This window comes from Bacillus sp. FAU20 (genome assembly GCF_056033865.1).
Genome location: NZ_JBVYHY010000027.1, coordinates 195,001 through 400,000, shown reverse-complemented (window position 1 = coordinate 400,000; position 205,000 = coordinate 195,001). Strand labels below are relative to the sequence as shown.

166 protein-coding genes, 16 tRNA genes, 2 rRNA genes and 9 pseudogenes (1 of these 193 cut by a window edge) are annotated in these 205,000 nt (G+C 35.3%); 50 read left to right on the top strand and 143 right to left on the bottom strand.

All coding sequences use genetic code 11. The features are described from left to right. Positions 1 to 383 precede the first annotated feature (383 nt). Positions 384 to 3,428 carry an efflux RND transporter permease subunit gene (locus AC0OM3_RS27630; RefSeq protein WP_000375533.1) on the top strand — a complete coding sequence of 1,015 codons (3,045 nt, stop codon included), beginning with the start codon at positions 384 to 386 and terminating at the stop codon, positions 3,426 to 3,428. 44 nt (positions 3,429 to 3,472) lie between these two features. Here AC0OM3_RS27630 and AC0OM3_RS27625 read toward each other — a convergent pair whose 3' ends face one another. The 4 genes from AC0OM3_RS27625 to AC0OM3_RS27610 form a co-directional block, all read right to left on the bottom strand. Further along, positions 3,473 to 3,997, bottom strand: coding sequence for a P-loop nucleotide/nucleoside kinase family protein (locus AC0OM3_RS27625; protein WP_000465766.1), 525 nt, complete (start codon positions 3,995 to 3,997; stop codon positions 3,473 to 3,475). 135 nt (positions 3,998 to 4,132) lie between these two features. Next, a complete protein-coding gene (pstA, locus tag AC0OM3_RS27620; protein ID WP_000994135.1) occupies positions 4,133 to 5,053 on the bottom strand; it encodes a phosphate ABC transporter permease PstA in 921 nt (306 codons plus the stop codon). Between the two features lie 2 nt (positions 5,054 to 5,055). Continuing rightward, a complete protein-coding gene (gene pstC / locus AC0OM3_RS27615; protein ID WP_000676674.1) occupies positions 5,056 to 5,946 on the bottom strand; it encodes a phosphate ABC transporter permease subunit PstC in 891 nt (296 codons plus the stop codon). A 70-nt stretch (positions 5,947 to 6,016) separates the two neighbouring features. After that, positions 6,017 to 6,919 carry a phosphate ABC transporter substrate-binding protein PstS family protein gene (locus tag AC0OM3_RS27610; RefSeq protein WP_000245105.1) on the bottom strand — a complete coding sequence of 301 codons (903 nt, stop codon included), beginning with the start codon at positions 6,917 to 6,919 and terminating at the stop codon, positions 6,017 to 6,019. A gap of 508 nt (positions 6,920 to 7,427) precedes the next feature. Here AC0OM3_RS27610 and AC0OM3_RS27605 point away from each other — a divergent pair. The 3 genes from AC0OM3_RS27605 to AC0OM3_RS27595 are packed head-to-tail and all read left to right on the top strand — an operon-like array spanning position 7,428 to position 9,782. Continuing rightward, on the top strand, positions 7,428 to 7,685 hold the full coding sequence (locus AC0OM3_RS27605) for a FeoA family protein (protein ID WP_000252992.1): 258 nt from the start codon (positions 7,428 to 7,430) through the stop codon (positions 7,683 to 7,685). Further along, complete coding sequence (locus AC0OM3_RS27600; RefSeq protein ID WP_000033859.1) at positions 7,682 to 8,404, top strand: FeoB small GTPase domain-containing protein; 723 nt, start codon at positions 7,682 to 7,684, stop codon at positions 8,402 to 8,404. The genes AC0OM3_RS27605 and AC0OM3_RS27600 overlap by 4 nt, the downstream gene beginning before the upstream one ends. Further along, positions 8,382 to 9,782, top strand: coding sequence for a nucleoside recognition domain-containing protein (locus tag AC0OM3_RS27595; protein ID WP_000443617.1), 1,401 nt, complete (start codon positions 8,382 to 8,384; stop codon positions 9,780 to 9,782). Before AC0OM3_RS27600 ends, AC0OM3_RS27595 begins: the two co-directional genes overlap by 23 nt. A 210-nt stretch (positions 9,783 to 9,992) precedes the next feature. Here AC0OM3_RS27595 and gerLC read toward each other — a convergent pair whose 3' ends face one another. From gerLC to AC0OM3_RS27560, 7 genes are all read right to left on the bottom strand, one after another. Further along, positions 9,993 to 11,159, bottom strand: coding sequence for a spore germination protein GerLC (gene gerLC, locus AC0OM3_RS27590; RefSeq protein ID WP_000793363.1), 1,167 nt, complete (start codon positions 11,157 to 11,159; stop codon positions 9,993 to 9,995). Next, the gene (gene gerLB, locus AC0OM3_RS27585) at positions 11,143 to 12,267 is read right to left on the bottom strand and encodes a spore germination protein GerLB (RefSeq protein WP_000801999.1); all 1,125 of its coding nucleotides are present in this window, start codon (positions 12,265 to 12,267) and stop codon (positions 11,143 to 11,145) included. The genes gerLC and gerLB overlap by 17 nt, the downstream gene beginning before the upstream one ends. Then, positions 12,268 to 13,746 carry a spore germination protein GerLA gene (gene gerLA / locus AC0OM3_RS27580; RefSeq protein ID WP_003300032.1) on the bottom strand — a complete coding sequence of 493 codons (1,479 nt, stop codon included), beginning with the start codon at positions 13,744 to 13,746 and terminating at the stop codon, positions 12,268 to 12,270. A gap of 101 nt (positions 13,747 to 13,847) precedes the next feature. Next, complete coding sequence (locus tag AC0OM3_RS27575) at positions 13,848 to 15,320, bottom strand: sodium:solute symporter family protein (RefSeq protein WP_000125940.1); 1,473 nt, start codon at positions 15,318 to 15,320, stop codon at positions 13,848 to 13,850. Beyond that, on the bottom strand, positions 15,317 to 15,514 hold the full coding sequence (locus tag AC0OM3_RS27570) for a DUF3311 domain-containing protein (protein ID WP_000719836.1): 198 nt from the start codon (positions 15,512 to 15,514) through the stop codon (positions 15,317 to 15,319). Before AC0OM3_RS27570 ends, AC0OM3_RS27575 begins: the two co-directional genes overlap by 4 nt. A 1-nt stretch (position 15,515) precedes the next feature. Further along, positions 15,516 to 16,691, bottom strand: a complete 1,176-nt coding sequence (locus tag AC0OM3_RS27565; RefSeq protein WP_000382121.1) for an amidohydrolase — start codon at positions 16,689 to 16,691, stop codon at positions 15,516 to 15,518. A gap of 132 nt (positions 16,692 to 16,823) precedes the next feature. Further along, positions 16,824 to 17,534 carry a C39 family peptidase gene (locus AC0OM3_RS27560; RefSeq protein ID WP_000734496.1) on the bottom strand — a complete coding sequence of 237 codons (711 nt, stop codon included), beginning with the start codon at positions 17,532 to 17,534 and terminating at the stop codon, positions 16,824 to 16,826. Between the two features lie 375 nt (positions 17,535 to 17,909). Here AC0OM3_RS27560 and AC0OM3_RS27555 point away from each other — a divergent pair, with 375 nt between their 5' ends. The 8 genes from AC0OM3_RS27555 (at position 17,910) to AC0OM3_RS27520 (ending at position 26,191) form a co-directional block, all read left to right on the top strand. Next, positions 17,910 to 19,316, top strand: a complete 1,407-nt coding sequence (locus AC0OM3_RS27555; RefSeq protein WP_001075768.1) for an amino acid permease — start codon at positions 17,910 to 17,912, stop codon at positions 19,314 to 19,316. Positions 19,317 to 19,607: 291 nt separating this feature from the next. Further along, the gene (locus tag AC0OM3_RS27550; RefSeq protein WP_001176167.1) at positions 19,608 to 20,483 is read left to right on the top strand and encodes a cytochrome aa3 quinol oxidase subunit II; all 876 of its coding nucleotides are present in this window, start codon (positions 19,608 to 19,610) and stop codon (positions 20,481 to 20,483) included. 33 nt (positions 20,484 to 20,516) lie between these two features. Further along, positions 20,517 to 22,451, top strand: coding sequence for a cytochrome aa3 quinol oxidase subunit I (gene qoxB, locus AC0OM3_RS27545; RefSeq protein ID WP_000762377.1), 1,935 nt, complete (start codon positions 20,517 to 20,519; stop codon positions 22,449 to 22,451). A 13-nt stretch (positions 22,452 to 22,464) separates the two neighbouring features. Further along, positions 22,465 to 23,067, top strand: a complete 603-nt coding sequence (gene qoxC / locus AC0OM3_RS27540) for a cytochrome aa3 quinol oxidase subunit III (protein WP_000729317.1) — start codon at positions 22,465 to 22,467, stop codon at positions 23,065 to 23,067. Continuing rightward, positions 23,068 to 23,379: a cytochrome aa3 quinol oxidase subunit IV gene (gene qoxD, locus AC0OM3_RS27535; RefSeq protein ID WP_000081349.1), complete on the top strand. Its 312-nt coding sequence runs from the start codon at positions 23,068 to 23,070 to the stop codon at positions 23,377 to 23,379. It abuts the gene before it with no gap. A 220-nt stretch (positions 23,380 to 23,599) separates the two neighbouring features. After that, positions 23,600 to 25,429, top strand: a complete 1,830-nt coding sequence (locus tag AC0OM3_RS27530) for a monovalent cation:proton antiporter family protein (RefSeq protein ID WP_000399958.1) — start codon at positions 23,600 to 23,602, stop codon at positions 25,427 to 25,429. Between the two features lie 52 nt (positions 25,430 to 25,481). Beyond that, positions 25,482 to 25,739 (top strand): DUF4022 family protein, encoded by a 258-nt coding sequence (locus tag AC0OM3_RS27525; protein ID WP_003300023.1) that lies wholly within the window; start codon positions 25,482 to 25,484, stop codon positions 25,737 to 25,739. Between the two features lie 14 nt (positions 25,740 to 25,753). After that, positions 25,754 to 26,191 carry a GNAT family N-acetyltransferase gene (locus AC0OM3_RS27520; protein ID WP_000587679.1) on the top strand — a complete coding sequence of 146 codons (438 nt, stop codon included), beginning with the start codon at positions 25,754 to 25,756 and terminating at the stop codon, positions 26,189 to 26,191. Positions 26,192 to 26,230: 39 nt separating this feature from the next. Here the strand turns inward: AC0OM3_RS27520 and AC0OM3_RS27515 are convergent, their stop codons facing one another. From AC0OM3_RS27515 to AC0OM3_RS27505, 3 genes are all read right to left on the bottom strand, one after another. After that, entirely contained in the window at positions 26,231 to 26,659 is a 429-nt protein-coding gene (locus AC0OM3_RS27515; RefSeq protein WP_000706629.1) for a hypothetical protein, read from the bottom strand. 1 nt (position 26,660) lies between these two features. Then, the gene (locus AC0OM3_RS27510) at positions 26,661 to 26,864 is read right to left on the bottom strand and encodes a helix-turn-helix transcriptional regulator (RefSeq protein WP_000301183.1); all 204 of its coding nucleotides are present in this window, start codon (positions 26,862 to 26,864) and stop codon (positions 26,661 to 26,663) included. A 197-nt stretch (positions 26,865 to 27,061) separates the two neighbouring features. Next, entirely contained in the window at positions 27,062 to 28,354 is a 1,293-nt protein-coding gene (locus AC0OM3_RS27505; protein ID WP_000487185.1) for an NCS2 family permease, read from the bottom strand. 281 nt (positions 28,355 to 28,635) lie between these two features. Between AC0OM3_RS27505 and AC0OM3_RS27500 the strand changes: the two genes are divergently transcribed. Together AC0OM3_RS27500 and AC0OM3_RS27495 are read left to right on the top strand one after the other, a co-directional pair. After that, positions 28,636 to 30,027: an amino acid permease gene (locus AC0OM3_RS27500; protein WP_046946760.1), complete on the top strand. Its 1,392-nt coding sequence runs from the start codon at positions 28,636 to 28,638 to the stop codon at positions 30,025 to 30,027. 181 nt (positions 30,028 to 30,208) lie between these two features. Beyond that, positions 30,209 to 31,756 carry a DNA-binding protein gene (locus tag AC0OM3_RS27495; RefSeq protein ID WP_000791509.1) on the top strand — a complete coding sequence of 516 codons (1,548 nt, stop codon included), beginning with the start codon at positions 30,209 to 30,211 and terminating at the stop codon, positions 31,754 to 31,756. A gap of 35 nt (positions 31,757 to 31,791) precedes the next feature. Here AC0OM3_RS27495 and AC0OM3_RS27490 read toward each other — a convergent pair whose 3' ends face one another. Together AC0OM3_RS27490 and brnQ1 are read right to left on the bottom strand one after the other, a co-directional pair. Further along, the gene (locus tag AC0OM3_RS27490) at positions 31,792 to 33,513 is read right to left on the bottom strand and encodes a DUF2339 domain-containing protein (RefSeq protein WP_046946758.1); all 1,722 of its coding nucleotides are present in this window, start codon (positions 33,511 to 33,513) and stop codon (positions 31,792 to 31,794) included. Between the two features lie 138 nt (positions 33,514 to 33,651). Then, complete coding sequence (gene brnQ1, locus AC0OM3_RS27485; RefSeq protein ID WP_046946757.1) at positions 33,652 to 34,953, bottom strand: branched-chain amino acid transport system II carrier protein BrnQ1; 1,302 nt, start codon at positions 34,951 to 34,953, stop codon at positions 33,652 to 33,654. Between the two features lie 252 nt (positions 34,954 to 35,205). On the opposite strand from brnQ1, the gene AC0OM3_RS27480 reads away from it, so the two are divergent. After that, the gene (locus tag AC0OM3_RS27480; RefSeq protein ID WP_000443145.1) at positions 35,206 to 36,591 is read left to right on the top strand and encodes a peptide MFS transporter; all 1,386 of its coding nucleotides are present in this window, start codon (positions 35,206 to 35,208) and stop codon (positions 36,589 to 36,591) included. A 29-nt stretch (positions 36,592 to 36,620) separates the two neighbouring features. On the opposite strand, the gene AC0OM3_RS27475 is transcribed toward AC0OM3_RS27480, so the two are convergent. The 5 genes from AC0OM3_RS27475 to AC0OM3_RS27455 form a co-directional block, all read right to left on the bottom strand. Further along, a complete protein-coding gene (locus AC0OM3_RS27475; RefSeq protein ID WP_046946756.1) occupies positions 36,621 to 37,742 on the bottom strand; it encodes a YHYH domain-containing protein in 1,122 nt (373 codons plus the stop codon). A gap of 139 nt (positions 37,743 to 37,881) precedes the next feature. Continuing rightward, complete coding sequence (locus AC0OM3_RS27470) at positions 37,882 to 38,514, bottom strand: class A sortase (protein ID WP_001041724.1); 633 nt, start codon at positions 38,512 to 38,514, stop codon at positions 37,882 to 37,884. A 116-nt stretch (positions 38,515 to 38,630) separates the two neighbouring features. After that, positions 38,631 to 39,104, bottom strand: a complete 474-nt coding sequence (locus AC0OM3_RS27465) for a DUF2178 domain-containing protein (RefSeq protein ID WP_001080039.1) — start codon at positions 39,102 to 39,104, stop codon at positions 38,631 to 38,633. Beyond that, positions 39,097 to 39,315, bottom strand: coding sequence for a helix-turn-helix transcriptional regulator (locus tag AC0OM3_RS27460; RefSeq protein WP_000154019.1), 219 nt, complete (start codon positions 39,313 to 39,315; stop codon positions 39,097 to 39,099). Before AC0OM3_RS27460 ends, AC0OM3_RS27465 begins: the two co-directional genes overlap by 8 nt. Positions 39,316 to 39,427: 112 nt before the next feature. Further along, positions 39,428 to 40,708 carry a 3D domain-containing protein gene (locus tag AC0OM3_RS27455; RefSeq protein WP_001105790.1) on the bottom strand — a complete coding sequence of 427 codons (1,281 nt, stop codon included), beginning with the start codon at positions 40,706 to 40,708 and terminating at the stop codon, positions 39,428 to 39,430. A 661-nt stretch (positions 40,709 to 41,369) separates the two neighbouring features. Between AC0OM3_RS27455 and AC0OM3_RS27450 the strand changes: the two are divergent. From AC0OM3_RS27450 to AC0OM3_RS27440, 3 genes and pseudogenes are all read left to right on the top strand, one after another. Beyond that, a pseudogene (locus tag AC0OM3_RS27450) lies at positions 41,370 to 41,870 on the top strand (methyl-accepting chemotaxis protein); the annotation flags it as partial. Positions 41,871 to 42,006: 136 nt separating this feature from the next. Then, complete coding sequence (locus AC0OM3_RS27445) at positions 42,007 to 42,819, top strand: undecaprenyl-diphosphate phosphatase (RefSeq protein WP_000434790.1); 813 nt, start codon at positions 42,007 to 42,009, stop codon at positions 42,817 to 42,819. A 179-nt stretch (positions 42,820 to 42,998) separates the two neighbouring features. Beyond that, complete coding sequence (locus AC0OM3_RS27440; protein ID WP_000471251.1) at positions 42,999 to 43,286, top strand: antibiotic biosynthesis monooxygenase; 288 nt, start codon at positions 42,999 to 43,001, stop codon at positions 43,284 to 43,286. 130 nt (positions 43,287 to 43,416) lie between these two features. Here AC0OM3_RS27440 and AC0OM3_RS27435 read toward each other — a convergent pair whose 3' ends face one another. Further along, positions 43,417 to 43,620: a hypothetical protein gene (locus AC0OM3_RS27435; RefSeq protein ID WP_001268332.1), complete on the bottom strand. Its 204-nt coding sequence runs from the start codon at positions 43,618 to 43,620 to the stop codon at positions 43,417 to 43,419. Between the two features lie 171 nt (positions 43,621 to 43,791). Between AC0OM3_RS27435 and AC0OM3_RS27430 the strand changes: the two genes are divergently transcribed. Then, the gene (locus tag AC0OM3_RS27430) at positions 43,792 to 44,943 is read left to right on the top strand and encodes a VanZ family protein (protein ID WP_000128028.1); all 1,152 of its coding nucleotides are present in this window, start codon (positions 43,792 to 43,794) and stop codon (positions 44,941 to 44,943) included. A 91-nt stretch (positions 44,944 to 45,034) separates the two neighbouring features. Here the strand turns inward: AC0OM3_RS27430 and AC0OM3_RS27425 are convergent, their stop codons facing one another. The 6 genes from AC0OM3_RS27425 to bdhA all read right to left on the bottom strand — a co-directional run bounded on the left by AC0OM3_RS27425 (position 45,035) and on the right by bdhA (position 51,317). Beyond that, positions 45,035 to 46,351, bottom strand: coding sequence for a D-arabinono-1,4-lactone oxidase (locus AC0OM3_RS27425; RefSeq protein WP_000948945.1), 1,317 nt, complete (start codon positions 46,349 to 46,351; stop codon positions 45,035 to 45,037). After that, on the bottom strand, positions 46,339 to 47,511 hold the full coding sequence (locus tag AC0OM3_RS27420) for an amino acid deaminase/aldolase (RefSeq protein WP_000373793.1): 1,173 nt from the start codon (positions 47,509 to 47,511) through the stop codon (positions 46,339 to 46,341). The genes AC0OM3_RS27425 and AC0OM3_RS27420 overlap by 13 nt, the downstream gene beginning before the upstream one ends. Positions 47,512 to 47,618: 107 nt before the next feature. Further along, complete coding sequence (gene sph, locus AC0OM3_RS27415) at positions 47,619 to 48,620, bottom strand: sphingomyelinase C (protein WP_474213272.1); 1,002 nt, start codon at positions 48,618 to 48,620, stop codon at positions 47,619 to 47,621. Positions 48,621 to 48,696: 76 nt separating this feature from the next. Beyond that, positions 48,697 to 49,548, bottom strand: a complete 852-nt coding sequence (cerA, locus tag AC0OM3_RS27410; protein ID WP_061883780.1) for a phospholipase CerA — start codon at positions 49,546 to 49,548, stop codon at positions 48,697 to 48,699. Positions 49,549 to 49,800: 252 nt separating this feature from the next. After that, positions 49,801 to 50,145 carry a potassium channel family protein gene (locus AC0OM3_RS27405; protein ID WP_000948209.1) on the bottom strand — a complete coding sequence of 115 codons (345 nt, stop codon included), beginning with the start codon at positions 50,143 to 50,145 and terminating at the stop codon, positions 49,801 to 49,803. Positions 50,146 to 50,264: 119 nt separating this feature from the next. Next, positions 50,265 to 51,317, bottom strand: coding sequence for a (R,R)-butanediol dehydrogenase (bdhA, locus tag AC0OM3_RS27400; protein ID WP_000645827.1), 1,053 nt, complete (start codon positions 51,315 to 51,317; stop codon positions 50,265 to 50,267). A gap of 225 nt (positions 51,318 to 51,542) precedes the next feature. Between bdhA and AC0OM3_RS27395 the strand changes: the two genes are divergently transcribed. Beyond that, a complete protein-coding gene (locus AC0OM3_RS27395) occupies positions 51,543 to 52,697 on the top strand; it encodes an MFS transporter (RefSeq protein ID WP_000873268.1) in 1,155 nt (384 codons plus the stop codon). Between the two features lie 16 nt (positions 52,698 to 52,713). Here the strand turns inward: AC0OM3_RS27395 and AC0OM3_RS27390 are convergent. The 11 genes and pseudogenes from AC0OM3_RS27390 to AC0OM3_RS27340 all read right to left on the bottom strand — a co-directional run. Continuing rightward, a pseudogene (locus tag AC0OM3_RS27390) lies at positions 52,714 to 52,926 on the bottom strand (hypothetical protein); the annotation flags it as partial. Positions 52,927 to 53,354: 428 nt separating this feature from the next. Then, positions 53,355 to 55,754 (bottom strand): M6 family metalloprotease immune inhibitor InhA2, encoded by a 2,400-nt coding sequence (inhA2, locus tag AC0OM3_RS27385; RefSeq protein WP_474213271.1) that lies wholly within the window; start codon positions 55,752 to 55,754, stop codon positions 53,355 to 53,357. Positions 55,755 to 56,136: 382 nt separating this feature from the next. Next, positions 56,137 to 56,784, bottom strand: a complete 648-nt coding sequence (gene fsa, locus AC0OM3_RS27380; RefSeq protein ID WP_000667661.1) for a fructose-6-phosphate aldolase — start codon at positions 56,782 to 56,784, stop codon at positions 56,137 to 56,139. Between the two features lie 34 nt (positions 56,785 to 56,818). Further along, entirely contained in the window at positions 56,819 to 57,745 is a 927-nt protein-coding gene (rbsB, locus tag AC0OM3_RS27375) for a ribose ABC transporter substrate-binding protein RbsB (protein WP_000758971.1), read from the bottom strand. A 14-nt stretch (positions 57,746 to 57,759) separates the two neighbouring features. Beyond that, on the bottom strand, positions 57,760 to 58,695 hold the full coding sequence (locus tag AC0OM3_RS27370) for an ABC transporter permease subunit (protein ID WP_001074641.1): 936 nt from the start codon (positions 58,693 to 58,695) through the stop codon (positions 57,760 to 57,762). A 2-nt stretch (positions 58,696 to 58,697) separates the two neighbouring features. Next, the gene (rbsA, locus tag AC0OM3_RS27365) at positions 58,698 to 60,182 is read right to left on the bottom strand and encodes a ribose ABC transporter ATP-binding protein RbsA (protein ID WP_061883779.1); all 1,485 of its coding nucleotides are present in this window, start codon (positions 60,180 to 60,182) and stop codon (positions 58,698 to 58,700) included. Between the two features lie 18 nt (positions 60,183 to 60,200). Beyond that, entirely contained in the window at positions 60,201 to 60,596 is a 396-nt protein-coding gene (gene rbsD / locus AC0OM3_RS27360) for a D-ribose pyranase (protein ID WP_000716135.1), read from the bottom strand. Further along, positions 60,593 to 61,489 (bottom strand): ribokinase, encoded by an 897-nt coding sequence (rbsK, locus tag AC0OM3_RS27355; RefSeq protein WP_061883778.1) that lies wholly within the window; start codon positions 61,487 to 61,489, stop codon positions 60,593 to 60,595. The genes rbsD and rbsK overlap by 4 nt, the downstream gene beginning before the upstream one ends. Positions 61,490 to 61,502: 13 nt before the next feature. Further along, complete coding sequence (gene rbsR / locus AC0OM3_RS27350) at positions 61,503 to 62,474, bottom strand: ribose operon transcriptional repressor RbsR (RefSeq protein WP_000104057.1); 972 nt, start codon at positions 62,472 to 62,474, stop codon at positions 61,503 to 61,505. Positions 62,475 to 62,611: 137 nt separating this feature from the next. Continuing rightward, on the bottom strand, positions 62,612 to 64,225 hold the full coding sequence (locus AC0OM3_RS27345) for an MDR family MFS transporter (RefSeq protein ID WP_000437640.1): 1,614 nt from the start codon (positions 64,223 to 64,225) through the stop codon (positions 62,612 to 62,614). Between the two features lie 19 nt (positions 64,226 to 64,244). Then, complete coding sequence (locus tag AC0OM3_RS27340) at positions 64,245 to 64,703, bottom strand: MarR family winged helix-turn-helix transcriptional regulator (RefSeq protein ID WP_001132366.1); 459 nt, start codon at positions 64,701 to 64,703, stop codon at positions 64,245 to 64,247. A 269-nt stretch (positions 64,704 to 64,972) separates the two neighbouring features. Between AC0OM3_RS27340 and glpT the strand changes: the two genes are divergently transcribed. Further along, on the top strand, positions 64,973 to 66,322 hold the full coding sequence (gene glpT, locus AC0OM3_RS27335; protein ID WP_000466383.1) for a glycerol-3-phosphate transporter: 1,350 nt from the start codon (positions 64,973 to 64,975) through the stop codon (positions 66,320 to 66,322). Between the two features lie 118 nt (positions 66,323 to 66,440). Here glpT and AC0OM3_RS27330 read toward each other — a convergent pair whose 3' ends face one another. The 4 genes from AC0OM3_RS27330 to AC0OM3_RS27315 form a co-directional block, all read right to left on the bottom strand. After that, positions 66,441 to 66,557 (bottom strand): DUF4027 family protein, encoded by a 117-nt coding sequence (locus AC0OM3_RS27330; RefSeq protein ID WP_000834733.1) that lies wholly within the window; start codon positions 66,555 to 66,557, stop codon positions 66,441 to 66,443. Between the two features lie 202 nt (positions 66,558 to 66,759). After that, positions 66,760 to 67,182 carry a universal stress protein gene (locus tag AC0OM3_RS27325; RefSeq protein WP_000277998.1) on the bottom strand — a complete coding sequence of 141 codons (423 nt, stop codon included), beginning with the start codon at positions 67,180 to 67,182 and terminating at the stop codon, positions 66,760 to 66,762. Positions 67,183 to 67,247: 65 nt separating this feature from the next. Next, positions 67,248 to 68,699 (bottom strand): SulP family inorganic anion transporter, encoded by a 1,452-nt coding sequence (locus AC0OM3_RS27320; protein ID WP_000487913.1) that lies wholly within the window; start codon positions 68,697 to 68,699, stop codon positions 67,248 to 67,250. A gap of 156 nt (positions 68,700 to 68,855) precedes the next feature. After that, the gene (locus AC0OM3_RS27315; RefSeq protein ID WP_000738852.1) at positions 68,856 to 70,103 is read right to left on the bottom strand and encodes a cell wall-binding repeat-containing protein; all 1,248 of its coding nucleotides are present in this window, start codon (positions 70,101 to 70,103) and stop codon (positions 68,856 to 68,858) included. 175 nt (positions 70,104 to 70,278) lie between these two features. Here AC0OM3_RS27315 and AC0OM3_RS27310 point away from each other — a divergent pair, with 175 nt between their 5' ends. Continuing rightward, a complete protein-coding gene (locus tag AC0OM3_RS27310; protein ID WP_000565479.1) occupies positions 70,279 to 70,956 on the top strand; it encodes a response regulator transcription factor in 678 nt (225 codons plus the stop codon). 11 nt (positions 70,957 to 70,967) lie between these two features. Beyond that, entirely contained in the window at positions 70,968 to 72,359 is a 1,392-nt protein-coding gene (locus AC0OM3_RS27305; RefSeq protein WP_000822564.1) for a sensor histidine kinase, read from the top strand. A gap of 13 nt (positions 72,360 to 72,372) precedes the next feature. On the opposite strand, the gene AC0OM3_RS27300 is transcribed toward AC0OM3_RS27305, so the two are convergent. Then, positions 72,373 to 72,894, bottom strand: a complete 522-nt coding sequence (locus AC0OM3_RS27300; RefSeq protein ID WP_000085765.1) for a dihydrofolate reductase family protein — start codon at positions 72,892 to 72,894, stop codon at positions 72,373 to 72,375. A gap of 75 nt (positions 72,895 to 72,969) precedes the next feature. Between AC0OM3_RS27300 and AC0OM3_RS27295 the strand changes: the two genes are divergently transcribed. Then, complete coding sequence (locus tag AC0OM3_RS27295) at positions 72,970 to 73,956, top strand: helix-turn-helix transcriptional regulator (protein ID WP_116777393.1); 987 nt, start codon at positions 72,970 to 72,972, stop codon at positions 73,954 to 73,956. A 38-nt stretch (positions 73,957 to 73,994) separates the two neighbouring features. Here AC0OM3_RS27295 and AC0OM3_RS27290 read toward each other — a convergent pair whose 3' ends face one another. From AC0OM3_RS27290 to AC0OM3_RS27240, 11 genes and pseudogenes are all read right to left on the bottom strand, one after another. Beyond that, entirely contained in the window at positions 73,995 to 75,416 is a 1,422-nt protein-coding gene (locus tag AC0OM3_RS27290) for a DUF4367 domain-containing protein (RefSeq protein ID WP_061883776.1), read from the bottom strand. Continuing rightward, a complete protein-coding gene (locus tag AC0OM3_RS27285; RefSeq protein ID WP_074593783.1) occupies positions 75,382 to 75,939 on the bottom strand; it encodes an RNA polymerase sigma factor in 558 nt (185 codons plus the stop codon). The genes AC0OM3_RS27290 and AC0OM3_RS27285 overlap by 35 nt, the downstream gene beginning before the upstream one ends. Positions 75,940 to 76,118: 179 nt before the next feature. Beyond that, positions 76,119 to 76,553, bottom strand: a complete 435-nt coding sequence (locus AC0OM3_RS27280; protein ID WP_061883775.1) for an HIT family protein — start codon at positions 76,551 to 76,553, stop codon at positions 76,119 to 76,121. Between the two features lie 63 nt (positions 76,554 to 76,616). Further along, on the bottom strand, positions 76,617 to 76,994 hold the full coding sequence (locus tag AC0OM3_RS27275; RefSeq protein ID WP_000778819.1) for an OsmC family protein: 378 nt from the start codon (positions 76,992 to 76,994) through the stop codon (positions 76,617 to 76,619). Then, a complete protein-coding gene (locus AC0OM3_RS27270) occupies positions 76,969 to 78,396 on the bottom strand; it encodes an amino acid permease (protein ID WP_001187097.1) in 1,428 nt (475 codons plus the stop codon). The genes AC0OM3_RS27275 and AC0OM3_RS27270 overlap by 26 nt, the downstream gene beginning before the upstream one ends. Positions 78,397 to 78,601: 205 nt before the next feature. Next, on the bottom strand, positions 78,602 to 79,246 hold the full coding sequence (locus AC0OM3_RS27265) for an amino acid ABC transporter permease (protein ID WP_000345957.1): 645 nt from the start codon (positions 79,244 to 79,246) through the stop codon (positions 78,602 to 78,604). Continuing rightward, the gene (locus AC0OM3_RS27260) at positions 79,247 to 79,903 is read right to left on the bottom strand and encodes an amino acid ABC transporter permease (protein ID WP_001112667.1); all 657 of its coding nucleotides are present in this window, start codon (positions 79,901 to 79,903) and stop codon (positions 79,247 to 79,249) included. A gap of 62 nt (positions 79,904 to 79,965) precedes the next feature. After that, the gene (glnH, locus tag AC0OM3_RS27255) at positions 79,966 to 80,796 is read right to left on the bottom strand and encodes a glutamine ABC transporter substrate-binding protein GlnH (RefSeq protein ID WP_474213270.1); all 831 of its coding nucleotides are present in this window, start codon (positions 80,794 to 80,796) and stop codon (positions 79,966 to 79,968) included. A gap of 12 nt (positions 80,797 to 80,808) precedes the next feature. Further along, positions 80,809 to 81,728 (bottom strand): annotated as a pseudogene (locus tag AC0OM3_RS27250) (amino acid ABC transporter ATP-binding protein). Further along, positions 81,673 to 83,133: an alanine/glycine:cation symporter family protein gene (locus AC0OM3_RS27245; RefSeq protein WP_000447398.1), complete on the bottom strand. Its 1,461-nt coding sequence runs from the start codon at positions 83,131 to 83,133 to the stop codon at positions 81,673 to 81,675. The pseudogene AC0OM3_RS27250 and the gene AC0OM3_RS27245 overlap by 56 nt, the downstream one beginning before the upstream one ends. 159 nt (positions 83,134 to 83,292) lie before the next feature. After that, positions 83,293 to 84,264: a phosphotransferase enzyme family protein gene (locus AC0OM3_RS27240; protein WP_000401633.1), complete on the bottom strand. Its 972-nt coding sequence runs from the start codon at positions 84,262 to 84,264 to the stop codon at positions 83,293 to 83,295. 189 nt (positions 84,265 to 84,453) lie between these two features. Between AC0OM3_RS27240 and gerKA the strand changes: the two genes are divergently transcribed. Genes gerKA through gerKC form a run of 3 tightly spaced genes read left to right on the top strand, consistent with a single transcriptional unit; the run spans position 84,454 to position 88,148 of the window. Next, a complete protein-coding gene (gene gerKA / locus AC0OM3_RS27235) occupies positions 84,454 to 85,956 on the top strand; it encodes a spore germination protein GerKA (protein WP_000136664.1) in 1,503 nt (500 codons plus the stop codon). Continuing rightward, a complete protein-coding gene (locus AC0OM3_RS27230) occupies positions 85,937 to 87,043 on the top strand; it encodes a GerAB/ArcD/ProY family transporter (protein WP_000185767.1) in 1,107 nt (368 codons plus the stop codon). The genes gerKA and AC0OM3_RS27230 overlap by 20 nt, the downstream gene beginning before the upstream one ends. After that, positions 87,024 to 88,148 carry a spore germination protein GerKC gene (gene gerKC, locus AC0OM3_RS27225; RefSeq protein WP_000486845.1) on the top strand — a complete coding sequence of 375 codons (1,125 nt, stop codon included), beginning with the start codon at positions 87,024 to 87,026 and terminating at the stop codon, positions 88,146 to 88,148. The genes AC0OM3_RS27230 and gerKC overlap by 20 nt, the downstream gene beginning before the upstream one ends. A gap of 33 nt (positions 88,149 to 88,181) precedes the next feature. On the opposite strand, the gene treC is transcribed toward gerKC, so the two are convergent. The 3 genes from treC to treR form a co-directional block, all read right to left on the bottom strand. Further along, entirely contained in the window at positions 88,182 to 89,843 is a 1,662-nt protein-coding gene (gene treC / locus AC0OM3_RS27220; RefSeq protein ID WP_000656138.1) for an alpha,alpha-phosphotrehalase, read from the bottom strand. A gap of 13 nt (positions 89,844 to 89,856) precedes the next feature. Next, positions 89,857 to 91,284 carry a PTS system trehalose-specific EIIBC component gene (gene treP / locus AC0OM3_RS27215; RefSeq protein WP_000513935.1) on the bottom strand — a complete coding sequence of 476 codons (1,428 nt, stop codon included), beginning with the start codon at positions 91,282 to 91,284 and terminating at the stop codon, positions 89,857 to 89,859. Between the two features lie 141 nt (positions 91,285 to 91,425). Further along, the gene (gene treR, locus AC0OM3_RS27210; protein WP_000987236.1) at positions 91,426 to 92,136 is read right to left on the bottom strand and encodes a trehalose operon repressor; all 711 of its coding nucleotides are present in this window, start codon (positions 92,134 to 92,136) and stop codon (positions 91,426 to 91,428) included. Positions 92,137 to 92,588: 452 nt separating this feature from the next. Between treR and AC0OM3_RS27205 the strand changes: the two genes are divergently transcribed. Further along, positions 92,589 to 93,986 carry an amino acid permease gene (locus AC0OM3_RS27205; RefSeq protein WP_000448449.1) on the top strand — a complete coding sequence of 466 codons (1,398 nt, stop codon included), beginning with the start codon at positions 92,589 to 92,591 and terminating at the stop codon, positions 93,984 to 93,986. A 31-nt stretch (positions 93,987 to 94,017) separates the two neighbouring features. On the opposite strand, the gene AC0OM3_RS27200 is transcribed toward AC0OM3_RS27205, so the two are convergent. Both AC0OM3_RS27200 and AC0OM3_RS27195 read right to left on the bottom strand, forming a co-directional pair. Continuing rightward, positions 94,018 to 95,721, bottom strand: a complete 1,704-nt coding sequence (locus tag AC0OM3_RS27200) for a putative bifunctional diguanylate cyclase/phosphodiesterase (RefSeq protein ID WP_000893344.1) — start codon at positions 95,719 to 95,721, stop codon at positions 94,018 to 94,020. A 480-nt stretch (positions 95,722 to 96,201) separates the two neighbouring features. Beyond that, positions 96,202 to 96,540, bottom strand: coding sequence for a hypothetical protein (locus AC0OM3_RS27195; RefSeq protein ID WP_001106370.1), 339 nt, complete (start codon positions 96,538 to 96,540; stop codon positions 96,202 to 96,204). 214 nt (positions 96,541 to 96,754) lie between these two features. Between AC0OM3_RS27195 and AC0OM3_RS27190 the strand changes: the two genes are divergently transcribed. From AC0OM3_RS27190 to AC0OM3_RS27180, 3 genes are all read left to right on the top strand, one after another. Continuing rightward, positions 96,755 to 98,284 (top strand): cardiolipin synthase, encoded by a 1,530-nt coding sequence (locus tag AC0OM3_RS27190; protein WP_061883774.1) that lies wholly within the window; start codon positions 96,755 to 96,757, stop codon positions 98,282 to 98,284. A gap of 127 nt (positions 98,285 to 98,411) precedes the next feature. Next, complete coding sequence (locus AC0OM3_RS27185; protein WP_000892970.1) at positions 98,412 to 99,305, top strand: ATP-binding protein; 894 nt, start codon at positions 98,412 to 98,414, stop codon at positions 99,303 to 99,305. A gap of 3 nt (positions 99,306 to 99,308) precedes the next feature. Next, the gene (locus AC0OM3_RS27180; protein ID WP_098604986.1) at positions 99,309 to 101,192 is read left to right on the top strand and encodes a vWA domain-containing protein; all 1,884 of its coding nucleotides are present in this window, start codon (positions 99,309 to 99,311) and stop codon (positions 101,190 to 101,192) included. Between the two features lie 37 nt (positions 101,193 to 101,229). Here the strand turns inward: AC0OM3_RS27180 and AC0OM3_RS27175 are convergent, their stop codons facing one another. The 3 genes from AC0OM3_RS27175 to AC0OM3_RS27165 are packed head-to-tail and all read right to left on the bottom strand — an operon-like array spanning position 101,230 to position 103,912. Continuing rightward, the gene (locus AC0OM3_RS27175) at positions 101,230 to 101,652 is read right to left on the bottom strand and encodes an NUDIX hydrolase (protein WP_001189943.1); all 423 of its coding nucleotides are present in this window, start codon (positions 101,650 to 101,652) and stop codon (positions 101,230 to 101,232) included. A 59-nt stretch (positions 101,653 to 101,711) separates the two neighbouring features. Continuing rightward, positions 101,712 to 102,677, bottom strand: coding sequence for an L-threonine 3-dehydrogenase (locus AC0OM3_RS27170; protein ID WP_000723128.1), 966 nt, complete (start codon positions 102,675 to 102,677; stop codon positions 101,712 to 101,714). A gap of 44 nt (positions 102,678 to 102,721) precedes the next feature. Then, positions 102,722 to 103,912 carry a glycine C-acetyltransferase gene (locus tag AC0OM3_RS27165; protein ID WP_000095906.1) on the bottom strand — a complete coding sequence of 397 codons (1,191 nt, stop codon included), beginning with the start codon at positions 103,910 to 103,912 and terminating at the stop codon, positions 102,722 to 102,724. Positions 103,913 to 104,125: 213 nt separating this feature from the next. Here AC0OM3_RS27165 and AC0OM3_RS27160 point away from each other — a divergent pair, with 213 nt between their 5' ends. Beyond that, positions 104,126 to 104,857 carry a class I SAM-dependent DNA methyltransferase gene (locus tag AC0OM3_RS27160; protein ID WP_061883773.1) on the top strand — a complete coding sequence of 244 codons (732 nt, stop codon included), beginning with the start codon at positions 104,126 to 104,128 and terminating at the stop codon, positions 104,855 to 104,857. A gap of 28 nt (positions 104,858 to 104,885) precedes the next feature. On the opposite strand, the gene AC0OM3_RS27155 is transcribed toward AC0OM3_RS27160, so the two are convergent. From AC0OM3_RS27155 to AC0OM3_RS27145, 3 genes are read right to left on the bottom strand one after another with little or no spacing between them, the layout of a single operon-like run. Beyond that, positions 104,886 to 105,707, bottom strand: a complete 822-nt coding sequence (locus AC0OM3_RS27155) for an ABC transporter ATP-binding protein (RefSeq protein WP_001167953.1) — start codon at positions 105,705 to 105,707, stop codon at positions 104,886 to 104,888. A 12-nt stretch (positions 105,708 to 105,719) separates the two neighbouring features. Beyond that, the gene (locus AC0OM3_RS27150) at positions 105,720 to 106,778 is read right to left on the bottom strand and encodes a FecCD family ABC transporter permease (protein WP_000760057.1); all 1,059 of its coding nucleotides are present in this window, start codon (positions 106,776 to 106,778) and stop codon (positions 105,720 to 105,722) included. Beyond that, entirely contained in the window at positions 106,775 to 107,779 is a 1,005-nt protein-coding gene (locus tag AC0OM3_RS27145) for a FecCD family ABC transporter permease (RefSeq protein ID WP_000925225.1), read from the bottom strand. Before AC0OM3_RS27145 ends, AC0OM3_RS27150 begins: the two co-directional genes overlap by 4 nt. A gap of 172 nt (positions 107,780 to 107,951) precedes the next feature. Between AC0OM3_RS27145 and AC0OM3_RS27140 the strand changes: the two genes are divergently transcribed. Both AC0OM3_RS27140 and AC0OM3_RS27135 read left to right on the top strand, forming a co-directional pair. Then, positions 107,952 to 108,920, top strand: a complete 969-nt coding sequence (locus AC0OM3_RS27140; protein ID WP_001010268.1) for an ABC transporter substrate-binding protein — start codon at positions 107,952 to 107,954, stop codon at positions 108,918 to 108,920. A gap of 379 nt (positions 108,921 to 109,299) precedes the next feature. Next, entirely contained in the window at positions 109,300 to 110,649 is a 1,350-nt protein-coding gene (locus AC0OM3_RS27135; RefSeq protein WP_000338314.1) for a peptide MFS transporter, read from the top strand. A gap of 37 nt (positions 110,650 to 110,686) precedes the next feature. On the opposite strand, the gene AC0OM3_RS27130 is transcribed toward AC0OM3_RS27135, so the two are convergent. Together AC0OM3_RS27130 and AC0OM3_RS27125 are read right to left on the bottom strand one after the other, a co-directional pair. Then, positions 110,687 to 110,866 carry an acid-soluble spore protein H gene (locus AC0OM3_RS27130; RefSeq protein WP_000382679.1) on the bottom strand — a complete coding sequence of 60 codons (180 nt, stop codon included), beginning with the start codon at positions 110,864 to 110,866 and terminating at the stop codon, positions 110,687 to 110,689. A 191-nt stretch (positions 110,867 to 111,057) separates the two neighbouring features. Continuing rightward, entirely contained in the window at positions 111,058 to 111,345 is a 288-nt protein-coding gene (locus tag AC0OM3_RS27125; protein WP_000081428.1) for an ArsR/SmtB family transcription factor, read from the bottom strand. An 816-nt stretch (positions 111,346 to 112,161) separates the two neighbouring features. Here AC0OM3_RS27125 and AC0OM3_RS27120 point away from each other — a divergent pair. Next, a complete protein-coding gene (locus AC0OM3_RS27120; RefSeq protein ID WP_000109096.1) occupies positions 112,162 to 113,781 on the top strand; it encodes an L-lactate permease in 1,620 nt (539 codons plus the stop codon). A gap of 39 nt (positions 113,782 to 113,820) precedes the next feature. Here AC0OM3_RS27120 and aspA read toward each other — a convergent pair whose 3' ends face one another. The 3 genes from aspA to gloA2 form a co-directional block, all read right to left on the bottom strand. Further along, positions 113,821 to 115,254, bottom strand: coding sequence for an aspartate ammonia-lyase (gene aspA / locus AC0OM3_RS27115; protein ID WP_474213269.1), 1,434 nt, complete (start codon positions 115,252 to 115,254; stop codon positions 113,821 to 113,823). A 173-nt stretch (positions 115,255 to 115,427) separates the two neighbouring features. After that, the gene (locus tag AC0OM3_RS27110; protein WP_000353330.1) at positions 115,428 to 116,726 is read right to left on the bottom strand and encodes a hemolysin family protein; all 1,299 of its coding nucleotides are present in this window, start codon (positions 116,724 to 116,726) and stop codon (positions 115,428 to 115,430) included. A gap of 109 nt (positions 116,727 to 116,835) precedes the next feature. Beyond that, entirely contained in the window at positions 116,836 to 117,222 is a 387-nt protein-coding gene (gloA2, locus tag AC0OM3_RS27105; RefSeq protein WP_474213268.1) for an SMU1112c/YaeR family gloxylase I-like metalloprotein, read from the bottom strand. A gap of 91 nt (positions 117,223 to 117,313) precedes the next feature. Between gloA2 and AC0OM3_RS27100 the strand changes: the two genes are divergently transcribed. The 3 genes from AC0OM3_RS27100 (at position 117,314) to AC0OM3_RS27090 (ending at position 121,339) form a co-directional block, all read left to right on the top strand. After that, positions 117,314 to 118,492 (top strand): NupC/NupG family nucleoside CNT transporter, encoded by a 1,179-nt coding sequence (locus AC0OM3_RS27100; protein WP_000668864.1) that lies wholly within the window; start codon positions 117,314 to 117,316, stop codon positions 118,490 to 118,492. Positions 118,493 to 118,825: 333 nt separating this feature from the next. Further along, positions 118,826 to 119,842, top strand: coding sequence for an LCP family protein (locus AC0OM3_RS27095; RefSeq protein ID WP_140335636.1), 1,017 nt, complete (start codon positions 118,826 to 118,828; stop codon positions 119,840 to 119,842). A 234-nt stretch (positions 119,843 to 120,076) separates the two neighbouring features. Beyond that, positions 120,077 to 121,339, top strand: coding sequence for a VanW family protein (locus tag AC0OM3_RS27090; protein ID WP_000777358.1), 1,263 nt, complete (start codon positions 120,077 to 120,079; stop codon positions 121,337 to 121,339). A gap of 42 nt (positions 121,340 to 121,381) precedes the next feature. Here AC0OM3_RS27090 and AC0OM3_RS27085 read toward each other — a convergent pair whose 3' ends face one another. After that, positions 121,382 to 121,654 (bottom strand): hypothetical protein, encoded by a 273-nt coding sequence (locus AC0OM3_RS27085; RefSeq protein WP_000288805.1) that lies wholly within the window; start codon positions 121,652 to 121,654, stop codon positions 121,382 to 121,384. Between the two features lie 16 nt (positions 121,655 to 121,670). Then, positions 121,671 to 122,189: an RNase A-like domain-containing lipoprotein gene (locus AC0OM3_RS27080; RefSeq protein ID WP_000822689.1), complete on the bottom strand. Its 519-nt coding sequence runs from the start codon at positions 122,187 to 122,189 to the stop codon at positions 121,671 to 121,673. Between the two features lie 397 nt (positions 122,190 to 122,586). Between AC0OM3_RS27080 and AC0OM3_RS27075 the strand changes: the two genes are divergently transcribed. Continuing rightward, on the top strand, positions 122,587 to 123,147 hold the full coding sequence (locus AC0OM3_RS27075; protein ID WP_474213267.1) for a TVP38/TMEM64 family protein: 561 nt from the start codon (positions 122,587 to 122,589) through the stop codon (positions 123,145 to 123,147). A 50-nt stretch (positions 123,148 to 123,197) separates the two neighbouring features. Here AC0OM3_RS27075 and AC0OM3_RS27070 read toward each other — a convergent pair whose 3' ends face one another. The 3 genes from AC0OM3_RS27070 to AC0OM3_RS27060 all read right to left on the bottom strand — a co-directional run bounded on the left by AC0OM3_RS27070 (position 123,198) and on the right by AC0OM3_RS27060 (position 126,462). Then, positions 123,198 to 124,898, bottom strand: a complete 1,701-nt coding sequence (locus AC0OM3_RS27070; RefSeq protein ID WP_131251178.1) for a M4 family metallopeptidase — start codon at positions 124,896 to 124,898, stop codon at positions 123,198 to 123,200. 165 nt (positions 124,899 to 125,063) lie between these two features. Further along, a complete protein-coding gene (locus AC0OM3_RS27065; protein ID WP_000720172.1) occupies positions 125,064 to 125,189 on the bottom strand; it encodes an NprX family peptide pheromone in 126 nt (41 codons plus the stop codon). Position 125,190: 1 nt separating this feature from the next. Continuing rightward, positions 125,191 to 126,462, bottom strand: a complete 1,272-nt coding sequence (locus tag AC0OM3_RS27060; RefSeq protein WP_001187959.1) for a helix-turn-helix domain-containing protein — start codon at positions 126,460 to 126,462, stop codon at positions 125,191 to 125,193. A 199-nt stretch (positions 126,463 to 126,661) separates the two neighbouring features. Here AC0OM3_RS27060 and AC0OM3_RS27055 point away from each other — a divergent pair, with 199 nt between their 5' ends. Continuing rightward, complete coding sequence (locus AC0OM3_RS27055; protein WP_000150187.1) at positions 126,662 to 128,125, top strand: nicotinate phosphoribosyltransferase; 1,464 nt, start codon at positions 126,662 to 126,664, stop codon at positions 128,123 to 128,125. A gap of 203 nt (positions 128,126 to 128,328) precedes the next feature. On the opposite strand, the gene AC0OM3_RS27050 is transcribed toward AC0OM3_RS27055, so the two are convergent. The 7 genes from AC0OM3_RS27050 to fdhF all read right to left on the bottom strand — a co-directional run bounded on the left by AC0OM3_RS27050 (position 128,329) and on the right by fdhF (position 139,894). Next, complete coding sequence (locus AC0OM3_RS27050) at positions 128,329 to 130,695, bottom strand: heavy metal translocating P-type ATPase (protein WP_089149519.1); 2,367 nt, start codon at positions 130,693 to 130,695, stop codon at positions 128,329 to 128,331. 23 nt (positions 130,696 to 130,718) lie between these two features. After that, positions 130,719 to 131,096, bottom strand: coding sequence for an ArsR/SmtB family transcription factor (locus AC0OM3_RS27045; RefSeq protein ID WP_000918378.1), 378 nt, complete (start codon positions 131,094 to 131,096; stop codon positions 130,719 to 130,721). 317 nt (positions 131,097 to 131,413) lie between these two features. Further along, on the bottom strand, positions 131,414 to 132,829 hold the full coding sequence (locus tag AC0OM3_RS27040) for an amino acid permease (RefSeq protein ID WP_001284891.1): 1,416 nt from the start codon (positions 132,827 to 132,829) through the stop codon (positions 131,414 to 131,416). Between the two features lie 103 nt (positions 132,830 to 132,932). Then, positions 132,933 to 134,066 carry an alanine dehydrogenase gene (gene ald / locus AC0OM3_RS27035; protein WP_474213266.1) on the bottom strand — a complete coding sequence of 378 codons (1,134 nt, stop codon included), beginning with the start codon at positions 134,064 to 134,066 and terminating at the stop codon, positions 132,933 to 132,935. Positions 134,067 to 134,435: 369 nt separating this feature from the next. After that, positions 134,436 to 136,307, bottom strand: a complete 1,872-nt coding sequence (locus AC0OM3_RS27030) for a glycerophosphoryl diester phosphodiesterase membrane domain-containing protein (RefSeq protein WP_474213265.1) — start codon at positions 136,305 to 136,307, stop codon at positions 134,436 to 134,438. Positions 136,308 to 136,462: 155 nt separating this feature from the next. Continuing rightward, positions 136,463 to 136,945 (bottom strand): helical membrane plugin domain-containing protein, encoded by a 483-nt coding sequence (locus AC0OM3_RS27025; protein ID WP_001040507.1) that lies wholly within the window; start codon positions 136,943 to 136,945, stop codon positions 136,463 to 136,465. Positions 136,946 to 136,957: 12 nt separating this feature from the next. Beyond that, on the bottom strand, positions 136,958 to 139,894 hold the full coding sequence (fdhF, locus tag AC0OM3_RS27020; RefSeq protein WP_474213264.1) for a formate dehydrogenase subunit alpha: 2,937 nt from the start codon (positions 139,892 to 139,894) through the stop codon (positions 136,958 to 136,960). Positions 139,895 to 140,194: 300 nt separating this feature from the next. Between fdhF and fdhD the strand changes: the two genes are divergently transcribed. Then, positions 140,195 to 141,001 carry a formate dehydrogenase accessory sulfurtransferase FdhD gene (fdhD, locus tag AC0OM3_RS27015; RefSeq protein ID WP_000529231.1) on the top strand — a complete coding sequence of 269 codons (807 nt, stop codon included), beginning with the start codon at positions 140,195 to 140,197 and terminating at the stop codon, positions 140,999 to 141,001. A 227-nt stretch (positions 141,002 to 141,228) separates the two neighbouring features. Beyond that, positions 141,229 to 141,735, top strand: coding sequence for a GNAT family N-acetyltransferase (locus tag AC0OM3_RS27010; RefSeq protein WP_000405883.1), 507 nt, complete (start codon positions 141,229 to 141,231; stop codon positions 141,733 to 141,735). Between the two features lie 368 nt (positions 141,736 to 142,103). Here AC0OM3_RS27010 and AC0OM3_RS27005 read toward each other — a convergent pair whose 3' ends face one another. Both AC0OM3_RS27005 and AC0OM3_RS27000 read right to left on the bottom strand, forming a co-directional pair. After that, the gene (locus tag AC0OM3_RS27005) at positions 142,104 to 143,573 is read right to left on the bottom strand and encodes an RNA-guided endonuclease InsQ/TnpB family protein (RefSeq protein ID WP_000159717.1); all 1,470 of its coding nucleotides are present in this window, start codon (positions 143,571 to 143,573) and stop codon (positions 142,104 to 142,106) included. 196 nt (positions 143,574 to 143,769) lie between these two features. After that, positions 143,770 to 143,892 carry a hypothetical protein gene (locus tag AC0OM3_RS27000; RefSeq protein WP_001068392.1) on the bottom strand — a complete coding sequence of 41 codons (123 nt, stop codon included), beginning with the start codon at positions 143,890 to 143,892 and terminating at the stop codon, positions 143,770 to 143,772. A 330-nt stretch (positions 143,893 to 144,222) separates the two neighbouring features. Here AC0OM3_RS27000 and AC0OM3_RS26995 point away from each other — a divergent pair, with 330 nt between their 5' ends. From AC0OM3_RS26995 to AC0OM3_RS26985, 3 genes are all read left to right on the top strand, one after another. Then, on the top strand, positions 144,223 to 144,894 hold the full coding sequence (locus tag AC0OM3_RS26995) for a response regulator transcription factor (RefSeq protein ID WP_000238960.1): 672 nt from the start codon (positions 144,223 to 144,225) through the stop codon (positions 144,892 to 144,894). 65 nt (positions 144,895 to 144,959) lie between these two features. Then, positions 144,960 to 146,414 carry a HAMP domain-containing sensor histidine kinase gene (locus AC0OM3_RS26990; protein ID WP_000041021.1) on the top strand — a complete coding sequence of 485 codons (1,455 nt, stop codon included), beginning with the start codon at positions 144,960 to 144,962 and terminating at the stop codon, positions 146,412 to 146,414. A 146-nt stretch (positions 146,415 to 146,560) separates the two neighbouring features. Beyond that, positions 146,561 to 147,073, top strand: coding sequence for a GNAT family N-acetyltransferase (locus tag AC0OM3_RS26985; protein WP_000351212.1), 513 nt, complete (start codon positions 146,561 to 146,563; stop codon positions 147,071 to 147,073). A gap of 32 nt (positions 147,074 to 147,105) precedes the next feature. Here the strand turns inward: AC0OM3_RS26985 and pdxR are convergent, their stop codons facing one another. Continuing rightward, positions 147,106 to 148,506 (bottom strand): MocR-like pyridoxine biosynthesis transcription factor PdxR, encoded by a 1,401-nt coding sequence (pdxR, locus tag AC0OM3_RS26980; RefSeq protein WP_061883765.1) that lies wholly within the window; start codon positions 148,504 to 148,506, stop codon positions 147,106 to 147,108. A gap of 120 nt (positions 148,507 to 148,626) precedes the next feature. Here pdxR and AC0OM3_RS26975 point away from each other — a divergent pair, with 120 nt between their 5' ends. Then, the gene (locus AC0OM3_RS26975) at positions 148,627 to 149,553 is read left to right on the top strand and encodes a DMT family transporter (RefSeq protein WP_001067022.1); all 927 of its coding nucleotides are present in this window, start codon (positions 148,627 to 148,629) and stop codon (positions 149,551 to 149,553) included. 188 nt (positions 149,554 to 149,741) lie between these two features. Then, entirely contained in the window at positions 149,742 to 150,266 is a 525-nt protein-coding gene (locus AC0OM3_RS26970; RefSeq protein WP_000719688.1) for a DUF4871 domain-containing protein, read from the top strand. A gap of 292 nt (positions 150,267 to 150,558) precedes the next feature. Here the strand turns inward: AC0OM3_RS26970 and AC0OM3_RS26965 are convergent, their stop codons facing one another. The 20 genes and pseudogenes from AC0OM3_RS26965 to AC0OM3_RS26870 form a co-directional block, all read right to left on the bottom strand. Then, entirely contained in the window at positions 150,559 to 151,758 is a 1,200-nt protein-coding gene (locus tag AC0OM3_RS26965; protein ID WP_163050608.1) for an NAD(P)-dependent malic enzyme, read from the bottom strand. A 59-nt stretch (positions 151,759 to 151,817) separates the two neighbouring features. Further along, positions 151,818 to 153,164 (bottom strand): 2-hydroxycarboxylate transporter family protein, encoded by a 1,347-nt coding sequence (locus AC0OM3_RS26960; protein WP_000512725.1) that lies wholly within the window; start codon positions 153,162 to 153,164, stop codon positions 151,818 to 151,820. 122 nt (positions 153,165 to 153,286) lie between these two features. Beyond that, entirely contained in the window at positions 153,287 to 153,994 is a 708-nt protein-coding gene (locus AC0OM3_RS26955; RefSeq protein ID WP_000598666.1) for a response regulator, read from the bottom strand. After that, a complete protein-coding gene (locus AC0OM3_RS26950) occupies positions 153,991 to 155,595 on the bottom strand; it encodes a sensor histidine kinase (RefSeq protein ID WP_046946732.1) in 1,605 nt (534 codons plus the stop codon). Before AC0OM3_RS26950 ends, AC0OM3_RS26955 begins: the two co-directional genes overlap by 4 nt. Before the next feature lie 78 nt (positions 155,596 to 155,673). Then, a complete protein-coding gene (locus AC0OM3_RS26945) occupies positions 155,674 to 156,492 on the bottom strand; it encodes a methyl-accepting chemotaxis protein (RefSeq protein ID WP_474213351.1) in 819 nt (272 codons plus the stop codon). A 120-nt stretch (positions 156,493 to 156,612) separates the two neighbouring features. Further along, positions 156,613 to 157,515, bottom strand: a pseudogene (locus AC0OM3_RS26940) (HAMP domain-containing protein); the annotation flags it as partial. 422 nt (positions 157,516 to 157,937) lie between these two features. Next, positions 157,938 to 158,693, bottom strand: coding sequence for a C39 family peptidase (locus AC0OM3_RS26935; protein WP_033672428.1), 756 nt, complete (start codon positions 158,691 to 158,693; stop codon positions 157,938 to 157,940). 7 nt (positions 158,694 to 158,700) lie between these two features. Then, positions 158,701 to 159,522, bottom strand: coding sequence for a transporter (locus AC0OM3_RS26930; RefSeq protein WP_474213263.1), 822 nt, complete (start codon positions 159,520 to 159,522; stop codon positions 158,701 to 158,703). A gap of 231 nt (positions 159,523 to 159,753) precedes the next feature. Next, entirely contained in the window at positions 159,754 to 161,004 is a 1,251-nt protein-coding gene (locus AC0OM3_RS26925; protein ID WP_474213262.1) for a sensor histidine kinase, read from the bottom strand. Next, positions 161,001 to 161,672 (bottom strand): response regulator transcription factor, encoded by a 672-nt coding sequence (locus AC0OM3_RS26920; RefSeq protein WP_001238549.1) that lies wholly within the window; start codon positions 161,670 to 161,672, stop codon positions 161,001 to 161,003. Before AC0OM3_RS26920 ends, AC0OM3_RS26925 begins: the two co-directional genes overlap by 4 nt. Before the next feature lie 195 nt (positions 161,673 to 161,867). Beyond that, positions 161,868 to 162,572, bottom strand: a complete 705-nt coding sequence (locus AC0OM3_RS26915) for a metallophosphoesterase family protein (protein WP_000821985.1) — start codon at positions 162,570 to 162,572, stop codon at positions 161,868 to 161,870. A 557-nt stretch (positions 162,573 to 163,129) separates the two neighbouring features. Then, the gene (locus AC0OM3_RS26910; protein WP_474213261.1) at positions 163,130 to 164,506 is read right to left on the bottom strand and encodes an ABC transporter substrate-binding protein; all 1,377 of its coding nucleotides are present in this window, start codon (positions 164,504 to 164,506) and stop codon (positions 163,130 to 163,132) included. A gap of 21 nt (positions 164,507 to 164,527) precedes the next feature. Then, positions 164,528 to 165,349 (bottom strand): carbohydrate ABC transporter permease, encoded by an 822-nt coding sequence (locus tag AC0OM3_RS26905; protein WP_000635939.1) that lies wholly within the window; start codon positions 165,347 to 165,349, stop codon positions 164,528 to 164,530. Further along, positions 165,346 to 166,278, bottom strand: coding sequence for a carbohydrate ABC transporter permease (locus tag AC0OM3_RS26900; RefSeq protein WP_000573804.1), 933 nt, complete (start codon positions 166,276 to 166,278; stop codon positions 165,346 to 165,348). The genes AC0OM3_RS26905 and AC0OM3_RS26900 overlap by 4 nt, the downstream gene beginning before the upstream one ends. Continuing rightward, entirely contained in the window at positions 166,278 to 167,375 is a 1,098-nt protein-coding gene (locus tag AC0OM3_RS26895; RefSeq protein ID WP_474213260.1) for an ABC transporter ATP-binding protein, read from the bottom strand. Before AC0OM3_RS26895 ends, AC0OM3_RS26900 begins: the two co-directional genes overlap by 1 nt. Beyond that, positions 167,372 to 167,938: a glycerol-3-phosphate responsive antiterminator gene (locus tag AC0OM3_RS26890; protein WP_474213259.1), complete on the bottom strand. Its 567-nt coding sequence runs from the start codon at positions 167,936 to 167,938 to the stop codon at positions 167,372 to 167,374. Before AC0OM3_RS26890 ends, AC0OM3_RS26895 begins: the two co-directional genes overlap by 4 nt. Positions 167,939 to 168,245: 307 nt before the next feature. After that, a pseudogene (locus AC0OM3_RS26885) lies at positions 168,246 to 168,521 on the bottom strand (GNAT family N-acetyltransferase); the annotation flags it as partial. A gap of 142 nt (positions 168,522 to 168,663) precedes the next feature. Beyond that, positions 168,664 to 169,533, bottom strand: coding sequence for an ankyrin repeat domain-containing protein (locus AC0OM3_RS26880; RefSeq protein WP_474213258.1), 870 nt, complete (start codon positions 169,531 to 169,533; stop codon positions 168,664 to 168,666). A gap of 441 nt (positions 169,534 to 169,974) precedes the next feature. Further along, positions 169,975 to 170,478, bottom strand: a complete 504-nt coding sequence (locus AC0OM3_RS26875) for a nitrous oxide reductase accessory protein NosL (RefSeq protein WP_474213257.1) — start codon at positions 170,476 to 170,478, stop codon at positions 169,975 to 169,977. A 135-nt stretch (positions 170,479 to 170,613) separates the two neighbouring features. Next, positions 170,614 to 170,868 (bottom strand): hypothetical protein, encoded by a 255-nt coding sequence (locus tag AC0OM3_RS26870; protein WP_120460247.1) that lies wholly within the window; start codon positions 170,866 to 170,868, stop codon positions 170,614 to 170,616. A 254-nt stretch (positions 170,869 to 171,122) separates the two neighbouring features. Between AC0OM3_RS26870 and AC0OM3_RS26865 the strand changes: the two genes are divergently transcribed. After that, positions 171,123 to 172,427: a CitMHS family transporter gene (locus tag AC0OM3_RS26865; RefSeq protein WP_000880465.1), complete on the top strand. Its 1,305-nt coding sequence runs from the start codon at positions 171,123 to 171,125 to the stop codon at positions 172,425 to 172,427. Positions 172,428 to 172,473: 46 nt separating this feature from the next. Here the strand turns inward: AC0OM3_RS26865 and AC0OM3_RS26860 are convergent, their stop codons facing one another. The 7 genes and pseudogenes from AC0OM3_RS26860 to colA all read right to left on the bottom strand — a co-directional run bounded on the left by AC0OM3_RS26860 (position 172,474) and on the right by colA (position 182,480). After that, a complete protein-coding gene (locus AC0OM3_RS26860) occupies positions 172,474 to 173,166 on the bottom strand; it encodes a response regulator (RefSeq protein ID WP_046946723.1) in 693 nt (230 codons plus the stop codon). 2 nt (positions 173,167 to 173,168) lie between these two features. Then, the gene (locus AC0OM3_RS26855; RefSeq protein WP_074594042.1) at positions 173,169 to 174,776 is read right to left on the bottom strand and encodes an ATP-binding protein; all 1,608 of its coding nucleotides are present in this window, start codon (positions 174,774 to 174,776) and stop codon (positions 173,169 to 173,171) included. Positions 174,777 to 174,927: 151 nt separating this feature from the next. Then, positions 174,928 to 175,788 (bottom strand): methyl-accepting chemotaxis protein, encoded by an 861-nt coding sequence (locus AC0OM3_RS26850; RefSeq protein ID WP_374221656.1) that lies wholly within the window; start codon positions 175,786 to 175,788, stop codon positions 174,928 to 174,930. An 81-nt stretch (positions 175,789 to 175,869) separates the two neighbouring features. After that, positions 175,870 to 176,904, bottom strand: a pseudogene (locus tag AC0OM3_RS26845) (HAMP domain-containing protein); the annotation flags it as partial. 248 nt (positions 176,905 to 177,152) lie between these two features. After that, complete coding sequence (locus AC0OM3_RS26840; protein WP_000155019.1) at positions 177,153 to 178,727, bottom strand: flotillin family protein; 1,575 nt, start codon at positions 178,725 to 178,727, stop codon at positions 177,153 to 177,155. 12 nt (positions 178,728 to 178,739) lie between these two features. Further along, positions 178,740 to 179,288 (bottom strand): NfeD family protein, encoded by a 549-nt coding sequence (locus tag AC0OM3_RS26835; RefSeq protein WP_474213256.1) that lies wholly within the window; start codon positions 179,286 to 179,288, stop codon positions 178,740 to 178,742. A gap of 294 nt (positions 179,289 to 179,582) precedes the next feature. Next, positions 179,583 to 182,480: a collagenase ColA gene (gene colA / locus AC0OM3_RS26830; protein ID WP_199697166.1), complete on the bottom strand. Its 2,898-nt coding sequence runs from the start codon at positions 182,478 to 182,480 to the stop codon at positions 179,583 to 179,585. Between the two features lie 246 nt (positions 182,481 to 182,726). On the opposite strand from colA, the gene opuD reads away from it, so the two are divergent. After that, positions 182,727 to 184,277 (top strand): glycine betaine transporter OpuD, encoded by a 1,551-nt coding sequence (gene opuD / locus AC0OM3_RS26825; RefSeq protein WP_000591571.1) that lies wholly within the window; start codon positions 182,727 to 182,729, stop codon positions 184,275 to 184,277. A 79-nt stretch (positions 184,278 to 184,356) separates the two neighbouring features. On the opposite strand, the pseudogene AC0OM3_RS26820 reads toward opuD, so the two are convergent. The 13 genes and pseudogenes from AC0OM3_RS26820 to AC0OM3_RS26760 all read right to left on the bottom strand — a co-directional run. After that, positions 184,357 to 184,527, bottom strand: a pseudogene (locus tag AC0OM3_RS26820) (GNAT family N-acetyltransferase); the annotation flags it as partial. Between the two features lie 122 nt (positions 184,528 to 184,649). Next, the gene (locus tag AC0OM3_RS26815) at positions 184,650 to 187,631 is read right to left on the bottom strand and encodes a leucine-rich repeat domain-containing protein (RefSeq protein WP_474213255.1); all 2,982 of its coding nucleotides are present in this window, start codon (positions 187,629 to 187,631) and stop codon (positions 184,650 to 184,652) included. A 129-nt stretch (positions 187,632 to 187,760) separates the two neighbouring features. Next, positions 187,761 to 188,937 (bottom strand): annotated as a pseudogene (yhbH, locus tag AC0OM3_RS26810) (sporulation protein YhbH). A gap of 452 nt (positions 188,938 to 189,389) precedes the next feature. Then, entirely contained in the window at positions 189,390 to 191,285 is a 1,896-nt protein-coding gene (locus AC0OM3_RS26805; RefSeq protein ID WP_000353281.1) for a PrkA family serine protein kinase, read from the bottom strand. Between the two features lie 385 nt (positions 191,286 to 191,670). Continuing rightward, positions 191,671 to 193,740, bottom strand: coding sequence for a sensor domain-containing protein (locus AC0OM3_RS26800; protein WP_474213254.1), 2,070 nt, complete (start codon positions 193,738 to 193,740; stop codon positions 191,671 to 191,673). 127 nt (positions 193,741 to 193,867) lie between these two features. Beyond that, positions 193,868 to 194,356 carry a tRNA (uridine(34)/cytosine(34)/5-carboxymethylaminomethyluridine(34)-2'-O)-methyltransferase TrmL gene (gene trmL / locus AC0OM3_RS26795; protein WP_000538147.1) on the bottom strand — a complete coding sequence of 163 codons (489 nt, stop codon included), beginning with the start codon at positions 194,354 to 194,356 and terminating at the stop codon, positions 193,868 to 193,870. A 58-nt stretch (positions 194,357 to 194,414) separates the two neighbouring features. Beyond that, positions 194,415 to 195,302, bottom strand: coding sequence for an amidase domain-containing protein (locus tag AC0OM3_RS26790; protein WP_208906460.1), 888 nt, complete (start codon positions 195,300 to 195,302; stop codon positions 194,415 to 194,417). 44 nt (positions 195,303 to 195,346) lie between these two features. Continuing rightward, positions 195,347 to 196,489, bottom strand: coding sequence for a tRNA epoxyqueuosine(34) reductase QueG (gene queG / locus AC0OM3_RS26785; RefSeq protein ID WP_000345216.1), 1,143 nt, complete (start codon positions 196,487 to 196,489; stop codon positions 195,347 to 195,349). A 199-nt stretch (positions 196,490 to 196,688) separates the two neighbouring features. Then, a tRNA-Gly gene (locus AC0OM3_RS26780) sits at positions 196,689 to 196,762 on the bottom strand. A gap of 115 nt (positions 196,763 to 196,877) precedes the next feature. Beyond that, positions 196,878 to 197,528: a DsbA family protein gene (locus AC0OM3_RS26775; protein WP_000841306.1), complete on the bottom strand. Its 651-nt coding sequence runs from the start codon at positions 197,526 to 197,528 to the stop codon at positions 196,878 to 196,880. A gap of 187 nt (positions 197,529 to 197,715) precedes the next feature. Beyond that, positions 197,716 to 198,493: pseudogene (locus AC0OM3_RS26770) on the bottom strand (transglycosylase domain-containing protein). A 492-nt stretch (positions 198,494 to 198,985) separates the two neighbouring features. Continuing rightward, positions 198,986 to 199,447, bottom strand: coding sequence for an NUDIX hydrolase (locus AC0OM3_RS26765; protein WP_000400456.1), 462 nt, complete (start codon positions 199,445 to 199,447; stop codon positions 198,986 to 198,988). A gap of 146 nt (positions 199,448 to 199,593) precedes the next feature. Then, positions 199,594 to 200,313 carry a YebC/PmpR family DNA-binding transcriptional regulator gene (locus tag AC0OM3_RS26760; RefSeq protein ID WP_000532952.1) on the bottom strand — a complete coding sequence of 240 codons (720 nt, stop codon included), beginning with the start codon at positions 200,311 to 200,313 and terminating at the stop codon, positions 199,594 to 199,596. Positions 200,314 to 200,664: 351 nt separating this feature from the next. Between AC0OM3_RS26760 and AC0OM3_RS26755 the strand changes: the two genes are divergently transcribed. Beyond that, positions 200,665 to 200,985: a DUF3884 family protein gene (locus AC0OM3_RS26755; RefSeq protein WP_000149742.1), complete on the top strand. Its 321-nt coding sequence runs from the start codon at positions 200,665 to 200,667 to the stop codon at positions 200,983 to 200,985. A gap of 212 nt (positions 200,986 to 201,197) precedes the next feature. Here the strand turns inward: AC0OM3_RS26755 and AC0OM3_RS26750 are convergent. The 17 genes from AC0OM3_RS26750 to AC0OM3_RS26670 form a co-directional block, all read right to left on the bottom strand. Next, positions 201,198 to 201,279 (bottom strand) — tRNA-Leu (locus AC0OM3_RS26750). A gap of 10 nt (positions 201,280 to 201,289) precedes the next feature. After that, positions 201,290 to 201,360 (bottom strand) — tRNA-Cys (locus AC0OM3_RS26745). A 14-nt stretch (positions 201,361 to 201,374) separates the two neighbouring features. Continuing rightward, positions 201,375 to 201,449: transfer RNA gene (locus AC0OM3_RS26740), tRNA-Gly, on the bottom strand. Between the two features lie 5 nt (positions 201,450 to 201,454). After that, positions 201,455 to 201,529, bottom strand: a tRNA-Gln gene (locus AC0OM3_RS26735). A gap of 63 nt (positions 201,530 to 201,592) precedes the next feature. Beyond that, positions 201,593 to 201,668: transfer RNA gene (locus tag AC0OM3_RS26730), tRNA-His, on the bottom strand. A 21-nt stretch (positions 201,669 to 201,689) separates the two neighbouring features. Next, positions 201,690 to 201,763, bottom strand: a tRNA-Trp gene (locus AC0OM3_RS26725). A 7-nt stretch (positions 201,764 to 201,770) separates the two neighbouring features. After that, positions 201,771 to 201,854, bottom strand: a tRNA-Tyr gene (locus AC0OM3_RS26720). Between the two features lie 10 nt (positions 201,855 to 201,864). Continuing rightward, a tRNA-Thr gene (locus AC0OM3_RS26715) sits at positions 201,865 to 201,940 on the bottom strand. Between the two features lie 18 nt (positions 201,941 to 201,958). After that, a tRNA-Phe gene (locus AC0OM3_RS26710) sits at positions 201,959 to 202,034 on the bottom strand. Positions 202,035 to 202,043: 9 nt separating this feature from the next. Further along, positions 202,044 to 202,119 (bottom strand) — tRNA-Asp (locus AC0OM3_RS26705). 3 nt (positions 202,120 to 202,122) lie between these two features. Beyond that, positions 202,123 to 202,199: transfer RNA gene (locus AC0OM3_RS26700), tRNA-Met, on the bottom strand. Between the two features lie 26 nt (positions 202,200 to 202,225). Further along, positions 202,226 to 202,301: transfer RNA gene (locus tag AC0OM3_RS26695), tRNA-Val, on the bottom strand. 4 nt (positions 202,302 to 202,305) lie between these two features. Further along, a tRNA-Glu gene (locus tag AC0OM3_RS26690) sits at positions 202,306 to 202,380 on the bottom strand. A gap of 17 nt (positions 202,381 to 202,397) precedes the next feature. Further along, positions 202,398 to 202,489: transfer RNA gene (locus AC0OM3_RS26685), tRNA-Ser, on the bottom strand. Between the two features lie 2 nt (positions 202,490 to 202,491). Then, positions 202,492 to 202,566, bottom strand: a tRNA-Asn gene (locus AC0OM3_RS26680). 8 nt (positions 202,567 to 202,574) lie between these two features. Beyond that, positions 202,575 to 202,690, bottom strand: a 5S ribosomal RNA gene (gene rrf / locus AC0OM3_RS26675). A 100-nt stretch (positions 202,691 to 202,790) separates the two neighbouring features. Next, positions 202,791 to 205,000, bottom strand: a 23S ribosomal RNA gene (locus AC0OM3_RS26670); it runs 713 nt beyond the window's last position.

Here is a 205,000-nt window from a genome sequence, read left to right as displayed (position 1 = left end):
ACTATTATCCTCTCTACTAAAAATAGTTATTCTGATTGTATACTACTACACTTCATTCAACAAAATTGAATTTCACAATACCTTCCCAAATTTTCATTCTCTTCTATATTAAGGTTTATAATAATTATCCTTCTATAAAATAACTATACAAATTAGCCGTAAGAAAAAATCCCATCTACATTAAACAGTCACTCACGCGCATTATCCCCTTCCTTCTCATTCGAAAATTCCCCCCTACAAATTAACAACATTCCAATCCTAATATAAACTTAAGGGTATTGTTAGAATTTTTTTACATTTAATTAATGAAAAATATCCATTTTTTGTTATATAGTAAGAAAGGACGCACTCAACTATAAATAAACCAATGGAGGAATTATTTTATGGATAGGTTAACAAAGTTTTCATTAAAAAACCGAGCTGCCATTATCATCATGATCTTTCTCATTTCCATACTCGGTGTTTATTCCGGCTCTAAATTACCTATGGAATTTTTACCAAGTATCGACAATCCGGCAATTACCGTCACAACCTTATCTCAAGGACTCGACGCTGAAACGATGACAAAGGATGTAACTGACCCTCTCGAAAAACAATTTCGCAATTTAGAACACGTCGACACCATTACTTCTTCTACATACGAGGGATTATCACGTATTGACATTGCGTATACATCAAAAGCAAACATGAAAGATGCAGCACGCGAAGTCGAAAAAGCCGTCAATACAATTAAATTACCTAAAGATGTAACCAAGCCCGTAGTTAGTCAATTAAACACTTCTATGATTCCACTCGCTCAAATTACTATCCAGAAACAAAACGGTTTTTCAAAAGCAGATGAAAAACAAATTGAAAAAGAAATCGTACCACAACTCGAAAACATTGATGGTGTTGCCAACGTTATGTTTTTCGGAAAATCCACCTCTGAATTATCTATCGTACTTGATCCGAACCAATTAAAAAATAAAAACGTAACATCACAGCAGGTACTAACTGTTTTACAAGGAAAAGAAACTTCTACTCCAGCTGGGGCAATTACTGTTAATCAGGAAGAATACAACCTCCGCGTCATTGGGGACATAAAAAATGTAAATGCCATTAAAAACATCACTGTGGCACCCCAGGTGAAATTGGAAGACATTGCTCAAATTGAAATTAAACAACACTACGATACAATCTCACATATAAACGGAGAAGAAGGCACAGGATTAATCATCATGAAAGAACCGAGTAAAAATGCAGTTGCCATTGGAAAAGAGATTGATAAAAAAGTTAAAGAGATAGATAAGGAATATAAAGATCAATTTTCTATTAAACTTTTGGCTTCAACCCATGAACAAGTTGAAAATGCTGTTACTAACATGGGAAAAGAAGTAATACTTGGAGCAATCGCTGCAACTCTAATTATCTTAATCTTTTTACGTAACTTCCGAACAACACTCATCGCTGTTGTCAGTATTCCATTATCTATTTTATTAACACTCTTTTTACTACATCAATCTAACATTACGCTTAACATTTTAACACTCGGTGGTTTAGCTGTTGCAGTTGGACGTCTCGTCGATGATAGTATCGTTGTCATCGAGAATATTTTCCGCCGTTTACAAAAAGATTCTTTCTCTAAAGATATCATTCTCGATGCAACGAAAGAAGTCGCAGTCGCAATTACTTCTTCTACTTTAACAACGGTTGCTGTTTTTTTACCTATCGGCCTCGTATCAGGAGCAATCGGAAAATTAATGTTACCTATGGTATTAGCAGTTGTATATTCTATTCTATCATCCTTAATCGTTGCACTAACAGTTGTTCCACTTATGGCTTTTTTACTACTCAAAAAAACAAAGCATCGAAAGCCAAGTTCTTCATCACGATATGTCGCTACGTTAAAGTGGGCTCTTTCTCATAAATTCATTATTCTACTTACTGCATTTTTATTATTTGTAGGATCAATTGCAGCCTATATATTACTACCGAAAGCAAACATAAAATCTGAAGACGACACAATGTTATCTATTAACATGACATTTCCAGCAGATTATAATGCTGAATCTCAAAAACAAAAAGCATTTGATTTTGAAAAGAAATTACTTTCTAATTCAGATATAACAGACGTTATTTTACGAATGGGATCTAGCGCAGAAGATGCACAATGGGGGCAAACAACTAAAAATAACCTCGCTAGTATATTCGTAGTCTTTAAAAAAGGTTCTGATATTGATCAATATATTAAAGAGTTAAAAAAGGAAAATAAAACTTTTGAGCCTGCTGAACTTGATTATATAAAAACAAGTTATTCAAGCTCTGGCGGCGGCAATAACTTACAATTTAACGTAACAGCTACTAACGAAGCGAATTTAAAAGAGGCGGCTACTATCGTTGAAACAAAACTAAAAAGCATGGATGATCTTTCTAAAGTAAAAACAAATTTAGAAGACTCTAAGAAAGAATGGCAAATTCATATTGATCAAACAAAGGCTGAACAACTAGGTTTAACACCAGAAATAGCTGCGCAACAAGTAGCATTCCTTATGAAGAAATCACCTATTGGCGAAATTACAATTAATAACGAAAAAACTACTATTATGATAGAACACAAAAAAGAAAACATTAATAAACAAGAAGATATTTTAAATACAAACATACTATCACCTATTAATGGCCCAATACCTTTAAAAGACATCGCAACTATTTCAGAAAAACAAACGCAAACAGAAATTTTCCATAAAGATGGAAAAGAAACAATCCAAATTACCGCCGAAGCTTCAAATGAAGATTTGAGCAAAGTAAACACAGCAGTAAATAAAGCGATGACTGACTTAGATTTACCTAGCGGTGCAAAAGTAAATATCGCAGGAGCTACTGAATCTATGCAAGAGAATTTTACGGATTTATTCAAAATTATGGGGATTGCAATCGGTATTGTATATTTAATTATGGTTATCACCTTCGGGCAAGCACGTGCTCCTTTTGCAATCCTATTCTCCTTGCCGCTAGCTGCTGTCGGTGGTATTTTAGGATTAATCATTTCACGAACACCTGTTGATGTAAATTCCTTAATTGGCGCATTAATGTTAATCGGTATTGTTGTTACAAACGCTATTGTATTAATAGAAAGAGTCCAACAAAATCGGGAACACGGAATGGAAACAAGAGAAGCCTTACTTGAAGCAGGTTCTACTAGACTACGCCCAATTATTATGACAGCTATTACAACAATCGTTGCTATGCTCCCACTCCTATTTGGCCAATCCCAAGCAGGAAGTATGGTATCAAAAAGTTTAGCCGTCGTTGTCATTGGTGGTTTGGCAGTCTCAACTGTTCTTACATTAGTAGTCGTTCCAGTTATGTATGAACTGTTAGATAAAATTGGGAGAAAAAGACGCTCCCGTAGGAAAATCAGCACTTCTACAGAAACACCTGATATTTAAAAACAAAAGGCGTTATCTTCAAAAATGAAGATAACGCCTTTTCTCTACTTAATCATATAATGCATCATTTTTTCCACATATCGCTCTATAGGTTTACTAGAATCCACAATAAGATATTCATTATTTGAAGGTCTTTTACTACCATTTAACCACTTTTTAAAACCTACTTCCGACTCCACCTTTTCAATTTGACTGATCATACGCTTACGTGTTTGCAGTCTCCTATTAATCTCTTCCATATCATTAAGATAACACTCAATATATTTATATTTCACACCATGTTTATTTGATAGTTCAATCCCTTTTTCAACCATTCCCTCATATAAACACGGACTATCCAATATAACACTATGCCCTTGTTCTAAATAAGAATCAATCAATACCCATTCAGCATCATACGCAAGCCCTCCAACAATCGTTGATTCAATTCCTTTTACTTTTAATGATTTTAACAACGCGGATTTCAAAACATCATGATCTACAATTACAGCACCTGTTGATTTCGCTATATACTTAGAAACTGTCGATTTTCCTGACCCAGGAAAACCTGACATTTGCAGAAAAAACAAATTAAAACTCCTCTCTAAATTACATCTGTTCTTCTTTATAATTAATTACAAATTCAACAATCATTACATCCATTCCTTCTATATTAAAATACAAAAGAACCCCCTACTTATAAATAGAGAGTTCTCCTTTGTAACTTATGCCGCTTTTACCTTCTTCGTCGTTTTACTTTTTCTTTTCGTTCCTGTAAAACGCTTGTGTAATATAGACGCTACCAAGCGTGAAATAACATTGAATAATAATACCATAATAATTAATACAGCTGCAGATTTTGTCGCAATCAACTTCGCATCTGGAATAACTCCTTCAGAATTTAATTTCCAAATGTGAACCGCTAATGTTTCAGCTGGTCTAAACGGATTTAAAGGATGCGCAGGACTTGAGAAATCCGCTGCTGAATTTAAAATCGGCGATGTTAAACCCGCTGTGTAAATTAATGCTGCCGCTTCTCCAAATATACGACCCGCCGCTAAAATAATACCTGTAATAATTTGCGGTAATGACGATGGGATAATAATACGAGCAATCGTTTGCCACTTCGTTGCACCTAATCCAAGACTTGCCTCTTTTACATTATGAGGAACTTCTGAAATCGCATTTTCACAAACACGTGTTAAACCTGGTAAATTTAAAATAGTTAAAGCAAGAGCACCACCCATTACTGTGTATCCCCAGCCTGTCATTGTAACGAACACTAACAAACCGAATAAACCAACAACAATCGAAGGTAAAGACGCCATTGTCTCAATACATAAACGAACAAAATTTAAAAAACGTCCTTGTTTTGCGTACTCCGCTAAATATATTCCAGCACCTAAACCAAGAGGAATAGATATAACAAGCGTTATAACAAGCATGTAGAAGGAATTGAATAACTGTGGACCAATCCCACCACCAGCTCTTGTATTACTTGGTTCTCCAAACAAGAAATTAGGATCCCAAAATCCCCATCCCTTTTGCAGAATTTCAAACACTAAGAATACTAGTAAAGCTACAACAAAAGCTGCAACTGCATAAAAGATACCTGTCCAAACTTTATTTACCGTTCTTGCATTCATTATTATCGCTCACCTCTTTGCCCAATCGCTCGAATTACTAAAATAAACAGGAATGAAATAACAAGTAAAATCATCGCTAAAGTCCATAGCGCATTGTTCCAAGCAGTTCCGTTTAATGTATTTGTCATGTCCATTGTCAAAATACCAGTTAACGTTGCTGTCGGACTGTATATTCCTTCTGGTAATTTAATTGTGTTCCCGATTACCATTTGAACCGCTAATGCTTCACCAAAAGCACGCGCTAAACCTAAAACAATACCTGTTAAAATCCCTTTTTTCGCAGCAGGAACAATCACTCGGCTAACCGCTTGCCATTTCGTTGACCCTAAACCATAAGAAGCTTCTAAATAATCAAATGGAACAGAGCGTATTGCATCAGAAGCGATACTAGCAATAGTAGGTAAAATCATAATACTTAATACAACAATACCTGCAATTAAACTAAAGCCCACTCCTCCAAACGAATCACGTAATAGCGGCACTAAAATCGTAACCCCTAATAACCCGTATACAACCGAAGGAATACCAACTAATAATTCTAAAACAGGCTTCAATACTTTATTTCCAAACTTCGGCGAAATTAAATTCATGAATATAGCAAGAGCTATAGCAATTGGCGCACTAATAATAACCGCACCTAACGAAACCACTGTTGAACCTACAATGAAAATCAAAGCCCCGAAGGTTCCTTCGTCAGCATTTGGATTCCATTTTGTGGATGTTAACATCTCAGTAAATGAAATACCGCTTTGTGTAAAAGATTGAATACCTTTACCACAAATAAACGCGATAATAGCTAATGTAATTAAAACAATAAAAATACCACAAAACGTAACAAGCGATCTTCCTATATATTCACTTTTTACGTAATTAATTTGTTTTTTCCCCTTCATCACAGGTCAGACCCCACTTCATAGATTGAAATGAACAGGACTGGCCTTGCAGCCAGCCCCATAAACTTTATTACTTATTTAATTTAGACATTGGGATGTAACCCATATCTTCTACTTGCTTTTCAAAGTCTTTACCTTTTACATAATCAATGTAAGCTTTTGTTGCTTCTTTCGCTTCACCTTTTGTTACCATGTACTCGTAAGACCAGAATGGATATTTACCAGACGAAATGTTTTCAACTTTTGGTTCAGCACCATCAATTTTCACTGTTTGTAGTGCACCTTTTTTGTCGCCAACCATGTAAGACATCGCTAAATAACTTACTGAACCTGGAGTAGAGTTAATCGCTTGCTCTACTGCACCGTTAGAATCTTGTGTCGTACCAGTTCCATCATTAATCTTTGCTTCTTTCATAACTGTCTTTTCAAATGTAGCACGTGTACCAGATGAAGCCGGACGGTTAATTACGTTGATTTTTTCATCTTTCCCGCCTACCTCTTTCCAGTTTGTTACTTTTCCAGTGAAGATATCTTGTACTTGTTGCACTGTTAAGTTATCAACTTTTACATCTTTATTTACGACAAGTGCGAATGCAATACCCGCAACCTTGTTATCTACTAATTCTTTCGCTTTTTCAGCATCTTTTATTTTATCTCCTGATGGAACATCTGAATTACCAATTTGTACTGCACCCGATGCTACTTGGTTAATCCCAGTTCCACTACCGCCACCTTGTACTTGAATAGAAACTTTTGAATTTTTCTCCATGAATTTCTTTCCAGCTTCCTCCGCAAGAGGTAGAAGAGCTGTAGAACCAGCTGCTGCAATCGTACCTGATAACTCTTGTTTTGTATTATCGCTTCCTTTAGCAGTTTCTTTACTAGCTGTATCTTCTGCTTTCCCACATCCAACTAACGCTCCTGCCACCACTAAAGCTGCTAAAGAAAATTTAATACCTTTTTTCATAACCATGTCTTGTACCCCCATTTGGATTATCGCTTTTCGAATTCATTTTCTTTCGAACACAAATTCATTGTAGGACAACAATATTATGTGAGTGTTAAGCAATTTTTAATTTTAAGTAAATGACGATAATACTCTTTAAAAGCTAGGAATCCCAACATTTATAGTTAAAGAATCCAACAAAAACCACACTAACTATGCTGTAATGTAAATTTATTCTTAACAATGTAAATTCAATGTAAATGTTTTTCTATCTTTTCCCTTTCTAGTTAAAGTTAGATTTACAATTCCGCGCATTTTGTAACTTTTACACGCCTAATTTGTGAACATTAAAAAGAATTTCAGTAATATTTTTTAGTACAACTAAATAAATTGGAACAATTCTAAAATTAAATGAATATTTTTAAAGTACTAATTGACAACATAATCCAACGTGGTCTACTATATTACTAACAAAAAGTTTACCTTAGGAAACTTTTTAAACTTAAACTAACAATATAGAGATGAGGTAACTTTTATGGTATCGGCTAATACAAAACCACTTTCCGAATTTAGAACAGGAGAGTTTGTACAAATTGAGAAGATACAATTAGAAGGAACTATGAAACGACGTTTATTAGATTTGGGATTTATCCCTGGGGCAACGATTAAAGTATTGCAACGCAGTCCACTTGGAGATCCAGTTGCTTATCAAGTAAGCAACACAACTATTGCACTGCGCAAAGAAGAAAGTTCCCTTATTTTCGGGGTATTAATAGGAGATGATTTCAGATGAGCAAACATCGTATCGCTTTAGCTGGTAACCCGAATACCGGGAAAAGTACATTATTTAATACTTTAACAGGCTTAAAACAACATACTGGCAACTGGACGGGAAAAACTGTTTTAAAAGCTGAAGGGGAATATGAACATAACGGAAGTAAATATACATTAATAGATTTACCTGGAACTTACTCACTATATTCAAACTCTGCGGATGAAGAAGTAGCAAGGGATTATATTATATTTGAAAAACCAGAAGTAACTGTAGTCGTTGTAGATGCAACTGCAATGGAAAGAAATTTAAATTTAGCACTTCAAGTGATTGAAATGACGAGTAACGTAGTCATTTGTATTAACTTAATTGATGAAGCTGAGAAAAAAGGCATCGTTATCGATGAAAAGAAATTAGCAAAATCACTTGGTGTGCCTGTCGTTAAAATTTCAGCACGTAACCGAGTAGGTATTGGTCATTTGCTGAATGTTATTGCAAAAGTAGCAAATAAAAAACTAATTCCAACACCAATTAAAATTACTTACAGCGAAAAAATCGAAAATATGATTCAGGAATTAGAACCACAAATTTATAAAGTGTTCGGTGATACGTATCCAGCACGTTGGATTGCGTTACGTATACTAGATGGAGATAAAAATTTCTTAACTACACTTCAAAAACACCATAATGAACCACTTGTAAGGGAGGTCGTAATTAATGGAATCTCACTCAGCCAGTAAAGCTCTTCCATTAGACTATATTATTCAACATGCACAAACACTTTCAAAAGAAGATATACGAGATGATATAGTCGGAGATATTTACCGAACATCTGCAAGCATATGTAAAGAATCCGTCCAATATACAAATACTGATAAATTATATCGTTCCGAAAAACTAGATAAAGTTTTCACATCTCCAATATGGGGATTCCCAATTATGCTTGGTATTTTATCTATTATTTTTTATCTTACAATTGCAGGCGCTAACGTACCATCTGATATGATTGCCGAATTCTTCGGATGGGCCGAAGGATATTTAACATCTTGGTTCCAAGCAGCACATGCACCTGAATGGTTACACGGCATTTTAATACTTGGTTTATTCCGTGGTATCGGTGCTGTTATTAGCGTTATGTTACCACCTATGGCAATCTTTTTCCCTATGTTCGCGCTATTAGAAAACTACGGATACTTACCACGTGTCGCGTTTAATATGGACCGCTTATTCAAACGATCCGGTGCACACGGGAAACAATCTTTAACAATGGCAATGGGATTTGGTTGTAATGCAGCAGCCATTATGTCAACACGTATCATTGAATCACCACGTGAACGTATGCTAGCAATCTTAACAAACAACTTCGTACCTTGTAACGGTCGCTGGCCTATGTTAATTTTAATGGCCTCATTATTTATGGCTGCTGGTTATACAGGTAGTATGCAAACACTTGTTACTGCCGGCGTTGTAGTTGGAATGGTTGTAATTGGTATTATTATGACATTAACCGTTTCTTGGGTACTATCAAAAACAGCTTTAAAAGGCGTTCCAACTCACTACACACTTGAGTTACCGCCGTACCGTAAGCCAAAGGTTTGGAATACAATTGTGCGTGCAACACTCGATAAATCAGTCTATGTTTTAAAACGAGCTGTTGTTGTAGCTGCCCCTGCGGCTGCATTAACTTGGTTACTAGCTAATATTTTCATCGGTGATACAAGTCTACTTATGTATTTTGTAAACTTCCTGGATCCATTCGCTAAAATGTTAGGACTTGATGGCTTTATTCTAGCTGCGTTCATTCTTGGACTACCAGCAAATGAAATTGTTATCCCAATTTTATTAATGTCTTACTTATCAACCGGGGCTTTAACTGAAATAGATGATTTTAATCAAATTAAAAATTTATTCTTAGAAAATGGTTGGACTTGGTTAACAGCGTTAAACACAATGTTGTTCTCACTTCTTCATTTCCCATGTGGAACAACACTGGTTAACATATATAAAGAAACAAAAAGTGCAAAATGGACATTCTTATCGTTTGCAATCCCTACCGTTATCGCTATTGTTGTGACATTCCTCTCTACACAATTGGTACATTGGTTAGGGCTTGTATAAAGCAAAGCATACATAGAAGGTATCCCCCTTCACATATGCTTTGTATAAAAGAAACCTGAAATCATTCAGGTTTCTTTTTTTGCACATCAGTATTCCAAGGTTGCGCTCCATACGTTGTGAGTTTCTTATGAATAAAGTATATGGCTCCTGGAAGAATCGCTATTAATATTGTGCAACTAATTCCTAATCCAGTAAACAACTTCCATCACCTTACTTCACTTTCTTTGGTAATGCTGAACCTGAATGTTCAATTGTTGGATCAACGTGAACATTAATTTCAGCATTACTAAAATAATTCTGACCTTGATCCCAATTCTTACTAATTTTCTTCCACTCTTTATAATTATGCCTCTTATATACCTCTCCTAATTCCAATACATCTACCTTATATTTTTTTTGAACAAGCTGTATAGACTTTTCAATACGCTTCTTCATTTCCTTTGAAATCTCTTTCTTTAAAAACTTTTCATTCATCACTTGTTTCGGTTCATTAAAATGTAACTCAGCTAATATGCCTTCTGTGGACAAATGAATATCAAACTTCGGTTTTGTAGCATTTTCAGTAGACACCTGAATCTTTCGGCGCAACTTATGAATTTCATATGTAATGAGCTGATTCTTTTTACGAACAGTAAAGAAACCTCCAATTTTTTTACCTATTACATAGTTCATTCCTAATGTTTGTTCTCCACTCAAAGTTCCAACGCACTTATTATCCTTTCCACGGATCAATGCCGCTCCTTCCATTTGTACTCCTTGTTTAGTTAATCCTAAGAGAGGTAATGCAAAACTTCGATCTGCAATCATTTTCCCTTGTACCTCACCAATTCTCGCCGCCTCAATCATTTGAGCGTTTTTCGGAGGATGTTCAGCTAACATATCAATGTACTGCGCCGGTAAGTTTTCAGGTTTGGCGCTCTGTTTTAAAATAGATTCTGCATTTTTCTTGGAAACGAACAAACGAATATTTCTTCTCATTTCATGATCACGAAAATATACATCTAACGTATTTTGCAAAACATACGGATTCGCTAGTAATTCATCCGAAAAAATAATGACTTGTATATGCGGAAAAAATAATGTTCGACTAATTTTTTTAGCAATTATTCTTATTTGCTCGAAGACGCTATCTGCTTTCGCACTTACGTTAATATAATTTTCACTATCTCCATCGCCCTGTCCACCTTGTTGTGCTAACTTACTGGGAAGTACCATCTGATACGTCCCTTTCATAATCGGATTTGATTTCTTTTTCTTCACAATATCGTAAGCTGCGCCTACTACAAATCCTCTTTCTTCTATTTCTTCTAGTTCAGAACACCCACTTATAAATCCAGCTAAAACCATAACCATTATAATTTTAAGAAGGTTTTTCATTTCTACCATTCCTTCTTTTCATTTTATATACAATAAAAACTAGCAAAGGAGCTAATACGACAAACCCCATATCTATCCACGCTAAATACGTTCCGTAACTTGATAACGTATCTAAATTACCAGGGAGCATATTCAGCATAAAAATCAGAGGCGCGCTTCCGAAAATAAAAATATGTTTCTTCACTTTCGGAAACATGGCACAAAACAATAAAGATGCGACGTCATAATACATTGCTGTAGTGTTATAAATAGTAATAATCCAAGTCGTAAAAAAAATTGCATCGAACCTTTCTAAAAAGCCTCCACCAATTTCAATTTCTTTCCCTAATTCAATTGTTGGATATGTCAATCCACGAGTTGTCATATACGTAAAAACACTAATACAAGTTACATAAATTAAAATATATGAGAGCACATTTACTATCACGGCTTTTGCAACTGCCATTGGTGCCTTTTTCGCTGTCTTATCATTCAACAACACAGCATAAAACAGAGCTACCTCAAATCCAATAAATGTGAATATAGAATTTTTAACCCCAACAGCGTACTGACTTACTTCCGTTTGAAAAGCTGGAAATAAATTGTTTATTTCCATTAAATTTATATTCAATAAAGAAAGAAGCACTATCGCAATTAAAACAATAGGTAAAAATAGAACATTTAACCTTAATAAGGCCGCTCTTGATCCTGCTATTCCGTAAATAACAACTAGTAAGAAGAAGAAAGACAGTAGTTGTATCGGTGTCTCACTAAATAAATACGTTTGAGAAATAATTGAAATCATTCGCGATTCATATGCTGTCAAAGCAGCAAACGTTAATACTAAAACCATACTAATCGTGTATGCTACCGGCTTTGTCAAATGTGCACTCGTATATTGAACAAAGTTTTGTTTTGGAAATAAAATAGCCACCCTCGTTACAAACCAGCCTAAAACTGCACATATCAATCCACCCAAAAGCAAAATAATCCAACCATCTGAAAATAAAGTTTGGTTAGCAATATCCCTTGGCATAGATAATGCTCCTATACCAATAATGGTCGATGATACCGCAAACCCAATTTCCCGAGATCCAATTTCTTCATCGCCATACTCAAATGGTTTCAATTATTTTCGCTCCTTTGGACGTACTGTAGAATCTTTCGTTTGTAAATATTCCGGTCTCTCTTTCAACATTGATTTTGGCATGCGAATAAACTCCTCTTTCCAATCTTTATAAAATGCAGGAGCAATTGGAGTTGTATACGGTACACCAACACTTGTTAAATTTGTAATATGAACAGCAAGCGCAATAAGAGCTAGAATGATTCCATACAACCCAAAAGCCGTTGCTGCTAATACAAAGACGAAAAGTAAAATCCGAAACGTAATTGTGATGCTATACACTGGAAGTGAAAATGTAGCAATAGCTGTAACCGCAATAATGATAACTAAAAATGGATTTACAATTCCTGCATTCACCGCTGCCTCTCCAATTACAAGACCACCTACAATCCCAATTGTTTGCCCCATCGGTTTCGGCAACCTAATTCCTGCTTCTCGTATTAGCTCCATCGTTAATGCCATCATTAACGTTTCAATATATGCAGGAAACGGAACCCCTTCTCTTGCTCCAGCAATTGAATAAGCCAATTTAGAAGGAATAAGTCCTTGATGATATGAGACGAGCGCTACATACATCGCTGGCATTAAAATCGCAATTATACCAGAACCCATCCGCAAAATTCTTAATAAAGTCCCAATTACCCAGCGCTCATAATGATCTTCCACAGATTGAAAAATATCAACAAATACTAATGGCGCAATAAGAGCAAACGGTGATCCATCCACTAAAATAGCCGCCTTACCTTTCATTAATGAGGCCACAATATTATCAGGCCTTTCTGTGTTCAAAAATTGTGGAAACGGTGACAAATTATTATCTTGAATTAACTGCTCAATCGTTCCCGTCTCAAAAACGACATCTGTCACTATTGATTGAAGACGCCGATCTAACTCTTTTACAATGTAAGGATTAATAACGTCTTCTACATATACTAAAGTTACTTCTTTTTGGGATCTCTTCCCTATAATATAAGATTGAAATCTCAGCTTTGGGTCACGTAAACTACGGCGAATTAACATTTTATTCACGTTAATATCTTCATTTAATCCGATCCTCGGTCCACGTATTAAATCTTCTGTCACTGGTGGTTCTAAACTTCTCTTCTCCCAAGCCCTACTATTAATAACGATAGCAGTTTGAATATTATCAATTAATATAACTGTATCTCCCGCTAAAATCGCATTCATAATGTCTGGAAACTTCGTCTTTACACCAACTTCTGCGATAGAAATAAAACGATCCAATAACGTTTGAACAACGGCTTCCTCACTTGGAATTTCTTCGTATTGCAGCGTACGAACGACATATTTATAAACATTATCCTTGTCTGTTAACCCACATAAAAACACAACCGCACAACGTGTAAAACTCCCAGCAAGAGCAACTTCTCTAATTGTTAAATCATTAGGTGAACCTAACTCATCCCTAATTTCTTTCATAACTTCAAATAAGTTACCTTCAAGCTCTAACAATTTCCCCACCTAACTTCCTTTTCAACAAGTTTTTAGTTAGATTCCGCTAATAGAAGAAAATATATACAAAAAAGAGCTATCTCTTTTCAAAGATAGCTCTAATAAACGAATTACTTTTCTACTATTATGCTGTTTTTCTTTATAGATACACTTTTTGTAAATCCACTAACTACAAACATCACAATCATATTAATTAACAATGCGACTATACCTACATTTAAATCTTTTATAGACTGCGGAAAACTCGGAAACATCGTAGCTATATTAGAGCCCGATAAAGTGATATATGCAACAACTAATAACCCCATTCCCATTCCTGCAATCGCTCCTTGCTTCGTAATAACCTGACGTGGAAACAAGCTACATACAAGTGCAGGGAAAAGTTGTGTAACAATACTGTACCCCATTAATAGAAGGGCTCCTATTGTTTCTCCTCCTTTAAATGTAAATAAAACTGCTACGAGCGTTACTACAGGTACAAATAACTTTGCAGCTTTAGCAACTTGTCTATCTGAAGCAGATGGAACCATCGTTCGATAAATATTTTTCGCTAACAGTGTAGAAGCCGCCATAACAAGCATAGAGCCTGGAACTAACGCCGTTAATACTCCCGCACTACCAATAATTCCAATAAACCAAGGATCAAAAGTTTGTAAAGCAAGACGGAATAACGAAAGATCCACATCCGCTCCCTTTAACCCAGGAACTTGCAATATAGCAGCAAACCCTGCAAAAAATACGAAAAGTAACACTAAAGAATACAATGGCATAATTGCTGCATTTTTACGAAATACTTTTTCATTTTTTGCAGAAAAAGCAGAAGCAAATGTATGAGGCCACATATAAAAACCTAGGGCCGTTAATATAATAGTAGAAACAAACCAAGAAATACTCATTCCTTCTTCAGGTAAAGATAAAAATCCCGGCTTCGCTGCTTCTACAGCCTCAAACATAGGCTGAAATCCTCCATAATAATGATACGGTAAATATATACCTAAAAACATAACGATAAACAGTATCATAATATCCTTCAAAGCAGCCGTCCAAGCCGAACCGTGTATACCTGAAACCATTACATATATAGTTATAACAATAGCACCAATCCATACTGCAACAACAGGTGACACCCTTCCGTAAGAAGCTTCTGAAACGATAATCCCTAGTCCCTTTAACTGTAAAACAAGATATGGGATGATGGAAACAACACCAACAACTGAAACAATAAGTCCAAGAGCTTTACTTCTATATTTCTTCGCAAAAAAATCCGACTGCGAAACAAGGTTATGCTCTTTCGCATACTTCCAAATTGGTGGTAATAAAAAATACGATAAAAGATAAGCTAAAGCACCATATCCCAAAATATAAAAGGTAGGTGCTCCTTTACTATACGCCCAGCCGCTTCCCCCTAAAAATGTAAACGTCGTATAAATCTCACCTGCCATCAGGAGAAAAACAAAAATAGTGCCAAATCCTCTTCCCCCAACTGACCATTGCTCTAAATTCATATCTTTTCCATGTTGTGCCCGAATCCCTAAAAATAGTGCGAGAAACAAAAATAAAATAATGATAAGTAATGCAGTCATTTTACATCCTCCTTATTAGCAGGATCAAACACGTACACAAGCCCCATACAAAGAGATGTAATAAACACTGATAATAATACCCAAAATAATAAAAATGGCATCCCTAATACGTAAGGAGTAACTGAATTCGCAAATATTGGCCCAACTACTAAACAAAGAACTGGGATAAGCGCTAGAATGTGTATTTTCTTCATCTCATTCTCCTTTACTTATAAAGTTCATAATGGCTGATACAAAGACTTCCACTCCAATCGGTAATGCATCTTCGTCAATCGTAAAACGAGGGTGATGATGAGGATATATAATACCTTTCTCTTTATTTCCCGCTCCGATAAAAAAGAATGCCCCTGGTGCCTTTTGTAAAAACGCTGAAAAATCTTCTCCAGCCATCGTCGGCTGCAAACGAACAACTCTATCTCTTCCATAAAGTTGTAATGCCGTTTGTTCAATAAGCTCTGTAACTTCATAATTATTTACAACTGGTCGATATCCATATTCATAAGAAAACGTATATTTCGCTCCGTAAGATTCCGTAATATGCTTCACAATCCGCTCAATCTTCTTCTCTGTTTCACCTCGTAACTCATGTCTTAAACTCCTCACTGTCCCTTCAATCTCCGCTTGCTCTGGTATTACATTATGAGTTGTCCCCGCATGAAATTGCGTAACGGATATTACGAGAGAATCTAATGGATTCGTGAGGCGAGATACAATTTGCTGAAGTTGCGAAACGACTTGTGTACCGATTGCGATACTATCTACCGTTTCATGAGGGATTCCAGCATGTCCACCTTTTCCCTCTATCCTAATTTTAAAAACATCCGGTGCAGCCATTGCAGGACCATAAATAACGCCTATTTTCCCAACCTCTAACGACGCCCAAAGGTGAGCACCAATGATATAATCCACACCTTCCATTACACCTGCCGCAATCATCTCCTCTGCACCACCAGGAAAATTTTCTTCAGCATGTTGGAATAGAAAACGAATCTCCCCTTTAATCTTCTCTCTTGCTTCTACTAACTTATGTACAACCCCAAGTAATATCGCTATATGTCCATCATGGCCACATGCATGCATTACACCCGGATATTTAGAAATAAAGTCAAACTCATTTTCTTCATGAATAGGAAGAGCATCCATATCGGCTCGAACCGCAACTGTTTTGCCCGGCTGTTTACCTACTAACTTTGCCATCACACTATATTTAGTCGGCCGTGACACTTCTAAATATGGGCATTTCCGAAGTATATCGAACACAAACTGCGATGTTTTTTCTTCTTGAAAAGATAACTCTGGATACTTATGAAAATGCCTTCTCCACTCAACTAACTGATTTTTTGACAAAACAAGTTCCTTTGCAACATCCATACCCCTTCACTCCTTCTTCACCAAGTTAAATGTTATTATAACGTGAATTGTTAACTTTTAAAAGAATCTTCTGAATTTTCAATTACAATAAAACAAAAAGAAAAAGCCATCCAAAAGATGACTTTTTCTTTATTATAAAATAGTAATCGCTTGTTTTCCCATTTGCTCCCAAGCTTTCTCAAATTCTGCTCGTGGAACAGCCAAACGTGGATTATTTTTCAGAGGATCATTTACATATACAAAGTTTTGATCATATCCAATTACTACTGCACTATGCTCATAATATGTAATTTTCACTTCGCCTGAACTCGTATTCCATGTTTCAAAACTACTTTCAGCTAGCGGCTTAAACGTCGTATTAATAATGACCCATACCGGGGAGCCAGAACTAATTACTTTATATATATCTTGCATGTCTCTACCTGTTAAATTAATTACTTTTTCAGGAACATATTTTTCTGCTAAATCAAAGATTGGTTTATTGTATACACCATATCCAGGCTTTGCCTTTGTATAAATATTTCCTACAAATCCCTCGTAAGGATTTCCACGCAAACCATTTTGTTCAAATGGAACACGATAAATTTCGCTAGCAAGTTGCATCTTATCTACTTGTACACCTTTATATTGCAGCAACATAGCTAAACTTGTCACTTCACATCCTCGAGGTAATTCTGGTAATTGTTTAATAAACGGAACATCTTCAATCATAGCTGCTTCTTTCATTTCAGATAGAAACTCTAAGCGTAAAACTTGCGCCTTTTGCATGATTTTATCTTTCCCTATAAAAAATGCAGCAACAAGTATAATACCAAAAACAAAAAGATATTTTAACTTTTTCATTATAAACAAAACTCCATTAATTATTATTTTACAGACACAACTCTTATCATTGTACCTTTCTTCTTACTAGTTTGCTAGAAAGATCATGTGAATTATCGCTCATAAAATTAATTGTAAAAATTCTAATTATTTTTAATAAAAAGAAAAATAAATATACATTTCCAGAATATTTTGCTAAAATCAAAATTGTTAACATAGTGAAGATATCACCATGTTAACAAACATTCTTAGAGTATTTAGTCATAGTTCGTTTTTTACATACTCCATTCATTTCATAGCAAATAAACCGAGTGTGTGTTGCATCCCCCACTAATGATTAAAAACTCAGAATAAAATGAAGTTCACACATTCAAGAAAATACGGGGTGAGGGGCATATGAATCAACAAATTGAACAAACAAATTTAAAACGAACAATGAAAAGTAGACACCTATTTATGATTGCACTCGGTGGTGTTATCGGAACCGGGCTATTTATGGGATCTGGTCAAATCGTCCATAATGCCGGACCTGGTGGCGCTATTCTTGCATTTTTAGTCGGTGGATTTGTTATGTATTTAACGATGTTATGTCTTGGTGAATTATCTGTTGCTATGCCAGAAGCAGGTTCATTCCAAAGCTATGCAAGCAAATTCATTTCACCTGGTTTTGGATTTGTTGTCGGTTGGATGTATTGGTTAAATTGGGCTGTTACAGTTGGTGTAGAGTTAACAACTGTAAGTATTTTAATGAAACGCTGGTTTCCAGACGTTTCTTCATGGATTTGGTGCGTTACATTTGCAGCAGCGCTCTTCCTCGTAAACGCTTTATCAGCAAAAGCATATGCAGAAGCAGAGTTTTGGTTCGCAAGTGTAAAAGTCGCAACAATCGTTATTTTCATTGTACTTGGTGGGGCTGTTATGTTCGGTTTACTAGACTTTAATGGAAAGCCAGCTCCGATGCTTCATAATTTCACTGAAAATGGCGGGCTATTTCCAAATGGTGCATTAGCTGTTCTTCTTACGATGATTACAGTAAATTACTCCTTCCAAGGAACAGAATTAATCGGAATCGCTTCAGGAGAAAGTGAAAATCCTGAAAAAACAATTCCAAAAGCGATCAAAAATACAATTTGGCGAACTCTCTTCTTCTTCGTCTTAGCGATATCAGTTGTTGTAGGTTTACTCCCATGGCAAGAGGCTAATCTAGTCGAAAGTCCGTTTGTACTTGTTTTTGATGTAGCCGGTGTCCCATATGCAGCGGACATTATGAACTTTGTTATTATTACAGCTGTATTATCCGTTGCTAACTCTGGTCTATACGCAAATTCTCGTATGCTGTGGGCGATGGCAAAACAAGGAATGGCAAGCCCAGCATTTACGAAATTAACTAAAAAAGGTGTACCGCTAAATGCATTAATTTTCAGTCTGATTTTTGCTAGCCTTTCCTTATTAACAAGTGTATTTGCAGCAGATACTGTCTTTCTAGTTTTAACATCTATTGCAGCAATGGCTGCCGTTGTCGTTTGGATGTCAATCGCCGCTTCACAGTTTTTCTTCCGTAGAAATTTCGTGAAAAATGGTGGCGACATAAATGATTTAAAATATCGTACACCGCTCTATCCACTAGTTCCAATCGTAGCATTCTCGCTCAATTTCATTACATTTGTTAGTTTGGCTTTCATTCCAGATCAAAGAATTGCTCTTTATTGTGGCATTCCATTTATGATTATTTGTTACATTTTATACCAAGTTAAATATAAAAAAATTGTCACACTTGAACAGCCGCGAACTGTCACACGATAAATAAACTAAATATACAAAACATTCAGCTATCTTTCTTATGATAAGATAGCTTTTTTCTATTTCTTGGATATCCTGGTATAACTTTATTTATCTTAAAATTTTCACAATCACGTTTTTCTCTGGAAAATAGTTTACAATGTAATCAAGTTACAAATGATATTCACCTTAAAAAGTGTGCATTTGTGTCTATTTTTTAACAATATATCAAAAACTATTGCCTTCTATAAATTAATAGGTTTATATTGTTTTATTGGCATAGTTTCAATCCAAGGAGAAAGGAGATTTTCAATCGTGCAACTAAAGAAAGCGTTTTGGAAGTTGGCTTCGCTTCTTCCGTTATCATTACTTCTGTTCCTCGGTGGCTGTGATAAAAAACTCGCAGTATTAAATCCGCAAGGACCTGTTGCAAAAGCACAGTATGATTTAATTGTTTGGTCATTCTTGCTTATGTCATTAATTATCGCAATTGTATTCATTCTGTTTACAGTCATCTTGATTCGTTATCGTGAAAAACCAGAGAATATGGACTATGAGCCACCTGAACAACACGGTAACACATTACTAGAAATTATTTGGACGCTTGTTCCTGTTATTATCGTTATCGCATTATCGATTCCAACAGTAAAAGCAACTTATGCTTCTGAAGAGGTGCCGAAAGAGTCCAAACATATTAAACCAGTTGAAATTTATGTTACATCTGCAAACTGGAAATGGTTATTCAGTTACCCAGAGGAAAAAATTGAAACCGTTAACTATTTAAACATCCCAGCTGGTGTACCAATTCAATTCAAACTGACTTCTGTCGGCCCAATGAATGCTTTCTGGGTACCAGAACTTGGTGGTATGAAGTACACAATGGATGGCATGATTATGGATCTTTATTTACAAGCTGATAAGCCAGGTTCTTACCTAGGTCGTAGCGCGAACTTCTCTGGTGAAGGATTCACACACATGGAGTTCGAAGTTGAAGCAAAAACTAAAGAGAAATATGACAAGTGGGTTAAAGAAGTACAACAAACTGCTCCTAAACTAACAGAAGATAAGTACAACGAAATTGTTAAACCTGGTGTAGTTGGTCGTATGACATTCTCTAGTCACCACTTAAGTTATGTAGATCCAAAATCACTTGAATATTGTGATTACAACTACTACAAAAACAAAAAATAATAGCTATTATTCCAACAGATTGGAGTGAACACAGTGAAGCTTGATGAATTCTTTGTCACAGGTGACCCGATTATTTACGGTGCAGACGCTTCTATCGTTCTTGTGACATTAGCAATCATTTTCGTACTAACAAAGTATAAAAAATGGAAATGGCTTTGGGACGAATGGTTGACAACTGTTGACCATAAAAAAATCGGAGCTATGTATATTATTTCTGCGGTTATCATGTTATTCCGTGGTGGTATGGATGGTTTAATGATCCGTGCACAGTTAACATTCCCAGAAACAACTTATTTAAACGCTGAACACTATAACGGGATCTTTACAACACACGGTACAGTAATGATTCTTTTCATGGCAATGCCATTCGTTATGGGATTAATGAACCTTGTAGTACCATTACAAATTGGTGCTCGTGACGTTGCATATCCGTTCTTAAATGCTTTAAGTTTCTGGTTATTCTTTGTCGGAGCAATGTTATTCAACATCGCTTTCGTAATCGGTGGTTCTCCAGACGCTGGGTGGACTTCTTACTTCCCAATGGCAGGTACAGAGTTTACTTCTGGTGTAGGAAATAACTACTACGCAATTGCATTACAGATTTCAGGTCTCGGTACGTTAATGACAGGTATTAACTTCCTTGTTACTATCTTAAAAATGCGTACACCTGGTATGACTTTAATGAGAATGCCAATGTTTACTTGGTCAATCTTAATTACAACAATTATCATTATTTTCGCTTTCCCAGTATTAACAGTTGCTCTTGCATTAATGACATTTGACCGTCTATTCGATGCTCACTTCTTTACGATGGCGAGCGGCGGTATGCCAATGTTATGGGCCAACCTATTCTGGGTATGGGGTCACCCTGAAGTATATATCGTTATTTTACCGGCATTCGGTATTTTCTCTGAAATCATTAGTACATTCTCACGTAAGCGTCTATTCGGTTACAGTGCGATGGTATACTCAATGGTTGCAATTTCTTTACTAAGTTTCGTCGTATGGCTTCACCACTTCTTCACGATGGGTGCAGGTCCAGCGGTTAACTCATTCTTCTCGATTTCGACAATGGCGATTTCGATTCCAACCGGTGTTAAGATCTTTAACTGGTTGTTTACGCTGTATAAAGGACGTATTCGTTTTACAGTTCCAATGCTTTGGTCATTGGCATTTATTCCAAACTTCGTAGTCGGTGGGGTTACAGGGGTTATGCTTGGTATGGCAGCAGCTGATTATCAGTACCATAACAGCTACTTCTTAATTGCTCACTTCCACTACGTATTAATCGCAGGTACAGTATTCGCTATGCTTGCTGGATTTACATTCTGGTATCCAAAAATGACTGGTCATATGTTAAATGAACGCCTAGGTAAATGGACATTCTGGATCTTTATGAGCGGATTCAACATCTGTTTCTTCCCAATGTACTTCTTAGGTTTAGATGGTATGACTCGTCGTATGTACACTTACTCTGAAAGTCTTGGATGGGGATGGCTAAACCAAATCGCATCTGTTGGTGCGGTAATGATGGGTATTGGTTTCCTACTTCTTTGTTACAACGTAATTTGGAGTGCTCGTCACGGTGAACGTGACACAACTGGAGATCCATGGGATGGCCGTACACTTGAATGGGCTACTCAATCTCCTGTACAACATTACAACTTCGCGAAACTTCCTGAAATTAAAGAAGCTGATGCTTTCTGGTACATGAAGAAGCGCGGGGAAACAGTTACACCAGCAGAAGAAGACATCAAACCAATTCACATGCCAAGTAACTCTGGTGTGCCTATTATTGCGTCTGGATTCTTCGGTCTTGCAGGTTTCGCATTAGTATTTAGCTGGTTCTGGCTTGCAGCAATCGGCGGCATTGGTATTTTAGCTTGCTTAATCTATCGTTCATTCGATTACGATGAAGGTTACTATATTAGTGTTGATGAAATTAAAAAATCAGAACATGTAGCATGAGAGGTGAAATGATATGGCGGCTTTAGATAAAAGCTTACCTTTGGAATATCAATCCGAACAAAGCAGATTGAATATCCTAGGATTCTGGATTTTTCTTGGGGCTGAAATTATGCTGTTCGCAACACTTTTCGCCTCTTATCTAGTACTTGCTGGTCGTACGGCAGATGGTCCAACACCAGCACAACTGTTTGAACTTAAAACGCTTTTAATTCAAACATTACTACTTTTAACAAGTAGTTTCACATGTGGTATCGTGATTCACGAAATGCGTAAGCACAACCAAAAAGCGATGCTTGGATGGTTCGTCCTTACATTACTTTTAGGTGCAGGCTTCCTATTCTTCGAGATTGAAGAGTTCATTATGTATATTGGTGAAGGCGCAACAATTCAAACAAGTGCTTTCCTATCTGGATTCTTCGTTCTTCTTGGAACGCACGGAGCCCACGTAACAGGCGGTATCATTTGGGCAATTTGTGTTATTATCCAAATTTTAAAACGAGGTTTAACACCAGTTACAGCTCGTAAAGTATTTATTATCAGCTTATACTGGCATTTCCTTGATCTAGTTTGGGTCTTTATTTACACACTAGTTTACTTGAACGGGATGGTGGCGTAAATGAGTCAAAATAACAATCAAGCAAACGGGCATGCGCATAGCGGATTCCCTTGGTCACACGTTTTCGGATTTATTTTATCGCTTGCACTAACGTTTCTAGCTCTATACGTGGCACTTTACACAAACCTGCCACTATCAACGATCTTAACTACCATTATCATAATGGCTGTTGCGCAAGCGTTGTTACAATTAATTATGTTCATGCATTTAAAAGAAGGAGAAGGAAGAGTTCAAATTCTTACTATGATCTACAGTTTCTTCGTTGCAACCGCAACTGTTGGTTTAACTGTATGGATCTTCTTCTCAATGTAATGTACATGAAAAGGACTGCTGAGATTGCTCAGCAGTCCTTTTTTATCCTCTCCCCTATTACATCCACATTACGGAATTAACAACATAATCATGAAAAATATACTTATTATGACAAATGTTAAGAAAACTCTTTCTTTATGAAATCGAATCCATATGCGTTGCTTTTCTACCTATTATATGGCTAAATAGGTACTATATTTATTTGAAGGGAGAGAACGCAATGGAACATCATACTTCTGTTCTATCACTTATGGTTGTCGTTGCAATCGCGTTTTTCGTTCCCCTTTTGTTACAACGCTTTAAATTAAAAGCACTTCCTGTGGTCGTTGCAGAAATTATTGCAGGAATCTTTGTAGGTAAAAGTGGGTTTAATATTATTGAGCCAGATATATGGCTTCAAGTTTTATCAACATTAGGATTTATCTTCCTCATGTTCTTAAGCGGTTTAGAAATTGATTTTTCTATCTTTAAACAAAAAGGGAAAAAGAATACGACAAACGAACCAAATACATTTCAAGCAGCAAGCATTATCTTCTTATTTATTTTCATCTTATCTTATGCCCTATCATTACTATTCGTATGGCTAGGATTCGTAGATAATGCAATGTTCATGACTTTAATTATTTCAACTATTTCTTTAGGTGTTGTTGTACCAACATTAAAAGAGAACAACCTAGGAAAAACTGCAATCGGACAAATCATTTTATTAGTTGCTGTTATTGCAGATTTAGTTACAATGATTTTACTCGCTGTTTTCGTCGGATTAAATTCCGAAAGCGGCCAAAGTATGTGGCTCTTACTTATTCTATTCGGTGCCGGTATTATCATTTACTTTATTGCAAAACGCTTTAAAAACATTCCATACTTAGATAGTTTAAAAGCTGGTAGTGTACAAATTGATACACGAGCTGTTTTTGCACTCATTTTAATCTTAGTTGGGTTATCGGAATCTGTTGGAGCAGAAAATATTTTAGGAGCCTTCTTAGCAGGTGTACTTGTATCGTTATTATCACCAAATGAAGATATGGTGGAAAAACTTGATTCTATCGGCTATGGTTTCTTCATCCCTATTTTCTTCGTAATGGTTGGTGTAAATCTAGAGGTGTGGTCTATTTTCAAAGAACCTTCTAGCATGCTAATGATCCCAATCTTAATTGTAGGACTCTTTATTTCGAAACTCTTACCATCACTCGTCTTAAGAAAATGGTATCCACGTAATATCGTACTTGGAAGTGCAATTTTATTAACATCGACACTTTCTTTAGTTATTGCGGCTGCACAAATTGGTGAAAAACTGGGGATTATCAGTCCAAGTTTATCTGCCTCTCTTATTTTAAGCGCAGTTATTACTTGTATTTTTGCACCTATATTGTTTAAAAAAATGTTCCCAAAAGTAGAAACACCAAAACCAAAAGTAGCTATTATTGGCGCGAGCAGAATTACCCTTCCGTTATCACTAGATTTAAAACGAGAAGATTATGACGTAACGCTATATATGATGCGGCAAAACAAAATAAATGATGAAGAAGCGAAATCACACGACTTTCCTATCGTGAAATTAGATGATATTACAATCGCATCATTAACTGAACAAACAGCATTTGATGCAGATCGCGTCGTTGTTGCAACAAGCGATGATGAACAAAACTTATTATTGGCAGAACATGCAAAAGAGCTAGGTGTTGAACATGTTATTGCAAGTGTAGAAGATCCACTTCTACAAGAAAAAGCAACGCAAGAACATATCGCTGTATTCTCAACAATTAACTCTACACGTATTTTATTACGTGCACTTATTGATAAACCTAGTCTCGTTCGCTTAATTACAACAGCAAACGAAACAGTACGTGAAGTTGAACTGCGCAGCAATAAATATAACGGCGTTGCGCTTCGCCGCCTCCCGTTTTTAGGTGATGTACTTGTCATTCAAATCTACCGCGGTAACAAAGCATTAATACCACATGGTGATACAAGACTACAACACGGTGACACATTACTTGTAACAGGTTCAAAAGAACATATCGATACACTAAAAAACATATTAGAGTAAAAAAATGCCCCTCACATAATTGAGGGGCATTTTTTTAACTTCATATGGTAAAATGTTACTATCACATATTATGAGGATGGATCACATTATGTCTATTGTAACTTTAGCTCTTTTATTATTAGCAGAAATACTCATTGCCATTATTCTCATCGGTGTTAGTATTGAGATTTGTAGTTACGGATGGAAAAAATCGAATGGAATAAAATATTCTTGCCTCCTACTTTCACTCCTTCTCGGAACTGCTAGCATACTCGGACTTCTCGCCGCACCTGCTTATTTCTTTATACAATTAACAGAAAAAGCCTTATAAGAAAGGATGTTAATATGATTATCGTGAAAAATATTGAGGGATCTGAAACTTACGTATTACGTCAAAAAATTTTACGCCCCAATCAAACATTAGCAGATTGTAAATATCCTTCCGATTATGAAACAGACACCTTCCACTTAGGCGCATTTATAAACGATGAACTAATTAGTATCGCTTCCTTCTCAAAAGAAATATATCCTGACCTACCAGCCGGTATTCATTATCGTCTACGAGGAATGGCCACATTACCTGAGTTTCGAAACAACCACGCTGGAAGCTCCTTAATTCAGAATGCAGAACAAATCTTACAAGAGCGTCAAGCAAATATGTTATGGTGTAATGGCCGAATTACTGTAGCTGACTATTACAAGCGCTTAGGCTTTCAGGAACATGGTGAAATTTTTGAAATTGAACCAATTGGCCTTCATAAAGTTTTGTATAAAAAGATATAAGAAAAGCTTTCCTCAATACAGGAAAGCCTTTCTTATATTTCAATCTTCTCTTTTTATTTTTTTCATATATATGTATATAAACAAACTAGGAACTAAAAAACAAGCAAACATAATAAGTCCTGTCATACTAATTTCCTTTATCGAAATATCTGGTGTTACAACGATACAAATAGCTAAAATCCCAATAATAATACCCACCGGAATGAATAATAGCTTCATAAAATAACGACGCGACACTCCGCCCGTATGCTCATACACTTCCACTGAATTTTTCAGATTTAAAAAGTTAATAATTATTATCCCGCCCATAAATACCATTAATAAATCCGAAACACTTTCATATCCTGCCCCTTGCAAGACATAGCGGTAAAAGACGATAGCTAGTATGACGATATTTTGTAAAATGAAAGCTAATCTAATATGTTTTAACCCTTCAATCATTAAACGTTCATCTTTCACGATTTTCATCCTACCACTCCTTTTCCTCCCAAAACAAATCATTCAACGTTTTATCTACTGCATAACAAATTTTTAAACATAAATCTAAAGATGGATTGTATTTCCCCTTCTCAATTAAACTAATCGTTTGCCTTGTAACGCCTACTTTTTCTGCTAATTGTTGCTGTGTTAAATCTAACTGAACACGCGCGACTTTTATTTTACTTACAGCCATTCATGTTCCTCCTCTATCTTTATTGTAACATATATATTCCATTAAGTAATTTATATTTTACGAAATCATTTAAGTTTTCATCTTATCACAATTGGTGTGGGCTAATACACAGTGGGGATCCCCCTACTGCCTATAGTTTCACTTTATTATACACAAAAAAGGGGCCTCCCATAAGAAGGCCCTCTCCTATATTTATATTATAAGAATAAATGACATCCAAATAAGAATGCAAATAGGTATAGTAATGGATGTACTTCCATCCCTTTACCCTTCACAATTTTCAAGACTGGATATACTAAAAATCCAATTGCGATTCCATTTGCAATACTAGATGTTAACGGAATACCTATAAAGATCAAAAATGCTGGTAACGCATCTTCAAATCCATTCCAATTAATATCTCGAATGCTTTGTGCCATTAAACTACCTACTATAATTAATGAAGGAGCTGTAATAGCAGCTACACTTGATAAAGAAGCAATAACAGGACTGAAAAATGCCGTTATAATTGTTAGACCAACAACTACAATCCCTGTTAATCCAGTTTTACCACCTGCAGCAATACCTGCTGACGATTCAATGGTCGCTGCTGTTGGGCTTGTTCCAAAGATAGAACCTGTAGTCCCGCCAATTGCATCTGCAATAAATGCTTTACCAAAACGCTTCTCTGTATTGTCTGTAATTAAACCTGCTTGTTTAATTAAACCGAGTAATGCACCTGTTGTATCGAATAACAGTACAAGTAAAAATGAAAATACAACGCCGTATAATCCGTATTCAATTACATCAGAAAAGGCATTGATTGGGTTTGAAACGATAATACCCTCTGGTAAATGAGGCATCGCCACAATTTTATCAGCAAACTTCAATTGCCCTGTAAAGAAGGCAATAATTCCTGTCACAATCATACTAATAAATAATGCACCGCTCACACGTAATGCCATTAATACCGCCGCTAAGATTAAACCAATTAAAGTTAAAATAACAGCTGGAGAATGAAAATCACCAATCGTAACTAAATTAGACGGATGATCCACGATAATTCCAGAAAGGCGTAATCCAATAAAAGCAATAAATAGTCCAATTCCACCTGCAATTGCATGCTTTAAACTATCAGGAATTGCTAAAATTAACTTTTGCCTAAACGAAGTAAAAGATAATAAAAGAAAAATAATTCCCGTTACAAATACAGCTGAAAAGGCAACTACATATGTAATCCCTTCTGCCTTCTGTACAACAGAATAAGCAAAATATGCATTCATTCCCATAGCTGGAGCAATAACAATCGGGTAATTCGCGAAAATCGCCATACCTACTGTTCCAACAACAGTGGCAATAATTGTTGCTGTAAACGCTTGGTCAAACGGTACACCTGCATCAGATAATATTTTTGGATTGATGACAAGAATATACGCAAATGTAAAAAAAGTTGTGATGCCAGCTAAAAACTCTTGCTTCACAGAAGTGTTATATTTTTGTAATTGAAACATGCTTATGTACCCTTCCTACACCTGAATTATTATCACACATTCTTTTTCTTACTAGTATGTGAGAAAATATAATACTTAATCTTAACAATCAATAAAAAGAAGAGTCAATATATTCCCTAATAGTTCGAATTTTAAGTTTAAGTCGGACAAGTACAGATGTAGTACAGTTCATTATGATTATTTTTGTAGCATAACAGATAGAAATGTTTTATAATTTGAAATAGTTAAATATTTAGTAAACGCATTCAAATATCGTTCACTCTACAAGGGGGATTCTTCTTATGCAGCACGCAAACAAATCTGGAACTTTAAATCGTGGTTTAAAAGAACGACATATTACTTTAATGTCACTGGGCTCAGCTATTGGCGTTGGGCTATTTTTAGGATCCGCTTCCGCCATTAAACTAGCCGGTCCTTCTATTTTACTAGGCTATATGATTGCCGGACTCGTTATTTTTTTCATTATGCGAGCGCTTGGGGAAATGGCAATTGAACAACCTGTTGCCGGTTCTTTTAGTAAATATGCATATGATTATATTGGACCACTCGCTGGCTATATTACTGGTTGGAATTACTGGTTCTTATGGGTTGTTACTTGTATGGCTGAAATTACAGCAGCTGGTATTTACATGCAGTACTGGTTCCCAGATATTCCGCGCTGGACTTGGGCGTTACTTGCTCTATTATTAATGAGCGCTTTTAACTTCTTATCGGTAAAAGTATTTGGAGAACTTGAGTTTTGGTTTGCTCTCATTAAAATTGTCACAATTATCTGTATGATAGTAGTCGGAGCTGGTATTATTTTATTCGGATTCGGAAACGGTGGTATCGCTACTGGTATTTCAAACCTTTGGTCACATGGTGGCTGGTTCCCAAATGGATTTTCTGGATTACTACTCTCCATGCAGATGGTACTATTCGCTTATTTAGGCGTTGAATTAATCGGTGTTACAGCTGGTGAGGCTCAAAATCCGAAGAAAACACTCGCAAAGGCAATCGATAACGTATTTTGGAGAATTCTACTCTTTTACGTTGGGGCATTATTCGTTATGATGGCAATTTATCCATGGAATGAACTTGGTGAGAAAGGCAGTCCATTCGTATTAACATTCCAGCAAATTGGTATCGCAAAAGCAGCAGGTATTATTAATTTTGTCGTATTAACAGCAGCTCTTTCTTCTTGTAATGGTGGTTTATTTAGTACAGGCCGTATGCTATATACATTAGCTCAGCAGAAAAAAGCTCCTGAAAGATTTGGTCGTTTAAATAAAAATGGCATTCCAAGCCAAGGAATTGTAGCAACTGCTATCGTTTTACTCATTGGTGTTATATTAAACTATCTCGTACCTGCAAAGGTATTTACATGGCTTACTAGCATTTCAACTTTCGGCGCAATTTGGACTTGGGGAATTATATTAGTTGCTCAAATTAAATTCCGTAAAAGCTTGCCTACTCAAAATAAACAAAAGTTATCGTATAAAATGCCTTTATACCCATTAAGCTCATATTTCTCACTCATTTTCCTTGTATTAGTATTAGGTATAATGGCGTATTCAGAAGATACACGAATCGCATTGATTGTCGGCCCAATTTGGCTTATCGGCTTAGCAATTGTATATTACATGAAAGGGTTTCATAAGATTGATGAAACACCTAACTCAAAAATTAGTTAAGCAAAACATCCCTTCCTTATTACTTGGAAGGGATGTTTTTATATCTATATAAATATTTCTCAACATAATTCACGGTATTTTTACAATCTTTTAATATTTTTTATGTTTTCCGTCTTTATTTTTACAGAAAAATAAATTACATTATTAAAGCACATATATTTATTATTAGGGGGATTCTTCTATGAAGAATAAAAAATGGATTACATTTTCTTTAGCAACAGCAATTACACTAAGTATAGGGACCTCGTTCATACCGTCTACTTATGCCGAAAGCTCTGTAGACCCAGCTCCTGAAATTGCTGCAAAAGTTGTAAATCAAAACAATGGGAAGAAAGTATTATTCGATAATACACACGGTCAAACTGCTGGGACAGCTGACTGGGTTATTGACGGCGGCTTTTCTGACTTCGGAAACGGCATTGCAAAAAACGGATATCACGTAAAGGAACTTCGTAAATCAACACCTATTACGTACGAAGACTTAAAAGATTACAATGTATTTATCGTTCCAGAAGCTAATATTCCTTACAAAAAATCTGAGCAGGACGCTATGTTACAATATGTAAAAAATGGTGGTAGTATCTTCTTTATTGCTGATCATTACAATGCGGATCGCAATAAAAATCGCTGGGACTCTTCTGAAGTATTTAATGGATATAGACGTGGTGCTTGGGATAATCCAGCAAAAGGAATGTCTAATGAAGAAGCAAATTCACAAGCTATGCAAGGAGTAGAAAGCTCTGATTGGCTCTCTGACAACTTCGGTATTCGCTTCCGCTACAATGCACTTGGTGATGTTTCAGCGAAAACAATTGTATCGCCTGAACAATCTTTCGGAATTACAAAAGGTGTTTCGTCTGTAGCAATGCATGCTGGTTCTACTCTGGCAATTACAAATCCAAAACTAGCAAAAGGACTTGTTTACCTTCCAGAAAATCCATCAAAATGGAATAACGCTGTTGATAGCGGCGTTTATAATGGCGGTGGTATTGCAGAAGGCCCATATGCTGCAATTGCAAAAGTAGGACTTGGAAAAGCTGCCTTTATTGGTGACTCTTCTCCTGTTGAAGATGCTACGCCAAAGTACGTTCGTGAAGATTCTGGCCAAACAAAGAAAACTTACGATGGTTATAAAGAAGAAAACGATGCTATCTTATTAGAAAACATCGTAAATTGGTTATCAAATAAAGAGACATTTACAAGTTTAGATCAAGTAAATGGTTTACAACTTGATTCACCTACAGCTCTACAAACATTTGAACAGCCAAGCTTATCAACAGAACCACAACCTGAACCTTGGAGTGCACCAAATGCAGGTTATCAATGGTTTAATACAAATACTTTTAAACCAGGTTCATACGGTTATAACGGTGCGGTAACAACAAGCGACTACGTCGTTACACACCCTAGCATTCTACCAAACAATGAAATTTTCCAAATGAAGATTCAAGTAAATAACTTACTACCTAATACAACGTATAACAACTATTCTTTAGGTATCTTCACTACTGGTGGAACACAAGTGGCTAAAGTACAAAATGCAAACGGCACTTGGCCATCTACTTTCGGATATAGTAGTGCATTTTCTTTCACAACAAACAGCTTAGGCTCTGCTGAGAAAGTTGTAAATGTACAGATTGATTCAAATACAACTGGACAAGCAACGCTTCGTCTACGCCAAAATACAACAACGAAATATAATGAAACTGTGACGATTAATAAGAAATAATAAAAAAGGCAATCCATACATGGATTGCCTTCTTCTCACTTCTCTTCCTTCGAGAAAAACATTCTTGAAATAACGATACCTATACTACCGACGATTAGGAATAACACTGCCCTAATCATCATCGATACCTCTGGTAAGTCAAGTAAGAATAACTTCCCTACCGTTACGACTAAAACGACTAAACCAGCATATAATATTTCATTCATATTTCTATTTCTTCCAAACCAAACTGCAAATAATGCATATACCATCCATAATAACGATACTGATACACTAATTACGCTTCCATCTGTAGATAAAACTTCACCGATTCTCGTAATTGTAATAAATACAATTATCATAAACCAATAGAGCACTATAGAATACATATATTTGCCGAAGCTCGCTAATACTTCTTTCGCTTCTCTCATGCAATAATAGAACGTTCCTATTAAAATAAGATGAGCAACAAAGCCTGCCGAAATAAATTGATCAAACGGGCTAAAAATAGTCTGTATCATTCCAATTGCGTAAACCGTCGCACTAACATACAACTTTATCTGTTGTTTTACTTTAATAGAAGTGACCATGCCGAGGAAACCTTGTAACAATAGTACAATCGCTGCATTCACTAAACTATACTCATATAAAATTGCTAAACTAAATGCTCCCATTGCGAAACCAAATAAGAGATTTGTAAATGTAGAATGTCTATTTTTCCTATATTCAAATACGAACATAATGGCATGCACGAGTGCACTAATAATTAATCCCCATGTTGTAAAATCAGGTATTTTTGAAATAGCTAGTATAAAGAACACTGCATTCGCACTAAATATTGCCAAACGTGGTTCTAGTATAAAACTTCTCTCCGTAAACATATGCCAAAATAATAGTAAATGAATCAAACCATATACAATCGTTAACTGTATTTGCAAGTTCTCTACTAACATTGACATAACAGCAAAGAAAACGAAAAGGACAATGGCAGCAACAGCGTAAGAAATCATATATAAGTATTTATAACGATTTTTCAACGCATACCATAATAAACTAAGTGTTAATACTGTCTCATATCCAAAGAAAATATAAGGATTAGGAGTCGTACTATTTAACAAGAATGGTACGAAGAACGCTCCGACCGCTACGAAAATAGTGAGATATTCCGATTGATATCTTTTCGCTAAATAAATACCTAAAATAACCCATGCAATATTACAGAGAAACGCGACACTTGCCGGAATAAATCCATATAAATAATGTGCTGCAAACGTTGTTAGAACAATCCCGGTAATACTTCCTCCAGCTAATACTAACCCTAACGCCTGCCGCTCTCTTTTAATTTGAATATCTCCTATATAATACAATCCGATAGATAATACGATACCAAACACAATTCGTATCGCTGGTGTTAATAAGCCAGCATCTACCCCTGCTTTAAATAACCAGATCACTCCAAGCAACATAATACCGACAAATACACGCGGTAACCATGTTTGACAAAACTTAATAATATTAAATGGCTCTGGTTTAAAAGCAGATATATCTACTTGTTTTACCTCACGTTCTTGCAAAGGCTCTTTTATCTTAACTATTTCTTCTTTTGGCTTTTCCTCCATTACCGTTTCAATATATTCTTTCTTATCCTTACTAGCATGTTGCTGAGCGTTTTCTACTTCTATTTCCCTTTGCTTCACTTTTAATTCAGCAAGTGCTTCTTGAATTGTTTCAATTGCTGTTTCGAGTGCTTCTATTTTCTTATCCAAATCCTTCTTCATACGCTCCCCCCTCATTCGTAACTCTCATTAAACCTATATATTACCAATTATCTTTATCATACTCTTAGTCTATTCATTTTCAATAGTATTTTTCCAAAAAAGAAAGGCGTCTTCCAAAATCGGAAAACACCTTTTTACTCAGTTATTCTTATTTAGAACAATGCTAACGATGAAACCAAGACACATGCCTACAATAGCTGGAACAATCCACCCAACACCTTCTGTATAAAACGGAATATATTTTAATACTGACGTCCACTGATTCATCATTACATTTTTATTCAAAATATCAATTGCACTAAATATTGCTACAACCCAAACAGTTACTGCATATACGTATGCATACTTTCCAATATACTTATGGAATAACCCTAGAATAATAAGAGTTAATGCAATTGGATAAATAAATCCAAGAATTGGTACTGATACTTTTAAAATTTGCGTTAATCCTAAATTAGCTAAGATCATACTAACAACGCTTACTATAAATGCCCACACTTTATAAGATACTTTTGGAAATGCACTCGCAAAAAATTGACTACAAGACGTAACAAGTCCAATTGAAACACATAAACATGCGATAGTAAAAATAAGACCTAATAGAACGACTCCGCCCTGTCCAAATAATGTAATCATAACTTGTGCTAACACTTTCGCACCGTTATCAAATGTTCCTAATGAGCCACTAATTGCCCCCACATATCCAAGGATGACATAAATAATCGATAATAATAATCCTGCCCCAATTCCAGCAATACTCATATATTTCGCTAAACCTTTATCATCTTCAATACCCTTTGCACGTAATGCATTTGCAATAACAATTCCAAAGATTAAAGCAGCTAACGCATCCATTGTTAAATATCCATCTAAAAACCCTTGAAACATAGGAGCTTGTCCATAGTTCCCTATTGGTTCTTTCATATCTCCTACCGGTGTAAACATACTCTTTATAAAAATAAGTGCAATCATACATAATAATAACGGCGTCAATACTTTTCCAAACAACCCCATTAATTTAGATGGAGATAAACTTAACCAGTAAACAATACTAAAGAAAATAACTGTGTAAAACAACAATAGTCCGCTTCCTGCTTCAGGGAATAACTGACCTGGCCCCATTTCAAAAGCTAAACTTCCCGCACGTGGTATACCAAGCCCAGGTCCAATAAATACATACACGATACATGGAAAAATAATTGCAAATGAAGAATGAACCCTACCCGCTAACGTTTGAAAACTTCCTGCTTTTGCAATAGAGATAACACCTAATATAGGAAGACCTGTTGCTGATATAATAAACCCTACTAATGAAATCCAAACATGTTCTCCTGCTTCATACCCAAGGAAAGGTGGAAATATAAGATTCCCTGCTCCAAAGAACATAGAGAATAACATAAGGCTAATAAGTAAAATTTCTTTTTTCTGTAACAATTTCATTTCTTTCTCCTTCTTTAATTTCATCTTTTATGAAATCAATTTCACATATAAAAAAGTACACTAACCCGCTTCCTTACAAAGAAAACATAGTCCATAGTCTATCACAAAAGAAACACCCATTCTATAGCTATTCCTCTTTTCCAATTTCTTCTGAAAAATCAACCTTTATTGACTTATAATAGTTAATAAGGTAAAATATTAAATATACAAAATTATTAACTTTGTTTTTGTTTGTGTCAGGAGGAAAATAACATGGAATCAGCGATACAACTAGAAAGAGAACAACAAAGAAAAAAGAAACATCCTCCAGGTTTATACTTACTCTTCTTTACAGAAATGTGGGAAAGATTTAGTTACTATGGATTACGAGGATTATTAACATTATATTTAACGACAGCTTTAGTAAGCGGTGGTCTTGGGTTTAGTCCCGCATGGGCACTCTCTATTTACGGATTTTATACTGGAGCCTGTTATTTCACACCAATGATTGGTGGATACTTAACAGACCGTTTTCTAGGTAGACGAAAAGCAATCACAATTGGTGGTATAACAATGGCAATCGGTAACCTTACACTATTTGCCTTGCAAAACCAATTAGGTCTATACCTCGGATTAGCGCTTATTATTATAGGTAACGGATTCTTCAAACCGAACATCTCTACACTGGTTGGAGAATTATACGAAGAGAACGATCCAAAACGTGATAGTGCATTTACCATTTTCTATATGGGTATTAACGTCGGGTCATTTTTAGCTCCACTCGTTTGCGGATTTTTATCAGAAAATTTATTCAAAACAACAGTTGATGGCGTTGTACATTACGGATTCCGTTACGGTTTCTTAGCCGCTTCAATCGGAATGATCATTGGACAAATTTTATTTACAACACTATCAAATCGCTTCCTTGGTAATATCGGTAAGAAACCAACTCGCGATTTACAAACAGCTACTGGACAACCATCAGTAGGAGATACACCGTTAACAAAAAAAGAAAAACAACGTACCGCAGTTATTGTCATTTTAACATGCTTCGTTGTCTTCTTCTGGGCTGGCTTTGAACAAGCTGGTAGCTCATTAACATTATATACAAACAAATTTGTAGACCGCTCTGTGTTCGGATGGGAAGTTCCAACATCTTGGTTCCAATCGGTCAATCCATTATTTATTATTTTACTTGCTCCAGTCATTTCTGCATTATGGGCAAAACTTGCAACTCGCAAGCAGGGTGATTTAAAAATCCCAACTAAAATGGGACTTGGTATGATCTTACTCGGTATCGGTTATATCATTCTCGTTATCGCTACATTAAAAACAGGTAGTGATGAACATAACATTACAGAAAAAGCAAACTTACTGTTTATCGTCTTTACGTATCTTTTCCATACGTTAGGTGAGCTATTCTTATCACCTGTCGGACTATCAATGGTTAGTGCGCTTGCTCCGGTAAAATTAGCATCTTTATTAATGGGTGTATGGCTAGCAAGTTCAGGTATCGCCAACATTTTAGGCGGACAACTTGCAAGCTTCACAACTTCACTTGGATACGCTGAAGTATTCACAGTTATTGGCGCTGTGGCAATTGTATTAGGTTGTGTTTTATTATTAATTTCTAAGAAATTAGTGAAATGGATGGATTAAAAAAGATGAGGAATTTCTCCTCATCTTTTTTATGCTGTTTTACCTTTTTCTATTGCTTGTTCGTACAGCTCTTTATGTTCTTTATATTCACTTGGTACGAAACTCTCATAGAAGAATGAGAACCAGCTGTCTCCTTTTTTATACCCTTCTTCTCGAATTTCCGCTGCTTTTTTATTCGATTTAAATCCTTCAGTAAACCACTTCTTTAACAATTCATTTCGTTCATACTTAGCAGGAACTTTTAAATCATAGTTTTCAAATGCATACTTATAGCCAGCCTTTTCTACTGCCTTTTTTGTAGACTTATAGCCTTTTTCATACGCTGTTTCATATGCCTTCACGTATACTTCTTTCTCTCTATTTTCAGGATTCTTTTCAGCTAGTTCTTTCCCTGTCTTTTCCCCTAATTCAGCTTGCTCTTTTTCAATTTTTTCTGTTCTTTCTTTATTCCCTGCTTTGAACCCGTCTGCAAAGTTTACCTTAAACTCTGGAGCAACTTGACTATCGTCCATCGTCTCTTGTGCTAAACCTTGTTCTTTTCCTTTTTCAAAATGCGTTTTCTTCTGCTCTTCTAAAGACCATGCGGCTGCATAAGTCGCTTTAAACGCTTGTTTATATGCATCAGATTTTCCAGCTACATGCACTTCTGCATCATTTTTTCCTGCTTTAAAATCAGTTTCTCCATTCTTTTGACCTTCAAGTTGACCTTTTTCCATATCAGCTTGGCGCTGTGCTTCCTCTTGCTTACGTGCCTCTTCAGCTTTTCTTTGTTCCTCGGCTACACGTTGTCTCTCTTCTTCAGCTTTACGCTGTGCTTCTGCATTACGTTGTTTTTCAGCCTCAGCGTTGCGCTGTGCTTCTGCAGCACGTTGTTTTTCAGCCTCAGTATTGCGCTGTGCTTCTGCTTGTCTCTCAGTTTCTACAGCACTATTATTATTCTGACTAGGAGCTGGGCTCGTTACGCCACTACTAGAAGCTGGTTTATTGTGATAATGATATTCCCCATACTGTAATCCCCACTTCTCACAATTTGTACGACACGTATGTCCGCCATTAGCATCTGTACGCCCTGGATGCGCATAAGCTGAAATTGGAGCTACCAATAACGCTATACTCGTTGTTAAAAGAAGTTTCTTCACCTGTTGTCTCACTCTTGTTCCTCCCAAAATATAGAATTCTAAATTTATTATACATAAATAGAAGAATAATTAAATACAAACCGAAATATTCTATTATTTCTCAACATTAGTAAAAAAGAAGGGGAACTCTTTAAAGAGTTCCCCTTCTTTTTTACTTCTTCGCCTTCGTTCCAACTAAATCACCAGCAACAACATAACGCTTAGAATTATCCTTTACAGATACACATGTAATAAGCGTTATCTCATCTTTCCCATGATCCTCTACAACTTCCCACTTATCAGGAGTCACTTCAGATACACCAGTAACCGCATACTCATATTCATTTTCATTGTCATACAAATAAATTTTATCGCCTTTTTTCAAAGAAGCTATATCACTAAATAAAACACCTTTTTTAGACATGTTATGTCCTGCTAGTGCGTAATTTCCTTTTCCCATAACTTGATTCTCTTTTACTGTCGCTGCACCTGATAATAAGTTTTTTTCAGTAGAAGCTTTCAAAACAGGCAGTTCTACTGAAACACTTGGAATCGAAATACGACCGATTACTTGTTTCTTATCTAATGATGCATTCGCTACTTCCGCCAAGTCTGGTTGATTAATTTTGGAAGCATCTACAAATTCCGTCTCATGCTTTTCATAATCCATCTTTTGAACAGCCTGCACATTTTCAGTCTGTTTCTTTTCAGCCTGATATCCATCATAAAATGGCTTTCCAATTAACACGCCACCTACAACAAATAGAAGGATTGCTACTATACTATAAATTCTTTGCTTATTCATATACAATTCCTTTCCCTTACAAAATCTTACTCTATATAAAATGATAAAATAATATCGCCATATGTACAAGTATTAGCTGAAAAGAAACCTTCTTGCCGGTGCAAGAAGGTTTCTTTTTAAGCTAATTTATTTCTGTATAGTGATACGTGAAATACTGTCATTTGAATAAAGAAAATCGAAAATATAATATATAATGGGTATCCAGGAAGATATTCATTAATAATAGGCGAAAAAGTTAAAAATCCAACTGCACAAGGTAACACAAACCATAACGATACAAATGTTGTTCGGCAAGCTTTATCCGTAATCGCTTTTTCACGTTCATCTTCTAGTGGAAATAATAATGGATACATCAAAAAAGATAAATTCTTATATTTTTTCTTTTGAATTCTATAAAAAATTGTAACTATAATTGCTCCAATAAATAATAAAATGAATGGTACTCCATTAAACCATACTTCAAATGGGAATTTCTCGTTTTTAATTATATCTGCTAACTCTGTAATGACACTATAAAATTCAACAAATGTCCAGCATGCTAAAGCAGTATAAAGCACGTTTATGATATAAGAAAAAACAATTCTATTCATCCTCTTCCCCCTCCTTATTTAAAACAAACACATCTTCCATCTTTAACTGAAACACATCACAAATCGTAAGTGCTAATAACAACGAAGGAACGTAATCCCCTTTTTCAATTGCTGCAATTGTTTGTCTCGTTACTCCAACCTTTTCTGCTAATACGCTTTGCGTAAAGTTAAAACGAGCTCTTAATTCTTTTACTCTGTTTAAAATGGTCAAATTTACCACCTCTCACCATTATTGTATGCTATCCTTAACAAAATGTAAACTCAACTTAACATTATTATTATAAAAAAATCCAACTTTACATATTGTAAAGTTGGATTTCGCTTTAGTTTAAAATTGTAACTTTAACTGTTCTTCTGCCCCAACTACTTGATGAACCTTTATCTGGCATTAAAACATCAATTCTATGCCCCTTAATAGCTCCACCAGTATCGGCTGCAATTGCTACTCCATAACCTTCAACATTTACAGTCTTACCTAATGGAATAACATTTGGATCTACAGCAATTAATTTCATTCCTGGGTTTGCAGTTAAGTTATAGTGTCCCCATGCAGAAAATACCTGTTGACCTGGTGCATAACCATTTTCCGCTGGATCAGCTGTATAAGCTGTAGCTTCTACATAAATTTCTTTCCCACCAGCAGTTGGCTTAGAAGGTGGTTCAGGTTGTGCAGGTTTGGTAGGTTGTACCTTCGAATTATTATTAGCAACTGGTTCAGCTGGTTTACTAGCTTTTTCCTGCTTTTGCTTTTCAGCAATTTCTGCTTGTGCTTTCGCTAAAGCTTCTTGCTCTGCTTTTGCAGCCGCTTCTGCTTTTGCACGCTCTTCCGCTGCGATTCTTGCTGCTTCTTGCTCACGAGCAATCGTTTCTTGTACTGTCTTCATATTTGATTCAATTTTAGCTTTTTCTTCCGCTGCTAAATTAAGTTGACTTGCAACTTCATTATATTTAGCTTGAACTGTTTGTAAGTTATCTTGACGCTTTTTCAAGTTATCTTGCAGTTCAGCTTGCGCTTTTGCTAATTTTTGTTTGTCTACTACTAAAGATGCTTCTTTTTCGTCAATTGTTTTCTTATCTTCTTCAATTTGACGAAGATCTTGTTCTTGTAGACGTAAAATTTCTTTATCAGCTTCTAGAATAGTAGAAACTGCGTTCATACGTTGTAAGAAGTCTGCAAAGTTTTTTGATTCTACTACAACTTCTACTACTAAACTTGTATTTGAACTGTTTTGAACAGAAACCATACGTTTTCTCATAATATCTTTACGAGCAAGGACTTTATCCTCCAAAACGACAATTTCTTGCTTTTTTTGCTCAATCTGCTTATGTGTTTCATCGATTTTACGTTGAATAGCAGCTTGATCCTCTTTATTTTTTGCAATTGTATTATTTAAATTATGTAGTTCGTTTTCGATACCTTTAATTTCTTTACTAACAGCTTGCTTCTCTTGCTCTTTCTTTTGCATTTCTGCATCGTTTTGTTGCAATTGCTGTTGCATGTTGTTAAGTTTCTCGTCGTTTGACTCTGCTTTAACAGCGACTGTACTAGAAAGACCGATAATTCCTGCTAATACTAGACAGCTGATTCGCTTAAAATAGTTCATAATCCGACTCCCTTCTTATACAGTTATACATGATTTATTTTACAGTTTGTTTACAAAACGATTAAATACAGTTTATTTTTCGTGACAAAAAAAAGAGAATTATGAATAAAATGTAATAGATTCTTAAATATTTAACAATTCCTATATTTAAAAAATACAAAAGATGCTAAAATCCAAATATAGAGAAAATATAACTTTCGAAGGCGGTTGAAATAAATACATGTTTACTCAAAAAAAATCACTCCAACATACAATTGCTCAATTAGAAGAGCGTATACAACAATTAGAAGCAGAATTAAAACAAAAAGATATTGAAAAACAAGAGACTATTTCTACTATCCACGATCGTGTACAAAGTGTTGTCCAAGAGCATCAACTTGTAAATAACCAACATAATACACTTCAAAATTTAGTTCAACAATTAAGTTCATGTTTCGAAAATGTTTCAACACGTACGACACATTCCAATGAGCTAAATAATGAAATGTTACAAAAGGAACAAAGCTTAATTCAATCTATTGCAGAAATTATTGACTGCTCTAATGAAGGAAAAGAATCCGTTCACCGCTTACTTATTGTAATTAATAAATTAGGTGAACAATCTCAACGCACATCTAATAGTATGAATCATCTAAGCGAACGCTCAAAGGAAATCGAGCAAATTGTAGAAGTCATTCAAAACATTGCAGCACAAACAAATTTACTTGCTTTAAATGCGAGTATTGAAGCCGCACGTGCTGGAGAGCACGGTAAAGGATTCGCTGTCGTTGCCAATGAAGTAAGAAAACTAGCGGAAAGTACAGCAGAAAGTACAAAAAACATCGGCAACTTAACGAAAAAAATTCAAGAAGAAATTGAAAAAGCATATGATAACACAAAAGATAATTTACATTTAGTCGATGAAGGTGTAGAAATGAGCGCCGATACAAATGCTAGAATTGAAAATATTTTAGTTATGATTCAAACGTTACAAAATGGTGCTACAAATGTTATTAAGGCTATTGAAAACCAAAAATCTTGTAATGATGACATATTACGAGAATTCGCTAACACACAACAAATGTTCCAAAAATTAAATACTACTATTATGAATCATATTCATGATGCTGAAAAAGTCGATGTTCAATTGTCTAAAAGTCTTCAAGGAACAGTAACTTCTTAATTAAAAATAAAAATCCCTTATACTGCTATAAGGGATTTTTATTTTATTTCGAATATTTATTTCTTTTCAATATTCATCCATATCTTTGTTATAATGGAAAAGTTGTTTCTTTCAACTAATAAACAAGGAGGTTATTATGGAACAATTTTACTACGTTTTAAAATATTTAATTCTCGGTCTGTTCCAAGGACTAACAGAACCAATTCCGATTTCTTCAAGTGGTCATCTCGTTTTAGCACAACATTTGCTAGAACTAAAAATAGAAGGGTTTAGCTTCGAACTACTTGTTAATTCAGCTTCATTATTAGCTGTATTACTTATTTATAGAAATGATTTAATTCGTCTAACAAAGAATGGTCTCTCTTATATATTTACAAGAGCAGAAGACGCAAAATCAGATTTCTTCTTTATTATTTATCTTGTTATGGCAACCATTCCAGCAGGTGTTATTGGTGTTTTATTTAAAGATTACATCGATCAGTACTTAAAAGGTGTGAAGATGGTTGGGATTTCCCTTCTTATTACTGCTGTCGGCCTTTGGATTATTAGAAATTTACGCGGTCGTAAAAATGATGGCGACCTTTCTATGAAAGATGCAATCATCGTCGGATTAGCACAAGCTTGCGCACTGATTCCCGGAATAAGCCGATCTGGTGCCACAATCGTAGCAGCAATGTTACTTGGTATGAAGCAAGAAACAGCTCTTCGCTTCTCATTCTTACTATACATTCCTGTTAGCTTAGGTGGCTTATTGTTAAGCATTACAGACATTGCAAATGATCCAAATCTAGACACATTATTCGTACCATATGTCGTTGCATTCATCGCAACATTTATCATGACGTATATTTCACTAAAATGGTTTATGAACATTATGGCAAAAGGAAATTTAAAATATTTCTCTTTCTATTGTATTATCGTAGGTGTACTTACTCTTATTTTCTTATAAAGTAAAACTTACAAATTGAAAGCGAGTCATCTAGTGTAATAGAATAACTCGCTTTTTTATACCTTTATTAAGTTAAAACCTATTATTTACTTATAATTTTCTGAATAGTATATTTTTTATAAAGTTCACTATTACAGTAATTCTATCTTTCCTACTATTATCGTAAAAGAGGTGTTTATATGTTTATAGTTACTAAACTCATTCACATTAAGTACGGATATGAAAATGAGCTACTTTATGGGCTTAAACAATATTATCCTTCCCCCGGAACGAACGGTTGTATTAACATAGAGTTTTCACATGTTCATCGTACAAATGATAAGGCAGAGTATATGATTCGTATGTTATGGAAAACACAACAAGATTACCATACATGGCTTTCTCAAAAAGAAGGCAATGAAACTTTGAAGCACAAAATACAAGGCTATATCCTTTCTTCCAAATCAAATGCTACCTATGTGCATTAATCCTTCTCTTTTTATTCCTTACGAGGGCCAAAATGATAAAGTGAAACTTTAATCAGCCCTCATCAATTGGGCTGTTCACAAATAACGAGATAAGGACCCTCTTACTTTTCATACTGTAAGAGGGCTTCTCTTATGCATACACTTTCTTCTCTTGACAATACAAACGAATAACATGTTTATTTTGTTGAAATACATCATGTGTCAGCCGAATAATAATAAAGTTTCGTTTTGTTTGATCATCATGAACAAAAATCTGTTCTCCCTCCTGAAAACGCCATGCACTTTCAAAAGTCGTAATATGATCCCCACTTACAGAAAAAAGTTCATATCGCATCTCTTGTACCCTCTCTCAAATTATATAATCACAATATCCTTATATTTAATTTATTATAACTTAATCCCTATAAAATTAGTAATTATTTCTATTTCGAAAAATTTTAACTTTGTATTTAAATATTTTTAGCGCTATAATGATAAACGAATTTTTATTGAAAGGAGTTTTACTTTGACTGCATATTTATTTCCAGTGAAAACAGCATTTATTTTATTTCCTTTTTTAGCAATGTTTCTTTTAATCCCTTTTTTAATATTTAATTATCGAAAATACGGTTATTTAAATAAATGGCGCTCATTTATTTTATACTCATTATTACTTTACTTATTAAATGCCTATTTTCTTGTTATTTTGCCGTTGCCACAAACGTTTGATACTTGTAGCCTACAACCGGCTAATACACAACACATGCAACTCTCACCATTTTATTTCATACAAGAGATTAGTAGTCATACATCGGCAGTTTTAACGAAACCAACTACTTATTTCTACTTATTAAAAGAGTCTGCGTTTTTACAAGTTGCCTTTAATGTTCTATTAACTGTTCCATTCGGCATTTACTTACGTTATTATTTCCGACGTAGTTTCTTACAAACAATTTGCATTTCCTTTTTCCTTTCACTATTTTTTGAGCTAACACAAGTGACTGGATTATACGGTATATACAATTGTGCATACCGATTATTTGATATCGATGATTTATTTTTAAATACATTAGGTGGCGTAATTGGTTTTATCATTGCACCAATATTTACGTACTTCCTTCCGAAGACAAACGAGTTAGATAGTCATATTAATTTGGAAACGAAACCAGTCGGATTCATTCGTCGCCTTATCGCGATGCAAATTGATTGGATTTTCTTATCTATCGTCGTACCTGTCGTTAAAAACAAAGGGAATTCTTTCTTCGTTTCTAATATGCAATCTTACACGAATATGTATGAACTCATTTTCATTACGTGTTCAATCCTTATTTACTTTATTATTATTCCATACTTTACGAATGGAAAAACAATTGGGAAAGCATTGCTTCGCATTCACGTGAAAGGAAAATCAAATCGTATTACATTAAAAGAACTATTTATTCGCTACGGTATATTTTATTTTGCGTTAGGCGGAATCAATTATATTCTTTCTAGTAGCTCTATTTTAAATCACACAGAGCCTTTAGTATTACTCGTTACATTGTTATTCCTATTTATCATTAACGGCCTATTCATTATTCATGTTTTACTTCATGTATTTAGCCGTGATAAACTACTATTTTATGAACATATTAGTCATACAAGAAATGCAATTACACTAAAAAAAGCTGACAAATAATTATTTGTCAGCTTTTTCATATACATAATGTGAAACTTTAATCAGCCCCGACCTAACTTCTTTGCTTCCGCTGAATTTTGAGGTGGGGGTCTTACTGCCTGACAAATAGCGGGATAAATAACTTTTCTGCATAAGGATTAAAAAACATTCCAAGTTCATCTAGAGATTTCCTCACCTGTAAAAACGAATGAAACTCTGGATATATATCTTGTAATTGCTCATACGATAATGTATGCATTTTCCCCCAATGCGGACGCCCTTCATACTTCAGAAAAATTTTTTCCACTTCGCCAAAGTAAGCAGCATATTTCATACCTTTATACATATGAACAGCGATATACGCTGAATCTCTTCCATAGGCTGGACTAAGCCATATATCATCCCCTTTTACATAGCGGCATTCGATTGGGAAGTGCACCTTATACTTTTTCTTTTCAATAAGATTTGAGATTTCTTCTACAACCGTCCTCATATACTTTGAAGGAATGCTATACTCCATTTCATAAAATGGTACCGTACGTGATGTAGCAAATACTTCATAGCTCGGGCCAATTATTTTTGTGTTTGGTACAGCTTTAGCTGATAATCGACTCACTCCTTTACTTATAGAAGGAAACCATTTACATCCTTTAGATAGTAAAGAGAACATCCTATTTTCAAGTAACTCTACCTTTAGTTTATGCCATTTCAAATCACTGCCTTTATTCGTTGTTTCGTTCGTAAGTTTCACTTGTACTTCATCAGAATAAGGAAAAACGAAAAATTCAAAATGACGATGCTTCTTATATTCTTCTAGTTTGTTCATTACAGTAGATAATGACTGTTTCTCACTTTCATAAACGAGTGAATACGCTGGAATAACCTTCAATTTTATCTTTACAATGATACCTAACATTCCAAGTGACAACTGAAACGCTCTCCAATATTCTACGTTCTCAGCTTCCGAACAAACTATACTCTCACCATTAGATAAAACTGCCGTAATCTCTATAACTTGTGTTGATAAACTCCCAAAGGTAATACCCGTTCCATGAGTCCCCGTACTAATCGCTCCTGCAATAGATTGTAAATCAATATCTCCTAAATTTTCTTGCGCATAACCTTTTTCCTCAAGTAACTTCCCTAAATCATATAACTTTGTTCCTGCCCATACTTCAGCAACCATCTTCTCTGCATCAATATTCACAATACCCTTCAATTCATCTAAAGAAACTAAAACTTCTTCCGTTTGCACAAGGGGTGTAAACGAATGTCCTGAACCGACAACACGAATTTTCTTCCCCTTTTTTCGCGCAAGCCCCACAACTTCTACTACATCTTGTATACTTTCTGGATACATCGTATAATGCGGCGTTCCTTCTACATTCCCTGTCCAATTTCTCCACTTTTGTCCCTTTATAGAAAGCATTGGCCATCCCCCCGATATGTTGAATACTCCCCAACAATCTCTCCTTTTTTAACACGATACAAAAAAGGAAAACGCTCACATAACTCACCAGCTTTACTATGGCGAAACAATATGGACTCTCCTATATCCACTCGTTCCTCGCCGTTATAAAAAATTGGTGTTTGTACCTCTCCAGCACCTTCTAAAGCTAATAGTTTTGCACCCTTCGGTCTCCAAACTTCAGGCTCTTTATCTTTTCCAACTGCTCCTGAAGCAATATATCCACCACCTAGGCAAGTGTAAATAAACGGGACTGGTTTCCGCACAACTGGTAAGGCAAATCCGACCGCTGGATGAAATTTCACCTCTTTATAATAATCAAACAGCTTTGGAGAATAAAAAGCAGAACCTACTGTAATCTCTGAAACTGAATTATCTTTCTCGGTTGTTTTTATGCTTCCTGTTCCGCCTCCATTTACAAACCTTAGCTCAATACCAATGTTTTGTATTGCTTTTACAATATGTTCTCTTCTTTCTTTAACTTCTAGCACTGATTTCTGCTTTAAATACGAAATCACTTTACTTTTCAACCATTGATTCGGTATATGATCTCCCACCCCAGCAATTTGAGCTTCATAACCCATCACACCATCTAACATTAAATATGATGACCTTCTCACCTTTTCTACTACTTTCAACGCATCCTGCACATTTTTTACTGGGGACCTTTGTACACCAAAATGAAATTGAAAGAAACGACTACTCATATCAATATCCAAACAAACACGAAAACATCCTTTAGATTTCTCAGCAATGTTTTCTAAATACACAATATGCTCTTCACAATCCACCATACAAGTTATAATGAAACCTTTCTTTGTTAACAAACTAATTTCATACAGAGCTCTTTCATCGTAAGCAGGATATCCAAGCAATAAATCATTAAATCCTTGTTCTATTAAAAATAAAATCTCTCTAGGTGAAAAGCACATAATACCTTGAAATCGATCATTTGCAGCTAAAATCTTTTGCATAATCGGAACAGAGCGTAACGATTTACTCGCTATACGAATCTTTTTATTTCCACTTAACTCTATAATCGATTGAATATTTCTATCTAAAGCCACTTCATCCAAAAATGCACACGGTAATGGAACTTCTTTAAAAAGTCCTCGATCCACATTTTTCTCTCCTCTTCTCAATATGTCTTATACATATTGGAAAGAAAGTGTGATTTTCCTGTTTGCAAATAAAAAAAGTTTCTTCTTTACGAAGAAACTTTTTGAAACTACTTCATAGAAAGAGTCGCCTCTACTGGATAATGATCAGAGTAATCATTATACGTATATTTTTGGAACCATGATGTAACAGTCCATTGTGGAGATTTCGGCTGTAACACCTTATTCTCTATATACGATGGGTTCGCATGGTCTTTACTTGCAATAATATAATCTAAATACTCAGCAGGACTATCAGGGAAATTATATTTTGCAATACTGTTTGTCGTCGCGTCCCAAGTCGCTGTATGTCCAGTATAAGATGGTACAGAAGCGTTCAATGTTTTAAACATAGATGCATACTCTGAATCATTCTTGTTCTCTGTATTTATTTTATTTACGTTCATATCACCACCAATTAACACATACTCATTCTTTGGTATATTTTTATTTTTAATAAAGTCTTGAATTTCTTTTAATTGGTCTGTACGTACAGATGCAGGTGAAGTTTTTCCGCACATGCTATCTTCCGCTTGCAAATGCGTACCAATCACGTGAATGAAACGATCATTTTTCTTAATTTTCGTGTATACAAATCCTTTATTCGATAAATTATCTGGCCCGCATCCTTTTGCAAATACGTATTGAATCTTTTCAGCGATTGGCCATTTGCTCACAATCGCAACGCCACCATCTTCAGGAGTTGAAGATGAATAGTTTCCTAACGTCTTGTCCCATTCGCTACCACTACTACGACCTAATACCGCTGTTTGATTTGGATATTCTTTCTTCAAATTCCCTAATAAACGATCTGAGGCGCTATTATCAAACACTTCATTTAATATAACTACATCTTGATTCTTTATATAATCTGCCGCCCCAATTAAATCAGCACGCTCAGTTTGTCCCCAGTTCGGATATAAGTTTGTTGATAGCATATATACATTATGCGTCATCACTTTTAATGTATCATTTTGATTTGTAGACGCTTCTGCTTGAGCTGACGTTCCGCTATATAAAGCCCCTAAACCAACACCTAAGCTAAGTAAACCTTTTAGCAATTTACCTTTCACGTTTCATACCTCCATGTATTGTATAGTGATAAAAAGGCCAAATACTCTATTCTGAGATTTGACCTTTTTTAAATACTTAACGATTTCCGTACGTATCAAACCAAAGCTGAATATATCCAGCAGTAACACGTTGTGCATCCATTAAACGCTTACCTGTCATTGGTGTAACTTCAGCGCGCCATTTATCTGCATATTCTTGTGATACAGCAGCTCTCACGAACCAATCTTTCGTATTATCATTTACAATGCCAGCGTAATCTTGTTTCGCAACTACTGCCGCTCCATGAATCCAATCTTCTGGATTCGTACCTTTCCAGTTCCAATATCCATTTCCATCCGTTACTTTATAGTTATCTTTTATCGTATCTACAAAGTTTTCATATTTAGAATGGAACCCTTGTGGATACGAAAGGTTCGTAAAGTTTGCTGCATGCATCGGTTGGTTTACATCCCCTAGATAATGAAGAGATAATCCTAAATAGAAGAATGCTTGTTTCATATCTTTATTTTTGTAAGACTCACCAGCTAACTTAAAATACTTAGCTCCAGTTTCCTTTGCCTGCTTTGCATACGGAATATAAGTTTTCCCATTGTCAGGGTCATAGAAATGTGAAGCAAATGTGCTATTATCATAATAAGGATTTTCATAGTCAGCAGCATAAATACCGTTCTCTAACTCCGTACGCCATTCATTTAATAATGCAACTCGATCTTGTTTTACAATTGTAGTATTACGAGACATAATATCAATTGCACGGTTTACAATCCATAAATGAGAATTCACGCCTTCTTTATGTTTATCTTCAGCAGACCAGCGCGGAATAACTCCAAATCTCTGTGCCCCATCATTTTCATGAGCAAATGCAACACTTTGTAATGGAGCAACTAATGTAATAGCTGCCGCTAAAGCAAGTACTTTCTTTTTCATATAAAATCCTCCATTTTATAATTGAGTTATTGTAAACATTTTGTTAGGATCCTATGATGTCGTCCGGTTAACCTATGACTAGAATATCCCACCTTTCACGAAATTTCTATCACTAAATTAAAATATGCAAATGTTCATATCATTATAACTTTATACACAGTGAATATAATGAATGAATACACTTTCATTTTAATAAACTATTATTAAGGCTTGTCTAAACTAATGTAAAAAAAAGTAAAGCATCTGAATGCTTTACTCTTTTTTTCTATTCGATAATATACTTGGCAATTGTACATTAACTGCTAACTTATGAATAAATCCAAACACTAATCCAATCCCAATAAATATGTATAAGATTGTAAATATCTTTCCGAAATCAGTTTGCGGACTAAAATTCCCATCACCGACAGTCGTCAACGTGACCACACTAAAATATAAAGCGTCAATAGGACGTAATTCTTCAACTGTACTATAAAAAATCGTACCCGATATTAAAGTCAAAATTGTTAATACGAATAATACTTGAAATTCTTTATCTTTCCACGCTCGTAAACAGGCTCTTAACATTCGCTTTAAAGTTAACAAAAATGAAAGCATTAGATTCTCCCTTCCAAACAAAAATACATTTAGTCAAAGGAAAGTCTATCACCTTTCAGTATAGAAAAAAAGTAGCCCTCTTCTATTTCTAGAAAAGGGCTACTCTATTCGATTCTATCTTATTTAGGTGAAACAAGAATTTTCACTTGTGTTTTATCTTTTACAAGTGCTTCAAATCCTTCTTCAACAACTTGATCGACTGTAATTTTTTTCGTAATTAATTTCTCTGCTTGAATTTGACCAGAGCTAATTAATTTAATAACAGCTGGGAAGATGTGACGGTATCCTAAAATACCAATAACTTCTTTTTCTTTTAATACTAAGTTATTTGGAGTAATTGTTGCGTCTTTTTCCCATACACTAACAATTACAGTTTGTCCTTCGAAGCTTGTACTTTCAATCGCTTGACGTAGTACAACTTCAACACCTGTTACTTCAAAGCTAACATTTACACCTAAACCATTTGTTAAGTTACGAATTTCAGCTAACACATCTTGAGTTGCTGGATTTAATACATAATCCGCACCTGCTAATTTCGCTAACTCTTGACGTTCTTTAGAAAGTTCAACTGCAATAACAGGAGTCGCTCCTGCTGCTTTAGCTGCTTGGATAACAAGAAGTCCAATTGGACCGCAACCAAATACTGCTACAGCTTCCCCTTCTTTTAATTTACTTTGACGTACTGCATGAACTGCTACTGCTGCTGGTTCTACAAGCGCACCTTGTTCATACGTCATTTCATCTGGAATGTGATGAACCATATCTTCTGGTACTACTGTATATTCAGAGAAACCGCCGCCTTCTCCGCCAAGACCGTGGAAAACAAGTTGTTCACAAACATTGTAATGTCCATGTTTACAAGCTTCACATTTACCACAAGAATAAATTGGTTCTACAACAACGCGGTCTCCCACTTTATGAGATGTAACTCCTTCACCAATCTCTATTACCTCACCACTAAACTCATGACCTAAAATAACAGGTGCTTTCACATGTGTTAATGGATGTTCTTCTGTTGGAATAAAAATAGGCCCTGCTAAATATTCATGCAAGTCTGTCCCACAAATACCACACCATTTAACTTTGATTTTCACTGTTCCTGGTTTTACTGTTGGTTCTGGTACTTCTTCTACTCGTACATCACGTTGATTATGCCAAAGTAGTGCTTTCATTTTATACATCCCTCTCTATGTATATACTTAACCTGGTGAAGTTTACAATTCTATTATAATACTTCTATCCATATATTTCAAAAAAACAATCGCATTTCTACTAATTTTTTACAAATAACGTTCAATATTTTGTCACTTTGTACTTTTTTCCACATCTGTTAATTCAATTTCATTGCAGGTGAAATTAGCATTGTGCCATAATAGCATAGGAGAGGTGAATATCGCTTGAAATATTTTATTTACTTTATCGTTATCGTGGCTTTTTTAGATACATTTTCACAATTACCTATTATGAGTACTTTCGCTCAAAGCCTTGGAGGAACCCCTCTTATTATCGGGCTAGTTGTCGGTATGTACTCATTCGCTAATATGATCGGTAATATTATTGCTGGAGCAGCTGTCGATAAATTTGGTGCAAAAAAAATCCTTTATATAAGCATGGGAATTACGAGTTTCATAGTCTTGTTATACACCGTTGTTCAAAGTGGTGAACAACTATTAGTTGTTCGCTTTATGCATGGATTTAGTGATGGCTTTTTAATTCCTGCTGCCTTTACATTTTTATCAAAACAAACAAATGCAAAAAGACAAGGAAAAGCAATGGCTCTATCTGGTGCTGCTGTTGGAACAGCGGCAATCGTAGGACCTGCTTTCAGCGGTATTATGAAAGCAACAGCTGGCGTAGAATGGGTCTTCATTACTATTTCTATTTTAATGGCTCTTGGTACAATCGTATCTCTATTCTTCTTACCAAATAACGTATCAAGAAAAGATACATCAAGAACGCAAATGATGAACAAAGAAGATATGATTGAACTGTTAAAATCAGAACCGTTATTACAAGCATATATTGGTGCTTTCACATTAATGTTTTCACAAGGAATTGTCACTTATATGTTACCAGTAAAAGTTGAGGCATTAGCGCTTAAAGCCTCTACAACAGGCATGATGTTAAGTGTATTTGGTATTACTGCTATCCTCTTCTTCTTGCTTCCAACAAATCGTATTTACGATCGATTTAATCGTTCGAAACTAATGCTAATCGGAATTGCAGTTATGGCATTCGCATTATCTTTACTCGGATTATTTGCTACAAAAGGTATGCTCTTTATTGTAATGATGATTTATGGAATTGGATTCGCAATCCTCTTTCCGTCTATTAACGCTTTACTCGTTGAAAATACTACAGACGATAATCGCGGAAAGGCATTCGGATTATTTTATGCCTTCTTCTCATTAGGAGTTGTTGCTGGCTCCTTTACAGTCGGCGCAATCGGAGCATCACCTAGCATCAGCTTCATTATCGGGACAGCATTTTTATTAACATTTGCTGGTATGATTTATGTAAGAAGCAAAGTAAAAAAGACAATGATGGGATAATCCATCGTTGTCTTTTTTAAAATGCATATTGATATAATCCGTAATATAATGGAAGCGTTGGAATAATGCCAATTAATTTAAATATAAAAGGTAATGGCTCATCTCGCTCTTCATATAAACGAAAAACAAAAACTGCAGTTAAAGTCCAAATGACGCTAAACAAGAAGATACATTTCCAAACAATCGAGGTTAATATTTGTATATCAAATACAAAACCAAAGAGCCCTATCGAATAGAACTCTTTTTGCTCAATATATTACTTTTGTGTATAACCAAATAACAATGTAAATAAATTGAGCCGTAAAGGCAATAATACATCTCTTCTTTTAAACAGAAAGTTTATAAATACTGACGATACTTCGACAATTTCCTCGGAAATATTTCCTTTCCTCACATAATTTGATACACTACACATGAATAAACACTTGTATTACATAAAGTGAAACTTTAATCAGTGGGGGGTTGTTCATCCCCACTGATTATTAGTTGAACCAATCGGGCTTTTACGGGCAGTTGATCTCCCACCTAATTTCTTTACTTCCGCTGAATTTTGAGGTGGGGATCTTACTGACCGTTAATGCGGGATAAACTAAAATAATAACTTACTGTACAAATTAAAAAGCACACTCTTCATATGAAGAATGTGCTTTTATGTTATTAACGTTTAATCCAAACAGCGCCTGCCGATTTATCTTCTGCCTGTCCAACAACTTGGAATTTAAGTCCAAGGTTTGGAACTTTTCTTCCTGCGTCTGCAATTTGCTTGTTACTATATACTTTTGAATCATCAAAAGTTGTAACACCTTGTAATCCAGAATAGTTAAACTGACCACGTGTTAATGAATTTACACTCCATGCTGGTGTTTTATCAAATGAAAATGCAGCATCTGCAATTTGCATGCCCGTATTACCGTATGCTGGTTTGCCGTTTAAATTACCAACTAGCGCTTCTGGATGAGAGTCAACAACACCAAGGAATCCTTCACCTGGATGCATCCCAACCCAGTTATCTTTGAAACTATCATCTGCATACCAAACGACAAGACCTGTATTATACACTGGACCTTTTCCTGCTTTTAAACCATTATCTGATCCCGCATAGTTTCTCCACTCTAAGTAGTAATAATGAGCTTTCTTCTCTGTCCCATCAGAAACAACAAAACCATTTAAATTCATTTTAGACTGTCCTTCTGCATCATCAGAAAATACAACTTGTCCATCAACAGTTACATTTACATTGTCCATCGCAAAACCTTTATATGTTACAGCCGGATCTGTAATATAGTCGAATTGTAGTTTCACTTTTTTGCCTTTAAATTGACTTAAATCATATGATTTATCAATCCATTTCCCATCTGTTGTATCTTTATCTCCTTGGACTACTTTTTCTCCAAGTCTATCAATTAATGTTTTCGTTCCATCTTCTGTTACTGCATGTACTTCGACGAAATCGCACTCTGCTTCTAACTCATAATTTGCTTTATAATCGAATTTTGCATTTGTTCCTTTCGTTAAATCAAAGAATGGTGTCTCTAACGTTGTATGCATATCATCGCCTCTTGTACTATAATATGCATGCTTTCCAAACTCCGGTTTAATCGTTTCAACACTTTTACCTGGTAAGTTAACACGTACAACGCCGGGACGATTTGATTTCGTAACACTTTGATCAATATATGTAGGAACTCCCACACCACTCTTAATTTTATCGTAATCTACTTCTAATATTTTTGCCCAGTTGCCACCCATATTCTTTTGTAAGAAGTCTTTATTTTGTGGTGAAAAACTAGTCGGCTCTGTTCCTGCGATTTTCCCTGTCCAACTACCTCCACTCATTAATGACCAAGCTTCGACTGGTGAACCATTTCCAGTATATTTCGTGTCATATTCATCTGGTAATCCAAGATCATGTCCAAATTCATGCGCAAACACACCTACAGCTCCATCTTCTGGTTCAATTGTGTAATCATGTGCTGCTACTTTTCCACCAAAGTAATCTACCTTTGATTTTGTACCTTCAATCGCTACTGGATCTACTGCTAATTTTGAACGATGTGACCAGATCGCATCATCACCTAATTTACCGCCACCAGCTTCTTGACCAACACCAGCATGGATTACCATTAAATGATCAATTACACCGTCAGGTTCGTTTTGATTCCCATCCCCGTTTGTATCATATCTATCAAACTGATCAAACTGAGATAAATCTAGTCCTTTCTCAGCAGCTGCATGCAAAGCTTCTTTCACTAAATCACGTGCACCTTTCGGACCTTTATTATCGTGACCACTGCTACCATCAGCTCCATAATCAGATGCTTTTCCTGGAACTGTTAGCCACTCCGTTACATATCCGTCTGTCGTATAACTACCACCAGACTGCTCTTCATAGTATTGTTTAAACGTTTTTACTTTTGAACCATCAAATAATGTATAAGGCTCCTTACCGAACAACATCTTTTGATAATGTTCTCTACTGAAGTCTTTCGAATACATATAACCTGGTGTTTGATCAATATTATTATGTTTATAATCACTAAATTCAACGAGTAGCACTAATACTTTATCCGATCGAACAGATCCTTTATATGGAGCTTGCTTTGCTTTTGAAGTTGGAACTTGCCCATTCAATTGCTTTTTATTTGGTTCTGGCTTTTGCTCAAGGCTAACATTTTTTTCAGTCTTTTTTACATTTTCCTTTTCTTCCATCTTTTTCTCTTTTACTTTTTTTGTGAAATCAGACGTTTCTTGTGAGTGAGCATCTGGAAGAATTTCTTTGTTCGCCTGATCTCCTTGTTTCTTTTCAATATATTGCTCGACAGCCTTTTTCGTCTCTTCTTTAGAAGATGCTGGATTAATTGTTCCTCTTTCTTTCAAAGCTTCCGCTAAACGATCTTCTTGAATTAAATTGTAATCAATTGGCGTTGTAGACACATTCTCTTTCTCTTTTGCTGGCGTTTCTGCATATGCTAACGGCGCACTCATTACAGATGTGCATCCGATAATTGCTGCAATTGCTAATGATGACAACACTCTAAATGGGGCTTTTCTTCTCATTCCATTTCTCTCCTTTTATAAAACTTAAAATTCAGATAAATCTGTGCATTTTTGTCGAAATCTCTGTTTACTACCCTCCCTATATAAAAAGACATAATTCTATAAACATTAAACTTTCTGTTATAGAATCATGCCCTCCAGTTTTCTGGTCAGACCCTCTATCTGTTTATCCCTTGGTTTAACTAATAATCAGTGTGGTGATGAACAAAGCCCCCACTGATTAAAGTTCCACTTTATATCGAAATATGAAAAATAAAGAGTTATGTGATATATATTAAATATCTTATATAACAAATTTAAAAGACAATATGCAAAATTGCATGAAAATTCTTTTAAATAAAAAAGAATCCTAGTCAATTAAACTAGGATTCTTGATTTTCTATTATTTCTCTTGTGTTTTTTCCCAATCAGCTAAGAATTTCTCAATTCCTTGATCTGTTAATGGGTGCTTCACTAATGAAGCAATTACGTTTGCTGGGATTGTTGCAATATGTGCACCGTTTAATGCTGCGTCAGTTACGTGAACACTGTGACGTACAGATGCTGCAATGATTTCTGTTTCGATGCCATGAATCGCAAAGATTTCTGCGATTTGACGAATTAAGTCCATACCGTTATGACCGATATCGTCTAAGCGACCTAAGAATGGTGAAACGTATGTTGCACCAGCACGAGCTGCAAGTAACGCTTGAACTGCTGAGAATACTAATGTAACGTTTGTACGAATTCCTAAGTCAGAGAATGCTTTTACTGCTTTTAAACCTTCTGTTGTCATTGGAACTTTTACAACAACGTTTGGAGCAATTTTCGCTAATTCTTTTCCTTCTTCAATCATTTTATCAGCTTCTAAGCTAATTACTTCTGCACTTACAGGACCTTCTACAACGTTGCAAATTTCACGAATGCGCTCGTGAAAATCTACGCCTTCTTTTGCTACAAGTGATGGATTTGTCGTTACTCCAGCTAATACGCCTAATGCATTTGCCTCTTTAATTTCGTTAATGTTTGCTGTATCAATAAAGAATTTCATTTGTTGTTCTTCCTTCCTAATTTTCATTTTATATTTATTTATTTTTCTTAATAAGCTCTAATTCAATCGGAATAGATTTGTCCACTTTTTTACCTTGTGTTATCTCTTTTGCTGTTTGCATCGCCTTCTCTCCGATTAATTCTGGTTTTTGAGCGACTGTTGCAGCCATACGCCCATCATTAACCGCTTTCACAGCATCTTCTGTTGCATCAAATCCAACAACGACTACATCCGTTTTTCCAGCAGACTTCAATGCTTCAAGTGCACCTAATGCCATCTCGTCGTTATGCGCAAACACGGCTTTAATATCGCTATTTGCTTGCAAAATGTTTTCCATAACAGATAATCCTTTCGCTCTATCAAAATCAGCCGCTTGTTTGGCAACTACTTGTAAAGACTTATCGGCTACGTTATGGAATCCTTTCCCACGTTCACGAGCAGCAGACGATCCAGGGATTCCTTCTAACTCAGCAACGTTTGCTCCATCGCCGACTAATTCACGAATGTAATCACTAGCCATTTGACCACCTTCGATATTATTAGATGCAATGTGAGAAACAACCTTACCTGAATTCGCAACGCGGTCTACTGTAATAACAGGAACATTCGCTGCATTTGCCGCACTTACTGCTGAAGCAACAGCATCTGAATCGGTCGGATTAATAACAACTACATCGACACCCTTTTGAATTAAATCTTCAACATCGTTCGTTTGCTTTGCTGCATCATTTTGTGCATCAACAGCAATCAATTCGATGCCGCTATCTTTCGCTTTCTTTTCTGCACCCTTTTTCAAAGTTACAAAGAAGGGATTATTTAAAGTTGAAACAGAGAATCCAACTTTAATAGTTTTATTTCGACCTTTATCGCTAGAATCCTTTGCCCATTCTGGTGGTTCCATTGAACAACCAGCAGTAATGACCATAATACATGCAACGAGTATAAGTAACCATTTCTTCATGAACTGTCCCTCCATTACGCTTCTTTTCGGCGATCAATTAATACAGCTAGTAAGATTACAAGTCCTTTTACAACTTGTTGGAAGAAAGAAGATACACCTAATAAATTTAAACCGTTATTTAGTACACCGATAATAAGTACACCGATGAATGTACCAACAATCCATCCTCTTCCCCCAGAAAGACTTGTTCCACCTAATACAACTGCTGCAATTGCATCTAATTCATAAGAAGTACCTGCAGTCGGCTGTGCAGAATCTAATCGTGATGTTAAGACAATACCTGCAAGCGCTGCCAAAATTCCGGAAAGACCGTAAATCATTACTTTAATTCTCGTAACATTAATACCTGATAGTGCTGCTGCTTCTTCATTTCCACCAATTGCAAATGTACGGCGACCAAATGTCGTTTTCTTCAAAATGAAGTACAGTACTGCGAAAGCGATCATCATTGTAACAGCTGGTACAGGAATACCAAGAAAATAACCGCGGCCAAACATCTGGAACATTAAATGATCACCAAGACCAGTGATCGGACGTCCGTCCATATAAACAAGCGTCAACCCACGAAAAATAGTCATTGTTGCTAAAGTTGCAATAAATGGAGCTACTTTTCCTTTCGCAATGATGATACCGTTTACAATTCCCATTACAAGACCTGCTAATAGTCCAACTGCCATTGCAAGGAACGGATCCATGCCACTTGCCATCATTCCAGCAACAAGTGCACTTGATAATGCTAAAATAGAACCTACCGATAAGTCAATACCCCCTGTTAAAATTACGAAGGTCATTCCGAATGCAATAAGCGCATTAATCGATACTTGACGCAGTATATTAAATAAATTTGGAATTTCAATAAACGCTGGATTTAAAGCTGTAATTACGACGATAATTAATACTAAACCGATTAAAGAACCGAGTTGTTGTAATACATTCCCCTTCTTAGCCATCCTTACTCTCCCCCTGTAGCTAGTGCCATAATAGACTCTTGTGATGCCTCATCTTTCCCTAAAATGCCGCGGACTTTTCCTTCATGAATAACAAGAACTCGATCACTCATCCCTAAAACTTCCGGAAGCTCAGATGATACCATAATAACGGCATCGCCTTGCTCTGTAAGCTTATTCATAATAGAGTAAATTTCTTTTTTCGCTCCAACATCAACACCTCTTGTTGGCTCATCTAAAATGAGTAATTGCGGATGAATGCCTAACCATTTTGCGATTACAATCTTTTGCTGATTTCCACCAGAAAGAGATTTCACTGCCTGCTCTCCGCTAGATGCTTTCACATTAAGAAGCTTCATCATATCCTCTGTAAACTGTTGTTCTAGCTCGTTGCTTAGAACACTTCCCTTTGAAAGACTTTCTAAATTCGGTAAAGCTAAATTTTCTCGAATTGAAAAATCTAGCACTAATCCTTCAGACTTTCTATCTTCTGTAATAAAAGCAATTCTTTGTCTAATTGCATCTATTGGACTATCAATCTTTACTTCTTGTCCATTTATAAAAATTTGTCCAGAGTCTAAAGGTTCATAACCAAATATCGCTTTCATAATATCAGTGCGACCAGCCCCCATCAAACCAGCTACACCAAGGATTTCACCTTTCCTCACTTGAAACGAAACATTTTCAAATTTCCCTTTCTTCGTTCCGTTACGCATTTCAAAAATGATATCACCAATTTGACTATTTCGCTCTGGGTAACGTTCACCAATGCTGCGCCCCACCATCATACTCACTACTTCATCAAATGATGTTTCTGGAATTAATCTCTTTCCCACGTATTCTCCATCACGCAAAATCGTAATAGCATCACATATTGAGAAAATCTCTTCCATACGATGCGAAATGTACACGAATGAAACACCTTCTTTACGTAACTTATTAATTACTGTAAAGAGCGTTTCGATTTCACGATCCGTCAGTGCCGCAGTAGGTTCATCCATAATAATAACGCTCGCGTTTGTCATTAATGCTTTCGCAATTTCGATAATTTGCTGTTGTCCAACCGATAATTCCTCTGCTAACATAGCGCCTCTTACATGCAATCCTAGCTCTGCTAGTTGTTGCTGCGCAATCGCGTTCATTTGTCGAGTGCGTAAAATACCTGTTTTCCCATACATTAACTCTTTACCGAGAAACATATTTTCAGCTACTGTTAAATTCGGCAATATGTTTAGTTCTTGATGTATAAATGCGATGCCGTACTCTTCAGCTTCTTTCGCATTTTTAAAGGTCCGCTCTTGCCCATCAATCGTGATCGTCCCACCATCTTTTTTATATACACCTGTTAAAATCTTCATGAGCGTTGATTTACCCGCTCCATTTTCCCCCATCAATGCATGAACTTCTCCTGTTTCAATCATAAACTGTGCATTCTTCAAAACAGGATTGCCATTGAACGCTTTTGAAATATTTTTCATTTCAATATGCATTCTCATCACTTCCCTTTATTAAAAAATCACGCCTGCATGTAAAATTATATTTGCATAAGGCGTAGCCTCACCTGTACGAATAATCGCCTTCGCTTTCTTTGTATGCTCTTTAAATTGTTCATGAGATACATACTCAAATGCTGGCTCTATTAATTTCTGCTCGATTTCTTTATTTACTTCTGCATTCTTTATAATGACTTCTTCTGCTAACGTCACTTTTTCAATTGCCATATCATCAGCTACAACTTGTAACACCTCTAAAAAACTCGGTTTTCCAATCTCAACAGCTAAATCAATTCGTTTTACTCCATCCGGAATCGGTAACCCGCAATCAGCAATTACAACCATATCTGTATGCCCAAGTGAAGCAAGGACTGCCGCGATTTCACTGTTTAATACACCATGCTTTTTCATCCAACAATCACCTGCACTTCACGTACTCGATCTCTCGTTGGCATACCGCCCTGTGCTCCAAGTTTTGTTACAGAAAGACCACCAGCAATATTCGCGAAACGAATTGCTTTTTGAAGTGTCTCTCCTTCAGAAAGTGCAACTGCTAGCGCACCATTAAATGTATCACCAGCTCCAGTTGTATCCACTACATCAACAGCAATGCTAGGAACATGTACAATCTCTGTTCCATTATGGAAACGGACACCTTTAGAACCTTCTGTCATCAATAATTTATTTGGATACTTCGCCAATAAATCTTCAATTGGTGATGTAAAATCATCTAATACGATGCGGCACTCATGTTCATTTGGCGTAATATAAGTTGCTTTTTCTAAAATATCTTCTGATAAAACTTGTGCTGGCGCTGGATTCAACATAACAGGAATGTTATGTTCCTCACAAATAGCTAATACATATTTTACTGTTTCAAGTGGAATTTCCAGTTGAAGAACAACCATATCCGCTTTTACAAGAAGGTCTTTGGAGCGATCTACCACTGACTTGTTTACAAAAGCATTTGCCCCTTGTACGACAACGATACTGTTATCTTCTTCTGCTAAAACGATATGAGCAATTCCTGTCGTTCTATCTGTAACCGGTACCACATAATCGATAAAAACGCGTTCGTCCTCTAAATTTTTTCTAACTACTGTTCCATAATCATCATTTCCTACGGCTCCAACCATTGCTACATTTGCTCCTAACCTAGCTGCAGCAACTGCTTGGTTTGCCCCTTTCCCTCCTGGGATTGTATGAAACTCTTCACCAATTACTGTTTCTCCTGCTTTCGGCCGTTTCTTTGAAACAGCCACTAAGTCCATTGAAATGCTTCCTACTACTGCAATATTTGGCATCTGTTTCATCTCCTTACTTCGTTGTATTTCGTTCTATAATTTCAATCGGTAAACGATAGTGTTTCTCTTCTAATGTATTTCCTTCCATTTGCTCTAGCAACAACTCTGTTGCAATTTTCCCCATTTCATATATCGGTTGTGCAACTGTTGTAATAGATGGATACATCATTTCCGTTAAAGAAATTCCATCAAATCCGATAATTTGTAAATCATCTGGAATGGCAATCCCCTTTTGAAGTGCAGCCTTTACAATACCAATCGCAATTAAATCATTCCCAGCAACAATACCATCAATATGCGGGTATTCTTCTAATAATTCCATCGCTACACGCTCACTATTTGCTGGATCAAACGTACTCTCTGCAATCATATACGAAAGATTATTTTGCGTAATAACGTCTACAAAACCTTCAAAGCGTTCATTTGCAGTACTCACATCACGTGGACCGCGAATATGTGCAATATGTTTACATCCTTTATCTAGTAACAACTTTGTCGCAGCCTGACTTCCTGCATAGTTATCTGCATATACAGTAGGAATACGCTCATTAAACATACGGTCAATCGCAACAACTGGAACAGATACATTCATGTAATTAACACTATTTTGTGGATTCGTTGCTACAATAAATCCATCTACATTATTTTGTCTAAGCACATCAATATATTGTTTCTCTTTTTCTAAACTTTCATCAGAGTTACAAAGGACAACTGTGTAACCTTGTTTATGTGCTACATCTTCTACGGCACGTGCAACTTCCGGAAAGAATGGATTCACGATATTTGGAACAACTAAGCCAATTAAACGAGACTTTTTATTATACAGTGAACGCGCTACTGTACTAGGCTTATAATCTAACATCTCAATTGCACGTTCTACCTTTTTTAATGTATCTTCGTGAACATATCCATTTTTATTTAGAACTCTGGAAACGGTCGCAACAGATACTCCCGCTAATTTCGCAACGTCTTTGATCGTACTCATTCTCTTTTCTCCTCACTTCATGTAACCGTTTACAGAAAATAATATAACGTATTTCTAAAAATACGTCAATCATTTCTCACTAAAAAGCTTTTAAGGTTATACTCAAAGAAGCACCGCCATAAGGCGATGCTTCTTCATTATGAGTATGATACAGTTTTTTCTTTTTCTTCTACAGCAGGCTCTTCAGCATCTTTTTTACGATCTGATAGTTTAATTTTTTGTAAGAAAATCGTAAAGATGGCACCTACTACGATAAATACTAATCCTGTTAAGAATACAGTATGAAGCGAGTCTACTAAAGAGTTTTTCAAAATAGGTACAATGCTGTTAGCGAACGCTTCTGGCATTTGTTTTAATGCCTCTGGGCTAAATAGCATCGAATATAAACCTTGTGGATCTGTGTGAATCATATCTTTAAATTTCGTTACCATTTGACCCGCTTCTTTCGGGAATGTATCTAATACAGGTACTAAATTCTTTGTTAATGTCGTACCTGAAGTGTTATTCATAATTGATCCTAAAATTGTAATACCAAATGTACCACCGATTTGTCGGAAGAACTGACTTGATGATGTTACAACACCAAGGTCTTTTTTCGGGAAGCTTTCTTGTAACGCTAATGTTAATGTCGGCATTACAAGACCCATTCCTAAACCGATAACCATCATATAAGAAGTAGCTGTAAGCTTCGTTGTGTGCATATCCATCGTTGTTAATAACCAGAAACCACCGGCCATAATAAGCATACCTGCGATAATTTGTGGTTTTACACCAACTTTTAATACAAGTTGCCCACCGATAATACTCATCACAATCATTGTAATCATCATTGGGGTCATAATTGTTCCTGATTCAGCAGCACTTACTCCTACAATACCTTGCATGAAGAATGGTACGAACATAATCGCGCCGAACATTCCAATACTCATAAAGAATCCAATCGCATTCAGTATTGTAAATGTGCGATTTTTAAAGAAATGCATTGGTAAAATTGGCTCTTCAGCTTTCGTTTCAACGATAACAAAGCTAACAATACCAATTACAGCTAGTGCAAATAAACCGATAATTTGCCAAGAATCCCATGCATAATCTTTTCCGCCAAACGTTAGCGCAAGTAATAAACTTACAACACCGAGAATCATCGTAAAGATTCCAGCGATATCAATTTTAATTGGTCCTGTTTGTTTATGCGATTTTAATCCCATTGCAATAAAGATTGTTGCTAAAATACCAACCGGTAAGTTAATGTAGAATACCCATCTCCAGTTCACTGCATCTACAATCCAACCACCAACTTGTGGTCCAATTACAGAAGCAAGGCCGTATAACGCACCAAAAATACCTTGCCATTTTGCACGTTCTTTCCCCGTGAACATATCTCCAATAATAATCATAGCCATTGGCATCATAATACCGCCACCAAGACCTTGAATACCACGGAAAATAATTAATTCTGTCATACCATTTGCCATACCACATAACGCCGAACCAATCATGAAAATAACTAGCCCTGTTATATATACGTTACGACGACCAAGTAAATCCGCTAATTTACCTGCAATTGGTACAACTGTCGTTGATGTTAACATATAAGCTGTTGTTAACCATGTCATTAAACTTAATCCACCTAGGTCACCGACGATACGTGGCATTGCTGTACCAACAATTGTTCCATCTAATGCAGCAAATAGCATCGCGATAATTAAACCGATTAACAACAACTTTCTATTTTGATTTTCTTGTTGCTCCATGTAATCTCCTCAATTCCTCTTAGTTATTCTCTTTTTTCTCTTGTGTCCCACAAATAATGGTTTCTAACTTCTCAAAGAGACGTAATAAATCTTCTCTTTCTTGCAACTCTAAATGTGAAAAGTATTTTGCAATATGCTCGTTACGAGCTGTCATTGCCTCTTCTACTCTAGATTTCCCCTTTTTCGTTAACTCGATGATGACAACGCGACGGTCATCTTTGTCGTGATAGCGTTCTACAAGTTCTTGATCGATTAGACGATCAATCATCACTGTAATCGCGCTAGGCTTCACATACATCTTTTTCGCTAATGTTGTCGCTCTTGAAGCCCCATAATGATCTAAAATCTTTAAAATATAAAACTGCGGTGGTGTAAGTCCTGTCGCTTGCATTTGTTCTAATAACTCCGTCTGCATTTTCTTTCCAATCGAAAAGGCAAGAGCTTGAATTTTATCGATATGCGTCATATCATTTGGCATGTTATCCACCTCTTATTTAAACAATAAAATATTTAATGTATTTAAATATTAATCCCACGAACAAAATCCGTCAATACTTTTATTCATAAAAACGTTTACATTTTTGTCACAAAGTTGTATAATTTTCGACGAAGTTAATATTGACAGTCACGGAGAAACGGAGTACACGGCTATGAATCATAAAAAAGGAAACTTTTTTATATTTCATGGCCTTTTTATGTTCTCTGTCTTAAAACGCTTCGAATTAATTAGGGGAGGATTTTCATTTTATGTTTTTCACACAATTATTTAAACCTGCGCCCCACGCGGAACGCTTACCAGCTGATCGCGTTGATAGCGAATACCGTAAATTACGTTTACAAGTATTCTTAGGTATCTTCATCGGTTATGCAGGTTACTACTTTGTTCGAAAAAACTTTTCACTAGCAATGCCATACTTAATCGAGCAAGGCTTTAGTAAAGGGGAACTTGGGGTTATCCTTTCAGCAGTTTCTATCGCTTACGGATTAAGTAAATTTCTTATGGGTATCGTATCCGATCGTTGTAATCCTCGCTACTTTTTAGCAGCTGGGCTATTTTTATCAGGTATCATTAATATTATTTTCGGCTCATTTTCTTTCATTACAACGAGCATTATACTTATGTTTGTACTTCAGTTTTTAAATGGATGGGTACAAGGTATGGGATGGCCTCCTTGTGGTCGTACGATGGTTCACTGGTTCTCTATTAGCGAACGTGGTACAAAAATGTCTATTTGGAACGTCGCTCATAATGTTGGCGGAGCGCTTATGCCTTCCCTTGTAACATTAGGCTTATACTTCTTCGCAGATGACTGGAAAAGTATTTTTTACTTCCCAGGTATTCTTTCAATTTTAGTTGGTATTTATGTATTAATTACGATGAAAGATACGCCTCAATCTTGTGGACTACCTTCTATTGAAGAACATACTGGGGAATATCCACCAGATGAAAAAGTAAAAGATCGCGAACGCGAGCTTTCAGTAAAGGAAATTTTGTTTAAATATGTATTAAACAATAAGTTTTTATGGTACATCGCTATTGCGAACGTTTTCGTATATTTCGTACGTTACGGCGTTGTAGACTGGGCTCCTACTTATTTAGTAGAAGAAAAAAGCTTTACTCATAGTAGCTCACGTACTGCTTACGCTCTATATGAATGGGCTGGTATTCCAGGTACACTTCTTTGCGGATGGATGAGTGATAAACTATTTAAAGGACGTCGTGCACCTGCTGGTATTTTATTTATGGTTGGTGTATTTATCGCAGTTCTTGTTTACTGGTTAAACCCTCCTGGTAATCCAATGGTTGATAGTATCGCACTTGTCGCAATTGGATTTTTAATTTACGGACCGGTTATGTTAATTGGTCTACACGCTCTAGATTTAGCACCAAAGAAAGCTGCTGGAACTGCAGCAGGCTTAACTGGATTCTTCGGTTACTTAGGCGGAGCTGCTTTCGCTAGTGCAGCTATGGGCTTTATCGTAGATGCATTCGGATGGGATGGTGGATTCATCTTATTACTCGCATCTTGCGTACTTGCAATGTTCTTCCTTGCTCTTACTTTAAAGACAGGGTCAGTAAAATCAAAACAAGCTTAAATAACATATAACAAGCATAAAAATAGCTCTTAGCATCTACATACATGCTAAGAGCTATTTTTTATTTTCATTGCTGTTCCTACTAATAATAACAACCAATTCCTTCCCTACTCTAATATTAAAAGATTTGATGAAACACCTTTATTAAAACAGCTAACGTAACAGATGCAGCAAATCCCCCTAGACAAATTAAACTTACCCCTTGACTATATGACAAATTTTGAAATGATTTCATTGCTTCCATCCTCCCTATCTCCCCTTTGATACTTTTATTTTACCAATGGGAAAAATTTCATAACATCGATTTCTCTAACAACTAACTTACAAATTTGTAAGTTAACATCTTTTCAACTTATATATCTAGTATTTCCACAAATAAGAGTCATTTATACATAAAAAAGACCTCAGTTATACTAAGGTCTTCGTTACATTCTATTTCATTTTATAATCATCACCGGACATTTCACTCGTTTTGCTATTTTATGACTTACACTTCCAAGCACCATTTCTTGCAATGTATTTAATCCTCTACTTCCAGCGATAACAAGATCTATATCTCCTGTATTTACATATTGAACAATCGTATCTCCAGGATCACCATGTAATATCGTAATTGTATAAGAAATGTTCTCTTTCTTTAATAAACCTTCAATCTCTTTTAATTTATCTTTTCGACTAGCTGATATTGTTTCTAAATCTGTTTGACCTTGTATAATATCTGATTTTGCCGTTCTATTATCTACTACGTACACAACTTCAACATTTGTTTCTTCGCTACATTTCGCAATATATGTTGCATGCTCCGCTGCTCGAAGTGCATGTTCAGAACCGTCACATGCTAATATAATTTGTTTGTACATATGCTGAATCCCCTTTTCGTTATCCTACTCGTATTATATAATAAAGCCCCCTAAAAAGGAGGCTTTTAACTAGCAATTCTTTTATTATAAGTAGCTAAATTTGCAACAAGTTTTGAGCTACGTTCATTTAATCCCGTTATACTCACTTTCACACCACTTTGTTCATACTTCATGATAACTTTATCAATTGATGCCACTGCTGAATCATCCCATACATGCGCATGAGTAAAGTTCATCTCAATTTCTTTCACATCTTCATTAAATGAAAAAGCATTTATAAAATCTGCCGTAGACGCAAAGAAAAGTTGACCGTGAATTTCGTATATTTTCTTATTTTCAATATATAAATGTTTCACGTGAATCTTTGCCATATTGAATGCAAATAATACGGCACTAATTACTGTCCCAATGACTACGCCTAACCCTAAATTGTGGGTAATAAGAACGACTACTACTGTTACGATCATAACGAATGCATTCCCTTTTGGTACTTTATGAATCGTTGTTACAGAGTTCCAATCAAATGTTCCGATCGAAACCATAATCATAACTGCAACTAATGCTGCCATCGGAATATGAACAACATAATCACCTAAAACGAATAGTAATACAATTAAAAACCCGCCCGCTATAAACGTCGATAATCGTCCGCGTCCACCTGATTTAATATTAATAACAGATTGACCAATCATTGCACAACCTGCCATTCCTCCGAAGAAACCAGCAACAACGTTTGCGATCCCTTGTCCACGTGCCTCTTTATGCTTATTACTTTCCGTATGCGTCATATCATCTAAAACTGAAGCTGTTAATAAAGACTCTAGTAAACCAATGATTGCAAGCATAACTGCATAAGGTAAAATAATCCCTAATGTTTCTAATGTAAATGGCACATCAGGAATACTAAAGAACGGTAATTCTTTCGGTAGGCTTCCCATATCCCCTACTGTTTTCAACTGTAATCCGCTCATAAGTGCAATACTCGTCACAATAATAATTGAAATAAGCGTAGAAGGTACAGCCGTTGTAATACGTGGAAATAAATATATAATTGCAAGTCCTAATACAACGAGTGCATACATTTGCCAAGTTGCATTTTTAAAATGCGGTAATTGCGCTGTAAAAACTAAAATTCCAAGTGAATTTAAAAAACCACTCATAACAGATTTCGGAACAAACTTCATAAATGAGCTCAGTTTGAACACGCCAAAAATAATTTGGACGATACCTGTTAATATTGTTGTAGCAAATAAATATTGCAAACCATGATCTTTAACAAGCGTTACCATTAATAATGCCATTGCACCTGTTGCAGCTGAAATCATTCCAGTTCTTCCGCCAACAAATGAAATGGTAACCGCAATACAAAAGGCTGCGTATAGTCCAACTGTCGGATCCACGCCTGCAATAACAGAGAAGGCTATCGCTTCAGGGATTAATGCTAAAGCAACGACAATTCCTGATAACACGTCCCCTCTCACATTAGAAAACCAGTCATTTTTTATCGTTTGAAACAAAATACCACTCCTCTACTCCTTTATAATTTGATTTTCTCCATAAGAAAATCTAGCCGACTGCACGAAAGCTATTATATAACGAGTAGAAGATTTTTTGCTATGTAAAAGTTTCCTAAAGAAAAAGACGCTACCTCAGTAGCGCCTTTACTCCTTTTATTAATGCCCATCATGCCCTTGACCACTTTCTTGCACAATCTCTAATCTCTCATCTAATATTCCTTGTGTTTCGAATGAAATATCACTCGTACTGCCTAATAAGAAGCCGTGATTATACGGTCCAAGTGTTGGGTCATCTTTAAACTTCGGCTGAATACTTGCAAGGAAGTCATACACTGGTTGTGAAGCTTTTCCTTCCTCTAAAAAGATAACAGGGGCATGTTTACCCATATGTGAAAATGGTGCCCCAGCAACTGCTAAATCTGGTGTTTTGCTTGAAACAAATGATAAACCGTGACCAGGTTTTATGAATCCCCAGCCAAATTTTGTTTTTTCATCTTTAAACTTCGCAAATGCGATAGAATTTTCTGTTGGATTCTCACCGCTAATACGCGTTACTTTCCCGTATTTGCTTAACTCTTTTTCTACTTCTTTTGAAACAATTTTTTCTGGTCCTAGTAAATATATATTTGCTTTATCTTTTCTCATCTTTAATGCCTCTATTGTCGCTTCTGGCACTTTATCCTTTTCTGTATACAGTAGTGGTTCCGGCATATGAGAAATCCAGTTTACAGCGGGTGTTGTATATAAACGTCCTTCTTCTTCAGACGAACCGATAATAACACTATTTGGGTAGCTTCCTGTTATATCGGTGTATTCTTTATCCACATCTTTAGCGAATATAGCTGGATCCGTTTCCTTTATTTGCTTTACTTTATAATCTTTTAATTGTGCAAGCGTGCTAGCACCTACATCCCCCATTACCATAATTTGTGTTCCATCTTTCGTTCCGAGCGGATTTAGCCGTTTTATTTCTTTTAACGTCATTTCGGGTACCTTTTCTTTTTCTATAAATAAAATCGGCCCGTTATTCGGATGATGAATAAGGTCCGCGCTCGCAATGCCTAATTGCCACTCGCTTGCTGGTACTAAAATAACAGCACCTGGCTGGTTCTCTTTATGGGTTGCTGGCCATATCGTTTGCGAAGTTAACACTGCCATTTGCAGGGGATCATTTGTATTTAACCTCGTCACATTTTTTAGACTTGTCGTTAATAAATCATTCGATGCCCCTTGGTTCATTTCTTTCGGCGCAGTTACTTCCTGAACCATTTTCATTTCCTTTTGCTCTGTTTTCTTCTCTTTTGTAGCTTCATGGTTTTTATGGTCTGTATTCGTTTGTCCACATGCAGCAAGACCCACTGCTGTAATTATTGTTATCCCAAAAATTCGGGTCATTTTTTTCACTATACCGCCTCCGCATTAATCATTTTTGAGCCAATATGATTACCTAAAATGTAATTTCAACTCCACAATAACAAGCAATTCTGAAGAAATTATGCAGACGCATCATAATCTGCACCATTTCTTCATGATTTTGCATTACACTTTAAGTAACGATTATAAATATGGAGGGCTCTCTATGATTGATATACTGCTCGTAGACGATGAACCGAGAATGCTTGAATTATTAACGCTTTATCTTACCCCAATTGGATATAACTGCGTATGTGCGACTTCAGGAGAAGAAGCTATTTTACATATAGAAAATCGAAACTTTAAATTTGTTTTACTCGATATTATGATGCCAAAGATGGACGGATGGGAAACGTGCAAAAAAATCCGATCTTTTAGTAACATTCCTATTATTATGGTTACAGCTCGTGATCAAACAGTAGATGTCGTTCAAGGATTAAAACTTGGAGCCGATGATTACGTAACGAAACCTTTCCATGAGGAGGAACTTTTCGCAAGAATTGAAGCTGTTTTAAGACGTACAAATGAACATAAACAAATCCAATATCACGGTATTGTATGGGATGAAACAAAACACTTCGTTTCTGTCCATAATGAAGAACTCCTTCTCACACCAATTGAATTTTCTTTACTCGGATTATTTTTACGCCATGTGAACTACGTATTAAACCGTGATCAGCTCATCGAACGAATTTGGGGGTTAAACACAAATACAGAAGATCGCACAGTCGATTCACATATTCGTAATTTACGTGATAAATTACGAAAAGTAAATTTCCCTATTGATCACCATTTAAAAACAGTTTATGGAGTCGGGTATCGGTGGATTGATACTTTAGATTAAGGAGCAAAACGATGAAGCGAATATCTATTCAACTCGGATTTTATTTTTTAATTGTTACACTTTTAATCGAAAGTGTTCTATTTGTCTTGCTTTATTATAGCCTTGTCAACAATAGAGTAAATGAAGAAATGACAGCTTTATTAAAGCGCGGAAATAGTCACAGAGATGTGCTTGAAAAGTATTTTGATAAGCAAACAATCTCCCATGTTGCACTAATGGAATCCGAAGCCGAAACGACTGTTGTTATTACAAATGCAAATAAGGATGTACTAGCTAAATCCAACGAAATAAATACTACTATAAAAAAGCATATTAAAAAGATGCAAACACGGACAGATCATGAAGGCGCAATTATAGAGAATCATTGGAAAACATCTAATTATATATGTACAGTTAGTCCCATTGTAGTAGATGGAAAACATGAAGGCTATGTGTACATGTTTCTTGGGACAGAATCCATTGAAGAGATGGTGAATGGGCTAACAAGACAATTCATTATTGCCGGCGTCATTACGTTTCTATTAACAGCCATCACTATCTTTCTCTTATCACGGTTGTTAACAAAACCATTGTTACACATGAAACATGCCACTGAAAAAATGAGTAAAGGCGATTTATCAGTTTCGTTAACGACTACTCGAAATGATGAAATTGGTGAACTAGCATCATCTATTCAAACGCTTGCTAATGATTTACATTATATGAAAACAGAGCGAAGTGAATTTCTAGCAAGTGTTGCTCACGAATTACGAACACCATTAACATACGTAAGAGGTTACGCTGACATTGCTTTAAAAGAAAGCACACCCCCAGAGCAACGTTTGCGATATTTATCTATTATAAAAGATGAGTCTGATTACATTACAAACTTAGTTCAAGATTTATTTTCACTTGCACAAATGGAACAGCATAACTTTTCTATTCAAGTAAAGGAAGTGCATTTACACACCTTCCTTACTCGCATAGCTAAAAAAGTGAACGCCATATATAAAGAAAGATACATTAAAGTTTCTTTCTCTTGTCCTCCTACACTGCTAGTAAACTTAGATGAACAGCGATTTGAACAAGTGATAATAAACATTTTAAATAACGCTTATAGACATTCAAAAGAACATTCTCATATAAATATTTCTGTTACAAAAGAACATAAACGTATTTCCATTACAATTGAAGATGAAGGCGAAGGTATTCCGCCTGAAGACCTCCCTCACATTTTCGACCGTTTTTATCGAGTTGATAAAGCAAGATCACGAGCTACAGGTGGAACTGGTTTAGGACTATCTATCGTAAAAGAAATTGTAGAACTACACGGCGGGAATATTAGTGTAACGAGCGAAGTTAATCACGGGTCTTGCTTTATCATTTCATTAGCATCTATACAAAAACACGACTACCATCAGTAGTCGTGTTTCTTTATCATTTAACTTTATAATATAAATTTACAAATTGTCCAAAACGTTTCGTATCCGTTAAAGTTAAATTGATTTCCGGGTTCTTGTCTTGAAATAACGGAACTCCAGAACCTAATATATGCGGTGTAATCGTAACGATATATTCATCAATTAGATTATTCTTAAAGAACTCTCTTAGTAGACCCCCTCCACCGACCATCCATATTTTAGATCCTTCTTGCTCTTTCAACCTTTTCGTAAACTCCACTACATCTTCATTTACAAACTCCACGTGTTCGTTTGAACCTTTTTCTGAGTTAGAAAAAACATAACATTTTTTATCTAAATACGGGAATGGTTCTATATGCTCTACTACATAATCGTACGTTCTTTTTCCCATAATTATTGTATCAATCGTTTCGTACATTTCTGTATAACCGTTATCTCCCTCCCCTTCGGTTTCCATTAACCACTGTAAATCATCATCTTCTTTCGCAATATATCCATCTAAGCTCGCCGCAATAAATAAAACTATTTCACGTGACATATTTTTTCCTCCTTACATCTCATCTTGATAACATTATGCTGTAAACAATATACTAACAATAAAACACGACAATTTATGTCATGTTTAAAAAGAAAAAAGGTGATACATTTGTCAAAAGCTAAACGCTTATTAGATATTCTTATATTTGCTTCTGCGAAAAAAGCATTTACAGCGCAAGAAATAGCTGATGAATTTAATATTTCTGTTCGTACTGTCCATAGATACATTTTAGATTTAAGTGATATGGGATTACCCATTTACGCTGAACAAGGTCGTAACGGAGGTTATAAAGTATTAACGAATAAAGTCATTCCCCCTATCTTATTTACGGAAGAAGAAGCAGTCTCCATCTTTTTTGCTTTTCAATCTTTAAATTACTATCGAGACTTACCTTTTAACACAGAAATCAATTCCGTTACGCATAAACTGTATAGTTCTCTACAAAATGAGGCAAAAGCGAAAGTTGATAAAATACGTTCTTATATTGCTTTTTGGAATCCGAAGAGAACAATTGAGACACCACTTTTACACGAAGTATTAACCGCGGCTATTGAAAATAAAAATTTACACTTTCAATACGAATCTAAATCAAGGATCAAAACAAAACACGTTCATCCTATCGGTGTATATGCGCATGATGGTTTATGGTATTTACCTGCTTATGATTTTAATGTAGAAAAAACATTACTGTATCGCGTCGATCGTATTCTTTCTATATTATCAACGGAAGAAAATGAAGATACATTCATGAATTTAGAAGAGTGGTTTGCCTCTAACTCTCACGTAGTACATAATCCTACTCAGTTACATGTTTTACTGTCAACAGAAGGCGTACGCCAATGTAAAAGCGTGCCTTACCTTGAAGAATTCGTTGTAACAAACGAAAACGGGACAGGATATATACATTCAACAATTGATAAAGGAGAAATCGATTTTATTACCCCTTTATTTTATAGACTCGGAAAAGATGCAAAAGTTTTAGAACCGATAGAATTGATAGATGGTTTACGTATGCGTGCGAAAGAAGTTTTACATATGTATGGAGACGAAAAAAGCTGCTAAATATAAGCAGCTTTTTAATCTAGTTGTTTTTATTATGTTTACGATTGACGAATATCAAACCACCAACGATTTTTCGAATTCATATTTTCAGTGTCACCAATCCCTCTGTAATTGAAAGCATCCAAAAAGATTGAATCTAATTTATCTTCATCTACAAAATAACCTAAATTAACTTTTACCGTTTCTCCTGGTGTGATACTGCCAATATTGTAAAAGCTTTTTCCATCTCCATGAGGCTCTAAATAATCAACTTCGCCTGTCATAATATTTTTTTCTGCGATTCCATCTTTCCCAGCATACTGCCATGCATTTCCTTTATCTTCAAGAACTTTTATAGATGGAGTCATATAGATTTCTTCTGTCGCCTGTTTACCTATATTTTTCACTGTTGTTGTCAGGTAGACAAATTTAGGATGAATTAATTTTGATTCTACTAATTGATCAATTGAATCTTTACCATTTCCAATTTTATATTTATCCCTTCTATATGGTATCAATTGTCCAGCTTGATCCAAAGCTTGATTCCTGCTTAGTATTCCTAAGCCCATTTCATTAAAGTTCTCTTGTTTAAAATCTTTGATTGAATCAAAGGCTTCAACTTTTTCTATCACATATTCAATTTGACTGTTATCCATAGATATCGTTACTGGAACCTTTTGCCCTATATGAAATAGTCGTTTGCTATCCTTCTTCAAAGGAATTACCTTAGTTGTTTTACTTTCTTGGCTAAAATACTTTTTATCATAATCGCTTATATATGATGCCTTTTCTTTTGACGTAGGCTCAAGTGAAATGTTCCCTAACACATCCACCATTTGTTCTTCGTTTACATCGTTTCCAATATAACTTTGTAACATGATCCCCTCTTTCTCAAAAAAGAGAAAGACCTCTCTGTTAAACGCTAAATTATTGTTTCCATTTTCTTTATTAACAATCACTGCTTTCTTACCATTTATCTCTTTCTCTTCGTAGCTTTTTGAGTACAGCGTTTTAAAATTCGAATCTTTTCCTACTCTCCAAAGAATGAAAGAAAATCCACCCTTTGCATAGTTATCTTTAAATGAATATTTCATAGCAGAGTCATCAATTGCTTCCATATTTTCTGGCAATTTACCAACCTTCAACTTATACCACTGATCACTCTTTTTCGAATCCTTATTTGTTAAGGAAACATTTACTTCATAATTTTGTTTTTGAACGATCATATTATAGACTTTCACTGCTCCAAAAACGGTTGTCGGCATGCCGATCAATAAGCAAGCAGCAGCGATTAACATACGATGTCTTTTACACTTTTTCAGCGGTTGTCCATCTTGCAGCTTCATTTCCTCCATAAACAATTTCTTTTTGCGCGTATATGTATGTGAAAATTCATGTTGTTCTTCAAGTTTATCAAAATCATCTAAAGCAATTTTTTCAGCAAGTTCATATATTTCTTTGGAGTTCTTTGAATTCGTCATGTTGTATACCTCCTATCATATTTTGGACTCGTTTTCGAGCGCGTTCAAACTGCTTGCGGACATTTGCCTCCGTTATCCCCATAACACTTGAAATTTCTTGATACGTTAAGTTATAGAAGACTTTGTACTTAAACACCTGTCTGTTAGATTCATTTAACTCTTTTAGCAATGCATCAATTTGAAGCTCAGACATTTTACGTTTTTCCCACTCTTCAATATTTTCATCTACTGCCTCTACTGATTCTCTTTCATATTCTTCTAAAAATGTTTCATGTCGTTTATTTTTCCGGTAACTATCAATTGTCTTGTTTTTCGCGACCCTCAAAATGTAACGTTTAAGCTCTTGAGTAGCCAAGTTATGGAGCTTTTCCAAGTTCTTATAAAGAGTAATAAACGTCTCTTGAACTGCATCTTCTGCCTGCTGAATATTATTTAAAATAGAATAAGCTACGTAATAAATTTTTTGTTCGTACAACTCGTATAGCTCTTCCATCTTTTCATAATCGTTGTTTGTAACTTTCATATAATTCCTCCTCTCACTCTATATAACGAATGAGCCATATACTTTGTGACACTACAAAATCTATTTATAAATAAAATTTAATAATAAAATAAACAAAAGCCCAATTTCTCTATTTTAACTGAGAAATTGGGCTTTTTAATATTAGAATTTTCTTGACTGTTTCCCTAGGAATATCCCTCTTACGCCTTTTCAGTAAGCAGCATATGCTCTATCGCTTCTTTTAACAAATTCTTTGTCTCTTCCAAGTTATGATTCTTCTTTTCCTCTGGTTGCACCGTATAAAACTCAGCAAATGAGCGCTCTTTATATCTTGGTACGACATGCATGTGATAATGTGTTAACTCGTTAAATACTCCACCATTTTGACAAACTGTAACTCCGTCAGGTTTATATACTATCTTAATCGCTTTTGCAATAAGCTTAGAAGCATCCATAATGGATTTTGCTACAACGTCATCTAATTCGTCTACTTCTACAACATGCTGCTTTGGCACAATTAAAGTATGTCCTGGGTAGAAAGGCGCATGATCTAAAAAGCAAGTTACATAATCATCTTCATATACTTTATATATTTTTTCCTCTTCGTTTGCTAATTTACAACCTAAACAGTCCACTACACTTTCCCCTCTTTCTAAAAACATAAAAACGTGAGAATACGGCTCTCACGTTTTTATGTTTCACTTTATTAGCTCAATTGTTTCCGTAACCTTTATACTATCTTTTACAGATTGAACAATCGTACAATTTTTCACTGCAAGCTGCAGCGCCTTGTCCAGCTGCTCTTCTGTAATGTTTTCTGCTTTAATTTTATAGTGCAAATGAACACTTTCAACTGGCTTCGATAAAGCTTCACTTCTACCAATTTCAGTTTCGATTGTAAACGTATCATATGTAATACGTTTCTTTTCTAAAATCGTTCGAAAGACAATTGCACTACACCCTGCGATAGAAGAAACGAGTAATTGTAACGGTGAATACCCGTTTTCTTTTCCAATCGCTAATTGATCATACGATAAATCTGCTTCTATATCATCGTGTTTGATTGTTAGTTTCATTTGTTTTTTCCATCTCCACTTTCATCGGTTTCTGCCGTTTCTTACTAATATAATAATATATATAGCAGAAAATGATAAATGGAATACCACAGTATAACGCCATTCTTTGTTCAGGAATAAATGCTAAACTAATAACAACGATACTATTTGTAATTAAAGCTAAAATTGGAACAATTGGGTATAGTGGTGTTCTATACTTTAAGTCCTCTAACTTTCCTCCGCCTTTTATATACTGACTTCTAAAGCGAAGTTGCGATAGAGCAATAATGATCCAACTTGAAACAGCTGATAAACCAGCTATAGATAATAAGTACATGTATACTGTATCTTCTGCAAGGAAACTTGTGAATAAAGAAAGACCTGCTACCGCAATCGTTACGACTAGCGCTGTAATTGGAATACCACGCTTATTTACTTTCTGGAAGGAAGTTGGTGCCATTCCCTCATTTGCAAGTGACCATAGTATACGTGTCGCTGCATATAATCCAGAGTTCGCTACAGATAATAACGCAGTAATAATAACGAAGTTCATAATATCAGCTGCGTATGGAATACCAATTTTATCAAATACGACTACGAATGGACTTTCAATTACGCCTGCTTCTTTCCAAGAAATTAATCCTACTAAAATTGTCATCGTTAAAATGAAGAATAACATAATGCGCCATACTGTATTACGGATCGCACGTGGAATTGTTTTTTCTGGATTTTCACTTTCTCCCGCTGCAATTCCGATTAACTCTGTTCCTTGGAATGAGAAGTTAACTGTAATCATTGTAAGTAGTACGGCAGCTAGTCCATTCGGGAAAAGTCCACCATCGCTTACAAAGTTAGAGAAAAGAGGTGCTGCTTCTTTTCCGTCATATGATATAAATCCTAATAATGCACTACCACCAAGAACGACAAATGCAAGGATTGTAATTACTTTAATACTAGAAAACCAAAATTCTAATTCAGCATAACTTTTTGCCGAAATTGCGTTTGAAGCATATAAAATAACACCGAATACAAGGCACCATACCCAAACATCAACATTTGGAAACCATCTTTTCATCATTAAACCTATTGACGTTAATTCTAGACCCACTGTTACTGCCCAGCCAAGCCAGTATAACCAGCCAATCATAAAGCCCGTTCCTGGTCCAATAAACTTCGTTGCATACTTTTGGAAAGATCCTGAAACTGGCATCGCTACCGTTAACTCTCCAAGACAAAGCATTGTTAAATACATAATAAATCCGCCTACTAAATATGAAAGGATGGCTCCCCCTGGTCCAGCCTGATTAATAGTGTAACCTGAACCTAAGAAAAAACCAGTTCCGATTACACCACCAAGTGCGATCATAAATAAATGTCTACTCTTCATCGTGCGATGTAATTTCTCATTCGTTGGTTGCTGCATCTAAATCCTCCCCCTACCAATACCCCTATATCTTGTTAAAATTTTCTGATAATAAAAATATACACGAAAGCGATTACATTTTCTATATAAAATTAAAACTTTTCTGATAAAATAATATAAAAAATCTAATTATTGCAAGATTTAGATTCTATTTAGAGGAAAATAAGGAGAAACAAGGAAAAAACCCTTACATATATTGTAAGAGTCAACGAAGTTCTAATCTTCTCGATAAAATTGATAAACTATAATTTACGATAAAGTACATACAAGCTACTAATATAAATGTTGGAATCATGTAATTCACATTTTGCCCGCTAATAATTTGAGCATTATGCATAAGCTCAGGGAGTGATATAACAACCGCTAGCGACGTATCCTTCAGCAATGAAATAAATTGACTGACAAGCGGCGGAACCATTCTCCTTAATGCTTGTGGCAAAATAATATGCCAAAGCGCTTGCACATAAGTTAATCCCGAAGATCGTGCGGCTTCAACCTGCCCTTTTTCAATAGACAATAAACCACTTCTAACAATTTCAGATATCATTGCTGCCTCAAATATTGTTAAAGCAACAATTGCAGCTGTTATAATTTCTAATTTCAAGCCTGCTTCTGGAAGTGCAAAATACGTGAAAAATATAATTAACAGTAGTGGTAAGTTTCGAATCAGTTCAACTATAACTCCTAATACTTGTGAGACGACAGGTATTTTCGTGTAGCGCAATATACCGATTACACTTCCAATAATAAAACTAAGTACAATTGCTATGAGCGCTACCTCTAATGTTATAAGTAACCCTTTTAATAAAAATAGAATATGATCTCCTGTAATTGCTCCCTTGAAATCCATTTACACCGCCTCCTTTGCCAAGCGTTTTTCTAAATAACGCACTAGCATACTGAGCGGAATTGTTAATATTAAATAAAACATCCCGACAAATATATAAACATCAAACGTAACAAACGTCTTCGTTGAAATTAAATCTCCTTGATACATTAAATCAGCACCAGCAATGATTCCAAGTATTGAAGAGTTTTTAACTAAATTGAGAAACTGGTTTCCTAAAGGGGGAATTACAATTTTCACAGCTTGGGGTAAGACAACATAATACATCGCCTGCACATACGTTAGCCCTGAAGAGCGGGCAGCTTCCATTTGCCCTTTCGCAACTGATAAAATACCAGCGCGAATTACTTCCGCAATAAAAGCTGCCGTATATACCGTAAGCGTAACTGTTCCTGCTACAAAACCATTTAAAGTAATTCCTATTACAGGTAAAGCAAAATAGAATATAAATGCAATTAATACGAGTGGAATATTTCTTACAAACTCCACAAAAGCTGATCCTATCCAATTTAAAATACGAATAGGTGCAATACGCATTACTGCCAAAATTACTCCTAAAATAAAACTGCCTATCAATGCAATTACACTAGACATAACTGTATATTTAAATCCTTCTAAATACATATCAATGTTATTCGTTAATATAGAAAAATCAGGCACATATTCTCCCCTCTTTCTTTACAAGAAGAGGATGAGTACTCTCATCCTCTCACTTTTACTATCTACTTTTCTGGTTTTTGTCCAATCCACTTCTCATATAATTTGTCATACTCCCCGCTTGCTTTCATGTCTTTAATTAAAGTATTAATCTCTTTCGTTAAATCATCTGCCCCTTTTTTCACTGCAATTCCGTATGGTTCATCTGTAAAAATTTTTCCTACTACTTCATAATTAGAATCTTGTTTTGCCATTCCGTAAAGGATCGCATTATCTGTCGTCAACACATCACCTTTACCTGCCTTTAACGCTGTAAATGCCTCACTATAATTTTCAAACTCTAATACAGTCGCTTCTGGTGACTTTTGACGAATGTTATTTGTAGATGTTGATCCTTTTACAGCTAATACTTTAACGCCTTGTTTTATATCATCAACGCTCTTAATATTGCTTCCTTTTTTCACAAGTAACGATTGTCCTGCTTTAAAATATACATCTGAAAAATCCACTTCTTTTTTGCGTTCTTCCGTAATTGTCATTGTTGCAATAATTGCATCAATATCACCATTTTTCAGCATTGGAATACGTGTTTTAGACGTTACTTCTTTCAGCTCTAGCTTCTTTTCATCTCCAAGAATCTTTTTCGCAAGTGCCTTCGCGACATCAACATCGAATCCTTCTACCTGCCCTGTTGAAGGATTTTTTAATCCAAATAAATTCGTATCATTCTTTACCCCGACTACTAATTTCCCTCGTTTCTTAATTTGTTCAACAGCCCTGCCTTGCTTCGTATTTGTTTCCTTCGCCTCATCTTTTTTACTTCCACACCCAGCAACGACAAGTACGAATAAACACGAGAATATGATTAACATAAACAACTTTTTCATTTTAAGCATAAAACTCCTCCTTTAATGGTTTAACACTCGGCTTAAAAATAGACGCGCTCTTTCTTGTTCAGGACTCGCAAAGAATTGCGCCGGTGTTGTATCCTCAATGATTTTGCCATCATCCATAAATAAAATCCGATCCGCTACTTCTCGCGCAAATCCCATCTCATGCGTGACAACAACCATTGTCATCCCTTCTTTAGCCAGTGCTTTCATAACATCAAGTACCTCTCCAATCATCTCTGGATCAAGAGCAGACGTAGGCTCATCGAATAGCATAATTTCCGGCTGCATTGCAAGTCCTCTAGCAATTGCCACCCGTTGCTGTTGTCCTCCGGATAATTGATGTGGATATACGTTAGCCTTCTCTGGAATTCCTACTTTCTCTAAATAAAACATTGCTGTTTTCTCTGCTTCTTCTTTGGAAACTTTATTTACTTTAATCGGTGCTAATGTAATATTTTGAAGAACCGTTTTATGTGGATATAAATAAAAATGTTGAAAGACCATCCCAATATTTCGCCGCAATTCATTCATGTCCGTTTTTTTATTGTGTACCTCTGTATTTTGTACAATTAATTCTCCATCTGTAATTGGCTCTAATTGATTTATACACCGAAGCAACGTACTTTTTCCTGATCCTGAAGGCCCGACAACTACTACCACTTCGCCTTTTTTCACTTGCACATTAATATTTTTCAAAACTTGAAAGTTACCATAATATTTATTTACATTACGAAATTCTATCAACATACTCCCCCTTCCCCTAACAATGCATGTACATTCTTTTTATATTCAAAAATAGTCCCAAAAATAACTTTTAGCTTCAATTTGTCCATAAAAAAAAGCAAAGAGTTTCCCCTTTGCTTCTTCATTTCTATTCTGTTAAGATACTTCTTCTTTCTTATCTTTCCCGTATTCATGCTCCCAAAAATCAGCATTTTTAATTCCTAATGGCTGCGGATCGAATACTGGATCTTTTCCTTCTTTTTTCTGTTTTTCATAATCCTTTAATGCGACTAATGCAGGTTTTTGTAATAGTAAAATCGCAATGATATTTACCCATGCCATAATTCCTACACCGATATCACCTAAAGCCCACGCCGTTGCTGCTGTTTTAATACAGCCGTAGAATACAGCTCCTAAAAAAACAAATTTTAGTACCATAGACAACCAAGGACGATCTTTATCTCGATTTAAGTACGCAATATTCGTTTCTGCAATGTAGTAATACGCCATAATTGTTGTAAACGCGAAGAATAATAACGAGATTGCAACGAAACCGTTTCCAAATCCAGGGAAAACAGATTCTACCGCCGCCTGTGTATATCCTGGTCCTGGCTGAGCACCATTTAATTTATTAACGATAAAGTTTTTTCCGCTTGCATCAAATACGTTATACATGCCTGTAATAATCATCATAAATGCTGTTGCTGAACAAACAAATAATGTATCAATGTAAACGGAAAATGCTTGCACTAAACCTTGCTTAGCTGGATGTGATACTTCAGCTGCTGCTGCTGCATGTGGTCCAGTTCCTTGCCCTGCTTCATTGGAATAAATACCACGTTTTACTCCCCAAGAAATTGCTAAACCGATAATACCACCGAAAGCAGCTTCTAATGCAAATGCACTTCTTATAATTAACATAAATGCTTCTGGCAATTTTTCAATATTCATAGCAACAATGACGCAAGCTACTAAAATATAGCCTATTGCCATAAACGGTACGACAACTTGCGCTACGTTAACAATTCGCTTCACTCCACCGAAAATAATAAGAGCTAATACGACAACTAATATAGCCCCTGATACGGTAGTATTAATACCAAAAGCCGTTTCTAAACTTACAGCAATACTATTTGCTTGTACACCCGGTAATAAAAGTCCTGTTGCAAGAATTGTCGCTGCAACGAACACTAAAGCATACCATTTAACTCCTAAACCTTTTTCGATGTAATAAGCAGGACCACCTCGGAACTGTCCTTGATGTTTCGTCTTATATATTTGCGCTAATGTCGATTCTACATAAGCAGAACCTGCTCCTAAGAAGGCTACTGCCCACATCCAAAATACAGCCCCTGGTCCACCAAATGCAACCGCTGTTGCTACCCCAGCGATATTCCCTGTCCCAACGCGCCCTGATAAAGAAAGTGCTAACGCCTGAAATGAAGAAACACCAGCCTCTGATTTTTCTCCTTGAAATGTCAGCTTCACCATTTCTCCTACGTGTCTTACTTGTAAAAACTTTGTTCGAATGGAAAAATATAAACCTACTCCTAAACATAAATAAACAAGTGCTGGACTCCAAACAATATTATTTAACCAATTTACGAAAGTTTCCAACATTCCCCCTCCTTCTTTATAAAGAATATTCAGAATATATATAAAATTATAAGTACATACCGAATCTAGGACAATATTATTTTAATAAAACAAACATATTTTTGTATAAAAAAACAAAGTATACATTTATTTTGTATACTTTGTTTTGAACAAAATGTATTATATATTCACAATTGCTTCTTCGCTTATAATTCTTTCATATAACTCTTCAGATAATTTTTGGAAGTTATCTGGCATATCTTTCCCCTTAAACTTCTTTTGGAGTGTACCGTATAGACCTATGTCACGTAAACGTAAAAATAGTGGTAACGATTCATACCAACTATCCGCCAGCCTGTGCTCATACTCATATCCTTTTCGTAACACTTGTAACTGTTTACGAGCAAAATCTGTTTTCTCTTCTGCTGTCCACGGTGTAAATAGAACAGAGTAGTATAGAACCATCGCTAAATCATGTATAAAGTAATTATAAGCCGCATCATCAAAATCAAAGATTGTTAGCTCTTTACCATCATAATGAAAATTACCTGGATGAATATCACCGTGCATAAGACCGAACGTTTCTCTTTCAACTGGAAGAGCCTTAATTTCATCCATTAATACCGCTGCAATCTTTTTCACTTGATCATCTTCTAATTCATTAATAATCCCACTTTCGTCTTCTTCCCACGTATCACGATGATTCGTTTTAGGATAGTTCATTGTTAGGCGATGCAGTTGTCCAATCGCTTTTCCCCATGCTTCAAAATAAGCATCTCCCCAATAAGGTGATCCTTCCCCTTTTACTTGCTCGCCTTTTGCATATGTAAATAAAGACGCGAAAAAGAACGTTCCATCCTCTGCTACGATTTCTTCTACGAGATTTCGAGACGTTGAATCAAGAGGTCCTGCTACCTTTGCCCCATTCTCTGCAACATATCGTAAAAAATCTAGTTCAGCCTCTACCTCTTGTTTAGAGCGATGAGAAGAATGTGTTAAACGTAATACGTAATCTTCATCATTATCACCCTTTGCCTTAAAAATATAATTTTCAAAATCTCCAAGTGGCTTTTCTTCTACTGTTACATGAAATTCCCTTGCCGCTCTTGCTAAAATTTCCTTTGTAAAAACACGTTCTACAGCTATTTCCATATATATCCCTCCTATATATCTTCTTAATTCGACACAAACGTGAGAAGTACTGCTATGAAATTGAATAATGCACAAAAGACAATGTAACGTAACTTTCAATTCTCTTCTTAAAAAAATAATCTAAGCATAAATTTCTCACAAAAAGCAAAAATTAACAGAAGTAATTTTATTCTAAAAGAGGTGGAAAGTATGACAGAGAAAAAAGAACAACAAGAGAGTAAAAAACAAAAGCATATGTTTCCATCACTTCCGGAGAACATTAATTACATTGAAAATAAACTTTCTCATTCTGATGATATAAAAAAATTAGATCTCCCTTTTCAAAACGGAAAAGGAACAATCTTATATATTGAATCTTTAGCAGATCCAAATTTAATTCATCAATTAGCTCTTGAACCATTATTAACTCGATCGGATCTGTCCTTAGATAAAGCCTTTTCCACATTAAATATGAAAAAAGAAACGAATTTAAATTATGGAGTACAGGTTTTATTACAAGGTAAATCCTTATATTTTCATGAACATGTCAATAGTTTTTGTATTTTCGAAACAGCTTTATCTTTAAAGAGAGATATAGCAGAGCCTGATAATGAAGGAATTGTGCGCGGTCCACATACTGGTTTTGTAGAGGATCTAGCAACGAATTTAACCTCTATTCGCAAACTCATTAAGAGTCCAAATTTAGTTGTTAAGTACTTTACAATCGGTGAAGAGATGCACACGAAAGTGGCAATTGCTTATATGCAAAATATAGCCAATGACGATCTAGTTGCCGAAGTGAAAAGAAGGTTAGAAAAAATTAAGACAGATGCACTTATGCCTCCAGGATACATACAAGAATTCATAGAGGATACGTCCTTCTCGCCATTTCCGCAGCAATTAAATACAGAGCGTCCAGATAGGACCGCTGCTAATTTAATGGAAGGACGGGTTGCAATTTTATCTGATGGGGACCCAACAGCGCTCATCGTACCTGTTACGTTATTCGCTTTTTATCAATCACCAGATGATTATAATAACCGCTGGATTGTAGGTTCTTTCGTCCGAATGATTCGCTTAGTAAGTTTTTTAATTGCCTTTCTCTTGCCAGCTTTATATATTGCAACTGTCGCTTTTCATCCTGATGTGTTACCGCTCGAACTTGTGTATACAATTAAAGCTTCATTAGAGAAAGTACCGCTTCCTCCTATTTTTGAAGCTCTCTTAATGGAATTAATCTTTGAATTGTTACGCGAAGCTGGTATTCGCTTGCCGAGCCGAGTGGGACAAACAATCGGTATTGTAGGTGGTTTAGTAATTGGTGATGCAATTGTAAAGGCTGGGCTTGTTTCTTACACAATGATTATCGTTGTAGCTTTAACTGCAATTTCATCTTTTCTCGTTCCATCAAATGATATGAGCTCAGCAGTTCGCATTCTTCGTTTTCCATTAATGCTTCTTGCTGCTATATTCGGATATTTAGGAATATCATTCGGTCTCATTATAACTTTTGTTCATTTATGTCAGCTACATTCATTTCATACACCATATCTTTCTCCTGTTGCCCCGATGCGGATAAAAGATATGAAAGATTCTTTCGTAAGACTACCAATTTGGTCATTTTGGGAAAGACCACATGATCCAAAGCCGAAAAAAATGCAACGCCAACATGTAACGAGAGAGGATGAGGACGGTGACAAACACGCAAAGTAAAATTTCACTAGTTCAATTTACCTTTTTCGTTATTCAATGCCAAATCGGAGTGGGCATACTTTCTCTACCGAACCGTCTTCACCTAATAGCAAAAGGTGGTGGATGGATTTCTGCTCTTATCGCTGGTCTGGCAATTCAACTTATTATTTTACTTATGTGGCTTTTCTTAAAACGATTTCCTGATGCAAATATGTATGAAAGTGTTTGTATGCTATTTGGTAATAAGTTTGGAAAACTATTAGGTTTTGCTTATGTTTTTTATTTTACACTTATCGGTATGACGGTTATGTTAAATGCTTGTAATGTCATTAAAGTATGGGTTTTACAAGCAACTCCGTGGTCTGCAATTCTCATATTATGTACAGTAGCTTGTTGTTATGTCGCTTATAATACATTTAAAGTCATCGTACGATTTTATGTCATGGCCTCTATTCTCATTATTCCAATGGCCCTTTTAATTGCCCTAGGGTTTTCCCGAGCTGATTTTTCTTATATTTTCCCACTTACAGAGGCTGGGTGGTGGAATATTATTCAAGCATCGAAAGAAACAATTACAGCCATGTATGGTTTTGAAATTATTCTTATTGCCTTTCCAAAAGTAAACGGGAGTTCTGTGGCAAAACTGAAGGCCATTTCTATCGCTAATGGATTTGTAACACTTTTTTATACTTTTACCGTTTGGATTTGCTTTATCGTATTTAGTCCAAAACAAGTTGAGCTTATTCCAGAGCCAGTTGCTTACTTATTACGCTCCTTGCATATTGGAATTATAGACCGAACGGACCTAATCTTCATACCAATTTGGATGATAACTGTCGCTGCCTCTATTGCTAGTTATTATTGTGCTGCTTCTATCGGCATTGGACACATATTCAACCTTGCTAATCATAAAAAAGCTGTTCCAATCGTTGGTATAATTGCTTTTAGTGTAGCCTTATTTATAGATACACCTGAAGAATTAAAAGTAATTGCAACTTTCACTGATAAGTTTACCTATATTTTCATCGTTGTCCTCCCTCTTTTATTTCTACTTTATTCAGTAATAAGAAAGAAGAAAGGAGAACAATATGTTCCAAAAAAGAGTTAAATTACTTTTTATATTATGTACTAGTTCCCTCCTTTCTGGCTGTTGGGATCAAGAACCATTAAGAGAAGCGAGATTAGCTTATAGTATTGGAGCTGATATTACGGAAGAGAATAAACTCCAGCAAACAATCGAGCTCGTAAAAAGTTCAAGCGGAGAACAATCTTCATTCGAGAATGAAATACATTCAGCAACCGGGCATAACATAAGAGATACAAGCGATTCCCTAAAAAAAAATGTGACTGGAAATATTCGCTATTTTAAATATGGTGTTCAATTACTAGGAACCAAAATTCTAAAAAAAGGGATACTACCCTATTTAGATGTCAGTTTTCGGGATCCAACAAATCCAACTGCTTTAGTAAAGCTTATTGCAGTAGATGGTGAAACGTCCGAGGTACTCGAAAAAAAGAAAGTAGGAAATTTATTAATTGGAGATTTTTTAAAGAAAAAAGTGAAAAGCTTAGAAGATATGAGTGTATTTCCAAAAGAAACTTTAGAAACAGCTGCTACAAAAATGTTAGACCCCGGTAAAGACTTTATACTCCCTTCCATAAAAATAAAAGGAAAAGAAGTAATTACAAACGGGTTAGCTTTATTTAACAATGATAAATTAACTGGGCATTTACCTTTGAAACAATCGGTTTTATTCGTATTATTAACCGGAAAAATGGGAACAAGTGCGCGTATAACCCAAAAGCTTACTAGCGAGAAATCAGAGAAGACATCTGATTATTTAACAATGGAAATTAGCAATCGAAAGTTAAAACGAGACTTAAAAATAACGACAGATAAAAAAGGAAATGTTTATGCTCACATTAAACTACAACTAAAAGTGATAGCGCTTGAAGCTCCAAGAGATAACCTTTATAAAATGGATGAAAGAAAAAAACTAAATAAAGAATTGTCTAAACAGCTTACGAAAGAAGCTAAAAAGATAACTAACAAGCTACAAAAAGCTAACTGTGATGCTTTCGGTATCGGAAGACACCTTATCGCCTATCACCCTGACTTATGGAAGAAAAAAAATTGGAATAAAGATTATGCAAAAGTAAAATTCAAACCTGAGGTAGATGTAAATATTTTGTATAGTGGTGTCTTAAAATAAAAAGGTTGTATGCCGCTCGGGCATACAACCTTTTTATTTCGTATATCGATACACAATTGATTCATATGGTCTTAAGTTAAGTTTTGTAATATCCTTGCTGCAATCTTTATAATTCGACAGTAGTACCTCTTGTTTCATTCCATCTAATTGAACATGAGCTGGTACAGAATACTTTATTTCTTCTCCATAGAAGTTATTGATAACAAGTAATATCTCATCATTTACAGTACGTGTATATGCCCAAATCTTAGGATGATTCTTATCTAAAATAGCATATTCTCCTTCTGTCATAACATCATATGTTTTTCTTAGTTCAATTAGTTTTTTATAATGATAAAATACAGACTCTTTATCGGCTAGTGCCTTCTCTACGTTTATTTCTTTAAAATTTTTAGCCGCTGAAATCCAAGGTGTACTTGTTGTAAACCCGCTATTTATTTCTTCATTCCACTGCATCGGAGTGCGAGAGTTGTCACGAGATTTTTGCTTTAAAATCCCGATAATATCTTCTTTTGATAGCCCTTCTTTTAGCTTTATATCGTATATATTTAACGATTCCACATCACGATATTGCTCGATGGACTCAAATTTAGGATTCGTCATACCGATTTCTTCCCCCTGATAAATATAAGGCGTTCCTTGCAGCATGTGCATAGCTGTCGCTAACATTTTTGCAGATTCGTTTCGGTACTTTCCATCATCACCAAAGCGTGACACAATGCGAGGCTGGTCATGATTACACCAAAATAACGCATTCCATCCTCCGCCCTTTTGCATTTCAATTTGCCAGTTAGACATAATCTCTTTTAATTTAATGAAATCAAACTCTGCTTTCTTCCACTTATCACCATTCGGATAATCTACTTTTAAATGATGGAAACTAAACGTCATGCTCAGTTCATTGCGCTCAGGATTAGAATATTTAATACAATTATCAATTGTCGTAGAAGACATTTCTCCAACTGTAATTACATCTTTTCCTGCAAAAACATTGCGGTTCATCTCTTGTAAATATTCATGAACACGCGGGCCATCTGTATAATACTTGCGTCCATCACTTGTCGCAGTATTACCTTCATCGTTTAAGAAGCATTGGTCTTTTGAAATTAAATTAATGACATCTAATCGGAATCCCGTTACCCCTTTATCCAGCCAAAAGCGCATCATATCATATACTTCTTCACGAAGTTTTTCATTTTCCCAATTCAAATCAGCTTGTGTTTCATCAAATAAATGTAAATAATATTGCTCCGTCTTCTCATCATATTTCCAAGCAGATCCACCAAACTTAGACTGCCAATTATTTTTTTCATCACGCCAAATATAGTAATTACGATATGGACTATTTTTATCTTCCTTCGCTTCTTTAAACCACTTATGTTCAGTCGAACTATGATTTACAACAATATCAAGCATAATCTCAATGTTACGTACTTTCGCTTCTGCTAAAAGTTCTTCAAACTCTTCCATCGTTCCGTAAGATGGATCAATGCTGTAGTAATCACTTACATCATATCCATTATCATTTTGTGGTGATTGGTATATCGGTGTTAACCATATATAATCCACTCCGAGTTCTTTTAAATAATCTAGTTTCTCTGTAACCCCTTTTATATCCCCGGTTTCCCTATTGTAATAACTATTAAAGCTCTTCGGATAAATTTGATAGACTACACTTTTATGCCAATCCTTCATGTTTAACTTCCTCCTACTTCTGTTTGACTCTTTTTGCAAATAACCATGTTAAAGTAAATGGGATTACAACTGCGATAATCATTCCGACAATAAACATTGGAATCGATTTCGGAATGATAGAAATAAATGCTGGCAATCCGCCAATTCCGATAGCAGGTGCTAATACACCATTTAATGTAATGAATATCGCTGCCACAGCAGACCCTATAATCGCTGCATAAAACGGGAACTTATTTCGTAAATTCACACCAAACATCGCTGGTTCTGTAATACCGAAGTATGCTGAAATGGCTGATGTTGATGCCATACTTTTATCATTTTGATTTTTAGAAATCCAGAACATCGCAAGTGCCGCACTACCTTGGGCAATGTTAGAAAGAGCAATCATCGGCCAAATAAATGTACCGCCATGTTGTGCAATCAATTGTAAATCAATTGCAATAAACATATGATGCATACCTGTAATTACAAGCGGTGCATATAATGCTCCAAATAATACTGCTCCAACTACTGGTACTGTTTCATATACACCTACTAATCCTACTGTTAATAAATCTCCAATATGACGTGTAACTGGACCGATAATTCCTAATGCTAACACACCTGTCACAACGATTGTTGTAATTGGTACAACTAATAATTGAATTGCATTTGGTACATGTTTCTTTAAGAAAATTTCTACTTTACTTAATACAAATGCTGCTACTAAAACAGGTAAAATTTGTCCTTGATATCCTACCTTCTCAATTTGGAACAGTCCTAGAATATTGAAGTACTCAATCTTTTGCCCCTCTAAACCAGTCGCTGCTTTTCCATAATCCCAAGCGTTTAATAAGGCCGGGTGCACAAGCATTAATCCCATAACAATCCCTAGTATTGGACTACCACCAAAACGCTTCGTTGCTGACCACCCGACAAGTGCTGGTAAGAATACGAATGCTGTATTGGCCATCATATTAATTAAATCCCAAAGCCCGCCTAAGTTTGGATAAACATCTAATAAATTTTTCCCATCAAAAAATAAGTCCTTTGCGCCTAATAGGTTGTTAATACCCATTAGTAAACCAGCTGTTACGATCGCTGGTAATATTGGCATAAATACATCCGAAAATATTTTTACAAACTTTTGAGCTGGATTTAACTTTTGGTTACCTGAATCTTTTACGTCAGCTACAGTCGATTCTTTCATACCCGCAAGCGTTATCAATTCCGCATATACTCGATCTACATCCCCTGGACCAATTACAATTTGAAATATCCCAGCGTTATGAAAAGCTCCTTTCACTAATGAAACAGACTGTAATTTATCATTATCTATTTTACTTTCATCTTTTAAAGCGATACGGAGCCTCGTCACACAGTGCGCAGCTTGTTCAATATTGTCTTTCCCACCAATATACTGCAACACTTCCTCTGCTGTTTTACGATAGTCTTTCCCCATATTCCCGTCCCTCTTTTCTTTTTTTGATACCGTTTACAATTACATATTAACTCGTATATATAAGTTAGTCAACACTCGTATGTACGAGTTTGTGTTTTTTTTATAAAAAAAAGAGATGAAACAATATTTTGTTCCACCTCTTTACTTCCTACGTGCCACATCCGAAAAGTGAAAAATATCTAAGCGGTGGCGTGATTCTGTATATTCAAACTGACTTCCATCATACAAATGTGTAAAGTTTTTCACAACGACAACATAGTCTGTTCCATTTAAATCTAAATACTTTCTGTCATCCTCTGTACATGGCTGTACTTCAATTACCCTCTGTGAATAACTAATATGTAGCCCAAGCTCTTTCTCAATGTATTTATAAATCGATGTAGCTGCAATTTCTCTCGTTAAGCCTGGAATATATTCCGATACAAAATGGTTTATATCTAAAATTACTTTTTCTCCATCAATATTTCGTACACGTTTAATATGGTCAATCACTGTTTTTTCTTTCACGTTTAATAACTTTGCTACGTCTTTCGTCGCTTCAATTTTCTCCATTTCTACGACGTCTGTAATACAATGACGCCCTAAACGTTCATTTTCTTCTTGGAAACTTACAATACCACCAAAATTAAATTCAATATTTTTTCGCTTTAAAACAAACACACCTTTTCCGTGAATTTTTTGTACATATCCACGCTCTTGCAGTAAATCTACCGCTTTTCTTACCGTGCCTCGGCTTGCCTCATACTGCTTCATTAATTCTGTTTCTGATGGGATTTTGCATCCCTCTTTTAATTGTTTATTATCAATAGATTTACTGATTTCTGTATAAATTTGTTCATACTTACTCATCATCTACAATAGCCCCTTGTCACCTTATAATTCTATATGTATTATAACATGCTTCACTCTTCTGCCAATCTCTCACTTATTTTCCATTACAAGAAAAATATAGGTAAATATTTAATCTTTAAAACGTATTTTTATAAAATTTTTTATATTTTTCTTTTCATTCAAAAAAACATGTAGTATACTAACTTCAAAATCAGAGGAGAAAGGGAGCAAAGAACTATGCTTACTTATACAACAACTGTAGTTACATTTGCACAAAAACATCATCATCATACGTAACCCTTGAAACCTAGCGGAAAAATTACGCGTAGGTACAAGGGTTATTCCCGTTGTACCTACGCTTTGGCGAAAGAGCCATGTAGGTATTTTTTTATCTACATGGCTCTTTTTTTATTGTCAAAAAGCTAGTGAAAAATGATGTTTAAGCAAAACTTACTACAAAGGAGTTAACAAAAATGGAAACGAAAAAATGGGGATTATGGGTTTTAACAGCATTTGTTATCGGGAATATGGTTGGCGGTGGCGTATTTATGCTTCCAGCAAATTTAGCACAAGTATCAGGTCCAATGGGTTCTACACTCGCATGGAGTATTACAGGCCTTGGCGTATTTATGATTGCACTTGTATTTGGAAATTTAGCGATTCGTAAACCAGAATTAAAAGCTGGACCACAAAGCTATGCTCAAGCAATGTTTCCTTCAAAAAAAGCTGGTAAAGTTGCAGGATATAGTATGGCATGGGGATATTGGGCTGCTAACTGGGCTGCAACAGCATCTGTTATTATTTCCTTCGCTGGATATTTATCAACATTCTTTCCAGTTTTACAAAGTAAGCAAATTCTTTTTTCAATAAACGGATTTTCACTAGAACTCGGAAAAGGGTTAACTTTCCTCGTATGTAGCCTTATGCTGTGGGGAATTCAATATATTCTTTCTCAAAATATTGATCGAGCTGGAAATATGAATCTACTTGCTACCATTGCAAAAATTATCGGATTTACAATGTTTATTGTAATTACATTATTCATTTTCAATGCTTCTAATTTCGGAGACGGTCAAACCTTTATGAATGAAGCAGGACAATCAATCTCATTAGGTGGACAAATCAATTCAGCTGCTATTGCAACACTCTGGGCATTTATCGGTATTGAATCAGCAGTTATGCTTTCTAATCGTGCAAAATCACAGCGCGATGTAAAAAAAGCTACGATTTTCGGATTAATTATCGCTCTTCTTATTTACATGTCAATTACTTTACTTACAATGGGAGCTCTTCCGCAAGATGCTTTAAAAGAGTCTCAAAAACCATTAGTAGACGCATTAAATTTAGCAATTGGAAATAAAGGCGCATATATAATGGCTTTACTCGCTCTTATATCTTTATTTGGATCTACAGTTGGCTGGATCGTTGTTAGTTCAGAAGTACCTTACCAGGCAGCAAAAAATGGACTTTTCCCTAAGTTTTTCGGGAAAACAAATAAAAAAGGTAGTCCTTCAAAATCATTATTGATTACAAATGTAATGACGCAAATTTTCTTATTTTCAACGATTTCTGGTACTGTTTCAGAAGCGTATAGTTTCGCTATCGTCGTAGCAACATTAGCCTATTTAATTCCATACCTTGTTTCTACCTTGTACCAATTAAAATTAGTTATTACAGGAGAAACGTATGATATACTGCCAGGATCTCGAGTAAAAGATGGAATCATTACTACATTGGCGTTGGTATACTCTATTTGGGTTATCAAAACGGGAACTGCTGATTTAAAAACATTCTTCTTAGGAATTGGATTATTCGTATTAGGCCTTATTCTCTATCCAGTACTAATGAAAGACTCACAAAAAACGGATTAAATAAAGAGAAGCTGCTGGCTTCTCTTTTTTATTAAAAATCTGTAATTAACTTTTCTTTTAGCTCTCCTACAGATAAAGGTTTCGCATAATAAAATCCCTGTACATAATCACAGCTCATTGATTGTAACAAACTCTCTTGCTCTACTGTTTCTACTCCTTCAGCAACTACTGCTAAATTTAAACTATGAGCAATTTCGATAACGGATTTTACAATCGTTCGTTCTGGTTGTGCGTGATCATAATGAAATTCACGAATAAAATTACGATCAATTTTTACAATATCCAGTGGTAGTTGTTTTAAATAATATAAGGAAGAATAGCCAGTTCCGAAATCATCCAAAGCAATTAAAACACCCATATTTCTTAATTCTTGTAATGTAGCAATAATATAATCAAAATGGCGGACTGCAATGCTTTCCGTTATTTCTAATATTAAACGGTTCGGAGGAAAACCAGTTCTCTTTAAAATGCTACGTACGGACAAAATAAAACGTTTCTGCATTAATTGTTGTATAGATAAATTCACAGATAACTTTAGTCCTTCTTGATAATTTGGCAATGTTTTAAACAAGCGACATGATTTTTCTAATACCCAGTCTCCTAGCTTTATAATAAGTCCAGACTCTTCAGCTACAGGGATAAATTCGCTTGGTGAAATAGGTCCGTCTTCTGTCATACAACGTACTAGAGCTTCTATACCAGAATATCTCTTCGTTTTCAAATCAATAATAGGCTGCAATGCTACATCTAACTCTTCGTCACGAATTGCCTTTTGCAAAGCAAACTCAACTTTCATTCTACGATTTATTTTCGCACGTAGCTCATCTGTAAAGAAACATGCAGCGTTTCTCCCCTGTTCTTTTGCACTATACATAGCTAAGTCAGAGTTTTTCAATAAAGTTTCCACATCTTGTCCGTCTTGTGGATAAGAACAAAGTCCTAGACTAGCTGAAATGTATACTTCATGGCCTTCCAGCATAAATGGTGCCTGAAAACATGACAACACAGATGTCGCTAACTGACTCATATCATCTTGTCTATGATTTTTTGTTAACAGCACAAATTCGTCGCCACCTAGCCTAGCCAGAACATCTTTCTCTCCTAGTACATAATGCAACCTTGAAGCAACTTCGCTTAAAAGTAAATCCCCTATCATATGACCTAATGTATCATTTACTAATTTAAAACGATCCAAATCAAAGTAAATCATACCAAATTCTTTTTTATCTGCAATCAATTTATTAACGGTCGTTATTAATTGTAAACGGTTAGGCAAACTCGTTAAGGCATCATGATAGGCAAGTTCCCTATAACGACTTTCACTTAGCCGCAATCTATGTTCCGCTTCTTTTCTACTACTAATATCATTTCGAATTGCGATAAACTGGTATGGCTCTCCTTTTTCATTTAAAAATGGAACAATTGTTGTTTTGACCCAATAATATGTACCATCTTTTGCTCGATTCCGAATCTCACCTGTCCATACTTTCCCATTCAAAATACGTTTCCATAATTCTTGAAAAAAGTTTTTTGGATGATGTCCTGAATTTAAAATACGGTGATCTTTTCCAATTAATTCTTCTCTTTTGTATTTAGAGATTTCACAAAATTTATCATTTACATATGTAATAAGACCTTTTCGATCTGTAATTGCAACAATTGAAGACTCATCTAATGCTAACTTTAAATCTCGCAATGAAGAGTCATATAATGCATGACCTCTCTGTTCTAGCATGCGCATCTCTCCTTGCTTCTATCTGACTAAAACACAACCTGTTTCTCTTCATAGAAATAGAGATATTTCATTTTCTAATACTAGCCCATTACATAAATTATCTTTTTAAATAGACCGATTAAAATAACATAATATTATTTGTAATAAAAAGCAATATTATACCGTTCCAATTATAACTAGTAGCTTCTCATCTCCCTAATGATTTCGCGCCTTATTATACTGCAATCTCTTTAAGTGGCTCTATGCAAGCCTTGTTTCCAACTAATACCACTCACATCTGATCTCTTTGTTTTTAATAACGAAATAGAAATTAGACCATACTACATAACTATTCACGAATAATAATATAAAACTCTATATCAATGTATATGTTTTTGAATTACAATAACAAAATATTAACATATTTTCACCTTAATTTTGGAAGTATTTTATAAATAAATACCGTATTAAACTAAAAAAGAGGATAGCCTCTTTTTTAGTTTAATACGAATATGGTATTTGCTGATAACCTGGGTATGGCATTGGATACGTTACAGGGTATGGTGATGGATAAGCTACTGGATATGGAGCTGGATAATATCCTCCACTTGTTGCACCTGTTAATGCACCAGCTGTCAGTCCGCCTAACACTCCTCCTGCAAAGCTTCCAGGGAAAAATCCGCCTCCCCATGAACTACCACCACCCCAGCCCCATCCGCCTCCGTGATGATGATGGTGATCATAGTGATGATGTCCGCCGTTATGATTGTGCCCACCATGATTGTGTCCTCCATGATGATGATTTCGATAATAAAATCCATTATTTTCTATATAATTCATGCTTCTCCGCTCCTTTTCGATTTTTTCATTTTCATATGCGTTAAGAGTGGGATAAAAAATGGGATAGTACACTGTATGTAGGACAAATGCGGAAAGTATAGGTGAAATGTCTATATTTTGTAAAAAAAGCAAAACACCTTATAATAAAGATGTCATATTACATCTTCTATTTAAGAAGTCTATATTGAAAAAAGATTAGGGGAATTATATAGAAATGAAGAAGCCTATCGTTCAATTACTATTAATATTTATAATTGTATCTATCGTTCTGTTCCTATTAAATACATCGTATATTTCGTTATATACATTTGTCGGTGCCCTATGGTCCATCACAATCGTAGGAATTTCATTCGTTATTTTTATAGAAAATAGATCTCCACAAAGTACATTAGCGTGGTTTTTAGTATTAGCACTTCTTCCTATTATAGGTGTGCTTTTATACGCTATTTTCGGGCGCAGCCGCTGGAGAAGAAAAAAACATCTCCATCGTTCAGAAGAACAAAGAAAATTATTCCGTGAAATATTAGAAGGAAGAAGACTAGAGTTATTACTCACAGTCCCACTAAATGAACGTTCCATACATTTAACAGAAGTCATACAAAAATTTGGAGGCGGTCCTGTCGCAGATAGAACAACTACAAAACTTTTAACAAACGGAGATCAAACATTTTCAGAAATTTTGCGAGCTATAGATCAGGCAAAACATCATATACATATTCAATACTACATTTATAAATCTGATGAAATTGGTACAAAAGTTCGAGATGCTTTAATACAAAAAGCAAAAGATGGTGTTATTGTACGTTTCCTTTATGATGGTCTTGGAAGTAATACGTTAAGAAGACGATTTTTGCAACCTATGAAAGAAGCTGGGATTGAAATAGTAGAATTTGACCCTATTTTTTCAGCTTGGTTACTTGAAACGGTCAATTATCGTAACCATCGAAAAATCGTTATTGTAGATGGAGAAATTGGTTTTACCGGAGGACTCAACGTCGGTGATGAATATCTTGGCCGTTCCAAGAAATTTCCTGTTTGGCGTGATAGTCATTTAAAGATAGAAGGAAAAGCATTATATAAATTACAAGCAATCTTTCTAGAAGACTGGCTCTATGCCTCTAGTGGTTTAAATACTTATTCCTGGGATCAATTCATGAATAGACAATACTTCCCAGGTAAAGAGATTTCAAATGCAGAAGGTGCTGTTCAAATCGTAGCAAGTGGACCAAGCTCCGATGATAAAAGTATTCGTAATACATTATTAGCTGTTATGGGCTCTGCAAAAAAATCCATTTGGATCGCTACCCCCTACTTTATTCCAGATCAAGAAACTTTAACATTATTACGCTTAAGTGCAATTGCCGGAATAGATGTACGGATTTTATATCCAGGTAAAAGTGATAGCATCATTAGTGATCAAGCATCTCAATCCTATTTCACTCCGCTTTTAAAAGCTGGTGCTTCTATTTACAGTTATAAAGATGGTTTTATGCATGCAAAAATTGTACTCGTTGATGATACAATTGCAACTATTGGAACAGCGAACATGGATGTACGTAGCTTTGAATTGAATTACGAAATTATTAGCGTACTTTATGAATCAAAAACAGTTCACGATATTAAACGTGATTTTGAAGAAGATTTTAAACATTCAACTGAAATTAAATGGAACTCTTTCCAAAAAAGAAGTATAAAAAAACGCATATTGGAGTCTTTCATGAGGCTCATTTCTCCTTTACTGTAGGCAATCAACTTCATCTTGATTGCTTTTTCTTTTCCCTTTATCCTCCTTCCTTTTCTTTGCATACCATATTAAAACAAGTTATCATAAGATGTATTACTTTATGAAAATAATGTTAGGTGGGAAATACATGTTAGAACAATTTCATATACATGCTGATTTAAAACAACAGCTTTCTACGATTCATGAAAAGAATAAACAAGAAGCTGGTGAAAATGCACATTTAATCGGAACGAAAATATATAAAGCGTCTGATAATAGCATTATTGAAGATGCAATTACAGCACTTCTTCTTGGCAAGAACATTCTATTAAAAGGACCGACTGGTAGTGGTAAAACAGTACTAGCGGAAACTCTTTCTTCTTTATTCCAAAAACCAATGCATAGCATTAACTGCTCTGTCGACTTAGATGTAGAGGGTATTTTAGGATACAACACACTACAAACGAAAGATGGTGCATCTGAAGTTTCATTCGTTAACGGTCCTCTTATGAAAGCAATGAAGAACGGTCACTTCCTATATATTGACGAAATCAATATGGCAAAACCTGAAACTTTACCGCTACTTCACGGCGCATTAGATTACCGTAAAATGATTACAAACCCATTTACACAAGAGGTTGTATTCGGTGATGACGAATACCGTGTAATTGCTGCGATTAACGAAGGTTACGTTGGAACAAGTGAGCTAAATGAAGCATTAAAAAACCGTTTCGTTATTATTGAAGTTCCTTACATTCAAGGTGACACATTAAAAGAACTATTATTAGCAGAATCAAAATTAAATGATGTTGCAACAATTGAAAAGTTTGTTGCATTTGCAAGCGACCTTATGCCTTTAGCTCGCGATGGACGTGTAAGTGAAGAAGCAGCAAGTATTCGTGGTATTATCGACGCATGTGATTTAGGTGTATATATTCCTGTTATGCGAGCGATTGAACGAAGCATAATTGCAAAACTTAATGATGAAACAGAACAAATGACTGTCCGTGAATTAGCAGAAAGTTATTTCTTTGAGGGATAATTTATGAGACAAATTTTTAGTGACAAAAAAATTGATGCGTCGCTGTTTCTACAAATGGAAAATTTAATGTATGCCCTTCTAAAAGAAGACGATGCCTATCTTGAATATGGCTATAAAGCATACTACGACGAAATTGAAAAGAAAGTTGTCATTAGTCACTTTTGGGATGATCGAAAAGAAGAAGATACAGTAATCGGATTAAAAAGCGAAGTGTTCTTAAAAGCACTTGGTAATAAACATTACTCGGACATGACTTTAATTCGTTCTTATGCGATTGAATTGCAAGAATCGCCCCTAAAAAAGTTTTTAACACAATTATTTGTTCTATTAGAAGATTTACGCGTTGAGGAAATCGTAAAGAACTTACGTCCTGGCACGAAGCATGTTTTTAAACGTCGAAAAGAAATGTACCGCAACTATTTCGGCTCTCAAAATGAAATAAACCGCGTTCGTAATTATCACAGTGATCGTCTATTTTGCCTATGCTATCTTTCATTAACGAGCGATAAATATGAAATGTTTAATAATGAATATTTTGAGCAAATTGAAGCGATTTTACATGAAACATTCCAAGCACGTAACACAGAAGATATTATGTATATCGTTGAGAAAATTCGCTATCGCTTAGAGGCGCTTCTTGAAAGTGATATGCTTAACAACTATTTCGGACATGCTCCACTTTACTTATCTGTCCTTGCAGACGAAAAGAACTGTCGCGTCGAAGATTTAGCAAATGATGATACGCAGCTTATAGATGACGATGAAAATAAAAACAAAATGGATGAAAGTTTCTCCACATGGCATCGTGAAAATAAAAATAACGAAAACGAGAACTTTTTACGCTTTGAATTAGAAAGCGGAACAAAAACTAATATGATGGGTGATACTGCCCGTGAATCAGAAGATGGCGACCAAGCACTTGGTTCTGTACAAGGTACTTCACAAAAAAGTACACAATCCAACTTTGATGGCGCTGATACAGAAGAAGCAAGGGCTTCACACGCTTCTAGCCAGCACGACGGTGCATACGGTAAGTATAATGTAGGTGCTTCTCATACATTTAAAGAAGCTCGCAAACCAAACTCAGATGAGAAAAAAGATTACCAAGCTATCAAATCAGTCGTTAATAAAGATGTAAAAGAATTAAAGAAAATTATCGAAAAAACAATTGAAAATAAAACGAATGCGAATAGCGATAAATATTACGGAAGACTTCGTAAGAAATTCCTTCGTATTTATACCGAAAAACAACCGCGTATGTTTTATAAAAAAGGACAAGAGTCACAAGAACTCGATGTTGCATTCCAACTGTTAGTTGACTGTTCTGGTTCTATGTATAACAAAATGGAAGAAACGAAGAAGAGTGTTGTACTATTCCATGAAGCTTTAAAATCTTTAAAAATCCCACACGCTATTAGCGGATTTTGGGAAGATGCCTCTAGCGCTAAACCTGAAGATAAACCAAACGTTATCCATGAAGTTGTAAATTATAAAAACTCAACGTTACCAAACGTTGGTCCAGAAATTATGCAACTTCGTGAAGAAGAAGATAACCGCGACGGATATATTATTCGTATCGTTTCTGAAAAACTTGCCAAAAGACCTGAGAAACATAAATTCTTACTAGTCTTCACAGACGGTGAGCCTTCTGCGCTAGACTATCAACAAGACGGAATTTTAGATACGCATGAAGCTGTTAAACTCGCGCGTAAAAGTGGTATGGAAGTAATCGGTATCTTCATCGAAGAAGGCGAAGCGAAAGAAGCAACTTATCAATTGATGAAAAACATTTATAACCATCACTTCTTAGTTGCAAATCATGCTGAAGATTTACGATTGAAGATTAAACCATTGCTGAAAAAACTATTACTGAAGACGATTGAATAGAAAATAGGAGCCTTGTGGCTCCTATTTTTTCGTTCAATTACTTTGTTTCTGGTTGAAACTTGTACGGAATGGCTACTTCTAATAAAGATTCAAATCCTGCGTCATAGTATGGGAAACGCTCATTCACAATTTTTCGATCCACCCACTCTATTGCAGAAATTTCACCTTCATCTTCCGCAATAAGTTCACCTTTTACTACATTCGCTCGGAATGTAAAAAATAGTGCATGATTCCCTGATTCTTCAAAGAATTTTTCATTGATCGCAACAAGTCCACCTAACGTAGCAGTTAAACCTGTCTCTTCTTTCACTTCTCTTATTAGTGCTTCCTCTAATATTTCACCTTTTTCCACAGCCCCGCCTGGCAATGACCAAACATTTTGTTCTACATTATGTACCATTAATATTTTATCTGTTTCTTCGTCATGTATTAGTGCATATACAACGTCAACTCTTTGCACAAGACTTCTCTCCCTTCCAAAATGATGAAGAGCCGATTCCTAAGAATCGACCCTTCCTATTAATTCATCACTAACCCAGCTGTGAGCTTTTTTTTTAACTTATCCAGCATGTCAGTTGTCATTTTGTCTAAATCGTATTCTGCTTTAAAGCCCCACTCTTTCATTGCTGCAGTTGCGTCAATAGAGTTTGGCCAGCTATCAGCGATTGTTTGACGAGCTGGATCTACTGCATAATCCATTGTAAACGTCGGAATGTGTTTACGAATTGACGCTGCAATTTGCTCTGGCTCGAAGCTCATTGCTGTAATGTTAAATGCATTTCTATGCACTAGCTTACTTGGATCAGCTTCCATTAATGAAATGATTGCTTGTAAAGCATCAGGCATATACATCATGTCCATATATGTTCCTTCAGCAATGTATGAGGTGTATGCACCTTTTTTAATCGCCTCATAATAAATTTCAACTGCATAATCAGTCGTTCCGCCTCCTGGAGGAGCTACGTAAGAAATTAAACCTGGGAAACGGACACCGCGCGTATCTACGCCAAACTTTTGATGATAATAATCACATAGTAATTCTCCTGCTACTTTGTTCACCCCATACATCGTAGTAGGACGCTGAATTGTATCTTGCGGTGTATTATCTTTTGGCGTCGATGGACCGAATGCACCGATAGAACTTGGCGTGAAGAACTTACAGTTTAATTCACGAGCTGCTTCTAATGCATTTACAAGTCCACCCATATTTAAATTCCATGCAAATAACGGATTTTTTTCTGCTGTTGCTGAAAGTAAAGCTGCTAAATGAATAATTGTATCTACTTCATTACGCTTTGCGATATCATGTAGTTTTTGTCCATCTGTTACATCTAACGTTTCAAATGGACCAGATGTTACTACTTCACTATCTGTTTCACGAATATCTGTTGCAATAACATTTGATGCGCCGTATACATCACGAAGTTTCATTACTAATTCAGAACCAATTTGCCCTAAAGAACCGGTTACTAGAATTTTTTTCATTTTCCCCACTCCTCATTTGCAAGCTATTCAAAAGATGTCGTTACTTAAATGATGCCCATTTCTTTTCCTACTTTTTCATACTTACGAATTGCTTCATCTAACATTTCTTTCGTATGAGCTGCTGTAGGCATATTACGAACACGACCTGTTCCTTTAGCTACAGTTGGGAACACGATAGATTTTGCGTATACGCCTTCCTCATTTAGACGTTTACTAAACTCTTGTGTTAACACTTCGTCACCAATAATACAAGGTGTAATTGGCGTTTCACTTTCCCCAATGTTAAAGCCAAGTTCTTTTAATCCTTGTTTCAAGTAGCGGCCATTTTCCCATAAACGATCATGTAGCTCTGTGCTTTCCATTAAAATTTCAATGGATCGCATACATGCAGCTGCATCAGCTGGTGTTAATGCTGTAGAGAATAAGAATGGACGTGAACGAACTTTTAACCAGTCAATTAAGTTTTGTTTCCCTGCTACATATCCACCAATTACCCCAATTGCTTTTGATAATGTACCAATTTGGAAATCAACTTTATCAGATAGACCGAAGTGCTTTACAGTTCCTGCACCTTTTCCAAGTACGCCTGAACCGTGTGCATCGTCTACATATGTCATTAAATCTAATTCTTCTGCAATCTCAACAATTTCTGGTAATTTCGCAACATCTCCGTCCATTGAGAAGACACCGTCTGTAATTACCATTAATTTATTGTAAAGACCTGATTCTTTCGCCGCGATTGCTTTTTGGCGTAAATCTTCCATATCCGAATGTTTATAAACAATAATTTTGGCTTTTGATAGACGACTACCATCAATAATAGAAGCATGGTTTAATTCGTCTGAAAGAATTGCATCATTTTTATCCATAACGGCTGAAATCGCTGCCATATTACAGTTAAATCCTGATTGGTAAGCAATTGCTGCTTCTGTATGTTTAAACTTTGCAATTGTCTCTTCTAATTTAATATGCAAATCTAAAGTACCGTTAATTGTACGAACAGCTCCTGCCCCAACACCGTACTTATGAATTGCACCAATTGCTGCTTCTTGCAAACGGCTATCTGTTGCTAATCCAAGATAGTTGTTTGAAGATAAGTTAATATATTCTTTTCCGCCAATTGTAATGATCGGTCCATTTGAACTCTCAAGCGGATCAATTACGTTATAAAGCCCCTTTGATTTTAAATCCTCTAAATTTTCTTCTAAAAATTTCGCAAGTGTTTTACTAGACATCGTGAAGCCTCCCATCGTTCATGTAAGCGAATTATTGTCTTAATAGTTCCAATAATCCCTCTACTAGCTTAACACGTTTTCAGAATTTATTATAGAAAAATAGTTTAAAGTAACCGCTTACAATTTTAGATTATATATGATTCATTACAATAAATCTATGATTTACTTTTCATATTTGATAGAATTAAAAAAATATTTCGGGAGGTTTCAAACATGGCATTTACAGAATCTGATGTATACAATAACACAGCATTTTTCGAACAATATATGAAACGAAGATACCGAGAAAATAGCCCAAATGAATCCATTGAAAAACCAGTATTCTTTCAGCTCATTGGTCATGTACAAGGAAAACAAATTCTCGATTTAGGCTGTGGTGACGCTAAGTTTGGCGCGGAATTATTAGAAAAGGGATGCCACTCTTACACCGGCATTGAAGGCTCCGAATTTATGTATGAAAAAGCTAAAAAACAACTAGAAAATAAAAATGGATCTGTTCATTTTTTAAACCTCAAAGATTATACCTACCCCTCTTCCACTTTTGATTTAGTAACATCTAGACTCGCCTTACATTATATTGAACATCTTGATACCATTTTTCAAAAAGTGTTTCAAACTTTAAAAACAAATGGCACCTTTACCTTTAGCGTTCAACATCCCGTAATTACTTCTTCGTTTGAAAGCTTACAAACAAGTGGTAAAAGAACGAGTTGGCTCGTCGATCATTACTTTAAACTAGGCAAACGGGTTGAACCATGGATTGACCAAGAAGTTATTAAATATCATCGTACAACGGAACAGTATTTCACATTATTACAGCAAGCTGGATTTACCATTACATCATTAAAAGAAGCTACACCAAATTCAACCTATTTTCAAAATGAAGAAGAGTATAAACGTCGCTTACGAATTCCTCTCTTTCTCTTATTTTCTTGTACAAAATAAAAAAAACGATGAATCACTCATCGTTTTTTTATCTCATTGCCTGGGCAACTTCTTTAACTACACGTCTTCCTCTTCCGTGCGGGATACAAAGTGGTGTTCCAAACAACGGATCCGTACTAATTTGACACTCCATTCGGAATACATCACGTACTAGTTTCTCATCTACCACTTCTTCAGGTTTACCTTGTGCATATATTTGTTTATCTTGAATTGCTACAATGTTATCTGCATAGCGGCATGCCAAATTTAGATCATGTAATACCATAACAATTGTTCTTTGTTCTGTTTCATTTAATTCGAATAATAAATCTAGCACTTCAATTTGGTGAGTCATATCTAAGTATGTAGTTGGCTCATCCAGTAAAATAATATCTGTATCTTGTGCAAGTGTCATTGCGATCCAAGCACGTTGACGTTGTCCACCTGAAAGGGCATGCACATCTCGCTCAGCAAATTCTGTCATACCTGTTGCTGCAAGTGCCTTCTGTACCATTTCCTCGTCTTTTTCTGACCATTGCTTCAGCCATGTTTGATATGGATAACGCCCTTGCTTTACAAGTTGTAATACTGTAAGTCCTTCTGGTGCTTGTGGTCCTTGCGGTAAAATCGCCATTTGACGAGCAATTTGCTTCGTTTGCATACTTTGAATTGCTTGATTATCTAACAAAATATCACCATTTGTTGGCTTTAATAATCTGGCTAGTGAACGTAATAAAGTTGATTTCCCGCAACCGTTAGAACCAATAAAAATTGTAATTTCTCCTTTTGGAATTTCTAAGTTCAGCTCATCAATAATAATTGTTTCACCATAAGACAACGTCAAGCGTTTCGTCTCCAATGCTTTTTGCATATTCATCTCCCTTTATGAATTCCGACTTTTATAAAGTAAATAAATAAAATAAGGTGCACCAATTGCTGATGTAAATACCCCTGCTGGAATTTCAAGTGGTGTGAAAATTGTACGCCCTATTAAATCTGCAGCAAGTACTAGAATTGCACCGACAATAGCTGCAACTGGGAGTAATGCACCGTATAAAGAACCAACTAATCTTCGTGAAATATGTGGTGCCATTAAACCGACAAATCCAATCCCTCCGGCAAAAGCTACCGCACCACCAATTAAAGCTGTACTAAGTAATAACATAAATACACGCGACTTTGTTAAAGGAACCCCAAGTCCTACCGCTATATCATCCCCTAGCTCTTGTGCATTTAAATGCCTAGCTGCGATAAATGATATTACTGTTAAAATGAGAACCCAAGGCGCAAGTACCATAACATTTTGCCAAGAAGATCCGTAAACGGTACCTGTAATCCATACATTCGCTTGACTCGCTTGATAAATTGGTGCTAATAACATAAACAAAGTCGTTGCCGCCTTCGTTAATGCCCAAAATCCAACACCAATTAAAACGAGACTAATTGGTGATAATCCATCATTTTTCCATGCAAATAAGTATACAAAAACCGCTACAATCGTTGCTCCTGCAAAAGCTGCGAGCGGCATATAATGAATACTTACCGTTAGTGCATTATTTTTATCACTAAATAGCGCTAAAAATAATACAACTGCGACACTTGCCCCGCCCGTAATCCCGATGATATCAGGAGAAGCAAGTGGATTTCGAACGAGCCCTTGTAAAATACAGCCCGCTACCGCAAGCGCAATTCCTACAAGGATAGCAATTAAAATACGTGGCATACGAAACTTATTTACAACCATGTTAGACATCGCATCGCCATTTCCGGTAATTGCTTGCCATACGTCATAAGGAGCAATTTTCATGTCTCCCATACCTGCGCTCGCAAAGAATAATCCTATTAAAACAACTAGTAAACTTAACAAGACGAGACAAGCTCGTTTATACATTAAAAACGAGAGCTCGCCTTTTCCTATACGAAACGGAATATATTTCTTCATTTGCTAAGCCCTCTCTTACGTGCAATATAAATAAAGAACGGTGCTCCAATAAATGCTGTCATAACTCCCACTGGTACTTCTTGTGGCATAATGACATATCTTGCTGCTATATCAGCCAATATTAGTAGTATTGCACCTAACAATCCGCTATAGGGCACTCTCCATCTGTGGTCAACTCCAACAAGAAATCTAGCAAAATGCGGAGTAATAATTCCAATAAATCCAATTGGGCCAGCAACCGCAACTGAACCACCAGACAACAGTACAATAATAAGTAACACGAACGATTTCATTAAAATTGTTCGTTGTCCAAGTCCTTTCGCGACGTCTTCTCCCATCATCAATGTATTTACTTTCCCTGCCATCATAAGAGATGCAATCCATCCTATTAATAAATACGGGAATACAGATTGTAAAATTTCTAACTTTCTCCCTTGCACAGATCCAGCAAGCCAAAATAATACCTCTTCAAGTGCTTTTTCATTTAACACAAGTAATCCTTGTGTTAATGATGAAAATAACGCACTAATTGCGACCCCTGCTAACGTTAACTTAAGAGGAGTAGTCCCTTCTTTTCCTAAAGAACTAGAAGCAAATACAAGTACAGCTGCAACCGCCGCTCCTAAAAAAGCAATCCATGTGAAAGCTGATAATGATGTCACGGAAAAGATTACAATTGCTACAACTATGAAGAACGCAGCACCTGAATTTAATCCAATAAAATCTGGAGAAGCAAGTGGATTCTTCGTTAAAGTTTGCATAAGACAACCAGCAATGGCTAAACTAGCACCAACACTAGCTGCAATTAACGCCCTAGGCAGACGTACATTTTCAATAATAATATGTTCATTGGAACCGTTAAAATGGAAAAAAGCATCCAATGCTAGTTTCCAACTCGTATTTGTATATCCGAAAATAATACTTCCCCAAATACAAATGACGACTGCAATGATTCCAACAAATAATCCAATCCATTTTGCTCGATTTGTTTTTAATAACATGCAGCGTTTCCCCTTCAATGTATAATGATACGTTGTTAGTGTATTTCAACTTAATTCTCATTGTCAACGGAAATGAGAATTATTTTCACCCATATATATTGACAATTAAAAGATAAAGGCTTAATATCATGCTTGCTATTGAAAAATATTCTCAACATATAGGGGGTACATAATGAATTTCATGCGGAAGAAATCGTTTACAGTATTTGTATTTTTACTAGCATTTTCAATGCTTTTAAGCGCTTGTGGAAAATCAAATAACAAAGAAGAATCTCCAAAAGAAGATACTAAAAAAGAAGTGGTTACTGTAGAACATGCAATGGGTAAAACAGAAGTTCCTGCTAATCCAAAACGTGTAGTTATCTTAACAAATGAAGGAACTGAAGCTTTACTTGAATTAGGTGTGAAACCAGTTGGTGCTGTAAAGTCTTGGACTGGTGACCCATGGTATCCACATATTAAGGATAAAATGAAAGATGTAAAAGTTGTTGGTGATGAAGGACAAGTTAACGTTGAAACAATCGCTTCTTTAAAACCAGACTTAATTATCGGTAACAAAATGCGCCACGAAAAAGTGTACGAACAACTAAAAGCAATTGCACCTACTGTGTTCTCAGAAACATTACGTGGTGAATGGAAAGATAACTTCAAATTTTATGCAAAAGCATTAAATAAAGAAAAAGAAGGTCAAAAAGTTGTAGCTGATTACGAATCACGTATGAAAGATTTAAAAGGCAAACTTGGCGATAAAGTAAATCAAGAAATCTCTATGGTTCGTTTCATGCCTGGTGATGTTCGTATTTATCATGGCGATACATTCTCTGGTGTTATTTTAAAAGAACTTGGATTTAAACGTCCTGGAGATCAAAATAAAGATGATTTTGCAGAGCGTAACGTATCTAAAGAGCGTATTTCTGCTATGGATGGTGACGTATTATTCTACTTCACATTCGATAAAGGAAATGAGAAAAAAGGATCTGAACTAGAAAAAGAATATATAAACGATCCTCTATTTAAAAATTTAAATGCCGTAAAGAATGGTAAAGCATACAAAGTCGACGATGTTATTTGGAATACAGCTGGCGGTGTAATGGCTGCTAACCTATTACTAGATGACATCGAAAAGCGCTTTGTTAAATAATATTTCCTTAACCAGCTCCCTTCTATGGAGCTGGTTATTTTTCAATTCACTTAAATGTCACATTATTTCGTTTTGTATTTTTATTCCCAATATGTTATATTATAAAAGTAAATAGAGTATATTTTCTTTATATCAGAATATTTTTTTAATCTAAATTTTCTGATTAATCACTATTTTATTTTCTTTTAGAATTCAATTATTACATTTGAAAACGCTTATCATCTCGTTTTCAGGGCAAAATACAGTAACGGTTGAAGAAAAATAGAACTTTTTTAGAAATTTTCTTTCTATTTCCATATAATTCTATTGACTTCTAAATATTTTGTAAATTAAAATGATTACATAAATATCCGTTATACAGGATTAGGGGGAAACAAAAATGGATGCAGCTTTAAAATTAGACAAAGCTGGAGAGCAACAATCACCAAAAAAACATCCACCAGGGTTATACTTGTTGTTCTTTACAGAGGCGTGGGAAAGATTTAGTTATTACGGAATGCGTGGCTTATTAGTTCTTTATTTAACAACGAGCTTAGTAAGCGGCGGTTTAGGATTTGATAAAGCAGTTGCAGTTCAAATTTACGGTATTTTCACAATGCTTGTATATTTCACACCTATTATTGGTGGTTGGTTAACTGACCATTTCATTACGAAGCGACATGCCATTACTATTGGTGGTATCATCATGGCAATTGGTAACTTTGTATTATTCTCAATGAACACAAAAACTGGACTTTTCTTAGGATTAGGATTATTAGTTATTGGTAACGGATTCTTCAAACCAAATATTTCGACTTTATTAGGTCAATTATATAGCGAAAATGATTCTCGTCGTGATAGTGCCTTCACTATCTTCTACATGGGGATTAACTTAGGAGCTCTTATCGCTCCATTCATTTGCGGTTACTTCGCAGATTATAGATACGGTTTCTTAACAGCTTGTATCGGTATGATTATTGGGCAGCTTGCCTTTAATTTCTTAGCACCTCGTTACTTAGGGTCTATCGGAACAACTGTTGTAGGTAAACAATCTAAAGAAAAAAATGCAAAAGCAATTGAGAAAAAACCTTTAACAACACAAGAGAAAAAACGTACTGCTGCAATTTTAATTTTAACTTGTTTCGTAGTATTCTTCTGGGCAGGATTTGAGCAAGCTGGTAGTTCTTTAACACTTTACACAGATAAGTTCGTAGATCGTACAATCGGTGGATTTACAATTCCAACACCTTGGTTCCAATCTGTAAACCCACTATTCATTATCTTACTAGCATTACCTGTTTCTGCGTTATGGATTAAGCTTTCAAAAACAAAAAATGGTGATTTGAAAATCCCAACAAAAATGGCATTAGGCATGATTTTACTAGGGATTGGATATTTAGTTCTAACTTTAGCTGTTTTAAAAACTGGTAGCGATGAAGGTAACATTACAATGAAAGCAAATTTACTATTCATTGTATTCACTTACATGTTCCACACAATCGGTGAGTTATTCTTATCACCAATCGGATTATCTATGGTAAGTGCAATCGCTCCTGTTAAATTAGCATCATTATTAATGGGTGTATGGTTAGCTGGTACTGGCTTCGCAAACTTATTAGCAGGACAATTAGCCGCTTTCACTCAATCTTTAGGATATTTAGAAGTATTCGCAAGCATCGGTATTATCGTAATTGTACTGGGATTAGTACTTCTGATGTTCTCTAAGAAAATTGCACATATGATGGAATAACAAAAAGACGCTTCTAAAATTAGAAGCGTCTTTTTTATTATTTCTCCTCTAAAGCTGTCACGTCCACATGAACGCTCTCACCAGGATTAGATACATCATACACTTGAGCACTCCCCTTCTGCTCATCACAGCTCTCAATCCATACTGGTACGCCCTCATATGTAACGTCAATTCTACTTGAAGAAGATAAGATTTGTTTCACACGTTTCACATCCATACTACTATCCCTCCTTTTGCTTACTACACTCCTTTCTATTTTTTCTTTTCCTTTTAGAATATATTCGGTAAGGCAGCATGTTGATTAATAGTCATTTCTTCCTCACATGCTAATATTTACTCTCTCGCTACCTTTCTGACAAATAAAAAAAGACGTATATTACATACGTCTTTTTCCACAATATTCAAATTTTATGAAAATAATGTTTTTACTACCGCACTTACTTTATCATTATGAATTTGATAATACACTTCTAATCCTCGTCTTTCAAAGCGCACTACTTTATTTTGCTTTAACTTCGTTAAATGTTGTGAAACCGTTGATTGCGGAATTTCTAATACTTCCTGTAGTTGTGTTACATTACATGTTCCTCTTTGCATAAGTTCCATTACTAGACGTAGACGAAGTGGGTGAGCTAACGCTCTTAACATTTGTACATCTTCTTCTGAAATACGACATTCGAATTGATTTTGGCTCATAAAGTTCCCCTCATTTTCGTTTTTATTTGCGTTTTTATGTTCTTTTTATTTATTTATATATCTGTTCTTATATTTCCTGTTACGACATAACTTTATCAACCTATAAAGCCGAAAAATTTTTCCATCTTTATCAGCAAAAATTCAGGAAAAAATCCTTGCTGATTTTGAATATTATACTATATGATATAACGAAAAAGCAAAATAATGGCCTACGAATACTTTGCTTGCAAACGTTGTTTTATCAGGCTTTTTGTTATATTTTCACCTCATTGAAATGCACAGTAACGGTATTGTAAAATACCGTCTATAATTGATAACCTATCGTAATGTAGTTGAACTATAATTAACCTCTTTGTTACGTTAAAAGGAATTTTCAGTAAAAAGAGATGATGTGATATTAAAAATTTGTTTCTAATTTTTTATTCGTATTGCAAGCGGTTGGACTGTTGTGCAAAACTTCCTATTAAATCCACTCAACGTGCCTCCCTCACTAGATCAAACAGGACAGATAAATGCATATATTAAACTTTATACTCGATATAAAAGACAGCATCTAATATACACCAGAGAACATGCCATCTGAATAAGCAAAATAATATGCAAATAGTTTATACAGCACACTTAAATTCATTTGAGTGTGTTTTTTGTCTACTTTATGAACAAAGCTTTTCTTTTAACACTATTATGGAATAATTATACTTTTTTACGTTGACAATAGTGTTGAAGGAGAATATACTAAGCATGTAAGTTGATTGTGAATAGTTTCACAAATAATGTGAATTTCTTCACATATAATAGATAGGAGTTGTCATTATTATGAGTACTTGGACACAAATTTATGACCCATTAAACAATATTTGGTTATCTGCACTAATCGCAGCACTTCCAATCTTTTGTTTCATCATTTGTTTAATGGGATTCAAAATGAAAAGTTACATGGCTGGTCTTTATAGTGTGATCGTCGCTATTATCCTTGCAATATTTGTTTATAAAATGCCAGCAACAGTAGCTGTAGCATCTGCCGGATTCGGTGTTTTATCTGGATTTTATCCAATTTGTACTATCGTTATCGCCGCAATTTTCCTTTACAAATTAACTGTTAAAACAGAGCAATTCAATATTATTCGCGATAGTATTTCAAGCATTACAAATGATCAACGTTTACAAGTATTATTAATCGCTTATTCTTTCGGTGCTTTCTTAGAAGGCGCAGCTGGTCTAGGGGTTCCAGTTGCTATTACAGCTGCACTACTTGTGGGTATGGGCTTTAATCCATTAAAAGCAGCAGGTATTTGTTTAGTAGCTAATATTGCTGGTGGTGCTATGGGTGCTATGGGTATTCCAGTTACAGTGCCAGCACAATTAACTCAACTTGACGCATTAACTATTGGTCGTCAAACTGTTCTTATTTTACCTTTCATTAGTATTATTTTACCTTTCTTACTTGTTTCAATGGTCGATGGAATTAAAGGTATTAAAGAAACTTGGCAAGGTATTCTTGTAAGTGGTGTTTCTTTCGCTATTACTCAATTCGCTGTAACTTACTTCTTAGGTGCAGAACTTACTAATATTTTCGCAGCAGTTGTAAGTATGATTGCTCTTGCATTATTCTTACGTGTTTGGCAACCAAAATCTTCTACTAAAGAAGAAAAACAAGAAACTAAAGTATCACATACATTCAATCAAATTTTATATGCTTGGTCTCCATTCGTATTCTTAACTGCATTTGTAACAATCTTTAACTTAAAACCGATTAAAGCTTTATTTGCTCCAGATGGTGCGTTAGCAAACTTAGTATTTAACATTCAGTTCCCTGGTCTTCATAATGCTGTTATGAAAACTACACCAATTACAAAAGCTGATACACCTTTCGCAGCTGTTTTCAAATTTGATGTATTCTCTTCTACAACTACTGCGATTGTACTAGCAATTATCGTTTCACTTATTGTTTACCGCGTAAAAGGTAAAATGGTTAAAGAATTAATGATTGAAACAATGAAAGAATTAAAAGCTCCAGTATATACAATTTGTAGCGTTATCGCTTTGGCTTACGTAGAGAACTACTCTGGTATGTCATCTACACTTGGACTTGCATTCTCTTCTACTGGTAATGCATTCCCAGTTCTTTCTCCAATCTTAGGATGGATTGGCGTATTCATTACAGGTTCAGTAGTTTCAAGTGGTTCTTTATTCGCACCACTTCAAGCAGTAACAGCAGACCAGTTAAACATCGTTCCTTCTACACTCGTTGCCTTAAACGTAGTAGGTGGTACAATGGCAAAAATGGTTTCACCACAATCTGTAGCAGTTGCTTGTGCCGCAGTTGGACTAGTTGGTAAAGAATCTGCTCTATTTAAAACAGCAATGAAATACAGTTTAATCTTCTTAGCTGTTATTAGCTTACTTCAATTAAACGCTGTATTTAATATCTTTTAAAACTAAAACACCGATCCAAGAGGATCGGTGTTTTTCACATTACATTTTTTTATTTTTTAATAAAGAAGCTCCAGCAATTTCAGGGTGAGTCATTTCGAATGGATCTAAAATAATATCCAATTCCTCTTCTGTCAGTACACCATGTTCTAAACATAACTCCCTAACAGATTTTCCTGTTTCAATTGCTTCACGTGCAATACGAGATGCTACTTCATAACCAATATGAGGATTTACTGCTGTAATAATTCCAACACTTTTCTCAACATATTGCTTCAGCAATTCTTCATTTGCCGTAATTCCTTCAATACAATATTCACGGAATACACGGAATCCATTATTCATAATACTAATAGATTGAATTAAATTAAATACAAGCACAGGCTCCATTACGTTTAACTCTAATTGTCCTGCTTCTGATGCTAAGCAAATTGTATGATCGTTTCCAATTACTTGGAATGCGACTTGGTTAATCACTTCTGCCATAACTGGATTTACTTTTCCTGGCATAATCGATGAACCTGGCTGACGTGCTGGCAATTGAATTTCAGCTAACCCAACACGTGGACCCGACGCCATAATACGAAGATCGTTTGCAATTTTAGACATGTTCATCATACATACTTTAAGTGCTGCAGATACTTCTGTGTATGCATCTGTATTTTGCGTTGCATCAACTAAATGCTCTGCACCAACAAGTGGGAATCCACTAAACGTTCTTAAATGTTTTACCACTTGTTCAATATACGTAGGATTTGCATTTAATCCTGTACCAACAGCTGTCGCGCCCATATTCACTTCATATAAATGTTGACGAGACTGTTTAATTCTTTTTATATCACGCGCAAGCACTCGGCTATACGCTTCAAATTCTTGTCCAAGGCGAATTGGAACTGCATCTTGTAAATGTGTGCGTCCCATTTTAATAACGTGATCAAACTCTTTTGCTTTTTTACGAAAAGCAGAATGAAGTTCTTCCATTGTTATAAGAAGCTTTTCTAACATCATAAGAGTTGCAATATGAATCCCTGTTGGAAACGCATCGTTCGTTGATTGGGCCATGTTCACATGAGTGTTTGGGCTAATTTTCGCATACGCACCTTTTTCATATCCCATAAGTTCTAACGCTCTATTCGCAATTACTTCATTTGTATTCATATTAATAGAAGTTCCGGCTCCGCCTTGAATAGGATCCACGATAAATTGATCATGAAACTTTCCATCAACAATTTCTTGCGCTGCTTCTGCAATTTCATGTCCAATGTCTTTAGCTAAGTAACCAGTGTCTATATTCGCAAGCGCCGCCGCTTTTTTCACAATTGCCATTGCTGTAATGAGTGATGGATGAATGCGATATCCTGTAATTGGGAAGTTTTCTACGGCACGTAATGTTTGTACACCATAATAAGCTGCACTTGGTACTTCTTTTTCACCTAAAAAATCTTTTTCTATACGTATATCCTTCGTTGCTATCATTTTTATCACCTATACTTTTTCATTCTAAATCCTTATCCAAAAAATCCGCCCTCTAAAAACACGAGTATCATTCAGAAGAATTTTTCAGTATCCACCTTCACTATATAGCACCTTTTTTGAAAGCGCAAACATTTATTTTTCTGTATATCCTTTTTATTAAAGTTTATAGAAAATCATTCTTCTACTTTCCTTATTTCCACTCGTTTAATTTGATGCATATCCTTTTCAAGGACTTTAAAATAAAAACCGTGTTTCTCAATAATATCTCCTTCAGCAACGATTTGTTTTTGTACCATAATCCAGCCACCAATTGTATCTACATCATCAGCAATTAAATGTATGCCAAGCAAATCATTTACTTCACTAATAAGCACTTTTCCCTCTACGATTTTATAACCTTCACTTACATGCTCTATAGGTGGATTCTCATCTTCATCGTATTCATCTCGAATTTCTCCAACAATTTCTTCTAAAATATCTTCTAGTGTAACAATCCCTGCTGTACCACCATATTCATCATACAATACAGCTAATGGAATGTGTTTTCTTTGCATTTGTAATAGTAAATCATGAATCGGAATATTTTCTAGCACTTCAATAACTGGCCTTGTATATGGCATAATCGAGCACTCCTCGTCCCGATTACCATCCATATACCGAATAAATAAATCTTTTACATTAACCATCCCAATAATTTCATCTTTATCTTCACCAAATACAGGATATCTCGTGTACTTTTCTTGCGCGATTACTTTAATATGTGTTTCAAATGGTTCGTCCTCATATAAGCCTACAACTTCCGTACGAGGTACCATAATTTCTTTTGCTACTCTATTATCAAATTCAAAAATATTATTTACATATTTAAATTCCCTTTGGTTAATCTCTCCGCTCTCATAGCTCTCAGATAAGATTAACCTTAATTCTTCTTCTGAATGAGCTACTTCATGTTCAGAAGCTGGATGTAATCCGAATAAACCAGTTACACCCCTCGCTGAACCATTCAAAGCCCAAATAAACGGATACATAACTCGGTAAAAATAAATAAGTGGTTTCGATAACAATAAGCTAACTTGTTCTGCTTTTTGTATAGCAAATGTCTTTGGAGCAAGTTCCCCAATGACAACATGTAAAAATGTAATTACTGCAAAGGCAATAATAAATGAAACTGTACTAGAAATTGCAGGTGAGAATTGCAATTTTAAAAACAACGGTTCGAGTAAATGTTTAATAGTTGGTTCCCCTAACCACCCGAGCCCTAAAGCAGTAATTGTAATACCTAGCTGACAGGCCGATAAATATTCATCTAAATTTGTAGTTACCTTTTTTGCTGCCAGTGCACCTCGTCTTTTTTCACTAACGAGTTGATCAATACGACTGCTACGTACCTTAATAATTGCAAATTCAACAGCCACAAAAAATGCTGTTAACCCAATAAGAAGGACTACCATCAATAATTTTAAAATATCCACATATGCTCTTTAGCTTTCTTAGCTAAAGTTACACCTCCTTTTTAAAAAGAAGTTTCACTTTAGTTTCTTCAATTATTGGACAGCAACTCTATATAAAATCCACCAATTTTCAAATCTCATACAATTCTAAAGGTAAAGCATCAGGGTCTTGGAAAAAGACGAATTTCTTCCCCGTTATTTCATCAATACGGATCGGTTCGGTCTCAACACCACATTGATTTAAATGCTTCATAGCTTCTTCTATATTTGTAACAGCAAATGCTAAATGTCTAAGACCGGCTGCTTCTGGAAAACTTTTGCGCTCAGGTGGATTTGAAAATGAAAATAATTCGATTTGATACTCTTCTCCTACACATAAATCTAATTTATAAGAATCTCGTTCCTTTCTATATACTTCATTCATTTCTTTAAACCCTAATATTCTAGTATAAAAATCCTTTGACGTCTCATAATTCGAACAAATAATTGCAACGTGATGCACTCTACATATATTCATACTCTCTCTATTCCTTTCTTTACCAAAGATGCATATTCTCCCTTGAAATGAAAAACATATATAGCAGAATATCTCTTTTAGGGGGCTTACCATGAAATTCATTACTTTTTTCGTCGGACTAATTGTTGTTTTCTTGCTCGCTTATATCGCTAGCAATAATAAGAAGCATATTAAATTTAAACCAATTTTTATCATGCTCATTATACAGTTAATTTTAACCTATTTACTATTAAATACAGAAATCGGCCTCATACTTATTAGAATCATTTCCAGTTTGTTTACCAAACTACTCGAGTATGCTGCTGATGGAATAAATTTCGTATTTGGTGGACTTGCAAATAAAGGTGAAATGCCATTTTTCCTTAATGTATTATTACCAATCGTCTTTATTTCTGTTTTAATTGGTATATTACAACATTTCAAAATACTACCATTTTTCATTCATTGGATCGGGTACTTTCTTAGTAAAATAAATGGTCTTGGGAAATTAGAATCTTACAACGCTATTGCTTCTGCCATTGTCGGCCAATCCGAAGTTTTCATTACAGTGAAAAAGCAATTAGCTCAAATTCCAAAACACCGTCTTTATACACTTTGTGCCTCTGCTATGTCAACCGTATCTATGTCTATCGTAGGTGCCTATATGACAATGATTGAACCTAAATATGTAGTAACTGCACTCGTTCTCAATTTATTTAGCGGTTTTATTATCGTACTCATCATTAACCCTTACGACGTTAAAGATGACGAAGATATTTTAGAAATCAAAGGTGAAAAACAAAGCTTTTTTGAAATGCTTGGAGAATACATTCTTGATGGTTTTCGTGTAGCCATTGTTGTCGGCGCTATGCTCATCGGGTTCGTCGCATTAATTAGTTGTATTAATGACCTGTTCCTCATTATATTCGGTATTACGTTCCAACAATTAATCGGCTATGTATTTGCACCTATCGCATTCCTTATCGGTGTACCAAGTTCTGAAATTGTCGCAGCTGGCAGTATTATGGCAACAAAGCTTGTAACGAATGAATTTGTCGCAATGATGGACCTTAGTAAAATTTCTAATAGCCTTTCTCCCCGTACAGTTGGTATTATTTCTGTTTTCCTTGTGTCTTTTGCCAATTTTTCTTCCATTGGTATTATTTCAGGTGCGGTAAAAGGACTAAACGAAGAACAAGGAAACGTTGTTGCGAGGTTTGGCCTTAAATTACTATATGGAGCTACTCTCGTTAGTATTTTATCTGCAATTATCGTAAGCATTATGTTGTAATTAGGTAAAATTTTATCATTTTCTTATCCCTATCTTTTGTATACAATAACGAATAGATGTCTTATACAGTGAAACTTTACTCAGAGGGGGCTATCCCCCCTCTGAGTATTAGCCTTCACCAATCGGGCTTTTACGGGCAGTTAACTCCCACCTAACTTCCTTGCATTCGCTGGACTTTGAGGTGGGAGTTTTACTGCCCGTTAATGCGGGATAAATAATCAAGACATCTATTTTTTATACATGTACAATCGCTTTTATTTAGCGTAAAATATTTTTTATGTGTTTGAGTACACTTCTAAATGTATACACTTTGATAGTTTTAAAGGAGAAAAAATGATGAAATCCGACACGAACAACAATACGCGAGCCAAAAAAGGACGCTCAAAGAAAAAACGCCTACTTTGGTTCCTTCTTATTCCATTACTAATTGTAGCACTTGGAGCAGGAGGCTACTCCTTCCATATATACAGTAAAGCAAAGTCCGTCTTAAATAATGCTTATGCTGAACTAGGTCGAGGAGATAAGTCCAGTAAACGTGAAAAAGCTGTTAAACCTATGACCGATAATATTTCTGTACTAATTATGGGTGTTGATGAAAGTGATATTAGGGAAAAAGGTTATGGAAAAGCAACTCGAACAGATGCGTTATTACTTGCAACAATTAATAAAAACGATAAATCCGTTAAACTTGTAAGCATTCCACGTGACTCACGCGTCTACATTAAATCACGTGATAAATACGATAAAATCACACATGCGCACGTATTCGGTGGTGTAGACAGCACAATTGATACGGTAGAGAACTTTTTAGATGTTCCAGTTGACTACTATGTAAAATTCAATTTTAAATCATTTATTAAAATTGTTGATTCTCTTGGTGGTATTACTGTAGACGTTCCAGTTGAGTTCACAGAGCAAAATAGTAAAGATGAAGCAGATGCAATTCATCTAAAAAAAGGACGTCAACATTTAAATGGAGAAGAGGCACTGGCACTAGCTAGAACTCGTCACATCGATAGTGATTATATGCGTGGCCAACGACAACAGCTTGTATTAGAGGCCATTGCTGAAAAGGCACTATCTCTTAATTCCATTAATAAAATCGGTGGCCTACTAGACGCTGTCGATAAAGATTTAAAAACCAATTTAACTTTTGATGATATGATGACAATTACAAAAAATTCAATGGATTCAAATTTAAAGATGGAAAAAATGCAAGTAGAAGGTACAGATAAATATATAGGTGGTATTTATTATTACGTTCCAAATGAAAAAAGCGTCGATACTATTTCAACTACCCTTCAAAAACATCTCGGTGTTACGAATAAAAATGAACATAAAAAAATATAATAAAAAGGCTGCTAGATCTTTCTAGACAGCCTTTTTATTATATTTTTCAACATATTTTTCATACACATTGTGACAAGAAGTGACAATTATTACAGCCGTGTAACATTTTTTATGAAAACATTACACACGCAGTGAAAATAATAGTATACTAGTACGTACATAATGTTATTTTCATCATTTTTATACAAAAAATGTAATACATATATTTATACATAAATTTCTGGGGGGAAATAAATGAAGCTAAGTAAAATACTGATTGGTTCTGCAATTGCCGGGGGCATATTACTTTGTGTAGGCGGTGTTGGGGGATATCAATATGTATCCAAATTAAATAATCAATTAGATACTACTGCATTACCAAATACTACATTTGAAGGTATTTCTCTCGATGGAAAAAATAAGAAAGACATTCAAGCAATTATTAATCAAAAGGTAACTGAATTAGATCAAAAATCCCTTACCTACATATTCCAAAACGATAAACAAACTTACACATGGAAAGATTTAGGGGTAAATTATAAAGAGAAAGATATTATTGACAAAATATTCAAAGAACAAGAAGGAAACGTAATGAATCGTTACAAAATGCGTAAGCAAGCTGAAAACGGTGAATTAAAACGGGACTATAAATTAACACCACAATTAAATACAACAGCTTATGAAACCTTTATAAAAGATAAATATAATGAAACATTAAAAAATCCTGTTAATGCAGAATTAAGTATTGAAGGCTCAACAGTAAATGTTAGTCAAAGCCAAAACGGAGAAAAAATTGATAAAGGAAAACTAAACAGTTTAACAAACGAAGCTATTACTACTGGTAAATCAGATGTTACATTACCAGTTACATTCATAAAACCAGAACGTTCTACAGAAGACATACAGAAAATGGGTATTAAAGAAGTCATTGCTGAATATTCTACTCCAATGGCTGGCCGTAACGGAAATCAATCATTTAACGTAAATAAGTCAGCTAATACTTTAAGTGGGGTTATTGTCGCACCTGATGAAACATTTAGTTTTAACGGCCGCGTTGGCGTAACTGATGCTGCACATGGTTATAAATCTGCAGCAGTATATTCACAAGGTAAAGTAATACAAAGTGCAGGCGGAGGAGTTTGCCAAGTCAGTAGTACATTATACAGCGCAGCTTTAAGGGCAGATTTAGGCATTGTTTCTCGAAGCAATCATTCAATGCCGGTAAATTATTTACCACTTGGGCAAGATGCAGCAGTAGCAGATTATGGTCCAGATTTAAAATTTAAAAATAATACAGGCAATCATATTTATATTCAAGCATTTTCAAATGGAGGTAGTATTACTACACGCATTTTCGGTACAAATACTGGTAAAAATGTTGAAGTTTCTTCTCAAGTAATTAGTAGAACTAGTGATAAAATCACAGCAGTTACGTATAAAAAAGTAACACAAAACGGGGAAGTAATATCAAATGGACAAATTTCAAAAAGCGTATATAAAAGCGCTCCAAAAGAATAGATAATATTAACCGAATAACATAAAGAAAAAGGCGTGATTAAATCACGCCTTTTTCTTTTGCAGTAATAGTAAAAAAGTTTCAAGATGGTCTTTCGTTTCTTCTAAAGACCACATACGATTTCCTTGCTTCGCAGCTAATACACACGCCACTTCCCACGCGTTCTTTTTCTTCATATTTATTAATTCATCACGTAATTTCAAAACGATTTCTTCGTCTTCTTGTTCAATAAACTCTTCCATCACGCTTACTATTTCATCCTCATGAATACTTAACGTACAGTACGATTTAAGAAAGTATTGTAATGTCGTATACATAATGTACTCCCCCTTCTTATTTATCAGATGGATAAGAAGTAATAATCTTAAACCCTAATTCCCCTGACTTATCTCTTGCTAAAACAGTAACAGTTTTTACTAACTTGTCTTTTACACTCATATTTTTCTTTATTACCGTTTTTCCAACCGGGAATGAATGAGTTGTATTTAATACGAGACGAGCCTCTTTAGAATTTTTTAACCAATCTTGAATTTCCTTGTCGTGTTGCTTCAAGCTATCTTTTACAGCTTTCGTCGCTGTTTCTTTATCATAGTATGTACTTGCAGCTGACACTTTATCTGTCTTCAAGCGATTCTTCAAATCCTCTTCTGACTTGCCTACATGTCTTTCAATCGTATGACCATTTTTAGGTGGTCCTTCCATTTCATCTAAAATATTATCACTGATTTTTTCTACCGATGTAGCTTGATTCCCTGTCTGTTTCTCTGGCTTTTGTTCTTTTCCTGCACATCCGCTTAAGATCAGCATTAATGCCAATAAACTACTGAAGAAAAGACTGCTTATTCGTTTCATCATATCACCTCTTCCATGATTATTATCTCAACTTCACTAAAAGTCAATTTCACACGAAAAAACATACACATTTTTTAAATTCCTCACCTATTTTGCCATATTATCAACCGATTTTCATAGAATCGCTATTTTCTCCCCTTCTATAAATATACCCCTATATTTTTATGATTATTTCCCGATTTAATCCATCCCTAAAACCACCGGATAAACCCCATATCTAAAGGATTTATCCGGTGGTTTATTAAAAATAAAAATATACCCCTGACTTAATATACCCAATACCCTTATATAGTATATTAACGGTGTTTTATCAACGTTTTCTACATTATGTAAATTTATCCTTGCCTATATAATCGAAATATGGTGTAATGCAAAAAAAGATAAAGGATTTTAAACAATGGCTGAAACGATTCAAAATTTCTTAACAGAATACTATTCAATCGCAATTCCACTTAGTATCTTAATTAACATCATCATTAGTCTTTTAGGTTTTATCCCTAGTATTTTTTTAACCGCCATTAATATACAGCTCTTTGGCGTAACAAATGGTACTGTTATTTCGATCGTAGGCGAAGCATTAGGGGCTATTATCTCGTTTTATATTTACCGCATGGGCCTTCAAAAGTTCACTCACGATAAAGTAAATAAGTATCCAAAGGTAGAGCGTCTTCTTTATGTAGAAGGTAGAGAGGCCTTTCTACTCGTTCTATCGTTTCGATTGATACCTTTCATCCCATCAAGTATCGTGACTTTATTTGCGGCTCTAGGTAAGATGTCATTACTCTCCTTCAGTATTGCCAGCACAATAGGGAAAATACCGGCCTTATTGATTGAAGTATATTCTGCATATCACGTTATAAATGGAACAAATGAAGCAAAGTGGATTGTAACAATCGCAGGCGCTATTGGATTGTTTTATTTGTGGAAAAAATGGAGAAAAAATAAAGAAGGAGCATAGGCTCCTTCTTTATTTTTGAGGTATTTTATTAATAACTATCTCTTAAAGTCTTAGTTTACACCAACAGCACTATATGATTGCTTAACTGCTGCTACTTCTGCAGAGTTAGCACCATATAAATCCGCTGCAGCTTGTACTAATCCAGCACGTGCTTGACTAAAAGTAGTAGATTGAGTGAAATATTGCGTATTTGCACGGTAATAGATCGCTCCTACTTTATCTTTACCAATGCCATTCACAGTAACACCGTAATGCGTACCACCATTCGCTAATAAATAAGCTGCTTTGTTAATAATACCGCTGTTTGTATGAACGCCACCATTGTCACTAGTACCAGTATAACGCTTAGAGTAGTGGTCTGGATCACCATATTTCGTTGGATCACTCATAGAGCGAAGCGCATCTCCAGCTTTACCAGGCGTATAAATATCTTCACCAATTTCCCAATCTGGGTTACGGTTATCATAATACTCTACTAATGTACCAAAAACATCTGAAATAGCTTCATTTAATGCCCCTGATTCATTTTGATAAATTAAATCTGAGCTATACTCTGTAACAGCATGCGTTAATTCGTGGCCAATTACATCAATTCCACCAGATAATGAAGTGAACGTTACACCATCACCATCTCCGTATACCATTTGTGAGCCGTTCCAGAATGCATTATTATACTTACTTCCGTAATGAACTGTTGATTTTAATGGTGCTCCTGCATCATTAATAGAGTTTCTATTAAATGTAGCTTTATAATAGTCATATGTTTTACCTGCATAGTAATGAGCATCTACTGCCGCTGCATCATACGCTGCATTGAAAACATTATCTGCATCTACCCATAAAGTTCCTGGTAATGTAGTACGATTTTTCGCATCATATGTGAAAATCGTTGCTCCGCGCGTATTATCTTGTAAGTAGTAAGATGAACCAGATAACGTTGTATTAAGTGATTTCGTATCTCCTAATACACCTTTACCAGTTCCTACTTTATTTGTTCCTGTTACAGGTTTTACTACTGCTTTTGCATCCTGTTTAGGAGCCTCTTGCTTAACTGGTGATTTATCTTCATTTGCTACATGATCCAATTTATTATATTTATTTAATACTTTACCGCTGTCTGCTTCAATGAAATAGTAGTAGTTTCCTGGACTTGGATCTAAGAAGTTTAAGTTTACAACGTATGCATATGTTGTTTCTTCACCATTTTGATATACATATAAGTCCGCTTTTGGTTCTACCTCATATTTTGGCGTTACCCCTAAATCTTGCTGCGCGATTTCAATTGCTTTTGCGCCTTCAATCTTATTTTTATTTTTCAACTTTTCCTTTTTGTCTAAATCAGGTGCAACTGTTCCAGACAATACTTTTAAAGAACCGTCTTTACTTACGTGAGCCACTTGAGTAGAACCCCATACAGGCACTCCTTCGTAAACTTGTTGCATACGTACTACTGTTGAATCAGTTACAGCATCTTTCTTCACTTGTTTCACTTTGAAAGAATCTTGCGCACTCTTTTCCCCTAACTTGTAATCACCTTTTGCTGCGTTTAAGTAATCAAACACAACAGATTCTGCTTTCTTACCAGTCGCTCCAGTTAGATCACCAGAAATAAACTCAGGTGACTGTACTGTCTCATTGTACTTCTTCGTAGAGAGTACATTTTTAGAATCCGCAAATGCAGAGCCTGTCCCTCCAAACGTAGTAACTGCCATTCCTGTCGCTAACACTAACGCTAAACTTTTCTTTTTCATGAACCTTCCCCCTAATAAAATTTTTTTGAAAAAGAGTAGTTTCATATTAGCATTATGTTTCTACTATTAATATACTAAAAATTCAATTAATTTATTTCTCAAGTTTTGTAGAATTTTGAGGAACAAATATTGAAAAACCCCTTTCCTGTTGGAAAGGGGTTTCTGTTAAGAATTTATTAACTCTACTACTTTTTCTCCTTGACCATAAATATCCGATGTCCAAGCATATTGCGGTTCCAATACCACTAATACAGCTACCAAAGCCAAAGCACCAATAATTATTTTTTTCATATTATTTTCCTCCCTTTTCTTCTAATAAATTAATTGCTAATTTATAGTAGTTATTACTTTCCTTAAATTCTAGTAATTCCTCGTGATATCCTGCTAGTTCTAAATACACCATTTTTAATTCCTTTTTATTTTCTTCGCCTCTAAAAAATGGGATTGCCTCAACTTCTAAAAATCTTTTATAAACATCTTTCGTTTCAAAGTATTTATTCTTAAGCATTGAAAGTATATATAGCATACTTTTATACTTTTCATCCCTCTTGGCAACATCTATCCCTTTATTAATCCAATCTTTCGCTTCTTCAAATTCTTTTAATTCAATACACTGCAAAGCGATCTCATACACTGCATCAATATAATTTAAATCCTCTTCCTTTTTGTACTTTAGGCATTGTAAATAATAATCTTTTGCTTTTGCATAATCTTTTAAGTTATAGTACAAGAAGCCTAAATTATTTAAAGCAATAGCTGTTATACTTTCTTTATCAGCAAAAGAATTTGCTTCCCTCAAAATATTATTATAAATAGATAGTGCTTCATTATATTGTTTTTTTTGTATATAACTCAATGCAATAAGTAACTGGCAATTTATCACATAACGGAATTTATATTCATTCTTAAATCCTTCCATTGCTACATTAGCAAAATGTAAAGTCATATGTTCAACTTCTAATTCATTATAAACAAGAGCCAAATTGAAATATATTCCATTCTCATGATAACCTTGTTCCTTTGCCATTACTTCTGTTCGAGTCAAATACTCCAATGCCTTCTTATATCTATGTTGTAAAAAATAATATAACCCTTTGCTATACGTATATAATAATTTTTGGAATGGTGAATACTTTTTGTACATCTTCTTTAAGCTCTCTAACTCTTTTTCGACAGCAGGAAAATCCCTTTTCATAATTAAATAACGTGTATACAGCAGTTTATAATAATTTATAATTTCAAAATCCAACACATGCTTCATTTCACCTTGCAACTCTTCATATATACGTTCTACTTGTTGCTTGTCCAAATGAACTAGTGCATTCAACCATTCGTCCAGCTTCCCCTTCACATCTTCTTCTACATCTCTCAAATCCGTCACAGCAATTTCTAGTCTTGTGCAGAGCAATTGTAGAATTTCTTCTGATGCTTCAATCTTTCCATTTTCAATCTTACTTAAGTATGAGACAGAACAAATGCCCTGACATAATTCTTCTTGTGTCATTTTTTGCTGTAGCCGTTTATAAAAGACTTGTTTGCCTATTTTTTCTAATGTTTGTTGCATTGTCCTCCTCCATTCTCATTACCCCCATTACTCTAATAATACATAAAATCTGGAGAAATATAAATTGATAAATATAAATTTTCTAAAAAATATGCATAATTTCATTTTTTTCTCTCTTGACTTCACATCAATATCTCTTCTTTGCTACGAATGGTGAAAAATTGGTATACTATAACCAAATTATGGAGGTGTTCTCGCGATGACTCATTATAAAGACGATAGTTATGCCTTACATACAGACCTATATCAAATCAACATGGCTTATACATATTGGAAAGATGGTATTCATAATCGCCGTTCTGTTTTTGATTTATATTTTCGAAAGCTTCCATTTGAGAACGGCTACGCTGTTTTTGCTGGCCTTGAGAAAATTGTAGAGTACATAGAAAATTTCAGTTTCACTGAAAGCGATATCGCTTATTTAGCAGAATTACAATTTGAAGAAGAATTCCTTCATTATTTACAAAATATGAAATTCACTGGGACGATTCGCAGTATGCAAGAAGGGGAAGTTGTATTTAATAACGAGCCTTTATTACGTGTTGATGCACCACTTGGTGAAGCACAAATTATTGAGACTGCCCTCTTAAATATTGTGAATTACCAAACATTAATTGCAACAAAAGCAGCTCGTATGAAACATGCTGCAAGTAATGATGAGCTTTTAGAGTTCGGCACAAGACGTGCCCATGAGTTCGATGCTGCCCTTTGGGGGACGCGTGCTGCCTTTATTGGTGGTTTCTCCTCTACAAGCAACGTTCGTGCTGGGAAACGCTTTGGGATCCCTGTAGCCGGCACACACGCTCACTCTTTCGTTCAAGCATATCGCGATGAATACGTCGCGTTTAAAAAATACGCTGAAACTCATAAAAAGTGCGTCTTTCTCGTTGATACTTATGACACATTGAAATCTGGTGTTCCAAATGCAATTCGTGTTGCAAAAGAATTTGGGGATCGTATTGATTTCTATGGCATACGTCTTGATAGTGGTGATATGGCTTATTTATCGAAAAAGGCACGAAAACTACTAGATGAAGCAGGGTTTACAAATACAAAAATTATCGCTTCTAGCGATTTAGATGAATACACAATTATGCACCTTAAATCTCAAGGAGCAAAAATTGACGTATGGGGCGTTGGGACGAAATTAATTACGTCCTTTGAGCAACCTGCATTAGGAGCTGTTTACAAACTAGTTGCGATTGAGGATACTGACGGAAAATTAAATGATACGATTAAAATTTCATCTAATCCTGAAAAAATTACCACTCCAGGACTGAAACGAATTTATCGTATTATCAATCGAGTTAACGATCATGCAGAAGGCGATTATATTGCATTAGATTCTGAAGAACCTGGAAAAGAAGAGCGCTTAAAAATGTTCCATCCAGTTCACACATATATAAGTAAATTCGTAACAAACTTTGAAGCCCGTGAACTGCATAAAGACATTTTCGTTAACGGTGAAAGAACATATGAACTGCCAAGTATATTAGATATTCAACAATATAACGAGCAGAGTCTCTCTCTATTTTGGGAAGAATATATGCGAACTTTAAATCCTGAAGAATACCCTGTCGATTTAAGCCAAGAGTGCTGGGATCATAAAATGAATTACATTCAAACAGTTCGAGAACAAGTTGAAAAAAACATACAAAAGTAAACAGAGAAGTTCCCCCTTCTCTGTTTTTTCAATACTATATGGATATTTGTAAAAAATATATTAAAATAATAAGACGAATGTATTTTATTTGTAAATTTTAATATCACGCTATTTAAAATTAAAATAATATTTGGTATTATTTTATTGAGTCAATTTCAACAAAATCACCAATAAAAAAGAGGACGCGGGTCGCGTCCTCTTTTTTATAAATCTTTCACTCGTAATACACGCATTGCATTTAACACTGCAAGTAGTGTCACACCAACATCTGAGAAAACAGCTTCCCACATTGTTGCAATACCAAAGGCACCAAGTAATAAAACGATCCCTTTTACACCTAAAGCAAAGATAATATTTTGCCACACTATACTTCTTGTACGTTTTGCAATTTTTACAGCTGTCGCAATTTTTGAAGGCTCATCAGTCATAATAACAATGTCTGCCGCTTCAATTGCTGCATCTGATCCTAAACCACCCATCGCAATACCAACGTCTGCACGGGCTAATACTGGTGTATCGTTAATACCGTCACCAACGAAGGCAATTTTTTCTTTTCCGTGTTTCGCTGCATCAATTTTTTCAATCTCTTCTACTTTTTGTTGCGGTAGTAATTCCGCATGAACTTCATCTAAGCCTAATTCTTTACCGACAGCTTCACCAACTGGTTTTGCATCACCAGTTAACATTACTGTCTTTTTAATACCTAGTTCTTTTAACTTTTGAATCGCTTGTTTAGAATCCTCTTTTACCTCATCAGAGATAACAATATAACCTGCATATCTTCCATCTACAGCAACGTGAACTAATGTACCTACTGTTTCTGGTTGCTTAAATTCAATATTTTCTTTTCTCATTAATTTTGCATTACCTGCAAAAATTTCTTTTCCTTGTACTTTTACGACTGTACCGTGACCAGAAATTTCGTTATAATCATCGATTATTTTTTCATCAATTGATTTTCCATATGCCTTTCGAATAGATTGGGCAATTGGATGGTTAGAATATACTTCAGCAAATGCCGCATACTCTAATAACTCTTCACTTGTAGTACCTTCGCTCGGTTCCATTTTTGTAACTTTGAAAACACCTTTTGTTAATGTTCCTGTTTTGTCAAAAACAATATATTTTACATCATTTAAAGCTTCTAAATAGTTACTACCTTTTACTAACACACCACTTTTAGATGCACCACCAATACCTCCAAAGAATCCAAGAGGAATGGATACAACTAACGCACATGGACAAGAGATTACTAAGAACACTAAAGCTCTATAAATCCACTCAGAGAATGTAGCTCCTTCTAAAATAAGTGGTGGAATAAACGCCATGATCGCCGCTGTAATAACTACAACTGGAGTGTAGTAACGTGCAAACTTCGTAATAAAGTTTTCCGTTGGTGCTTTTTTACTGCTTGCATTTTGAACTAAATCTAAAATTTTTGATACAGTGGATTCACCGAATTCTTTTGTAACTTCAATTGTCAACACACCATTTTGGTTCACAAAGCCACTTAATACATCATTTCCAACTTCTACTTCACGTGGTACAGATTCACCTGTTAATGCTGAAGTATCTACCATTGATGTTCCTTCAATTACTTTTCCGTCTAACGGCACCTTCTCACCTGGCTTAACGACAATATAATCGCCAATTTGTACATCTTCTGGTGATACTTGTTTCGTTTCATTTCCAACCTTTACATTCGCATAATCAGGACGAATATCCATTAATGAAGTAATTGATTTTCGAGAGCGGTTTACCGCAATGCTTTGGAATAGTTCTCCTACTTGATAAAATAGCATTACTGCTACAGCTTCTGAGTATTGTTGAATTGCAAAAGCTCCTACAGTTGCAATTGCCATTAAGAAGTTTTCATCAAATACTTGGCCACGAGTTATGTTTCTTACCGCTCTCCAAACGATATCTCCACCTATTAATAAATAAGCAAGGACGAATAACGGAATTGTTACCATTTGTGGTAAGCCCGCTAATGCAGCAATTGCTGTCAAAATTCCGCCGACTACTAATCTCCCTACCATCTTTTTCACATTCGCTTCACCATGATCGTGACTATGTCCGTGGTCATGACCGTTCTTCTCTTCACGAACAACTTTCACATCTGGTTCTAACTTTTGAACGACATTTGTTATATTTGCTACAGTCGCTTCTAGTTCTCTTTTATTCGCAACTTCTACTCGTAATTTCTTCGATACGAAATCAACAGTTGCTTCTGAGACAGCTGGCATTTCCTTCACTTTATTTTCAATTTTCATTGCACAGTTCGCGCAATCTAAACCTTCTAATATAAATACTTCTTTAGCAATTTTATTTTTTTGTTCTTCTTGAACTTTAATATGCGGTTCTAATTTTGTAACGAGTTGTTTTGCTTCCGTAACAACTTCGTTTTCTTTATTTTGTGCTGTTTCTAAGATCATTGTCTTTGTTGCGAAGTTTACAGAACAAGAATTTACTCCTTCTATATTCCCAACACCTTTTTCAATTTTCATTGCACAGTTCGCACAATCTAAACCTTCTAACATCAGTTTCTTTTTCACCAATGCTTCAGCCATCGTTCTCCCTCCTCGCGTTCTTTTTATTCTTCTTCGTTTACGTGTTCAAACGCTTGCTCGAAGATATGAATTACGTGCTGGTCAGCTAACGAATAATAAACAACCTTTCCTTCTTTACGATTCTTCACAAGTTTCGCTTGCTTTAACACACGAAGCTGATGCGAAATAGATGATTGTGTCATTCCTAATAAATAAGCTAAATCACAAACGCACATTTCAGCTTCAAATAGCGCATGTAATATTCTCGTACGTGTACGGTCACCTAATACTTTAAATAGTTCTGCTACTTTACTTAAACTTTCATCAGTTGGAATTGTTTGTTTTACTTGCTCTACAACTTCTTCATGAATTATCGTTTGAGAACATGTCTCTTGTGGTGTTTCTACTTTATTTCCAGCCATTATAGCTCACCTCTTTAATTGAACATATGAACAATCATTCATATATCTTATACTCTTATTATATGAGCACCCACTCATATGTGTCAATGAAATCTGAATTTTTTTTATGAACATTCCGTTCACATTTTAATAAGTCGTATACATATTTTCCGCACTCTCTATATTCTCATACAAAAAAGGATGCACAATTCGCACACCCTTTTTTCATATTCCGACATAAAAATTCAACAAAGTAATATACATTCCCTTTATTTCAACAAAAGAAAAAGCCTTGCGCGCTCCCTAGACGCACAAGGCTTACTATACTTATATCCCTTTTAATTAGCTTGTTCTAAATTATCCTGCGAACTTCCATCGTCTTTTAAATGACTATGTTTTTTCGAATAAACAAAGTATACAACTACTCCGATTGCTAACCAAACACCGAAGTACATCCATGTTTTTAATGGTAGGTTTACCATTAAGAATAGACAACATGCAATTGAAATAATCGGTAAGATCGGTACAAGTGGTACCATAAATCCACGTTGTAATTTCGGATGTGTTTTACGAAGAATAATAACTGACACACCAACCATCGCAAATGTTAACAACGCTCCAATATTCGCTAAATTTGACAATTCTTTTAAATCAATAAATCCAGCAATTAAAGCACTACCAATTCCTGTTAACCAAACTGTAAATGTTGGTGCTTCTGTCTTTTTATTAATTTTCGCGAAAGATTCTGGCAATAAACCGTCACGGCTCATAGCGAAGAATACACGTGTCGTTGCATAAATGTAAGCAAAGATTACTGCCATAATACCAATTACAGCTCCAATTGCGATTATACCAGCTACTTTATCTTGTCCTACAACTTCTAACACATACGCCATCGCTTCCGGTACATCTAGCTCTTTATAAGAAACCATACCCGTCATAACGAGACAAACTACAACATAAATGATTGTACAAATGACTAACGAAGCGATAATACCAATCGGTAGATCACGTTGCGGATTTTTTACCTCTTCAGCAGAAGTTGCTAATGCATCAAATCCTAAGAAAGCAAAGAATACTGCTGCTCCCCCCGCGAAAACTCCACTTAAACCGTACGGTGCGAATGGTATCCAGTTTTCTGGTTTCACGTAGAATACACCAACTGCAATGAATAAAACAACGATACCAATTTTAATTAATACCATTATGTTATTCACACGTTTACTTTCTTTCGTACCTCTTGATAATAACCAAGTTATAACTAATGTAACGATAACTGCTGGTAAATTCACCATACCACCTTGAGACGGAATCGTTAGCAGTGCTTTTGGAATTTCAAGCCCTAATCCACTCACTAAGTTATGGAAGTAACCAGTCCATCCGCCAGCTACTGCGGCAGTCGTTACAACATATACGGATAGTAATGTCCATCCCATTAAATGAGCTACAAACTCACCAATTGTTGCATATGAGTATGTGTACACACTACCTGAAACAGGAAGTGTAGAAGCAACCTCTGCGTAACATAATGCTGCAAATCCACAAACGATGGCTGCAATCATAAATGAAAAAATAACTGCTGGACCAGCATCTCTTGCTGCTACTAATCCAGTTAATACTAGAACTCCTGTACCAATTATCGCACCAATCCCTAGCATTGTTAGGTCAAATGCCCCTAGCGTTTTCGTCAAAGTTTTACTTTTACTTTCCCCTAACAATTGCGTAACGGATTTCTTTTTAAATAGGTTGGCCACGATGTATGCCCCCTTTTGCCAAGAAGAGCTAAGAGATCTTCACTCTTAGCTCTTATCATGTTGTTTTATATATTGTTCGATTTTGTTTTGTATAATGCTTCTATTAGCAAGATACTGTTTCTGCTTCTAATAATTCTTTAGCACCTTTGTACTCTACACCGTGAGCTTCTGCAACTGCTTCAAATGTTACATAGCCATCTAATGTGTTAATACCTTTTAATAATGCAGTGTTGCCTAGGCAAGCTTCTTTGTAGCCTTTGTTAGCAATTTGTACTGCATATGGTACTGTTACGTTTGTTAATGCAAGAGTTGATGTACGTGGAACCGCACCTGGCATGTTTGCAACTGCATAATGAACAACGCCGTGTTTTTCATAAGTTGGGTTATCATGAGTTGTAATACGATCAGTTGTTTCGAAAATACCACCTTGGTCAATCGCGATATCTACAACAACAGAACCTGGTTCCATTGATTTAATCATTTCTTCTGTTACAAGTTTTGGCGCTTTTGCACCTGGGATTAATACTGCACCGATTACAAGATCAGACTCTTTAACAGCTTCTGCAATATTGTAAGGATTAGACATTAAAGTTTTTACTTGGTTTCCGAAAATGTCATCTAATTGACGAAGACGTTCTGCGCTTAAGTCGATGATTGTTACATCCGCACCTAGTCCAACTGCAATTTTAGCAGCATTTGTACCAGCTTGTCCACCACCGATGATTGTTACTTTACCACGTTTAACCCCTGGAACACCTGCAAGTAAGATACCTTTACCGCCTTTGTTCTTCTCAAGGAATTGTGCACCAATTTGTGCAGCCATACGACCAGCTACTTCACTCATAGGTGCAAGTAATGGTAGAGAACGGTTTTCTAATTGTACTGTTTCATATGCAATAGAAACAACTTTCTTTTCGATTAATGCTTTTGTTAATTCTGGTTCTGGAGCTAAGTGTAAGTATGTGAATAAGATTAAACCTTCGCTGAAGTGTTTGTATTCGCTTTCAATTGGTTCCTTAACTTTCATAACCATTTCCATGTTCCAAGCTTCTTCAGCTGTATCAATAATTTTTGCTCCTGCTTCAACATACTGAGCATCTGTGAAACCAGATCCTAAACCTGCACCCTTTTGAATGAATACTTCGTGATTGTTACGAATTAAATGTACAACACCTGCTGGTGTCATTGCCACACGGTTTTCGTTGTTTTTAATTTCTGCTGGTACCCCAATACGCATAATGAAATGCCCCCTTATAATTAACAGAAAAAAGAAAGTCTTTTTTCTTTTTGTAATAATTAATAACTTATGTCCTTATTCTAGCATAACTTAAAAGTTATGAAAACGCTAACATACCATTTTCCTAAAGTTTTTATATTTAGAATAGTGTAAATATAAAAAACATTGATTCTATTAGGGGTTTCGTGTCATTCCATTATCTTTCACTCTATTTTTATTATACTGCTTCAAAATAAACAGCAATCATTTATTATTTGACAATAATGTAACAATGTAAGAAACCTAAGCGATAACGTATACATATACAGTTATTACTTTACTCAATACTTTAGAAATATATTCTTTTCACAAAAAAACAACTGCTAGCATTTAGCTAGCAGCTGGGTAACTTATAAATAACTTAGAAAATAAATCGTCTGTCGTTTCAGTAATTTTATCAAACAGATCACTTTCTTCCGCTTCTTGCTCTTTTAACATCTTAATTGTTTCACGTGCATCTTCAGGATAGTCGGTAATGATACCATCTACGTTTAATTTATAATATCCCTTTAAACTTTCCATATCATTTACCGTCCATACGTAAATTGGCTTGTTTAACTTCCTTGCTTCTTTTACTAGCTTCTTATTTAACATATATTCTTCTGCTACGTAAAAGTCAGCCTTCACATTCTTTAAGTTGGCTCTACTTGCATACAGTATATATCCGACTTTTATATCTGAATTTGCACGCTTAAACTCTTTAATAAGCGGGTAATGTAACGTTTGAATAACACATTGCTTCTCAAATTCATTATCTTTAATCGTTTTTAATACTTTATTTACAAAATCTTTTTCGCCACCATGAAGCTTCACTTCAATATTAAGTTTGATTTTTCCCTTAGCCAGCTTAATGATTTCATCAAGTGTACTTATTTGTCCTGAAAACCCATCTTGACTAAGAGTAACCTGTCTTAACTCGTCCATCGTTAAATCCGAAACATGAACATTAGCATTGGCAAGACGTTTTAGCTTCAAATCATGTATAACTGCTAGTTCACCGTCTTTCGTTTGCAGTACATCAATTTCAGCATAATCTGCTTTCGCATCAATAGCTCCCTGCACAGCTTCTTTCGTATTCTCTACACCTTTTGAAATATAACCACGATGAGCCATAATAATTGGCTCTTTATATGTGTTTGTAATAAAGGTCACAATGAAGGCAACTACCATTCCCGCAGTAATAATCCCTACAATATATACGCCAATAAATTTCCAACGATGTTTTTGGAAGAAACATTTATCTGCTTTCGTTTTCGAATAATCTAATCCTTCTTCTAATAAAACATCCTCAACCGGTACCTTTTGTAAGTATAATCGCGTAATCGCCATAATATAAAATGGCGTCACGATAAAGCTGAATAAATACAATGTGCTCGTTAAAAATACAGAAATCGTTGATTCAGCTAATAATGCAAATGTTCCTTTCGGGTTTGTAAATTCATAAACACCCCATAGACACAATAAATATATTCCTAAAAACACGACATATACAATTCCAATTGAAATAAAAAACCCTACTAAAAAGAATAGTACTTTAAAAAAGCTTTCCTTTACTAAAGTTGCACTTTTACGTGCTGCCACGCGAAATGGTTTTTGCTCTAAAACAACAATAGGTAGAACGAAAATCCATCGAAGATTCAAATACGCGACTACAGCAAAGAACGTGTAATAACCAACTTGTCCCATCGTTGTCTTAAACAGTTCTCCTGTAATAAAGTTAGGAATTTGAATTTGTGGGATTAATGCCGTTTCATATCCCATATTTAAAAGAGGCAACAATACGACAGCATATAAAATAAATCCTGGTAAGCAATATGTGAAAAGAGTAGGTAAATACGTTACCGTTTTATATAAAATCGGACGTAATTTCACCTTCTGTCTTTTATGAGCGAAATACGAAATAATAATAAGCACCGCAAATTCTGTAAAGATAAGAAACAGTGCTAACAATGATAAAATTACGATTGCTAAGATCCCATAAGGCGTCTTTAAAAACGCTAATAATTCATCATTTGTCGCATTTGCATAACCACCAAAATACAATAACTTATTAAAAATGATTCCAAATAGTGGAACAAACACAATCGCTGCTAATAATTTATAAGCAAGTTGAAAAGTTAATACATTCCAAAAAGCAAATTTAACTGTTTGAAAGGAATGTCCTATTACTCCTGGTATAGATAGTTTTTTACGGTGTTGCATATATTCCTCCACATTCTAAAACGATATTTGAGATGGATTCCATATTTCCAGTTCTAATCCATCTTTTTAATAATAATATATTCCGCTTAACATGAACACTCTTATACATATAATGAAAAAAGTGATGGCTACTTCCCATCACTTTTTCATTTATTCTATTTTTTCTCTAGCCCTTGTCCAAATGCTTTCAAGAAACTAAAACCGAATGTAATAGCTCTATTGATATCTGGATCTTTTAATACTTTAAAGAAATCCATCACTTTTGTTTTTTTACCACTATTTAATTCATCTGTTGCAAATTGCAATCCTGTAACTAAACTGGACGTAATTTGCTTCGTTATTTCTGGGTCAACTGAAGATAACGCTTCTCCTGCCCCCATCATATTGTTGAGTGCATTTTTAACTGGTTCACGATTTAATTGCTCCACAGCGATTTTTGAAACATCTTCCTTCGCAGCAAGTAAACTAATCGCTGCATCTAATATACCAGCCTTCTGCAACTGTGCTAAAAGCTGCATCGTTTCTTCTACTGCTTCACGATTATTAGATAGCTCATTTAGAAGTTCATCTGCTAATTGCTGTTTCTGTTCTTCCTCTGTTACAACTTTCTTTTTAATTATAGTAATTTCTTTCGCCACTATCTCCGCCCCCTAGTCCACAAGTGATACGTATTGTTTTCTTTGCCATTTTTGCTCGATTTCAACACCGTTTTGCGGATTACGCTTTTTATCTCTCGGGTTTGAAGATGGTAACGGACGATTCCCTTTTTCACGTAGTACACGCATCTTTACCATCGTTTGTTTGTACGCTGGTGTACACGTATAAAGATCTGTCGCCGTTCCAGTTAAAATATTGATTGCCTCTTCATTTACCGTTGCATGCATCGGTAAATATAGCTCTTTCCCCGTTACACGATCTGTAACAAGTGCCTGTACTTTAATTTTCCCAAATGGTGATGCTAATTCTACAAGGCCACCATCTTTCACATTGCGCTCTAGGGCAAGTTCAGGCGAGATTTCAACGAACACTTCAGATACTTTAGATAAAATACCAGCCGATTTATTCGTCATATTTCCTTCGTGGAAATGTTCTAACATACGTCCATTATTTAAAAGTAAATCATACTCATCTGGCGCTACAACTGGTGGTATCCATTCATCTAATGATAGACGAGCTAGTTTATCTGGGAAGTTAAATCCATGCACATATAATAGCGGTGTATCGCTACCATCATGGCTACCCCAACATAAACTATTCCATCCTTCTAAACGATCGTATGTTGCCTGAGAATATAAAGGTGCAAGCGATGCGATTTCATCCATGATTTCACTTGGACTTTCATAATTCCAGTCCCCGCCAAGTGCACGAGCTACTTTTTGTAAAATCCACCAGTCTGGTTTTGAATCACCAAGCGGCTTCAATACTTCATATAATCTTTGAATACGGCGCTCTGTATTCGTAAATGTTCCCTCTTTTTCTAAGCTTGGTGCTGCCGGTAAAATAACATCAGCAAAACGAGCTGTTTTCGATAAGAACATATCTTGAACAACAAGGAAATCTAAATTCGCTAAAATATGTTGTACATGGTTGGCATTCGAATCTACTAAAGCCATTTCTTCACCCATAACATACATACCACGCAGTTTTCCTTCATCTGCCGCAAGTAACATTGCAATATTATTTAAGCCTGGTGCTTTCGGAATTGTAGTACCGTATGCTTTTTCAAATTTCGCACGGAGCGCATCATCTGAAACCGCTTGGTAACCCGGAAGCCAGTTTGGTAATGTTGCCATATCACAAGCGCCTTGTACGTTATTATGTCCGCGTAATGGGTATGCTCCTGCACCAGGACGACGATAGTTACCCGTAACAAGCAATAGATTTGAAATTGCTGCTGAAGTTGTACTTCCTCCCGTATTTTGCGTTACACCCATTCCCCAAAGCACACAAGTACCATCTGCTTCATATACCATACGAGCCATTTCTTTCAGATTTTCTTTCGAAATCCCTGTAATTTCTTCTGTATAATCAAGCGTATACTTTTCTACCATTTTGCTATATTCATCAAAATTCTTCACATTTTCAGCTATGAACTTTTTATCGTGCCAATCTTGATCAATAATATATTTCGTAATACCAGCGAGCCATACGTAATCAGTTCCTTGGCGAGGATGAATAAATAAATCAGCACGCTCTGCCATTTCATGTTTACGAAGGTCCGCCACAATTAATTTTTGGTCATGTAATTTATGTGCACGTTTTACACGCGTTGCAAGTACAGGATGTCCTTCTGTTGGATTTGCTCCAACGATAATGACAAGGCCTGCTTCCGCAATATCTTTCACTGTTCCAGCGTCCCCGCCCATACCGACAGTTTTAAATAAACCGTCTGTTGCTGGAGATTGACAATAACGGGAACAGTTGTCTACATTATTCGTTCCATATATTTGACGGGCTAGTTTTTGCATAAGATAATTTTCTTCATTCGTTACTTTCGAAGAAGAAATAAATCCAAATGCATCACTTCCATATTCTGATTTAACATGCTGCATATTGGATGCAACAACTTCAAGAGCCTCTTCCCATGAAGCTTCAACAAACATATCTCCTTGGCGAATTAATGGCTTCGTAATGCGATCTTCACTATTTACAAAATCCCATCCAAATTTGCCTTTTACACATGTGGAAATACCGTTAACCGGCGCATCTGAAACAGGCTGTACTTTCAAAATGTGGCGGTCTTTCGTCCATACTTCAAATGAACAACCTACACCACAAAATGTACAAACTGTTTTTGTTTTATTCACTTTCGTCTTACGCATCGCAGCCTCTACTTCTGAAACTGCTAAAATACTACTATATCCAGGTTCTACATCCTTTACAAAATCAATCATCGGGTCTAACACATCCGGTTTCAATCCTGTCATGAATCCAGCTTCACCCAGCATTGTTTTTTCCATTAACGCATTACATGGACATACTGTTACACACTGCCCACAACTTACACAAGATGAGTCATTTATACTTACACCATTGTCCCATATAACACGTGGACGGTCTAAGCTCCAATCAATCGATATAGTTTCATTCACTTGTAAGTTTTGACATACTTCTACACACTGCCCACAAGCAATACATTGATTTGGATCATATCGATAAAATGGATGTGACATATCCACTTCACACGCACTTACTTTCGGCTCATACGGATATTTCTGTTCCTCAATCCCCATCATATGTACTGTATTGTGGACTTTACAGTTACCATTATTGTTATCACAAACAGTACAATACAATAAATGATTCTCTAATATCCGATCCATTGCCTCAGTCTGTGCCTCTTTTGCACGCTGGGACTGTCTTTCAATATGCATACCATTCTCTAATTTCGTTGAACAAGCACGCATTAACTTCCCATTTACTTCTACAATACACGTATCACAAGTTTGAATTGGATCTACTTCTGGTACATGACAAATTTGAGGATGTTCCAAATTACTCTCGTTAAATAATTGTAGTATCGTCTTTTCACCTGATGCAGAAAATTCTTTACCATCGACGGTTACACGGACTGTCTGTTCTGCCATAGTTTCCCCTCTCCTTACAACCAACTGTACAACACAATTATGAATCCGTTTTCAAAATCGCATTACTGTACATATTTTTGAAACGCTCTACCCAAATACTTTCTTATGAAGTCGATTCTAGATGTTATAAGGTATAACTACGAAAGCTTGAAATTATCACTATTCTACAGTTCTATTATATCGTACATATACAATAATAACCAAAATAATCTGTGATCTTCTTGTTAATAGGTGTTTTTATTTTTTCCATTGTTTTATGATAAATGTGGGAGAGAAATACATATAAAAGGGGAATTTAATATGGGGCCTACGCAAGAGACTTATACAATTGTACGCTATCAATCTGGTACATTTTCAAAACAGCTTGATGAGATTGTTACAGAATCTCCTATTACTATTAAGTTGAATGGTGAAGAATATGTAACAGTCGTATGCACACCAAATTATATTGAAGATATGGTAATTGGTTTTTTAATTTCTGAGGGGATTATTTCTTCCTATAAAGATGTTGAAGAACTATGGGTTCAAAAAGATAACGGAATTGTCCATGTAAAATCATCAAAAGTGAATCCGCTCTATCAAACTTTATATAATAAACGATACATCACTTCTTGCTGCGGAAAAGGTAGACAAGGTTTTATTTTCGTAAACGACGCAGCAAAAGCAAAAGACTTACATGATATACATGTAAAAATTACTCCTGAAGAATGCTTTTACTTAATGAATACTTTACAACAATCTTCCACTACCTTTCGCCAAACTGGTGGTGTTCACAATACCGCGCTATGTGATCGAAACAATATCCTCCTATCAAGAATGGATATTGGAAGACATAATGCATTAGATAAAATATATGGTCATTGTTTGCGTAACGATATATCGATTAAAGGAAAAATCATCGCATTTAGCGGACGTATTTCATCCGAAATTTTACTCAAAGTTTCAAAAATCGGATGTGAAATTGTTCTATCTAAATCCGCTCCAACAAAACTGGCATTGCAACTTGCCCATGATTTAGGCATTACAGTCGTAGGGTTTATTAGAAATGAATCTTGTAATATTTACACACATCCAAAACGAATTGATGGCTATCAATCCAATGTTTAAAAAATAACTCCTCAATCGAGGAGTTATTTTAGTTATAAAAATGTAACATATTAAACACTTGAATAGTTAACAAAGTTAATATATAATTTCATTACATAATTAAAACAAAACATTGTAGCATATATCTTTTCATTCTTTTACAAATTAAAAGAGAATACTAACAAAACATATACTCAATCTTATAAAAGTAATGGATTTATTTGAAATCCACCAGGGAGGTTACAACTATGGAAATTCGCTTATTAACAACAGAGGACGCAGAAATATATTTAAAAGTTTGTATGGAAGGTTTAACGAAGAATCCGGAAGCTTTTAGCTCTTCTTATGAAGATGTTCTTAAACATGAAAATCCTGTGGCTGCTATGGCTAAACGATTAAGCAATCCGGATAAGTATACTCTAGGTGTCTTCAAAGATAATGATTTAATTGGTATCGCTACTTTAGAAACAAAACCATTTATTAAACAAGAACATAAAGCAAAAATTGGCTCCGTTTTTGTTTCTCCAAAAGCACGTGGTCTCGGAGCAGGACGAGCTCTAATTAAAGCAATTATTGAAAATGCCGATAAATTACATGTAGAACAACTTATGCTCGATGTTGTAGTTGGTAACGATGCAGCAAAAAAATTATATGAGTCATTAGGTTTCCAAACTTACGGCGTACAAGAGCGTTCATTAAAACATAACGGTCAATATTGGGACGAGGAACATATGGTTCTGTTCTTAAATGATTAATACTTCAATATAAGGTGAAACTTTACTCAGTGGGGGAGTTTTCCAAAAGCATCTTTCTTAATAAGAAAGATGCTTTTTCATTACAACAATGTAATCTTCATGTCACCTTTATCGATCGTACCAAACCTTTCCATTCATTATACTAAAAATATAAAGTGAAACTTTACTCAGTGGGGAACTACATCCCACGCTGATCGCATGTACTTGATATGTAGAGGAGAATGTGACATGAAACAAAACAAACGAGCTATGCTTTTAATATTTACTACAGCAATTGTAACTTCTGGATTAGCAATTTTACCTTGGTTTATCATATGAACACTCCCCCACTTAGCAAAGCTTGAAGTGGGGGTTTCTAACGTTTCGACCTAACGGATGATTAACGTCAGGGGAGTTAACACATTAGCGAGCTGTTTCACGCCTAACCCCTCTATCCCATTTGTCCATGCATTTGGGATTACTTTTCGTAAAATGTTAGCCGCAGCATTTACATCTGCATTAATTAAAGTTTTATTTGCTGAACGATATATGCCGCGCTCTATTCGTTTTCCTGAAAAAGTTGTATTTTGGTCATTTTCTCCATACGTTGGAATGAAGTCGTTATCCAGAAAACTTGCTTTCGATGTATATGATTCTTCAGTTACAACAACTTGAATGCCTACAGCATTTGCTTTGTATGTAATCATTTGAATCAGTAAATTATGCGGGATATAACAAAACGATTGGTTATTTCTTTTTCCCATATTCGTTTCTTGTTTCCAACTTTTGTTTTGACCAATAACGATTTTACAAACTTCTTCTTCTTGAGCTAGTTTTACGATGTGGTGACTAACTTTATGGAAGACATCTTTTATTTTCAAGTAACGTTTTTGATGAAGTTTTTCTATCCTTTTAGAAGTAAAAGGTCCTTTATTAGTTTGTTTTCCATTTCTAAGAATACTTGTAAAATGACTCCTCATTTTATTGTAATATTGATTTATGCTTTTGACATGTTTGCCCTTAACAAGGACAGGTTTCATACCTGTGTTTGTTACGATGGTTGCAAGGTTATCAATCCCTAAATCAATACTCATATAACGAGCATTCTCTTCAATCATTTGTTGTTCAGAAGGAACATCAATTACCAATTCCACTACATATTCATTGTATTTTGGAATCACACGAACTTGTTTCAGTTTACCTTCAGTGAAACCTAGTTTCCCAATATTTAATTGCAATTTCGTCTTTGGAAACTTTAAAAATCTACCGTTTTTAATGATGCAATCTTGGTTTGTATACAGAATCTCTTTTTCAGAAGAACGAATATACTTTGGAATCCTAGGCATTCCAGCATATTTGTTTGGATTCTTTTTATAGTCTTTTAAACTAGCAAAAAAAGATTTCCAATTTTGGAACAAACATTTCATGATTGACTGGCTACATTGCGTAGGCAAAGCTCGATAATCATTTTGAATCATAGCCTTAAATAGTGCATCTAGAAAGTTGTAATCTACATAAGGTTTTTCAAAATTAGGTTCTGAAAACAAATTACATTTAATCTCTTTCTGTTCTTCTTTAGGCTTTAAATTCTCTTTTTCCAATTTCTTCTGATAGGCAAGAAGTTGTGTGTCATTCATTTTACCAATATTTTTATGAATATTATCCAGAACTTCTTTTTGCAAAGGCTGCAACTCTTTTTCTTGTGTTAATCCAGTGTACACCTGACGTATATAAAAGTTTGTGGTGTTGTACATGTTCTTAGCATTATGACAACATTCTTGAAAATAAGAATACATACGATGCCCTTTTTTAATCCAAATTTGAAGAGTTTTATAGTTTGATGGATTTTCCTTTGTCATTTTATTCACCCCCTTGTTAAGGATATTATAGCAAAAAAGAACGTATGTTCCCTTTATTTTTTTGAAAATAAAATATTTTTTTCGATTCACCTCACCACCTTCACTTACGGAGTCCTCTCGAAAGGCATAATAGAAATACTCCCCTAACAATGAAAAAAGCTGATTGCTTCTTAAGAAGCAATCAGCTTTTTTTATATTATAAAATCCCCAAAATTTTATTTACGCAACTTATAATAATAACCATAGATACGGCAACGCACATGACAACCGTATTACGATCTTGCTTTTCTTTTTTTGAAATTTCTTCTTTTGGATTCATGTGTATGATCTCCTTTTTAAAAAAAGTGTGAGATAGGAAATTTTTCTTATCCGATGCGAGGTGAATACGAAAACCCTCTCTATCTCACATACACAATAGAATGGAATTGTCATTTTATAAATAAAATGACATGACGTTATGTCGCAACATAGGGTATTTTGTGTCGCTACGTTTTCTATTATAAAAAATAGTTGTGCAAAACTAGTGCATTTTTTATGTCAATTACTCTGAGCGAAAAATAACTCTTCCACTCAATCACATAAAAAGAGTTTTTTATTATTTTCATGTAAACTATATAAGTAGAATGAACAGTTTGGGGTGCACAAGATTATGGTAAAAATTTTATTAGTAGACGATGAAGAACGTATGTTACGATTATTAGATCTGTTCTTAAGCCCTCGCGGCTATTTTTGCATGAAAGCTACCTCTGGCCTTGAAGCACTAAATTTAATCGAACAAAAAGAATTCGATATTATTTTATTAGATGTTATGATGCCAAGTATGGATGGATGGGATACTTGCTATCAAATCCGTCAAATTTCCAACGTTCCTATCATTATGTTAACAGCTCGCAACCAAAACTACGATATGGTGAAAGGCCTCACGATGGGCGCAGATGATTATATTACAAAACCATTTGATGAGCATGTATTAGTCGCACGAATCGAGGCTATATTACGCCGTACAAAAAAAGATGGTTTTGTTAGTTTCAATGGTATTGAGTGGGATAAAACGAAACATACTGTCACAGTTTATGATGAAAAAATCTCGCTAACTCCTATCGAATTTTCGTTACTCGGACTATTTTTGCAAAATACAAACCGAGCTTATAGCCGAGATGATTTAATCGAAAAAATTTGGGGCTATGAAACAGATATCGAATATAGAACAATTGATTCACACATTCGTAATATCCGTGATAAACTACGCAAAAAAGGATTTCCGATTGAAGATTACCTAGAAACGGTCTATAAAGTCGGATATAAATGGAAAAGTGAATAATTACTTCGGTCAGTGGGAAATCGTATACCACTGACTCTTTATTATGGATAAGGTATGGTGAAAAAATGAGTAAACTTTCCCTTAAAATTGGGACATACTTTTTAATATTAGCTTTATGTATTGAAACAATTGCTTTCGTATCTTTTTATAAAAGCCTTTCAAAAATACGTATTGAAGAGGAAACAGATGCTCTTTTAGAGAAAGGTAATCGCTATAGTAAAAAAATTAAAAGCCGCGAGAGACGGGATGAATATTATAAAGAAATGAAACACGCTGAACATAATAAAAATCCTAAACGTCCTGTGTACCCTGAGTTCGATATTACGAATGAGGCTGCACACTTAGTTGAATCGGAATCAATTTCTAACTCCGATATAGCTATCATTATTACTGACCATAACGGCAAAATTATTTCCACCTCAGAACCCGTAACAAAAGATATGCAAAAACAACTTACTTGTAAAACAGAAACTGTCCCAGACGGCGGGTTGGTCGTTGAAAGGAACTGGAAAAAATCAAAGTTCATCACAACAGTAAGCCCACTTAACACAACAAAGTTTCAAGGAAAGCTATATATGTTATTAAAAACATCTTTCCTAGAAAATATGTTACTTAAACTCATGAACCAATTTCTTATCATTAGCGTTTTAACAATTATTTTAACAACAATTTCTGTCTTTGTTTTTTCACGCGTTATTACAGAACCACTTGTAAAAATGAAGAGAGCGACAGAAAAAATGTCAAAATTAAACAAGCCAATTCAATTAGGTATTAAGCGAAATGATGAACTCGGAAGTTTAGCAAAAACAATTGAAGATTTATCGAGTGAACTTACGTATATGAAAAAAGAGCGCAATGAATTTCTCGCTAGTGTCGCTCATGAACTATTAACTCCATTGACCTATATGAAAGGTTATGCGAAGGTAGCAAAGAGAGACTCTTTAACAAAAGAGGAGCGAGAAGAATACTTACAAATCATTGAGGATGAAACGGATAGTGTAACCGATCTCGTCCAAGATTTATTTATGCTTGTACAATTAGAACAACACCAATTTGTTATAAAAAAACAAAAAGTGCTTCTTCAGCCATTTTTAGAACGAATGGTAGAAAAAACAAAAACAACATTAACAAATAAGCAAATGCAACTTCATGTATATTGCAAAGATGATTTAGAAGTTTGCATAGACGAAAGACGTATGGAACAAGTTATGTTAAATTTATTACACAACGCTTATCAACATTCGCCAGAAAACACATCCATTACGATACGTGTACTCATGGAAACAGATTCTTTTACAATAAGTGTACAAGATGAAGGTGAAGGTATTCCTGAACAAGATATCCCGCATATTTTTGACCGTTTTTATCGTGTTGATAAATCCAGAACACGAGCTACAGGCGGAAAAGGTATCGGGCTAGCTGTTGCAAAAGAAATTGTAGAATTGCATAACGGTTCTATTCTAGTAACAAGCCAATTAGGAGCGGGAACAAACTTTATAATCGATATACCTTTTGAATAATATGCGTGTGAAAACACCAGTAGTAGTAAACACTACTGGTGTTATTTTGTTCATAAAAACAGCTTATATAAGCTAAGCTTTTGAAATTATTCTTATTTCAATATAAAATAAAGATACATTTGTCAAAGATTTGGAGGGTGATATAATTGGATATCCATGTATTAACAAAAGACGAAGCAGAAATTTACTTAGAACTTCGCGTAGAAGGATTAAAGCAAAACCCTGAAGCATTCAGCTCTTCTTATGAAGATATTATTAATAAAGAGTGTGCGATTGAATATAAAGCACAAAAATTAGCACAAGATGAAAACTATACGCTAGGTGCATTTAAAGATGGGAAATTAATCGGGGTTGCAACACTGGAAACGAAACCATATGTAAAACAAGAACATAAAGCTAAAATCGGTTCTGTATATGTTTCTCCAAAAGCACGCGGACTTGGAGCAGGAAAAGCACTTATTAAAGAATGTCTTGAACTTGCTAAATCTTTAGAAGTAGAACAAGTTATGCTTGATGTTGTTGTTGGCAACGATGGAGCAAAAAAACTTTATGAGTCATTAGGTTTTAAAACATTCGGTGTACAAGAACGTTCATTAAAATATAACGGACAATATTGGGACGAAGAGCATATGGTCTTATTCTTAGATGAAAATAAATAATAAAAAACATCCTCATGTTTGGAGGATGTTTTTTACTTTCTTGTAAACCATGCCTTGTGTAATAATTGAATCGCTTTCGCAATTTCTTCCTCTGATGATATCGCAAACCCAAGCAAAACTACATTCTCAGGCGCCGTACCATCTTTATAGTACGTAGACACAGGATATATTTTGATACTATATTTCGCAGCTTCTTGAATTAATTCTTCTTCCCGCATTCCATTATGCACTTTTAATAAAATGTGTAATCCCGAATCTTCTCCTATCACTTCAACACGATTAGAGAAATACTTCTCTATTTCAAAAACAAGTCGATCTCTCTTCTTTCGGTAGACGACACGCATTTTATGAATATGTTTTTCCCAATAGCCTTCATTTAAAAATCTTCTAATCACTTCTTGGTCCATTCTTGAAACACTTTGTGTATAAAATAAATATTGCTGTTGATACTTTTTAATTAATTTCTTCGGCAACACCATATAGCTCATCCGTAGCGATGGCAATAATGCTTTAGATAGCGTCCCCATATAAATAACTTTCCCCTCTGTATCTAATCCTTGCAGCGCCGGTATAGGCTTTCCAGAATAGCGAAATTCACTATCATAATCATCTTCAATAATATACCTGCCCTCTTCTTTCTTTGCCCATTGTAAAAGCTGCATCCTTCTCGTAATAGGCATAATCATTCCATTTGGAAACTGATGGGAAGGTGTAACAAATACAACATTCGCATTGCTATTTTCTAAATCTGCAATACAAATTCCATCTCTATCTAAAGATAACATTTGGACTCTTGCTTCTCCCTGTTCAAAAACAACCATCTTCCTATGATACCCTGGGTTTTCAACTGCATAATTGCTTCCCTTTAACAATTGAAACAATAGTTTCACTAATATTTGTGTTCCCGCTCCTAATACAATTTGACTAGCTGAACAACGCACACCTCTAGATTCATACAAATAATTCGTAATCTCTTCTCTTAAGCTCGCTTCCCCTTGAGGGTGTCCTAGAAAGAGAAGTTCGTTATTATGCGGCTGCCATACTTCATTTACAATTTTCCGATACATATTGAATGGAAAAGCATTTGTATCAATTCCTGTTTGTGTAAAGTCAAATTTATAACTCTTCTCCTGAAACGGTACTTCTTCTATTCTCTCTCCGCTATCCTCTACATGAACCATTTGCTCAATCTTGCATACAAAATAACCTTTTCTCGATATCGGCTCAATATAACCTTCTGCAAGTAATTGTTCGTACGCTGCCTCTACTGTATTTTTACTTACTTGTAAATGTATCGCTAACTTTCGCTTAGCTGGTAATTTCGTAAAAGGGACAATCGATCCATCTTTAATTTCTTTTTTTATATACTCATACAATTGCACATATAATGCCTTTTTACTATTCATATTTAAATTAGGCGTTAATTCTAACATAATATCTGACCCCTTAATAAAACTAAAATCTGATACTTTTTACAGTACCAGAAGTTATATATAATTCCTTTTATCATGTCACACATAAAAAATCAAATACTGGAGAGGAGAAACATGATAATGAACAATGTTAAACGTATCGGACTCATTATGATTATTACAGGGGCTACATTATGGGGATTATCTGGTCCAATGATTCAGTGGCTATTTCAGCATACTAATGTATCCTCAATTGATTTTTTAACAATTCGATTGTTGCTTGCAGGAATATTTATTTTGTCTTTCTTACTTATAAAGAAACAAAACATATTTCAAATTTGGAAACACCCTAGATATTCTATACAACTTATTATTTTCTCTATTCTCGGCATGCTTGGTGCGCAATACGCCTTTATCGAAACGGTTCATATTAGTAATGCAGTCACAGCAACGCTATTTCAATTTCTAGGTCCTGTTCTTATTACCATGTATGTTGCATTTGAACAAAGAAAATTCCCTGCTCCCATGCAACTATTCGCAATTATAGCCGCGCTAATAGGAACATACTTTATTATTACAAATGGCTCAATTGAAAATATTGTTTTATCCAAAGAAGCTATTATTTTTGGACTATTAACAGCAATCGGATTTGCATTTTATACCCTTCATCCGGCTTCTCTCATTAAAGAATGCGGGACAACTGTAGTAATTGGTTGGGGGATGTTAATCGGAGGAATTGTACTACTTATTTATAATCGTTCATTCGGGTGGAATCAATTTTCACAAACTCTTACACTAAAAACCTTTTCTATGCTTATTCTTATCATTATTAGTGGTACCCTTTCTTTCCTTCTATATATCGGTAGTCTTAAATATTTAGCAGCAACAGAAACAAGCATTTTATCTAGCATTGAACCCCTTGTAGCTGCCATCGTTTCAATCACTTGGCTAAATGAATCTTTTGGAACATATCAATTATTAGGCGGCGTATGTATCGTTCTGTCCGTTATTTTTTTGACGATGCCTCAAAAAGAAACCGAACCACCCTATACAACTGAACAAGTATAATGTGAAACTTTAATTAGTTGGGGCTATCTCCCACTAATTATTAACCTACACCAATCGGGCTTTTACGGGATAAAAAATGTCAAAAGAGGTCGTACAAAACTTACGACCTCTTTTTATACTTTAAAGGAATTGTCCCGCCTTCTAGCAAATACAATTACACTAACAATAAAAACTAGGAGTGTGGCACCATGAAAAAAATCGGAACTATGCTACTTCTCTCCTTTCTCATCACTGGATGCACACAAGCACAATCTGATTCAAAAGCATCTAAAACTGAAGCTGTCGCAACGTCATCCACTCAAGTGAACGCACCTTCCTTCTTTCACCTTAGTGTTTTAAAAGATGTAAATTGGGAAGAAGCCCCCTCATTCATAGACGGAAAAATACCTTTAAAAGGCATCGAAGGAAAAATCGCAATGGCTGATAGTCCTATTATCGCAAATGAACAAAATGAAATAATGTGGTACTTTCTAGATTCTGAAATACCAACTGGAAAATTGTCTATTATTGCGCTAAAACAAGGATCTGTAACTCCAACACCAGTACTCTTTCAAAAAGAAACTTCCAAACAAACTTGGACTACTTCAAATACAATCGATTCTACTACAAACGAACTCCCTCTCACTATGTCACTACCTTCATCTGGATTATGGTTATTAAATATATATGTGAATGAAAAATATTATGATCAGTTTGTAATCACTGCTGAGTAAAGTGACAAAAATAAACCACTTTCTTACAACAATGTAATTTCTACATCATGTACTTCGATAGTTGAATTATCTCTCTTCTCTTATACTTAAAGTAAGAAATGAAACGAGGAGAGATGAGAGATGAAAAAAATGATAGAAGTAATCGTAGCAGTAACTGAGGTTTTAGTGAATGGTAAACAAGTTGCAATGGAATTAAATAAATAGTGAAGAAATATAAATAATTCTACACTTCTTCATTATTTTGATTTCTTATCTCAAAAAAGCAGTGCCTTTTAGGCACTGCTTTTAGCTATTAATAACTTGGTATTTTCGTAATTTGCGCCACGCCTGAATCAATAGCTGCTTTCGCTACTGCTTCTGCAACACTTGGAACAACTCTTTTATCTAATGGATTTGGGATTACATAATTCGCATTACGTTCTTCGTCAGTAATGATGTTAGCGATCCCATATGCTGCCGCTAATTTCATCTCTTCTGTAATATCAGTTGCGCGCACATCTAACGCACCGCGGAATATTCCGGGAAACGCCAATACATTATTTACTTGATTCGCATAATCCGAGCGCCCAGTTCCTACTACAGCTGCCCCAGCCTCTAATGCATCCTCAGGGAAGATTTCTGGAATTGGATTCGCCATTGCAAACACGATTGCTTTCTCATTCATCGTCTGCACAAGTTCTTTCGTTAATACGTTAGGAGCAGATACGCCAATAAAAATATCAGCTTGGTGAATCGCTTCTTTTAACGTTCCACGCACATGTTCACGATTTGTCTTTTTTGAAACTTCAATTTGCGCTTCGTTCATCCATGTTTCACCTTCACAAACAATACCTTCTAGGCTAACTAACGTAATGTGCTTTGCACCAGCCTTTAATAATAATTTTCCAATTGCAATTCCTGCCGAGCCCGCACCGTTAATAACGATTTTCACATTATCCATTTGTTTGCTAACAACTTTTAATGCATTAATAACAGCTGCTAAAACGACAATAGCTGTTCCATGTTGATCATCATGAAATACAGGAATATTCGTTTCTTCTTTTAATCGTTTTTCAATTTCAAAACAACGCGGTGCTGCAATATCTTCTAAATTAATCCCTGCAAATGTAGGCTCTAAATTTTTTACAAGGGTAACGATTTCATCTACATCCGTTGTGCCTAAACATAATGGGAAAGCATCTACATTCGCAAATTTCTTAAACAAAATACTTTTTCCTTCCATAACAGGCATAGCCGCTTTTGGTCCAATGTTTCCTAAGCCGAGTACCGCTGTTCCATCTGAAACAACTGCCACCATATTGCCACGTGCTGTATAGTCATACACTGTTTCTTCATCTGCCGCAATTGCTTTACAAGACTCCGCTACACCTGGTGTATACGTCAGGCTTAAATCATACGCTGAATTTACCTCAACTTTACTTGTAATTTCAATTTTCCCTACTAATTCTTTATGCAATAACAATGATCTTTCATTAATTTGATTTGCTAACATACTTATAATCTCCCCTTAATTTGACAAGCTAGCTATATGAATATAGCTAGCTTGTTTGATCATGAAAACATCTTTAATAATATTGTCGCCGTTACAACCATTGCCGCCCCGCCTAAACGAGTCGAAATTTGTGCGAACGGCATTAATTCCATACGATTTGAAGCCGATAAAATAGCAACATCTCCAGTTCCGCCTAAACCGCTATGACATCCAGTTACAATCGCCGATTCAACTGGATACATCTTCATCACTTTCCCTACAAGAAAACCTGATGCTACCATTGTAAGAACAACCGATGCGCACACAACAACATATCCTACTGAAAGAACTGCTGCTACGTCTTTTAACGGAATATACAGCAATCCTAATCCAACCATTAAAGGCCAAGTTAAATTCTTCGAAATAAATTTATATAAATGGAATGCTCCTTGCTCCATTTTTGCTGGCATTAATTTAAAGTATTTCACAAGTGCTGCTGAGAAAATCATAATAATTGCCCCAGGAATACCGATGAACTTAGAAGCAAATCCTCCGAAGATGAAGAACGTACACGCAATTAATAAACCTGCTCCCATTAATGAGAAGTCAATTGGTTTCTCTGTATTTTGTTCTTTTAATAATTCTGCTTGATTGTCTGTTTTCACTAATACACCGTTACCACTAAGCTCCGGTTTCTTTTCACCTAAACGCTTCATATACCCTGCACTTACAATTGCGAACATATTTCCAATAATAGCTGCTGGAATAAGCTGTGATACAAACGTTGCTGATGATTCATTTAAAATATCACTATAAGCTAGCGACAATGGTAAAATCCCTTCCCCGATACCGCCACTCACAATTGGTACGATGATAAAGAAGAATGTCTGCTTCATTTCAAATCCAAATAATGAACCGACCAATAATCCTACTGCTACAGAAGCTAACGTCCCTACTACTAAAGGAATAAACATGCGAACGAAACCTTGTACTAACACTTTACGGTTCATTCCTAAAATACTTCCGACTACTAAACAAGAAATATATAAATATAAAAAGTTCGATTTTTTCATTAACATAGTCGCAGCTTCCATTGAAGCTGGATTCATCCAGTTAAAAAATACAAGTAATGATGGAATAAATAACGAAAGTATTGCTGGACCGCCGATATTTTTTAAAATTGGAATTCTCATCCCAATATCGCCTAAGAAAATCCCCATGATCATAATAACTGCAAATCCACCAATCATATCTGCTGGCAATTTATTATATACAGATGCCCCATAAATAATAGCAGCCAATACTACATATAACGGTAAAGGTATAACACCGATTTTTACATTCATAATTTTAGAAGCGAAAGATTCTCTTTGTACTTCATTTCCTTCAGAAAATGATACCGCTTCCACATTCTTTTGAATTCCCATATGGCACCCCCTCGTTTTCTTAATAACAATATTAAAACGCTTTCAATAGTAAAAATAGTTTTTGTAAGTTTTGTAATTGATTTTGTAATTAAAAAAAGTATAAGCGACTTATATTAAGTCGCTTATACGTAAAACTCTATTTTCTTTTGATCAACACATCTTAATTTACTTACAGGTCTTCCCACATGTTGGTACATCATTTCGTTTTCTAACACCCCAATGTCAGTCAGAAACATTACATATTTTCGAATAGAAACTCTTGAAATTCCAACTAATTGTGCCATTTCATCTGTTGTAAATACTCTTCCATTCAGAGACTCGATCTTCTGCCAAATTAATTGCAACGTTTGCTTCGTTAAACCTTTCGGAAGCTCTTTAGTGACAGTAGGCTCTCTTTTTTCTTTTTGTAAAATTAACGAATCTAATTCCGATTGACTAATTTTTTGTTGTTCTTTCATGAAAGTAAGTTTTTCTCGATATATAGTTAATGCCTCTTTAAATCGTTCAAATGTGAATGGTTTAATTAAATAATCTACTACACCATATTGTAATGCTTTTTTAATACTTCCCATATCATGTACAGCTGAAATCATTATAATATCGATTTCTTTTTCTTGGTTCCGGATATACATTAAAAGCTCAAACCCAGTCTCTTCAGGCATAAAAATATCAAGTAATACTAAATCTACTCGTGATTTCTCTAATATTTCTATCGCCGACTTTACTGAGTTAACTGCTTGAACAAGTTCAAACCCTCCTACTTGCTCTAAATAATGCGTATTTAACATTGCTACCATCGGGTCATCTTCTACAATTAAAACTTTAATCATATTTGCCTCTCATCCCTACCTTTAGGTATTTCAATCGTTATCGTTGTTCCCTTTCCTACTAATGAATGCATATGAATTTCCCCATTTATTCGCTGTATACTTTCTTTTACAAGATACAAACCATAACCGCGGTTATCTCCCTTTGTGGAATAACCTTTCGTAAATAATTCCTCTATTTCTTTTTCTTGTATACCTTTTCCCGTATCTTGTACTGTAATAGTTAGTATATCCCCATGTTGTATCTTAACTTCAACTTGCTTGTTTTCACAATTCGTAACTGCCTCTAATGCATTATCAATTAAATTTCCAACAATCGTAATAAGTTCATGAGTAATACTTTCATCATCTATTTCCGGCATATAAGAATCTTCACTTATAATTAATTTTATATTTTTCTCTCTAGCATAGCTGAGCTTACCTAGTAAAAAACCAGCAAATACTGGACTTTTTATTCTTTTCATAACTCCACCAATTTCATATTGATGCTCTGATACCATGCCGCTTATATACTTCTGTAATTCTTCATACTGTTTCATATGTGTAAGCCCTAATACGACATGCATCTTATTCATAAACTCATGAGATTGTGCCCGTAATGCTTCTGCATATAGTCTAATACCAGTTAGTTCCTCTGCTAGTTTTCTAATCTCTGTTTTATCACGAAATGTTGCAATTGCACCAACTATTTCTCCTTTTACATATAAAGGAACTCGATTCGTCACAATCGTAATTCCGTAAATATTTTGTTCTTCGTTTAATTGTACTTCTCCCGTTTTCAATACTTCTTTTATACGTGAATTTGGCATATACAACTCAACATCTTTACCGATAAAATCTTCTTCAAGTCCGCTTTTTTTAAATAGACGTTTCGCTTCATTATTAATTAACGTTACTCTAGCCTCTTTATCTACAGCAATAATACCTTCCTTTACAGATTGTAGCATCGTATTTCTTTCTTCAAGAATTTTTGCTATCCTGTGCGGCTCAAGACCGAATAAACTTTTCTTTATATGTCTAGCTAGTAATATTGCTCCTATAATTCCGACTAATACCCCAACTCCGACACCAATATAAATGATATGTCTACTTTCCTTAACTCTCTCTTTTACATTATCTGCTGAAATACCAACAGCCACTGCTCCAAGTTGTTCACCTGTTTCAGAAAATATTGGTACAAATACTCGCATGGAAATACCTAAAGTTCCTTCTGCTAACGATACATGTTCTTTTCCTTTCAATGCAGGCCCTTCATCCCCACCAATGAAATGATGACCTATTTTTTGAGGATCTGGATGAGATTTTCTTATTCCATCCATGTCCATAACTACAATAAATTGAACACCTGTGTTTTTTAATATCCTATTTGTATACGTTTGGATTGCAGGAGTATCCGCTTTCCCAACCAAGCCATTGATTACAATTGAATCATTCGCCACAATGTGTGCAATTGTTTTTGCTTTCTCTGCTTGGCTATCCTCCGTCGCCCGTTCTACATTATGACTAATTAATATATCTGTCACAAGTAAAGAAAAAATTACAACTGTACAAACTAACAATGTAATCGTTTTCCACAAATTCCATAGTCTTTTTCTTTTTTTCATCCCGTTAATGACTCCCCTAATTGCTGAATAGAAAAATAAGTAAGGTGATATTATTTTCACCTTACTTATCTGCTGTTATTATACTTTAAATTTACTAGTCATCGCTTGTAGTTCTTCGGCCATCCCAGCTAAGTTTTGCGAAGCTGAACTAATTTCCTCCATTGAATTAACCTGTTCTTCTGTTGAAGCTGCAACACTTTGCATACTAGCTGTATTTTCTTCTGCAGCCGTTGCAATTTCATCAATAGCATTTGTCACTTCATTTGCATCTCCAGCAATTCTCTTCGTTGTTTCTACCATTTGATTAACTTGAGAAACAATATGTGTAGTAGAACTTAAAATTTCCGTAAAACTTACTTTCGTTTTTGTTACAACATCAAGCCCTTGTTGAACTTCTCCATTCACATTATCCATTGCCTTAACAGTATGTTCAATATCCGCCTTAATTTCTGCAATTAAATTTGCAATCTCTCCAGATGACTCTCCTGATTGCTCTGCTAATTTTCTAACCTCATCTGCTACAATAGCAAATCCTCGACCCTGTTCACCTGCTCTTGCTGCTTCAATAGCCGCATTTAAAGCTAATAAGTTCGTTTGAGTAGCTATGTTTTGAATTGCTTCAGAAATAGCTCCTACTTGCTTTGATTTCTCATCAAGAAGTTTAATAATAGCATCTGACTCGGATACCGACCTAGAAATAGACTGCATTTGTTTTGCAGTTTGTTCAACTAAATCTTCTCCCTCTTCAGCTCTTTCTCTCGCATGTAATGAGGAAATAGAAATTGACTCTGCGCTTCCGGTTACATCTTGAATTGCTGTATTTACTTGTTGTAATGTAGCCGCACCTTCTTCAACACCTTGACTTTGTGATTCAGCCCCACCTGATACTTGTTCCATTGCAATTGTAATTTGATCTGTCGCATCATTTGCTTGCTGTACGCTCGCTGTTAACTCTTCAGCCGATGCCGCGACATGTTCTGCTGAAAAGCTAATTTGGGTAATAACATCTTGTAAAGACGTAGACATTTCATTAAATGAAGTCCCTAATTTCCCTATGTCATCCTTAGAATGGATTGTAATTTTCTCTGTTAAATCTCCCTTACTAATTTTATATGCTGATTCAGCTATTTTTCGTAATGGCCCTGTAATAGACCTTGTAATGAAATAAATTAATACACTACCAAATGCAATAGCGATAGCAATAACAATTAAAGTCTTATAAAACACTGGACTGGCAGCTTGGTTAATTTCTTCATCGAACATAACTCCAACTACTTTCCAGCCTGTTTTTTCATTTGTTGCAAAGATTAAATTCTTTTTATCATCTTGTTCTGTATAAGACACATTTCCTTGTTTATCTTCATAAATTGGTTTAACCCAAGGATCAGTAACTTTCGCACCTGGTTTTCTAGATGGATGACTAACAATTTGCATATTTTGATCTAAAATAACTGCATAACCTTTTTCACCAATGTTAATCATTTTGGAAATTTTTAAGATGTTATCTAAGTTTAAATTAATTCCTATAACACCTTTACCATCTTTTACTTCTTTCGCAATGGTCACTACCATATTTTTTGTAGATGCTGATTGATATGGTGCAGTAACAATTACTTTCCCTTTATTTTCATGTGCTTCTTTATACCAAGATCTATCTGTTGGATTATACCCATCAGCCATTTGGATAAATGGTTCTCTTATAAACTTTCCCGTCTGCGTTCCAATATAAATACCTTCTACTTCTGGATGAAGCTTTATATATTGTGCTAACTTCGTTCTTACTATTTCTTCCTGTCCATTTGGATATGTATCCTCTGTTAAGATGTCTGCAAAGTACGTCGCATCAACAAATTTCTCTTCTATATTTTGAGAAATAACAGTATTTAAAATCGAAATATTCTCCTTTGCTTTAGCTGTCATTTGATGTTCAAAATTTGTTTTGGCAGTTTGATATGAAACACCACCGATAATAATTCCTGGTATAGTTAAAATAATAAAAAATGAAATGATTAATTTTTTATTGATACTCATACATTTAACCCCGTTAAATATTTTTTGCATAATAAGCCTCCTTTATGTAATGTGGATACTTGTGTCATTTTATACAATTAATATGTATAAAACAATATATAATGATAACATGTAAATTTTTCGTCAATTATGCATTTTTACATATTCACTCCTTAATAAGGATTTTAATCATAAAAATAAGAGAACTTTAGCATTATATATACTAAAGTTCTCTTATTTCTCAACAGCTTCTACTCTAAAAAATTTCTCTTATAATCTTCAATCTCTATCCTTCGCCTTATAGTCATCTTACTAAAACTCTTCCTCCTAATTTATTTGGAGTTCTTTACATAACTAATTGCCTGACTCCCCATTTGCACCCATGCCTGTTCAAAGATTTCTCTCGGCACTTTTACATCTAAGCTATCCTCAAGTGGATCTCGAATATATACAGATTCCTGATCATACCCAATAAGTACAATACAATGTTCATTATACGTAATAGAAACATCTCCACTATTTGTTTCCCATGTAGTAAATTCATCTTCATCTAATGGTGCAAATGTTGCATTTGTGATCATGACTACCGGTTGTCCTGCTTTTACACTCTTATAAATCTCTTCTATATTCTTCCCAGTTAAGTCTACAGCTTTATTAGGTAAATATTTTTCCGCTAACTGAAAAAGTGGCCCATGATATACACCATATCCTGATTCAGAAAATGTATAAATATTACCTACAAATCCTTCATTCGGATTCCCGCGCACACCATCGTCTATAAAATCAACTTTTTTTATTTCATTTGCTAATGTCATCTTATCCACTGAAACACCAGCATATTGTAACATCATCGCTAAACTTGTCACTTCACAGCCTCTATCCAATTCTGGTAACTGCTGAATTAATGGAACATTTGATAAGATGACTTTTTCATCGTTATTACAAAACTCCGTTTCTTTTCCTCTTTGTATATTTGAGAATGTAAACTTCTCTACATACTTTGGAATTCCATTTGTATATACACTCCATATTGCTGCACCTAGTAAAGCTGTACATATATACCACTTCAATTTTCTTATCACTTTCACGCCCTTATTAATTCGTTAAATAAGAATAAAATGCGTCAGCATCCGTTCTAATCATCGGTACAAAATTTAGTTCTTTTCCTTTTTCAGGCTGATCTTTTTTTATCTTTTCCGCTAACTCTTGAATATTCATATTCATTTTATCCATATTAAGCTCATCTGCCATTTGTAGCACCTTTTGTTCATTAATTTCTTTTAATATTTGATATATATCTTTACCGTACAAATCAATATGATATTTTTTTGCTTCTTCCTGTACTTTTTGTTCGTACACTTCTTGTGCTAACTCTTCAATTTCTTTTCCTTTTTGAGAAATGTCTAACTTTCCTGCTTCTTCTCTTACTTTCGTTCCGTAGATTTCTTCCGCGATGTCTTCGATTTCTTTTCCATCTGTAGCAATGCCTAATTTATCTGCTTCATCTTTAATTTTAATCGTATTAATTTGAGTAATTAAATCTACAATTGATGTATTCTCTATAGATATACCTAGCTTTAACGCTTCTTGCTTTACTTTTGTTTCATAGATTTCTTCTGACAGCGTCCCAACATCTTTTCCTTCTATCGAAATACCTAACTGCTCTGCTTCCCTTCCTACTTCTGTTTCATGAATTTCTTTTTCTAATGTAATTTGTTCTTTTCCTTCCGTTTCAATACCTAGTTCCTCTGCTTTTTCTTCTGTATGCACTGCATGTATCTTACCATTGTTCAATTGTTCTTTACTGCGCTGCGTGTAATCTGTCTTTCCTTTTTGTGTTTCAGAAGGAGAGGCACCCCCTAATATGCTTAAACTCATTACTCCAATAGTGAATACCATCATCATTTTCTTTTTCAAAATTAATTCCTCCCTCTTACACTTTCTTTTTCAGCATTCCCATAATTTTTTTAATACTATACATACATCTCATCTCTGCTTGAGATAACATTATGATTGATAAAATCCACTCACATACACCTAGTCTCTTCTTCATGTAACGAACATTCTTTATGCCATACATAATATAAATAGTTTCTTAACTTTCCCTTAAAAAAAGACGACCTTGTAAAAACAAGATCGTCTTCTTACTTATATTTTTTGATTTTTAGGGAAAATCACTTCAAAACCAGTGCCATTTCCCCACCTGCTCTCTACTGATATTTTTCCATAATGCTTTTCTACAATCCAATTTGCGATTGAAAGACCTAATCCAGCTCCTTCTGACGTACTTCTTGCTTTATCCCCTTGATAAAAACGATCAAATAATTTCGGAATATCTTCTTCTTTCACTCCTATCCCGTCATCCTTCACCTGTATACGAATTGAACTACTCGTTTGCGTACAATCGATTTGAATATGCCCACCTTCGTTTGTATACTTCATTGCATTATCTAACAGTATGACCATCATTTGATGAATCCGCTCTCTATCCCCCATAAAAGATACACCACGTTCTACTTTTAGTATCATTTCTTTTTCTTGATAAGAAGCAATCTCTTTATACGGAGCTACTATTTCTTCTAACAATTTATCAAGTTCAAATGTTTTCTTATCCATCTCAATTTGATTAGAATCAGAACGTGCTAGCAATAATAAATTACTAACGAGTTTCGATAACCGCCTACATTCTTTTGAAATTGTAGAAATATCTATCGCTTTTTCTTCTATCGTAGCGGATGGTGATTGGAATAACACATCCGTTTTTGATTGAATAACTGCAAGCGGTGTCCTTAGTTCATGTGATGCATCAGAAACGAATTGCTGCTGTTTCTCCCATGAATTTTGAATAGGTACAAGTGCTCTGCCAGCTAGGAAAAAGCCGATACCTATCGCACAGAGGCTTCCTATGCTACAACCTATAACAAGGATTAAAAATAAAGTATTTAACATTCTTTCTTCCGCTGTTATATCTCGCACGATTTGAACTATTTCTCCATCTTTTTGAAGCGAAAATGCTCTAAAATATCGTCCTTGTACTTCAATATCTTGTAACTCCCCTAATTTTTTTGGAGAAAACTTTTCCAAATTCTCTTCAAAAATAGAACGGAATTTACGGTTATCGCCCTCTATTTTCACTATTTTCCCATTCCAAGTTATTCTAGTTACTCGCGGATCTCCAATCTGGATATTCTCCAAGCGTTTTCTTGGTGGTATTTTAACATCTAATTTCTCTCTATACTGGGCCATCATTTTTATAGATTGATCCACTTCATTATATATACGCTTATATGTGTATGAATAAATAATACTGCCTAATATACCTATTAATAGGATAAATACTAATGAATTCACTATAGTCAAACGAATGCGTGTCTTTTGAAACATACTTCCTTTTCTCATTGTTCTTTTAATATATATCCAATACCTCGAACGGTTTGAATATCTTTCTGATAACCGAATGGCTCTAATTTTTTACGTAAATGATGCACATACACTTCTACAATCGCTACTGTCGTATCTGAATCAAATCCCCAAACACGATCAAAAATTTGTTCACGCATTAAAATCTTCCCGCTATTTTGAATGAGATACTCTAGTAGCTCATATTGTTTCAATGTCAACTTAATACCTTGTCCATCTACTTGAACGTCTTTATCTTTTCCGAACAATTCAATCCCTTTATAGCGAATTGTTTGCTGCGTTGTTAAACTACCACTTCTGCGTAGTAAAGCGCGAATTCTCGCTTTTAATTCAGGGGCCTGAAATGGCTTAACGATATAGTCATCTCCACCAAAGTCCAATCCCTTCACCCGATCTTCTAAAGAATCTCTCGCTGTCAAAAACAGGACTGGTGTTTCAATCTTTTCATCACGTATTTTTTGAATCACTTCAAATCCGTCCATCCCTGGCATCATCACATCCAACAAAATTGCATCATATATATTTTGAAGCGCTAAAAACAATCCATCTTCTCCATTTATTGCCGTATCTACTTCAAATTCATCACGCAAAATTTGTACGATAGATTCTAATAACGAAGTAGTATCTTCTATTACAAGTAAGCGCATGCTCTCACCTTCCATCAAATAGTTCAATTCTATTTATTATTACATTTCTTCTCTTCATAACAAAAGAATGTAGTTATATTACGTAATTTCATTTTCAACTATTTCCTTCTCAAATTTTGAATTTTTATTATAAAAACTTTGTCTTAAATTTACCTTAATAAAAAATTGAAAGAAATAAGATTCCTCTTATCTCTTTCAATTTTTTATTACATATACCTTTTTACTTGGCAACTCCAAACAATTTAGCTGACCACCATACACAGCCCCGCCATCAATTCCAATAATACGATTACTACCAAAATACACTCCGCAATCCTCACTACTATGAAGCGTCTTTGTTTCCGTATGCCCAAATACAACAACCTTTTCACCGCTATATCCATTATGAAATTCATTACGGATCCACATTAACGTATATGGTTCAGATTCAGAAACTCGTTTCATCGGCTCAACCCCAGCATGTACAAATATATACTCTTCTGTTTCAATGTAATGATCTAATTCTTGAATAAACTTTATATGTTCCTCTAATACAGAAGATTGTAAAATCGGTTTTTGGAAGTCTTTCTCATTAACCGCAATATCTTCTTCTACAAATCCATAACTATATAATGTCTTATCTCCACCATTTCTTTTTACCCAATGGTTCCATGAACGTTCCTCATTTGTCGTTAACGCCTTAATCATCATATCTTCATGATTTCCTTTTAAAATGAGTGCTCCCTCTTCTTTCAATTCTTTTACCTTTTCAATTACAGCACGCGCATTTGGACCACGATCTACATAATCTCCCAGTAAGATTAATTGATCCTTTTTCGCATTATATTGAGCTTCTTTCAACAACTGTTCGAACTTTTCTATTTCTCCATGAATATCACTAATAACAAGAATTCTTTTCATATTATCCCCCCTCTTTCTAATTATAGTTCAAAACAACGGAAAATTCCGAATCTTAATCTTGAATTAAATTTCCCCCGCATTAACGGGCAGTAAGACCCCCACCTCAAAATTCAGCGGAAGCAAAGAAGTTAGGTGGGGGTAGGGCTGCCCGTAAAAGCCCTATTGGTGAGGGCTAATAATCAGTGGGGGATGAAGAAAAGCCCCATTGATTAAAGTTTCACTTTATTACAAACTAAACAATTACCCTTACAACAATGTAAGTCTCTTGTCATCCAATTCGATAGTTGTAATTACTGTATTTCCTTATACTGAGAGTAAGAAATGAAACAAAAAATAAGGAGAGATGAGAGATGAAAAAAGTAATGGAAGTTGTAGTAGCGGTAGTAGAGGTTTTCGTAAATGGTAAACAAGTCGCAATGGAGTTAAATAAATAATGAAAAGGACAACATTCACTCTAGACCCTTTACTCATATAAAAGAGATAAGACTTCATCATTTCTTTGATCCCTTATCTCCCTATAAAGAAAGCCGTATCCCTGTTAAGGATACAGCTTTCTCTTATTTTTGACTTGTACGAGCTGAAATGCTAATTGCTCTATCTGTTGCTTTGGCAGCTTCATCTAACGCTTCTTTACTATTCTTCCCGTCATACATCGCTTCTAATGCTTTTACAACTGCATCTCGTGATTCTGGGAATACACTAATTAAAGCACCTTGTGTTGCTGGAGATTGCTTCGTTGCTTGCAGTTGATCTACTGTTACTTTCAACTGTGGGTATTTTTCATATTGCTCTTTTACTAATGGCTCATTATATGCATCTGGATTAATTGAGAAATAGCCTGTTGCAGTATGCCATTTTGCTTGTACGTCTGGCTTCGTTAAATATTTCATAAAGTCCCAAGCACCTTGTTGCGTTTCTTCTGAAACCATATTCGTCATCCATAATGATGCTCCACCAATAACAACACCATTTTGTTTCGAATCCTCTGGATACGGAATATATGAAACACCTACATTAAACTTAGATGCATCAATTAAATCACGAACACCTGCTGAAGAATCTAAATACATAGCAACTTGTCCAGACTGGAACGCGGCACGAATATCATCCCAACTTGCTCCATACTTTCCAAGTGCGCCAGCTTTATTTAAATCATCTAACATTCCAAATACTTTCTGTCCTTCTTTACCGTTAAATACCGCCTTCTTTGCAGCATCCTTACGACCGTTTTCGTTATCTACATATAAAGCACCTTGTGTCGCTAACAATTCTTCAAAGAACCAACCATAGTTAAGCATGGAGAATCCATATTGTTTTACATTTCCGCCTTCTTTAATCGTTAACTTTTTCGCTGCTTCTTGTAATTCCGCATATGTTTTCGGAGCTTTCTCTGGATCTAAGCCCGCCTTTGCGAAAGCATCTTTATTATAAATTAATACTGGTGTAGATGAATTAAATGGCATAGAATACATTTTTCCATCAACTGAATAATAATTTGTAATTGCTTTTTCTAATTTTGACGTATCGTACTTATCTTTTTTTATCCAGCTATCAATTGGTGTGATTTTTTTACTATCAATCATATATTTCGTTGTAATTTCACTCGATTGAACAAAAGCTGGCGCTTCTTTCGTTGCAGACATCGTTCTAAATTTCGTTAAAGACTCTTCATATGTTCCTTGGAACTCTGCCTTTATCTCATATTTATTTTGCGACTTATTATAGTCTGCAACAAGACCATCTAGTACTCCTTGTGTTTTTCCACCCATCGCATGCCAGAAGCGAATTACAGTTTTATCACCATTTTTTTCAACTGGTGCTACTTTTGCCTGTGCTTCAGGTTTTCCTTCTGTTTTACTATTTGAACAAGCGGCACTAGATAATGCCATTGTTGCTACCATTAATAGCGCAGCACCTTTTTTAACTAGACTCATTTAAATCTCACCTTCTCTTAGTTATTTAATTGCACCTTTTGTTAATCCTTGTTGTAATTGCTTTTGCCCTAAAAATAGTAAAATCAATGTTGGAATAACGATAACCGTAACACCGGCCATTACGCTTCCCCAATCAGTTGCAACTTCTTGAGACTGAAGCTGCTTCACACCAATTTGCACTGTTCTTACTTTTTCATCTGTGGTCACTAAAAGTGGCCATAAATACATATTCCATGTTGTTAAAAAGCTATATACTCCAAGCGTAATAAAACTCGTTTTACAATACGGAATTACAACGCTGAATAAAAACCTTATATTTCCAATCCCTTCAATAAATGCAGCTTCTTTCAGTTCATTCGGAAGTGTCATAAAATGTTGACGTAGCAAGAAAATACCGAAAGCTGTCGCAAAAAACGGCACTGTCATCCCAGCGAAACTATTGATCCAGCCAAAGTTTTGAATCGTTAAAAAGTTAGGTACCATCGTTGCTTCCCACGGAATAAGCATCGTCGAAATAAACAGGAAGAAAATAAGGTTTCTTCCTTTAAACTGAAGAAAAACAAAAGCATACGCCGCTAAGCTTGATACGATAAGTTGTCCAATCATAACGACTATCGATACAATTAAACTGTTATATAAGTATGTAAAAAGCGGTACTTTTTGAAAAATATTAATGAAATTATCAAAAGTAAATTGAGTTGGAAATAACCTTCTCATTTGAATATCGTCTGGTGTCATAAAGCTTATTAAAAACGCATACAGTACAGGAAAAAATACCATTACTGCACTAATTATGAGCAGCATGTATAATAGGAAATTTTGCTTCCACTGTTTAACAATCATTTATAATGCACCTTTCTCTCAGCAAACTTAAATTGAAGTAATGTAGCAATGAAAATGAAAACAAATAATACCATCGCTTGTGCACTTGCTGTTCCAAATTGATGATTCACAAACGCCTCTTTGTAAATCGAGTACACAATTAAATTCGTTGCATCATTCGGTCCACCGTGCGTTAAAATATCAATTTGTCCAAAGCTTTGGAACGCACTAATTAACGTTACGGTTACAATAAAGAATAAAGTTGGCGATAGCATCGGTAATGTAACACGGTGAAGCTTATATAAATAACTAGCACCATCTATAGATGCACTCTCATATAAAGACGTATCGATATTTTGTAAACCACCTAATATAACTAAAAATGCAAATCCTGTATTCACCCAAACTGTTGTAACTGATACAGAGAATAGTGCCCAGTCCGGACTCGTTAACCATGCGATTGCAGGAAGATTCATAGAGCCTAATATATTATTAAATAATCCTACACTTGGATGAAATAAAAATAGCCAAATCACTGCACTAGCAGCTACTGATATTCCCATAGTCGAAGAAAACAGAACTCGGAATAACCCAATACCTCTTACCTTTCCATTTGCAATCAATGCAAGAAACAAAGCAAATATAATACTCGTAGGCACTGTATATAAAACAAATAATAAAGTTGATTTTATACTTTTGTAGAAGGCTGGATCAGAGAATAAATATTGATAATTTTCTAAGCCAACGAAAAGATTAGCTTCTCCATGTATATCGGTTAAATAAAAACTATAGTAAATCGTCCTAAACAATGGATAGAACAGAAAAATCGAAAATAGCAAAATAGATGGTGCCAAAAACAATAATCCTATTCTTAAATCTTTCGTTCTCCCCCATAATTTTTTCTTTTTTGACACCTTTGTTTGAACTGGTAACTTACTTACTTCGATCATTATTTCGCCACCACTTTCAACTCTTCTTTAGCTACCACTTTTAAGCGTTCATTCGTGTTTTCGTTAAAGAAGCATAACTTTTCTTGCGAGAATAATAATTTTACTTTGTCACCTTTGTTCAAGAGTAACTGTCCGATAACTTTCGCACTCCAAGTTGTTCCATTTACCGCAAAGTTCAATATAGATTCATTCCCTAATACTTCTACAGATTGCAACGTCACTTCTTGTCCTTCCTCAGACAGTGCAATATGCTCAGGACGCATGCCTATGCGAATTGTTCCTTCTGGTAATTGCTTTAACTGTCTAATAGATAATGGAACTTGCAATTTCCCTATATGTAATACACCTTTTTCTTTATTCACTTCCCCATCATTTATATTCATAGAAGGAGAACCTATAAAGCTTGCAACAAACTCGTTTGCTGGTTCGTTATATATGTCAAGTGGTGTTCCAACTTGCTGTATACTTCCTTTATTTAAAACCATGATACGATCTCCCATAGTCATCGCTTCTATTTGATCGTGGGTAACGTAAATCATCGTAATTCCTAATCGCTGCTGAATTTCTCTAATTTCTATTCTCATTTGCGCACGTAATTTCGCATCCAAATTCGAAAGTGGTTCATCCATTAAACAGATTGGTGCCTGACTCACAATTGCCCTAGCTAGTGCAACACGCTGTCTTTGTCCGCCTGATAATTGGCCTGGTTTCATTTTCACATACTCTTTCAGTCCTACCATTTCAATAGCTTCCATTAATCGCTTTTGTCGCTCTTCTTTTTGTAATTTTCTTACCTTAAGTCCAAATAAAATATTTTCTTCTACAGATAAGTGTGGATATAATGCATAATTTTGAAATACCATTGATAGATTACGGTCTTTCGGCTCTAGATCATTTGCAACACATTCATTAATAATTAAATCTCCCGAAGAAATCTCTTCTAAGCCAGCGATTATTCGTAATAATGTGCTTTTCCCGCATCCCGAAGGTCCAACTAAAACAAAAAATTCGCCCTTCTTAATATGAACCGATACGCCTTTAACCGCTGTCTCTTCTGCATTTTTATATACCTTTGAAACATTTTTCAATTCAATCACAAGGTTGCACTCCTTTTTTCTTCTTGTATCCATACTTCATAATGACTTGTTGAAATCGCACTTGCTCCTGCACGAATTGCAATTTCCGCATCTTCTCGAGTTTGAATCAGCCCGCCTGCAATAATAGGAAACTCTAGTTTCTCTACTAGCTGTTTAATAATAGAAGGCATAATCCCCGGCATAATCTCTACTGCATTCGGTTTAGTCGTTTTACAATTTTCAATTGATTTAGTAAGAGATAAAGTATCTACAATAAAAATACGTTGAATTGTTTTCAATCCAATTTTATTAGCATTTCGAATTGTCGAACCTTTTGTTGAAATAATACCTTGTGCCCCGATAACATCTTGAATATACAAAAGCGCTTCCTCTGTATTCATATTTAAGCCTTGTATAAAATCACAATGAAGAAATACATCATGTCCATGTTTCTGCAATTCATATACACGCTCTGGTAATTCCAGCATTGAACCAGTCATAAGAAAAACTGTTTTCGGCAATTTTTTGTATGCTTTGTATCCTTCCCAATCCTTTATCATCGCAATATAAGGTTTTTCAAACATTTATTCCACCTAACTGTTCTATTTTTATCCAAACTAAAAACACCTACTTACATAGAACGCCTTTCTCCTTATTTGAACTCTAGGGAATAGAGCACACCTAAGAAAGTGGCACATTATATGTAAGTGGGTGTTCTCAAATGTTCTCTACCCTAGTTATTTTGTTACCTTTACTATATTACGCATTTATTAAGTCAGTTTTGATAGATTGTTAATTAGGTGTTAATCGAATGTTAATATTTACCACATCACCATTTACATTAATTTATATATTTAAATATAAAAATCAGAACGAAACAATACTTAAAATTCAATCAATATGTAAATTCATTCCATAGTTAATGATTTTTAGTTTGCTTACCACTGCTTGCAAAGCAAAGTTATCCCAAGCAGTACTATAAAGTGGAATGCGCCTTTCCTCTTGTATTGATATAGCCCAGGCTGTAACAACATCAGTACCATATCCGGTCCCTTCAAACTCCGCTAAAGTTTCCACACTTGCCTCAGCAGCTACGGGCGTACTTCTTGCACTGCAACAAACAGAAACTACCTTTTCATTTTTTACAATTGCAAAATAAGGCTTCCTCCTTATTTACTCCATTTACCATCCATTCATAATCTATTTTTCATGTTCAAAACAAAAATCCCATTCAAATACACATTACTGAATCCATCATACTAACTGATTTCTTCATTCTGTCTATCTAAATGGGATTATTTTTCGTTTTTTACTCTACTGTTTGTTGTGGCTGTACTACTTCATTCGCTCCAGCTACCCTCAACATATTTACAATATCTTTAAAACCTCTTTTTTCAGCGTATTGCAGTAGCGTCAGATGTTCCTTGTTAGCCATATTTACATCTGCACCGTGATCAATAAGCAATTGAATTACTTTCTTATGGTTTTCACTACCATTTCCTAATACAATGGCTTCTAATAGCGCTGTTCCACCACGTTCATTTTTATAATTCACATCAATATCTGTATGCTCTAATAATTCTTTAACAACCTCTACATGGCCACGCTCAGATGCAGAAATAAGTGCTGTCCCACCTGACCTAGTCGTTTCTTTCGTATTAACTCCTGCATTAATTAATACTTTTACAATATCCGTATATCCTTCTCTACTTGCATAAAGAAGTGGATTACTTTTTTTCTCATCTTTAATTTCAATATTAGCACCTGCACCAATTAATGCTTTAACTGTCTCTACATGATTTTGGTACGTCGCTGCAAGGACAGGCGTTTCTCCGTTGTCACCTTCTACGTTTATATTCGCTCCATCCTGAATCAACTTCATAGTTGTCTCTGTGTCTCCAAGAGTAGCTGAAAGTAACAACTGTTTGTCCATTAAATTTATACTTTTCTCTTCTTTAGATTCTTCCTGTTCTTTATGCTTCTCTTTTTTCTTTTCATTTTTCACATGAACCGGTCTCGATTCTGGTTCTTCTTGCTTATCGCAAGCCACTACCGTCATTAAAAGTCCTAATAAAATACATAATAAAATTTTTTGTTTTCTCACAACTACAGCTCCTATGAAAGATAATGTTTTCTTAACCATTCCTCCATCACATACAATAACTCTTCTTGAGTACATTTATCCATAAGCCCTTTAGATTCCTTCTTTAAACGGATTATCTTAAGCTTATACTATGTTTCTCAACCTATTGAAATGATACGCCTGATGGCCCCATCATTAACATTATGAAGCAATTAGTTTAGCACGTTTTTACCGCATTTGTATACATTTCTAAAAAGTACATAAAGTGAAACTTTAATTAGTGGGGGTTTTGTTCATCCACCACTAATTATTAGCCCACACCAGTCGGGCTTTTACGGGCAGCCCGACTCCACCTAACTTCTTTGCTTTCACTAAATTTTGAGGTGGAGATCTTACTGCCCGTTAATGCGGGATAAATGATTGCTTTAGGTTACTATATTCCATTGTAACCGTTCTTCTAAAAATTTTACACCTTTTCTATATTTGCACCTGAGTAATAATAGAAAAAGACAACTATATAGTTGTCTTTTTCTATTATTAATGATGTCCACCATGATTTCCTGCTTTCGGTTTCCCCATCATCTCTTTATTCATTTCCCATTTATGCTCTGCTAGCTCTTTATACGAAAGAACTTTCCCCTTATAGTTAGATACAAAGCTCTCTGCATCTTTTTTATTTTTAAATGAAATGACATTATAAGCCATCGGTGTCGTTATTGTTTTATCATATACGTAAGTAGCGTCTTCTAACAAAATCCAATCTTTCGAATCATAATCTCGGACAAATTTCTCTTTCGTCTTTTCATCTGAGTTAATCTCCATCCATTTATACATACAACCGATATCATCAAACTTTAACGCTGTTCCATTTTCTAAAATAATTTCTGTTGCAAATTGATTATCTGTTACCCCAATTTGGCAAATATCACATTTATCATGTTTCTCATCAATGGCAACAGCTGCTGTTTCCTTTTTTCCACACCCGACTACCGTAAATACGAAACATAAACATATAGCAAGTACGACATATTTTACTTTCATCAATATTCCTCCCTAGAAACCGTATACTCCACGAAAAGAATACCAAAAGGTTGTGTGAGATTTGTGAAAAAACAATGTGCTTTTTGTAATATAGGAAACAAACAAAGATGTGTAGTTATTTCTACACATCTCTCATCACTCGCAACCTGTAATTAACAAATCATCTTCTAACTTAACTAATAATGTATCCGCACTAATTTCCTGTCCAACTTCTACATTTACCAACCTTATATTTCCACTAATCCCGACTGCGATTTTTTTAAGCTCACCGTCATTTTTTCGGATCATCAGTAATTTTTCCCATTCATATACGTAAGAAGATTCATTAATAAAAATCTCCTCTACTTTTCCTTCATAAGAGCTATAAACCTCTTCAATTCTCGTTTTCATATAACATCTACTCCCTATTTCACACTTCACTATTTTCATCTTATTCTACCATTCTTACGAGGAGCAGCTTACTTTTTAAAAATTCAAATTAACTACCGTGAACAAAATGAACAAAATAAAAATTATGCTTCTAATGATGTTATTTTTCAAATTATTTACCATTTGAATAGATGCTTTTATTATAAATAAAAAACCTTTTTCTGAATTTTTATTCTATTTTGAAAGCGCAATCATTCTTTTGAGGGGGAAATTACATGTTAGCACTACTTGGATTTGCGATGGTATTTGTCTTTATGTTTTTAATTATGACGAAACGTATGTCAGCGCTAGTAGCATTAATATTAATTCCGAGTGTTTTTGCATTAATTGGCGGATTCTATGCCAATATGGGGCCTATGATGTTAGAGGGGATTCAAAAGTTAGCACCTACTGGTATTATGCTTATGTTCGCTATTTTATATTTTGGGATTATGATTGATAGCGGTTTATTCGATCCTGTCATTAGTAAGATTTTAAAATTTGTAAAAGGAGATCCTTTAAAAATCGTTATCGGAACGGCTATATTGACTATTATCGTTTCTCTAGATGGTGACGGTACAACAACATACATGATTACAGTTTCCGCAATGTATCCACTATATAAGCGCCTTGGAATGAACCCCCTCATATTAGCTGGAGTTGTTATGTTAGGGGCGGGGGTAACAAATCTTACACCTTGGGGTGGACCCACAGCTCGTGTTATGAGCGCACTTGGACTTGAGGCTTCCGAATTATTTACACCTCTTATTCCAGGAATGATTGCTGGTGCAATTTGGGTTGTTTTCGTTGCCTACTATCTTGGAAAAAAAGAAAGAAAACGTTTAGGAATTATGGATGTACAGTATTTAAAACAAATGCAAACAATGGATGAGCAAGCTGCAACTGTTGAAGCCGCAGTGCATAAACGTCCTAAACTTCTATGGATTAACTTTTTATTAACCGCTACATTACTTGTCTGTCTCATACTAGAAGTTATGCCGTTACCTGTTTTATTTACAATCGCTTTTGCTATCGCTGTTATGATTAACTATCCAAACTTAGAGCAACAGAAAGAACGTATTGCTTCTCATGCAGGGAATGTATTAGCAGTTGTTTCTCTCGTATTTGCTGCCGGTATTTTCACTGGTATTTTATCTGGAACAAAAATGGTAGATGCAATGGCTAACAGTGTAGTAACTCTTATACCAGATGCACTTGGACCACAATTGCCAATTATTACAGCACTTCTCAGTATGCCATTCACATTTTTCATGTCCAATGATGCATTTTACTTTGGGGTATTGCCTATTTTAACGAAGGCTGCTGCTACTTACGGAATTAGTGCAGCTGAAATGGGACGCGCTTCCTTACTTGGGCAACCCATTCACTTATTAAGTCCTCTTGTCGCTTCCACTTATTTATTGGTCGGAATGGCCAAAGTTGATTTCGGTGAACATCAACGCTTCACTTTATTGTGGGCCGTTGGAACGACAATGGTTATGTTAATTACCGGTATTGTAATTGGGATTATTCCAATATAAGATGCAAAAAAACAGTAGAAGAAATAAAATCCTCTACTGTTTTTTATTATGAAGAAGTAAGAAAATAACGCCTCTCCGGTCTCCCAACACTTCCATATATTAGCTCTGCGTGGACTTTCTTCCCAGATATCAAATACTCTAAATAGCGCCTTGCCGTTGATCGGCTTACTCCAATCATTGAGCTTAACATTTCTGCTGTAATCCCTTCTTCATTAACTGTTAACATATGCTTTTTTACTTTCGCTAAAGTATAAGGATCTATCCCTTTCGGGGCATATTCTATTTGATCTCCCTTCACGCCTCTTTGAGACCATAAATATTCAATTTGTTCCGTAGATAATTGATTGTTCTTCTTTAACTGTATAATCTTTTTTTGATAGCCTTCTAGACTTGCTTTAAATCGATCAAACATTAGTGGCTTTACGATATAATCTGTTACTCCGCCCCGCAGGGCGTGCCTCACTACATCTGTTTCCGATGCCGCTGTAATCATAATGATATCTGTATCGTGCAAATGATTCCTAATATATGTGACAAGTTCCGTTCCTTGCATATCAGGTAAGTACACATCTAATAACACGAGCTGTGGCTTCACAAGCTCTAGCCATTCTTTCGCTTGTTCTCCAGTCGTTGCCGTTCCAATTACTTTAAATCCCTCAATTTTTTCAGTAAAACGACGATGAATGTCAGCAATCCGAATATCATCTTCTACAATTAATACTTCAATCTCCTCACCCATTACTATTCGCCTCTCTCTTTCGGTAGTGCAATAATAAATAACGCACCACCTAAATCCCCTTTTTCAATTGCAATACTTCCATTTAAATCTTCTACTAACTCTTTCACTTTTGCTAATCCATATCCTCGCTCTCCTCCTTCTTTCGTCGAAAAGCCTTTATAGAATATGCTAGTAATTATTTCATCATGAATCCCTTGCCCTGAATCTTCCACTTCAATTAATATTTCTTCTCCAATATCAGTTACAAACATCCTTACTTTCTTATCATTCTCTTCATTTTTTTCAATTGCTTCAAATGCATTCGTAATTAAATTCCCTAAAATAGAAACGACATAATTACTCTCAATATGTGGACTTACTTTGTCTAAACCACTTTCTCTATCTAGCATAAAATCAATCTTCAACTCTCGTGCTCTATTATAAAATCCAATTAAAATTCCACCTAGCCATGGATTTTGAATCCGCTTCATAATAAATTGAACAAAATCTTGATATACCGCTGTTTCCTTATGAATAAGCTCTAAAGCATCTTCGTATGATTCTAATTGAATAAGACCTGAAAGCGTATACAATAAATTGTTATATTCGTGCGTTTGCGCTCGTAATGCCTCTGTATATTGCTTCGTCTGAGATAATTCTGCTGTTAACTGATCCATTTCAGATTTCAAACGTAAGCTCGATACAACGCCAGTTACTTTATTCTTTACTTTAATAGGTAGACGGTTCGCAATAACAGCCTGTCCTTTTATATTTAATTGGCGATCAAACTGTTCTTCACCAGTTTGAAGTACATCTAGTATCGTTGAATTAGGAATTACATTTAAAATAAATTCCCCAATAATATTTTGTTGTTTATCTAGCGAAAGAATATCATAGGCTGCTTGATTGACTAAACTAATCATGCCATTTTTATCGATTACAATAATCCCTTCACGTACAGATTGAATCACTGTACTATGCTCTTCATATAAAGATGAAATTTCTTCTGGTTCCATACCGAACATCATTCTTTTTATACTTGCCGCTAAATATATAGAGCCGATTACTCCAATTAATAGCCCTATTATTGTAATCCAAAATACACGCTTTCCATACACCTCTACCGCTCCATGAATATCATCCATTGAAAATCCAACAGACACCACACCAATGATTTCATTTTCCTGATTACGGATTGGAACTTTTCCACGTAATGAAGGGCCTAATGATCCAGTTGCTTTCGAAACATATGATTTTCCTTCTAATAAAACACCTTTGTTATCTCCACCAATCATCGCTTCTCCTATTTTATCTCGCTCAGGATGCGCATATCGAATCCCCTCTTTATTTCCAACTACAATGAAGTCAGCCTCTGTATCCATTCGAATTCTTTCTGCAATCGGCTGAATGATAGAAGCTGGGTTTTCTTTTTGAAAAGCTTCCTTTATTTCAGGTATAGCAGCAACTGTTTTCGCAACATGCAAAGCTCGTTTCCCAATTTGCTCTTCTACCGTTTCAGATAATATGTAATAAAATAAATAACTCGTTAGCATAAGTACAACTAAAATAAGTGTACTTATAGTTAATGTAATTCTCGGTTGGAGTTTTAATTTTTTAAATTTCAAAACCATTCCCCTAACATGATTAAAGATGGAATTTAAAGAATATACAGTCTCTTTAATTATACTTAATCATAACACGGTTACTCTATATCTCTTTCTTTTTCTCTTCATAAAAAAAGAAACGAAGTAAAATTATTACCTCGTTTCTTAATATTTGTTATTATACTTTAAACTTACTAATCATCTCTTGTAATTCTTCTGCCATTTGTGATAAATGGACTGCTGCTGCATTTATTTCATCTACTGAAGCTAATTGTTCCTCAGAGGAACCAGCAATATTTTGAACACTTGCTGCATTTTCTTCAATCGTAGCTGCAATTTCATTAATAGATGCACTTACTTGCTTTGCATCTACCGTCATTTGTTTTGCTACATCTACCATGCTATCAATTTGTACAACTGTATCATTTGTAGACTTCAATATTTCGGCAAAGCTTTGCTTCGTTTCATTTGCAACTACAAGTCCTGATTGTACTTCTGTTCCAACTTGATTCATAGAGCTTACTGTTTCTTTTATATCAAATTGAATCTCTTTCACTAGTTTCCCAATTTCCGTAGAAGACTGTCCTGATTGTTCTGCTAGTTTTCGCACTTCATCTGCTACAATTGCAAATCCTCTTCCTTGCTCTCCAGCTCTCGCAGCCTCAATTGCCGCATTTAACGCTAATAAATTTGTCTGTTCTGCAATATGTTGAATCACTTCGAGGATTGCTCCAATTTGTTTCGACTTATCGTCTAATAAACCAATGATTTTGTCTGACTGTGAAACAGACTCATGAATTAATTGCATTTGATTCACTGTTTGTTCAACTAACTTCCCACCATTTTCAGCTTTTTTCTTCGTATACATAGAGGCTGTAGATACTAATGAAGAACTATCTGCAACACGCTGAATTCCTTCTGTAACTTCTTCTAACAATGTTGCTCCTTCTTCAACTTCTTTCGTTTGTATTTCTGCACTACTTGATACTTGCTCTATCGCCTGTGTAATTTGTTCCGTTGCTTCGCTTGTCTGCTTCATACTAGCTGTTAATTCTTCTGAAGATGCCGCTACATGACTTGCTGAAGTGTTTATATTGGAAATGACACTTTGTAACGATGCAGCCATCTCGTTAAAACTTTCTCCTAGCTGTCCAATTTCATCTTTAGAATGAACTGTAATTGATTCTGTTAAATCACCTTCACTAATCTTCTTCGATGATATGACAAGTTGTTTTAACGGTTTAATAATAGACGCAATTATGAAGTAAATTACAATCCCACCGATTATTAGTGAAATTCCAAGAACAGTTATTGTTTTATAGAAAATAGGTTCAGCCGCTTGGATAATTTCTTTGGAAGGCATAATTCCTGCTATTTTCCATCCAGTTTTCTTATTCGTTTTAAAAGTGATATTGCGATCTTCACCATCTAATGAATAATGAACATCCCCAGCTTCCTGTTTATACAATTCTTTACTAAGTTTCTCTTCTAATTTCTCTCCTGGCTTCAGTGTCGGGTGCGCTACTACATTTTTATCTTGATCAAATATTGCTACATACCCTTCCTTACCGATATTAACCATCTTGGAAGTAGTAACAATATCATTAATGATTAAGTCAATCCCAAGAACGCCACTTTTATCCTCGTTTTGTTTTGCTAGTGTAATAACAATATTCCCTGTCGTTTTTGACTTATATGGAGGAGTTACAATTACTTCTCCGCTTTTCTTCACAGCCTCTTTATACCAATCTCTTTCTGTAGGATTATATCCATCTGGCATCTGAATAGCTGGTGATTGAATGAACTGTCCATTACTAGATCCTGTATAGATTGCTTCCATTTCTGGATGCAGTTTATTGTATTCTTCTAGTTTATTTTGTATGTTTTGAATTTGATCTGCTTGGTAACTTGATTGTGTGAATAATTTCGTAAAATAAGTTGCATCTACTTTTTTACTATCCAATTCTTTATTAATTACATTATCCAAAATTTTTATATTATCTTTAGCCGAGTTTAAAATCGTTTCATTAAAATTCGTCTTCGCCTGTTGATAAGACGTCCAACCAATTACAATACTTGGAAGAATTAAAATAATAATAAATGATACAAGTAACTTTGTTTTTAAACTACTACTCCTTAATTTCCCTTGAAACATACTTCTACCCCTCCATGCCGTTTTAAATGTAATTAATTAACATTTAATCTTTCTATAAAAATAATACGATTTAAATGTATCGATGAGACTCTCTATTTTTTCTACATCATAAAGAATCGATACATATCTTTTTCATTCTATATAAATTAAATAATTAAAACAATGTATAAAAATGTATATTATTCGAAATATTATAATTCATGGAAGAACCTCTAGTATTTCACTTACTAGAGGTTCTTTCCACCTTACTATTCTTTATCTTTTTCTACTTCTTTTTTCTCATCTTCTACTACAGATACAACAGGTTTATCGCTTGATAATTGTTGTACCGCTCCTTTTCCTGCAAATCCTTCTAATAGCTCTTTTAAGTCAATTCCAGAAGAAGCTTTTAACGTTTCTTGCATCGTTGCCATTAAATCAGTCGCATAACCTGCAACTTTTCCGGCCCCGCTATTTTTACCACCGCCGCCTGTATCGACAACTGTGATTTTATCAATGTTACTAAGCGGACTTGCAACTTCCTTCGCATAACTTGGAAGCATTTTAAGAACCATATCCATAATTGCTGCTTGACCATATAATTCAAATGCTTCGGCAATTTTTTGTTTCGCTTCTGCTTCTGCTAAACCTTTTAATCTAATAACATCTGCTTCCGCCGTACCTTGTGCTTTTTGTACTTCCGCTTTTGCTTGACCTTGCGCTTTTTCGATTTCCGCCTTCGCTAAACCTTCTACACGTACTTCTTCCGCACGAGCTCTCGCTTCAGCTTCAATCTTATATTGATCCGCATCTGCCTTTTTAATTTGTTTTACTTTTTCTGCTTCCGCTGATTGCTCAACAGCATAGCGATCTGCATCTGCTTTTTTCTTAACTTCTGCATCATATTGCTTTTCACGACGCGCAATCTCTTTTTCTTCTAACTCGATTTGCTTTTCACGCTCAATGATTTTAACGCGCATTTGCTCTTCTGTAACACCTTGTTGTGCTTTCGCTTGTTGTAATTCGTAAGAAAGATCCGCGTCTGCTCGAGCTTGTTCTTGCTCTCTCTTATAAGATTGTACTTTTAATTCTTTATGTTTTTCAGCTTCAGCGATTTGAGCATCACGTTGATATTCAGCTTCTTTTGCTTCTTTCTCAGCACGAGCTTTTTCAATACGAGCTTCTTTTTCACGCTCTGCATTCGCAATTGTTGCATCACGCTTCACTGTCGCAATTTGCGGCTGACCAAGTGCATCTAAGTAACCATTCTTATCCATAATTTCTTTAATTGTAAAGGAAACGATGCGAAGACCCATTTTCTTTAAATCAGTAGAAGCTACTTCATGTACTTTTTGAGCAAATTGCTCTCTATTACTATACGCATCTTCTACTGTCATAGAAGATAAAATCGCACGTAAATGACCTTCTAAAACTTCTTTTGCTTCTACTTTTAACTCTTCTGTTTCTTTTCCTAAATATTGCTCAGCTGCTGTAGATACTTCTTCAATCGTAGAACCTACTTTAATAATAGAAACACCATTTACTGTAACTGGAACACCTTGCTTCGTATACGTATCACGTGTACCCACTTCTAACTTATAGTTTAATAGGCTTAAAGGCTCTGCTCGTTGCATAATTGGAACTACGAATGTACCGCCACCGCGAATAATCTTAATCTTCTTTCCATCATCAGTGGTAACTACATTTTTTCCGCCACCAAGCCAGTTCCCTGTAACAATTAACGCTTCATCTGGACCAACCGTACGATACTTCGTAATGAATACTAAAATGAGTAGAATTAAAATTGCCAGTAAAACTCCACCGATAATTAATGGAATCGTCATGTAAATTCCCCCTTATAATTTTGGTTTTTTTAAAGAATAAGCGATGTTTTGTACAAGTAAAACACCATCTTGGACTCCCTCGATAATAACCTCTGTTCCTTGCGAAATATCTTTTTTTCCAACAGTTTTAGCTGGGATTGCATTACTTCCAAATTGGGATAAAATTAATACTTCACCAAATCCTTCTGTAGGAATTGTCGTAATGACTTCTCCTTTGCAACCGATAAATTCATCCATACGTTGTACGGTATTTTGTTCTGCTTCTGCAATCGGTTTTAAAATTAGTATTTTCATGATGAAAACACCAATAAAGGATATAGCACATGCAGCCCCGAAAATAAGAATGCTATTAAAGGAAAATAAATATTCTCCTATATAACTAAGCCCACATAACATGGCGAAAAAACTAAGTAATAAAGTAACTACGGATACCGATCCGCCTCCAAAACTAAATATGGATTCAAATATATCTCCAAAAAAGATATAAATCACAGTGAGTATAGTAGCAATAATAAATCCGTATAAATAAATTGTTTCAAGTGGATAACCAAATAAAACCATTTCTTATCCCCCTCTCTTAAACAATCCCTTTTTTGTTATGTGTATGCCCCACCTCTTTCAAAGATTATAGTTCTTAATTTTCAGTTATTTATCTTTTAAAGAAAAACCTGTAAGACAGGCCTCTAAAAAAGAACAGGAGAAACCTATTGTGACAGGCTCCTCCTAGAAAATAACCGATATATTATATATCTATATAATATACTATTTTCCACAAAAAGTAAAGTTAAACATACATTGGAAAAGCACTTATTTTCCCCCGCGTTAACGGGCAGTAAGACTCCCACTGATTAAAGTTCACTTTACTGATAATGAGTACGTTCCATCGCCATTATCATATTTATATACATACAAGTAATACTTGCCTGGTTTTGCATTAAATTTCGCTTCTATATGATTCCCATTGGCTTGACCGTAAGCTGCATAATTTTGCATATCTGATTCATGGTGAAGTACCCATGTCATCCCAATTCCATACTCATTTAAAACAGAAATGTCGATATCTTTCGCTGATGCTACATTAAATGTATAAACATCAGTGTGGTCCCCGCCAATAAGACTGCCTTTTATCGTACTATTTAGCCCGATACGATTTGCTTCTTCTGGATAATTATTTGGTTCTGATTCTGTTAAACTTCCATCTTTAATCGTAACAGTTGTTTCGCTTCTGCTCTCTTTGCCTTTATCATCTTTTACTCTTAACGATACTTTATAAGAACCTTCTCTTTCATATACATGTACTGGATTCACTTCTGCACTTGTGCTTCCATCTCCAAATTCCCATAAATAAGAAACAATTTTTCCATCTTCATCGTTTGATCCATCACTTTTAAATTGAATTCCCTCTTTTACAAGACCGCTATAAGGGCCATTTATATTAACCGTTGGAGCTTTATTTTCTCCATCATCTTTTGCGATTCCATGGAAGACTACATCATATTCAAATTCATTTGAACTATTCACACGATAATTGACGAAGTATGCTGTAACAGTTTTGTAGCCACTCCATTCTTTTTGCGCCAATTGTTCTAAAGATTCATTTACTCTTTTACTCATTGCTTTCCAATCTTCTGATTCACCTTTTGTGACACTGCCTGTATACGTACCTTCTAATGTAAATGTATTAAAGAATTGAGAATTATGTTTTGTCATTTTTGTATCTTTCATAGGCAACGTATCACTAATTTCTTTTTTCACTTCAGTTAACGATTTCGGTGCATGTTCAGCTAAATAATCATCTGCTACTTCCGGTACATTATATTTATCTTGATTATCAATTAACTGCTGCATATACTCTTGATACTCTTTATTTAACTTAGGATCTTTACTTAGATTTTCACGATATGCATCATAATTTTTCACGTCATTCGCACGAATCAAATCTTGAATTTTATCAAACGTTTCAAACTGATGCGTATATAAGTAAGACTGCAATGCGAACGAGTAATTATAGAAATCCCAAGAACCGTATTTAGCAAATAGTGTACGCTCTGCGGTATAACGGCTTGCAGGATCAGATGATAATCCGCTAATTATACTCTTTCTTGGTACAACGTTATTCGTACGAGTAGATCCTGCGAAAAACTCTGCATTTCCTTCTTGGAACCAAGTTAGCCTTTCATTTTGATACATATCTCCTCTTCCAAATAAACCAGGAACTTCATATCTCCCTTGCAGATAATGAGTAAATTCATGACGGAATAACTCTTCTAAACTATAAATACTTTGCTCCGGTGTACGCTCATATGTAAAGAATGTACCTGTCTCTTCAATATAAATTCCACCGTTGTTTGTTTCATATCCATACAATTGTCTATTTAACTGATATTCATCTGGACTATTATAAATTACGATCGTTAATACATCATCCGCATTTCCTGGCTCTAACGCTTTGTCATTTCCAATTACACGGTGATACTGTGCCTTTACTTCCTTCGCAGCCCAATATAGTCTCTTAATTTTTTCTTCTGATACTTTATCTCCTGTTTTGAACACAATTGATCCATCGTCGAATGTATACGTTTTTGGTAAGTATTGCTCTTTTCCTTCTTTACGTATTTTCTCTAAATCTACTGTATTCCCGCTATAATCTTTACCATTATAATTTGTTGTAATTTGTTCTACCGCAACAAAATACGGTTCACTTAAGCGCGGGTACATATGCATTGCTTGTGTAACAACCTCTAATCCTTTATTTGGATTGCTATGAAACTTCCCTAAACGGCTAGCAAAATAAATGCCATTATTAACGAGCCATTTATTTTCTGGCGTTACTTCATTTAGAAGAGCAATACGATTTATTTCATTAATAAACCCATCTACTTTTCCATACCACATCGTTTCATTCGCTTCTTTACGAGCCTCAGTTAAGTACGACTGTATATCATAGTCAATACCTTGCATAATATCGTATATTGCTTGTCCCTTCATTCGATCATTTACATAAGTAGTATAATTATCATTGTATTGCTTTAAAATATTCGATGCGTATTGAACCGTTTCAACATCGCTTGAAGCATTACTAATTAATTTACCGTATGCAGATACGACTGTATCTTGTTCAACTGTACCAAGCTTAAAGTTTGGATTTTTTGCGATTGCTTTTAAAGCAGGTAAACATTTATCCTGAAAGCTTCTTTCATTTAAGTCGCTTAATTCACTATTATAAAATGCAAGATAAAAAGCTGAACGCAGCACTTCAGTAAACGTTTGAATTCCTTTTGAATCATCTTTTGTAAATGTACTACCTCTATGAGCTAATTCATCTATAATGACTTGCATTTTTCCTTTATCTTTATAAAAAGCCTTTGCATCTTCATTAAACTGGAATAAGTCTGTAATTTGGTGCCACTTAATACTGCCTAACGTTTCAACTAATTCTTGATCATTCATTTTGTTTAAATCAGCCATTGAATAGCTTTCTTTAACTTGCTTTACTGCAGTTTTCTTCGTAATAGATGCTGGTCGCTGTGAAAAATCTCCTACTTTTAAACGTTCTTGAAATGATAAAGTTTCATCAACTTTTGAAATATGTCCAACTTCATCTACCGACTTTTCAATTCCAACCGGTTTCGTTTTCAACACGTTATACGGTACTTTTTCTTCCGCTGCTGCATGAGTTTGAAGTGCGCCTAACGATAAAGCCATTGTACTAATGCTAAGCATCACTTTATTGATCTTTGATTTCTTGTTCATATCCTTGCCCCCTATTTTAATATTCCATTCAAGAATTTAACATAAAATCCAGATGTAACAATATAAAATGCAATATTTCATATTATTTCTTCCTATAATTTGTACATATCGTGAACACATTTCTCTTTACCTCCCTAAAACAAATTGCATCCTTTCACATTATAAAAAGGGAATTTTTTGACAATTAAAAACTTAATTGTTATGATTATTATAATTGTTAACTTTATTAAATAAGGGTGGGATTCTATGATAAAAAAAGAAAACAGTGTATTTTATATCTCCTTCTTGCTAACAACATTATTCATTATATGGGGAATTACCCCAGCAAGTTGGATACAAGGCTACGATTTACAAAGTGTTACATCTTCTTTAAACTCATTTATCCTCAATAAATTTGGATGGTTTTACTCTCTACTTATGACTACAATGATTATTTTGGCTGCTTATTTAGCATTTTCTAAGTACGGTTCTATTCGTCTTGGTAAAGATGGAGAAAAACCAAAATATAATTATCCATCTTGGCTATCCATGTTGTTTGGGGCAGGAATGGGAATTGGACTCCTTTTTTATGGAATCGCTGAACCGATTTCACATTTTACAGATCCATTAACAGGAAAAGCAGGTACAGAAGAAAGCGCCAAACTCGCTATGCAATATTCATTTTTCCACTGGGGACTCTTTCCGTGGTCACTATACGCAATGGTCGCTTTAACAATTGCATATTTCACATTCCGCAAACAAAAAGGTAGCACTATCGGGGCTACAGTTACTCCATTATTTAATCGATCGAAAAATTCCCGTATCGGAAAAACAGTTGATATTTTAGCTGTTTTAGCTACAGTATTTGGCATTGTACCATCTGTTGGGATTGGTGCTCAACAAATTGCTGGGGGATTAAGCTATTTATTCCCTTCTATTCATAACACTTTACTTACTCAGCTCGTACTTATAGCTATCTTCGCCGCTTTATATTTAACAAGTGCACAAACCGGCTTAGATCGTGGGATTAAATATTTGAGTAACTTGAATTTCTCTCTTGCAGGTATTTTACTCGTCTCTTTCTTACTTTTAGGACCAACTGTATTTATTATGAAATACTTTACCTCTACACTCGGTTCTTATATCGGGGCTTTACCTAGTATGGGATTAAATTTAGGAGCATTTAATGAAAAATCCTCTTCTTGGATTGAAAACTGGACTATTTTCTATTGGGGATGGTGGATCTCTTGGTCTCCATTTGTCGGTACATTTATCGCCCGTATTTCTAAAGGACGCACAATAAAAGAATTTATTTTTGGAGTTGTATTAGTCCCGACTCTTATCTGTACATTTTGGTTTGCAGTATTTGGTGGTACCGCAATCCATATGGAAATGTTCCAATCGCTTGGAATAGCTGATGAAATTGCAAAAAATGGTACAGAGATTGGATTATTTGCTGTTATTTCACATCTACCATTCTCTACATTTTTAACGATTATCGGGTTAATTTTAGTAGCCACATTTTTCGTTACTTCTGCCGACTCGGCAACATTTGTTGTTTCAATGCAAACGAGTAACGGAAGCTTATCACCGAAAAATAGTTTAAAACTTATATGGGGATTAACAATCGCGATAATTGCCGCTATTTTATTACAAGCTGGAGGATTAAATGCACTACAAATTGCAGCTATAATCGCAGCACTACCATTTTCTATCGTAGTCGTTCTTATGGTTGCTTCGCTCTTTAAAGAGCTACGAAAAGAAGATGTTAATTTGCAAACGAAAGAAGTGCCGAAAAAAATAAAAAAGGTTATGTAACGATTGGCGCCTCAAATCACTTCTAAATCCGTAATAAAACCCATTCATATGAAATATCATTTTCATATGAATGGGTTTTTCACTCTATTATATAGTGTTGTAAACATGCTTTTTCCTCAAAACCTACTTTCTTGTACAATTTCATCGCATGATCATTATTCGTATTCAAACATAGTACTATCTCTCTCATCCCTTGGAAAGAGAAAATATACTGAATTGCAACTTGTAATAACTGCTCTCCGACACCTTTTCCATTTATATCCCCCTTAAAAAAGACATTATCATAAGCCTATTTCAAAATGAAACTGCCATGATAATGTCTTCTCAAAAACTTATACAATTATTTTACAATATAATAAGATAACACGTTATTTATTTCTTAAATAATCTCTTTCTAAATACAAACATACTCAGTGCTGAAAGAACTAATGCTACGCCTGAAAGTAACTTTGATGTATTCGCTTGTCCACCTGTTGCTCCTAATGATTTCTTACTTTCTTCCTGTTTATTAGCAACTGGGTTATTTTCTTTCATAACTTGATGATTCATGTTTTGTTCTTGGACTACTTCGGATGGATTTACTGCTTCTTTTGAACCTTCAATTTCTTTTCCTGTTTCTTTCCCCTTCGCTTTCGACTCTTCAACTCCTGTTGTTAGCTCGTCCACTTCTTCTTTTGGCTCTTCAACTTCTTTTGCCGGTTCTTTCACTTCTTCTTTTGTTTCTTCAACTTCTTTTACCGGTTCTTTCACTTCTTCTTTTGTTTCTTCAACTTCTTTTACCGGTTCTTTCACTTCTTCTTTTGTTTCTTCAACTTCTTTTACCGGTTCTTTCACTTCTTCTTTTGTTTCTTCAACTTCTTTTACCGGTTCTTTCACTTCTTCTTTTGTTTCTTCAACTTCTTTTACCGGTTCCTTCACTTCTTCTTTTGTTTCTTCAACTTCTTTTACCGGTTCCTTCACTTCTTCTTTTATTTCTTCAACTTCTTTTATCGGTTCTTTCACTTCTTCTTTTGTTTCTTCAACTTCTTTTACCGGTTCTTTCACTTCTTCTTTCGGTATTAATGTTTCTACTATATTCTGAATTACAATGCCACTATATAATATGCCAGTCTCATAATGATCTGCATCTAAATCAAATTCATATATTTTTTCTCCTAAAGTACTCCAAATGATTCCCTCATCGGTAAGCGTTCCACCTTCACTCTTTAGTGTAATCTTTTCAATTGGCTCTCCCTCTAGATCATATACAGAAATTGTCACTTCTTTATTTATTTCTGCATCATCCAAAATGACCTTTTGCCTTCTAACATCAATTGTCCCCCACTGACCTAATTGTATTAATGGCCTTACATCACGAATCTCATTTTCAGCTAATTTTAAACTAAGTAAGTCTAACATTGAGCCAAGAACCGTTACATCTTTAATACGATTATCTGTAAGATTTAACCATTGCAAATTTTTCAATAAAGATAACGGTGTTGTATCTTCAATTTGATTATGAGATACATTTACATCGTTCAATTGTTTCAAGTTTGAGATAAACTCTATATTTTTTAGGCCTACTCCTTCTATAGTGAGTTTTTCTAAATTCGTCATGTACTCTAAACCTGTTATATCTTTTATCTCTTTTCCTTTTTCTTTAAGTATCTCTACTGTTTTAATCTGTAATAAATCTTCTTTTGTTATAGGAGCGTTTAAATTCTCTCTACCTAAATTCTCTTTATTAATATGTTGTTGTAAAGTTTTATCGAGAATTACATTTTGACTTTCTTTTTGTTTTTCAACTATATTCTGTATAACCGTACCATTAAATCTTATTTTACTTTCAGTAGAATTAGTATCTAGTTTAAATTCATATATTTTTTCTCCAGGACTATTCCATTTTATAAATCCGTTATTCAGAGTAGCCCCCTCACTTTTTACATTAATATTTTGAAGTGGCTCTCCTTTAAGGTTGTATACTGGGATTTTTATTTCTTCATCTACGCTTGCTTCATTTAAAAAGATTTTTTGTCTTTGAATGTCAATTGAAATTCGCTTACCTAATTCCTCAACAGGTCTTACGTCAGAAATTTCATTTGCTCCAAGATTTATCTCATGTAAATTTGTTAAGGTGCTCAGCGGCGATATATCAGAGATATAATTCTCTTCTAAATTCAGCACTTGTAAATTTCCTAATTGAGATAATGGTGATATATCTTTTATTTCACTATCAGCAATTTCTAGTTCAATAAGATTACTCATTTTACTAATAGATTCAACATTATTAATTTTATTGTTCCCTATCCATAATAGTTCCACATTATTTAATCGATCAATTCCATTAAGATCACTGATTTGATTATTTGCTAAGTATAATTGTTTCATAGTTGATAATGTAAATAATGGCTGGATATCTTTAATGTTATTACCGATTAAATCTAATGTTTTGATTTTTTTCATTTTACTTAATGGTGTAAGATCAGAAATTTTATTATCTCTTAAAAAAAGCATATTAATATTCTCTAATTGCCCAATTGGATGAATACTTTCAATTGAATTAGAAGTTAAATCAACGTACTTCAAACTTCTCAATTTCGAGATAGCTGATATATCTGTTACATTAGACTCTCGTAACGTCAACTTCTCTAAATTTGTCATATACTCTAAACCAGCTATTTCGTTTATCCCTTTACCTGAATAAATGGATAATGTTTTAATTTGTAATAAATCTTTCTTTGTGATTGGCGTATCTACATTATCTCTATCTAAGTTATATTTATTAATATATTTTTGTAATTGCTTATCTAATATTACATTTCCGTTTTCATCTTGTTGCTCCTCTTTATTTTCCTTTTGTTTTTCTGAAACATTGTTTTCTAAATTTATAGCATTTACTTCAAACTGCACTTGATATTTATTATTATAGGCCATCGTTGGAATATAAATATGCATTTGCATATTATATCTTTTTCCTAGTTCTCCAACTTCAAATTGAATAACCTTCGTCCCATTTTTCTTTTTGTCTTCTGATATGACCTTTACATCATGAAACACACCAGGGGTATGAATATCCTCTGTTTTCAAGTATTGGAAAAAATCACTATCACTTAACGTTGCTGTTACAATTTTCTTTCCATTCTCAATTGTTAATTTCGGATCCTTTATATAAACAGCTGCCATAGACTCTTCATTCGTTTTATCTTTATACGCTTTAATTACAGCGTCATATGTACCATCTTCTAAACCTTGTCCAGTTTTATTCGCCTCAATTGCTACTGCCGCTAAAGCAGGTGTTGAATAAACAGCAAATGGAAGTGATAACGCCGCCGCTATAATCATTGCATTTATACGTTTTCTTTTATTTTGTTTCAACTTTACATCTCCTCCGAAATATATAATTCGAAATGTAATCATTTCTCGAATAAATGATAATGATTTTCATTATCATTGTCAACTAGAGAAATAAAAAGTTTACAAAAAAAAGAACCTCTTTAAAAGAGGTTATGCCATTTTCTCACCTGATTCTTCTCTAAAAAAGCTTTTCATCGCATGAAACACGTTCTGCTTTCTGCTTTAAAATATAGTATCTAAAATTTTCATCTTTAATATTTTTATAGGCTGACATGAGTGTACTGTGGCGGTTATACTGATTTACTTCCCCATACCCAAACATATTACACTTCTTCATTAGCTCTTCAACAAGCTTTACACATCTAGCATTATCTGATGTTAAATTATCACCATCTGAAAAATGGAATGGATAAATATTATAGCGGTCTGGTGAATATTTATTATCGATTAGCTCGAGTGCTTTTTTGTATACAGAAGAACATATCGTTCCGCCACTTTCTCCTTTTGAGAAAAACTCTTCCTCTGGAACTACTTTTGCCTCCGTATGATGGGCAATAAATTCAATATCTACTGTTTCATACTTTGTGCGTAGAAATCTTGTCATCCAGAAAAAGAAGCTCCGTGCCATATATTTCTCCCATATTCCCATCGACCCACTTGTATCCATCATCGCTAACACAACAGCTTTTGAATCTGGCTTTAATACTTCATTCCAAGTGCGGAACTTTAAGTCTTCTTGGTGAATTGGATGAAAAGATGCTTTACCACTCATCGCATTTCGTTTATATGCGGATATCATTGTTCTTTTCTTATCAATATTTCCCCATAATCCTGTTTTTCTAATATCATTAAATTCAACATGTTCAATCCGGTTTTCATCCATTTCTTTTCTCTTTAAATTAGGCAGTTCTAACTCTCTGAAAAACGCTTGCTCTAATTCTAAAATAGAGACTTCAGCTTCATAGTAATCTTCCCCAGCTGCATCTCCTGCCCCTTGCCCTTTTCCTGGCCCTTTTTGTTTTTGACCACCTGATCCATCTCTCGCAACGACATCACCAACTTTGCTGTCACCGTTTCCTTGCCCAACATGTTTATTTTTATCATAATTGTATCTAATCTTATATTCATCTAGAGAACGAATTGGTATTTTTACAACATCCTTGCCATTAGACATAACTATACTTTCTTCTGTTACAAGATCGGGTAAATTATTCTTAATTGCCTCTTGTACTTTTTCTTGATGGCGCTGTTGGTCGTCATATCCTTTGCGATGGAGGGACCAGTTTTCCTGTGAAATCGTATAATTTGGTTGATTTTCTTCGCCCATTCCTTTCCCTCCTTACTGTAATTGTCTTCCTGTATGAACAGCAATCTATAAATTTTGTTCTATAATGTGCAAGCTAGAATGTTTGAAAGGTAACTGTCCACAGAAAATCATCCCATAAACATTTATAACGTTTTTCATACAATACCCCGAGCATCCTAAACAAAATTTTGCCACTCACATAATAGAAAGAAATATTCAGCCACTGATAAGAAAGAAACACAATGCATTGTTGCACACATTTTTACTTTGCAACATATTGTATTGTGTTGGCTTTTTTCGTATGAATGGTTGGTTACTCTATCATATGCATATTGTAAAAATAATTGACAATAAATTCATAAAATTGCATCTTAATTTATTATATTTGGACAAGGTATGACACTTTATACACATATGAACGTATAATAAAACGCTGTCCCGCAAAATACAAGAGACAGCGTTTTGTTATCAAACTATCGGTTTAGCAAACTACCTACATAGCGTAATAATTCATTCGCAGATGAAGAATTATAGCCGTGCTCATCAATTAAGCGTGCAACAACATCATTTATTTTCTTAAGCTGATTTTCGTCTGGCGTTTTCGTTGATGTTGTAATTTTCACTATATCTTTTAAATCAGCAAATAGTTTTTTCTGAATCGCTTCGCGAAGACGTTCATGTGAATTATAGTCAAAACGTTTTCCTTTACGCGCATAAGCAGAAATGCGAATTAAAATTTCTTCACGGAATGCTTTCTTAGCATTTTCTGAAATTCCAATTTGCTCTTCAATTGAGCGCATTAGCTTTTCATCTGGACTCATTTCTTCACCTGTTAATGGATCACGTAATTTCGATTTATTGCAATATGCTTCAACGTTATCTAAGTAATTATCCATAAGTGTCTTCGCTGATTCTTCATATGAATACACGAATGCTTTTTGTACTTCTTTCTTCGCAATTTCATCATATTCTTTTCTCGCTAATGAGATGAAATTCATATAACGCTCTCGATCTTCATTACTAATTGACGGATGCTGATCCAACCCGTCTTTGAGCGATCTAAGTACATCTAACGCGTTAATAGATGGTACCTCTTTTCGAATGATTGTAGACGAAATTCGGTTAATGACATAACGAGGGTCAATACCTTTCATACCTTCATCTTGATATTCACGTTGTAATTCTTCTACATCAATCGCATTATAACCTTCTACCGTTTCTCCATCATACAAACGCATCTTTTTAATTAAATCAATATCCGGACGCTTCGGATCTTTTAAACGAGTTAAAATAGTGAACATTGCTGCAACGCGAAGTGTGTGTGGTGCAATGTGAACATTCGATACATCACTTTCACGAATCATTTTTTCATAAATATGTTCTTCTTCACTTACCCGTAAATTATAAGGAACTGGCATTACAATAATTCTTGAGTGCAATGCTTCATTTTTCTTATTTGCTATAAATGAGCGATACTCTGTTTCATTCGTATGCGCTACAATTAATTCATCTGCTGAAATAAGCGCAAATCTTCCCGCTTTGAAATTCCCTTCTTGCGTAAGTGATAATAAGTGCCATAAAAACTTCTCATCGCATTTTAACATCTCTTGGAACTCCATCATTCCTCGGTTTGCCTTATTTAATTCTCCATCAAATCGATACGCACGCGGGTCTGATTCTGAACCATATTCTGCAATCGTAGAAAAGTCCAGACTACCTGTTAAATCTGCAATATCTTGTGATTTTGGATCAGACGGGCTAAATGTACCAATCCCTGTACGGCGATCTTCAGAGAAGAAAATACGCTCTACAACTACATCCTCAATTCTTGATCCGTATTCTTGCTCTAAACGCATGACATTTAGTGGTGATAAATTCCCTTCAATTCTAACCCCATACTCATCAAAGAAATCATCTCGTAAATGATGTGGAATTAAATGCAGTGGATCCTCGTGCATTGGGCATCCTTTAATTGCAAAAATTGCTCCGCGATCTGTTCTTGAATATGTTTCTAATCCTCGTTTCAACATTGTAACTAACGTTGATTTCCCTCCACTAACAGGACCCATTAATAATAAAATTCTTTTTCTAACATCTAATCGTTTTGCAGATGGATGAAAATATTCCTCTACAAGACGTTCTAGAGCATCCTCTAATCCAAAGAGCTGATTACTAAAGAAGTTATACTTTCTTCTACCATCAACTTCTTCAATTCCAGCATCTTTTATCATATTGTAAATGCGAGAGTGTGCTGTTTGAGCCACCCATGGTCTTTCTTTCACAAGCTCCAAATACTCCGCAAACGTACCTTCCCATTGTAAACGTTCTTCTGCTTCTCGGTGCTGTTCAATCTTTTTTAGAATATCCATTATAGCTCCTCCCCCATCTCCTTGTTCAATCGGATTATTATAAAAGGTATGCTAGGATGTCCTTAAACATTCTTTAAATCAAAACGAAATATATAATAGCACGCTAAAATTCTCTCCAAAATTCAAAGAAAATTCTGTATAATATAGGTATTAACGTTTTTACACTGCTATTCATTATAAATAAATTCTTTTCTTCTAAGAACCTTACATACATTTTGGATAATAAATAAAACTCATGAACCGAAAAAAGTAAGGAGGATATTAGTATGAAATTATTATTAATTTTAGGTGTATCACTCACATTTCTTACAGCTATTTTTACATCCGGTTACAACGACAAACCAGGTACACATAAAAAATGATGTGCTTTTAGCACATCATTTTTTTATTTATAATACATATTTTCCATATCATATTTGGATATTGGTCGGCTATAATAATAACCTTGTACAAGCTTCACATTCTTTTCTTTCAAAAACTGTATTTGCTCCTTTTTTTCTACTCCCTCTGCAATTACATTCAATTCTAAAGTATGAGCTAAATGAATAATTGCAGCTGTAATATTCGTATCACGTTCATCTATATGTATACCCTCCATAAAAGAACGATCAATTTTTAAAGTATCAATTGGATATGTTTTTAAATAACTTAAAGATGAATAGCCTGTTCCAAAATCATCTAAATGAATCTTTAAATTTTGTTCTTTTAATTGTATTAACACTCTCTTCGATATATCTTTATGTATAAGAGCTCCTTCTGTAACGTCTATCGCTAATAAATGAGCTGGTACATTGTACTTATGTAAAGCCCGTGTAATCATCTCTATTAATGTAATAGAACGAAAGTGTCTAGCTGAAATATTAACCGCAATTGGGACCACTTCATATCCTTTATTTAACCATTCGCGCAGTTGCTGACACACTTGATTTACTACCCATTCATCGAGCTTAATAATAAAGCCTGTTCTTTCTGCCAACGGAATAAATTGGTTTGGAGAAACAAGTCCTAATTCCTTATTCTCCCACCTTATTAAAGCTTCCATACTAGCTATTTTTTTCGTTTCAATATTAATTTGTGGCTGATAATATAAGAAAAATTCATTTTTTTCTATAGCACGATGTAACTGGTTTTCTATTATAAACCTTTGTTCACGCTCACAGTCTAATCCACTACAATAAAAATGATAATGTCCTTTTCCTTTTTCTTTTGCTTTTTCTAAAGCAGCATCGACTCTCTGAAATAGTATTTTTTCATCTTCTCCATCTGCTGGAGCCATTACAATTCCAATTGACGCACTTAAATATACATCTTCTTCTTCGATTACAAAAGATTCACTAATATTTTTCAGTATGCTTTTTGCAATTTCCTCTACATATTCTTTCGTTATATTTTCTATCAACATAACAAATTGATCATCGTGTTCTCTAAATAAGTGCATATCTTCTATTTTTAGATTGCTTAAACATTCTGTAACTTTTTGTAATACTTTATCTCCCTCTTTATGACCAAATGTATCATTAATACGATGAAACTCATCTAAATCTATAAATACAAGTGCAAAATTTACACTCTCATTTAAAAAAGTATTTAACTTATTTGTACATGAAATTCTATTCATTAATCCCGTTAACTGGTCATAGTAAGCTAAATATTCTGTTCGCATTTCGTTTAATACTTGCCTTGTAACATCTCTCGTAACAATATAAATCCCAACAATTTCACCGTTCACAATAATCGGGATAGTTCTCAAAGAAATATATAGCTCGTACCCTTCTTTATGAACATATTTCTTTGAAACAATTTGTTTTGCTTTTCCTTGCATCGATCCCTTAAATATAATTTGAAAATCTTTTTCATATTCTTTATTAATGAATTCAAAAATAAATTTATTATTTAATTCCTCATACCGGTATCCAAATATTTCATACGTTGCCGGATTTGCATATGTAACTCTCCCTATAGAATCTATAGATATAATTGAGTCATTATTATATTCCAGTAACGACTTAAATAACATTTGTTTTTCCTCTATCTCTGTCTTCTCCTCAATTTGAGCTGTAATATCTCTTGTAATACAAATAATAAATTGACATATTCCTTCTTCGTCGCAGACAGGATTAAGTGAAGATTCATAATGTATCTCACCTTTTGGTAAATTGACTACATCACAAAAGGTGTGTGCTTTCGCTTCTCTCACTACTTTTGCATATTGCCTTTGCAATATCCCCACTATATCTTTTGGTAATACTTCTGCAAAAGTTTTTCCATAGCACTCTTCGCTTAACCTAGCATAATCCATTCCTATTTTATTCACATACATATATTGAAACGTTTCATTATCAATAACTTTCAATATGAATACTAAATCTTGAATAGCATGTAATAATCCTTGTCTAATTAAATCCATATCTATCATACTTAAAAAGGTATTTTGATTACTATATTCTTCCTTCATATTTATCTCAACCCGTCTTATCTATTTTTAATCATATATCCCATTCTATATGATTATGTCCCCTCTTTTAAATGTATGATTATATATTATTTTTATTTTATAAAAAAAAGTCGCCATATGGCGACTTTTAATAAACGATTTCTAAATCTAATCCAGGGTAATTTTGTTGACGGAACGCTTCATAAATTAAAATTGCTGCTGTATTAGATAAATTTAATGAACGTACTTTATCTGTCATTGGAATACGTAAACAATGATCAAAGTTTTCTTCGATTACATTAGCTGGTAAGCCGTTTGTTTCTCTTCCAAATACAAAATAGTAATCCTTCTCGCGCTTGCTATAGTCAAACGCTGTATGAGCTTTCTCGCCATACTTTGTTAAATAGAAGAATTCACCGTCTTTATTTTTTTCATAAAATTCTTCAATTGAATCATAGTACGTAATTTTTACGTGCTGCCAATAATCTAATCCTGCACGCTTTAACATTTTATCATCCGTTGAAAATCCAAGCGGTCTAATCAAATGTAATTCTGTTCCAGTTGCTGCACAAGTACGAGCAATATTCCCTGTATTTGCTGGAATTTCTGGCTGATATAAAACAACATGTACTCCCACGCGATATTCACCTCTGTTTTTTGTCTACTACGTATTATACCACTTGAGCGAAAAATCTCTACCCATTAATAATATGAAAGAATTTATATTTCATTTGTGGTGTATATTTACTAGAGTCTTCATAGTTCCAATAACGTCGACGGCTATTCGCTGAATGTGCATTTACAAGCGGCATACCATCTGCATCTTTTGCTACTACAATCGTCGTATGATTCCATCTTCCGTCATCCTCGAAATCATAAGCAATGACATCTCCAAGAATAAGTTCTTCTGGCCTCTCTACCGCCTCTGCTCGAAGTCCTGTTGTAGCACCTGACAAATACCAATAAAAAGAATGTGCAACAGCCCAGCTCCAGCTCCACTGATTCTCCCTTTGCCACCATCCTTTACGAATATTAGGATATCCGCTCATAGGTACTTCTCCAGTATGAAGACATTGAGAAATGAAATTCGTACAATTATCAGGGAAATTACGATACATAGGATTTCGGTCATCCCACCAACGCTCTGCATATTTCACTGCCTCTAAACGATTATACTGATAAGAACCGTACTTCTCTTTCGTAATTTCCCTTTCTAATGTCTCACCCATTCTAATTTCTTCTGACACTTCAATAGCATAATCGCCTATAATCCGACTATTATTTAAACAAACTCTTCGTTTTAATTGTTCCTCTTCAATATAAAATAATTCTTTATGCTTAATTAAATATTTAAAATGTATTTGATAATCAATTTCTTGATGGTCATTACTATTTAATTGTCTAATGAAAGAAACATCCGCAGTTGCTTTCACTATATGTGCACTACGTCTTTGAAACAATTGTTTCTTTCTCAGTGCCATTTGTAGTAAATCCTCAGCAATACCATCCAAATTCGTTCTTTTCTCCGTTATATATGCTAAAAATTGTTGTAATTGGTTTTCAATCTTCGTTTTTACAACCATTCTGTCTCCCTCCCATATTACAATATGAAAAAGGGAAATATTATCTACTCTTTTTTCTGTGCTAACAATTCAAGCCCGCGATTCATTTCATGAAGCACTTCTTCATCTTTCTCACGTTCCATCGCTTTCTCAATCGCTTCGCCTACTCCATCTCCGCCAATTTTCCCAAGTGCCCATGCTGCCGTTCCGCGTAGTACTGGTCTTGGGTCATCTTTCATAACACCAATTAAATCAGGAATTGCCGATGTTTCTTTAAAATGTGCTAATGCTAAAATCGCATTTCTTTGCAGTGGCTTTTTCCCTCTCCATGACCCTGACATAATCCCATATTTCTCTTTAAAATCACGATTACTAATTGTTAAAAGTGGCGTTAATAATGGTTTAACTAGCTCAGGATCCGGCTCCATCTCAGGATGATTATGAAAATCCATTCCTTTGTTTTTCGGGCAAACAGTCTGACACGTATCACATCCATATATACGATTTCCTATTTTATCGCGATATTCTTCAGGTAGGAATCCTTTCGTCTGTGTTAAAAACGCAATGCACTTCTTCGAATCTAACTGTCCCCCCTGTATTAAAGCACCGGTAGGACAAATATCGATACATTTCGTACAGCCCCCGCATTGATCTTCTATCGGCTTATCTGGCGGGAATGGAACATTTGTAATCATTTCCCCTAAGTATACGTACGAACCAAATTCAGGTGTAATAATAGAGCAGTTTTTACCGCTCCATCCAATGCCTGCACGCTCTGATACAGCTCGATCACTTAATTCACCTGTATCAACCATGGACTTCACTTCTATATCCGGAAGTTTTTCAATTAAATATGCTTCTAATTTTTGCAAACGATCTCGTAAAACAAGATGATAATCTTGTCCCCAAGAAGCACGACAAAAAATCCCACGGCGTTCTCCACGCTTACTTAATGGTGCATTTTTTAATTTTGAAGGATATGCTAAAGCAATCGCAATAATTGATTTAGCACCCGGTAATAACAGTTGCGGATTCGTTCTCTTCTCTATATCAGGCTCTTCAAATCCAGATTGATAATTTAATTGTTGTTGCTGGATTAAGCGCTGCTTTAATTCCTCAAAAGGAGAAGCACTCGCAAAGCCTATTTTATCTATGCCAATTGTTTTACTATACGCAATTACATCTTGCTTTAATTGTTCAAAATCCACTCTTAATCGCCTCCTCAGATGAATCCATCCCTTATGTAACGACTCTATTGGTTAGTAATTCACTTTTGGAATACTATTATTTACTTCTATTTTCGCATGTAATTAGGTTTTTCAAACATTAAAAAACGCAATGCCTCGTTTATCTCGGAAACGAAACACTGCGTTGATCACAATTTATAGAAAAACATTTAATAAAATTTGGAGCGGGTGAAGAGAATCGAACTCTCGACCAGAGCTTGGAAGGCTCTTGTTTTACCACTAAACTACACCCGCAAATATGAATTACATATAAGATATTAGAATAACTTATGTAAAGTAGTATAGCATGTAAAAAAAGTAGAGGCAAGAATTTTATCGAAAAAAGTCGAAAAAGTGATGAGAGACCTCATCACTTTTTCAATTCTTTATCAATTGCCTTCTTCATACTATCGAAATCAGGGTTTGCAAGATTTCCGTTTACATATACAGAAGGAGCACCTTGAACTTTTAATTTTTGAGCACGATCTGAATCTTTACGTACTTTTTCTTTAATGTCTTTACTGTGTAAATCTTTCTTAAATTGCTCTACATCAACTTTTGGAAGTTTTTCTTTCACAATGCTAAGAAGCAAATCTTCTGTAATCCATTCTTCCGTATCTTTCTTTTGATTTTGATAAATCTCATCATAGAAAATCCAGAATGAATCTTTATCTTGTTTATAAATTGCTTCACCAGCTGCTGCACCTAAATCCGAGTCTTTTCCGATAAATGGGAAGTTAATAAAATATAACTGCACTTTGCCTTTATCAATATACTCTTCTTTTAATCGAGGTAATACTGTTACATCCCAAGTACGACAAGCAGGACATTTAAAGTCTCCAAATTCAACTACCTTAACTGGAGCATCATCTTTCCCTAAAGATTGTTGCGTAGAATAAGCAAACATCTCATTCCCTTTATCTTTTTTGTCATTTATGATGCTATACGCAATTGTTCCAATTACAATCAATACTGCGATAGAAAAAACTATACCAAGAGCCATGAGTTTATTTGATTTCATATACATTCCTCTTTAAATTCATATTCTGTATACAGCATTGTACACAATACACATAATATCAACACTTATATACGTCACGCAATGAACACGCTCACATAAATTACAAAAACACAATAATTGTGACGATATTGTGTCACAATTTGTCACAATTTATTCAAAAAAAGAAGCTCCTCTGTAGGAACTTCTCTTAACTTACTGCTTTTTTACGCGCGCTATTTAACATCGACTGCTCTATTTTTATATCATGACGAATTACTAATTTCTCACTAACTGCTTGAACATACTCATCATGGCTTATATAGCCTTCTTTTCTCCATTAGTCTCAAAACGACATTTCGTCTCTCTACTGCTTTATCATAGTTTTGGGCAGGTGAGTAATAAGCAGGTGCTTTTACTACAGCAGCCATCATTGCACTTTCAGCCAACGTTAATTGGTTCACCTTTTTACCGAAGTAAAGGTTTGCTGCTTTTTCAATTCCCCACGCTCCTTCTCCATAATAAATATTACTTACATATAATTTTAAAATTTCATCCTTCGTAAATGTGCGTTCAATTTTTTTCGTATAAAAAATCTCTTTCCACTTACGAGAAAATGTACGTTCATTTGTTAAAAAGGCATTTTTAGATAGCTGTTGTGTAATCGTGCTTCCTCCTTGCACGACACCACCAGCCTTTATATTCTCAACTGAGGCCCTAATAATTGCTATATAATCTAAACCGTTATGATGATAAAATCTTTTATCTTCTGTCGCAATAAATGCATGTGTTAATGATTCTGGCACCTCTAACTTAGCCGGTACATGTAATTTACTAATATCACTTTTCTCAATCATTACATTTCCAATGAATAATAACGTACAACTTAACAATAATAATAATATAATGGCTTTATAAAAAAGTTTAGTCATTGGATTTAATGCAACTTTTTGATGATAGTTCACCCTAGATAATACTCGTTCTTTCATCTTGAACACCTCTTTTCCACACAGCATATAACTCTTACTTTAAGAATACATTGTTGTAAAAAAATATCCCATCGATTTCTCTTACACGTACCTTACATCATTGTAAGGTATAAAGTGAAACTTTAATGAGCCCTCATCAATCAGGCTTACTGCCCAGCAAATAGTGGGATAAAAAAGTATTGTATCACAGTATTTTTTTATCTACTATTCATCTGAAATATTGAATATAGGTTATGTTAAAGCACGAATAACCAATAAAAGAGAAACCCTTAAGACTATTATATTTTCACTTTACACTTTAATTATATCATCTACAAATATATATACTTTTGACTATCTAGTAATCTAAATGTATATAACATATAGATTTATTATACAGAACAAACGTTCTAACAATCAATACTAGTGCTATTATTATTTTGACCTTTTTCTTAAACAGTATACAAAAAAGAGTAGTGATTCGAATGTATCTCAAATCGGCTACTCTTTTCTTTACAATCTTCCTATTAAATTATACGGCTGTACTTCCCACGTTTCATACGGAATAAAATGTGTTGCTCTCATTGCATCAAGCGTTCTGGATTTCATATGAGGACGCGTTATATACTCATCTATGTTCTCTTCATTTAAATCAACAAATTTAGCCTCTTGTATCTCTTCAGGTTGAGTTTTTATTTCACCACTTATATATGCTACTTTAAAAACAACAGCTAGAATATGCATAGAGGTATTATAATAAACCCCTGTAATTCCGATAGGCTTCACCGTTAACCCTGTTTCCTCTTTTATTTCCCTACAGACAGCTTGATCGAGCGCTTCGCCTTCTTCTACCTGTCCTCCTGGCAACTCCCACGTATCAGCTCGCCAGTGCACTTTTGTTAATAACACTTCATTTTTTTCATTTGTTAAATAACCTGCTACAGCAACTATATGCTTTGGTGTCTTATGTTCCATATTAAGCCTCCTAGAGATAATGAATATTATATATATCCCTATAATCATATTCACTACCTACAACAAAATACCTTTAATACTTCATCACCTTAATTAACTTCATAAAAAAGACCCTATCCGCTAAGCGAAAAGGGTCATCTATCGTATTACTCTCCTAAGTCTACGTTGTGATAAACTTGTTGAACATCTTCCAAATCTTCTAATGCATCAACCATTTTCTCAAATTGTGCTTGAGCATCTTCAGGAAGTGTTACATCACTTTGTGCAAGCATTGTTAATTCTGCAACTGTAAACTCCTCAACGCCAGCACCTTTAAGTGCAGATTGTACTGCATGGAATTGATCTGGTTCAGCATACACGATAACAGAATCTTCTTCTTCTAGAATGTCACGTGCATCTACATCTGCTTCCATTAAAATTTCAAGAACTTCATCTGATGTTTTACCTTCAAGGCCGATAACAGCTGTCGCATCAAACATGTAAGCTACAGAACCGTTCACACCCATATTACCACTATTTTTGCTAAATGCAGCTCGTACATCTGCTGCAGTACGGTTTACGTTATTTGTAAGTGTATCTACAATAACCATAGCTCCATTTGGTCCGAATCCTTCATAACGAAGCTCGTCATAATTTTCTTCTGAACCGCCTTTTGCTTTTTCAACTGCACGATCAATAATTGTTCTTGGAACATTGTATGTTTTCGCACGCTCTAATACAACTCTTAGCGCTTGGTTTGATTCTGGATCTGGCTCGCCTTGTTTTGCTGCCACATAAATTTCACGCCCAAATTTCGCGTATATACGGCTTGTATTTGCATCTTTTGATGCTTTTTTGTCTTTAATATTGTTCCATTTACGGCCCATACTTTCCACTCTCTTTCCCGTTTTAAATCTACATAAAAATATTAATATGAAATATAATGTGTGTTCAACACATTTTTAAAAGAAATATAAAAAGTTCATTTTTGATTCATATTACAGACATAATATAAATCACTATCATTTTGTTCTTTCGACAAGTTATATTATACATGAATTCCTACGTTTATTACGAATTTTAGAAGCACATAGTATAATTTAACAAAAAGACTCTAACATTTCTGTTAGAGTCTTTTTATATTGCCGATACCGATTTCTATAATATTTCCATAATTACTTTCTATTGTTATATAATAAAAATAGGAAATAATTTGAAGAAAAGATGGAGGGAGAATTATGACACATTCAAAAGACAAAAAATCACATGCTTTTAAAGGAATAGGAGATAAGTTAAACCCAACTATCTATCAAGTAAGATTCATGAAATTAGATGAAACAATCCAATTTGAGGCGTTTCCTGAATTGAAGGAATTAGGGGACTGGTTAAGTACTTCAACACATATGTGGGCGTGCCACTCAACTATGTATAAGTACAACAGAGAAGAGTTTGAAAAGAAGTTTTTAGAAATTACAAACTTAACCGTTGATAATGTACTAATATCTACTGGTGGTGTCGGATTTAACTTCATGTCACCGGGGTGGAGAAATTCTCTCTAGAGTGCTCGAAAGGAATATTGTATATGCAATATTCTGCTGGAATTTTATAGTATACAACAATTAAAAGGATACAAATGAATGTTTGTTTTTATCCTTTTAATGTTTCGCAGTTTACTCACCGTACACTTTTTCTGCTTATTTTGTCATGTAATGAAAAGAAAACACAAAAAAACTCTATACTAATTGTATAGAGTTTTTTACGCCGTTCATGATACCGATGGTCGGGGTCGAACCGACACTCCCGAAGGAACACGATTTTGAGTCGTGCGCGTCTGCCAATTCCGCCACATCGGCACAAAAGAAAAGGCGGCAACCGGATTTGAACCGGTGATAAAGGTTTTGCAGACCTCTGCCTTACCACTTGGCTATGCCGCCATATAAAATTTTATTGGAGCGGAAGACGGGATTCGAACCCGCGACCCCAACCTTGGCAAGGTTGTATTCTACCACTGAACTACTTCCGCAAAAATGGCTGGGCTAGCTGGATTCGAACCAGCGCATGACGGAGTCAAAGTCCGTTGCCTTACCGCTTGGCTATAGCCCATCGAATTCTTACTTAATTATATGTAAGTATCCATTAGATTATTTGTAATTTTTAAAATAAAAATGGGGCGACTGATGGGAATCGAACCCACGAATGCCGGAGCCACAATCCGGTGCGTTAACCACTTCGCCACAACCGCCATGTTGTGTAAATATATATTTGGCAGGGGCAGTAGGAATCGAACCCACACTGGAGGTTTTGGAGACCTCAGTTCTACCTTTAAACTATGCCCCTATGTAAATGGTGGAGGGGGGCAGATTCGAACTGCCGAACCCGAAGGAGCGGATTTACAGTCCGCCGCGTTTAGCCACTTCGCTACCCCTCCGAAACTTACATGGTGCCGGCTAGAGGACTTGAACCCCCAACCTACTGATTACAAGTCAGTTGCTCTACCAATTGAGCTAAGCCGGCATATTTTATTAAAATAAATGGTGGCTCGGGACGGAATCGAACCGCCGACACGAGGATTTTCAGTCCTCTGCTCTACCGACTGAGCTACCGAGCCTTATTAAAATGGCGGTCCCGACCGGGGTCGAACCGGCGATCTCCTGCGTGACAGGCAGGCATGTTAACCACTACACCACGGGACCATTTGGTTGCGGGGACAGGATTTGAACCTGCGACCTTCGGGTTATGAGCCCGACGAGCTACCGTGCTGCTCCACCCCGCGATAATACTATTCATATAAAAATTATATGGTGGAGGATGACGGGATCGAACCGCCGACCCCCTGCTTGTAAGGCAGGTGCTCTCCCAGCTGAGCTAATCCTCCAAAGTGGTGACCCGTACGGGATTCGAACCCGTGTTACCGCCGTGAAAGGGCGGTGTCTTAACCACTTGACCAACGGGCCAAATATTATAAATCCTATGGCGGAGAGCAAGGGATTCGAACCCTTGATACGCTTGTGACGTATACACGATTTCCAATCGTGCTCCTTCGGCCAACTCGGACAGCTCTCCAATGGCTCCGCAGGTAGGAATCGAACCTACGACCGATCGGTTAACAGCCGATAGCTCTACCGCTGAGCTACTGCGGAATAATATTGCCTGGCAACGTCCTACTCTCACAGGGACAAGGTCCCAACTACCATCGGCGCTAGAGAGCTTAACTTCCGTGTTCGGTATGGGAACGGGTGTGACCTCTCTGCTATCATTACCAGACATTATTCTTTTGAGACAATCATTATTATAACTTATTTACTTTAAAAGTCAACAAGTTTTTTATGTTCTCTCAAAACTAGATAACATTGCTACATATTATATGGTTAAGTCCTCGATCTATTAGTATTCGTCAGCTCCACATGTCACCATGCTTCCACCTCGAACCTATCAACCTGATCATCTTTCAGGGATCTTACTAGCTTACGCTATGGGAAATCTCATCTTGAGGGGGGCTTCATGCTTAGATGCTTTCAGCACTTATCCCTTCCGCACATAGCTACCCAGCTATGCCCTTGGCAGAACAACTGGTACACCAGCGGTGCGTCCATCCCGGTCCTCTCGTACTAAGGACAGCTCCTCTCAAATTTCCTACGCCCACGACGGATAGGGACCGAACTGTCTCACGACGTTCTGAACCCAGCTCGCGTACCGCTTTAATGGGCGAACAGCCCAACCCTTGGGACCGACTACAGCCCCAGGATGCGATGAGCCGACATCGAGGTGCCAAACCTCCCCGTCGATGTGGACTCTTGGGGGAGATAAGCCTGTTATCCCCGGGGTAGCTTTTATCCGTTGAGCGATGGCCCTTCCATGCGGAACCACCGGATCACTAAGCCCGACTTTCGTCCCTGCTCGACTTGTAGGTCTCGCAGTCAAGCTCCCTTATGCCTTTGCACTCTACGAATGATTTCCAACCATTCTGAGGGAACCTTTGGGCGCCTCCGTTACACTTTAGGAGGCGACCGCCCCAGTCAAACTGCCCACCTGACACTGTCTCCCGGGTCGATAAGACCCGTAGGTTAGAATTTCAATACAGTCAGGGCGGTATCCCACCAGCGCCTCCACCGAAGCTAGCGCTCCGGTTTCAATGGCTCCCGCCTATCCTGTACAAACTGTACCAAAATTCAATATCAGGCTACAGTAAAGCTCCACGGGGTCTTTCCGTCCTGTCGCGGGTAACCTGCATCTTCACAGGTACTATAATTTCACCGAGTCTCTGGTTGAGACAGTGCCCAAATCGTTACACCTTTCGTGCGGGTCGGAACTTACCCGACAAGGAATTTCGCTACCTTAGGACCGTTATAGTTACGGCCGCCGTTTACTGGGGCTTCAGTTCAGAGCTTCGCTTACGCTAACCCCTCTCCTTAACCTTCCAGCACCGGGCAGGTGTCACCCCCTATACTTCGCCTTACGGCTTCGCAGAGAGCTGTGTTTTTGCTAAACAGTCGCTTGGGCCTATTCACTGCGGCTTTCCGTTAAGAAAGCACCCCTTCTCCCGAAGTTACGGGGTCATTTTGCCGAGTTCCTTAACCAGAGTTCTCTCGCACACCTTAGGATTCTCTCCTCGCCTACCTGTGTCGGTTTGCGGTACAGGCACCTTTTATCTCGCTAGAAGCTTTTCTTGGCAGCGGGGAATCAAAGACTTCGCTCCATAAGGAGCTTCCCCATCACAGCTCAGCCTTTATGATAAGCGGATTTGCCTACTTATCAGCCTAACTGCTTGGACGTGCACAACCAATCGCACGCTTCTTCTATCCTTCTGCGTCCCTCCATTGCTCAAACGATAAAGAGGTGGTACAGGAATATCAACCTGTTGTCCATCGCCTACGCCTGTCGGCCTCGGCTTAGGTCCTGACTAACCCTGAGCGGACGAGCCTTCCTCAGGAAACCTTAGGCATTCGGTGGACGGGATTCTCACCCGTCTTTCGCTACTCATACCGGCATTCTCACTTCTAAGCACTCCACCAGTCCTTCCGGTCTGACTTCACTGTCCTTAGAACGCTCCCCTACCACTGATACCATTCGGTATCAATCCGCAGCTTCGGTGGTGTATTTAGCCCCGGTACATTTTCGGCGCAGAGTCACTCGACTAGTGAGCTATTACGCACTCTTTAAATGGTGGCTGCTTCTAAGCCAACATCCTAGTTGTCTAAGCAACTCCACATCCTTTTCCACTTAATACACACTTTGGGACCTTAGCTGGCGGTCTGGGCTGTTTCCCTTTTGACTACGGATCTTATCACTCGCAGTCTGACTCCTAAGGATAAGTCATTGGCATTCGGAGTTTGACTGAATTCGGTAATCCGATGAGGACCCCTAGTCCAATCAGTGCTCTACCTCCAAGACTCTTACACTTAAGGCTAGCCCTAAAGCTATTTCGGGGAGAACCAGCTATCTCCAGGTTCGATTGGAATTTCTCCGCTACCCACACCTCATCCCCGCACTTTTCAACGTGCGTGGGTTCGGGCCTCCATTCAGTGTTACCTGAACTTCACCCTGGACATGGGTAGATCACCTGGTTTCGGGTCT

Coding starts and splice junctions, on each gene's coding strand:
- AC0OM3_RS26850 (WP_374221656.1), bottom strand. CDS start 175,788: ATGAAGCAGACAAGCGAAGCAACGGAACAAATTACACAGGCGATAGAG.
- AC0OM3_RS26870 (WP_120460247.1), bottom strand. CDS start 170,868: ATGAAAACGAGAATTGAAGAGGTTTATAGCTCTTATGAAGGAAAAGTA.
- rbsB (WP_000758971.1), bottom strand. CDS start 57,745: ATGAAGAAATGGTTACTTATACTCGTTGCATGTATTATGGTCATTACT.
- inhA2 (WP_474213271.1), bottom strand. CDS start 55,754: ATGAGAAGAAAAGCCCCATTTAGAGTGTTGTCATCATTAGCAATTGCA.
- AC0OM3_RS27090 (WP_000777358.1), top strand. CDS start 120,077: ATGAAGCTAAGTAAAATACTGATTGGTTCTGCAATTGCCGGGGGCATA.
- AC0OM3_RS27565 (WP_000382121.1), bottom strand. CDS start 16,691: ATGGATGTTGCAAAGGAACTTGTTTTGTCAAAAAATCAGTTAGTTGAG.
- AC0OM3_RS27310 (WP_000565479.1), top strand. CDS start 70,279: ATGATTGATATACTGCTCGTAGACGATGAACCGAGAATGCTTGAATTA.
- AC0OM3_RS26840 (WP_000155019.1), bottom strand. CDS start 178,727: ATGACGATTCCATTAATTATCGGTGGAGTTTTACTGGCAATTTTAATT.
- AC0OM3_RS27505 (WP_000487185.1), bottom strand. CDS start 28,354: ATGTTTCAATTACAAAAATATAACACTTCTGTGAAGCAAGAGTTTTTA.
- AC0OM3_RS27120 (WP_000109096.1), top strand. CDS start 112,162: ATGAGTACTTGGACACAAATTTATGACCCATTAAACAATATTTGGTTA.
- rbsD (WP_000716135.1), bottom strand. CDS start 60,596: ATGAAAAAGCATGGTGTATTAAACAGTGAAATCGCGGCAGTCCTTGCT.
- AC0OM3_RS27515 (WP_000706629.1), bottom strand. CDS start 26,659: ATGAAAATCGTGAAAGATGAACGTTTAATGATTGAAGGGTTAAAACAT.
- bdhA (WP_000645827.1), bottom strand. CDS start 51,317: ATGAAAGCACTACTTTGGCATAATCAACGTGATGTACGAGTAGAAGAA.
- opuD (WP_000591571.1), top strand. CDS start 182,727: ATGATAAAAAAAGAAAACAGTGTATTTTATATCTCCTTCTTGCTAACA.
- AC0OM3_RS27100 (WP_000668864.1), top strand. CDS start 117,314: ATGAAATTCATTACTTTTTTCGTCGGACTAATTGTTGTTTTCTTGCTC.
- AC0OM3_RS27525 (WP_003300023.1), top strand. CDS start 25,482: ATGTTACTATCACATATTATGAGGATGGATCACATTATGTCTATTGTA.
- AC0OM3_RS27085 (WP_000288805.1), bottom strand. CDS start 121,654: ATGTATACGACATTACAATACTTTCTTAAATCGTACTGTACGTTAAGT.
- gloA2 (WP_474213268.1), bottom strand. CDS start 117,222: ATGAATATATGTAGAGTGCATCACGTTGCAATTATTTGTTCGAATTAT.
- AC0OM3_RS27205 (WP_000448449.1), top strand. CDS start 92,589: ATGGAAACGAAAAAATGGGGATTATGGGTTTTAACAGCATTTGTTATC.
- AC0OM3_RS27240 (WP_000401633.1), bottom strand. CDS start 84,264: ATGGAAATAGCTGTAGAACGTGTTTTTACAAAGGAAATTTTAGCAAGA.
- AC0OM3_RS27405 (WP_000948209.1), bottom strand. CDS start 50,145: ATGCTTTCATTTTTGTTAACTTTAAAGCGAATGTTAAGAGCCTGTTTA.
- AC0OM3_RS26915 (WP_000821985.1), bottom strand. CDS start 162,572: ATGAAAAGAATTCTTGTTATTAGTGATATTCATGGAGAAATAGAAAAG.
- AC0OM3_RS27630 (WP_000375533.1), top strand. CDS start 384: ATGGATAGGTTAACAAAGTTTTCATTAAAAAACCGAGCTGCCATTATC.
- glpT (WP_000466383.1), top strand. CDS start 64,973: ATGTTTTTCACACAATTATTTAAACCTGCGCCCCACGCGGAACGCTTA.
- AC0OM3_RS26835 (WP_474213256.1), bottom strand. CDS start 179,288: ATGGTTTTATTTGGTTATCCACTTGAAACAATTTATTTATACGGATTT.
- AC0OM3_RS27030 (WP_474213265.1), bottom strand. CDS start 136,307: ATGCAACACCGTAAAAAACTATCTATACCAGGAGTAATAGGACATTCC.
- AC0OM3_RS27145 (WP_000925225.1), bottom strand. CDS start 107,779: ATGTTATTAAAAACAAATCGAGCAAAATGGATTGGATTATTTGTTGGA.
- AC0OM3_RS27300 (WP_000085765.1), bottom strand. CDS start 72,894: ATGTCACGTGAAATAGTTTTATTTATTGCGGCGAGCTTAGATGGATAT.
- AC0OM3_RS26760 (WP_000532952.1), bottom strand. CDS start 200,313: ATGGGCCGTAAATGGAACAATATTAAAGACAAAAAAGCATCAAAAGAT.
- AC0OM3_RS27600 (WP_000033859.1), top strand. CDS start 7,682: ATGAGCAAACATCGTATCGCTTTAGCTGGTAACCCGAATACCGGGAAA.
- rbsK (WP_061883778.1), bottom strand. CDS start 61,489: ATGCCAAATATTGCAGTAGTAGGAAGCATTTCAATGGACTTAGTGGCT.
- AC0OM3_RS27520 (WP_000587679.1), top strand. CDS start 25,754: ATGATTATCGTGAAAAATATTGAGGGATCTGAAACTTACGTATTACGT.
- AC0OM3_RS27130 (WP_000382679.1), bottom strand. CDS start 110,866: ATGGATGTGAAACGTGTGAAACAAATCTTATCTTCTTCAAGTAGAATT.
- AC0OM3_RS26960 (WP_000512725.1), bottom strand. CDS start 153,164: ATGGGAATTCAAAAGAATGTGGAAGCGGTATCATTTTCTGAAGGAAAT.
- treP (WP_000513935.1), bottom strand. CDS start 91,284: ATGGGGAAAGACTATCGTAAAACAGCAGAGGAAGTGTTGCAGTATATT.
- AC0OM3_RS26865 (WP_000880465.1), top strand. CDS start 171,123: ATGTTAGCACTACTTGGATTTGCGATGGTATTTGTCTTTATGTTTTTA.
- AC0OM3_RS27195 (WP_001106370.1), bottom strand. CDS start 96,540: ATGAATTATATAGAAAATAATGGATTTTATTATCGAAATCATCATCAT.
- fdhF (WP_474213264.1), bottom strand. CDS start 139,894: ATGGCAGAACAGACAGTCCGTGTAACCGTCGATGGTAAAGAATTTTCT.
- AC0OM3_RS27150 (WP_000760057.1), bottom strand. CDS start 106,778: ATGAAGAAATATATTCCGTTTCGTATAGGAAAAGGCGAGCTCTCGTTT.
- AC0OM3_RS27575 (WP_000125940.1), bottom strand. CDS start 15,320: ATGACTGCATTACTTATCATTATTTTATTTTTGTTTCTCGCACTATTT.
- AC0OM3_RS26945 (WP_474213351.1), bottom strand. CDS start 156,492: ATGGAACAAGTATCAGGTGGGGCTGAATCACAAAGTCAAGGTGTTGAA.
- AC0OM3_RS27425 (WP_000948945.1), bottom strand. CDS start 46,351: ATGCTTTCTATAAAGGGACAAAAGTGGAGAAATTGGACAGGGAATGTA.
- qoxD (WP_000081349.1), top strand. CDS start 23,068: ATGAGTCAAAATAACAATCAAGCAAACGGGCATGCGCATAGCGGATTC.
- AC0OM3_RS27560 (WP_000734496.1), bottom strand. CDS start 17,534: ATGAAAAAGTTAAAATATCTTTTTGTTTTTGGTATTATACTTGTTGCT.
- AC0OM3_RS27185 (WP_000892970.1), top strand. CDS start 98,412: ATGTTAGAACAATTTCATATACATGCTGATTTAAAACAACAGCTTTCT.
- AC0OM3_RS26955 (WP_000598666.1), bottom strand. CDS start 153,994: ATGATTAAAGTTTTAATTGTAGAAGATGACCCGATGGTAGCAATGTTA.
- AC0OM3_RS26860 (WP_046946723.1), bottom strand. CDS start 173,166: ATGGGTGAGGAGATTGAAGTATTAATTGTAGAAGATGATATTCGGATT.
- AC0OM3_RS27290 (WP_061883776.1), bottom strand. CDS start 75,416: ATGACGAATTCAAAGAACTCCAAAGAAATATATGAACTTGCTGAAAAA.
- AC0OM3_RS26920 (WP_001238549.1), bottom strand. CDS start 161,672: ATGCGCTTACTTGTAATAGAAGATACTACTTCGTTATTAGAATCTATC.
- AC0OM3_RS27135 (WP_000338314.1), top strand. CDS start 109,300: ATGGATGCAGCTTTAAAATTAGACAAAGCTGGAGAGCAACAATCACCA.
- rbsR (WP_000104057.1), bottom strand. CDS start 62,474: ATGAGTACGATCAAAGACGTTGCGAAATTAGCGGGAGTATCTGTTGCG.
- AC0OM3_RS26970 (WP_000719688.1), top strand. CDS start 149,742: ATGAAAAAAATCGGAACTATGCTACTTCTCTCCTTTCTCATCACTGGA.
- AC0OM3_RS27060 (WP_001187959.1), bottom strand. CDS start 126,462: ATGCAACAAACATTAGAAAAAATAGGCAAACAAGTCTTTTATAAACGG.
- AC0OM3_RS27065 (WP_000720172.1), bottom strand. CDS start 125,189: ATGAAAAAAATAATTATTGGTGCTTTGGCTTTGGTAGCTGTATTAGTG.
- AC0OM3_RS27170 (WP_000723128.1), bottom strand. CDS start 102,677: ATGAAAAAAATTCTAGTAACCGGTTCTTTAGGGCAAATTGGTTCTGAA.
- AC0OM3_RS27445 (WP_000434790.1), top strand. CDS start 42,007: ATGGAACAATTTTACTACGTTTTAAAATATTTAATTCTCGGTCTGTTC.
- AC0OM3_RS27610 (WP_000245105.1), bottom strand. CDS start 6,919: ATGGTTATGAAAAAAGGTATTAAATTTTCTTTAGCAGCTTTAGTGGTG.
- AC0OM3_RS27160 (WP_061883773.1), top strand. CDS start 104,126: ATGGCATTTACAGAATCTGATGTATACAATAACACAGCATTTTTCGAA.
- AC0OM3_RS27125 (WP_000081428.1), bottom strand. CDS start 111,345: ATGAGCCAAAATCAATTCGAATGTCGTATTTCAGAAGAAGATGTACAA.
- AC0OM3_RS26900 (WP_000573804.1), bottom strand. CDS start 166,278: ATGATCGAAGTAAGTAAGTTACCAGTTCAAACAAAGGTGTCAAAAAAG.
- AC0OM3_RS27265 (WP_000345957.1), bottom strand. CDS start 79,246: ATGGATTTCAAGGGAGCAATTACAGGAGATCATATTCTATTTTTATTA.
- AC0OM3_RS27200 (WP_000893344.1), bottom strand. CDS start 95,721: ATGCTAGAACAGAGAGGTCATGCATTATATGACTCTTCATTGCGAGAT.
- AC0OM3_RS26950 (WP_046946732.1), bottom strand. CDS start 155,595: ATGAAAAAAAGAAAAAGACTATGGAATTTGTGGAAAACGATTACATTG.
- AC0OM3_RS26910 (WP_474213261.1), bottom strand. CDS start 164,506: ATGAGTCTAGTTAAAAAAGGTGCTGCGCTATTAATGGTAGCAACAATG.
- fsa (WP_000667661.1), bottom strand. CDS start 56,784: ATGAAATTCTTTATTGATACAGCAAACATTAACGAAATTAAAGAGGCA.
- AC0OM3_RS27180 (WP_098604986.1), top strand. CDS start 99,309: ATGAGACAAATTTTTAGTGACAAAAAAATTGATGCGTCGCTGTTTCTA.
- AC0OM3_RS27330 (WP_000834733.1), bottom strand. CDS start 66,557: ATGAAATCATTTCAAAATTTGTCATATAGTCAAGGGGTAAGTTTAATT.
- AC0OM3_RS26990 (WP_000041021.1), top strand. CDS start 144,960: ATGAGTAAACTTTCCCTTAAAATTGGGACATACTTTTTAATATTAGCT.
- AC0OM3_RS27470 (WP_001041724.1), bottom strand. CDS start 38,514: ATGAATAAGCAAAGAATTTATAGTATAGTAGCAATCCTTCTATTTGTT.
- AC0OM3_RS27435 (WP_001268332.1), bottom strand. CDS start 43,620: ATGCGATATGAACTTTTTTCTGTAAGTGGGGATCATATTACGACTTTT.
- AC0OM3_RS26875 (WP_474213257.1), bottom strand. CDS start 170,478: ATGAAAGTAAAATATGTCGTACTTGCTATATGTTTATGTTTCGTATTT.
- AC0OM3_RS26755 (WP_000149742.1), top strand. CDS start 200,665: ATGACACATTCAAAAGACAAAAAATCACATGCTTTTAAAGGAATAGGA.
- AC0OM3_RS27270 (WP_001187097.1), bottom strand. CDS start 78,396: ATGCAGCAACCAACGAATGAGAAATTACATCGCACGATGAAGAGTAGA.
- glnH (WP_474213270.1), bottom strand. CDS start 80,796: ATGCTTAAAATGAAAAAGTTGTTTATGTTAATCATATTCTCGTGTTTA.
- treC (WP_000656138.1), bottom strand. CDS start 89,843: ATGAAGGATTGGCATAAAAGTGTAGTCTATCAAATTTATCCGAAGAGC.
- AC0OM3_RS26790 (WP_208906460.1), bottom strand. CDS start 195,302: ATGGTTGTAAAAACGAAGATTGAAAACCAATTACAACAATTTTTAGCA.
- AC0OM3_RS27140 (WP_001010268.1), top strand. CDS start 107,952: ATGAATTTCATGCGGAAGAAATCGTTTACAGTATTTGTATTTTTACTA.
- pstA (WP_000994135.1), bottom strand. CDS start 5,053: ATGAATGCAAGAACGGTAAATAAAGTTTGGACAGGTATCTTTTATGCA.
- aspA (WP_474213269.1), bottom strand. CDS start 115,254: ATGATAGCAACGAAGGATATACGTATAGAAAAAGATTTTTTAGGTGAA.
- AC0OM3_RS27190 (WP_061883774.1), top strand. CDS start 96,755: ATGAAGAAGCCTATCGTTCAATTACTATTAATATTTATAATTGTATCT.
- AC0OM3_RS27050 (WP_089149519.1), bottom strand. CDS start 130,695: ATGGCTGAAGCATTGGTGAAAAAGAAACTGATGTTAGAAGGTTTAGAT.
- fdhD (WP_000529231.1), top strand. CDS start 140,195: ATGGGGCCTACGCAAGAGACTTATACAATTGTACGCTATCAATCTGGT.
- AC0OM3_RS27340 (WP_001132366.1), bottom strand. CDS start 64,703: ATGCCAAATGATATGACGCATATCGATAAAATTCAAGCTCTTGCCTTT.
- AC0OM3_RS27295 (WP_116777393.1), top strand. CDS start 72,970: ATGTCATGTTTAAAAAGAAAAAAGGTGATACATTTGTCAAAAGCTAAA.
- pdxR (WP_061883765.1), bottom strand. CDS start 148,506: ATGTTAGAATTAACGCCTAATTTAAATATGAATAGTAAAAAGGCATTA.
- AC0OM3_RS27490 (WP_046946758.1), bottom strand. CDS start 33,513: ATGAAGAAGGATTTGGATAAGAAAATAGAAGCACTCGAAACAGCAATT.
- pstC (WP_000676674.1), bottom strand. CDS start 5,946: ATGAAGGGGAAAAAACAAATTAATTACGTAAAAAGTGAATATATAGGA.
- AC0OM3_RS26880 (WP_474213258.1), bottom strand. CDS start 169,533: ATGTACTCAAGAAGAGTTATTGTATGTGATGGAGGAATGGTTAAGAAA.
- AC0OM3_RS26995 (WP_000238960.1), top strand. CDS start 144,223: ATGGTAAAAATTTTATTAGTAGACGATGAAGAACGTATGTTACGATTA.
- AC0OM3_RS27440 (WP_000471251.1), top strand. CDS start 42,999: ATGTTTATAGTTACTAAACTCATTCACATTAAGTACGGATATGAAAAT.
- AC0OM3_RS27305 (WP_000822564.1), top strand. CDS start 70,968: ATGAAGCGAATATCTATTCAACTCGGATTTTATTTTTTAATTGTTACA.
- gerKC (WP_000486845.1), top strand. CDS start 87,024: ATGTTCCAAAAAAGAGTTAAATTACTTTTTATATTATGTACTAGTTCC.
- colA (WP_199697166.1), bottom strand. CDS start 182,480: ATGAACAAGAAATCAAAGATCAATAAAGTGATGCTTAGCATTAGTACA.
- AC0OM3_RS27495 (WP_000791509.1), top strand. CDS start 30,209: ATGAAGAATAAAAAATGGATTACATTTTCTTTAGCAACAGCAATTACA.
- AC0OM3_RS26925 (WP_474213262.1), bottom strand. CDS start 161,004: ATGAGAAAAGGAAGTATGTTTCAAAAGACACGCATTCGTTTGACTATA.
- AC0OM3_RS26805 (WP_000353281.1), bottom strand. CDS start 191,285: ATGGATATTCTAAAAAAGATTGAACAGCACCGAGAAGCAGAAGAACGT.
- AC0OM3_RS26855 (WP_074594042.1), bottom strand. CDS start 174,776: ATGGTTTTGAAATTTAAAAAATTAAAACTCCAACCGAGAATTACATTA.
- gerLC (WP_000793363.1), bottom strand. CDS start 11,159: ATGAAAAACCTTCTTAAAATTATAATGGTTATGGTTTTAGCTGGATTT.
- AC0OM3_RS27275 (WP_000778819.1), bottom strand. CDS start 76,994: ATGAAACTAACAATCAAACACGATGATATAGAAGCAGATTTATCGTAT.
- qoxC (WP_000729317.1), top strand. CDS start 22,465: ATGGCGGCTTTAGATAAAAGCTTACCTTTGGAATATCAATCCGAACAA.
- AC0OM3_RS27155 (WP_001167953.1), bottom strand. CDS start 105,707: ATGCAAAAAGCATTGGAGACGAAACGCTTGACGTTGTCTTATGGTGAA.
- AC0OM3_RS27005 (WP_000159717.1), bottom strand. CDS start 143,573: ATGACAAAGGAAAATCCATCAAACTATAAAACTCTTCAAATTTGGATT.
- AC0OM3_RS27075 (WP_474213267.1), top strand. CDS start 122,587: ATGGCTGAAACGATTCAAAATTTCTTAACAGAATACTATTCAATCGCA.
- AC0OM3_RS27555 (WP_001075768.1), top strand. CDS start 17,910: ATGAATCAACAAATTGAACAAACAAATTTAAAACGAACAATGAAAAGT.
- treR (WP_000987236.1), bottom strand. CDS start 92,136: ATGATGAGTAAGTATGAACAAATTTATACAGAAATCAGTAAATCTATT.
- brnQ1 (WP_046946757.1), bottom strand. CDS start 34,953: ATGAAATTGTTACAGAAAAAAGAAATTTTACTTATTAGCCTTATGTTA.
- AC0OM3_RS27095 (WP_140335636.1), top strand. CDS start 118,826: ATGATGAAATCCGACACGAACAACAATACGCGAGCCAAAAAAGGACGC.
- rbsA (WP_061883779.1), bottom strand. CDS start 60,182: ATGCATATTGAAATGAAAAATATTTCAAAAGCGTTCAATGGCAATCCT.
- AC0OM3_RS26775 (WP_000841306.1), bottom strand. CDS start 197,528: ATGAAATCAAATAAACTCATGGCTCTTGGTATAGTTTTTTCTATCGCA.
- AC0OM3_RS27285 (WP_074593783.1), bottom strand. CDS start 75,939: ATGAAAGTTACAAACAACGATTATGAAAAGATGGAAGAGCTATACGAG.
- AC0OM3_RS27500 (WP_046946760.1), top strand. CDS start 28,636: ATGCAGCACGCAAACAAATCTGGAACTTTAAATCGTGGTTTAAAAGAA.
- AC0OM3_RS27165 (WP_000095906.1), bottom strand. CDS start 103,912: ATGTCTAGTAAAACACTTGCGAAATTTTTAGAAGAAAATTTAGAGGAT.
- AC0OM3_RS26975 (WP_001067022.1), top strand. CDS start 148,627: ATGAACAATGTTAAACGTATCGGACTCATTATGATTATTACAGGGGCT.
- AC0OM3_RS26905 (WP_000635939.1), bottom strand. CDS start 165,349: ATGATTGTTAAACAGTGGAAGCAAAATTTCCTATTATACATGCTGCTC.
- AC0OM3_RS27605 (WP_000252992.1), top strand. CDS start 7,428: ATGGTATCGGCTAATACAAAACCACTTTCCGAATTTAGAACAGGAGAG.
- cerA (WP_061883780.1), bottom strand. CDS start 49,548: ATGAAAAAGAAAGTACTTGCTTTAGCGGCAGCTATTACATTAGTTGCT.
- AC0OM3_RS26965 (WP_163050608.1), bottom strand. CDS start 151,758: ATGTTAGCAAATCAAATTAATGAAAGATCATTGTTATTGCATAAAGAA.
- AC0OM3_RS27070 (WP_131251178.1), bottom strand. CDS start 124,898: ATGAAAAAGAAAAGTTTAGCGTTAGTGTTAGCGACAGGAATGGCAGTT.
- AC0OM3_RS27465 (WP_001080039.1), bottom strand. CDS start 39,104: ATGAATAGAATTGTTTTTTCTTATATCATAAACGTGCTTTATACTGCT.
- AC0OM3_RS27370 (WP_001074641.1), bottom strand. CDS start 58,695: ATGGCTAAGAAGGGGAATGTATTACAACAACTCGGTTCTTTAATCGGT.
- AC0OM3_RS27000 (WP_001068392.1), bottom strand. CDS start 143,892: ATGAATCCAAAAGAAGAAATTTCAAAAAAAGAAAAGCAAGATCGTAAT.
- AC0OM3_RS26800 (WP_474213254.1), bottom strand. CDS start 193,740: ATGAAGGAAGAATATAGTAATCAAAATACCTTTTTAAGTATGATAGAT.
- AC0OM3_RS27480 (WP_000443145.1), top strand. CDS start 35,206: ATGGAATCAGCGATACAACTAGAAAGAGAACAACAAAGAAAAAAGAAA.
- AC0OM3_RS26765 (WP_000400456.1), bottom strand. CDS start 199,447: ATGGAACATAAGACACCAAAGCATATAGTTGCTGTAGCAGGTTATTTA.
- AC0OM3_RS27530 (WP_000399958.1), top strand. CDS start 23,600: ATGGAACATCATACTTCTGTTCTATCACTTATGGTTGTCGTTGCAATC.
- AC0OM3_RS27510 (WP_000301183.1), bottom strand. CDS start 26,864: ATGGCTGTAAGTAAAATAAAAGTCGCGCGTGTTCAGTTAGATTTAACA.
- AC0OM3_RS27595 (WP_000443617.1), top strand. CDS start 8,382: ATGGAATCTCACTCAGCCAGTAAAGCTCTTCCATTAGACTATATTATT.
- AC0OM3_RS27055 (WP_000150187.1), top strand. CDS start 126,662: ATGACTCATTATAAAGACGATAGTTATGCCTTACATACAGACCTATAT.
- gerKA (WP_000136664.1), top strand. CDS start 84,454: ATGACAGAGAAAAAAGAACAACAAGAGAGTAAAAAACAAAAGCATATG.
- AC0OM3_RS27570 (WP_000719836.1), bottom strand. CDS start 15,514: ATGAAGAAAATACACATTCTAGCGCTTATCCCAGTTCTTTGTTTAGTA.
- AC0OM3_RS26890 (WP_474213259.1), bottom strand. CDS start 167,938: ATGTTTGAAAAACCTTATATTGCGATGATAAAGGATTGGGAAGGATAC.
- AC0OM3_RS27080 (WP_000822689.1), bottom strand. CDS start 122,189: ATGAAACGAATAAGCAGTCTTTTCTTCAGTAGTTTATTGGCATTAATG.
- AC0OM3_RS27045 (WP_000918378.1), bottom strand. CDS start 131,096: ATGGCTGGAAATAAAGTAGAAACACCACAAGAGACATGTTCTCAAACG.
- AC0OM3_RS27345 (WP_000437640.1), bottom strand. CDS start 64,225: ATGGAGCAACAAGAAAATCAAAATAGAAAGTTGTTGTTAATCGGTTTA.
- ald (WP_474213266.1), bottom strand. CDS start 134,066: ATGCGTATTGGGGTACCAGCAGAAATTAAAAACAACGAAAACCGTGTG.
- AC0OM3_RS27010 (WP_000405883.1), top strand. CDS start 141,229: ATGGAAATTCGCTTATTAACAACAGAGGACGCAGAAATATATTTAAAA.
- AC0OM3_RS27325 (WP_000277998.1), bottom strand. CDS start 67,182: ATGTACAAACAAATTATATTAGCATGTGACGGTTCTGAACATGCACTT.
- AC0OM3_RS27455 (WP_001105790.1), bottom strand. CDS start 40,708: ATGAACTATTTTAAGCGAATCAGCTGTCTAGTATTAGCAGGAATTATC.